Here is a 228,973-nt window from a genome sequence, read left to right on the forward strand (position 1 = left end):
AAAGTCTTGAAAGTTACGTAACGTCATCTTTTATAATGAAGGGGAAGAGGTGATGGTAGTGATTTCAATACAACAATTGACGAAAGAGACAGGGATAACAGTACGTACATTACGTTATTATGATCAAATAGAGTTATTAAAGCCGAGCGGGAAGACTGAAGGTGGACATCGTTTATATAGTGAAGCTGACGTAATACGGCTGCAGCAAATTTTATTTTTAAAGGAAATGGGCTTTTCATTGAAAGAGGCTGCGAATATGTTAGTAAAAGGTGAGCTTAACTTAAAGGGTTCTCTTGAGAAACAACTTCGGTTTGTACAGGAAGAACAAAAGAAATTTAATCGAATGGAGCGTGTTTTACAAGCTGTTGTTTATTCGGTAGATGTGGAGGGAGAACTTGATTGGAAAGTTATGTTTGAACTGATTCAGCTTTCGAAACAGTCGTCTCGTATACGTGAAATATTTCAAAATGAAGTATTTTCAAAGGAAGAACAAAAATTGCTTCATAACTTGCCAAATATGAGTGAAGAAGATCCGAATGTTTTAGAATGGGTAGATTTATTAAAGCAATTACGTACTTTTATGAAAGACGGCAAAGAAGCCGCGAGTGATGAGGTACAAGGGGCAACGAAGAGGTTAATGCAGAAGTGTTTAGAAATGGCCAATGGTGACGAAGTGTTTTTAGATAAGTTATGGGAAGTTAGAAAATCGAAGGAAGATTCACAGAAAATGAGCATGTATCCAATTGAAGAAGAATTTTTATTATATATGGATGAAGCTTTTCGTATATATGATGAAAAGGAGAGGGATAAATGAGTATAATCGCAGAATATCGTTGGTACTTTTTAATTGGGGCAGAGATTGTATTTTGGTTATCGGCTATCGGTTTCTTTTTACTTCGTTACGGATTCCGTTTGAAAAAGGCGAGTTTTATTATGGGGATTGTACTCCTCGTAAATGAAGTGTTTATTTTAACTTTAGGGGTAGTGGACTATTATCAAACAGGGAAGTTCTCTAATTTTCAAATCATTACTGTAATTATTTTATTGTATGCAGTTTTCTACGGGAAAAAGGATTTGAAGAAGCTTGATATATTTGCGCAAAAGCTAGTTGCGAAATGGCGGAATGAACCAGCGCCTATTATCGAAGAACAGGTAGAATTAACAGGTATGGCCTATGCGAAGCAGGAAATAAAAAATTGGGTATTGCATCTTGTTTTATTCGTTGTTGTGCATATTTTCTTTTTCTTTCTGTACGGTTTTGTCCCGTTTGAACAATGGCATAATTGGTTAGAGACGGGGATTGTTTTAAATGAACCAGCTAGTCGCGTTAGTCAAGTTTGGGCGATTATACTTTTAGTGGATACAGTTATTTCATTTTCATATGTGATCTTTCCGAAGAAAGAGAAAGGAAAAGAGAAGCTATTTTCGTAGAGGAAAGTAGCTTTTTCTAGTATACCAATAGTTTGTATAGGAGAGGATAACAATAGGAAAAACAGGTTTTATATGCTTATCTCTCTTTAGTTTAGTAGCATGCTCACAACCTAACATTACAATTGATAAGAAGAATGATGTTGTTGTAAAGGGAACAGAAATTTCTAATCTAGATAAATTTGAAAAGTTCGTTTTGAATGTGGAACAAGGGGAAGTTGATAAAATAAGAATTGTACATTATACACATGAAGGTGATCCGGTTTTTCAAACGTTAGAGTATAGTGGGACAGATATAATTCATATATTAGATAATAGGCAAGATCGGTTTGCTGGTAATCATACAGATATAGATGAAGATAGCTGTAAAAGGATTGTTAAAGAGCAGCGTGAATTACAAACGGCTTATAGGTTAATAGACTGTGTGAATGAAAATGGGCGCAATGGATATGATTTATTATATGTACCTAAAAAATAGAGTTAGTAGAGGAAGGAAGTTTTGGCTCCTTCCTTTTTCTATGTATATATTGTCGAAATTTTTACCGAATATCTGTTCGTTTCCTTGGTTTTTTTATGAGCATTCGTGGTAAAATGGGAATACAGATTTTTTACGAGGAGGTCGGTTTTGTTTGGAACATCAATTTGAAATTATCTCAGCGTATTCCCCGCAAGGTGATCAGCCGGTAGCTATAGAGAAGCTTGTAGAGGGAATTAAGAGTGGAAAGAAAAAGCAAGTGTTGCTTGGAGCGACAGGAACGGGTAAGACATTTACGATTTCAAATGTCATTAAAGAGGTGCAGAAGCCAACACTTGTCATGGCTCATAATAAAACGTTAGCAGGACAGTTATATAGTGAGCTGAAAGATTTTTTTCCGAATAATGCAGTTGAATATTTTGTTAGTTATTACGATTATTATCAGCCAGAAGCGTATGTGCCGCAAACAGATACGTTTATTGAAAAAGATGCGCAGATTAATGATGAAATCGATAAATTGCGTCACTCAGCAACATCTGCACTATTTGAACGGGATGATGTGATTATTGTTGCGAGTGTTTCGTGTATATATGGTTTAGGTTCTCCAGAAGAATACCGCGAGTTAGTTGTTTCACTTAGAGTTGGTATGGAAAAGGACCGCAATCAATTGCTTCGTGAACTTGTTGATGTACAGTATGGACGTAATGACATTGATTTCAAGCGCGGTACATTCCGTGTGCGCGGAGATGTAGTTGAAATCTTCCCAGCATCACTTGATGAGCATTGTATTCGAATTGAATTTTTCGGCGATGAAATCGATCGTATTCGCGAAGTAAATGCGTTAACAGGTGAAGTATTAGCAGAACGTGATCATGTAGCAATCTTCCCAGCATCTCACTTCGTTACACGTGAGGAAAAAATGAAGGTCGCTATTGAAAATATCGAAAAAGAATTAGAAGAGCGTTTAAAGGAATTAAATGATAATGGCAAGTTGTTAGAAGCGCAGCGTATAGAGCAACGTACACGTTATGATTTAGAAATGATGCGTGAGATGGGCTTTTGTTCAGGGATTGAAAATTATTCCCGTCATTTAACACTTCGTCCGGCGGGTGCAACGCCATATACGTTAATAGACTATTTCCCGGAAGATTTCTTAATTGTTATGGATGAGTCACACGTATCAGTACCACAAGTAAGAGCGATGTATAACGGGGACCAAGCACGTAAGCAAGTACTTGTGGATCATGGGTTCCGTTTGCCATCAGCTTTAGATAATAGACCGCTTACGTTTGATGAGTTTGAAGGAAAAACGAATCAAGTTATTTACGTTTCGGCAACGCCAGGACCGTACGAGTTAGAGCAGGCACCGGAAGTAATAGAACAAATTATTCGTCCAACAGGGCTTTTAGATCCACCAATTGATATACGACCAATTGAAGGGCAAATTGATGATTTATTAGGAGAAATTCAAGATCGCATTGCCAAAAATGAACGTGTATTAATTACGACTTTAACGAAGAAAATGTCAGAGGATTTAACAGACTACTTAAAAGATGTAGGAATTAAAGTGAATTATCTCCACTCTGAAATTAAAACGTTAGAACGTATTGAAATTATCCGTGACCTTCGCCTTGGTAAGTTTGATGTACTGGTCGGTATCAACTTATTACGAGAAGGATTAGATATTCCAGAAGTATCACTTGTAGCTATTTTAGATGCTGATAAGGAAGGATTCTTGCGTTCAGAGCGTTCATTAATTCAAACAATCGGTCGTGCTGCACGTAATGAAAACGGCCGCGTTATTATGTACGCAGATCGTATAACAAGGTCAATGGGAATTGCGATTGAAGAAACGCAGCGCCGTCGTACTATACAAGAAGCTTACAATAAAGAGCATGGTATTACGCCGAAAACGATTCAAAAAGGCGTGCGTGATGTTATCCGTGCAACGACAGCTGCTGAAGAACCGGAAATGTATGAAGCGGCACCAGCTAAGAAGATGACGAAAAAAGAGCGTGAAAAGACAATTGCGAAGATGGAAGCAGAGATGAAAGAAGCAGCAAAAGCGTTAGATTTCGAGCGTGCAGCTGAATTAAGAGATTTACTATTAGAATTAAAAGCGGAAGGGTGAACAGAGTGAGCATAAGCAAGGATTTTATTGTCGTAAAAGGTGCTAGAGCACATAACTTAAAAAATATTGATGTAACCATTCCGAGAAATCAGCTTGTTGTTGTGACGGGATTGTCTGGTTCAGGGAAATCATCATTAGCGTTTGATACGATTTATGCAGAAGGGCAACGCAGATATGTAGAATCGTTATCTGCGTATGCGCGCCAGTTTTTAGGACAAATGGATAAACCTGACGTGGATACGATTGAAGGCTTATCTCCAGCGATTTCAATCGATCAAAAAACGACAAGTCGTAATCCACGTTCAACAGTTGGAACGGTCACGGAGATTTATGATTATTTACGTTTATTATTTGCGCGAATTGGTACGCCAATTTGTCCGAATCATGGTATTGAAATTACATCACAAACAGTAGAGCAGATGGTAGACCGTGTACTTGAATATCCTGAACGTACGAAATTACAAGTGTTAGCTCCTATCGTTTCTGGGCGTAAAGGTGCACATGTGAAAGTGCTTGAAGACATTAAGAAGCAAGGATATGTTCGTGTACGTGTTGATGGTGAAATGCTTGATGTATCTGAAGATATTGAGTTAGATAAAAATAAGAAGCATTCCATTGAAGTTGTAATTGACCGTATTGTTGTAAAAGAAGGGATTGCAAGCCGTCTTGCGGATTCACTTGAAAGTGCATTAAAGCTTGGCGGGGGCCGAGTGTTAATTGATGTAATGGGAGAAGAGGAACTTCTATTTAGTGAACATCATGCTTGTCCGCATTGTGGTTTTTCAATCGGAGAATTAGAGCCGCGCATGTTCTCATTCAATAGTCCATTCGGGGCGTGTCCTTCTTGTGATGGACTTGGTTCAAAGTTAGAGGTGGATTTAGAACTTGTCATTCCGAATTGGGATTTATCATTAAATGAACATGCGATTGCGCCTTGGGAACCGACAAGCTCACAATATTACCCACAGCTTTTACAATCTGTATGTAATCATTACGGCGTTGATATGGATATGCCTGTGAAAGATATACCGAAAGATTTATTTGATAAAGTGTTGTACGGAAGCGGTGAAGAGAAAGTTTATTTCCGCTATGTAAATGAATTTGGTCAAGTAAAGGAAAATGAGATTTTATTTGAAGGTGTTATTCCAAATATCGAACGTCGTTATCGTGAAACGAGTTCTGATTATGTTCGTGAGCAAATGGAAAAGTATATGGCAGAGCAAGCTTGTCCGAAGTGTAAAGGTGGACGCTTAAAGCCTGAGAGTTTAGCTGTTTTCGTTGGTGATAAAACGATTGCTGATGTAACGAAGTATTCTGTTCAAGAAGTACAGGAATTCTTCTCGAATGTGGAGCTAACGGAGAAACAACAAAAAATTGCTCATTTAATTTTAAGAGAAATCCAAGAACGCGTTGGGTTCTTAGTGAACGTCGGTTTAGATTATTTAACGTTAAGTCGTGCCGCAGGAACTTTATCAGGTGGTGAGGCGCAGCGTATTCGTTTAGCGACGCAAATCGGTTCTCGTCTGACTGGCGTACTTTACATTCTTGATGAGCCTTCTATCGGTTTACATCAGCGCGATAACGATCGTCTTATTCGTACGTTGCAAGAAATGCGTGATTTAGGAAATACGTTAATTGTCGTTGAGCATGATGAAGATACGATGATGGCTGCTGATTATTTACTTGATATCGGACCTGGTGCAGGTATTCACGGTGGTCAAGTTGTATCAGCGGGGACGCCAGCTGAAGTGATGCGAGATGAAAATTCGCTAACAGGTAAGTATTTAAGCGGTAAAGAGTTTATTCCGGTTCCACTTGAAAGACGTAAAGGTGACGGACGTAAAGTGGAAATTATCGGTGCAAAAGAGAATAACTTAAAGAATGCAAAGATGTCATTCCCGCTTGGTACGTTTGTAGCGATAACCGGTGTATCTGGTTCCGGTAAAAGTACGATGATTAATGAAGTACTATATAAATCATTAGCGCAAAAGTTATATAAAGCGAAAGCGAAGCCAGGTACTCATAAAGAAATTAAAGGTCTTGAGCATTTAGATAAAGTAATCGATATTGATCAATCGCCAATCGGGCGTACACCACGTTCTAATCCAGCGACGTATACAGGTGTATTCGATGATATTCGTGATGTGTTTGCACAAACGAATGAAGCGAAAGTGCGTGGATATCAAAAAGGACGTTTCAGCTTTAATGTAAAAGGTGGACGTTGTGAAGCGTGCCGTGGTGATGGAATTATTAAAATCGAAATGCACTTCTTACCAGACGTATACGTTCCATGTGAGGTTTGTCATGGTAAACGTTATAACCGCGAAACGTTAGAAGTGAAGTATAAAGATAAGAACATTTCTGAAGTGTTAGGGATGACGATTGAAGATGGAGTAGAGTTCTTCGCTAATATCCCAAAAATTAAGCGTAAGCTTCAAACGCTTGTAGATGTAGGGCTTGGTTATATGAAATTAGGGCAGCCAGCTACTACGTTATCTGGAGGAGAAGCACAGCGCGTGAAATTAGCTTCTGAATTACACCGTCGTTCTACTGGGCGTACGTTATATATTTTAGATGAGCCAACTACTGGTTTGCATGCCCATGATATCGCGCGTCTTCTAGAAGTGCTGCAACGCCTTGTTGAAAGTGGCGAGACAGTTCTTGTTATTGAACATAATTTAGATGTAATTAAAACAGCTGATTATATCGTTGACCTTGGACCAGAGGGCGGAGACAAGGGTGGACAAATCGTTGCTTCAGGAACGCCAGAGCAAGTAGTAAAAGAAGAACGCTCGTATACAGGTAAGTATTTAAAAGATATTTTAGTTCGTGATAAAGCGAGAATGAAAGAGAAAATAAAAGAAGTAGAGCTATCACAATAAGGGTATTACTAAAAAACCGAGTGGAAATGACACTCGGTTTTTCGTTCATAGGGGGAGAAGATGGAGTTTACAGATGTTTTAAGAAAGAAAAATATGAAGGTAAGAGAGTTTCAAAATTGGGGTGTATATTTTCGCAAGCGCTGGGAGGAACATTTTGCAAACCATTTAAGTGATGAGGAAAAAGAAGATATTTTCCTGTATGGAGATAAGTATGCATGTGGGTATCTTTGGCACATATTTAGTTATGAGAAAAAGAAGTGTTTAGAGGGTGAAGAAGCGGAGAACGCGTTTCATAATGTAGTGAAAAAGGATTGCTATATATTCTATCAACATTGTGATGATGTACTGCTAATAAAAGATACGAGTTTATTACATACGGAGGATATATTGTGTGAGAGGGACGATATGTATAAAGGCGATATCTATATTGTAGATAAAGAGTTCACTTGGACTTTTGTAAAAACGCATGAACATAGATGGTGTGGTCCCTATTTTACAAAGAAATGTTAGTAGGTATACAAGCATGAAGAGTAGAATAAGTTGATATAAGTGTTTGTATGATACTTGCGTTTCTTATCTATTAGCGTATGATGAAATATATATGTTTAAAAGGATGTGTAACGAAATGAGATGGATTGTATCACTTCTTGTAAATAGCGTTGTGTTAATCGCTGTATCGGGACTTTTAAAAGGGATTGCACCAGACGCGTTTTACGTAGCAAATATACAGACTGCAATTATTGCGAGTATTATCTTAGCTGTTTTAAATGTGTTCGTAAAACCGTTTTTAATTTTAATTACGCTACCGATTACTCTTGTAACTTTCGGGTTCTTCTTAATTGTTATTAATGCGATTACGTTAAAAATAGCAGATTCATTATTAGGAGATGCGTTTAATATATCAGGTTTTGGTGTAGCAATCGTTGCGGCAATTTGTATTTCAATTTTTAATATGATTATTGAAAAGGCAATTGTGGAGCCACTATATGAAAAAAAGAGAAAATGACAAAAAGAAAAACATTTCATGATGTATATGAAATGTTTTTTTCTATTTATTAGAAACCGTATTTCTTGTTTCCAGAAAAAAATGGTACAATATCCGGTAGAATGGAATTTTACATCAAATGAGACTGAACCCGCAGCGGAGTGGAGGTTTATACATATGCCGAAAGTAAGGACAAAAGATTTAATTGAACAATTTCAATTGGAGTTAATAAGTGGTGAAGAAGGAATTCATCGTCCGATTGATACAAGTGATTTATCACGACCTGGAATTGAAATGGCAGGATTTTTCACATATTATCCAGCTGATCGCGTGCAGCTTCTTGGAAAGACGGAGCTTACGTTCTTTGACACATTAACGTCAGAGCAAAAGCAAGAGAGAATGAAAGCGCTTTGTACTGAGGAGACGCCATGTATTATTATAACTCGTAATCAAGATGTACCAGATGAGTTACTGCACGCATCGCGTGAATCAGGTATGCCTTTATTACGTTCTTCTCAAACGACAACAAGATTATCAAGTCGTTTAACTAATTATTTAGAAGGTAAGTTAGCACCAACAACAGCTGTACATGGTGTGTTAGTAGATATTTACGGTGTTGGTGTTTTAATTACAGGTCAAAGTGGTGTCGGTAAAAGTGAGACAGCTCTTGAGCTTGTAAAACGTGGTCACCGTCTTGTTGCGGATGATAGTGTAGAAATTCGCCAAGAAGATGAAGACATGTTAGTCGGAAGCTCGCCAGATTTAATTGAGCATTTATTAGAAATTCGTGGTCTAGGCATCATTAACGTTATGACGTTATTCGGTGCAGGGGCAGTGCGAAATTATAAGCGTATTACGCTTGTTATTAATCTTGAAATTTGGGATCAAAAGAAAAATTACGATCGCTTAGGTCTTGATGAAGAGAAGATGAAGATTATTGATACAGAGCTTACGAAGATTACACTTCCAGTTCGTCCTGGTCGAAACTTGGCTGTTATTATTGAAGTAGCAGCGATGAACTTCCGTTTAAAACGTATGGGAGTCAATGCAGCACAACAGTTCTCTGAACGATTAATGAGTGCGATTGAGTTAGGAAATCAGGAGTAAACTTTGGAGAGGGAGGTCATACATATGCTGTTAGGTTCTGTACCACAGCTTGACCGTGTAGCGATCCAACTTGGGCCGTTTCCTGTTTATTGGTACGGGATTATTATCGGTACAGGTGTGCTATTAGGTCTTTGGCTAGCAACTCGCGAGGGAGAAAGACTAGGTATTCCAAAAGATACATTTGTTGACCTTGTATTAATTGCAGTACCGATCGCTATTCTATTTGCGAGAATGTACTATGTTATTTTTGAATGGGAATATTACGCGCAAAACCCGAGTCAAATTATTAATATTCGTCAAGGTGGCTTGGCGATTCATGGTGGTTTAATCGGGGCTGTTATTACAGGGATTCTTTTTGCGAAACGACGCGGGGTTTCATTCTGGAAGTTGGCTGATATTGCTGCGCCAAGTATTTTACTAGGACAAGCAATTGGTCGATGGGGAAACTTTATGAACCAAGAGGCGCATGGTGATGAAGTAACGAGACAGTTTTTAGAAGGACTTCATTTACCGGATTTTATTATTAATCAAATGTATATTGAGGGTGTGTACTATCACCCAACGTTTTTATATGAATCATTATGGAATTTTGCAGGTGTCATTTTATTACTTTCATTACGAAAAGTGAATTTACGACGCGGGGAATTATTCTTCACATATTTAATTTGGTATTCAATAGGGCGCTTCTTCGTAGAAGGCTTACGTACAGATAGTTTAATGTTAGGACCACTTCGTATCGCACAAGTAATGTCAATTGGACTTGTTGTTATTTCTATTATTTTCATTATTGTGAGACGAAAAATGGGGCAAGCTGATAAAAGATATTCGGAAAATTAGAGAAAAGTAGCATCTTATTATAAGGTGCTGCTTCTTTCATATTCAGGAAAGAGAAGGGACTAAGGCAATGAGAATAAATACAGTGTTATTTGATTTAGATGGAACTTTAATTAATACAAACGAACTTATTATTTCTTCTTTTTTACATACGTTACATACATATTATCCAAATCAATATAAGCGTGAAGATGTATTGCCATTTATCGGCCCTTCTTTACATGATACTTTCAGCAAGATTGATGACAACAAGGTTGAAGAGATGATTACATGTTATCGTCAATTTAACCATGATCATCACGATGAATTAGTGGAAGAATATGAAACTGTATATGAAACAGTTCAAGAGTTGAAGAAGCAAGGCTATAAAGTTGGTATTGTTACAACGAAAGCGAGACAAACAGTTGAGATGGGATTAAGGTTATCAAAGCTTGATGAATTTTTTGATGTTGTCGTGACAATTGATGATGTAGAGCATGTGAAACCACATCCAGAACCACTTCAAAAAGCGCTTGAGTTATTAGATGCGAAACCGGAAGAAGCATTGATGGTTGGGGATAACCATCATGATATTGTTGGTGGACAAAATGCGGGTACGAAAACAGCTGCTGTCTCATGGACGTTGAAAGGTAGAGCGTATTTAGAGGCTTACAAGCCGGACTTTATGCTAGATAAAATGAGTGATTTGCTACCGATTTTGTCTGATATGAACCGTTTATAAAGGTCCGAGTAAGTTAGTAGGGTTGTATTTCCCTACTAAGTTACAGTTTCACTTTTTAGTAGAGGAGCGAGTTAAGTGCGACGGACAACGCGCTATCCTATTTCGGGAGAAAATTCATTATGGAATGTGTATAAAACAGTTTCTTTTTGGAAGGTAATGAAAAACTTTATTATTATCCAAATTGCGCGTTATACACCATTTTTATCCGTCAAGAATTGGTTGTACCGTACATTTTTACGGATGAAAGTCGGAAAGAAAACATCATTTGCGCTTATGGTAATGCCAGACATTATGTTCCCAGAAAAAATAACTGTGGGAGAGAATTCGATTATCGGCTATAATACAACGCTTTTAGCACATGAATATTTAATTCGCGAATATCGACTTGGAGAGATCGTCATAGGAAATGAAGTGATGATTGGAGCAAATACGACTATATTACCAGGTGTGACAATTGGGGATGGCGCGATTGTTTCAGCTGGCACACTTGTTCATAGAGATGTCCCAAGTGGTGCTTTCGTGGGTGGAAATCCAATGCGTGTTATTTATACGAAAGAAGAAATGGATGCTAGAGAAGGTTGATACTAAAAATGTAACATTTCTCTTCTTTTTTAATGAATTAAAAGGAAATAATTGAGTATAATATACTGTTTTGTTTTTTACGGAATCGTTTATACTTATAGATAGAAGAATGTGTGAACGAAGAAAACAAAAAACTGGAGGATATATGGGGAAAAATCAAGGAATATATAAGGAGAACGGACAAGTTATCTCTTTTAATCAATTAGCGGACTTCTTTTATAAAAAAGGAATGAGGGCTTACAAAGGGCAAAAATTGCAAGATGCAATTAAATATTTTCGAAGAGCGGCACAAAGTGAGAAGGAGCCGTTTATTTTATGCCAATTAGCAACAGTATTATCTGAGGCTGGTGAATATCAAGAGTCGAATCAAATCTTCTTTAAGCTTGTTAGATCTAATCCAGAACTTGAACAATGCTATTATTTTATTGCAAATAATTATGCATATATGGGGCTATTTCAGCAGGCGAAAAAGTATGCGGATCGCTATTTAGAAGTTGCAGAAGAGAAGGAATTTGTACAAGATACATTAGAATTACTTGAAATTATGGAAGAAGAAGCGATGGGCGAGGAAGAGATTGAGGATGAAGATGATCTAATTGTTATGCAAGAAGAAGCGAATCGTTATATTCGTAACGGACAATTGGAAGAAGCAATTGCTACATTAGAAATTGTTACAAAAGATTATCCGGAATTTTGGTCGGGGCATAATAATTTAGCCATTGCACATTTTCAATCTGGTAATGTAGATAAAGCTCTGAAGTTAACGGAAATGATTTTAGAGAAAAATCCTGGTAATATACATGCGCTTTGTAATACGCTTATTTTCCTATATTCAATTGGAGAGCATAAACAAGTAGAAGCATTAGCGGAGCAGTTAGTTTCAGTATATCCGATTTCGTTCGAGCATCGTTTGAAACTTGGAACGACACTTGCAACAATTGGCCATTTTGAGCCTGCATATAAATGGTTCAAAGTATTAAAGCGTCAAGGATATGAGGGAGACGTTAGTTTTTATTATTGGTTTGCATATTCTGCTTATATGGTGAAAGATCAGCAAGTAGCTGAAAAAATGTGGCAGCATGTTGTAGAATTGCACCCTGATAAAAAGGGAAAAGAACCGTGGAATGCGCTGAATTTAGCAGATGAAGGACAAAACGTATTATTTGAAGAATTACGAAAATCATTTCAACAAAGTGCGACGCTAGAGGAACAAATGCTAGCTTTATATTTAATGAATGAATTGTCAACGCCAGAGAAGGTGGGATTCTTCTTTGATGTAACGCAGGCGAAAAACGGTGTTCCAATCGTATCGCAACTTGCAAAGTATTTCTTTTTACTTAATAGCCATAAGAGCATTCCAGCTGATTTACAGCAATTTGAACAGTGCGCGCAAATTGCGGATGCTTTATATAATTATACGAAAAAAGATGATGAATTAATCGAAGAGTGTTTACAATTTTGGTTTTGTACGTTCATACGTTTATATACATCTGGGGCAGTTTTTACAAATGTATACGGCTGGTCAGCTGCGGTTGAATATATTGTGCGCGGCGAACAAGGAAATAAGATGACACAGTCGGAGCTTGGAGATGTATATAATGTATCTGTAGCGACTGTTCGAAAGTATGTGCAGGCTGTTAAGCGTACGCACACATAGGGTAAGCAAATCATTGGGAAAAAAATGATGCTAACAGTATAATGAGGGTAACTTAATTGTGTAGGAATGAATAGGAGTGAATAGTGTGTCAGAAGAAAAAATTTATGATGTCATTATTATTGGTGCAGGACCAGCTGGTATGACAGCTGCAGTATATACATCTCGTGCGAATTTAAGCACATTAATGCTTGAGCGTGGTATCCCAGGTGGCCAAATGGCAAACACAGAAGATGTAGAAAACTACCCAGGTTATGAGTCTATTTTAGGACCAGACTTATCAAATAAAATGTTCGAGCATGCGAAGAAATTTGGTGCTGAATATGCATACGGTGATGTGAAAGCAGTTATCGATGGTAAAGAATACAAAACAATTATTGCTGGTAAAAAAGAATATAAAGCACGTGCAATTATCGTTGCAAGCGGTGCAGAGTATAAAAAAATTGGTGTGCCAGGCGAAACAGAACTTGGCGGCCGTGGTGTATCATATTGTGCAGTATGTGATGGGGCATTCTTTAAAGGGAAAGAACTTGTAGTTATTGGCGGCGGAGATTCTGCAGTTGAAGAGGGTGTGTTCTTAACACGTTTCGCATCAAAGGTAACGATCGTTCACCGTCGTGACACTCTTCGTGCACAGAAAATTTTACAAGATCGTGCTTTCCAAAACGAGAAAGTTGATTTCATTTGGAATCACACTATAAAAGAAATTAACGATGCAAATGGTAAAGTGGGAAGCGTAACACTTGTAGACGTAAACAGTGGAGAAGAGAAAGAAGTCAAAACTGATGGCGTGTTTATATACATCGGTATGTTACCACTATCAAAACCATTTGTTGAACTAGGTATTACAAATGAAAATGGTTACCTTGAAACAAATGAGCGTATGGAAACGAAAGTTCCTGGTATTTTCGCAGCTGGAGATGTTCGTGAAAAAATGCTACGTCAAATTGTAACTGCAACAGGTGATGGTAGTATCGCAGCACAAAGTGCACAACATTACGTAGAAGAATTATTAGAAGAACTAAAAACAGTATCAGAAAAATAAGGGATAATATGCCTTTTGAGAAGAAAGCTACCGATAGGAGCTTTCTTCTTTTTTTATGAAAATGTCAAAGTTTTGTCAAAAAATATTAAGATTATAAGATTTCTTATTGATATACTGGACTTTACGGAAAAATCACTATAAGAAATGAGGAATTTATTCAGTATGGAATGGCGTAATATATATCGTGGATTTTGTATGGGCGTTAGTGATTTAATTCCTGGTGTGAGCGGCGGTACAATCGCTGTTGTGTTAGGGATTTATGAACAATTGCTTGCGGCAATTAGTGGATTCTTTAGTCGCGAATGGAAAAAACATTTAGGCTTTTTAATTCCCCTTGCAGCTGGTGTGGCAGCAGCGTTTTTAACGTTAAGTCACGTTATTAAATATTTACTTGCAAATCATTATGAACCGACTCAATTTTTCTTCCTCGGTTTAATTATTAGTATATTACCGATGTTAATGAGAGAAGCTGATGCAAAGTCTTCGTTTAAAGCTAAGCACATTGTTTTATTAATAGTTGCAGCAATTCTTGTTGCGATCACAGCTTTCTTTAAACCGGATAAGGCAGCAGATCCAATTACGACGTTAACAATTTTAAATGCAATTGGTTTATTTTTCGCGGGCTGGATGGCTAGTATGGCTATGTTGCTTCCTGGAATTAGCGGATCATTTATTTTATTAATTATTGGTGTGTATCCGACAGCAATTAATGCTTTAACTACACTGAACTTACCTTTAATTGTAGTTATCGGTGCCGGTGTTATGGCGGGGTTTGTTGTAAGTAGTAAAGGAATTAGTTTCTTGTTAGATCGTTATAAAAGTATGACATTTGCGGTAATTATTGGACTTGTTATCGGCTCAATCGTAATTGTATTCCCGGGTATTCCAACTGGAGGATTTTCAATTATAAGTTCAATTATTACCTTTATTTTAGGATTTGCGATTGTTACTTATTTCGGTAAGAAATAAGGACTTTAATCCCCTTGGCGATAAAAATCGTTAAGGGGATTTTTCATGCTATTCATTGAAAGTCTAGGCATTTACATTGCTTGTTCTAGAAAGCTTTTTTAAAATTGTTGAGTAGCATGTGCTTAGCGAAAGAGGACTGGCTCCTTCGTTGTAGCAAACTGTTTTTGATAGTATAATGAAATGAGTATGCAGTGAGAAATTTACTGCAAGTAGCTGAGGTGAAGAAACATGCAAAGAGTGACAAACTGTGTGTTAATTAGAGATAATGAAGTACTCTTACTCCAAAAACCTCGTCGAAATTGGTGGGTTGCACCAGGCGGGAAAATGGAGCGTGGTGAGACAGTAAGAGATTCCGTTGTTCGCGAGTATCGTGAAGAAACAGGTATTTATTTAAAGAACCCAGCGTTAAAAGGGGTCTTCACCTTTGTCATCCAAGAAGGTGATAAAGTTGTTTCTGAATGGATGATGTTCTCCTTTTTAGCGACAGATTTTGCAGGAGAAAACAAACTAGAGAGCGAAGAAGGCATCATTGGTTGGCATACATTTGACAAAATTGATGATTTAGCAATGGCACCAGGAGATTATCACATTATTGATTATTTAATTAAAGGAAATGGCATAATCTACGGTACATTTGTATATACCCCAGATTTTGAGTTGCTTTCATATCGATTAGATCCGAGTTAAACCGTCAAGGAGAGGATACGATGACAGAGAATAATGATATAAAAATGGTAATTATTACAGGAATGTCTGGAGCTGGTAAGACAGTAGCTTTACAAAGTTTTGAAGATTTAGGATATTTCTGTGTAGATAATTTACCACCGATGTTATTGCCGAAGTTTATTGAGCTTATGGCGGATTCAAAAGGGAAAATGAATAAAGTGGCACTTGGCGTTGATTTACGTGGCCGAGAGTTTTTCGAACATTTATGGGGAGCACTTGATGATTTATCAGAACGTACATGGATTATTCCTCATATTTTATTCTTAGATGCGAAAGATGGCACGCTTGTAACTCGTTATAAAGAAACGAGACGTTCGCATCCACTTGCACCAACTGGTTTGCCGTTAAAGGGAATTGAGATGGAGCGTGGCTTATTAACTGATATGAAGGCACGAGCGAATATTGTGCTGGATACATCGGATTTAAAACCGAAAGAATTACGTGAAAAAATTGTTCATCTGTTTTCAACTGAAACTGAGCAAGCATTTCGTGTAAATGTTATGTCGTTTGGATTTAAGTACGGTATTCCAATTGATGCAGATTTAGTATTTGATGTTCGTTTTTTACCAAATCCATATTACATTCCACATATGAAGCCATTAACAGGACTAGATGAAGAAGTTTCATCGTATGTACTGAAATTTAATGAGACACATAAGTTTTTAGAAAAATTGACGGATCTTATTACTTTCATGCTGCCTCATTATAAAAGAGAAGGCAAGAGTCAACTTGTAATTGCAATTGGATGTACAGGTGGACAGCATCGTTCTGTTACGCTTACAGAATACCTTGGGAAACATTTGAAACCAGAGTATAGCGTTCATGTATCTCATCGTGATGTGGAGAAGAGAAAGGGCCATTAAGGGATGAAAAAAGAGAGAAAACCTAAAATTGTTATCATGGGAGGCGGTACTGGACTCTCTGTTTTATTAAGAGGATTAAAACAATATCCAGTTGATATTACAGCAGTTGTTACAATCGCTGATGATGGTGGCAGTTCAGGTAGATTACGTGATGAGCTCGAAATTCCACCCCCAGGTGACATTCGTAACGTACTTGTTGCGTTATCAGATGTAGAGCCGCTGGTGGAAGCTTTATTTCAGCATCGTTTCACAACGGGAGACGGGCTGAAAGGTCATGCGTTAGGAAATTTATTATTAGCGGGTATGACCTCGATTACAGGAGACTTCTTCCATGCGATTACGGAAACGAGTAAAGTGTTAAATGTCAGAGGACGTGTGTTACCGGCAGCGAACCAAAGTGCGGTACTTCATGCAGAACTAGAAGATGGAGAAATTGTAACAGGTGAATCAAAGATTCCTTATTCCGGGAAGAAGATTGACCGCGTCTTTTTAACTCCAGAAGATGTAGAGCCGTTACATGAAACGTTGGCTGAGATTAAACGAGCTGATTTACTTGTTTTTGGTCCAGGAAGTTTGTATACGAGTATATTACCGAATTTAGTTGTTAACAAAATCGGGGACGCTGTTCTTGCTGCAAAAGCGAAGAAGGTATATGTGTGTAATGTTATGACGCAAGCTGGTGAAACGATGGGATATACTGCGTTTGACCATGTGCAGGCGTTACATGATCATTTAGGTAAACCATTTATCGATACTGCAATTGTAAATAACCGTGATATTCCTTGTGAATTACGTCAGTTATATGAGGAAGAACTGTCGGCACCAGTTGTAGTAGATGAAGAGCGTTTTACAGAGAGTAATATTGATGTCATTCAAGATCAATTAGCGAAGTATGATGATCGTGTTGTAAGGCACGATACATTAAAACTAGCTTCTATTTTATATTCACTGTTGTAGATGTGCGTTGCCTCGTTTGAGGTAACGCTCATCATTTCATATAGGACAAGATTTTTGTTCCAAAGTAATCGTATAAGGAGGTGTTGACTGTGTCATTTGCATCAGAAACAAAGAAAGAGCTAACGAATCTTGAGGTGAAGGAATGCTGTGAGAAAGCAGAATTATCAGCGTTACTTCGAATGAACGGATCGCTTTCTTTTTCAAACCGTCGTCTATCTATCGATATTCAAACGGAGAATGCGGCAATTGCAAGAAGGATTTATACGCTTTTGAAAAAAGGATATGACGTGACGGTAGAATTACTTGTTCGTAAAAAAATGCGATTGAAGAAAAATAATGTATATATTGTGCGGCTTGTTGAGAAGTCTCGCGAAATATTAGCTGATCTTCATATTGTTCGAGACGACTTTTCGTTTATCCGAAATATATCACAAGAATTGATTGAGAAGAAATGTTGTAAACGATCGTATTTACGTGGTGCATTTTTAGCAGGTGGTTCAGTAAATAACCCAGAAACATCATCTTATCATTTAGAGGTCTTTTCGTTATATAAGGAACATAATGATGCTATATGTGAACTGATGAACGGATTTGATTTAAATAGTAAGACGTTGGAAAGAAGAAAAGGGTACATTACGTATTTGAAAGAAGCAGAAAAGATTACGGAGTTTTTAAATATTATAGGCGCTCATAATGCACTTTTAAGATTTGAAGACATTCGAATCGTTCGCGATATGCGTAATTCAGTAAATCGTTTAGTGAACTGCGAAACAGCCAATTTAAATAAAACAATTGGTGCAGCGCTAAGGCAGATTGAAAATATCCGTTATATTGATGAGACGGTTGGTCTTGATATATTACCAGATAAACTGCGAGAAATTGCACAATTACGAAGAGATTATCAAGATGTAACATTGAAAGAGTTAGGCGAGATGGTATCCGGGGGGAAAATTAGTAAATCGGGTATTAATCATCGTTTGCGTAAAATCGATGAGATTGCAGAGAAATTACGCGCGGGGGAAACGGTAGCAAAAAAATAAGAGGTTAAAGGGGAAATGGAGCTGTGGTTCAAAAACGAGTTAAGGTTTCATTAAAAAACGGTTTACAAGCACGTCCGGCTGCGTTGTTTGTACAAGAGGCCAATCGCTTTCATGCGGATATCTTCATCGAGAAAGATGGAAAGACAGTGAATGCAAAGAGCATAATGGGGATTATGAGCTTAGCAATTGGAACTGGTAGCATGATAACAATTACAACAGAAGGTTCAGATGCAGAAGAAGCTTTAGAAGCATTAGCTGCATATATACAATAAGAAGCTATCGCGCATGTGCGATAGCTTTTTTGTTTTGTTGTTTGGTGTTTGTCTGTGGGGGTATGCACGTGCGGAGGTTTGACCATAAAAAAGCGCCCTATTATAGGGCGCTTCCGCTTTAAATGTATCCAGCTCCAGCGGCTAGAATCTCCGGTCGTTTCGCCCCTTCATTCGAGGCAAAAAGCGCCTCGGAATCAGGGGCTCCATCGTCCTGCGATTCTGAACGAGCCGCTTCCGCTTTTAAGTATTAACGATTTGTAAAGATCTTATCGATTAAGCCGTATTCTAGAGCTCTTTCAGCTGTCATGAAGTTGTCGCGGTCTGTGTCGCGTTGTAGTACTTCAAGTGGTTGACCTGTGCGGTCAGCAAGAATTTGGTTTAGTTTTTCACGTAAGAATAGGATACGTTTTGCAGCGATTTCGATTTCAGTCGCTTGACCTTGTGCTCCACCAAGTGGTTGGTGAATCATTACTTCACTGTTTGGAAGTGCATAACGTTTTCCTTTTTCACCTGCTGCAAGTAAGAATGCACCCATAGATGCAGCCATACCGATACAGATTGTTGATACTTGTGGTTTAATAAATTGCATTGTATCGTAAATTGCCATACCTGCTGTGATAGAACCACCAGGGCTATTGATGTAGATGTGAATATCTTTTTCTGGATCTTGAGATTCCAAGAATAAAAGCTGGGAAACGATTGAGTTAGCTACGTTGTCATCAATTGCACTACCAAGCATAATGATGCGGTCTTTTAATAGTCGAGAGTAAATATCGTAAGCGCGTTCTCCACGATTTGTTTGTTCAATTACTGTAGGAATTAAATTCATCTGTTATTTCCTCCTTCTAAAGCTTTCTTAGTCTTATAATACAATTATGGTCAATAAAGGTCAAACGAAACCACTTTAAATCAAAAAAATATGTAGTTGTACCATGAATTATTCGCTATGTTTTTGAAATTCCCTGCTTATGTATCTTCAACATCATAACCGAATTACATAAATTTAAACGTCATGAAAGCTGCATACAAAAAGAAAAGAACGCCTTTTTACTGAAGCGTTCTTTCGATATCTAATCTTTTAAAAGATAGGTTACTTTATTTAAAATCTTTTCGATGTGTTTTGCGTTTTTACTATACATTTCGCTTGCTGATTTCGACTTTGTTTCTAGGGAAAATAGTTCAAGATCAGCATGACATTTTTTTAAAGATGCTAATAATAAAGGCTTGTTTTGAGGAGAAGGCATTTGTAGTTTGTCATTATAAATGTCGATAGTAAGTTGTCCGTATGAATCCACTTGACCGAGAAAGACATTTTCAATAACAACACCGAGCTTTTCTAGTTCAGAATGTAACCAAGCACGGTTATGTCCACTAGAGGATAGAGGTTCATCTAAGACATTGCCATCCATAATAACAGTTTGCGGTTCTTTTTCATTTGGTACTTTTAACCCGATGTCTTTTGCTGTAAGTGGCTGAGAATCTTTCTTTAATAATACATTTAATTCTCCGCTCGGTTCTAAGACAGCAAATTCGACTTCAGCTATACTGAATGCACCATTTCCTCTAAGAAGTTCAAGTAATTCATCACTTGTATATTTCTCTTTCTTTAAATTATCCTCAAGTACTTTGCCGTCCTTTATTAAAACGGTAGACTTTCCTTCAAAAAAGTCTCTAGCAGTTTTGTTTTTTAAGGAAAGAATTCCAACGAAAAAAGGTACCGAGGCGAAAATAAGTATGGCAAAGACACCATGGAAAAACTTTTGATCAAGCCCTGTAGATATTTGAGCAGCGATATCACCGATTGTCATTCCCGCTATGTATTCAAAAAAGGAAAGTTGAGAGATTTGTCTTTTTCCTAAGCATTTTGTAATAGTGAATAAAATAATTAATATGAATACAGAGCGAAGGATGACAAGTGTCCATTCCGGCAGGTGAGACATAGTCATTTCCTCCAGTCTACTTAAAACCCTTTATATTGAGGTTCTTCGCGTTCTAATACTGAAACTCTATTCTGTAAATCAGCGATGATGCTGTCCATTTCTAACATACATTCATGAAATACGCGTTTTGCTTCGTTATCTGTAGAATTTAGTGAAAGGGAGCTTAAACTTGCTTGAGCGCCCCTTACACTAGCAAGGCAGGTTTTAACGCTAGCGATAACTGTCATACAAACACCTCTTATCCTTTCGGTTTGAATAGTAATGCACCAATGAATCCGAATATGATAGCAGCAGAAATACCAGCGCTTGTTACTTTAAACATTCCCGTAATGACACCGACGATGCCGTGTTTTGCAGCTTCTTCCATTGCGCCGTGAACGAGGGCATTACCGAAACTTGTAATAGGTACAGTTGCCCCGGCTCCAGCAAAGTCGATTAATGGTTCATACAGGTTGAATCCGTCCAGTATAGCACCGGCAACAACGAGTGTTGCCATTGTATGAGCGGGTGTTAGCTTGCCAACATCAAACATAAGTTGGCCAATTACACATATGAGTCCGCCGATGACGAAAGCCCAGAAAAAAATCATTGCGTTGCACCTCCAAATTCAATCGAAACGGCGTGAGCGATACATGGAATCGTTTCTTCTTGTTGGAATGTAAGTGGAGATAGTAAAGCGCCTGTCGCAACGACAAGTATTTTTTTGAACTCTCCTCTTTTCATTCGGTTTAATAAATGACCGTATACAACTGTTGCAGAACATCCTGGTCCGCTAGCACCAGCTATGACAGGTTGTCCTTCTCTATAGATGAGTAGCCCGCAATCTTGAAACTGTTCGCTTGTCACTTTTGTTCCGTGTTTATGTAGTAAGTCATAAGCAATTTCGCGTCCGACATGTCCTAGGTCGCCTGTTACGATTAAATCGTAGTAAGAGGCATCAATTTGGCGTTCGCGCAAGTGGGCTTCAATTGTATCGACGGCAGCTGGAGCCATCGCACCGCCCATATTAAACGGATCCGTTAGTCCCATATCAACCACTCGTCCGATTGTTGCAGATGTTACCCTAGGACCATGTCCAGTGTCACTTAAAATAGCCGCGCCTGCCCCGGTTACTGTCCATTGTGCGGTAGGAGGCTTTTGACCGCCGTATTCAGTTGGATAGCGGAATTGTTTTTCTACCGCGGTGTTATGGCTTGATGCCCCAGTTAATAAATATTTTGCACCTTTTGCATTTACGATACTTGCCCCAAGTGCTAAACCTTCCATAGAAGTAGAACAAGCACCGAATAATCCAAGATAAGGAGTGCCGAGTGTACGACAAGCAAAGCTTGTAGGAGTAATTTGATTAATTAAATCTCCTGCAAGTACGAATTGGATATCATCTTTACGAAGTTCTGCTTTTTCAGTAGCTCGGCTACAAGCTTCTTCGAATAAAATTTTATGTGCTTTTTCATAGGAATCCTGTCCGAGCCATAAATCTTCATGAAGGATATCGAAGTCTTCTGGGATTTTCCCTTTCGCTTCAAACGGCCCGCCAACGACTCCTGTCGAAATAATAACTGGTTTGTTTTCAAATACCCACGTTCGGTGTCCTTGTAACATTTATAGCCCTCCCCATTGAACGAGAATCGTTTTAATAAGTGCGATGACGAAAGCCGAAAATACACCAAACAAAATAACGGATCCAGCTAATTTAAACATGTTACCGCCAACACCAAGGACGAACCCTTCCGTTCGGTGTTCGATACATGCGGCAATAACAGAGTTACCAAATCCAGTGACAGGTACAGCTGTGCCTGCTCCAGCAAACTGTCCAAACCGATCGTATATACCGAATCCAGTTAGTAACATGGAAATGAAAATGAGAGTTGCGACTGTTGGATTTCCTGCTGAACGCTCAGTGAAATCAAAATATGTGATATAAAACGTAGAAATGAGTTGTCCGATGAAGCAAATAAAACCACCGACGAAAAAGGCTTTAATACAATTTTTCAAGACAGGGCGCTTCGGTTCGCGTTCTTGCTCGAATTTTTTATACTCTTGTTGCACAGGGGTTAAGTTCTTATCTTTACTAGACATTGCGATCCTTCCTTTTCTATTAAAAAGCGTTAAGTGTTAGACTCCATTTTTTTCCCAATGAGTTTTAATTGCTTATTGATCTCGTCTTTAGATACTTCTTTTTTCTTAATTTTGCTCTCAAGCTTTTCGAGTAACATAAAGATTTTTTTATCTGTACTTACACGAACATCGAAAGTAGGATGTTCATCACTTAGTTGCTTTTGAAGCTTCTTACGCAAAGCTTTTAATCCAAACCTTTCGTGATGCTCAGGTAGAACTGCTATGTAGAGATCTAAATTTGAATTCACTGCTGTGCTTTTTATAATTTCATCCATAGCGAGAGCCCTTTTCTTGGCTCCTTGTGATATAGATTGATTAAAGGATTCCGTACTCGTCTTTGTTAATTTGGGACTTTTTTCTTTCTCCGTTCGTTTTGCTTCTTCTTTCACTTTTTTATCTAAGGGACTATTATCACATCCGGCAAAAGAGCTACATAGAAGGGCAAATAAAGCGGTTATGAGGCCGAGTTTTCGCATGATTATCATTCCATTTCTATTGCAATATGTAATGTGATAGAAAAAGGATGACTGCATATCATCCTTTTTCTATTTCACAGCATGACGAATCTGTTATTGCTGTGAGTATTGTGGTTCTTCTTGTTGGACTTCTTCAACGCGTGGGTTTAAAGAATCGATAATCGTTTGCGTTTGTTGCGCAGCTGTTTGGAAAAGTTGCTTCGCTTGTTGGTTATCCGTATCAAGAGCGAATCCCTCCAAGCTAGCTTGTGCACTTTTTAATCCAGAAACAGTTTGCTTTAGTTTTGTAATTACAGTCATTGAATGAAGCCCCCTTTGGAATATCAATTCAAAGATTATAATTTGTGAGTTGGGGTGAATTTATGATTGGGAATTTTAGGGATGTATCATGTTTAAATTACAATTTTGTAATGAATATGTAAGGATAAGCGATAGTGGAAAAAAACTATTTCTCCTAGAATAAAGAAGGTAAAACAAGTTAGAAGGATATTTTAAGGAGAGAAAAATGAAAAAAATATTATTAGGTTTAATTGGAATATTTATATTAGTTATTGGTGTGGCAAGCTTTTCTCATAATGAGATAACAGATAGGTATAATCCGCTTGTAAAAGAGGACTTTGTATATGTAAAAGCGAAAGAATCGGGTCGACTATCCAGAGTAGGTAAGGTAGCTGGAGACTATAAACTTACTGGTTATTACGCTTCAGGTGAAGGAAGAGACGTTAAGTTTTATGCACCCCGTGGGCTTAGAGAGGGAGCATATGTAAAGGTTAAAACGAAAGGGGAATATATTGAAACATATCAAGAAGTACAGCCTAATGAAATCCCAAAAGAGATTAAAGAGAAATTAGATAAATAAGATGGGTAAGAATTGCCTCCTAAATGTAGAAATTAGGGGGCGTTTTTATGTAGAAAATAGCTTATATATAATGTGCTATCAAAGAGTTTTTATTGATTTAAATGGTTTTTATTGCTATTATTATGAAGAGAAAATAGAGTATAATTTATAATCATGCGCCCATAGCTCAGTCGGATAGAGCGGTGGTTTCCGGTACCACGTCTGCCGGGGGTTCGAATCCCTCTGGGCGCGTTATGTATTGTTGGTGTTACGTGTTGAAAATAGATAGTAAATTTAAAACAACCTCTTGTATGTGATTAGAAATAATCGTGTATAGGGGGTTTTTGTTATGGCCCTACAAGGTTCTTCTGTTAATTTTGTAATGAGTTTATACTAAAATTATCTAAAACTTATAGTATGAGGGGATTGCAGGTGCGTAAAATTAGTGGATATTTAAGCATTTTAGGGGATAACGAACGTAGAACCGTTGCTGTATCTGATTCTGGTGAAATTACAGGCGATGAGATGTTGAAATTCATGTTAAATATGGAATTGCACTATAAAGAAATTGATAGGGATTGTTTTGGACCTAGTCACTATTTGCCTAGCGGAGACTACCATAAGGATTTAATAGCGATTGTCTTTACGGCTGAAATGATGTTAGACGAAATGGAATTAGAAGGTGAATGGCCTGCTGAAGAAGGGGATGTTATATTTAACGAAGCATAATGAATCTATCTGCATAAAAAGGTCTGCACTTACAAATATAAGTGCAGACCTTTTTTATTAATGGTTGTTATATCTGATAATAAGATTTACTATTAGTATGTGGTAATAATTTTTATCGCGCTATTATTTTCTTTCAATATTATTCAAATTTCGGTTGTAAGTTGTAAATCTCATTAATACATATAAATTAATAATATTTTGGAATGGGTGTCTGTGATAGCATTCTCCTTTTACCAAACTTATTGTACAATAGAAACAAGGGGGAGATTAGTTTGAAGGCAAGTCTTTTACAAGAACAAAGCTTACGTTTGGCAATGACACAAGAGTTAAGGCAAGCGATTACAATGCTCCAGTATAATGTACAAGAATTATCGGAGTTTTTGTATGAGCAATCGTTAGAGAATCCCCTTATTGAGTTAGGTGGTTTTGAGAGGGAGAAGAAAAAGAGCTCTAACAACAGTAAAAGTACCAGCAAACAAGTCGAGAATCAGATGGAAATCTACAGTGTGGATTCAACAACGATTCAACAACATTTATTAAATCAAATACAGTATTATAAAATAGATGAAGAAGAGAGAAAATTAGCTTCTTTCATTATTATGAACATGGATGGAAATGGGTATTTACAAGAAACGAACGAAGAGTTAGCGGAGCTCCTTTCCGCACCGATCCATGTAGTCGACCGCTCTGTAGAGCTTGTCCAATCACTCGAGCCAGCAGGGGTAGGAGCGCGTAATATTCAGGAATGTCTAACTTTGCAATTGAAGCGCTTACAAAGACGGAATGGATTAGCGGAAGAGGTTATAGAGGATCACTTCGCTTATTTCGTGAAGAAAGATTGGCGAAAGCTCGTTCAAGTGTTGAAGTGTAGTAATGAAGAATTGCAATCGGCGGTGAACTGTATTACGTCATTACAGCCGAAACCAGGTCTTGCGTTTTCTTCTGATAAACCACTTTATATTGTGCCTGATATGGCGGTGAAAAAAGATGGTGATCGTCTCGTTTTACAAATGAACGAGAGAAATATGCCGAGAATTGAAATTCATTCTGAGTATAGTGCGCTTCTGAATAATAGTGAAAGTGAAGTAGCATCTTACGTATCAGAAAAGTATCAGCATGTGCAGTGGATTATGCGCAGTTTAAAACAGAGAAAACAAACGCTTCTGCAAGTGATGACTATTATTATGGAAAAACAACGTGATTTCTTCTGGGAAGGTCCAGAATATTTAAAACCGCTTGCTTTAAAAGAGGTAGCGGAAGAGTTAAGTGTGCATGAATCTACAATTAGTCGTGCAACGCGAAATAAATATGTGCAAACACCACACGGTTTATTTGAGATGAAATCGTTCTTTAGTAATGCTGTTTCGACTACTGAGGATGAAGCAGTTTCTACAAAGCGTGTGAAACGATTTATCCAAAAGCTTGTTGAGGCAGAGAATAAGAAAAAGCCACTTTCAGATCAAAAGATTTCAAAATTATTAGAAGAAGAGCATGAAATCATTATTTCTCGAAGAACAGTGGCGAAGTATAGAGAACAAATGCACATTCCAGCGTCGTCATTACGAAAAACGATCGGATAGGTGAAGAATATGAAAGTTGTACTGTATACAAAAAAAGATTGTGGCCTTTGCGTGCAGGCGAAACAAGTTTTACAGGAAGTACAATATGAATATTCTTTTCAAATCGAGGAAATAGATATATATGAAGATAATGACCTTTTGGAGAAGTATCATTTAATGATTCCGGTTGTAGAAATAGGCGGGAAACAGGTAGAATATGGTAACATTCACAAAGGTGTCATAATAAACTATATAAACAATGCAGTTAAGAGTTGAATAAGTTTCTATCTCCTGTTACAATAATACACGTAGCAGGGATTATTTTTTTAACCTATGTGGGACACAAAATGTCACTACGGGACGTAAGGTGACCACGAGGAAAAATGAACCAATGTAGTGAGGAGAAAAGATATGCGCTCATGGATTCAGAACACAAAAAAATTATTACCTGATCTGCTACCTGTTATGCAAACGAGAATGCAAATTCTTCAATACATTAGGCTCATGCAGCCGATTGGAAGAAGAAACTTGTCAGCAAGTCTCGGTATGACAGAACGAGTATTGCGAAGTGAAGTTCAAGTTTTGAAAGAACAAAACTTAGTTCACGTCGCTTCTTCTGGAATGACTTTGACAGAAGAAGGAACAGCTTTAGTTCTTGCTTTGGAAGACTTTATGAAAGAAATTTCCGGGTTAAAGGTTTTAGAAAAGCAACTTAAGGAAACATTAGACTTGGATGAAGTTTTCGTTGTCCCTGGTGATAGTGATGAATCACCTTGGGTCAAACTGGAGATGGGCCGTGCTTGTGTGACTTGTATAAAAGACCGTCTGACAGCGAATAATATCGTTGCTGTGGCTGGAGGAACTACGCTAGCTGCTGCTGCGGACATGATGCAGCTTGATTGCAAAGATTTACATATGCTATTTGTCCCAGCGCGTGGTGGAATTGGAGAGGGCGTCGAATTAGAAGCCAATACCATTTGTGCCAAGATGGCGCAAAATACGATGAGTAATTATCGCTTATTGTATGTTCCAGACCATGTTAGTAGCGAAGCATATGCGTCTATTGTGACAGAGCCTTCCGTGAAAGAAGTTCTTGAGTTGATTCGATCTTCCAATATCGTCATTCATGGAATAGGTGATGCGTTAACAATGGCACGTCGCAGAAATACTTCAGAAGCAGATTGGTTAAAGATTCAAGCAAGCGAAGCAGTAGGCGAAGCTTTCGGTTACTACTTTAATGAACAAGGAAATGTTGTTCATAAAGTAAGAACAGTTGGTATGCAACTTGAGGATTTACAACATGTATCTCACGTTGTTGCAGTCGCTGGAGGTTCTTCAAAGGCAAAGGCAATACAGGCTGTAATTAAACAAGGGCACACTTCAATTCTAATTACAGATGAAGGTGCAGCAAAACAGTTAACAAAGGGTATTACCCTTTAATATAATCCCCCAAGGAGGAAATTCAAATGACTAAAATTGGTATTAATGGATTTGGACGTATCGGACGTAACGTATTCCGCGCAGCTCTTAACAACTCTGAGGTAGAAGTAGTAGCAATCAACGACTTAACAGATGCTAAAACATTAGCTCACCTTTTAAAATATGACACAGTTCACGGAACTTTAAATGCAGAAGTATCTGCTAACGAAAACAGCATCGTTGTTAACGGTAAAGAAATTAAAGTTATCGCTGAGCGTGACCCAGCTCAATTACCATGGAGCGACTACGGAGTAGAAGTAGTAGTAGAATCTACTGGCCGTTTCACTAAAAAATCAGACGCTGAAAAACACTTAGGTGGATCAGTTAAGAAAGTTATCATCTCAGCTCCAGCTTCTGACGAAGATATCACTGTAGTTATGGGTGTTAACCACGAACAATACGATGCAGCTAACCACAACGTAGTATCTAACGCTTCTTGTACTACAAACTGTCTAGCTCCATTCGCTAAAGTATTAAACGAAAAATTCGGCGTAAAACGCGGAATGATGACAACAATTCACTCTTACACTAACGACCAACAAATCTTAGACTTACCACACAAAGATTTACGTCGTGCTCGTGCAGCAGCTGAAAACATGATCCCAACATCTACTGGTGCAGCTAAAGCTGTAGCATTAGTATTACCAGAACTTAAAGGTAAATTAAACGGTGGCGCTGTACGTGTTCCAACTGCTAACGTTTCTCTTGTTGACTTAGTTGTTGAACTTGACAAAGAAGTAACAGTTGAAGATGTAAACGCAGCATTCAAAGCAGCAGCTGAAGGCGAATTAAAAGGTATCCTTGGATACAGCGAAGAGCCATTAGTATCTATCGACTATAACGGATGTACAGCTTCTTCTACAATCGATGCATTATCTACAATGGTAATGGAAGGTAACATGGTTAAAGTACTTTCTTGGTACGATAACGAAACTGGTTACTCTAACCGCGTAGTAGACCTAGCAGCATACATGACTTCTAAAGGTCTTTAATTCTTAATTATATAAGTAATCAATGACAAAACGAGGGAGAGGGTTTGTTCCCTCTCTCTCTTCTTTCGTTTTAAAAGCAAATGTGTTAAGCTTTTGAGTGGGTTTTGTCAATCCTAACTAGTAGTCGGAGGGAAATCCAATGAACAAAAAATCAATTCGTGACGTAGATTTAAAAGGTAAGCGTGTATTTTGCCGCGTTGATTTCAACGTACCTATGAAAGAAGGCAAAATTACAGATGAAACTCGTATCCGTGCAGCTCTTCCTACAATTCAATATTTAGTAGAGCAAGGTGCGAAAGTTATTTTAGCAAGTCACTTAGGCCGTCCAAAAGGTCAAGCAGTAGAAGAATTACGTCTTACTCCGGTAGCAGCACGTTTAGGCGAGCTTCTTGGTAAAGATGTTAAAAAAGCAGACGAAGCATTCGGACCAGTTGCACAAGAAATGGTTGCAGCAATGAACGAAGGCGACGTATTAGTTCTTGAAAACGTACGTTTCTATGCGGGCGAAGAAAAGAACGATGCAGAACTTGCGAAAGAATTTGCAGCTCTTGCTGATATCTTCGTAAACGATGCATTCGGTGCAGCTCACCGTGCTCACGCTTCTACAGCAGGTATCGCAGACTACCTACCAGCAGTATCTGGATTATTAATGGAAAAAGAGTTAGATGTACTTGGAAAAGCACTTTCTAACCCAGAACGTCCATTCACAGCTATCATTGGTGGTGCGAAAGTAAAAGATAAAATCGGTGTAATTCGTCATCTATTAGACAAAGTAGATAACTTAATCATCGGTGGCGGACTTGCTTACACATTCGTTAAAGCTTTAGGTCATGAAATTGGTCTATCTCTATGTGAAGACGACAAGATCGAACTAGCTAAAGAATTTATGCAACTTGCAAAAGAAAAAGGCGTAAACTTCTACATGCCAGTTGATGTTGTAATCACAGAGGAATTCTCTGAAACTGCAACAACTCAAATCGTAGGTATCGACTCTATTCCTTCTACATGGGAAGGCGTGGACATCGGTCCTAAAACACGTGAAATTTATGCAGATGTAATTAAAAATTCTAAGCTTGTTGTATGGAATGGACCAATGGGTGTATTCGAAATGACTCCATTCGCAGAAGGTACAAAAGCAGTAGGACAAGCATTAGCAGATGCAGAAGATACATACTCTGTTATCGGCGGTGGTGACTCTGCAGCAGCTGTTGAAAAATTCGGTATGGCTGATAAAATGAGCCACATTTCTACTGGCGGCGGTGCGTCATTAGAATTCATGGAAGGTAAAGAGCTTCCAGGTGTAGTTTGTCTTAACGACAAATAAGTAGCAGCCAAAGAAAAAGGACGGTGCAAAGCATGCGTAAACCAATTATCGCAGGTAACTGGAAAATGAATAAAACTCTATCTGAAGCAGTTAGCTTCGTAGAGGAAGTTAAAGGTCAAATCCCAGCAGCTTCAGCTGTTGATGCAGTAGTTTGCTCTCCAGCTCTATTCTTAGAGCGTTTAGTAGCAGCAACTGAAGGAACTGATTTACAAGTAGGTGCACAAAACATGCACTTCGAAAAAAATGGTGCATTCACTGGTGAAATTAGCCCAGTAGCACTTAGCGACTTAAAAGTAGGCTACGTAGTACTTGGCCACTCTGAGCGTCGTGAAATGTTTGCTGAAACAGACGAGTCAGTAAACAAAAAGACTCTTGCAGCATTTGAACATGGTTTAACACCAATCGTATGTTGTGGTGAGACTTTAGAAGAGCGCGAAAGCGGAAAAACATTTGATCTAGTAGCAGGTCAAGTGACAAAAGCACTTGCAGGTTTAACAGAAGAGCAAGTTAAAGCAACTGTTATCGCTTATGAGCCAATCTGGGCTATCGGTACAGGTAAATCTTCTTCTTCTGCAGATGCAAACGAAGTATGTGCGCACATCCGTAAAGTTGTTGCAGAAGCTGTTTCTACAGAAGCTGCAGAAGCTGTTCGTATTCAATACGGCGGTAGCGTAAAACCAGAAAACATTAAAGAGTATATGGCACAATCTGACATCGACGGCGCTTTAGTTGGCGGTGCTAGCTTAGAGCCTGCTTCGTTCTTAGGTCTTCTGGGGGCGGTAAAATGAGAAAGCCAACAGCTTTAATCATTCTTGATGGTTTCGGACTACGTGAAGAAACTCATGGGAATGCTGTAGCACAAGCTAAGAAACCTAATTTTGATGGTTACTGGAACAAATTCCCTCACACAACGCTTACAGCTTGTGGTGAGGAAGTAGGTCTTCCAGAAGGTCAAATGGGTAACTCTGAGGTTGGTCACTTAAATATCGGTGCTGGCCGCATCGTATATCAAAGCTTAACACGCGTAAACGTTGCAATTCGTGAAGGTGAGTTCGATCAGAACGAAACTTTCCAAAATGCAATTAAAAGCGTAAAAGAAAAAGGTACTGCTCTTCATTTATTCGGTTTACTTTCTGATGGTGGTGTGCACAGTCACATGAACCATATGTTTGCTCTTCTTCGCTTAGCAGCAAAAGAAGGCGTGGAGAAAGTTTATATCCATGCATTCTTAGACGGCCGCGATGTTGGACCACAAACAGCAAAAGGTTATATCGATGCAACAAATGAAGTAATTAAAGAAACAGGAGTAGGACAATTCGCGACTATCTCTGGTCGTTATTACTCCATGGACCGTGACAAGCGTTGGGATCGCGTAGAAAAATGTTACAGTGCTATGGTGAATGGTGAAGGCCCTACTTATAAATCAGCAGAAGAGTGTGTAGAAGACTCTTATGCGAACGGTATCTATGATGAATTCGTATTGCCGTCTGTAATTGTTAACGAAGATAACACGCCAGTTGCAACAATCAATGATGATGATGCAGTTATCTTCTATAACTTCCGTCCAGACCGTGCAATTCAAATTGCTCGTGTATTTACAAACGAAGACTTCCGTGAGTTCGATCGTGGTGAAAAAGTACCTCACATTCCTGAATTCGTTTGTATGACACATTTCAGTGAAACTGTAGATGGTTACGTGGCATTCAAGCCAATGAACCTTGATAACACATTAGGTGAAGTTGTTGCGCAAGCGGGATTAAAGCAACTTCGCATCGCGGAAACTGAAAAGTATCCGCACGTTACATTCTTCTTTAGTGGTGGTCGTGAGGCTGAATTCCCAGGAGAAGAGCGTATTTTAATTAACTCACCGAAGGTTGCAACGTATGACTTGAAACCTGAAATGAGCATTTACGAAGTAACGGACGCTTTAGTAAATGAAATCGAAAATGATAAACATGATGTTATCATTCTTAACTTTGCAAACTGTGATATGGTTGGCCATTCTGGGATGATGGAACCAACAATTAAAGCAGTAGAAGCAACTGACGAATGTTTAGGAAAAGTTGTAGAAGCGATTCTTGCAAAAGATGGTGTAGCACTTATTACTGCTGACCATGGTAATGCTGATCAGGAGTTAACTGCTGATGGTGGACCAATGACAGCTCATACAACTAACCCGGTTCCTTTCATCGTTACAAAAAATGATGTAGAGCTTCGTGAAGGTGGTATTTTAGGAGATATCGCTCCAACAATGCTTACGCTTTTAAATGTGGAACAACCGAAAGAAATGACAGGTAAAACAATTATTAAATAATTTGCTTATATAAAAAGGAGAGAATTTATTATGTCAACAATTATTGATGTTTATGCTCGCGAAGTCCTTGACTCTCGTGGTAACCCAACTGTAGAAGTAGAAGTTTACACAGAAAGCGGCGCTTTCGGACGCGCTATCGTACCAAGTGGTGCATCTACTGGTGAGCACGAAGCAGTAGAATTACGTGACGGTGACAAATCTCGTTACCTTGGTAAAGGTGTTCTAAATGCAGTAAACAACGTTAACGAAGCAATCGCTCCAGAAATCGTTGGTTTCGACGTAACTGACCAAGCTGGTATCGACCGTGCTATGATCGAATTAGATGGCACTCCAAACAAAGGTAAACTAGGCGCTAACGCTATCCTTGGTGTATCTATGGCAGTAGCTCACGCAGCAGCTGACTTCGTAGGTCTTCCATTATACCGTTACCTTGGTGGATTCAATGCAAAACAATTACCAACTCCAATGATGAACATCATCAACGGTGGTTCTCACGCTGATAACAACGTAGACTTCCAAGAGTTCATGATCTTACCAGTTGGTGCTCCAACATTCAAAGAATCAATCCGTATGGGTGCTGAAGTATTCCATGCACTTAAAGCTGTATTACATGACAAAGGTCTTAACACTGCAGTAGGTGACGAAGGTGGATTCGCTCCAAACCTTGGTTCTAACCGTGAAGCATTAGAAGTAATCATCGAAGCTATCGAAAAAGCTGGTTACAAAGCTGGCGAGAACGTATTCTTAGGAATGGACGTTGCTTCTTCTGAGTTCTACAACAAAGAAACTGGTAAATATGACCTTGCAGGCGAAGGCCGTACTGGCTTAACTTCTGCAGAAATGGTTGATTTCTACGAAGAGCTTTGCAAAGACTTCCCAATCATCTCTATCGAAGATGGTTTAGACGAAAACGACTGGGATGGTCACAAATTATTAACTGAGCGTATCGGTGATAAAGTACAATTAGTTGGTGACGACTTATTCGTAACTAACACTCAAAAACTTGCTGAAGGTATCGAAAAAGGTATCTCTAACTCAATCTTAATTAAAGTTAACCAAATCGGTACTTTAACTGAGACTTTCGAAGCTATCGAAATGGCTAAACGTGCTGGTTACACAGCAGTTGTATCTCACCGTTCTGGTGAAACTGAAGATGCTACAATCGCTGACATCGCAGTTGCAACTAACGCTGGCCAAATCAAAACTGGTTCTATGAGCCGTACTGACCGTATTGCTAAATATAACCAATTACTACGTATCGAAGATGAACTAGGCGAAATCGCTGTTTACGATGGTATCAAATCTTTCTACAACATCAAACGATAATTGTAGAAAATAACGACAGACCGTGAGAAATCACGGTCTGTTTTTTTATGCTTAAAATTGCTCACCCGTCATAAGTGACATGAAATGTTTAAAGAAACGGTTATAATCAAAATCAATTGCAATTTGATGATTCGGCCAATCAGTAAATGGTTTAGATTCTCCTAAAGAGCGAAATTCTCCAATGCTTGCTCCTTGTGCATAGGATTCCGTCATGACAACGATAGGTGATTTGTGATACGTAAACATAGAGTTATCAAGTAAAGCGAGTATTGGCATTGTGTCATGGAAGGGGCTTCCCTCTAAATGCGGTAAGGCGTCTTTATAATAGCCGTAGTAATAATGATCGAATAACGGTTTGACGAGTGGGGCTTTTCCTTTTGCTTCAATGTATTCAGCCATTTCTGGTGTAATGATGGAATACTGAGTGACGTTTAATGGATAGATGTACATGTTAGGTGAGGATTGAAGGACTATATTAGCGGCAGTAGGATCGCCATAAAAGTTCGCTTCGGAAATAGGGGTCACATTACCAGGATGTAAAAAGGCGCCGCCCATTACGTAGTAAGATTTAATTTGCTTCATGAGCTGTTTACATAAGATGAATAAAATTGCTAGGGAGGTAAGTCTTCCTAAACTAACAATGATTAATTCATCTTTATACTGTTCAATAAGAGGAATGACTTCGAAAAAATTCTCCATTTCTCCGTTAGTCACATGTCCCTTTGGAATAATTGGCCCGAGCCCTTGTTTCCCGTGTACTTCCGCAAAGAAAGCAGGAGGGGCGCCAGTAAGTGGACGTTCTGATCCACCAAATATCTTGATATTTCTATCCTTTGCTTCGCTCTTAAGAAAATGAGCGTTTTGTACGGCCATTTCTTTTGGAACATTGCCGTAATCAGCAACAATGCCGACGATTTCTATTTCATCGATAAAGAATGCTAAGAGGAGAGCCATCGTATCATCAATCCCAGGATCACAAAAAATAAGAACTTTTTTTGGCATATGCTCACCACCTATCTTGTTTATCCCGTAAAAGTCCGATTGTGGGAAGGAACAAAACCGCCACTAATGAAAGTTTCACTTTATATATATGTAAGTTTAAGGATAAAAAGATTATTTTATTGAAATAATAACATTACAAATTCAGAAAATAAAAACTTTTTATATTAGGTCAAGGTTTTTGACTTAATTTTTGTTTAGAAATGCAGTCATATCAAGGGTGTAAGCGTATAACATAGGCTGTTTTTGCTGTCAAGTTGATAAATTGCAGCTTTTTACAATTTATACTATGATAAAGATATTAAGAGAAGATCGTATAAACATGAGGGATGATGAACATGAAATTTACAAAGATTCTTGTCCAAATTGCAGCTCTTTACGTTTTTTATATGGTTGGAAATTGGGTACAAGAAGTGTTAAATATTCCGATTCCAGGAAGTTTGATTGGAATGTTCCTCTTACTTGTTTTACTTAGCCTAAAAGTCCTTCCAGTGAAATGGTTCGATTTAGGAGCAGAAACACTCGTTGCTATTATGCCGTTTTTATTAATTCCGCCAACGCTTGGCCTAATGAATTACGGTGCTTTTTTTATGAGTAAAGGAATTTCTCTTTTCATTACAATTGTAGCGAGTACATTTTTAATTATTATTGTCGCAGGACATACGGGACAATATCTTGCGAATAGAAAGGAAAGAGAGTCGCGATGAGCCAAATATTAATCGGAATCGGTTGGGTTCTTTTTACGGTGCTATTATACCAATTATCTAAAAAAATCTATAAATTATTTCCAACACCATTCACCATTCCAATGCTTGTAGCAACAGGATTAATGGCTTTCTTATTTATCATGCTTGATATACCATATCAACATTATATGGAAAGCGGTGGTGGCTGGATTGCAAAACTGCTGGGACCCGGTGTTGTAGCATTTGCAATTCCTCTTTATAAGCAACGTCACGTTCTGCAAAAATATGTTGTACCGATTGCTGGTGGCGTATTAGTAGGGACAACAGTTGCAATCGCAAGTGATTTTGCCATCGCATCACTTATGGGAACAGATAAAAGCTTAATTTTATCTTCTTTACCAAAATCGGTGACAATGCCAGTTGCGATGAGTGTTTCAGAGCAAGTTGGTGGTGTACCGTCATTAACAGCAGCTTTCGTTGTTATCGCAGGTATTACTGGAACGATTACCGGCCCACTTTTATTAAAATGGAGCCGTGTTACAAACTCAGTTGGTAAAGGTATCGGATTTGGATGTGCTTCTCATATTATGGGTGTAATGAGAGCGATGAAAAATAATGAACATGAAGGTGTTATTGGATCGGTAACAATGACATTAACAGCAATTTTGACATGTTTGCTCGGGCCGTTATTTGCAATGATGTTTATGTAATAGAAGAAAAGCGAGAGCGACTCTATAGCTCTCGCTTTTCTATAGAATTTATGCTACAGTTAAAATAACTGAATCTTTGTAGGAGGTACGCCAAGTGCATACGTTATTATCCGTTTTACTTATTATTGTATCGATTTTAATGATTGTTATGGTACTTATGCAGTCTAGTAATAGCTCAGGCCTTTCAGGTGCAATTTCAGGCGGTGCAGAGCAATTATTTGGTAAGCAAAAAGCACGTGGAATTGAAGCAGTATTAAACCGTATTACAATTGTTTTAGCTGTTCTATTCTTCGTATTAACAATTGCTGTTACGTACTTAAATTTATAGAATTGAAAGAAGAAGCGTTAGTAAGATGTACTAATGGTTCTTCTTTTTTTATTTTGCCATTTGAAAGATGTTTCTAATTAGATTATAGAAATATAAATATGGTACACTAAGATATAGAAAGAATACGACTAGATTACAGAAGAGAAAGAGGAGAAGTACATGATGAAATTAGCATCTCCGAAACCATTTACATTTGAGGGTGGAGACCGCGCTGTTTTATTACTACATGGTTTCACAGGAAACTCAGCTGATGTACGTATGTTAGGGCGTTTCTTAGAGAAGAAAGGCTACACTTGTCATGCGCCAATTTATAAAGGGCACGGTGTACCACCAGAAGAGCTTGTTCATACAGGTCCTGAAGATTGGTGGCAAGACGTAATGGAGGCATATCAGCTTTTAAAAGATAAAGGCTTTGAGAAAATTGCTGTTGTTGGATTATCACTTGGCGGCGTATTTTCTTTAAAATTAGGTTATACAGTACCTGTTTTAGGTGTAGTACCAATGTGTGCACCAATGTATATTAAGAGTGAAGAAACGATGTACCAAGGTATATTGGCATATGCCCGCGAATATAAAAACCGTGAGCAAAAATCACCAGAGCAAATCGAACAAGAAATGTTGGAATTCCAAAAGACACCGATGAATACATTAAAAGCATTACAACAATTAATTGCTGACGTACGTAACAATGTGGATATGATTTATGCACCGACATTTGTTGTACAAGCACGTCATGATGAAATGATTAATACAGATAGTGCTAACATTATTTATAACGGTGTAGAATCTACGTTAAAAGACATTAAATGGTATGAAGACTCTACGCATGTCATTACACTTGATAAGCAACGTGACGAGCTACATGAGGATGTATATAACTTCTTGGAGCAACTAGATTGGTAAGATCTAGTTGCCTCTTTTTTTCATAAGGAATTTTTTGTGAAAACTGTAAAAATCATTAGGGGAGTATTAAAGTTTCGCTTTATACATCCCCAGTCTTTCGGATACACTAAATAATATAAGGGTTTAAAGGAGGTATTTCTGCTTGGAAGAAATCATACAAGAAAATATTGATAAGTTGTTATTATTTATGAGAGAAGAAGCGTATAAACCGTTAACAATACAAGAGTTAGAAGAGGCATTTGGAATTGAAGGATCTGAGGGCTTTAAAGATTTTGTAAAGGCACTTGTAATGATGGAAGAGAAGGGACTTGTTATTCGCACACGTAGTAACCGCTACGGTCTTCCTGAAAAAATGAATTTAGTACGCGGTAAATTAATTGGACATGCACGTGGCTTTGCATTCGTTGTACCAGAAGAGAAGAAAACGGGAGATGATGATCTTTTCATCCCGCCTACAGAGTTAAACGGTGCACTTCATGGTGATACAGTATTAGCGCGTGTTAGCGCACAATCAAGTGGATCACGCCAAGAAGGTTCAATTGTACGTATTTTAGAGCGCGGCACAAAAGAACTAGTTGGTACATATACAGAATCGAAAAACTTTGGATTTGTTATACCTGACAATAAGCGCTGGACGAGTGATATCTTTATCTTGAAAAGTGCATCAATGGGTGCTGTAGAAGGCCATAAAGTAGTTGTGAAAATTACGAGTTACCCAGAGAATCGTTTAAGTGCAGAAGGTGAAGTTATTCAAATTCTAGGTCATAAAAATGATCCAGGAGTAGATATTTTATCAGTTATTCATAAACATCATCTACCTTTAGCATTCCCTGAAGAAGTGATGGAGCATGCAAACAGTGTACCAGAAACGATTTCAGAAGAAGATTTAAAAGATCGCCGTGACCTGCGTGACCAAATGATCGTAACGATTGACGGTGCAGATGCGAAAGATTTAGATGACGCTGTTACAGTAACGAAGCTCGAGAACGGTAACTACAAGCTTGGCGTTCATATTGCGGATGTAAGTCATTACGTTCAAGAAGGTTCTCCAATTGATGTAGAAGCAGCGGAAAGAGCAACGAGTGTATATCTTGTTGACCGTGTAATTCCGATGATTCCGCATCGTCTATCTAACGGTATTTGTTCGTTAAACCCGAAAGTAGACCGTCTGACGTTATCTTGTGAAATGGAAATCAACAACTTAGGTGATGTTGTAAAGCATGAGATTTTCCAAAGTGTGATTAAAACGACAGAGCGTATGACGTATGCTGACGTAAGAAGCATTTTAGAAGATGAGGACGAAGAGTTAATCAAACGCTATGAGCCGCTAGTACCGATGTTTAAAGAGATGGGTCAATTGGCACAGATTTTACGTGAAAAACGTATGCGTCGTGGTGCAATTGACTTTGACTTTAAAGAAGCGAAAGTATTAGTAGACGAAGAAGGTAAACCGACAGATGTTGTCATGCGTGATCGTTCTGTATCAGAGAAGTTAATTGAAGAATTTATGCTTGTTGCGAACGAAACAGTAGCAGAGCATTTCCACTGGATGAACGTACCATTCATGTACCGTGTCCATGAAGATCCGAAAGAAGATAAGCTGGAACGTTTCTTCGAGTTTGTAACAAACTTCGGATATGCAGTAAAAGGACGTGCGAATGAAATACATCCTCGTGCGCTGCAACAAATTCTTGAAATGGTTCAAGGACAGCCTGAAGAAGTAGTTATTTCAACAGTAATGCTTCGTTCAATGAAGCAAGCGCGTTACGATGCGGATAGCTTAGGACATTTCGGTTTATCAACCGAGTTCTACACACATTTCACATCACCAATTCGTCGTTACCCAGATACAATCGTTCATAGATTAATTCGTGAATACATTATTAACGGTAAAGTCGACAACGAAACACAAGCAAAATGGCGTGAAAACTTACCTGAAATTGCAGAGCATTCTTCTAATATGGAACGTCGTGCTGTTGAAGCAGAACGTGAAACAGACGAAATGAAAAAAGCAGAGTATATGGTTGATAAGATTGGTGAAGAGTATGACGGTATGATTAGCTCTGTAACAAACTTCGGTTTATTCGTAGAGCTTCCAAATACAATTGAAGGTCTTGTACACGTTAGCTACTTAACGGATGATTACTACCGTTATGACGAGAAACATTTCGCAATGATCGGAGAACGTACAGGTAACGTATTCCGCATCGGAGACGAAATTACAATTCGCGTTATTAACGTAAACAAAGACGAGCGTGCAATCGACTTTGAAATCGTTGGCATGAAAGGGACGCCTCGTCGTAAGTTCAAAGATCGTCCAGTCGTTATCGAACAGCCAAGAACAGGCAGAAAGAAACGCGGTGGACGTAGCGAACGCAGTGATGAGCGCGGCGGAGAACGTGGTACAGGTAGAAAATTCGACCGTGGTGGCAAAGGAAAAGGAAGAGGATCAGCTTCTGCTTCCACTTCCACTTCCACGTCCGCTAGTCAGCCAGGGAAAAAAGATGGTAACGGTAAGAAGAAAAAAGCATTCTTCGAAAATGTACCAGGATTCAAGAAGAAAAAGAAAAAGCGTAAGTAAGAAAAGGAGGGCTTCGCTTTGATGAAAAGCGGGGCTTTTTCTTTTTTATTGGTGGCTTGAGAGCGAGCCACTTTCGCTTTTTATTAACATTTGTTACAATAGTAAAAATAGAGGAGGGACGTTATATGCCAAAGGGTACAGGTAAGGTTATTGCACAAAATAAAAAAGCATTTCATGATTATTTCATCGAAGAAACATATGAGGCAGGGCTTGTCCTTCAAGGAACTGAAATTAAGTCGATTCGCGCTGGACGCGTGAACTTGAAAGATGCGTTTGCACGTGTACATAATGGTGAAGTATGGGTACATAATATGCATATTAGTACATATGAGCAAGGGAATCGTTTCAACCATGATCCGCTTCGCACGAGAAAGTTACTTCTTCATAAAAAAGAAATTGAGAAGTTAACGGGTGCTTCAAAAGAAACAGGCTATGCATTAGTTCCAGTTAGAATTTATTTGAAAAATGGATTCGCGAAAATGGCACTTGGTTTAGCAAAAGGTAAAAAGCAATATGATAAGCGTAACGATTTAAAAGAGAAAGAAGCAAAACGTGAAATTGCACGCGCGTTCCGTGATCGTCAAAAGATGTAATACAGATATTTACATTTGTAAAACGACGCGCGTATGTTATAATAACTTATGTAAGATTGTTGCACATTGAAAAACAGCTCTTAGTAGCTATCACGATATTTCTTCGTATGCTCCATTTTTATCATGGGGACGTTACGGATTCGACAGGGATAGTTCGAGCTTAGGTTGCGAGTCGAGGGGATCGGCCTCGTTAAAACGTCAAAGCCTATAATTGGCAAACAAAACAATCTTTCTTTAGCTGCTTAATTGCACTAAAGGTTCCTCCCTCCATCGTCCATGTGGTAGGGTAAGGGACTCAAACTAAGTGGACTACGCCGGAGTTCGCCGTCTGAGGGCGAAGGAAGAGAACAATCAGACTAGCAACTTGGAAGCCTGTCGATAGGCCGAAGAGTTCGCGAAATGCTAATATATCGACTACACTCGTAGAAGCTTAAGTGCCGATATTTTTGGACGTGGGTTCGACTCCCACCGTCTCCACCAATACATATTTGGTGGTTTTTTTATTTTGTGTGATTTGAACCATAAATTTGCCAGATTGGCAAGGTTATGGTTCTTTTTGTTTGTGGCAAAGTTATGCTTTCTCTATACAAATAGATACATCGACTATTCCTAACAGCAAGAAATATCTATTTTAACAGTAATTATTTGATAGCAGACTCAATTTACACTCATTTTTTTCAATAAAGAGTGAATCGTATCATTAAGACAGGTATATTAAAAAGCCCCTTCAAATTCTGAAGGGACTTTTTAGTATATAGGAATTGGTTTAAACCCGATATAACATTTCTTAGAAGGGGGCATTGTTATGTTATTCAGGTTTATTGAGGAGCTTTCGCTTGAAGCAACTTTAACCCCATACCAATAAAAATCATTCCTGTTACCTTATTTAGAATCATTCCTACCTTTTGGTTTCCTCTTAATTTTTTTGTAACATATGAAGAGAAATAAGCCACAAATAAACACCACAATAATCCAGTGGCTGTAAAAGTAAGTCCCAAAATGATAAAGGGAATAGGACCTGAAGCCTTTGTATCTATAAATTGCGGAAGAAACGCAATAAAGAATAAAGAGACTTTTGGATTCGTAAGACTTGTTAAAAGCCCTTGTATATATATCTTTCTAATGTTTAATTTATTGGATGAAGCTTGGAAATCTACATTCGTCTTATCAAGTACCATTTTAATCCCTAGATATACGAGATAGATAACACCAATAATCTTAATGATGTTAAATAATACAACGGATTTTGTAAGTATAATAGATAAACCAAAAGCAACAAATAACGTATGAACTAAAGAGCCAGTAATAATACCAAAAACAGAATACACACCTGCTTTTCTGCCTTGTGAAATACTTCTTCCCACAATATACATGGTGTCCGCACCAGGAATTAAATTTAATAAAATCCCTGTTAGTAAAAACACTTCATAATTAATAATTCCGTACATTTTAGCACCTCTATCTATTTTTTTGGTGCCCTTATTGATATTAAAGTAAATAAAAGAAAAACAAAAGTATTTTTTATTTAATCAAAAAGATTAACACCTTTTCAGCTTACAACCATTTTTTTATGGTCTAATACTTTATTCTATAGTCTAAAACATTTTTTAATGAAACAAGATATTCCCAATGAAAAATATTTGATTTTAAATGTTGGAGATGGACCACTACTATTTTTTGTGGCAAGCTTATGGTTCTTTTTGTTTTGTAGTTTTATAAAATGCTTAAGTTGATGGGGGAGGGAGGTACCCCTGAAACAGAAAATGAAGAAATAGTTATTGATGATAAACAGGTAGATACTATAGCTACCTTTAATGATTACATAATATTTATTTGAATCTTCATATCCTTTGTGTTTTTATCCTTATCTATTGTAAGATTATATAGAGTTCTCCCAATAAGCTGTTATAATCGCTTTTTTAGGAATTTAATATTTATAAATCTTAAATTATTTTTTTGAGATAATTTTTTATCTAACTAAGTTACATTGAAGTAGAGGTGAACCATCGGTGAAGCAGGTGTTAGTAATTAAGAATGAACGGTCTTTTGCGAAGAAAATCGTAAGTGGTCTAACGCAAGAGGGCTATTTCATTTTAAAACTTCACAATGAAAACCAAGGTTTAAATATAGTATATGAACAAGATTGGGATATTATCATATTGGATTGGGATTCATTAAGTATATCGGGGCCAGAAATTTGTAGACAAATACGACTTGTTAAAACGACACCGATCATTATTGTGACCGACAATATTTCTAGTAAGGATTGCATAGCAGGGCTACAAGCAGGAGCAGATGATTATATTAGAAAACCATTTGCGAAAGAAGAATTAGTAGCAAGGGTTCAAGCTATTTTAAGGAGAACTGACTATAATCAGCAAAATGAGACAAACTTTTTTCAGTTTAAAGATCTCTTTGTTGATGCATCTAGCAATATTGTGAAAAAAGGTAGCGAAAATCTCTCGCTTACGAAGCGCGAGTACGATTTACTCGTATTTTTAATCAAGAATAAAAATACAATATTGAGCCGTGAAATGCTTTTGAATCAGGTTTGGGGATATAACGTAGTAGTGAATCCAAATGTAGTAGACTTATATATTGGGTATGTAAGAAAAAAGTTAAAGTGCAAGAAGAAAGACAGATATATTCAAACGATACATGGCAGAGGCTATTCAATGGTTGAATGATAAAGATAAGATAATAGAAAAAACGAGTGAAACTATTTCCTTCAGTTGTACTCGTTTTTTTCTGTTAAATCTAATAATCAAATAGTTTCTGAGAAATATTAAAAGAATATTGCTATTAGGCAATGGATTATGAAAAGAGTAGCTATTAATGGGCGTGTTTTATAGGAGAAATTATGGTTTATAAGGTGCTCATCTAGTGGTTAGTGTGGAGGGGACGATTCTAGTAAGGATTAGTTGTGACCGTATCCAATGAAAGTCCTTACTCGAAAAGAAAATCAATATTCTCTGTAAAATAAGGGTTAATCAACACGCCTGACTTCACATATTACTTTTCGTATACAAATTATGCGTAATTCTATTAACTCACACCATTCACAAGATTTTCACAGAATTAATGACTATACTAATTAACAGGATATTCAAATGAAAATGATTATCAATATTGGTTTAGGTGAATAGCAGTTACTATCTAATTCAATCTATGGACGTCATCATTTTCGAACTAAATTACATAATAAGGAGTATACGTATGAAAAAAACTATGCTTTTAAAATTAGTAAGTATTCTAGCGATTTTCACTTTAATGTTAGTAGCTTGCTCAGATTCAGGTAAGGAAACTTCGAAAGCTAATAAAGGTGATAGTAGTGATAAGCCAAAAACGGTTGAAATTACTGATGCACATGGAACTGTTAAAGTCCCTGTAAATCCAAAGAATGTAGTTGCTTTAGATAATAGAACTTTTGAAACTTTAGCTGATTGGGGAATTAAATTAGCGGCTGCTCCAAAGGATGTAATGCCTGCAGATTCAGCATATAAAAAAGATGATTCAGTTAAAAATATTGGGAATCACCGCGAACCAAATCTTGAAATTATAGCAGCGGCAAACCCTGACCTTGTAATCGTTGGTCAAAGATTTGCTGGCCATTACGAAGAAATCAAAAAATTAGTGCCAAATGCAGCTGTTATTGATCTTAATGTTGATGTTTCTGAGAAAGCTACTAAGCCTGGAGAAAACTTAGTAAAAGGACTTAAAGATTCTACAATTTCTTTAGGAAAAATCTTTGATAAAGATAAAGAGGCTAAAAAATTAGTAGCTGATTTTGATAAATCTATTGAAAATGCAAAATCTGCTTATAATGGAAAAGATAAAGTTATGAGTGTTATCGTTACTGGTGGGAATATTGGTTTTGCTGCGCCTCACTCTGGTCGCGTTTGGGGACCAATGTATGAAATTTTCGGTTGGACTCCAGCACTAGAAGTGTCTAATTCTACTGCAGGTCATAAAGGTGATGACGTTTCTGTTGAAGCTATTGCACAAACAAATCCTGATTGGCTTTTCGTATTAGATCGTGATGCTGCAACATCTGATGCTGCTACTTCAGCTCCTGCTCAAGATGTTATTTCTAAATCACCTGCTCTTCAAAACACAACTGCTGTTTCTAAAAAACAAGTTATTTATGCACCAGCAGATACTTACACAAATGAATCAATTGAGACTTATATAGAGTTATTTGGAAATATCGCAAAAACTTTAGCTAAGTAGTGTAAAGGAGTACGAAACAGTGTCAAAAAATATGATTTCTAGGGTTGAGAATATTTCTCAACCCCAGTTTTATAATCACAATAAAATATGGACAAAACCTTTTATAATAGCGATTATAGTTGTTATAATTTTAGGGATTATATCACTGTTTACTGGAGTTTATGATATACGTGGACAAGAGGACGGAATGGAGATGTTTTTCATCACTCGTGTTCCGAGAACAGTTGCATTAATGCTTACTGGAGCTGCAATGGCGATGGCAGGGCTCGTAATGCAATTAATTACACAGAATCGTTTTGTTGAACCTACTACAACGGGGACTATTGAATGGTCAGGCTTAGGCCTGCTTTTTGTATATTTATTATTTCCTGCCCCGACTTTAGTTCAAAGAATGACTGGTGCAATCATTTTTTCTTTTATAGGAACTATGATTTTCTTTCTGTTTTTAAGAAGAGTTAAACTTCGTTCGTCTTTAATTGTCCCTATTATTGGATTGATGCTTGGAGCAGTTATTTCTGCAGTGTCTACTTTTTTGGGACTCCTTTTTCAAATGACGCAAAGTATTGAAACTTGGTTCGTAGGTTCATTTGCTACCGTTCAGGTGGGAAGATATGAATATTTATGGCTAATTGTTATCGTTACTTTGCTTATTTTTATGTATGCAAATAGATTGACTTTAGCTGGGCTAGGAGAAGATGTCGCAACAAGCCTTGGAGTTAATTACAATAGAATTGTTCTTTTTGGGACTGGCCTTATCTCTGTTGCAGTTGGAATTGTTGCAGCTGTTATTGGAAACTTACCTTTCTTGGGATTAATTGTTCCAAACATTGTTTCAATGTTTAGAGGGGATGATCTTAGGAGTAATTTACCTTGGGTATGTGTGATCGGAATGGGGACAATAACTACCTGTGACATCATTTCTCGAACAATTATAAAGCCTTTTGAAGTACCTGTTTCTTTAATACTTGCAACAGTGGGAGCAGTCGTGTTTATTACTATTTTATTGAGACGAAGAAAACCAAGGAGGCTACGATGATCACATTAGACTATAAAAATAAAGAAAATGTCGAAATCGATTCTAGCCTTCATAATGAAAGTAGATCAGCTAGTGCTTTTCGTTCTAAGAAGGAAGCAAGACGTTATTGGATTGTACTGATAACATTGATTGCTTTAGGTCTCCTTTCTTCATATGGACTTTTAGTTTATAACAACCCAGTTCCGATAGATTCACCTTCTTTTATCCCAGTTGTTAAGAGAAGGATAATAGCTATTGTTGCGATGATTATTGCTGCAGTTTGCCATAGCTTGTCGACAGTTGCTTTCCAATCTATTACGAACAATAAGATTATTACTCCTTCGCTTTTAGGTTTCGAATCACTTTATTCAGCAATTCATACGAGTACAATATTCTTCTTTGGTGCTAGTGCATTAATAAACTTTAATGGAATTGGATCATTTTTATTCCAAGTTGTTGCTATGGTCTTGATGAGTTTGATACTTTATGGATGGTTACTTTCCGGTAAATACGGGAATTTACAACTTATGCTTTTAGTTGGAATTATTATTGGTACTGGACTGAATTCCGTATCAACTTTTATGAGAAAGCTACTTGCGCCTTCAGAGTTTGATATTTTACAAGCGAAATTATTTGGTTCTGTTAATCATGCAGATCCTGCATATTTTCCTGTTGTAATTCCTATGATTATAATTGTAGCGGTATTAATTTTTGCTCATTCTAAAAAGTTGAATATTTTATCACTTGGAAAGGATGTTGCTACTTCCTTTGGGGTTAAATATCAACCTAGTGTAATTTATACGCTTGTATTAGTTGCTATTTTGATGTCCATTTCAACAGCTCTAATTGGGCCACTTACTTTCTACGGCTTTTTAGTAGCAACTTTGAGTTATCAGGCGGCGTCAACTTATGATCATAGATATATTTTTCCAATGGCTTTTGCAATAGGATTTTTGATAATGACGAGTGCATACTTTTTAATGTATCATGTATTCAATGCTCAAGGTGTAGTTTCAGTTATTATTGAATTATTTGGTGGAATCATATTCTTAACTATAGTTTTAAGGAAGAGGGCTTTATGATAAAAATTGATAATGTTAAAAAGTTCTATACTGATAAGGTAAAAATAGGACCTTTGGATATTGAAATACCAAAAGCGGGCTTTACTTCTTTAATTGGACCAAATGGTGCTGGAAAGTCTACGACACTATTGATGATTGGAAGACTCTTAGATATGGATGAAGGCCAAATTCAGGTAGCGAATATGGATGTTTCTGAATCCAAATCAAAAGACTTAGCAAAAATTTTGACTATATTGCGACAAGAAAATCATTTTGTAACGAGGCTTACTATTAGACAACTAGTTGGATTTGGGCGCTTTCCTTATTCAAAGGGAAGATTAACTAAAGAAGATGAGGTTATTATTTCTAAATATATCGATTTCTTAGATTTAACTAGTCTAGAGAATAGATATTTAGATGAGCTTTCTGGTGGTCAAAGACAAAGGGCATATGTAGCGATGGTATTGTGCCAAGAGACTGAATATGTGCTTTTGGACGAGCCTCTGAACAACCTTGATGTTGCTCGTTCTGTTCAAATGATGGAGCATTTGAGACGTGCGGCTAATGAATTTGGAAGAACAATTTTGACTGTTATGCATGACATCAATTTTGCAGCCAAATACTCTGATAAAATTTGTGCTATGAAAGATGGACAAATTGCTGCTTTTGGAACAGTAGAAGAGGTTATGGACCCAACAATTTTGACAGATATTTTTGAAACAAAAATAGAAATTATCAATGGTCCTTATGGGCCAATTGCTGTTTATTAGTTACAAAATGATTATGCAAAAAAGCTGCTGTCTATATTTTATAGGCAGCAGCTTTTTTTATGCGATTGCCGATGATAGCTCTGTCCCACAGGTATTTCATTACTTCCGGCCCTGCGACGCTTCCAACAATAAACTTGTAAATTACTCATAAAATGCAAAGGAATGCTTCAATTTTTCAAGTATCTACCAAACGAAAAAATTTATCTCTGTATAACTTTTTATGAGGAGTCAGTTTGGTTCTTAGTATGTAATATTGCATATAAGAGTGTATTGATAAAAGTGTAAGGGGTCACTATAATGAGGGCATAAAGATTAATCACATTTTCGTAGCAATAAAAAAGGAGGAAATAATATGGAAATCGCAATGGCAGTTTTGAAATTTGTAGGTGGCGTAATCCCGTTAATTCAAGAACTTTTAAAAGCATTTATGTAGGTTTATTAGTTAGCTATCATTTATCAATCATTATCATATCTTACTAAAAAAAGAACGGGGTGATTTTTCTGAATATTAAGAAAAACACTAAAAGAAGAAAGTTCCTTGCATGTTTATTAGTTAGTCTATGCACTATTAATTATTCATCTATTTCCTTCGCAGAAACACAAGTAGGTAATGCAACTGATGTAATCAAAAATGCTAGTGGCATTGATACTGGTATAGCAAATCTTAAATATAATAATCAAGAGGTTTTAGCTGTAAATGGTGATAAGGTAGAGAGTTTTGTTCCGAAAGAAAGTATCAATTCAAATGGTAAATTTGTAGTAGTGGAACGCGAGAAAAAATCACTTACAACTTCACCAGTCGATATTTCGATTATTGATTCTGTGGTGAATCGTACGTATCCAGGAGCGGTACAACTTGCAAATAAAGCTTTTGCAGACAATCAACCGAGTTTATTAGTGGCTAAGAGAAAGCCTTTGAATATTAGTATAGACTTACCTGGCATGAGAAAAGAAAATACAATTACTGTCCAAAATCCGACATATGGTAATGTGGCTGGAGCAGTAGATGATTTAGTATCTACTTGGAATGAAAAGTATTCTAAAACACATACGTTACCTGCAAGAATGCAGTATACAGAATCTATGGTTTATAGTAAATCACAAATCGCAAGTGCCCTTAACGTTAACGCTAAATATCTCGATAACAGTCTAAACATCGATTTTAATGCGGTTGCAAATGGAGAGAAGAAAGTGATGGTAGCGGCATATAAGCAAATATTTTATACCGTAAGTGCTGAACTACCTAACAATCCATCCGATCTTTTTGATAATAGTGTTACTTTTGGTGAGTTAACTCGTAAAGGTGTAAGTAATTCGGCTCCACCTGTTATGGTTTCAAATGTAGCTTATGGTAGAACTGTTTATGTAAAATTAGAAACAACATCTAAGAGTAAAGATGTACAAGCTGCTTTTAAAGCCTTACTTAAGAATAACAGCGTCGAAACGAGTGGACAGTATAAAGATATTTTTGAAGAAAGTACCTTTACTGCTGTAGTATTAGGCGGAGATGCGAAAGAGCATAACAAGGTTGTTACTAAAGATTTCAATGAAATCCGAAATATCATTAAAGATAATGCTGAATTAAGTCTTAAAAATCCAGCATATCCAATTTCATATACAAGCACTTTCTTAAAAGATAATGCAACTGCTGCTGTTCATAACAATACAGATTATATTGAGACGACAACTACAGAATATTCAAGTGCTAAAATGACACTTGATCATTACGGTGCTTACGTTGCTCAATTTGATGTATCTTGGGATGAATTTACATTTGATCAAAATGGGAAAGAAGTACTAACACATAAAACATGGGATGGTAGCGGCAGAGACAAAACAGCTCATTACTCTACAGTTATCCCTCTTCCACCAAATTCAAAAAATATAAAAATCGTAGCTAGAGAATGTACTGGTCTTGCATGGGAATGGTGGAGAACAATTATTAATGAACAAAATGTTCCATTAACAAATGAAATAAAAGTTTCAATTGGAGGAACAACATTATACCCAACGGCTAGTATTAGTCATTAGGTATAAAAAAGCGCCCTGTAATCAGGGCGCTTTTTTACTTAGTCACAAATTTTACTCTTTCCAAAACTGTTCTAGCAAAATAACGATCATAGTACCTACGAGTAATCCGTTACTTAAAACATATTGTAAGGAAGAAGGAACTCCGCTAAATGCACTTTCTGGAAGAAACATTATTCCCAAACTGATTAATAATGAAATTCCTAATATAGTTAATCGGCGTTGCTTTAATTCTTCACGTAAAATGGATTGAAATGAAATGCCTATTACTTGGACAAATGTAGCTAAAAGTGCAGAATTAGCAATAGGACCTGGTAGCAAGGATATAAAGTTTACAATTGAGGGGATAAAAGAAATACTTGCTAATATAAGACTTGCTATAAGAAACGACTTCACCTTTTTTTGACCTGTTAGTTGAATAAATCCTGCTGATGCAGGTAATGGTACAATTCCAATTGTAGAGAACAATGATGAGATAATATGTGATATACCTCCGACCCATACACCACGGTTCAGTGTTTGCTTTTCATTTTCTTTAGATAACGGAGCCACTTGTTTTACAGCCGAAATAGCAGCAATTGTATTTGCAACTAAAAGAAAGGTAAATAAAGTCGCAGTTAGAGTCATTCCAATATCGAATCTAGGTGTGCCCCAAGCAAATATCTCTGGTAACTTAACTAGCGTTGTATGTGAAGGCATATGAGATGATTTTCCTAATACTGCATACAAAAGCCAACCGCATGAAATTCCAAGTAACACAGCGTAACTTTTCATCCATCCTTTCCCTTTAATTGATAAGAAAGTAATAAGGGCAAAAACAAAGAGCGCAATAGTAGCTGTTGTATAGTCGGGATGAGTTGCAGATTCTTGTAATCCCATCATTCCTTTTAGTAATACACCACTAAGCTGAAGTGCTAAGATTAAAAGAAAAGTTCCTGTAACTAAAGGGGTAAATAAACGTAAGGTTCGATGAACAAGCCCTGTTATACCAAGAACGAAGAGTAATATACCTGCAATAATTAACCCGCCTTCTAAAAGTTGTAATACATCTTTTGCACTTTGTCCCTGATGCATAGCTACTTGTCCCAATATGACAAATATACTTACCCATGAACCTGCTGGCCCATCCGCTATGGGATAGCGATGCCCAAACCACGCTTGTAGAAACGAACTTACTCCCACGACTAAAAAAGTCCGCTGCATTAATGTTGAGATATCTTCTATTGGTAAATGGAATATGCCACCAATAATGATAGGTAATGCAATTGCATTTGCTAATAGAAACACAAACCATTGTAGAATACTAAAGCTCGTATCAAAGTATTTTTTATTCATATTAGTCTCCTTTGCTGAAAAAGAATCGCATAGTAAAAATCCATCCTTTCTACACAGTTAGATTAAAAAGGATGGATTTTGTAAATCTATAAAATTATTTTAATTATATAGATAGATTTTTAATTAATTACCAAGTACGGAATGGTAAGAATTTCCCGTTAAGTGTAATCACGATACGAGGATCGCCACCTTTTGGATCTTCTTGTGTATCCACACCTAGGTTGAAGTTAATCGCACTCATTACACCTTCGCCCGCTTTTTCTAAGATTAACTCTCTAATAGTTGGTGCATATTGTAACATCATTTCATATAAACGATATGCAATCGGGTCAGTAGGAGGCATTTCCATTACTTGGCCGCGAAGTGGAACTACTGTTAATGCTTGAACTACTTCTTCATCTAATTCTAATAGTTTACCGATTTTTTCTGCTTCTGGACGTGTCATTGTAGCTTGTCCTAATAACGCTGTTACAACCCAAGTCTCAGAGTTTTCACTTACTTTTGCAATTTCTTCCCATGTTAAACCTTTTGCAATTTTTGCTTCTAAAATTTTTTTTGTAGCTTCTGGTCGATTCATATCTAATACTTGTCTTTTCATATCTAATAACTTCCCTTCGTGTAAGTAATATTAATTATTTTGTTTCACCATGTAATGCTTTATATCCATCTACCACTACATCTAATTTCCCTGTATGTGGATCAATAACTAAACCGTGTACAGGAACATCTTTTGGAATAAGTGGGTGATTTCTTACTAAATCAACATTAGCTTGTGTTGAATCGCAAACATCATCGAATCCGAATAACCATTTTTTAAGGTCAACACCAGCATATTCAATCGCTGATAAAATTTCTGGTGAAGCTACTCCACGATCTAATATTTTTTGAAGTGTTCCTTTTGGATTCGTTTGGCTCGCACCACATCTATGGTGTCCAATAAGGAAGATTTCATCTGCATTTAAATCGTATACTGACGCGACAACACTTTGCATAACACTATCGAAAGCAGAAGCAATTTTACCACCTGCATTTCTGATGACTTTTGCATCACCATCGTGTATATCTAAAGCTTTTGGAAGTAGCTCAATTAAACGAGCATCCATGCAAGAAACAACAACCATACGTTTTTTAGGCATTTTTGTCGCTTCACGAGGAGCGTATTCCTTATTTTCTACAAATTGTTCATTGAACGATAGAATTTCTTGTAATAACATATTTGTAACCTCCTTTAAATCTAGATGTATTTTTTTGTTGCGTCCTCTGTGTTATAAGTAAATATAACTGATAAATAATGTGATGTAAGAGGATAAACTAAGTATAGTGAATTGTATCGATAAGCAGAATAAGTTGGCGAAACACTTTCGGGCTTTCTACTTTCACGGTGAAAGGATTGGTTTATATCATTGATCAAACAGATTTTGAGATACTGAAATTATTAGGAGAAAACTCAAGAATACAATGGAAAGAGCTGGGCCAAAAAATACATATGACGGGGCAGGCCGTAGGAAATCGAATTCGAAGATTAGAGGATTTAGGGATTATTGAACAATATACAATTGCAATAAACCGAATCAAATTAGGACAAGTAGTGACTGCATTTGTTACTTTGTTCGTAACAACAGCTAATCACCAAGAGTTTATGAATTTCTTTCAAGGAGAAGAAGGGATTTCTGAAGTACACCGTATAAGTGGTGAGGGGTGTTATTTATTAAAAACACATTTTGCTTCCAATGAAGACTTAGATAACTTTCTAGGACGACTATTAAAATACGGGAATTATCGTGTTAACTTATCAATAGGAAAGTTGAAATAAGGTTTCTTTTCCTTGGAGGGGATGGCAACATTATTTGCTAAACCTTATTTGTATAGAGATAATGAAGTCGTTTCATGTGTATCTTAAATAGTCAGAGCCTTACTACAATTTATGTGTAGTAAGGCTTTTTAAAGCTGTTAAAAAAATACATAGTAAAGGAAGAAGGAAAGCCATTAACAATAATGTAATTTCTAATAGAGTTAATTGATTGTATTGTAAAATTTTTTGAGATGAATTGTAGGGGAAATGAAGATCTTATAGAAGGGATTCTTATAGGAAGGGGATGTCCATGTTCGATTCAACAGATTTTAAAATTATAAAGTTACTACAAGAAAACGCTAGAATGAACTGGAAGGAAATTGGAGAGAGAGTACATTTGACTGGCCAGGCTGTTGGGAAACGAATTAATAAATTAGAAGAGGCAGGTGTCATTCAAAAATATACGATAGATATCGACAGGGCTAAGTTAGAAGGGTCTATTATGACGTTTGTGACACTATTTCTGCATGCACCACATTACCATAATCAAATTCAAACCTTTTTTGAAAAAACGGACGTAATTACTGAAATGTATCGTATAAGTGGCGATGGGTGTTATATCATGATTCTTCACACATCTTCGCACCAGCAATTAGAAGAGACTCTTGCAGATGTTTTACATTATGGTGATTATCGTATAAATACTGTCATTAAGACAATCGAAAAAAAGAAAGAATAAGAGATTTATTCTTTCTTTTTTTATATGGAACTGTAATTCTTTATTTGCTCTTGTTTATAAAACAGCTTGCCGACATGATTTTTGCATAAATATCACCAAACTCTAACGAACTCATGAACGATTGATGAGCGTGTACTGCGGGGATCAGATTTCCTTGAAATTCTAAATCTTTTGTTGTACAAGCATCTTCAATTACAACACATTGAAATCCTAAATCACTTGCAGCACGTACTGTTGCATCAATACATACATGAGTCATCATGCCGCAAATGACTAGTTGATCTATTTTTTCATTCTTTAATGTTTCAAATAAATTGGTTCTTAAAAAACTGTTAGGGTGATGTTTTTGTATGACTCTTTCGTTAGCGATTGGCTGTACATCATCATGAATTTGAACACCTACTGTTTCAGGTAAGAAGAAAGTAGCTCCTTCATTGTTCGCAATATGTTGTACGTGAATAACTGTTTTATGTTTTTCACGAAATACTTTCAAGACTTCTTTCGCTTTTTGTGCGGCTTTTTCAGGTTGATGCAATTCCATATTGCCGCCTTCAAAGTAATCATTTTGTATGTCGACTAATAGTAACGCTTCGTTCATAGTTAATCCCCCCACATATATTTGTACAGTACGTTGTTTGTACTGTACCGTTATTATATAAAGTGTAGGTATGTGCAGGTAATAATGTCATGAAACGATTTTGACGCATATAGTTTCATTGTGAAAAAGCTAAAAGATACAAAGTAAAGATTGGGGAAACGGCTATATTAAGCGTAAATATCAGGATGGTGAAGTGATAGTGAAAGAGGACGATCATATTTGATTTAACACTTTTGCTAGTATAATTTTGCTATAATAAATACGTACTTACACGAAGGGGAGTTTAAAGATAAAATGAAGTCGTTTAATATCGATCATCTTATAGCTAGTGTTTTGCAATGGATATTAAATATAGCTTTAATTATATTATCCATTGTGTTATCGATTTTCTTAGTGAATGAGACAATTACATTTGTGCAGTATATCTTTTCGGAAAAGGAGTATACATCGTATAAATTGGTTGAAAGTATTATCGTCTACTTCTTATACTTCGAGTTCATCGCATTGATTATTAAGTATTTTAAGTCGAATTATCATTTTCCGTTACGTTATTTTATTTATATCGGAATTACGGCTTTAATTCGATTAATTATTGTATCTCATGAGGAACCGATGGAGACGTTGTTATATGCGGGATCCATTCTTGTTTTAGTTATTGCTTTATACATATCGAATATGAGAGATTTGAGAAAAGAGTAGTGCAGACATAAGTTTGCGCTATTTTTCATTTTTTCGTTAATAAGTTGTAAATTTCGACATGAAATTTTATATTAGTTTATCGTGTTTTTGTAATAAGGAAATCTAAAAAGGAGTGATGTGATTCATGTTTAACAAATTTTTGGGGAATTCAAGAGCAAAAAAGATTTGTGGAATTGGGGCATTAGCAACTTTAATAGGTTTTTCGTCGTTAGGGTCAGTTAGTGCAGGCGTAGCTTGCACTAACTTTTTATGTCTTGACCTTCAAGTTGCTTGAAAGTTTACAATGTAAATAGGGCGTTTGAAATTGAAAAAAATTGAGAAATTAAGTGAAGAGGTTTCTTTTACTTGGAGGTTATAACAATGAGTCAGGAATTGAAGTTACGTCCTTTAGAACGGGAAGATTTAAAGTTTGTACACGAACTTAATAATAATGCCCATATTAGGTCGTATTGGTTTGAAGAGCCGTATGAGGCATTTGTGGAGCTGCAGGATTTATACGATAAACATATACATGATCAAAGTGAACGCCGATTTATCGTTGAGAAAAATAATGAGATGGTTGGATTGGTCGAATTAGTAGAAATCGATTATATTCACCGAAGAACTGAATTCCAAATTATTATTGATCCTAATTATCAAGGGCATGGCTACGCAGCAGAAGCGACGCGTTTAGCGATGGATTACGCTTTTTCTGTATTAAATATGCATAAGATTTATTTAGTTGTGGATAAAGAAAATGAGAAAGCAGTCCATGTGTATAAAAAGGTTGGATTTATAGTGGAAGGCGAGCTTTTAGACGAGTTTTTCGTTGATGGTAACTATCATAATGCGATAAGAATGTGTATGTTCCAGAAGGAATATTTTAAAAATAAGTAGTTGAATGATTTGGAGGTAATGTTGACGCTTCGTAAAACTGTATGCTAAAATCCCTTTTAAGTATTAAGGAAGGTGCAGAACATGCTTTATATAAAATTTGTAAAACTCATTAGAAAACTTTGCTCCGCACAAATGTATACGGTGAAGCGTTGTACGGAGCTTAATCAAGGGGCATAAATCCCTATATTCATCGACTGAATAACTTTTCTAAAAAAGTATAGTTTATCTATGCTTATTTGGTTATGGTTTTTCAGTTGATGTATAAAATAGATTAAGGGGCCATAGACAATGCTTTGTCTATGGCCCTTTGTGTATATTATTCCAATGAGCTTTTACTGTAAATTGGAGTAGTATGGGAAAAACCACGAAGCAGAGGGCTAGTGTCGAATGACGCTATCTCTCTGCTTTTTTAATTTCAGGAAAAGAGGAATAAAAATGAGTTTACTTAAAGTTGAAAGTTTATCACATAGTTTTATAGATAAAGTATTATACGAAAATGCTTCTTTTGATTTGTATAAAGGGGAACATATGGGGATTGTTGGACAGAATGGTGCAGGGAAAAGCACATTAATGAAAATATTGGTAGGGGAAATTATTTCTGATAAGGGGAGTATTAAGTGGCAACCTAATATTCAAATTGGACATCTTGATCAATATGCAGAAATTGATGGGAGCTATACCATTTCACAATATGTAAAGCGAGCCTTTTATGATTTGTTTGAAATGGAAAAGAGAATGAATAAGTTATATGAAGAAAGTGCGATGACTGGAGATGAGAATCAACTATTGAAAGCAGCTGAAATACAAGAACAGCTTGAGGCTCGTGATTTTTATTCAGTAGACAGCGTAATAAATAAGGTGGCAGCCGGTTTAGGTATTGATGCGATTGGGATGAATCGTGTTATTGATGAATTAAGCGGGGGACAACGGGCAAAGGTAATTTTAGCAAAGCTTTTATTAGAAGAGCCTACTATTTTATTACTAGATGAACCGACAAACTTTCTTGATAAAGAGCATGTCGAATGGCTTGCTAATTATTTAGTAAATTTTGAAGGGGCGTTTATTGTCGTGTCACATGATTTTGACTTTCTAGAAAAAGTGACTTCTTGCATATGTGATGTAGAGTTTGGAACGGTGAAGAAGTATTGCGGCAAATACTCAGATTTTGTAAGACAAAAGGAGCATTTGCGAAAAGATTATATTCGCCAATACTATGCACAGCAAAAGAAAATTGAAAAAACGGAAGAGTATATTCGTAGAAATATTGCTGGAGTGAATTCAAAAATAGCACAAGGACGTAGAAAGCAGTTGCAACGTATGGAAAAAATTGCGCCACCAAGTTTTACTCATAAACCGTCTATTCATTTTCAGGAACTTCCTATTTCGGTTCAGACAGTTCTGGAAGTAAATAATCTTGAAGTTGGTTACGATTTTGCTCTCTTACCAAAATTGGATTTTTCAGTGATGGGTGGGCAAAAACTTGTTATTACAGGGTTCAACGGAGTAGGGAAATCTACTTTATTAAAAACAATCGTTGGAACTATTTCTAGTATTGCCGGAGAATTTCACTTCTCAGAGCAAATAAAGATTGGATATTATGAGCAAGATTTAAATTGGAATAACGATAATTTAACGCCGCTTCAAATTATTTCGGAACAGTTTCCTAAACTAAATGTGAAGGAGGTACGTCATCATTTAGCTACATGTGGTGTGAAAGATACTCATGTTTCACAAGAAATTCGTACGTTGAGTGGTGGTGAACAATCAAAGGTTAAATTATGCGGATTATTATTATCACCTTGTAATTTCTTAATTTTAGATGAGCCGACAAATCATTTAGATGCAGAAGCGAAGGGAGCTTTGCAAAAGGCACTCATTCAGTTTAAAGGTAGCATTATACTCGTATCTCACGAAGCAAGTTTTTATCTTGATTGGGCAGATAGTATTTTTGATATAGAGACAGGATTAGTTAAGGGGGTGTGAAACATATGAGTGGAAATGATTGGGAAAAGAAAATTATTTTATTTTTGACCGCTCAAACGATCTCTTTGTTCGGTTCCTCTCTCGTGCAATACGCGATTATATGGTATATCACCTTAACAACATCGTCAGGGTTAATGTTGACCATTTCAACTGTTTGCGGATTCCTACCGCAAATTGCAATATCTTTATTTGCAGGTGTTTGGATTGATCGTTACGACCGTAAAAAGATGATTATGTTATCGGACGGGAGTATAGCAATTGCTACGTTAGTTTTAGCAGTTTTATTTTTAACAGGATATAAAAGTATTTGGTTACTTTTTATAGTACTACTCATTCGTTCAGCTGGGACAGGGGTACAAACGCCAGCTGTGAATGCGTTAATCCCACAAATCGTTCCGAAAGATTATCTTATGAAAGTAAATGGGATAAATAGCGGTATTACATCTTTAATTATGTTTCTTTCTCCAGCAGCAAGTGCTGCAATTCTTTCTATTGCTAGCATTGAAACGACATTTTTTATTGATGTTATTACGGCTATGATTGGAATTAGTATTATGTTTATCATTCAAGTGGAGAGACATGTGAATACAGAGAGTAAGCAAAAATCTAATTTACAAGGTATAAAAGAAGGCTTTGCTTACTTAAAAGAAAATGTATTTATTAAAAGGCTACTCTTTTTATTAATCATTGTCATGATTTTAATAAGTCCAGCCGCCTTTTTAACACCTTTAATGGTAACTCGTTCTTTCGGTGCAGAAATGTGGAGACTTACTGCTAGTGAGATGACTTTTAGTGCGGGGGCGGCAGCTGGTGGCGTATTGATTGCGGCATGGGGTGGTTTCCGTAATCGTATGCATACAACAGCGCTAGCTTGTGCGTTGTATGGACTGCTTATGATTGGACTAGGGATTGCTCCGGTATTTATTGTGTATTTAGTATTTAACTTTTTAATTGGTATAACAATGCCGTGCTTCAATACACCGGTTACCGTGTTATTGCAGGAAAAAGTAGAACCTTCTATGCACGGACGAATGTTTAGTCTTGTACAAATCGCTAATTCATGCGCGTTTCCTTTAGGAATGATAATATTTGGTCCATTGGCTGATATGTTTAGTGTAGAAATTTTGTTAATTTATGCTGGGATATTCGTGCTATTGTGTGCGATTTATGTTGTAGTAAGCAAGAGGTTTGAAGTGTAAATATTTATGTTTGAAAAGGTTTGTGAGGCAATTTAAGGTGCTTCATAAACCTTTTTCTATTTATAATAATCAATAATTATTTATTGTAAAACAATAAATAATTATTGACGAATGATTTTGTTTTAGGTAATATGATGTTAATAATCTAAGGGTAATTATATGAATAGAGGAGAATGTGAAATGATAAATAAATACGTAGTAGCTATTTCTTTCATGATTTTAGCGATTATTTCTTTAGCTATACATGCTTCAAACAGTAAAGTGGGAGCGAATGGATTCCTTGAAGAACCTTTCTTTTTCTTAGTACCGATAAGTTATGTATTGTTCTTGAGTGGTATTGTTGTATTACTATTTGGCTTTATTACTTCAAAGCTGAAAAAAAGTAATAGATAAAATGAAGTTTAAGTAGTGAGGGATTCATTAATCGGGACAAAACACTCACCATGAAATAGAAACATACTATATGGAAGAAAAATAATAAGTGAGCTGAATCATGATGAATCATTATTTTTATAGTGGTAGACAAGTGGGAGCAGCTATTACACTGGCAGGAGCACAGGGGACAATTCATGCTGTGAATCAAGCGATTCAAATGCAGCAGCAAGCATATTTTGCACAAATGATGCAAGGGCAGTATATGTCGTACTCACAGCCTCCGATGCAAATTGTACATTACGATGTGCATCCAGCGGGTTTATTCTCCATTCCATATGGCGGGACATACTTCTTATGAAAGAAAGCGACTGATAAGAGTCGCTTTCTTTTTTTATATTCCGCCTAGCTTCATTCCAAGGAATGCAAAAAGGATACCGATTATATAAGTAGCACTTAAATATATAAATAGTATGCAAAAGTTTTTACGATTGAAGAGCTGAATGGACTCTAGTTTAAATGTTGAAAATGTCGTGAAGGCACCCATAAATCCAGTACCTAATAATAATTGCCAACCTGTAGTGACGCCATTGCCAATTATATATCCGAGTAAAAACGCCCCTGTTATATTAATGAGAAATGTAGCAATTGGAAAGGAAGTTTTATTTCTTTTTTTAAACCAATTGCTAATTGCAAATCGTGTAATAGCACCGAAGAAACCTCCAGTTGCCACTAATAAAGCTTCCATCATAAGTGATCACCTTTCGTAAGAGGTTTCTTAAGTAAGAAATCACCTAATGTATAGCCAAGACCAGACATAATGAGTCCACCAAGTATGCTGCATGATACATATAAGAAAGCCGTACTCCATTCAGAATGATTGATTAATTGCACAGTTTCTACACTAAATGTCGAAAACGTCGTAAAGGAACCGATGAATCCAGTTCCAATGCCTGTGATAATTTCTGAAGGCAAGATATTTCTTCGAGCGATATACGTAGTTAGCCACGCTAATAAGAAGCAGCCGGCTAAGTTAATAAGTAACGTAGCTAATGGAAATGAATGATGCCATGAAGTATGAATAGTAAGACCTAAATAATAACGAGAGAGGGCTCCTAATATACCGGCTATGCCAACGATAATATAAATCAATTTCTTCACCTCTTTAAATAGCTTGCTCAAAAAAATAGACTCCTACCAGTAGTTATACTGGTAGGAGTCATTAGCTAAGCAGCAGTTATGGCGAACTCCATCGCCTATAATTATTACATATAGTGTACTAAAAATTGCGTAGAATTTCCAGTGAAGAAGTGGAGCTGTTTTGTATGTATGTGATGCTTTAAGATAGGGAACTTCTGTTTATAAACTAAATATAGTGATATAAGGTTTTTGATGTGATAAAATGTTTCTTATGTCTGTCATTTGTTTTTAGTTAACTGAAAATAAAGAAAAGTAAAATTGGTAGTTTTAGAAAAGGAGTCGTTCGTTTGAAAAAATTATTAAAAATAGTACTTATATGTATTTTAGTAGGATTGGGAGTTGTAGGTGGTTTTTTAGCGTATATGACACTTACAAAAGAACAGCCGGCTAATGTTATAAGTTTGAAGGTGGAGAATAATAAGGAACGCGTGTTAGCGCTTGGAAATGAATTTAAAGTTACAACATTTAATATTGGCTATGCTGGATTAGATAAGGATCAAGACTTCTTTATGGATGGTGGAAAGAGATCTGGTTCAAGTAGTAAAGAGCAAACGGAAACGAATTTAAAGAATATGCTTTCGTTTTTACAAAATGAGAATAGTGATTTTACCTTATTACAAGAGGTTGATATAAAATCACTGCGATCTTTTGATGTAAATGGACATGAATTTTTGAAAAAAGGATTACCTGATTATGCTTCGTCGTTCGGAAAGAACTATGATACAAAATGGGTCCCTGTACCAATTACAAGTCCAATGGGATATGCGGAGGCTGGACTAAGTACGTTTTCTAAATATACAGTCCAAACAGCGCAGAGGTTCCAACTTCCTGGAATGGAGCCTTGGCCAAAGCGTTTGTTTGATTTAGATCGAGCGATTGTTGAGCATAAAATACCTGTTAATAATGGGAAGTTTGTGAGACTCGTAAATTTACATTTGTCTGCGTATGATGAAGGCGGGAAAATTAGAAAACAGCAAGTAGAGTTTTTAAAAGAATATATGAACAAGCATTATGAAAATGGTGATTACGTAATAATGGGCGGAGATTGGAATCAATTACTTTCGAACGCTCAGTTAAGTGATCCGAAGTTTGTGAAAGAGCGCCCAGAGTGGTTAGTAGAGTTACCAAAGGACTTTACTGATGGTGGCTTTAAGTGGGCTGTAGATCCGTCTGTTATGACGGTGAGAGATGATGTGAAGAAATATGTGGAGGGTGAAAACTTCGTCACGATTATTGATGGTTTTATCGTTTCACCGAATGTGGAAATTGTAAATGTACAAGGGAAAGATTTAAAGTTTGAAAATAGCGATCATAACCCAGTAAGTGCGGTATTTAAGCTGAAGTAATCGATATGTATAAGTAGAAGGTGGGGCTTCATATATGGAGTGGTTAAAGAGAACTTGTTTTTCTAACCTTGAGAAAGAATCACAGAAAAATCATTTATTGCTGTTCATTACGATTTGTAGTTTCTTTCTTGGAATAATCGCGATTGGGTATTACGGATATATTTTTACAGAGAGAGCAATAGCGTTTTGGGTTTGTGGTATTTCAGTTGTTGTATTTGGAACGCTTCTTACTTTTATAGAAAGCATGGAAGCGATGTATAAATATATCATGACATTTATGTTGCTTATTATGTCTTTCATTATGGTACAAGCTTTTAATGAAAGTCCGGCTGTATTTCAAATGGTCTACTTTACGCTAGCAGTTTCACTTATTTATTTAAGTGAACGTCTCGTTATCATTCTCGGCGGAGTGGCGGTTGTTATTACATTTATTCTTTGTAGTTATTGGCCGAAGCAATTTTTTGCTTATACAGCGGCATCTGAAGCTGCAAACTTCGCAAGCTTGTTAGCGATCGTAACGATCGCGATGTGGGGCGTAACGAAGATTGGCTCTAATTTGTTAGCTCGTTTAAGTGATGAGAAGCAAGAAGTAATGAGGAAAGCTCAGGAGCTAGAAGAGACTCAAAGACTTATTGAGGAAACTGTTGTGAAACTAGATAGTAATTTCAATCATTTAAGACAAAATATGAATACATCGATGGAGTCGATGAGTGAAATTAATTTCGCTTTTGAAGAGGTGGCAGTTGGTACTCAATCACAATCAGAGATGATGCATCGTTCAGTAGAAGTATTGAATGATATGGAGGGGAATATTGAACAAATCATTTCGCAAGTAAGAAATGCATCGACTCGTGTTGATGAAAGTTTAGAGATTTCAAAGGGGAGTGTACATACTTTACGAAATTTTGAAGCGAATATGAGAAGTTTAAATGATGTTGTTTCACAATCAGGAATTATATTTAGAGATTTAATGATGCAGTCGAAGCAAATTAATGAAATTGTAGATGTAATAACGAATATCTCAAGTCAGACGAGTTTGCTAGCTTTAAATGCAAATATTGAAGCGGCAAGAGCAGGCGAGCATGGAAAAGGATTTGCTATTGTAGCGAATGAAGTATTAAAGCTTGCCGAAGAATCGAATCGTTCTGCGGGGAGAATTCAAGGTATTTTGAAGGAGTTTAGTAATCAAGCAAGTAAAGTGGAAGTGCAGGTAGAGAAATCAGAAAAAGTACAAGAAGAATGTAATGAAATGCTAGCAAGTGTTTTAACAAATGTAACGGATTTAGGGAAGTTTATTGATGCAATTAATGATGTAATGAGAGAGATTGTTGGTCATCAAGAAAACTTGCAGATTAAAACGACGAATATCGTAAAGGATGTTACACATGCTTCTAATGTAATTCAGCAAACTTCTGCGGCTACGGAAGAAGTGTTAGCAAGTGTGGAAGAAGAAAAACATCGAAATGATATATCGGTGAAGACGTTACATACTGTTAGTGAGCAAGTGAAGTTACTAGAAAATATTTTAGAAAAGTAATATCTCTTGAAAAGGGCACACCGTGTGTGCTCTTTTTTCATTTAAATGAATACTTGATAGTAATTTAATTGCTTTTCTGCGCGTTTTCTGCCAAGCTTAAGGAGATAAACTGAGACTTTAATTAGTGGGGCTATACGCTACTGATTATTAGTTGAACCCCGCAAATAGCGGAATAAAATACTTCAAAGAAAGAATTATATAGGTGACGCATATGATCGAAGTTAAGACTTCTGAACTTAGTGATGGAGAATTTAATAGAGGGGTATTTGCAACTCGTGATATTAAAAAGGGTGAGTTGATTCACTCAGCACCAGTTATCTCTTATCCGAATGAACAGCATGAACACATTGAGAAAACGTTACTTGCTGACTACGCATTTGAGTATGGGGTAAATCATACGGCATTCCTTTTAGGATACGGCATGTTATTTAATCATGCATATAATCCGAATGCAACGTATGATATTGTCTTCGAGAATCATACGTTTAACTTCTTTGCTTACAAAGATATAAAAGCGGGAGAAGAGATTCTAATCAATTATAATGGTGAAGTTGATGACGATGAGCTATTATGGTTTGATAAGGAAAAAGAAGAGAACGAAAAGTAAATTATAATAAGTAATAAAAAAGATGCTTTTACCTATGTAAAAGCATCTTTTTTATTGATGAAAATAAAGTAAAGATTACAAAAAAATACCACTTTATTTTCGTGTGGTATAGTAAGATACTGAAGGATAGTGTTTTGAAAAAGTAATATATTTTACAAATTGTTGTCTTTCTGATGACATGTCAAGTTTAGTAGCCCATTTTGGTTGCTTTATTATGCAATATATATTTTAATATGAGTGGCACCTCTTATAAATTAAGAGGTTTATAGGTGTCTCGAATTGATTTTGGGTACACTGTATCCACCACTTTAGGTTCGTTCATGTATGTGGGGATATTATGGGCCCGTATAACGGGATAAAAAGAATATAGAAATAGAGGAATCGTAAAATGAATATGCAAGAGGTTTATGAATATTTAAGTACGGTATTGCCTGAAGGTCATGTGAAAAAAGATGAAATGTTAAAGAATCATACACATATTAAAGTTGGTGGAAAAGCAGATGTGTTCGTTGCGCCGACAAATTATGATGAAATTCAAGAAGTTATCAAATATGCTAACGAATATAATATTCCAGTTACGTTTTTAGGGAATGGATCGAATGTCATTATTAAAGATGGTGGAATTCGTGGGATTATAGTAAGTTTAATTCACATTACAGGTGTGACTGTAACAGGAACAACGATTGTAGCACAGTGTGGTGCAGCAATTATTGATGTATCACGTATTGCATTAGATCATAATTTAACGGGTCTTGAGTTTGCTTGTGGTATCCCAGGTTCAGTTGGTGGAGCGTTATATATGAATGCTGGTGCTTACGGCGGTGAAGTATCGTTTGTATTAACAGAAGCTGTCGTAATGACAGGTGATGGAGAGCTACGTACTTTAACGAAAGAAGCATTTGAATTTGGATATCGTAAGAGTGTATTTGCAAACAACCATTACATTATTCTTGAAGCGAGATTTGAGCTTCAAGAAGGTGTACGTGAAGAAATTAAAGAGAAAATGGATGATTTAACGTTTAAACGTGAATCAAAACAGCCTCTAGAATACCCTTCATGTGGTAGTGTATTTAAGCGCCCACCAAATAACTTTGCTGGTAAATTAATTCAAGAATCGGGCCTACAAGGTAAGCGAATTGGCGGAGTGGAAGTTTCTTTAAAACACGCTGGATTTATGGTGAATGTTGATAACGGAACAGCACAAGATTACATTGATTTAATTCACTTTGTACAAAAGACTGTTGAAGAGAAATTTGGCGTGAAGTTAGAGCGAGAAGTAAGGATTATTGGAGAAGATAAAGAGTAACGAAATACGTATGAAAATGTGAATTATTTTAAAATAACATTTGGGTATTGTTGACAAGTTGTTTTCAATTCAATATAATGGCTAATAATTTAACAAATAATATACGTTGAAAGAGCCCAGTAGCAGTTTGTCACTGTTAACGAGAGAGCTAGGGGTTGCTGGAACCTAGCACAAACAAACTTGCGAATTACACTCTGGAGTATCTTAGGTAATGCTAAGCGGATTGGCAATCGATATTATTGCTAAGAGTGGTATGAGTAGCTATGCTATTTATACAAACTGGGTGGTAACACGGTGAATAATCGTCCCTATGTCATAGACATAGGGACTTTTTGTTTTCAAAAAAATAGAGGGGATGACAAAAGATGAATATTATTGATGAATTAGAATGGCGCGGCGCTGTGAATCAACAGACTGATGAAGAAGGTTTACGTAAGCTAGTAGAAGAGAAAAAGATTTCACTATACTGCGGAGTTGATCCGACTGGTGATAGTATGCATATTGGACATTTGATTCCGTTTATGATGATGAAGAGATTCCAGTTAGCTGGCCATCATCCAGTTATTTTAATTGGTGGGGCAACAGGAACAATTGGTGATCCGAGCGGACGTCAATCAGAACGTCAACTTCAAACGTTAGAAGTAGTTCAGCATAATGTGGATGCGTTAACAGCGCAAATGAAAAAGCTATTTGATTTTGGTGGAAATAGCGAAGTGAAGATGGTAAATAACTACGACTGGACACATGAAATAAGCATTATCGAGTTTTTACGTGATTACGGGAAAAACTTTAGCATTAATAGCATGTTAGCGAAGGACATTGTAGCAAGTCGTTTAGATACAGGAATTTCTTTCACAGAATTTACGTACCAAATTTTGCAAGCGATGGACTTCCATCATTTATACACGAAAGAAGATGTTCAACTGCAAATTGGTGGTAGTGACCAATGGGGAAATATTACGAGTGGTTTAGATTTAATTCGTAAGTTAGAAGGGCACGAAGCGAAAGTATTTGGATTAACGATTCCGTTATTACTGAAATCAGATGGTACGAAGTTCGGTAAATCAGCAGGTGGTGCAGTTTGGCTTGATCCTGAAAAAACAACACCATTTGAATTTTACCAGTTCTGGGTGAATACAGATGACCGTGATGTAGTGAAATACTTGAAATACTTTACGTTCTTAACGAAAGAGCGCATCGATGAATTGGCAACGAAGGTAGAAACAGAGCCTCATAAACGTGAAGCGCAAAAAGTATTAGCGGAAGAAATGACGAAATTCGTTCATGGAGAAGAGGCATTCTTGCAAGCTGTGAAAATTACAGCAGCGTTATTTAGCGGAGATATTAAATCGTTAACAGCCGATGAAATTGAACAAGGCTTTAAAGAGATGCCAACATTCCAGTCTGCAAAAGAGACGAAAAACATCGTAGAATGGCTAGTTGATTTAGGGATTGAACCATCTAGACGACAAGCACGTGAAGATATTAATAATGGAGCTATTTCGATGAATGGTGAAAAAGTAATGGATGTGGGTACAGATGTTACTGTAGAAAATTCATTTGATGGACGATTTATTATTATTCGTAAAGGGAAGAAGAACTACAGCTTAGTGAAATTGGGATAATAATTTTTGTGGAAGGGTGGAAGTAAGAAAGATGCTTTCACTCTTTTCATATACAAAATTTCGATGCAAAAAAGTCAGTATATTTAGATAATTAAAAAGGGTTATAGTAATTCTTTGCCGAATATAAGTAAGTAGAGAACATTACGGATAAAAATAGCCCGAACCATGTCGGGCATGATTCGGGCTTATATTCAGATTAGTAAGCTAAGCTGAATAGACCTTTAATGTGTGATAAGTAACGAACGTTACTTGCTTCTTTCATTAATGATGCTGGTAAGCCTTTAAGTGGAGTATTGCTTGCTCCAATTGTAGCAACAGCATCTTTACGTCCTAGACTAGCAAGTGTTCCAGAGTTAATAGGTGCGAACTCTTCGAAAGCTTTGCCTTCTAGTGCTGCGTATAAGTTGTATCCAATTAACTCACCCATTTGCCAAGCGATTTGTGCAGTTGGTGGGTATGGACGACCGTCTGGAGAGAAGACAACAGCGCTGTCTCCAGCAACGAATACGTCTTTGTGAGAAGTAGATTGTAGGTATGCATCAACTGTTGCACGGCCACGGTTTACTTCAAGACCTGATTCACCGATTAATGGGTTACCTTGTACGCCGCCTGTCCAAACGAATGTGTTAGCAACAAGTTTTTGACCGTCTTTTAAGTCGATTTCATTGCCAGCAACGTTTGTTACAGGAAGACCTGTTAAGAATGTAACACCGCGTGCTTCTAGGCTAGTAGTTGCACGTTCGATTAAGTGGTCTGGTAATACTGGAAGGATTTTTGGACCTGCTTCAACAAGAAGAAGTTTAACTTCTTTTGGATTTACGCCGTGGCTTTTTGCAAGTTTAGGCATAATGTCAGCAAGCTCACCAACTAGCTCAACGCCAGTTAATCCGCCACCGCCGATTACGATTGTAGCATCAGCTTCGTTTTTCGTTTTCGCGTATTCACGAATACGGTCTTCAACGTGTTTGTAGATTTTGTTTGCATCAGCAGCAGATTTTAATACCATGCTGTTTTCTTCTAGTCCTGGAATACCGAAGTAAGCAGTTTTACTTCCTAAAGCAACTACAAGTGCATCGTAAGATAAAGTAGTGCCACCAGCTAGTTTAATTTCTTTGCTATCAACTGAGAATGACTCAACTGTTGCGATTTTAAGATCGATGTCTTTACCTTTGAAAAGCTTTGTAAGTGGCATTGCAATTGCTTGCTCAGCAACGTTACCAGCTGCAAGGCGGTGTAGTTCAGTGATGATTTGGTGTGTTGGGTATTGGTTAATCACTGTAACTTGTGCTTCTGATTTGCTGTAATATTTACGTACGTTTAAAGCGGCAAGAAGACCGCCATAACCAGCGCCTAAGATGACAATTTGTTTTGACATAGTATGATATCCCCCGTCTTTACTAATTGTTGTTATAAGTTAAATTATTTATTGTTACGTTCTGCACTAATTTGAAGGTATGCGTTCACAAAGCGGAACATTTTTTGTGCTTGTGGGTCTTTTAGTAATTTTAATAGACCGAACAGGCCGATAACTTCGTTGCTTTCGTCAGCACGATCTTTCGCTTCGATAGCAGTTGCAGCCATGCCTTTCACTGTATCTTTTACAGGTTCTACAAGCTCTGTGATTGCACTAACAGTGTCGCTTTTTAATACTTCATCAGTAGCAACAGTTTGAGCGAAGTCATAAGACTTAGTTAAAATATTAACAAGCTCAGTTAATTTTGGAAGCTGTTCTACTAGTGTTGTTAATGATTCTTGTACCTCAGGTTTTAACAACTGATCAAGTACATCAAGTTGTCCTTGGCTAGCAGAAATTTGTACAGTTTCTTGTTCTGGCTTTGTTTGAGTCATAGTTTCTGGCATCTCCAATTCTCCTTTACGATAGCAATACTCTTATTTTTGATAGGTAAGATAGTAAACGTTTGCGAAACTTTATACAAAGTTTCACAAAGCACAATAAAATGCCTTTAAATTTATGCCAGCAAGTAAGCTGAAATCATAAATCCAAAACCATAATGTCCTACCTATTATTTATGAACTGTCCGATACATGGCTTGTCCGCATAATGGAAAGTTCCTTTATCGGAAAGTGTATATAATATATATCCTATATTATATACTATATACACCTATGTTAACATAAAAATGATTCCTAATTATTTGATATTAAGCGTATAACGTAGTACTGACAAGGCGTGAAAGCGCATAAATTATTTTGATAAGGTAGGAAATGTACGTATATATAAATAAAAAAAGGAAAAAATGGACAAATTTATGTTCATTTTTTCCTTTTTTTATTGTTCACCTTCTGTAATTAGCATCGATGTGTTACCGCTTTTTTCAAGGTGGCATTCGCCCCAAGTACAAAGAGAATCAAGAATGGATTCTAAAGACCAACCGTAGTCTGTAAGAGAATATTCTACTTTCGGTGGTACTTGATTGTATACCTTTCTTTGAATAACTCCGTCTTCTTCTAATTCGCGTAATTGCTGTGTTAACATCTTTTGTGTAATACCAGGCATGAGACGTTTTAATTCACTCGTTCTCTTTGTACCTTTCGTTAAGTGGCAAAGAATAACGACTTTCCATTTTCCGCCGATAACCTCTAAAGTCGCTTCAACGGGAATATTATATTTCTTCATATAAAAAATCTCCTTTGATGAATATAGATTTCAGTTCTCCAACAAAAGAAGCTAAATAATTTAAATGTTACTAAAAAGTACCTATAGCACTTTAAAGTACGTACTTTTTATCATGTTGAATATGTTCCATAATAGCATATGTAAGAGGGAAATGAGTAGTACGGTACTAAAAAGTGCCTATGTTACTTTTTGGTACCTATCGTACTTTAAAGTGCGTTCTTCAAAAAAAGAGTGAAGCCATTCATAATAGCATATATCAGCAGTAAAGTTATGTTTGTAGAAGATAAAAAGGCCTTTTTATCATACTATTATGATTGGATTTCTCGCATTAAGGAGGAGTTCAATTGAATTCATATACAGTATCTTCTTCGGCAGTACAGACGAATCGAAGAAGTATGTTTGCTTTATTAGCACTAGCAATTAGTGCGTTTGGAATTGGTACAACCGAATTTATTAGTGTCGGTTTATTACCATCTATTTCAGAGGATTTACATGTTTCTGTTACAACAGCGGGTTTAACCGTTTCTTTATATGCATTAGGAGTAGCGTTTGGTGCCCCAGTATTAACGTCGTTAACAGCTAGTATGTCGCGAAAGACGTTATTAATGTGGATTATGACTATTTTCATTATTGGTAATGGAATTGCGGCAGTGGCAACAAGTTTTACTGTGTTACTTATCGCGAGGGTTGTATCTGCGTTTGCGCATGGTGTTTTTATGTCGATAGGATCCACAATTGCGGCTGCGCTTGTACCAGAGAATAAACGTGCAAGTGCAATTGCATTTATGTTTACTGGTTTAACTGTTGCGACCATTACAGGTGTACCGATTGGAACATTTATCGGTCAACAATTTGGTTGGAGAGCATCGTTTATGGTAATTGTGGCAATTGGAATCGTTGCCTTAATCGCTAACAGTATGCTGATTCCGTCTAACTTGAAAAAAGGTACATCCGTATCATTTCGTGATCAATTCAAACTGATTACGAATGGAAGACTATTACTTGTATTTACTATTACTGCATTAGGGTACGGGGGGACATTCGTAACATTTACGTATTTATCTCCGCTATTACAAGAAGTAACAGGATTTAAATCAAGTACCGTTACAATTATTTTGTTAGTGTACGGAATTGCAATTGCGATTGGGAATATGGTTGGCGGAAAATTATCAAATCATAATCCGATTCGAGCATTATTTTACATGTTCTTTATTCAAGCGATTGTATTATTTGTTTTAACATTTACAGCACCATTTAAAGTCGCTGGACTCATCACAATTATTTTTATGGGACTATTTGCGTTTATGAATGTTCCAGGGCTACAAGTGTATGTCGTTATCTTGGCTGAGAGATTTGTTCCAAGTGCTGTTGATGTGGCATCAGCGATTAACATTGCAGCATTTAACGCAGGAATTGCTCTTGGTGCTTACTTGGGCGGTATTGTAACGAACTCGTTAGGGTTAATTCATACGGCCTGGGTAGGAGGCATTATGGTAGTAGGTGCTGTTATTTTAACAGCGTGGAGTATGACATTAGAAAAAAGAGATCAAGTGAAGTAAGGGAGAGAAAATATAATGAAAAATTTACAAAGTACAACAACATTGCATAACGGTGTAGAAATGCCTTGGTTCGGTTTAGGTGTATTTAAAGTAGAAGATGGACCAGAACTTGTAGAAGCAGTAAAATCGGCGATTAAAGCAGGATACCGCAGTATCGATACAGCTGCGATTTATGGAAACGAGAAAGCTGTAGGAGAAGGAATTCGCGCTGGTATAAAAGAAGCAGGGATTTCTCGAGAAGATTTATTTATTACTTCAAAAGTGTGGAATGCAGATCAAGGATATGAAACGACACTTGCTGCATATGAAGAGAGCTTAAAAAAATTAGAGCTAGATTATTTAGATTTATATCTTGTTCATTGGCCTGTAGAAGGGAAATACAAAGATACGTGGAGAGCATTAGAAACACTTTATAAAGAAGAACGCGTACGTGCAATTGGCGTAAGTAACTTCCAAGTTCATCACTTACAAGATGTAATGAAAGATGCGGAAATCAAGCCAATGATTAACCAAGTAGAATACCACCCTCGTTTGACACAAAAAGAATTACAAGCTTTCTGTAAAGAACAAGGTATTCAAATGGAAGCATGGTCACCATTAATGCAAGGTCAATTATTAGATAACGAAACATTACAAGCAATTGCTGAGAAACACGGTAAAACGACAGCTCAAGTTATTTTACGTTGGGATCTTCAAAATGGAGTAATCACAATTCCGAAATCAACGAAAGAACACCGTATCATTGCAAACGCTGATGTGTTTAACTTTGAATTAACGAAAGAAGATATGGAGAAAATCGATGCGTTAAATGAAAATCATCGTGTTGGTCCAGATCCTGATAACTTTGATTTCTAAACTTATAGTGGAGAGAAAGAGTGCAAACAGTTTGCACTCTTTTTTGTTTTGTTTATGCATAAAAAAAGTTTCTAACTAAATAATAAACAGAAGAAAATTTGTTATTTCATAAGGGGTTGTAAACATGAATATAAAAAGATCTTTCAAGCTAATGGCCGCTTTTTTGAGTGTTTTATTTGTATTTGCGAACTTATTATTTCCACTTCAACAAGCATTCGCGGAAGTTATGGATCATACAAAGTATGAAATGGATTGGAGTTATAGTAGGTCAAAGAAGAAACCAATTCGAACAGAGCTTATTAAAACGGCAGATGGTAAAATTGCCTTTTGCTTAAATGTAGATTTGAAATCTCCAAGCGGTCAAGATTTACCGGAAATGGGGAAAGTGGATATTAATGTGTATCGTGTACTATTAAATGGATATCCACAAAAGAGCCCACAAGAATTAGGTGTTTCTGATTGGAGAGAAGCGCATTATGCAACGCAGCTTGCAGTATGGAATGCATTAAAACAAATCGATATTAATGATTTAGATTTTCGAAATAAAAATGTAGAAAAGGTAACGAAAGATATCGTTGCAAAGGCAAGCGCTAGTGAAGAATTACAAGAAATTACGATGAGTGTCGTGCCGTCAGAAGAGCAACAAGCAGTGTTGAAAAATGATTTCTTTGAAACAGGTTTATATACAGTAGAAACAAATGCGAAAAGCGGAACGTATAAAGTGCAAGCAACAGGTGCACCAGAAGGCGCGAAATTTGTAAATGAAAAGGGCGAAGCAAAAACGGAATTCAATGTAGGAGAAAAGTTCCGCATCTTAATTCCGAAACAAACACCAGCTGGTGGGTTTAGTTTTAAAGTATCAGGGAATTTAACGAAATTACAAGGAATTGCGCATAAAGGCACACCAACAATTCAAAATGCGGTTGTATTACTTGAGCGTAGTGAGGAAAAAACAAGTCCGGAGTTAGCGGTAAGTTGGAAAACAACAAATGGTCATGATAATAATAAACCACACACTCCAAATGAACCGCATAAACCGAATCAAAAGAGATAAAGAAAAAGCATTGGCGTTTGCCAGTGCTTTTTTATATGAATGATAAAATTATATTAGGAAAATTAAATGTGGGATGAAATTACTGTTTATACAGTTTAAACTCTATTTAGAAATAATATAAATATATTAAAATTCAAACGTTACAATTAATAGATTATATTCACGGAATTGTAACATTATTCCGATTGAAAAGGCTATCAAACCGTGTAGAAAGCGTGTAAAATTCAGTTGGAAAAACTACCTATAGATGGTCATATATGAAGGAAATGTAAGTTCCTATTGTTATTTGTATTTATACATGTATAGATGACAAGACTAAAAATCTTTTACTATTCTCTTTTTATGTAGACAGAGAACTCATCACAAGTAGAGGGAAGTGAGGAGGATACAGTACATAAAAATTTTTACAATGTAATAAAGCGAATACATTGAAAGGAATGCGGTAGTAAATGATGTAGGTGTGCGAGGTGTTAGTCTATTCGTTAAATGTTTTTATAAAAATAATAGGATTATTTATTAAATGAATATATAGGATAGTTTCTCTAAATAAAGGAACAGGGGATACAGATTATGTCGAAGAAACAGAGTAGTAGGGTATTAGTGGCTGGAATATGTATATCTACATTATTATCGCCAGTAGCTTTTGAAGCATCGAAAGGATATGCGGCGCCTTTGGAAGATGTTAAAGGTGGGAGTTTGGAAGAGAACAAATTTGAGCAAAGGACGTTTCATTTGCCTGGAAAAGGGGATTTAGAAGCGGAAACAAACCGTTTAAAAGTAAGTTTTCATCTTTCTGCTAATGAACCAACTGGAATTTATGCAAAGGAAAATGAAGAGATTGCAATTGAAATAAAAGGAACGCAGTCTATTCAAGCTTTTATTGGAACAAGATCATATGATGAAAAAGAACCTGAAAAGTTTGATTTAAAACCGGGAAAAAATGTTATTTCATCGCCGAATGGTGGTATTTTATATTTTTATAATATGAATAAAGAAGGGGAAGTAATAGCTTCTGTTACGAATGGTGGTAGCCATTTTCCTTTGTTTATTTTAGGTAAGCATACGAAAAAAGATTTTGATGAAATGTTGAAGAAATATAAGGATCCTTATGCAGTTGAATTAAAAGGTGAGAGAAGTTTAATTACTGCGAGTTATAATGCTGTTCAAAATCATATGAACGGTACAGATCCAACAAAGCTAATGAAATTACACGATAAGATTATTCGTCTGGAAAATGCAGTAGCAGGATTATCTGAGGACGGTATTGGAGTCGCGAAATCTCCAAATCATTACGTTCAGTTTGTTGAAGAACGGAAGCCTGATGAAGATGATTATATGTTCGCAACAGATTATCGTACAGCATATATCCCAAAAGTAATGAATAGAGTATTGGATTTAGAAGTACTTGAAAAGGATGGTTGGGGACCATGGCATGAAGTTGGACATTTACATCAACAAAGGCCTTGGGACTGGGATGCTGTTGGGGAAGTAACAGTTAACATTTATTCTTTAGCAGTACAAAAAGCATTAGGGAATAAACTAGACATGGGGGATCATTATAAAAAATCATTTGAGTATTTAGAAAGACCTATAGAAGAAAGAATAATTGATAAGTTCGATCCGCTTACAATGTTTTGGCAATTAAATGTAGTGTATGGAGAACATTTTTATCCTACATTGCATCAAGCTTATCGTTTGTTATCTGAAGAGGAAATGCCTACTTCTGATGAAGAGAAAAAGCAAATGTTTATTTATATGACATCAAAAGTGGCGGGGCAAAATTTAGTTCCTTTCTTTGAGGAGTGGGGATTAACTCCAAATGATGAGACTAGAGAAAAAATAGAGAAATTAAATTTACCTAAATTAGAAAAAGAAATATGGAAAGCAACAGATAGTAACGATATTCGTGAAAAACAAGTTACGCCATATGAAGTTCCATATGGTGAAGCATTTAATGTGGAGCAAGACCTTGTAGTAGGTACGGATTTTGATGAGAATTTAGCAAGTCAACTGGTTCAAAATCTAGGTGAGAATGTAAAAGTAACAGGTAAGATTATTTGGCCTAGATTAGAGAATGGAAAACAGGAAGTATTAGTAGAAATTGGAGACGAGAAAGGGAATAAAAATTTAATTCCTGTTCCAATGAATGCTCGTTATGGGGATACTATGGTAATTAAAGGTTTTGGTGATGAAGTGAATTCTGTTATAGCACTTCTTCATAATGAAAAGAAAATTGATGTTGTTTTCGAGGGTAATGCATTGCATCAGCGATTTAAAAATGAAAAATATGTAGAGATTACAGTATACGATAAAGAAGGTAATGAAAAGAAAAATATTTCTGTAGAGGGACAAGAAAGTTCAAAAAAAATTGCTGCGCAATTGAAGGAGTTTGAATTCCAATATGGGGACGTCGTGAGAGTATTTCATGCGGAACCGGATCGTTTTAGTTGGTATCAAAACGACAAACTGGTAAATCCAGCAGAGAATAAAAAAGAAAAGTTTTTCAAAATTACTCCGCAAGGATTTGAATTAAAAGACGGTTTGCAAGAAGTAAAAGCTGTGCCACAAAAAGTAGTAATCGGAACAAATAGCGAAGCATTAGATGCGAAGAAGTTTGTTGAAGTAAAAGATGGAGAAGTAATTGGTTTTGTAGAGAAACCAATTACAACGAAACTAGGTGAACAAAAAGTAAAAGTAGAAACGAAAGACCGTTTTGGAAATAAGCAAGTAACGGAAGTACCTGTAGAAGTGATTTATGGAGATAGCATTGCTTATATAGGATATAACAATGAAATCGCATCAGTTGTAACATTAAAGCATAAAGAGAAGAAATTACATGCGACTGAAATGGATGAACAAATTCATGAGTATTTTAACAAAGAACAATATATAGGAATTACGTTATATGATCAAAACGGAACTGAGAAAAAACATGTAACAGCAGAAGGACAAGAAACTTCAAAGAATTTTGCTGAACAAGTGAATGGACTGCAATATGAATATGGGGACGTTGTGAAAGTATTTCATGCAGAACCAGACCGTTTGAAATGGTATCAAAATAATAACTTTGCTGGTCAAGGTGAGAAAGAGGGAGTAAAAGAACTATTCTTCAAAGTGACAGAAAAAGGTTTTGAGAGAATGGATATGTTGCAAGAAGTAAAAGCGGTTCCACAAAAAGTAGTAATCGGAACAAATAGCGAAATGTTAGACGCGAAGAAATTTGTGGAAGTAAAAGGTGGAGAAGTAGTAGGGTTTGTAGAAAAACCAGACACAACGAAAATCGGTGAACAACAAGTAAAAGTAGAAACGAAGGATATGTTTGGAAATAAGAAAGTGACAGAAGTTCCTCTAACAGTAACATATGGAGATAGCCTACTTGTATATGGATTAAGTTATGGTGCCGACGATATGAAATCAATTGTAACTTTGCATCATGATACGAAAAAACTGAGTGCGACAGATACAAAGAACCTAATTCATGATTACTTTAAAGATGAAAAGTATTTTGAATTCACATTGTACGATAAAGAAGGAACAGTGAAGAAAAATATAGCGGTAAAAGGTTTAGAGAATACGCAAGAATTTGCTAAGGAAGTAAATGGACTTGCATTTGAGTATGGCGATGTAGTGAAAGCATATCATGCGGAATCTTCTCGTTTACATTGGTATCAAAAAGATGTATATGTGGGCGAAGGAAAAAGTAAAGAGATAAAGGAATTAGTCTTCAAAATCACTGAAAATGGATTTGAAAGATTAGACGGTGAGCAAACAGTAAAAGCAAATCCGCAGCAAGTAGTAATCGGAACAAATAGCGAAACGCTAGATGCGAAGAAATTTGTTGAAGTACAGGGTGGAGAAGTAGTAGGTTTTGTAGGGAAACTAGATACGACAAAAATTGGTCAGCAAACAGTGAAAATAGAAACGAAAGATCGATTTGGAAATAAGAAAGTGACGGAAGTTCCTGTAGAAGTGACATATGGGGATAGTCTAGTCTATCAAGGTGTGTCCGATGTTACACGTTCTATTATTACGTTAAATCATGATGAAAAGAAGTTACATGCAACATTTACGAATGATGTGATTCATTATCGTTTTGTGAACGAAGAGTATATAGGCTTTGCGATTTATGATCAAAATGGGAATAAGAAAAAGCATATATCAGCGGAAGGGCAAGAAACTTCAAAGAATTTTGCGGAACAGGTAAATGTTACTTCATTTGAGTATGGTGATGTAGTAAAAGTGTATCATGCAGAACCAAGTCGTCTGAAATGGTATAAAAAGAATGAGTTAGCAGAACAAGTGGCTTCAACAGAAGTTGAATTTAAAATCACTCAAAGTGGATTAGAGCTAGTAAAGAAAACATTGTAATAAAAAATGCGCGTAGATGTTGGGTCTACGCGCATTTTTGTATTATTCAGCTTCAGAAACAACTGTGAAGCGTTCGTTTAGGTGTTTCGGATTTTCGATTTCATCAAGTGCTGCAACTGCGAAGTCTTCGTAACTTACGTAGCTATCACCTTTTGCGTTAACAAGAAGGTTGTCTTTGCCAGCTGTATAAGAGCCTGTGCGTTTTCCTAATGCAAATAGTGCAGAAGGGCTGATGAATGTCCAAGTAATATCGTTAGTTTGTTGCAGAATTTCTAAGTTTTTTCCTTGGTTTTGAGCTGTTGCAAGGTATTCATTTGGGAAACCTGGCGTATCAAATACACGCGTTGTTTTCTCTTCGTCTACAAATAAGCTTCCAGCGCCGCCAACTACAAGTAATTTTGTGTTAGGTGCACCTTTCATAGCTTCAATTAGTACGTTTCCTGCATCTACGTGAAGATGTTCTTCTCCTGCTGGAGCGCCGAATGCATTTACAACTACGTCAAATGCTTGTAGGTCATTGGATGTAAGAGAGAAAACATCTTTCTCTAAAACCTTTACGTTTTTTTCTGTAATTTTCGCGGCGTTTCTTACGATTGCAGTTACTTCATGTCCGCGATCTAATGCTTCTTTTAAAATACGACTTCCTGCTTTACCAGTTGCTCCGATGATTCCGATTTTCATAATAAATCCCTCCAAAGTGTTTTGTTAAAGTGTATATCTGAAAGTAAATGAATTTGTTGTAATAAGGTTTGTTACAACCTGATGTAATCATTATAGTTACAGGATGTTGTTTTTGTCAATGGGGTAGTTTGTAGATTTACTTTTTGTTTAGTATGCACAGTTAGAGGAAGGAGAGTCGTAAAGATATTGTTACTTCGTGTCTGGCTAATATTTGGAAAATGCAAATTGTCGAAAAATGTTGATTTTTAAATGTTTTTTAAATATAATTCGTTTTATGGAGAAAAGGAGGGGTTAATTGTATGAATATTTTAGAGCAATTTGTTTCATCAACGAATACAATTCTTTGGTCATATATTCTTATTGCAATGTTAATTGGTTTAGGTCTTTATTTTTCTATTAAATTGAAATTCGTACAAATTACTCATTTAGGGGAAATGGTTCGACTAATGAGTGATGGATTAACTGGAAAGACGCGTAAAAAAGGTAGTGTATCTTCTTTCCAAGCGTTCTGTATGAGTTCAGCAGCTCGTATTGGAATCGGGAACTTAGCGGGCGTAGCGTTAGCTATTTCTATGGGAGGACCTGGAGCAGTATTTTGGATGTGGGTTATTGCAATTGTCGGAGCGTCTTCAAGTTTCGTGGAAAGTACGCTTGCACAAATTTATAAAATAAAAGATGGCAGTGGCTTCCGTGGTGGTCCTGCTTATTATATGGAAAAAGGTTTAAATAAACGTTGGATGGGAATTTGGTTCTCTATCCTTATTACAATTAGTTACGGATTAATTTTCAACTCCGTACAAGCAAATACAGTTACATTAGCATTTAAAAACGCTTTTGGTATTGAGCGTTACGTTGTTGGGATTGTATTAGCAGTATTAGTTGCGGTTATTATTTTTGGTGGCGTGAAAAGTATCGCGCGTATGTCTGAAATGATCGTTCCGCCAATGGCACTTATTTATATTGCAGTAGCAATTTTCGTTGTTATTAAAAATTATTATTTAATACCGGACATGTTTACAGAAATCTTTAAAGGTGCATTCGGTTTAGATTCAGCTGTAGGTGGCGGTATTGGTGCTGCGATGAAATATGGTATTCAGCGTGGATTATTTGCGAATGAAGCAGGTATGGGTAGTGCGCCGAACGCGGCAGCAACAGCGGATGTAACACATCCAGCGAAACAAGGATTTATTCAAACAATTGGAGTATTAGTAGATACATTTTTAGTATGTACATCAACAGCATTTATCGTACTATGTTCTGGTGCATATAAAGCAACAAATTTAGAAGGTATTGAATTAACGCAAGTTGCGTTAAGTTCACAAATTGGTTCGTGGGCAAGTAGCTTCTTGGCGATTATTATTTTCTTATTCGCTTTCAGTTCACTTCTAGGAAACTACTATTATGGTGAAACGAACATTGAATTCATTAAACAAAGTAAAACTTGGTTAACGATTTACCGTATTGCGGTAGTGGGAATGGTATTATTTGGTTCTGTTGCGACGCTTCAAGTTGTATGGAATATGGCGGATTTATTTATGGGACTAATGGTAATCACAAACTTAATTGCGATTACACTTCTTGGACGATTTGCATACGCTGCATTGGCGGACTATGTAAGGCAAAAGAAACAAGGGAAAGATCCAGTCTTCAGTGCAGATTCTATTCCTGGTTTAACGAATACAGAGTGTTGGGATAAGCCGACGGTAACGGATAAAGAAAAAGCAGTGTAATGAAAAGGTGAGCATCGAGATAAATTCGATGCTCGCCTTTTTTGTTGTAGTAAATGATGAAAAGGGTGAGAGGTAATTAGTAATATAATTTTTGTTTGTTCATTCCTCTCGTTATTTGTAGAGAACGCACTGTCTTAAAAGTATGACCGGTCGAATGGGATGAGTGATTGAGTATTGGATAAATGCACGTACTGGTTATATTTTTACGTAAAAAAACATATATGTTAAGAAGTTTAACGCACCCATGTTATAAAACCTAACATAAAGTTCTTGATTACTAAAAGTTTTTAGAATATAATTTTCTTATTGTTAGGAAGAGGGGGTAATGCAATTATGGATTTTTTAGCTAAGGTAATTGGGGATGTAAATAATGTCCTTTGGTCATATGTCATTATTGCGATGTTAATTGGGTTAGGGCTTTACTTTTCATTTCGTGTGAAATTTGTCCAAGTTCGTTACTTCGGTGAAATGATTCGTTTGCTTGGGGATGGGGCAAGTTCGAAAACGAGGAAAGCTCAAAAAGAGAAGAGCGGTGTATCATCGTTCCAGGCTTTTTGTATGAGTACAGCATCTCGTGTAGGTACTGGTAACTTAGCTGGTGTAGCTATCGCAATCTCAGCAGGTGGACCAGGAGCGGTATTTTGGATGTGGTTAATTGCGGTAATTGGGGGTGCTTCTGCATTTGTAGAGAGCACATTAGCGCAAATTTATAAAGTAAAAGATGGGAATGCATTCCGTGGTGGTCCAGCGTATTATATGGAAAAGGGTTTAAAGAAACGCTGGCTAGGAGTTGTCTTCTCTGTTCTAATAACAGTTAGTTTCGGATTAATTTTCAACGCCGTGCAGTCAAACACAGTAGCGGCGGCTTTTGATGGAGCATTTAACACAGATGGTAAGTTTGTAGGTCTGTTTATGGCTGGTTTACTTGCAATCATTATCTTCGGCGGAGTAAAACGTATTGCACGTGCGGTTGAAATGATTGTTCCAGTAATGGCAATTATATATGTAGCAGTGGCATTATTCGTTGTTGTAACAAACATTACGGCAATTCCGTATGTATTTAAAGAAATTTTCTTACATGCTTTCGGAATTAAAGAAGTAGTAGGTGGGGGATTAGGAGCTGCGATTTTACTAGGGGTAAAACGTGGATTATTCTCAAATGAAGCAGGTATGGGTAGTGCGCCGAACGCAGCTGCGACTGCAAACGTAACGCACCCAGTTAAACAAGGTTTCATTCAAACTTTAGGGGTATTTACAGATACATTATTAATTTGTAGTTGTACAGCATTTATCATTCTTTTATCAGATGTGCATAATGCAGCTGATCTAAATGGTATTCAATTAACGCAGCAAGCATTAAGCCAACATATCGGACCGTGGGCGTCTATATTTGTAGCAGTTGCAATCTTCTTGTTTGCATTTAGTTCATTAGTAGGTAACTACTACTATGGTGAAACGAATATTGAATTCTTAAATGGAAGTAAAGTGTTATTAAATGCATACCGCATTGCTGTACTTGGTATGGTTGTTTTAGGATCTGTAGCAACAATTCAAATCGTTTGGGATTTAGCAGATTTATTTATGGGGATTATGGCTGTTATTAACTTAGTGGCGATCGTATTTCTTTCTAAGTATGCTTTCGCGGCATTATCAGATTACGTTAAGCAAAAGAAACAAGGAAAAGATCCAGTATTCTATGCGGAGTCTATTCCAGGTTTGAACAATACAGAGTGCTGGGATAAGCCAGCAGTAGCTGATAAAGAAAAAGCAGTATAATGAGGTGAGCATCAAGTGAAACTTGATGCTCATTTTTTTGTTTTATCCTGCTATTTGTGAACAGTAAAACTCTCGATTGATACGGGCTAATAATCAGTGGGGATGATATTGATTAAAGTTTCGCTATATAATGTAAAAGACGAACATTCATGAACGTTTTATAATAAAATGTAATTTTTTTAAGAAAAGTGCGGATATGAGTTGTGATTTGTGTTAGAATGGAAAATGCCTTTGAAACAAGAGATTTTATGATCTTTCCTATCCGATTGAAGGTTTTAGAGGAGAAATGGAAAGTTCGGATTATTTCTTATTTTGAATGGTCAGACGTTCAACGTTAATGAAGAGTTAAATGGAGGATTTTATTAATGAAGTTTGTTATGTTTCTTGTAGGATTGCTCGTTGTATTCGTACTCGGTTTTCTTATAAGTGCCGATCGAAAGAAGATTAAGTATAAACCAATCGCAATTATGCTTGTTATTCAGCTAGCGTTAAGTTATTTCTTATTAAATACGCAAGTTGGTTATATTTTAGTAAAAGGAATTTCAGATGGATTTGGCGCGCTTCTTGGATATGCGGAAGCTGGAATCGTTTTCGTATTTGGCGGTCTTGTTAATAAAGGAGAGGTTTCATTCTTCTTAACGGCGTTATTACCAATCGTATTCTTTGCCGTTTTAATCGGAATTCTGCAACACTTTAAAATTTTACCGATATTTATTCGTGCTATTGGTACTGCGCTAAGTAAAGTAAATGGTCTAGGAAAACTAGAATCATATAACGCAGTAGCAGCTGCCATTGTTGGGCAAGCGGAAGTATTTATTACAGTGAAAGATCAATTAAGTAAAATCCCAAAACATCGTTTATATACATTATGTGCATCTTCCATGTCGACAGTATCAATGTCAATCGTAGGTTCTTATATGAAAATGATCGAACCGAAATATGTAGTAACAGCACTTGTATTAAATTTATTTAGTGGTTTCATTATTATTCATATTATTAACCCGTACGATATTACAGAAGAAGAAGATACACTGAAATTAGAAAATAAGAAAAAACAGTCATTCTTTGAAATGCTAAGTGAATATATTATGCTTGGTTTCACAATCGCGATTACAGTAGCGGCAATGTTACTTGGTTTCGTAGCATTAATTACAGCAATTAATAGCTTGTTTGATTCAATGTTCGGTATTACATTCCAAGCTATTTTAGGATACATTTTCTCACCATTAGCATTCGTAATGGGTATCCCGCAAGCAGAGATGGTAACAGCTGGACAAATTATGGCAACAAAATTAGTATCAAATGAGTTTGTTGCGATGCTGGATCTTGGAAAAGTAGCTGGTGATTTATCAGCTCGTACAGTTGGTATTCTTTCTGTATTCCTTGTATCATTTGCGAACTTCTCATCAATCGGAATTATCGCAGGTGCAACGAAAGGTATCGATGAAAACCAATCAAATGTTGTATCATCATTCGGTCTACGCCTTGTGTACGGTGCGACATTAGTAAGTATTCTATCAGCGATTATCGTTGGTGTTATGTTATAAAAAAAAGGATGGCTCTAGCTCATAGCTAGGGCTATTTTTTTTTGGTAAATTTGCATGAAAAAACCAATTAATTAGGAATATATTAACATATAAAAATCTTTTAAAATTTATATTGCATTTCGCCTAGATAACGCTTACAATTTGATTTGTAGGTGGTATCAATTTCAGACTTTCAAGTATGGTAGGAGAGAAGAAGCTACCTTTTATAAATTGCAATTTATGTAAACGCTTACTGATTTTAGAAAACAGTTGAATAATATTTAGGGGTTTTAAATTTTTTTAACATCAATGGTCAGACGTCATTCGTTATACGTTATACGACCGATAATTCGTGGGAGAAGTGGAGGATTCACATATGAAGATCGTAATGTTTCTAGTCGGTTTACTTGTAGTATTTGTACTAGGGTTCCTTATCAGTTCAGATCGTAAGAAAATTAAATATAAACCAATTGCACTTATGCTTGTCATTCAATTGGTACTTGCGTATTTCTTACTAAATACAAAGGTCGGATTTGTATTAGTAAAAGGGATTGCAGATGGGTTTGGAGCTATTTTAAAATTTGCGGAAGCAGGGGTTAATTTCGTATTTGGTGGTCTAGCAAATGATGGACAAGCACCATTCTTCTTAACAGTATTATTACCAATTATTTTCTTAGCAGTATTAATCGGGATCTTACAACACATTAAAGTATTACCAATTATCATTCGTGCAGTCGGTTTCCTATTAAGTAAAATTAACGGCTTAGGAAAACTAGAATCATATAATGCAGTAGCAGCTGCAATCGTTGGTCAAGGTGAAGTATTCATTACAGTAAAAGATCAACTAAGCAAATTACCGAAAAATCGTTTATACACACTTTGTGCATCTTCCATGTCAACAGTATCGATGTCAATCGTCGGTTCTTACATGAAAATGATTGATCCAAAATATGTAGTAACAGCACTTGTATTAAACTTATTTAGTGGATTCATTATCGTTCATATTATTAATCCATATGAAGTGAAAGAAGAAGACGATATTTTAGAATTACAAGAAGATAAAAAACAAACATTCTTTGAAATGTTAGGCGAATATATTATGCTTGGTTTCTCTATCGCTGTAACAGTAGCGGCGATGTTAATCGGTTTCGTAGCATTAATTACAGCAATTAACGGTGTATTCGATTCAATTTTTGGAATCACATTCCAAAGCATTTTAGGATATGTCTTCTCACCATTAGCATTCGTAATGGGTATTCCAACATCAGAGATGCTAACGGCAGGACAAATTATGGCAACGAAATTAGTAACGAACGAATTCGTTGCAATGCTTGACCTTGGAAAAGTAGCTGGTGATTTATCAGCTCGTACAGTAGGTATTTTATCTATCTTCCTTGTATCATTTGCAAATTTCTCATCAATCGGAATTATCGCAGGTGCAACGAAGAGTATCGATGGCAAACAAGCAAACGTTGTATCTTCATTCGGATTAAAACTTGTATACGGTGCAACGTTAGTAAGTATATTATCAGCGATTATCGTTGGGGTTATGCTTTAATAAATTAAGAGAAGCAATGAGCGTAGGCTCATTGCTTTTTTATTTAACTTGCTCTATCTAAGTCTCTTTTAAATTGTGGTTTCTCCAAATAAGTTCCAAGCCTCCATATATACTCAACAGGACCCATTCGATATTTTCGCAGCCAATATGTGCTAACAAATAATTGAATTGTATAGATTCCAATCGTTAAAAGAATACCGAAGAAATATCCTATTTTACCGAATAAGCCAAAGCCGTATGCGTAAAAAATTGTTGTTGTGATAATAGACTGGGCTAAGTAATTACTAACCGACATTTTTCCCATATTGGCCATATATGTTAGTAGACGGGTTGCTTTTTTGTAATGGAATAATAAAATAATTGTGCTTCCGTAAAAGAAGGTCATGGTTACTGGTGTAAGGCCGTCCTGTAACATAAGTAAAATAGGATGTTTAATGAACATAGCTGAAGTTTTGATTGTAAAAGAGAAAATACAAGTAAGAATCCAGACCTTTTTGACAGCAGAGATATGCTTATCAATCTCAAATAACCATCCTTTTTTTCCTACGTACATACCGATTAAGAAGAGTGGAGATAGGAAAATGAGTGTGAAAAGTGTTATAAAGGTTAATCCGAAGAAACCGTCAATGCCTATATATTCGAAAGGATTTTCAGTTAACCTAAAGTTGACATGATCCATATAGCTTCCAGTCTCATGGACTTTATGTTCTTTTTCAATATAAGGAGCAAAATCAGTAACATTTGTATTTGGGTCAGTTGAATAAGTCATAAGTGTAAGGAGTGCGAGTAGAATAGTTGCCCAAATTAATAATGTTTTTGGCTTTCTGTTTATAAACATCAGTAAGAAAATCCCGATGAGGCCATATGAGAATAAAATATCCCCGGACCAAATGAGCACGCCGTGAATAAAACCTAGTAGTAAAAGAATAAGAATACGACGTAAATATGTAGGGGAAAACTTTTTTCCTTTTGCGACAATGCTTTTTTGTAACAAAATAATGCTAAGACCAAATAAAAAAGAGAATAAAGAAATGAAATTTTGTGTGCCAAAAAATTGAATAAACCAATTAGCACCTTTATCGAGTCCGCCAAATATATAGGATGGTTTTTCATTAGCGAAGAACCCGAATTGAATTAATGTTATATTAACAAGTAAAATACCAAATAAAGCAAAACCACGCATTGCATCAACAACTTCTACACGTTGATTCATTTTTTCTCTCCTTTTATATTATTTTATATTGAAAATAATACCATTTTATAGTTGGCACTATGTCAAATACGAGGAAATTTAAGGTGATTTTAAGCTAAAGAGAAAATAAAAAATCACCTTAATACATTCATTAAGGTGATTGAAATACTATTCAGCTGGAGGCGTAAATGTACGTTTCTCTAATTCAGCATCTAGCATAAATAGTGCGTTTGAATCGCTTGTAATACGTTTTAATTTTTGGATGATGCTATCGAATGAAGATTCTTCTTCTACTTGCTCATCGACGAACCATTTTAAGAATGTAATTGTTGCATGCTCACGCTCATCCCAAGCGATATCAGATAAGTTGTAAATACGCTTCGTTACTTCACGCTCGTGCTCAAGTGCTACTTCAAAAGCGTTCAGTACAGATTCATATACGTTATTTGGATTATCAAATCCAGTAATAATAGCGCGCTCACCGCGGTCATTAATGTAGTTGTAAAGCTTCATTGCGTGGAAACGTTCTTCTTCAGCTTGTACAAGGAAAAAGTTAGCGAATCCATCATAGCTCTCAGATGTACAGTAAGCAGCCATTGCCATATAAGCGTGGGCAGAGTAAAATTCAAAGTTCATTTGATCGTTTAATGCGTCGTGCAATTTTTTAGATAACATAAAATCCCCCTTAGTATTGTGACAAGAATATTATACCATAATTGATAATATTCTCATTTGGATACTTCGAACCTTTTCGAAAGCTTTGTGACGTGAGCCTCCATAATGTCTTGTAAATCTAAATCATATTTTTGTGAAAGAATAATAAGATTAGATAGTACATCACCAAGTTCTTCTTTTAACTCTTGTTTTAGTTCTTCTTCTGTTTTCACTTTTTCGTCAGGACGATCACGGCCAATTTCGATTGCGCGAACAACGCGTGAAACTTCTCCAACTTCCTCTGTTAAGAAATTTAAGCGAATAAAGGAATTATACTGTGACCAGCTTCGTTTTTCGTAAAATTCCTCCACCCACCTTTGAAATGCGACGATATCCATTTCTTCCTCATCCCTTCAATATGTTGTACAATGTTCATTGTATCATAACAATATATAGTTTCGGGGTGTAGGAATGAGAAAGATTTGTGTGTTTGCAGGTTCCAACTTAGGGGAGAGACCAGAATTTAAAGAGCAGGCAATAGCGTTAGGAAAAATGTTTGTTGAGAACGATTATGAGCTTGTATACGGTGGTTCTTGCGTTGGATTAATGGGAGAAGTGGCAAACGAAGTTCTTCGCTTAGGCGGACGTGTAACAGGTGTTATGCCACGCGGTCTATTCCGAGGAGAAATTGTTCATACAGGGCTAACAGAATTAATTGAAGTAGAAACGATGCACGAACGTAAAGCGAAAATGGCAGAACTTGCGGATGCTTTTATTGCATTACCAGGCGGATACGGAACGTTTGAAGAGCTATTTGAAGTAGTATGTTGGTCGCAAATTGGTATACATAATAAGCCGGTTGGTTTATTGAACATAAAAGGCTTTTATGGACCAATTCTGCAAATGGTTGAACGTGCAGAAGAAGAAGGATTTATGAATCCATCAAATAAAGAGTTGATCGTTTCAGCTGAGACGGCAGATAAACTAATTCATGCAATCCAAAATTATGAGCGTCCTGTTTTAGGAACGAAGTGGAAGCAGCTATCATAATACAATTTTATAGATATTTTTGGAAACACATGTCATTTTACTTTGAAAAGGCATGTGTTTTTAATTTGGTTAAATATGTTAATGTTGAGATATAATGTTTTTGGAAAAGGAGAAATAGATGGAGGAGTTTGTGTATTTACGTCCTGTTTTTAAAAGTATATTAGCAGCATCTATTCTTGTTATGCTAATTGTTTCAACACAGAAGAAAAAGCTAATTAATGAATTTTCGCTTTGGTTTATTTCGATATTGTGTATCGGTGTTGCCGCAATAACATTGTTTATGTCGGGGTTTATCGTTGATGAGTATAGTCTAGCTGGGGATGCACAGAGTTTTAGCATGTTTATTGCGATTGGCTGTATTAGCGGTTTGAATTTTATTATTTATTATAGACGGCAATAAAAGAAGGCATTCCGTATTACTTTGGAATGCCTTTATCACTTTGATTACTTTGTTTTTTATACAGATACCAGCCACCCCAGCCGCCACCAATTGCTACAACAACGAGGAAAGCATAGTCTTTAACCTCGACACGTATATTGAAAATATTAGCTATAAGTAAGAGAACCCCAACTGTTATTAACGCAAAAAATGCTCTAATTAAGTAGTCTTTCAACTGAACCACTCCCGCCATTTAAGTAGTAAATGATGAATATGGAAAAGCTTTTTTGGATCTATTTTACTAAAGGATGTTACCTATATTTTAACATAAAAGAGATTGTAATATATTGATAAAAGTAGAGGAGAGGGGGCTAATATTGTCGTGATTTGTCGGTAAGTCGATATAATTAGAAAATCGCTGATATAATTTCATGTACCAGAACGTACGACAATCCCCATAGAAAAAAAGCGACTCTGAACGAGCCGCTTCCGCTTTTTATGATATCCAGCTCCAGCGGCTAGAACAGTCGGTTGTTTCACTCCTTCATTCGAGGCAAAAAGCGCCTCGTAATCAGGAGTTCCAACACCCTCCTGTTCTGAACGAGCCGCTTCCGCTTTTAATCTATCTAGCTCCGGTGACTAGAACAGTCGGTCATTTCGCGCCTTCCTGTGAGGCAAAAAGCGCCTCTTCGTCAGGAGCTCCAATGCCCTCTTGTTCTGAGCAAGTCACCTCCGCTTTAAAATCTATTATTGATTCAAGAACGCGCGTAGCATCCAAGCGTGTTTTTCTAGTTCTGTGTAGATGCCTAGTAGTAGGTCAGATGTCATTTCGTCATCAGAGTTTTGAGCGATTTCCATGCCTTTTTTCAGTTCGACTAGCATCATTTCGTAGTCTTTCATGATTGATTCAACCATTCCTTCTGCAGTTTCGCCGTATGCTGCTTCTTGAATAGAAGATAGTTCTAAGTATTCTTTCATTGTTGCTACTGGTTTGCCGCCAATTGCTAAAATGCGTTCTGCAATTTCGTCGATGTGAGTAGCTGATTCTGTGTAAAGTTCTTCGAATTTCTCGTGTAATGTGAAGAATTGAGGTCCTTTTACGTACCAATGGAAGTTGTGTAATTTTGTGAATAAAACGCTCCAGTCTGCTACTTGTTTGTTTAATACTTCGATTACTTGTTTGTTCATTATGATCAATCTCCTTTTGAGTTGTTATGTTATATCAATTACTAATTTATAATTATTATAATCTAGTAATTTGTATAAATCAACCCTTTTGCTGGAATTAATTTGAACAAATTATGAACTGTTATAAATAAAAATCCCTATTACTGTGGAGTAATAGGGATTTTGTTTGATATATAGCTCTTGTTCTAAACGAGCCACATCCGCTTTTAATTATTATACAGCCTTTTGCTTCTCTTCTACATCCTGTCCATCCCAGCACTCTGTATTCTGTAAGCCAGGGATAGAACTTGCAACGAAGACAGGATCTTTTCCTTGTTTCTTTTGCTTTATATAGTCTAATAAGGCTGCGTATGCAAACTTGCTAAGGAATGAGATGGCAATTAAGTTTGTGAATACCATTAGTCCCATAAAGAAATCAGCTAAACTCCAAACCGTTTGAAGGGCAGCGATAGATCCGAAGAACACCATTCCGACAACTGCAACACGATAAATCAGTAACCATGTTTTGCTTTCTTTAATGAATGCGATGTTTGTTTCACCATAATAGTAGTTTCCTAGTAAAGAACTGAAAGCGAATAGGAAAATAATAATCGCTAAGAAAGTGCTTGCCCACGGTCCAATTTGTGAACTTAATGCTCGTTGTGTTAATTCAATACCTTCTAAATTCGATCCTTTGTAAAGTCCAGAACATAATACGATAAACGCTGTTGATGTACATACTAAGAATGTATCTACGAAAACACCTAATGCTTGAACAAGTCCTTGTTTTACAGGGTGAGATACATCTGATGTTGCTGCTGCGTTAGGGGAGCTACCCATACCTGCTTCTGTCGCGAATAAACCGCGCTGAATTCCGAATTTGATTGCTGCTCCAATACCACCAGCGATAGCTTGGTCTAAACCAAATGCGCTGTTAAATATTTCTGTAAAAATGCTTGGTAACATATTGAAGTTGTTAATTACGACAAAAATAGCCACACCGATATAAATGATCGCCATTGGAGGGACAATCATTTCTGTAATACGTGAAATGCTCTTAATACCACCAAAAATAATAACTGCAACTAATAAAGCTAATAGAGCTCCTACGATCGTTCGCTCTAGTCCAAAAGCATTTTCAAACGCTATTGTTACTGTATTTGCTTGTACAGAATTGAAAATTAATCCGTACGCAACTGTAATAAGAAGTGAGAACCAAACACCCATCCAGCGCTTGTTTAATCCTTTTTCCATGTAATATGCTGGCCCACCACGGAACCTGCTTCCATCTTTTACTTTATAAATTTGTGCGAGCGTACATTCTACGAAACTAGTAGCTGCTCCAAGGATAGCGATAAACCACATCCAAAATATTGCGCCGGGTCCACCCATTGAAATGGCTAATGCTACACCAGCTAAGTTTCCGATACCGATACGTGCCGCTGCACTTAAGCAAAATGCTTGGAATGGAGAGATGCTATCTTTCTTTTTTTCTTTTCGATTAAACCCTTTACTAATTAAACTGACCATCTCACCGAAATGAGTAATTTGGACGAATTTTAATTTGAAAGAGAAATAAAGACCGAAGCCGATTAGCATTGCAATAAGAATATATGACCATAAAATATTATTCGTTACCTCAAGGAATCTGCTAAAGATATCAACCATATAATACACTTCCTTTTTTCCGTAATAAGAAAATTATATGCAAAAAATATACGAGAATCAATTTTTCTAAAAAATTATGTTACATAAACGTATATTGTGTTATGATTATGTTACATCGTAATATTTTTAGAATTATTTACATTTTAAAAAACTAAATTTAAAACGAGAAAGAGGGGATAATTTGAAAGAAGAATCTTTATTGAATATAAGCCTTAAGAGTTTGAAAATGAGAAGTAATATGTTTTTTATCATTACATCTTTAAGTATTTTTTTAGGAGCCACTTATTATTACAATAAAAGATTTCCAAGTCATAGGTATCCTGAATGGTTAGAATTTCTAAAGTTGATTGGATGAACAAAAGACAGAAAAACAGAAAATTAAAATAAAGAAGTTATGGAGGAGCTAAATATGAATATTAGAGAAAGTGAACTTCCGGGTATTGGTTATAAGTTTCAAATCGTTACGAAAGGTAACGAAAAGATGGTGATTGTCATTCATGATGATGGGCGTAGAGAAATGTATCATTTTGATTCAGATCATGAAGAAAGTATCTCAAGTATTTCATTACGTGACTCAGAGGCGAGACAAATTGCAGCAATATTAGGTGGAATGGTATACAAACCTAGAGCATTAGAAAATGTTGAAATGGTCTTTGAAGGTTTAGCAATTGAGTGGTTTAAAGTGGAGAATGCAGCTCCGGCAATCGGAAAAACAATTGGCGACCTTGAAATAAGAAAAACATATAGCGTAACGATTATTGCAGTTATGAAAAAGAATATGAAAAAGCTATTCAATCCAGGACCAGAAACGGTAATTGAAGAAGGCGATATGCTTGTAGTTTCAGGTGAGAGAGAAGAAATTAAAAAAATTATTAATGAGTTACTTTCGAATAGGGGGACTGACTAGATGGATACGTTAATTTTTGAAGTTGGTACAGCTTTAGTTTTAGTAGCAATTGCGGCGGTAATTGCTGGGAAATTTAAATTTTCAGTAATTCCTTTTCTAATTGTTCTTGGAATGTTAGTAGGACCGCACGCACCGACAATAGGTGTTATCGATCTCAAATTTATTGAAAGTGCGAGTGTAATTTCCTTCCTTGGACGGATTGGCGTTCTGTTCCTTCTGTTCTACCTAGGACTAGAGTTCTCGATGAAAAAACTAATTAAATCTGGACGTTCCATTGCGATTGGCGGAACAATCTATATTTTAATTAACTTTTCACTTGGATTATTATACGGATTTATAATGGGATTCCCTTTACTAGAAATTTTAATTATTGCGGGTATTATTACGATTTCTTCTAGTGCTATCGTTGCTAAAGTGTTAGTGGATTTAAGAAGAACTGGTAATAATGAAACCGAATTAATTTTAGGAATTATTATGTTTGAAGATATATTCCTTGCTGTATATTTATCAGTCGTATCTGGTTTAGTTCTAGGAGATCATGCTTCCTTCCTAGGTGCTCTTACTTCAATTGGAATTGCTTTAGGATACATGCTTCTATTCTTTATTGTAGCTAGAAAGGCGACGCCTTTATTAAATAAATTGCTCAATATTAGTTCAGATGAAATTTTCATTATTGTAGTATTTGCTTCGTTATTCTTTATTGCAGGTTTCTCGGAAACAATTCACGTTGCCGAAGCAATTGGAGCACTTCTTTTAGGATTAGTTTTCTCTGAGACAGAGCATAGTGACAGAATTGAACATCTTGTTGTTCCATTTAGAGACTTTTTCGGAGCTATTTTCTTCTTCAGTTTCGGATTAAGCATTGATCCGTTTTCATTAGGCGGAGCGATATGGTTAACGTTAGGTGCTGTCCTTCTTACAATCATCGGAAACTTTGTTGCAGGAATGATTGCAGGGCGACAAGCTGGGTTATCTCATAAAGCGTCAACAAATATTGGATTAACAATTGTTTCAAGAGGAGAATTCTCCATCATTATGGCCAATATCGGCATCGCCGGTGGTTTAATGTCAGTCTTGAAACCATTCTCGGCACTATACGTGCTTATACTATCGATCTTAGGTCCACTTCTGACGAAAGAGTCAAAGAATGTATATAAATTTTTAAATAAAATCTTTAAGTGGGATACGAAGACTAACTAATTTTAAAAAAATAAAAGTACAAGATATTTACTGCTTGTACTTTTATTTTTTGCAATGAAAACAGTAAAGAGAGGTACATGATGTTAGGAGAGTTGATTCATTCCGTTTTAGTTTTTCTAGAAGGACTTGGTTATTGGGGAATTATGCTTGGATTGATGTTAGAGGTTATTCCGAGTGAAATCGTATTGTCTTATGCAGGTTATTTAGTATCAACAGGAAGCATTACGTTTTGGGGCGCTGTCGCGTTCGGTACAATTGGTGGTGTAATTGCACAACTATTCATTTATTGGATCGGTCGTTACGGAGGAAGACCTGTCCTTGAGCGATATGGAAAATATATTTTAATTCAAAAGAAACATATTGATTATGCTGAAGATTGGTTTAATCGTTACGGAACTGGCGTTATTTTTACAGCGCGTTTTATTCCTGTTGTGCGTCATGCTATTTCGATACCAGCGGGTATTGCGAAAATGTCACATGCTAAGTTTATTACGCTAACTACATTAGCTGTTATTCCATGGTCAATTGTATTTGTATATTTAGGTTTTAAATTAGGAACAGAGTGGGAAAGTATTAATAAAGTAGCTGGGCCATATGTGAAATACTTTGCACTTGCAGCTATTGTTTGTGCAATTGGTTACTTTGCATTAAAAAAAGTGATGAAAAAAAAGTGATTACGTAAAAAGAATCTATGCTGACATAGGTTCTTTTTTTATTGTCATTTTTCGAAAGGGGAAAGAGTAGGTTTAATATTTTACATATTGTGGCATACATATAGGAAAAGGGAGTTTGGAAAGGGGATTATAGAGAAATGGAACTCCAGTTTCAAAATGTATATCAACAAGTTGAGAATTGGTATGTGTTGGATTCGCAGCTTCCTTGGGATGTCAAAAGGCTTAGAGATGATTTGTTTTCACTGATTGAAGTATGTAAAACACCAGTTGTTTTTTGTGATACGTGTGATGCGAATCATGTGCTTCTATCATTAGGAGAAGAAGAAGAGGAATTCTTATTCCCAGTAGGTGGTTTTTATCATAAAGAAAAACAATTAATTTTTGTTTGTATGTGGGAAGAGTACGAGCAGGTGCTCAAAACACTACTGCATGAGTTTCGTCATGCGATGCAGCATAAGAGAGAAGTATTGTATGTTGGAAGTGAAGTGTACGAAGATAGATGGATTGAGAAAGATGCGAGAAAGTTCGCGGAGAGGAAGTTAGATGAATATAAAAATAGAAAGTTAATGTAAAGCATAGTGGAGAAATGGCACTGTGCTTTCTTTGTTGATTACTAAAAGTAAGTGATTGACTTTTATAAAGTTTAGTTCTAAACTAATGGTATGAAATGAGCGAGGTGATAGAATGAAGACAGAAGATAGACTCGGATTACTATTATGGTTTCGTTTATCACGTTTTTATAACAAAAGTATTCGTGAGACGAATCAGCATTTGAAAGAATGGAATGTATCTGCCGCTCAGTTTGATGTGCTAGCTCAAGTTGGAGGACATAATCGTCTAACGCAGCAAGAGCTCGGAAATAAACTATTTGTTACGAAGGGAAATATTACGCAGCTATTAAATAAAATGGAGCAGCTGGAGTGGATTCATCGTGAACAAGAAGGTACTACAAAATATATTTCGTTAACAGAAAAGGGAAAAGTTTTATATGAAGAAATCGTCCCGCCTCAAGAAACGTTCCAAGCGGAGCAGTTTCAAAATTTAAATGTAGAAGAACAACATCAATTATTACAATTACTAAAAAAATTACAGTGAGAAAAATTTTTAAAATAAATCTTGAATTCGAGATAATATGAGGTGAAGGATATGTTTAGAAAAGTTGATCATAAAAATATGGGAAGAGCAAATCACGGTTGGTTAAATACACATTTTCATTTTTCCTTTGCGAATTACTATAACCCGAATAACATGAACTTTGGAGCATTGCGTGTAATTAATGATGACCTAGTAGCGGCACAAACTGGTTTTGATATGCATCCGCACCGCGATATGGAAATCATTTCGTACGTTGTAGATGGTGCTTTAACACATGAGGATAGCATGGGGAATCGCGGAACAATTGAGCGAGGACATGTTCAATATATGAGTGCTGGCACAGGTGTATTTCATAGCGAGCATAATTTAGGAAATGAAACACTACGTTTATTACAAATTTGGATTTTACCAGATCGTGCGGATCATAAACCAAACTATGGTGAGTTTACATTTGATTGGAGCAAGCGTGAAAATGAATGGTTCCATATGGTATCTCCAGTAGAAGGAGAGGCACCAATTCGTATTCACCAAGATGCGAATTTATATTCTTTATCGTTAGATGCTGGAAAAGAAATTCATTTCCCGGTGCAAGAAGGCCGTCAATTGTACCTTGTACAAATTGAAGGGAGTAGTGTAATAAATGGTGAAAATCTTGTTATGCGTGATGCAGCAGAAGCAGTAGAAGAAGATATTCATATTGAAGCGAAAGAGCAATCACACTATTTAGCAATCGAATTGAAAAGACAATAGAACGTTTATGGAAAAGAGGACATCGAATTGATGTCCTCTTTTTTTGAGTGGAATTGTCAGAAAAAACTTTCTCAATATTTAGAAAAAGGTATTAGCCCGGAAAATAAGAATTGTATAAAAGTGTCAAAAATCTTTATGGGAATGGGGAATGTTATAGTGAAAAAGCAAGTCATTTCATCAGCATTAGCGTTAACTGTTATAGCCGGGGGATTTGGAACATTTGGAGCAACGACAACGAAAGCAGAAGAACAAAAAATTCAATATCATCAAGAATTTAAAACACCTGCATACATAGGTGAAGAATGGAAAGCACCAGAAGGACTAGATAAAAAAGAGACGGTCTTTCAATATTTAGAGAGTAAGAAAGATATGTTTAAATTAGCAGGAAATATTGATAAACACTTCAATGTCGTTGGGGAGGAAAAAGATGCTGAATCTGGTACGACACATGTGAAGTTAGTTGAAAAACATAATAATATTCCTGTGTATGGTTCAGATCAAACTGTTACACTAGATAAAGAAAATAATGTAAAAGCATTCTTCGGACAAGTTATTCCGAATTTAGAGGATAAAAATATTCCTTCGTTTGCAAATATTAGTGCAGAGCAAGCTGAAACGATTGCAAAGGCAGATATTGAAAAAGAAGTTGGTAAAGTAAAGAATTATGACGGTGTGAAAAAAGATTTATTTGTGTATGAAAAAGATGGGAAGTACTATCTTGCATACTTAGTTAAAGCATCGATTTCAAAACCAGCTCCAGGATACTGGCATTATTTTGTTGATGCAACGAATGGAAATGTGATTGAGAAATATAACGCTGTAGATCACATTACAGGATTTGGTTACGGAGTACTAGGCGATAGACAATCATTTGAAATTGCTCAAGATGAGAAAACAGGAGCGTTCAACTTGTTTGATGGTAAACGAGGACAAGGTGTTCATACATTTGATGCAGAAAATATGGATGAAAACTTGTTTAACTTATTCTCACAATGGCTTGGATACACAGGAGAAGAAGTTGAGAGTAAATCTAAGTTCTTCGAAGATAAAGCAGCGGTTGATGCGCATGTAAATGCAGGAAAAGTATATGATTACTACAAAAAGACATTTAATCGTAACTCTTTCGATGATAAAGGTGCGAAGCTTATTTCTACTGTTCACGTTGGAGAAAGCTGGAATAATGCAGCTTGGAACGGTGTACAAATGATGTATGGTGATGGAGACGGTACGACGTTTATTCCATTATCTGCTGGACTAGATGTTATCGGCCATGAATTAACGCATGCTGTAACTGAACATACAGCAAACCTTGTTTATAAAAATGAGTCAGGTGCGTTAAATGAATCGTTATCTGATATTATGGGTGTCATGGTTGAGAAGAAGAGCTGGGATTTAGGTGCTGACATTTATACACCTGGAAAACCTGGTGATGCACTTCGTTCTCTGAAAGATCCAGCATCTATTCCAAATCCATTAAAACCAGGTGAAGGTTACCCAGATCATTACAATAAACGCTACACTGGAACAGCTGATAATGGCGGCGTTCATATTAACAGTAGTATTAACAATAAAGCTGCATATTTAGTATCTGATGGCGGAGAGCATTACGGTGTGAAAGTAACTGGAGTAGGCCGTGAAGCGACAGAAAAAATTTATTACCGTGCTCTTACGAAATATTTAACTGCAAACTCTGACTTTAAGATGATGCGTCAAGCTGCTCTTCAGTCAGCTGAAGATTTATATGGTAAAAACTCTAAAGCTGTACAAGCTGTAACGAAAGCTTATGATGCAGTAGGCGTAAAATAATAAGAGAAAAAGACCTGACTAGGATGTCAGGTCTTTCTTTATTTAGTCGCGAATACCTAATGCGATTTTCGCCATACGTGACATGCGTTCTTTAGACCAGGGCGGATTCCAAACGACATTTACTTCTATTTCATTGACTTCAGGTACGTTCGTTGATAATACCTTTTTTACGTCTGATACAATTTGCCCAGCCATTGGACAACCGATAGAAGTCATCGTCATCGTAATGACAGCATTATTATTTTCATCTGCTGTAACGTCATAAACTAATCCAAGATTAACAATATCAACACCTAGTTCAGGGTCAATAACAGCTTCTAAGTTTGCATATAACTTTTCTTCAAATGCTTGTTGTGACATGTGTAGCACCCCCTGCATATTAATGATATCGATTCTCATTATAACGGATATATATATATAATGCAGGGAATGAGCTCAAAAAAATATTCCTCTTGAAAGAGGAATATTTTTTGAAAGCTATTCAGTTTTGAAATGAGATACGAGTTGATCTAATTCTTCAACTATTTGTTTCATTTGTTTAGCAGTTTGTGTCATCTCATTCATCGTAATGACTTTTTTCTCAGCAGATTGTGCTGTTGCCGCTGTTTCACTAGATACTTCAGTCGAAATAGAAGCGATGTTATTCAGTGAAGCGTTCATTTCTTCAGCGCTTGCAGCCATTTCCTCAGCGGTTGCTGAGATGTCTTGCATTTGAGTAGATACTTTATTTACTTGTTCCACAATCGTTGTGAAAGAGTTGCCAGCTTCACGAATGACATGAATACCTTCAAATGCTTCCGAACGACCTTGTGACATCATAGAACTTGCAGTTTCAGTGTCTTGTTGAATTTGATGTAGTAATTGGTTAATATCTGTTGCCGCTGTTTTAGATTGTTCCGCAAGTTTTCGAACTTCGTCAGCTACGACAGCGAAACCTTTTCCTTGTTCGCCAGCACGAGCTGCTTCGATAGATGCATTTAAAGCAAGTAAGTTTGTTTGTTCTGCGATATTAGAAATAGATTGTACAGCTGTATCAATATATTTCGTGTGGGTGATTAGACGTTCGACCACTTCTGACGTAGCATTTACCGCGTCGTGTATCGTGGTCATTTGTGAAACGGATTTTTGAATAACTGAACTTCCATCGTTAGCCTGTTCAGATGTAGTTACAGCAAGTTCAGTTACAGATGAAGCAGATTCAGCAATACGCTGAACGCTTACTGTCATATCGTCCATTGCAGTTGAGCTTTCTTCCATACTAGAGGCTTGCGATTGAATATTTGCATTTAAGCTAGACATCGAGCTTTGAACTCTTATTGTTGCCTCGCGTGATATATTCGTCTTTTCTAGCATATTTTCAGAAGCGTTTTGTACTTCTACGGATGTTTTTTGAACACGATTGATAATATGTTGTAGGTTTTCTAACATTTTATTAAATGATGTTGCAATCGTACCAATTTCATCATTACTATTTACCTGTAGGCGGGCTGTTAAGTCACCTTCTTGAGATGATAATTCTTTTAGTTTACTATCAATTTGTTGAATTGGTTTTACAAGCTTACCAGAGAACCACCATGCAAGAATGATAGCTACGATAATACAAATAACAAGTGATAAGAAGACAACATATTCAATTTGTAGTGAAGATTGATCAATTTTTTTGATAGATTGATCACGTAACTTAGCTTGTTCATTACTGTAATTTGTGAAATCACCAATTACTTTATAAACAGAGCCATTCTCTGTAGAAGCCACTTGTAAAGCTTCTTCCCATTTTTGTTCTTTTGCAAGGGTGAAGACTTTTTCTTCAATAAATTTTCTCCAAGTGGACCCTAAATTCATTGTATCTTTCACGGATTGAGAAATATTTGGATTAGAAAGAAGTTTATCTTTTGAATCCTCCAGACGTTTACTCATCTCGTTAAACTTGTCTAATTCTACTTGATCGTGTTGTAGTAAATAACCTCTTAAAGCAGAAAGTTGTACTTGATAAGCGTCTCCACGCTCTTTCAATTCTGTTGCCAGAGGAGAAATTTCTTTTTGTAATGTTTCAGCTTTACGAGATTGGTCAATAGCAAAAAATAAAATAAAAGCTAAGGCGATGCCAAATAAAGCGCAAATCGTTCCCATCATGAACATTAGTTTTTTTCGAATGCTAATAAAATTCATATGATAAAAAGCCTCCTTGTGAAATCTTAGTATTAGAATTAACAAATGCAAAAAATTGAAAGAAAGCTTTACTCCGTCGGGAATAAAGCTTTCTTCTTTCCTTTAGGAATTATAGCAGACGGAATGAGAGATAGAAAGAGATATTTTAAGGTGAAAAAAGAGAGACTGTAAATCTCTCTTTTTAATAATTTGAAGCTTATAAAAGGATAAATGAAAGTTTCGCTTTAAACGGTTGTTTTGAAATGAGAAACGAGAACTTCAAGTTCTTGTACGGTCGTTTTCATTTCAGAAGCTTTTTTAGCAACGACACTCATTTTATTTACTTGGTCACCAGCCGAAGTTGCTGTTTGTGATGTTTCGGCGGCAACTTCATTTGAAATAGAGGCGATGTTATTTAAAGCTGCATTCATTTCTTCTGAACTTGCGGCCATTTCTTCAGCAGTTGCAGACATTTCTTGCATTTGTGTAGAGACTTTGTTAATGTGGTTAACAATTTCCGAGAATGAAGATCCAGCGGTACGAATGACTGTAATTCCTTCCGAAGCCTCTGACTGACCTTGTGTCATCATTTCATTTGCTATTTTTGTGTCAGCTTGAATTTGATGAAGTAAATGGTTAATGTCAGTTGCCGCTAGCTGAGATTGTTCAGCAAGTTTTCGTACTTCATCGGCAACAACGGCGAATCCTTTTCCATGTTCGCCAGCACGAGCTGCTTCAATTGAAGCATTTAAAGCGAGTAAATTCGTTTGTTCCGCGATATTAGAAATGGATTGAAGTGCAGTATCAATATGATTCGTATGTGTAATGAGTCGCTCTACTACTTGTGATGTAGCGTTAACAGCTTCGTTAATTGTATGCATTTGTGTAATAGATTTCTCAATGACTTTATTCCCACTATCTGCTTTTTCTGAAGTTGTAACAGCTAGGCTAGCAACAGAGGAGGCAGATTCTGCAATACGCTGAACACTCGTTGTCATATCGTCCATTGCAGTTGAACTTTCTTCGATACTTGAAACTTGTGAACGAATATTATACTCAAGAGCATTCATAGTTTCTTCGGTTTTTGCTGTATTTTCCATAGAAGCAGTGGTTTCGATAAACACATTTTCAGACGCTTCTTTTACACTTGTTGATGTTTGTTGCACTTGTTTTATGATACGTTGTAAGTTAGCGAGCATTTGATTAAAGGAATTGGCGATATCACCAATTTCATCTTTACTCGTTACGTGTAATCTAGCAGTTAAATCGCCATCTTGAGAGGCTAATTCTTTTAATTTCTCATCAATTTGTCGTATCGGTTTAACGAGTTTACCAGAGAACCACCATGCTAATAAAATAGATGTTAACGTACATGTAATGAGAGAGAAGAAAATAATATATTGAATAAGAGATGAAGAAGACTCTACGTCAGCAATTAATGCGTCACGTTTATCATTTTCTTCATTTGCATATTTAGTAAAACGGCTTAAAAGATCGTTTACATAATCGGTTTGAGCTAAAGCGATTTTGGATGCTTCGTCCCATTTTCCTTCGCGAGCGAGAGGGAGGGCTTCATTATCTATGACGCTTCGCCATTTTGCTCCCATTAAAATCGCTTCTTTCATTCCTTCTGGGAGTTTTTTATCACTTGTTACTTTCTCTCTAGTATCAGCAAGTTTTTTTCCTTCTCGGTTGAATTTATCCAATCCTTTTTGATCATGTGACAGTAAATATTCTTGTAAACCGGCAACTTGTGCTTGGAACCAATCACCACGTTCTTTTAAAATTGTTGCTCGTTTAGATACATCATTTTTTAACGTTTCAATTTCGCTTGCTTGGTTCATAGCGAATGAAAGAATAACAATAAGAGCAATACTAAATAAAGAAGAAATGCTTAAGAGTGTGAACAGTAGTTTTTTGCGAATACTAACATATTTCATCGTTATCCCTACCTTTAAAAACTATTTATTATGATTTATAAATATTAAGAACGACATTAATAAAAACACCATTATGAAGTTATTAATCTGTTCAATGAAAATTATAGCAGATAATGGAAGATGGCAGATTAATATGAGTAAATGTTCTTAAAATGTATACATTTGTATATCAAAAAGTTCATAAATAAAAATGAGAAATGCTATTGTAATTTGAAATAACATCATGTATACTTCTAATTAGTTGATAACGATTATCACTATCAACTGTAACATTACTCTTCGTTATGTTGGTCATACCCCTTTTTGACGACGTAAGTCAGAGACGAAATGTTGAAATATCTTGTGTCCTATTCTACAGAATTATGGTAATCTCCAACCTCAACTTATATGCGTGAGCATGCAAAAAGGATCCTATCCGTGAAGGGATCCTTTTTTGCATGCTGTCGCAATTAATGTATATAGACCTGGTATATGTTCTTCAATTCCTTCCGGTGCAGTAGGAGGGAAGACCCACCTTTGATGAGACCCGTGTTCTTCAATTAGTTTTTCAACTTTAAAATGTTCTTGTGCAAGTGTTGTAATAATTTCTCCTAGCGTCCAGCGACGGATGGTTGTTTTAGGCAATGATTCTTTCTGCGCTTCTGTAAGAAGGATGCTATAAGCCACATCATCTTCAATCAATTCTTCATCGAAATAATTTCCATTGGCCCGAAATGATGGGTGGTCTACTCCTAATAATTTCGTGTAAACAGGATGATAGTCACGAAGGATAAGCGTTCCATCTCCTTTAAGCATGGTAGCAATTTTTTGAAAGAGCGGTGTTAAATCTAGAAAGTAATGGAGTACACCAAGTTCCAGTAATACGATATCAAATGATTCGGAGAGCTGCACATTTAGTACATCAGAAACGACATACTGGATAGAGACACCTGCTGCTTCCGCAAGTTCATTTGCATATTTTGCATTACTTGCTGAAATATCAACAACTGTTACATCAGCGCCTAAAAGAGCGAGAGCAACGGCTTTATTTCCTTTTGACCCGAGTAAGTTAATAATACGTTTTCCTTTTGGAGATTGTATGTAAGGTAAATAGTGTTCTACTTCGCGCACGGGATCTTTCATAAGCTTTTTTGCATAATCGGCTGGTGCCCCGTGGCGATTCGTCCAAGCTTCATAAGCAGCTGCATTCCAGCTTTTTTCATTACGTGTGCTTAGTTGTTTTTGATTCAATCGTATCACTCCTTTTGTGAACGTATAGTTATTCTGCAGGAGAAGGGGATTTCCTTTTCTTTTTGAATTTAAGTTTGATTTTTCTGCAATTAAGTCGTAAAATACGTGTTATATATAAAAGCGTTGAAAAGGAAAAGTAGAATGAAATCATTCTGTCCAGAGAGCTTCGGTAGCTGAGAAGAAGCAAGAATATTCATTTGAACAATGGCCTTTGAGCTTCGTCCTGAACTTATCAAATGATAATAGTAGGCGGTGACGAGAGTTGGTACTCGTTATCAAAACCACAGTATAAGAGCATATAGCTCCGTACTTGTTAAGGCTAATTATGTGAGTAATTGGCGAAATAAGGTGGTACCGCGACTGTTTATAAAGCCCCGCCCTTATCTTTTTTAAGATAAGGGCGGGGCTTTTTTATATTTAAAAGGAGGAATGTAAGATGAGTATTTTTATTGGAGGCGCTTGGCCGTATGCAAATGGTTCGTTACATCTTGGACATATTGCGAGTTTGTTACCTGGAGATATTTTAGCACGTTATTACCGGGCAAAAGGTGAGAATGTGTTGTATGTTTCGGGAAGTGATTGTAATGGAACACCGATTGCAATTAGGGCAAAACAAGAAGGTGTGACGGCGAAGGAAATTGCTGATAAGTATCATGAAGAATTCCAGCGATGTTTTCATAAACTTGGTTTTACGTATGATTGCTATACACGTACAGATAGCGAGCACCATCATGAAACTGTTCAAAAAGTTTTTTTACGTTTATTAGAAGAAGATTATATTTATAAAAGGACAGTGGAACAAGCGTATTGCGAAGCATGTACGCAGTTTTTACCTGATCGTTATGTAGAAGGCATTTGTCCACATTGCCATGAAGCAGCAAGAGGAGATCAATGCGATGCGTGTGCAGCTATTTTAGATCCACTCGATTTGCTAGAAAAGAAATGTAAGTTATGTGGTAGTACGCCATCGATACAGGAAACAGAGCATTTCTATTTCGCATTGCATACATTTCAGCAGCAAATTAAAAGGGCTGTAGAAATCGCAAAGCAAACAGGGGCATGGCGTGACAATGCGATTCAACTAACAGAGAGATATGTAAAGGAAGGATTACTAGATAGGGCCGTATCACGTGATTTACCAATCGGGGTACCAATTCCAGTAGAAGGGTATGAAGATAAGAAAATTTACGTATGGATTGAAGCAGTGACAGGATATTATTCGGCGAGTAAACATTGGGCTGAAGAAACAGGGAAAGATGATCAAGAGTTTTGGGATAGAGAAGCGAAAACATATTATGTGCACGGAAAGGATAATATTCCGTTTCATTCCATTATTTGGCCAGCGGTATTGCTTGGAATAGGAGAAGGAGCCATTCCTCGTCATATCGTTTCGAATGAATATTTAACAGTTGAAAAAAGAAAGTTATCTACGAGTAAAAACTGGGCAGTATGGGTGCCTGACATATTAGAACGTTACAATCCAGATTCTATTCGTTACTTTTTAACAGTAAATGCACCAGAAAATCGTGATACTGATTTTTCATGGCGTGAATTCATTTACAGTCATAATAGTGAATTGTTAGGTGCATACGGGAACTTTGTGAACCGGACATTAAAGTTTATTGAAAAATATTATGATGGCATTGTGCCGCAGGGGAGTATTGATGTAGAACTGAAAGATAAAGTAGAAGGATTATATAAAAATGTAGGAGAGTTGATTGAGCAAACTAAATTTAAGGTGGCGTTAGAAACAATATTTGATGCCGTACGTTTTGCAAATAAATACTTTGATGAGAGACAGCCTTGGAAACAAAGAGAAGATGATCCAGCTTCATGCGAAGAAACGATTTATAACTGTGTGTATCTTATCGCTAATTTTGCAAATCTCCTTGAATCGTTTTTACCATTTTCAAGTGAAAGAGTTAGAAACACGTTATCGATTGTGAACCGAAATTGGGAGCCTCAAAACACGTTGCCGAATAGAATTGATAGTGTGCAGCCACTATTTGAACGAATCGATGTAAAACAAATCGAGCATGAGATAGAAAAGCTATATGGAGCAGTAAAGTGAGATAGAGAAAAAGACCTTTCAAATCAATGAAAGGTCTTTTGTTACGCACTATGCACGCTACTATGTTTCTTTTCTTTCCTAGCCGTAAGCAGCTGAGGGGTGAAAATGCCAAGTAGTATAAAGATGATCCCAATCCACTGCATGAAGGTTACGACTTCATGTACAAGTGTAATAGAAGCGATAATGGCCGTTGGTAATTCAGCTGCTCCTAGTATTGTACTAAGTCCTGTTCCTACTTTCGGTACACCAATTGAAAAACAAATGACAGGTACGACAACGCCGAACAATCCGAGGAAGAAAGCGTATTTCCAAAGACCGGCTTGCAGGGCACCATCCGTTAAAAAGGTTGGCGGGAAGAATAGGCATACGATAAGAGTAGCACTTGTTGTCATAAGAAAGCTTTTCGTATAAGGCGGAACTTCTGTAGCAACACGCCCGCTTGCAAAAACATAGAATGAAAAAGAGACAGCGGCTAATAGACCAAAGATAATACCTTTCGTGGAAAAGTTTTGTCCGAGACCTTCAAAGACACCGCCTGCAAACAATGTTCCAGTAAATAAAATAATGATAGATATAACTTTCTCACGGCTTGGTAATGTTCGATTAGCGATTGCTTCTATAACTACACCAATCCATGTGAACTGGAAGAGTAGGACAACAGCGATAGATGCTGGTAGTTCTTCTACAGAAATAGCGTAGAAGATACCAGTCATACTCATTGTTGTGCCAACTGTTAGTAAGGAAAAGAATTGCTTTTTTGTTACTTTATGACGTGAAACGAAAAGAACGAGCAGAAGAAGCCCAATCCATCCGAAGACATATTGTCCTCCTAATAGTTGATGTGCTGAAAATCCATCAATGAATCCGAGTTTGAAAATCGTTGAAAGTACGCCGTAGCTACAAGCTCCGAATAAAACAAGTAATGAATACTTAAATTTCTCCATGAAAATCCTCCTTTTAAATAATAAAAAACGCCCGCTATCCAAATAAGGACAACGGGCGAACGAAACAGAGTAAGACACTCTACAAAATTCCGCCACTCATACGAAGTATGAATTTGGGGTATGAAATTGTAGTAGGTTTTTACATTGCTTTTGGAAATACAATGGAGCATTTTACACCTTGAGGTGTGTTTTGTATCCCATAAGGAAACTGATGCTTATCTAGTATTTGTTTTACAATGTATAACCCAAGACCACTACCTTGTACTAAGCCGTGTTTGTCAGGGTTTGCGCGATAGAATGGTTCAAATAAATGGGCAAGTTTATCTTCATCTATTTGTGAACCTGTATTTAGTACTTCTAATGCGTAACCGTTTGGCTTTTCATAAAGCTTTATATATACATGCTGATGGTCAATTGTGTAATGAATTGCATTTGAAATAATGTTAAAAATAGCAGTTTGAATAAATTTAGGGTCAGCTAAAATTTGTACATCTTGCTTAATGTTAGATTGAACATTTAATTGCTTTACAGATACAAAGTAATCTACTTTCTTCATAACATCCTCAATAATAGTAGTTAATGAGATAACTTTTAAATCAGGTTTAAATTGAGGGTTTTGTATTTTGGATAATTCCGACATTTTTTCCGTTAATATGTTAATATCTTGCATCATTTCATAGGAACGTTTTAAATATTTATCTCTATCTTTATAAGCTCCAATTTCGTGAATCATGCCATCTAGTTGTCCCATAACGGCTGCGATTGGTGTTTTTAATTCATGGGATACCATAGACATAAATTCTTTACGAGATTGTTCTAATTGTTGTTCTCTCTTGAGCTCGTTTCTTAAATCTTGATTGCTTGCATGTAAATTCTTCACGATATTTGGGACCTGTGAAGCAGCTACTTGTAAATTAAAATCAGTTTGGTCTGTATTTTTGTTAAGTAGCTTTTTATCTGAGAAATCAAGATTCATAATATCTTTTAAAGCATCGCTCATAAATTGAAAAGGTTTGGCAATTAGTTTTGTATAAATTAAAGATCCGAGTAAAGATAATGCAAGCATTGTCGCGCCAATATGTGGAGCTAATTGCTGCAGTACATCTGTTAATTTTGGATTATCTTGTGCATCATTTGTTTTACTTGCTGCATTTTGTTTATGTAAGGCATCATTAGTAGCGACTTGCTTTTCCATCTCTGTAAGTGGAGCAGAAGTGCTATTTTTCCCCGTACTACTTTGTGTATGTTCTTTTGCTTTTGCAGTTTGGCTAGGCTGCAAAAGATGATTGATAGCTGTAGAGAGTGATTTATAATCTATAATAGAAGATTGGAAATTAAAAATGTCTCCCTGTGATACAGCTTTATTTTGATTCGTTTTACTTTGGTCGTTTTGTTTGTCTGAATCTGCTTGTTCTGTAGACAGCGCTCCATTTTCTTTTGCAAAACGTTCTTTATCGTAGTTTGAAGCTAGGAAGTAAATAATTTGATAAAGACAAAGTGATAAAAGAATACAAAATAATAAGGTTTTGATGAAAATATTTTTGGTGATGTTGTCTGTGCTACGATTCGATTTTGTAGCCAATGCCTTTCACCGTTTTAATATAAGGAATCCCTAATTTTTTTCTTAAGTTTTTAATATGTGTATCTATAACTCTTACATCACCATAATGTTCATAGCCCCATACCTTATTCAGCAAATCACTTCTTGATAATACTTTTCCCCGATTTTGCAGTAAAGTATAAATAATTTCAAATTCCTTTGTTGTTAATTCAATTTGATTACCATGAACATAAGCGGCATATGCTGTAGAATTTAACATCAATTCACGGAATTGTAGTATATTTGCGGTTTCTGCTTCCTTCGTTGCTGCCCTTCTTAATACAGCTTCTACACGTTTAATAAATACGGTGTAATGGAACGGTTTCGTAATATAGTCATCAATACCTAATTCAAATCCTTTAATTTCACTTTCTTCATTATGTAAGCCTGTTAACATAATGATCGGTACATCAGATTGTCCTCGCATAATTTTACAAATACTATAGCCATCTATATCTGGTAACATCACATCAAGGAGGACAAGATCGTATGAATTTTTTTGGAAAAGAAGTATACCTTCTGTTCCAGCGCCAACGACATCAACGGTAAAGTTTTGTGCCATTAGAAATTCACGAATTAGTTCTTGTATATCTGGGTTGTCTTCAATCACCAGTATATGCGTCATAGTAACACCTCCTAAATAACGCTTTTTACTGCAATATTCGAATTCATCATTTTTCCGATGACTCAGATTGTTTATACATATAATAAGCCCCCGCCATAAAATAATCATGAAAGTAGCAAGGGGAGTTGTTTAGTGAAACTGAATATTTAAGAATTACAGTAATTCTATTATAGTATGTATTGTAAAATTTATAAAATATTATAACTGTATAATTTTAATATCCATGTTTATCAATGTTTAGATGTTACTTAATACAATCTATCCCTATTATATATGTAAATACAGTTGTTTTGCTACTGTAAATGAAGAAATAAAATAAGCCAAGATATAAAATTCTTGGCTACACGTAAATCGTGTTGTTAGGTTATTTTACAGTGACAGTAGCCTGCTGGGGAATACGCTCAAATAACCAGTGTATATCATTGTTATACATACGAATGCAACCTAGTGTTGTCCATTTGCCAATTGCCTGATTATTGTTCGTACCATGAATCGCATAAGTTGTTCCGTAAGTTCCTGCCATGTTTAGTCCGAGCCAACGGTCACCAAGTGGATTACGTGGATCGCCGCCTTTAATTTTGCCTGTATAATAAGGACGATTTTTAATTTTATTTACGATTTGAAAAGTACCTTTAGGTGTAGGAGTAGCTGCTTTTCCAGTAGCGACAGTAAAACTCTTTATAAATTTTCCATTTTGATAATAATCCATTTTATTTAACTGCGTGTTTACAATCAGTTGATCGTTCGTTGTAGCTGCCTCAGCATTTGTGAATGGAATAGTTAAAAATCCTAATGATAATAGTGCGCTTAATAATAGTTTTTTCATTATATTCTCCTTTTTACTATTGTAATAGTCTTACATACAATGAATTTGCAATCCTCGTAATACTTTATTTACATTTTCATCTAATGTTTCAAAGAAGGTAGTAATCTTTGGATTTTGTTTGTTGTTTTTATCAATAAGTAATCTTTCATTTAGTAAAAGTTCACCATGTAGTCCAAAACTTTGAACTTGAATATTTAGCTCATCTTCAGTTTCAGAAATAATTGGTAAGAAGTAGTGGAAAGCTTTCGTTGGAATGATGTAACTTTTACCAATCATGCTTTCTTGATTTGAATTAATCCATTTTTTCGTAACAATCTTAATGTTCTTTTTTGAAACGATAAAAGACAGTGTTGTAGATTTTGTTAAACTTACGTCAAATTCACTTGTTTCACATATGTGTAAATTAAAAACGGTTTCATTTTGGTGAGATTCAACATTTGTATTAATAAAATCGTGCATTTTATAAGCTTCCATTTCTTATTCACCCTTTTTTTAATTTCGAAAAGCGACTTATATTTATTCAATTTAATGATTAGTAATATATTAGTTAAATTTTTCAACAAATTCCGCTATAATCTTACAATACGTATATGAAGCTAATATGAAGTTAGTATGAGTTTGTAGTGGTTTTTTATTGAGAACGAAATAATGTGATTTTTAAGTGTTAAAAACTGGATGGAAAATGTATATTAAGGCCAGGTTTCTCACGGTATATATTTGTTAAGTTGTTTTTAAATGAACGTACATAGAAGTAAATAAAGAACAGAAAACTTTAGTGTGAGTCTTACAAAAATGTAATAAAAATGTAAGCTATTGTGATAGTTATTTCGACAATTTTTTTATACAATAATAGTAAGAAGTTGTACGTGATTGAAAGGAGAGATGACATGGAATGGATTCATGAATTATTTCAGCAATACGGGTACTATGTTGTACTTGTTGGTTTGCTGTTAGAATATATTGCACTTCCTTTTCCGGGAGAGCCAACGTTAGCATATGCAGGATTTTTAGCGCAGAAGGGCGATTTAAGTTTACCGATTTTAATTATCCTATCCTTTATTGGGACAAGTGTAGGAATGACAATTCAATACTTTTTAGGAAATAAATTAGGTATGCCCTTTGTTCAAAAGTATGGGAAATACGTATTTTTAACACAAAGAAAAATCGACTTAACAAGAATGTGGTTTGATAAGTATGGATACTTCCTGATTTTTATCGGTTTCTTTATTCCTGGTGTACGTCATTTTACAGGATACTTTGCAGGAATTATTAACTTACCATTCCGTCGTTTTGCAATTACAATTTACTCAGGTGCTCTATTTTGGGTATCATTCTTCTTAATCGGTGGTTACTGGTTAGGTGGCAACTTACATGATATTTTTGGAGTGTTAGAAGGTCACATCGGTAAAATCATTTTTGGAGTGATTGTGATTGTAGCAATTACGTTAGGTGTTCGTTTCCGCAAACAGTTGAAACGAGTATTGTTACAAAACGCAAGTTAATATGAAATCCATTCTATGTCAAAATTTAGGAAGGCAGTGCAAACGCACTGCCTTTTTATTTTATATTCCAATCTATTCTCAACTTTCCTTTTAACTTATTGCCATTAACTATAATGTAATACGTTCCCGTCTTAATTGCTGCAAATTGGTATGTATTAGGACCGTTTGAAGCTAAATAATTTTCTTCCTCTTGAAACTCACTAGCCATTTTTACGGCTCCCATGTAGCCATCCGGATTTTCAGCTCGTGATTCAATGGTAAATTCTAATATGTCACCTCGTTTTAGTTCAATGGGGACTTTATGTTCACCACTAAAATGTTGAAAAGATGCTTCGAAAGAGTTTTCTGTTTTTGTTTCGACCCATTGTTCTTTTGATGTTCCAACCTTTTCTAGATCGATAAAGTTGATTGTGATAAATATAATAAGCATAATGCCTGGCACGACATATTGTATCCACTTAAGTTTTGTTGCTATAACTGCACATAAGTAGAAAAAAAGAGAACACACTGCTCCAATTGATCCGAGAAACAAGAACTGTATTAGACTAGCTTCTTTAAACATTAGGAATGGAAGAGAAAATAAATAGCCGCAAAAAATATAAAGGCATAATGTCTTCAGTCTTGTATATGTTTTTAATTTCAATTTATCGATGCAAATAGAACAAAAAATTGCATATGCCGCAAGAATAGGAACGAAGGGAACATATAGTAGTTCTCGTAATCCAGCTAAGAAACTATATAATGTTTGTTGACTAGTTGTTAAGAGAAGCGTGCTAATAAGTAATAATAATAATAATAAAGCTGCTGTAAGCTTAGTAAGAATGTAAGAAAAGGTAGATGTTTTCTTCATATGGAACCTCCTTTGTTTAATATTTCACATTCATTATATAAGTTATTTTCATCATAATACATCTTTATTTTTGTCAATTATTATAGTCGTAATGACAATTATAATTGACAAAAATGAGGATGTTATTTACAATTTTAATTAAATAAATGAAAAAGAGGGAAGACATGAAGCTTCAAAATCGAGTGAGGGAATTGCGAGCAAAGCATCGTTTATCACAAGGGGATTTAGGGAAAGCGATAGGATCATCACGGCAAACGATTAGTTTAATTGAGCGCGGGGATTATGCACCATCTATTGTATTGTCGCTAAAAATCGCACAAATTTTCAATGTACGGGTGGAGGAAATATTTACGTTAGTGGAGGGAGAAGAGGATGATGAAGAGTAAACGAAAAAAACAATTTGATTTTGTGGGGAAAATAGCATTAAGTATGATGGGTGGCTTTTTAACATCTTATATAGCTTTAAATTTACTCTCGGATGAACCGAGAGAATTATCATCTAATACATTTATAGGTGTATGTACTATTTTTGGAATTTTAATGATGTACTACACTTGGAAGAATACACGTATGTTAGCGGAGGCACGCGATGAAGAAGAGAGCGTACAAGGCAGAAAATTAGGCATTATAAGTATATATTTACGTGTAGGTGATATAGTTACGCAGGCATGGTTTGTATATGCAGTTATTACATGTAGACGTGCACTGTTGCAGGATACAAATGTTTCATTTGCAGTGTGGAATTTAGTAGCTTCTATCTTCTGTTTAACTATTGTAGTGGTTATCGGGCTCATAACAAAAAATCGTTATAACAAGCTATATCCTGAACAAGGTGTAACGTATATAGAATCTATGAAAATGTGGACGAAAAATGCAGATGAAGGATTAAAGCACATTGTGCATGAGGCTGGATATAAAGCGTATGAATTTACGAATACAATATTAGCATATGTATGGTGGGCTGCCGTTATATATACAGCGGCTAGTGATATCGATTTTGTATTAATTGGCTTAATCTCATTTATTTGGATATTGCATCTTGGAAAATTCATGTACGAAATGCATAGAAAAATGATTTATTAAGGGGAGAAAAAGGTGGATATTTTAAGAAGGCCAGCTGGTTCACTGACAGTGGCGTTAATTCTGTCCATTTTATACGGAGTAATCCGAACTGGAAAATTAGAAACAATGTTGAACATATGGGTATTATTGGCTATTTTTCTGTTAGTGGTAATCATTCATGAGTTAGGACATGTCATATTCGGCGTAATGGGTGGTTTGACATTTAAATTTATGACAGTAGGGCCTATTACTGTTCAAAAAGAGAAGGGGAAAGTACGTATTCGAGAAAATAAATTATGGGCGTACTTCGGAGGCGTGGCAATGTTGATACCGCCTTCTATAGTAACACCGAACCTTTCGAAAAAATGGGCATGGATGACTTTAGGTGGACCAATTACAAGTTTCCTATTTGGTATTACTTTTGGTTACATATACATGGTGAGTTATTATCAATATCTGTTATATTTTTCTGTTTTCCATTTTATCATTTTTGCGGTTACAATCGTGCCGATAAAAGGAACGCTTATGAGCGATGGTATGCAATTTCTCATTTTAATTAAAGATGATGGAAAGGCGAGGCAGCATTTATATAATATTCAAGTATCAAGTGAGTTATTTAGTTATAAGAGGCCGAAAGATTGGGATAAGAGATTAGTAGAACTTACCGAAGATAAAATAAAAGAACATAAAAGTATAAGAGAGATCATGAGCGGACTTATGCTTGTCTTCCTTGCCCGGTCGGATCAAAAGGGAATGGAAAAAGCGATACCGTATGTAGAACAAATCGTGAAACTCCCTGTAACGAAAGAAAATAAATTTTTCGTTAGTAGTTTTCATAGTTGGTATCTTTTATATAAAGCTCTTTATGAGATGGATCGTCTTTCTCTGCAAGAAGCGAAGGAACATTGGAAGGCCATTACAAAAATAGACTTACATGGGTATTATCGAGCACAAGCAATTGTTACATATGCAGAGAATGATTTAGAAGCTTCCCGTATGTATATGAAGAAAGCCGATAAAGAATTACAGAATGCTGAAAAGAATGAACTGGGATATTTACAATTAGAGAGAGAATGGTTTGAGCAGTTGAAAGAGAGGGTATCTTACGATGGGTAAGGTATCCTCTTTTTTCTATGTCGTCTTCTGCCGTTCCATAAAAAGTCTGTGGCGAGTAAAATAAGATAAGAAGAGCAAAGCTTGGAGGAATTCTAGATGGAAATTTTAACGATTATTTTAATAGTCTTGCTCATTTATGCTGTTTTTAAAGTAGCATATGTGGCATTAAAGATACTCGCGATCCTATTAGTTATCTTTTTAATCGTAGAGTTCGGCAGTAAATTGCTTGGGGGATAGGGTATGTTGTACGCTTTGAGTGTCGAAGGATGTCGGTAAGTTGATATCCTGTGTCGAAGCGTCGATATAATGAAAAAATCGCCGATATAAGTGGAGAAATGATCGATATATTTAAAAAATCGTTGATATATTTTAGTGAATACTGAATGGGGTATGTGGAAAAGAAGTTGCCGTGGGGGTAGCTTCTTTTTATTTTAGTGATGGGGTATGAACAGGAAAGAGTAACAAAACAAAAAAGCTGGAAGAGTATCTTCCAGCTTACGAGTTACTTTCAATTTGGCGACCGTTCTCTTCTTCATTGTCTTGTAAAAGGTTGAATACGTCTGCTAGGCAGAATGCAATGAACCAAGTCCATAGACCGTGGAAGAAAGCTGAGCTTAATTGAAGTGGTAATGTATAGTTAGTCATTGAGTAGGAAATACATCCGCCAACGATTCCGATCATTGTTAATAACATTGTTTTTTGTGCATTTTCTTCTGGATTGAAGAGGAAGTAAATGTATCCACCTAAAATTGAAGCGCTTACAAGCGTTTCGATTCCATTAAAAATGATATTCTCTCCAAGCTGAGTGTTTGTCCAGAAGCAGATTGTTCCGCCGATAATAGCAAACAGGACAGCTATTGTATATCTTATATATTGATTCATATGTTCATCTCCTTATGTAATAAGATGATTTGGAAGTCAAAAAGGTAGGTATAGTATATTGAAGTGAATTTTAGTTGTACGTATCTTTTTATAAAAAGATCATGGAAGAATAACTAAGATGATCGGTTTTTTAAACCGTTACGTGTATGGTGTTTGAAATATACCTGACTGCTCGTTTCTTTTTGCTTGTAAAAATAAGAGAAACTTCCAAGTCTATATACTCTTTTTTTGTGAGTCTGCTTTCATTATAACACATTTAGGGCCACAATAATAGAATTATCTGATTTTGTAATAAGTGTAAAAAATAAAAATCGCAAGGAAATACCATTAACAATGCAGTTTAGTGGAAGAAGGATTTTAATTTATTATGATGAAATATGTAATCAAGGTGAGATCTAAGAAGGAGGCTTAAATACTATAAAAAATGTTTTGTAGCATGAATGTAAGGGAGGAGAGCTAACTTGGAGATCACAACAGAAAGATTAATAATTAGACCTTTTAAGAGTACTGATTTACAGGATGTATTTGCTATTTATAATAATGATGATACATGTAAGTTCCTATTACATAAAAAGTGGACTCATGAAGACATGCAGAAAAGATTTAATAAGAAGCTAGCAAACAATGTACTTACTGAAGAATCAATATTAAGTTTGGCAGTTATATACAAGACTAAAGTAGTTGGTGATTTATCCGTATGGTACACAAATATGAAAGACACTGTTGAGATTGGTTATAGTTTTTCAAATGAAGTAGCTGGGAGAGGTTTGGCAACAGAAGCAGTAAGTAGTTTGGTATTTAAATTATTTAATGAATTTCATGTACATCGTATACAAGCTAATCTTGATGCACGTAATACAGCTTCACAAAAATTGTGTGAACGAATAGGCATGAGAAAGGAAGCCCATTTCATACAAGATTTTTGGAGTAAAAATGAATGGACAGATAGTATTGTATACGGAATGCTATCCTCCGATTTGTAGTAATAAACTTCGTGATTTTATTATGCTAAAGGGTGCGTTAGTTGAATAACAAAGGGCATAACATATTATATATGACTAATATGTTATGCCCTTTCATGTATTAACCTTTTTTATATGCGTTTGAAACGGCCGACAATTTCAACTGTTTCAGTAATGTTCATGAATGCTTTGTTATCCACTTGACGGATAATACGTTTCATTTCGCCTAACTCATAGCGAGTCACGACAGTGTAAATCATTTTTTTCTTATGGTTTGTATAGCCGCCGACAGCATCTACCATTGTCACCCCGCGTATGCCGTGATGCAATAGTGCGCTTTTTATTTCCTCGCCTTTTTCTGTAACTGTCATTATCGTTAATTTAATATGTTTCGTATGCACAGCATCGATAACTTTGCTGACTACAAACCGGCTAATTAACGTATAAAGTGTAATATCCCATCCGAAAATAAATCCTGCTGCAACAAGTAAGATTAAGTTGAATCCAAAGATGATTGCTCCAATTGAAATATCTCGATGTTTCGCTACAATCAATCCAACAACATCAAAGCCACCTGTTGAAGAAGCAAATCGGAATATGATTCCGGAAGCTGCTCCGCAGATTACACCACCAAATACAGAAGACAGTAAAATATCGTCTGAAACTTGGTGTACAGGGATAATGTTCATCGCTAACGATGATATAGCTACAAAGTACGCTGTTAAAAAGGTTGTCTTCTTGCCTAAGTAAAAGTGACTTAAAATAAGAAGAGGAATGTTTAGTAAAAAGATAAGTGCACCGATATTGTAGTGCATTAAATAACCGATAATCATCCCTACACCAGCGAAGCCACCGCTAATCATGTTATGCGGGATAAAGAACATATTCATAGAAATTGCATACAAAATAGAGGCTACGAAAATAACAACCAACTGTATGATAAATTCTAAGTGAAATGTTTTAGCTGCTGGGAAGGATAAAAAGGCGGTGTCGGGAACGTAATCGGCGTCTCCTAGTTGACCCATAGTATGTTTCATCTCCATATTCATTTTTGATTACAAGAAGAGAATAAAGGTTTTTTCAAAAACTGGCAATAGTTTTATTATAATGCGAAAATTTTATAAATTTCTAACAAATTAAACCTATACAAGGATACGTGTGAATATACTAAAGAAAGCGAATACATTAGTTTTTTAGCATAGTTTTCTTGAGAAAATATGCAAAATACTTTTTTGACGATAAAAGGAAATAGAGAATGTTTGTTGAATGTGCTAAAATGACCTTATTAAGGATGTGAAGCGATGGAATTTTTATTGCAGGATGCAATTCTATATATATCGTTTGTAACGACAGCACTTTGTTTATTAGAAGTTTTCTTCCTTGCTAACGTTTCTCGCTTTGTGCGTCAGCAAGCATCAAGCGGTAGACAAAGAGCTTTTAAACTAGTTAATACGTGTGAAGAGGGTACTGGTAATGTATCGCTTTTCTCTATTTTTTATAAATATGGAATGATTCGTTCTGTGCGCAGACAAGAATCCAGTGAAGAGAATGACGAGGTCGGTCCGTATACACCAATGTTTCGCTAAATAATTACGAAACATTGGAGGAATGAACATGTTAAAATCATACCGAGCTGTGCTCGTTAGTTTATCATTATTACTTGTTTTTGTTTTATCTGGTTGCAGTAATGCAGCGCCAATTGATGCACATAGTACGGGAATTTGGGATCATTATTTCGTATATCCAATCTCGTATATGATTCAATTTGTTGCTCATCATATACCGGGAGCTAGCTTCGGGATTGCTATCATTATTATGACGCTCGTTATTCGTTCAGCAATGATCCCATTAGCTGTTTCGCAATATCGTAGTCAAGCGAAAATGAAGAAAATGCAACCTGAACTGCAGAAGCTGAAACAAAAATACGGTGATGTGGGTAAAGATCTTGAAAAACAAAAGCAGTATCAAAAGGAAATGTCGGAACTAATGAAATCAGGCGGTTGGAATCCTCTTGCTGGTTGCTGGCCACTCTTTATACAAATGCCGATTTTCTCTGCTTTGTATTATGCGATTAGCCGAACAGAAGAGATTCGCACATCTTCATTTTTATGGGTGAACTTAGGACATGCAGATCCTTATCATATATTACCGATTATCGCAGCATTAACGACATTTATTCAGATGAAAGTTTTCCAATCTAATATTACACCTGGAGAGCAAGTACAGATGCTGAAAGTGCAGCAAATTATGATGCCAGCAATGATTCTATTTATGGGATTTGCGGCGCCATCAGGACTTGTGTTGTACTGGATAACGGGTAATTTATTTACAATGACACAAACAATTGTATTAAGAAGAATAATGGAACGTGAAGAATTACAATTACAAAAAGCTTAGAACAACGCCGCTCGGGATGAGCGGCGTTTTTTTGTTAAGTCGTTAAGGAAATGTTAAGAAACCAACATTACTATAGGCATTGTATACGAAAGTGTACATGCTTTAGAAATATGAAGGAGGAAATTTCCTATGAAGAAGAAAACAGTTGGGTATTTAGCGATTGCAGGTGCTTTATCATTCGGAATCATTGGAGGAGTCGGTATTCCGGCATTCGCGGCAACGAATACTCCAGCAGCTGAGCAGTCTACAAAAACGGCGAAAAAAGATTTGGATGACGCTACAAAACAAAAAGTAAAAACGATTATGGACGACACAAAGAAACAGTTGAAGGAGTTAGGTGTAAACCTTCCAGAGAAAGAAAAACGGAAAGATATGTTTGCAGGGCTAGATGATCAGGCGAAAGAAAAAGCGAAATCGATTTTAGAGCAAGAGAAATCCGGTAAATTAACACGTGAACAAGCAAAAGAAGAATTAACAAAGCTAGGTGTGAAATTCCCTGAGAAAGGTAAGCGTAAAGACATGCTTGCTGACTTAGATGAAGCAACAAAAGAAAAAGCAAAGTCTATTTTTGAACAAGAAAAATCTGGGAAATTAACTCATGAGCAAGCGAAAGAAGAATTAACAAAGCTAGGTGTGAAATTCCCTGAGAAAGGTAAGCGTAAAGACATGCTTGCTGACTTAGATGAAGCAACAAAAGAAAAAGTAAAGTCTATTTTTGAACAAGAAAAATCCGGGAAATTAACTCATGAGCAAGCAAAAGAAGAATTAACAAAGCTAGGTGTGAAATTTCCAGAGAAAGAGAAGCATGAAGACATCTTTGCGGGATTAGATGAGGCAACGAAAACAAAAGCAAAAGCGATTTTAGAGAATGAAAAGAAACAATTAGAGGCGTTGAATGTGGATCTTCCGCATCATAAGTTTTTTATGAACAAAGATGAGAAATAATTGAGTGAAGTCGTATCTTTCGTGTGGGCAACCGAAAGGTACGTGTAAGGACCGATTTCTGTTAGCAGAAATCGGTCCCTTTTAATGATTCAATAAAATTTTTTTCATTGTTAGTATGTATCCAAAGAGGCAGTAGAAGATTGCAAAACCGATAAACACTTCTGTATATTGATATTTACCTAATACGTAGAAGGCAGTAGCTGGTATAATAGCTACCGCTAAAATGCTATAACCAGGATACTTGTGCCTGTACATGATAGCGAATAGAACAGAAAGAAACGTAGCGATAATACAAAAAATAGCAATCATTATTCGTTCACCTCCTATATAGACTATACCATTTTTAGGGGATTCGAGAAGTATCGTAACTTCTGTTATAATATAAGAAGAGAAATATTTCATATGTTATATAAAAAAATATATTGATTTTTTCTAACAATTCAATATAATGAACAATAACTACAAAATTCGACATCAAGAAGTGATGATGAGGACATGATCAATTTTTTACGATTCTCAGAGAGGGAAGCCTTTGGCTGTGAGCTTCCTAATACGGAAAACTGGATTACCACCTCTGAACTGCAGCAGTGAACGGATACCTAGTAATTGCTTGCCGGCAAAAACCGTTATTTTGACTTGAGAAATTGGTGAAGTGTGTTACTTTGCGAATTGAAACAAGGGTGGAACCACGAATAAAACACTCGTCCCTTTTTTAGGGAGGAGTGTTTTTTTATTTCATTTTTGCATCACACTAGAATTGGAAGGAGGATACGCAGCATGCATCATGATGAGAAGAACAAAATTGGTTTAACAGTAGCACTTTCTATCGTAGTAGGAACGATTATTGGATCTGGTGTGTTTATGAAACCAGGGAGCGTATTAGATTACTCAGGGAGTTCTAATATGGCGATTCTTGCTTGGGTAATTGGTGGACTATTGACGCTAGCCAGTGGTTTAACAGTAGCCGAAATTGGAGCGCAAATCCCGAAAAATGGTGGGTTGTATACGTATTTAGAGGAGATTTACGGAAGTTTTTGGGGATATTTATCAGGCTGGATGCAAACAATTGTTTATGGACCAGCTATTATTGGAACATTAGGCTTGTATTTTAGTTCTTTAATGATTAATTTTTTCTATTTAGATAAAGTATGGAATTTACCAATTGCTATTGGAACAGTTGTGTTCCTTGGCGTTGTAAATAGTATGGGAACAAAATATGGAGGTATCGTCCAAACGGTTACGACAATTGGGAAGATGATTCCGATTGTATTAATTGTTGTGCTAGGTTTTTGGAAAGGGAATAGCGATATCTTTAATGTAGTTGTGCCGATATCAGAAAATCAAAGTATCGGTATGGCAATTTTAGCAACGTTATTTGCTTATGACGGCTGGATTCTACTTGCTTCAATTGGCGGAGAAATGAAGAACCCAACAAAGTTATTACCGAAAGCGATGACAGTTGGGATTTTAATTGTAACGGCTGCTTACGTATCAATTAACTTAGCGTTACTAAATGTATTACCAGCAACGCAAATTGTAGACCTTGGAGAGAATGCAACAGCGACAGCTGCGGGCATGCTACTTGGAGAATATGGCGGGAAAATCATTAGTATCGGTATTATCGTTTCTATTTTCGGTTGTTTAAATGGAAAGATTTTAACGTTCCCACGTATTCCGATGTCGATGGCAGAGCGTGGACACCTTCCGTTTGCTAAGTTTATCGCAAAGGAAAGTCCAAGATTTAAAACACCAGCAAATGCGATTACTGTTGAAATCATTTTAGGAATTATTTTAATGATTATTAGTGATCCGAATAAGCTATCTGAGATTTCCGTATTCATTATTTATATTTTCTATGTAATGACGTTTATTGGTGTCTTCATTTTAAGAAAACGTAACAAGAATAAAGAGCGTGCATACAGTGTACCGTTATTCCCGATTGTACCAATCATTGCGATTTTAGGATCATTGTTTGTACTTGGAAGTGCGATTATTAATGATCCGGTAAGTTGTTTCTTATCAATTGGAATTGTCTTTACTGGACTACCGGTATATTGGTATTTAAATAAGAAGAACAAAACTAGTGTTTAATAATTAGAAGGCAGGCGTATGATACGCCTGTTTTTTTATTGTAAAAAAATTGTACTTGTTTTCAATTTCTTTTTTGGTTACTATAGTCGTAGTAACCAAAAAAGAAAGCGTGGGGAAAGACTTGAATTTTCGTGTGTATATTTTAGCTATCGCGGCTTTCGTAGTCGGAACGGTTGAGCTAATTATAGGAGGAACGCTCGATCTAGTTGCCAATGATTTAGGAGTATCTATTAGTGCAGCTGGTCAGCTTATAACAATATTTTCAGTAGTATTTGCTTTATCAGGTCCGGTTTTATTAGCGGTAACTGGAAAATTTGAAAGAAAAAGATTATACATTGGGGCATTATCAATTTTCTTAATCGGAAATATTATTTCAGCATTTAGTGTGAATTACGGGATGTTAATGTTCTCAAGGGTTGTTTGTGCAGCGAGTGGTTCACTTATTATTGCACTGTCAGTAACACTTGCTTCTAGTGTTGTAGAACCGCATTTTCGTGCGCGTGCCATTGGAATCATTTTCATGGGGATTAGTGGATCACTTGTACTTGGAGTACCACTTGGACTTGTACTCGGAAATGCATATGGATGGCGTGCACCATTTGTATTAATTTCGGTATTAACAGTTATAGCAATCGCTTGTATTTCATTATTCTTAACGAAAGTACCACCGACATCAGTGTTATCAATAAGAGAACAAATTGCTACGTTAAAAGATAAGAAAATCGTAAGTGCACAGTTAACATCATTTTTATTTTTAACGGGTCATTTAACACTATATGCATATTTAACACCTTTCTTAAAAGATGTCATGCATGTTGAAGCGGATTGGATTAGTGTATTTTACTTCATTTTCGGAATTGCAGCGGTACTTGGAGGCGGCCTTGGGGGCTTGCTTGCTGATAAATGGGGATCGAAGAAAAGTATTATCTCAATTATTATCGTATTTGCGTGTGCAATCTTCATATTGCCAATGATGACATTCTCATTCCCGCTGTTCATTATTATGATGGGACTTTGGAGTATGCTGAGCTGGGCTATTTCACCAGCGCAACAAAGTTATTTAATTGAAATTGCGCCAGAATCGGCTGGTATTCAGCAAAGTTTAAATAATTCTGCCCTTCACTTAGGAATTGCACTCGGTTCAACAGTAGGCGGAGTTGTTATTGAAAAATCATCTGTTATATATAACGCTTGGGTAGGCGGTGGCTTTATTATATTAGCGCTGCTTTGTGCGATTTTCTCTATTACGAGAGGACGTTCTACTCAGTTTGCAAAAGAAGAATCTATCGTTTGATAGGTTCTTTTTTATTTGTAAAAAATTGCAGGTTTTAGTAGAAAGGTGGAGAATTTGTATGTAGCGAGGTGATGGGTAAATGATGTTTAATTTCTCGATATTCGGTATAATACTTGCACTATTACCGATAGTTGTAGTTGTTTTTGTATTAGGATGGATTCGTGTCATCTATCAAAATTCTGAGAAACAAGTGGAGCAAAATGAGAAAATTATTGAGCTGTTGATGGAGATAAAAGAAAAAGATAAGTAACATGTATTCGTTTGAAATCTGTTTCTGGTAAGTAAAAAAGCACTTATAAAGTGCCTTTTTATTATTTTTAAATATGTAATATTCATTTGTCAATAGCAGCATGAGAGCAAATAATGTAAAGGTTGCTTATTACTTTGAAACTTTCTCAACAATTCGACAAGATACTACAAAAAAACCACCTATTCTCTTTTTTTCACTATAAGTACAATGAAACAGTAAGATTGCTTCATGTGGAAATTTATATATGGTGGTGGAGAAAATGAAACGAAAGATGGTAGGAAAATGGTTTAGTTTTTTAAGTGCTCTTATTATTTTATTAGGAATTGCAATGCCACAAGTAAAGGCAGAGGTAATGAACAGAGAAACATATAAAATGGATTGGAGTTATAGTAATTCGAAACATCGTGAAATAAAAACAGAAATAATTAAAACGGCTTCGGGTAGTATTGCGTATTGTTTAACGCCTGATTTGCGTTCTCCAAATGGGGATGATTTGCCTGAAATGGGGAAAACATCTGATGCCATATATCGTGTTTTATTAAATGGGTATCCTCAAAAAAGCCCATCAGAATTAGGGGTAGCGACAGTAGAAGAAGCACATTATGCTACACAATTAGCGGTATGGATTGCAGCAAATGAATTAACGGTAGAAGATTTAGTTGCAAAAAATGAACGAGTACATAATCTTATGAAGCGTTTAGTAGAGGCTTCAAAACAAGAAACAGGATCACAAGATGTATTTTTAAAAGTTAATCCTGTAGATCCACAAACTGCTACACAAAAAGGTGATTATTTAGAAACAGGATTTTATGCAGTGCAAACAAATGCGGTTTCTGGCTCTTATACAATTCTTCCTGAAAATGCTCCTAAAGGGATTCGAATTGTAAATGAAAATGGAGAAGAGAAAAGTATATTATCAATTAACGAAAAATTTAAAATATTAATCCCGAAAGATACGAGTAGCGGTAATTTTAAAATGAAAGTGAAGTCTACTTTAACAAATTTACAAGCAATAGCTTTTAAAGGCTCGGAAAAAGTTCAAAATACAACAGTATTGTTACAAAGAAATAGTGAGAAAATCAGTACAGATTTAGTTGTAAATTGGGAATCAGTAGGCTCTTTAAAGATTATGAAATTAGGAGAAAAAAAGGAATTATTAAAAGGGGCTGTGTTTGAAGTTTCTAATGAAAACTTTAAACAAAATGTTACGACTAATGATAAGGGGATTGCTGAGCTAGGGAATCTTCCAATCGGTATATATAGCGTCAAAGAAATTCAAGCGCCAGCTGGATATGTGTTAGACGGAAGTACTAAAAAAATTGAAGTGAAAACTGGTGAAACTGCTGTATTAGAGTTGAAAAATGAAAATATAAAAGGGGAACTAGAAATAACGAAAGTAGATATAGCGGATGGGAATACGAAGTTACCAAATGCAGAATTTACAATCTACAACGAACAAGGGAAAGAAGTAGTAAAAGGGAAAACAAATGAGCAAGGTATAGCGAAATTCAAACTACCGTACGGAAAGTACACGTATAAAGAAACAATAGCACCAAATGGATATGTAATAAATGAAGAGACGTTCTCATTTGAAATAAAAGAGGATGGCGAAATTATTAAACATATCGTTCAAGATAAGAAAGTAGAAGGTAAATTAGAAATAACGAAAGTAGATATAGCGAATGGGAATACGAAACTGCCAAATGCAGAGTTTACAATCTACAACGAACAAGGGAAAGAAGTAGTAAAAGGGAAAACGGATGAAAAAGGTGTAGCGAAATTTAAACTACCATACGGAAAGTACACGTATAAAGAAACAATAGCGCCGAATGGGTATGTAATAAATGAAGAGACATTCGCATTTGAAATAAAAGAAGATGGAGAAATTATTAAACATATTGTGAAAAATAAGAAAGAAGAAAAGGCATCACTTCCTTCTAAGCCAAATAAGCCAACACCGAGTGGAGAAGTGAAACCCTCCGCTGATGTGAAGCCGGTACAACAACCTAATATTCATAATGAAATGCGTTTACCAGCTACTGGCGGCGTTGGCAATGAATTTACGGCTTTATTCGTTTTAGGAATTGGTTTTATTATTGCTGGTGCTTATGTGTTAAGGATGAAAAATAGAAAAGAAATGTAGAAAAAAACGCCTTGTAATAGAGGCGTTTTTTTTAGTATCTCAACTTCCTCAACAAACTTTTAATTTCCTCATCTTGCATGAAGAGATCCAGGTGCTTTTCTGTAATTTTTGCAAGTGCAACGTCGTGATAGAAAAATTCTGTAAAGAACTTTACGAAAGGTTGTGACATTGTTTTCATCGCTTGCCATGACTCTTGCTCTACACCAGCAAATAAAATTTCGCGGTCGTCAACGATGAGTAGCAAGTAGCGCTCTAATGCGTTAGGTTCTTCTGTTGGGATTAGAAAATGCATGTTTTCTAAGTCTGTTTCTACCTTTCCAACTATAAGGGACTCGAGTTTGACGCCTTGTTTTTCTTTTTGTTCTAGTAAAGGAAGGTATTCTAAAAGAGTATCATTCCAAGCTGAAATACGAATCGATTCTTTTGCACTTTCGATGAGTTCTTTACTTTGAACTCGAATAGAAGATTGCATTTTTAAGCTCCACACACGGTCATCTGTAAATGATTTTTTCGATAGATTTGTTTCCAATTCTTTAATATTTGATTGGAATTCTGTCGTTAATTTTTCAATTGCTAGCTTAAGTGGTAATGCTGTATACAGCTTTTTCTTTTCTGAAACAGAATCCATTACCATCCCTTTATCGATCAGGCGTGCTAGCACTTCATATATTTTTGCTTTTGGAACACCAGAGTGCTTCACAATCGTTGTAGCATCTAGTGGTTCGTTGCTTGATACGACAACTTCATAAGCTTGGCTTTCATATTGTGAGAAACCGAATTTTTGTAACATAGTTCCCTCCGAACGAATGAGATTATATAGTTTAAGGATAATGAACTATTTGTTTTTGCACAAGTGGTAGTAGGTTTTCTAATCAGATTGAAATTAGAATTAGTTTCAATTTTTTCAATTAATCCATTATACTTAATATAGTGATTAATATAAGTATATTACAACGTGAAGGGTAATTAACTGTTACGATTTATTTAACCAATTATAACTAAAGTTAATTAAATATATCAGTAAGCCCTGCTAGTCAAGTGATTGGCTAGTAGTGAGGGTTAACTGCGGGCAATCCCTAAAGCTGATTGAACTACAACGTGGCCAGAAATGGTGAGCGTGAATGTCGCGAAAGCAGAAAAAATCAATCAGATCGTGCAAGGTTAAATCCTAAACACTAGAACAATGGGTCTTCCGCCTCGAATCATCTAAGTCAAAATGGATAAGATGAACGTTCAACGACTATCTCGTATAACTGACGAGAGTACATCACAAGCCTATGGTGGTGGAAAAATCCTCTATCTTTAAGTAGATAAACATATAGTCTGCGCTCATGTGAAAACATGAGAAGTTCATAAGAGAACTGGCTAAGGAATTGCGCCCTTAGTTGAACAAGATAAATTTTATTGAATCTATCAAACTCCATTGAAAATATCGAACATACGTGCTGTGTTAGGTTCAATGGGGTGAGAATAATAATGAAATTTTCACGAGTTAGTCAAGTATCAGAATTAACAGGTTTGCATCCGAGTAGTCTAAGGAGAATGCTGGTGGAACACGCTACTATTCAGAAGAACAAATCTTTCATTAAAAGGAGTTAAATTCTGATGATATTGGCGAAGAAAGTCAGACTAATTCCAACGCCTGAACAAGAAAAAGTGCTTAGAAACCATGCTGGTGCTGCAAGATTCGCTTATAACTATTGTAAAAGAATGAGTGATAGATATTATAAGCTATTTGGAAAATCTGTTTCACAGTTAGCTTTACAGAAACGATTTACAAAGATCAAGAAGCGAAAGAGATATGAGTGGTTAAATGACATCAACGCACAAGTTCCCAAACAGGCTTCAAAAGATTTTGATACGGCGAGAAAACATTCGTTCAAAAAGTACAAAAATGGTTATCACACTTCTTATAAATCCAAAAAAGATTTAATTCAAGGATTTTATGCCAATTATGAAAGACTGATTATAGGAAAGAAAGTAGTTCATATTCAGTCTATTGGAGAAGTGAAAACAAGCCAACAACTACCAAGAAACAAAAAACCATCCAATCCAAGAGTTACATTTGATGGTCGTCATTGGTGGATTAGTGTAGGATTCCAAGAAGATTTTGAATCCAAAGAACTAACCAATGAGTCGCTTGGTGTGGATGTTGGTTTAAAAGAACTGTTTGTAGCTTCTAATGGTACGAAAGAACGAAATATAAACAAAGATGCTAAGGTTAAAAAACTTTTGAAAAGGAAAAAGTCAGCACAAAGAGATATGTCTAGGAGATTTAAAAAAGGTGTAAAAATTCAGTCTGCCGGATATGAAAAAGCTAAAACTGAGCACCTGCGGTTATGTAGGAAAATTACGAATATCCGAAATAACCATATCCATCAAGCAACAGCTAACTTGGTGAAAACCAAACCAATGAGGATCGTTGTGGAAGACTTACCTATCTCAAACCTGTTAAAAAACAAAAAACTATCGAAAGCATTTTCATTTCAAAAATTACACTTCTTCTTTCAATGTTTATCATACAAGTGCGAGAAGTATGGCATTGAGTATGTAAAAGCTGATAAATGGTTCGCCTCAAGCAAGATTTGCTCATGTTGCGGAGTAAAATACGACCATTCAGTTCAACCAGAAGGACAGTGGAGTTTAAAAATACGTGAGTGGCGTTGTGTTGGGTGCAATAGCCACCACGATAGGGATGTAAATGCTTCGATAAATTTATCAAGATGGGTAAAATAAATGCTTGATAATAGGAGGTAACGATACTGCCTCGTGTGGAGTGTTATACCCCTCGTCCCTTTGGGGCTGCGAGAACACGATGAAGCACTAACTTGTGTAAATTTGATTGAATTGTATAGATTTAGTTAAGTTTATCGTATCGGAGTGCTTGGGGGAAGATGTTAAGAAGTTTACGTTTAAAAATTGCGGTAGTATTTTCGGTACTTATTTCTATGATGTTCGTAATATTAGGTACAGCTATGTATCAATTACAGAAAGAGAAGGAAGTGCGCTCCTTAGACCAGTATTCTCAAAATACGATGGATCTTGTGACAGAGCAACTTACGACATTTGTTCAAAGAACGGATGAAGATATGGGATATTATGCGAACAGTGAGATGGTTCGTAATATACTTCAAGACGGAGTTACTCCAGAAGAAGAACCCTTTTTGACGAAAGAGTTTTCGGAGTACAAAAAGAATCATCCTGGCATTTTAGACTTATATATTGGTACGAAAGATAAAAAAACATTAAGTGCCAATCTTGCTGAAGGTGGACAAGTGCCAGAAGGATATGATCCAACGACAAGACCATGGTATAAAGATTCAGAAGCTGATGTGAAAAAGGTTCACTGGGGACAACCTATGTATGAAATTGCAACAGGTAAGTTAAGCGTGGGAGTTTCTAAAGCAATTACAGCTCAAGATGGATCTGTATTAGGTGTTGTTGCGATGGATGTATCACTTGGAACAATTCAGAAGTTACTTCATAATATTCAATACAATAATGGCGGAGAAATGTTTATTATAAATGATAAAAATATGGCTCTCGTTTATCCAGAGAAAATAGGGAAAGATGTTTCGAAAGAGCCACTTGTGAAGAGTTTAAATAAAGAGGTAACAAAATATGCTGTCACTACATTAAAGGGTGAAGATGTAGTTGTTTATAGTCAGTCATTTGATTTGATGAAATGGAAAATAGGAATTTTTTATCCGAAAGAAACGATTGATGGGCTATTAAATAGTACGAGAAATACAGTCATTATAATGGCTTGTATTAGCTTATTAGTTGGAATCGCAGCTTCATACTTGTTCTCACGAAGATTAGCAAGACCGCTGCAACTATTAACGAATCACGTTCAAAAAGTAGCAGAAGGTGATTTAACGTTGCAAATGAAAGTGACAAGTAAGGATGAAGTTGGAGAGCTGACAAATCATTTTAATCATATGGTTGAGCAAATGAATGAAATGGTAAGTAAAATTAAAAATAGTGTATCAACAGTGCAACAATCAACGAATAATCTACATTATTTAACGAATGAAACTGTAGCAGCTAGTAGAGAAGTATCAGGTGCAATGGATGATGTGAGCGGAGGAGCGTCCACTCTTGCTAATAGTGTAGATGAAGTTTCAGAGCAACTCGAGAATATGGCGCAGTCAGTGGAACAAATGAATAATTCGGTTGGTGAAATAAAAGGTGTGGCTGGCAAAGCTGAAGAGGCATCTAAGCAAGGATTAAATACGATGCGTAATTTAGTTCGTACAAGGGGCCAATCATCTTCGATTGTTGTTCATACAGAGGAAGCATCCGGAAAGTTAGAGCAAAGAGTTGGATCGATTCAAAATGTTGTAGAGCTTATAAAAGGTATTTCGGATCAAACGAATTTACTTGCTTTAAATGCTTCAATTGAGGCGGCACGTGCAGGGGAACAAGGTAAAGGCTTTGCTGTTGTTGCTGAAGAAGTTCGAAAGTTAGCGGAACAATCGAAAGAGGCGACAGGAGAAATCGCAACGATGATTGGTGATGTACAAGTAGAGGTAAGACGAGTTGTAGAAGTTGTAAGTAAATTAAAAGATATCGCGGATATACAAAATAAAGTTACGACAGAGGCAGAAACGGAATTCCGCACAATTATGTCAGTTGTAAATACGATTAGTACTTCAGTGGAACAAATTGTAGAAGAGGTACATAACATCGGTTACGAGCAAGGAGAAATTACAGCAGTAATGCATACAATTGCTAGTACAAGTCAAGAAAGCGCAGCTGTTTCGGAAGAAGTAAATGCTGCAACTGAATCTCAAGTGAGTCATCTAGAAAAGGTAGCTCATACGATGGAAAGTTTGACGGAGCATATGAGAGACTTAGAAAGATTGGTTGAGCAGTTTAAAATAGAGGAATAACAAATTAGTAAAATGATGAGTATTTCGGTAAAATAGACAATGGATATATAAGAAGCAATTATAGGAGGAAGACTACTATGGCAATTGTTGACGTATCGATTATTCCAGTAGGAACTGGTAATCCAAGTGTTAGTGAATATGTAGCAGAAGTACAAAAGGTGCTAGAGAAAAATGCAGATCGCGTGAAGTATCAATTAACACCAATGAATACAGTAATTGAAGGAGATCTTCCTGTCATTCTAGAAGTAATTCAACAAATGCATGAAGTTCCATATACGAAAGGTGCACAGCGCGTTGCAACAACAATTCGTATCGATGATCGTCGTGATAAAGTAAGCACAATGGAGAAAAAATTAAACTCTGTTCGATCAAAATTATAAGAAAAAGCAGCGATCTTCGCTGCTTTTTTCATATAGGAGGTAAATAAGATGAGTGAAAAGTTTAACGAACAATTTGACGGGTTACTAGAGAAATACACGGAACTATTACTGGGAGAGAGCAATGAAGAGAGAAAAGAACAGGTGCAGAAGTGGGCCCTGTATTCTTATATTGCAAAGACGATGCCGGCTTTAGTGAAGCACTGGAATGAGACGTATCCTGATGCAAAAGAAGAGATGGTACAGTTAATTACAGATATTAAAAAGCTGAATGAAGAGAAGCGAAATGAGCAGTGAGAAGGCTTGAGGTAATGTTACATCAAGTTTTCTGTATTAATATCCTCATATAATTTACATGGAATGTAAAGGGTTTTATAAGCATGTCGAATATTTTTCGGCATGCTTATTTTGTGCCTAGTAAACTCGTTTTTTCTAAATGTCGAAAAATATTTCCTGCATATTTATAAGCGAGAATATAGGTTTTTAAATGTTTTTATAGTATTTTATAAATTATCAAAATAATTATTTGTATCCAATAATTTTAAACAGTGATATAATTTTGAAGAGGGGTAAAAAACAGATAAATCACAGTCATAGGGGTGAATTACATGGAACAATTAATGCGAAATTCGTTTCTTTTCTTGTCAAAAAATAAAGCGCTAACAAAACTGGCTAAAAAGTATGGTTTGCGCTTTGGTGCAGGTCGCTTCGTCGCAGGGGAAACGATTGAATTAGCGACAGCTGCAATTAAAGCATTAAATAAGCAAGGTCTTTGTGTAACGATCGATTATTTAGGTGAATTCGTTGATAACGAAGCGGAAGCAAATGAAATGGCTAGCGAATCGATTGAAGCGATTCGTGCAATTGGAAGAGAAGGTCTTAATTCGCAGCTTTCTTTAAAGATGACTTCTATGGGATTAGATATCTCTGATGAAATCGTAATGAACAATATGCGCCGTATTTTAGAAGCTGGAAAAGAAAATGGTGTGTTTATTACAATTGATATGGAAGACTATACGCGCTGCGGGAAAACAATTGAGATCTTTAAACAATTAAAATCTGAATACGATAATATTGGTACAGTTATTCAAGCTTACTTATATCGTACAGAAAAAGATATGGAAGAATTAAATGCTTATAGTCCGAATTTACGTCTTGTAAAAGGAGCTTATAAAGAGCCTGAAGAGGTAGCGTTCCCGGATAAGAAAGATGTAGATGATAACTATAAAAAAATTATTAAAATGCACTTATTAAATGGAAATTATACTGCAATTGCTTCACATGACGAAGCGATTATTGAATATACGAAAAAACTTGCCGAAGAACACAACATTCCAAGAGACCAATTTGAATTCCAGATGTTATATGGTATTCGTAATGAGCGTCAACTTGAGCTAGTAAAAGAAGGTTACAAAATGCGTGTTTATGTGCCTTATGGAAACGACTGGTATGGCTACTTCATGCGTCGTCTAGCAGAACGTCCAGCAAACGTTGCGTTCGTGTTAAAAGGTATGGTTAAAAAATAACCAAGGAGAAAATACTCCTTGGTTATTTTAATTGCTGAAATGCGTAATGAGCCATTTTTTTCGTATCAGGATATAGTTGTGTGCGAGTAGAAGATAATACAACATTAATGACGCGTTTACCGTCTTTTTCATCCACTGTTACGACCGTATATTTTCCGAGTGCTGATAGACCGCTTTTACTTCCAATTGCATATGGATCGTCATATAGTTCTTCTCGTCCATAGTTTGCGATGTTTGGAGAGCGTTCTGAAGTATGTAGAGTTGTACGTGTTGAATTCATATATTCTAAAACAACTGGGTACTTTAATGCTTCTTTCGTAATCATAGCAATGTCATATGGTGATACTTTATTTCCGAGTGCATCAGCGCCACTTGCGTTTTTGAAAGTCGCATGTTTTGTACCAAGTTCCTTCGCTCTAGCATTCATCATTTTTACAAATTCATTTTTTGATCCTGCGATATGTTCTGCGATGGATTCAGCGATTGGGTCTGCACTAATGATAAGCATAAGCTTTAATGCCTCATCCCGCTTTAACTTTTCCCCAGCACGAAGTTTAATTTTCTTACTTTGACTTTCTGTTTTAATTGCGTTCTCTGTAACTGTAATTTCTTCATTTTCTTTTACATTCTCTAGTAAGAGTAAGGTAGTCATCATTTTCCCTATACTAGCCGGATAAGAGCGTTCGTCTTCCCGCTTTCCATACAAAATTTCACCTGTGTCTGCATCAATTGTAATGGCGTATTGCCCAGTAATGTTAGGTTGATCCGCTCTTACAGCTTGTTGCCTTTGTGCATAAGAGAAGAAAATCATCCCTGTAAATAGTGTAGCAATCATTACAATCATAACTATTGTTCGTTTCATCATCGTTCCCTCTTTTGTTTTCCATATGTACAAATAAATTGGGCAGAAAAAGCAGCCATTACCCATTATGCCACGTTTTCTGCCCAAAAATATACCGTTATTTTTCGCCCATATTATGCTTCTTATATTGTTGGTTATTACCTTGACGGCCCTTTTCCACACCGTGATTATGCGGACCTGCATTTCCAGATACGCTTGCTGCGCTAATTCCAGCTTTTGAAGGGTTCTTCTTAAGTTTTGCCATATATATTCCTCCATTTTCGTCAGATTATAAAAAGGAAAAGTGTATTTGAGTGAAGAAAATACATATATATAGCATGGGCAAATAAAAGAAAAATATTTATTTCAGAAAATTTTATCAATAAATATATTGCGAAAATTCAAACTGTATCATATATTTATTAGTAGAGGCTCACTCATTGATTGCGACTTATGTCGAAAAATTGAATGAGCATTCATTCAAGAATAGGGGGAGAATTGGATGTTCCAAATTAAAAAGGCTGCTGTTCTAGGTTCAGGCGTAATGGGTTCAGGGATTGCGGCACACTTAGCTAATATTGGTATTCCGACATTATTGCTTGATATTGTACCACCTGCGCTAACAAAAGAAGAGGAAGCGAAGGGACTTACATTAGAACATAAAAGTGTGAGAAATCGTTTTAGTAATACGGCTGTGCAAAAACTATTAAAGCAAAAACCAGCTCCTCTGACAGTGAAAGGAAATTTAGCACTGATTGAAGCAGGTAACTTAGAAGATGATCTTGAGCGTCTAGCTGATGTAGATTGGATTATTGAAGTAGTAGTTGAAAACTTAGATATTAAAAAGAAACTATTTGAAAAAGTAGATGCTGTTCGTAAACCGGGTTCTATTGTAAGCTCGAATACGTCAGGCATTTCAGTAGAAAAAATGGCAGAAGGTCGTTCAGACGACTTCCAGAAGCACTTCTTAGGCACACACTTTTTTAACCCACCACGATATTTAAAACTTCTAGAGGTAATACCGACGAAAGAAACTGATCCACAAGTATTAAGCTTCATGAAACTATTTGGCGAAGACGTTCTTGGAAAAGGCGTTGTTATCGCAAAAGACACACCAAACTTTATTGGAAACCGCATCGGTACGTACGGTTTATTAGTAACTCTTCAAGAGATGATAAAACGCGGCTATAGCATTGGGGAAGTTGATTCTGTAACAGGCCCACTTATTGGTCGTCCGAAGAGCGCAACGTTCCGTACATTAGATGTTGTTGGGTTAGATACATTCGTACACGTTGCAAATAACGTATATGAAAACGTACAAGAAGAAGAGCGTGATGTATTTAAAGTACCAGCTTTCATGCATGACATGCTTGATAAAAAATGGCTTGGAAGTAAAACAGGTCAAGGCTTCTTCTTAAAACAAGGAAAAGAAATTTTAGAACTAAATCCTGAAACGATGGAATACGAAGCTCGCAAAAAATTAAAAGCTGCATCTATCGAGTTAAGTAAACAAGAAAAAGGTTTATCGAATAAATTGAAAGCGCTTGTATACGCGAAAGACCGCGCAGGAGAGTTGTTATGGAACATCATCACACCAACTCTTTTATACTCTGCAAAACTTCATAAAGAAATTGCTGACGATATCGTTGCAATTGACCAAGCGATGAAGTGGGGCTTCGGATGGGAGCAAGGACCATTTGAAGTTTGGGATGCAATTGGCGTTGAAAAGTCCGTTCAAAAGATGGAAGAAAACGGCGTAGTTGTTCCGACTTGGGTGAAAGAAATGTTAGAGAAAGGTTTCACTACTTTCTACAAACATGATAATGGAGATAGCTACTATTACGATAATGGCGAATATAAGCTAATCGAACGTAATAAAAAGGCAATTTCTCTTAAACAATTAAAAGCGAAAAATGGCGTATTAAAGAAAAATAGCGGAGCGAGCTTAATCGATTTAGGCGACGGTATCCTTTGCTTAGAATTCCATTCGAAGAGCAATGCAATCGGTATGGATATTACGCAAATGATTAACTACGCTGTTGATGAAGTAGAAAAGAATTATAAAGGTCTTGTTATCGGTAACCAATCGAAGAACTTCTGCGTTGGTGCGAACTTAGCAATGATCTTAATGGAAGCACAAGATGACAACTACTTTGAAATTGAGTTGGTTGTGAAAAACTTCCAAGATGCAATGACGAAAATTAAATATTCTTCTAAGCCAGTTGTAGCAGCACCATATGGTATGACGCTTGGCGGAGGTACAGAAGTTTGTTTACCAGCAGCGAGCATTCAAGCTTCTAGTGAAACGTATATGGGCTTAGTAGAAGTTGGTGTTGGCTTAATCCCTGGCGGAGGCGGTAATAAAGAGCTATACATTAAACACTTAAATAAAATGCCAAACGGTGTAGAGTTTGATCTGCAAAAAGTTGCGAATAAAGTATTCGAATCTGTAGCGATGGCGAAAGTTTCTACATCAGCACAAGAAGCTGTATCGAACAACTTCTTAGGCGATAAAGACGGTATTAGTGTGAATGGTGATCACTTACTATATGATGCGAAACAAAAAGCACTTGCTTTATATGAAGCTGGCTATAAAGCACCAATCCGTAAAAAGATACCAGTTGTTGGTGAAACAGGATATGCAACTCTTGTACTTGGTGCAGAAGCAATGCATTTATCAGGTTACATTTCTGAACATGATCTTCACATTGCGAAGAAACTTGCATATGTCATTGCGGGCGGAAAAGTACCGTACGGAACAGAAGTTGATGAGCAGTATTTATTAGATGTAGAACGTGAAGCATTTATTAGCTTAGTAAGTGAGATGAAATCACAAGCAAGAATGCAGCACATGCTTGTAAAAGGAAAGCCATTACGTAACTAATAACGAGGGGAGATATCGTTCATGAGAGAAGCTGTCATTGTTGCGGGAGCAAGAACACCAATTGGAAAAGCAAAGAGGGGTTCATTAAAAACAGTTCGTCCTGACGATCTAGGGGCGTTAGTAGTAAAGGAAACGTTAAAGCGTGCGAATTATGAAGGACCAATCGACGATTTAATTTTCGGTTGTGCAATGCCAGAAGCAGAGCAAGGGTTAAATATGGCTCGTAATATCGGCGGACTAGCAGGACTTTCTTACGATGTTCCAGCTATTACAATTAACCGTTACTGTTCTTCAGGTTTACAAAGTATCGCTTACGGAGCAGAGCGCATTATGCTTGGTCACTCGGAAGCTGTATTATCAGGCGGAGCGGAATCAATGAGTTTAGTTCCGATGATGGGACACGTTGTTCGTCCGAATAGTCGCCTTGTAGAAGCAGCTCCAGAATATTATATGGGTATGGGCCATACAGCAGAGCAAGTTGCTGTGAAATATGGAATTTCTCGTGAAGAACAAGATGCATTTGCAGTAAGAAGTCATCAACGTGCTGCGAAAGCATTAGCTGCAGGTAACTTCGCTGATGAAACAGTATCTGTAGATGTAACGTTACGTACTGTTGGATCAAACAATAAACTGCAAGAAGAAACAATCATTTTCGCACAAGACGAAGGTGTAAGAGCAGAAACGTCGCTAGACATTTTAGGTAAATTACGTCCAGCATTTAACGTTCGCGGTTCTGTAACAGCTGGTAACTCTTCACAAATGAGTGACGGTGCAGCATCTGTACTATTAATGGATCGTGAAAAAGCAGTGAGTGATGGCATGAAGCCACTTGCGAAATTCCGTTCATTTGCAGTAGCTGGCGTACCACCAGAAGTAATGGGAATCGGCCCAATTGCTGCAATTCCAAAGGCGTTAAAATTAGCTGGTTTAGAGCTATCTGATATTGGCTTATTCGAACTAAATGAAGCATTCGCTTCTCAATCGATCCAAGTTATTCGTGAGCTTGGTTTAGATGAAGAAAAAGTAAACGTAAACGGCGGTGCAATCGCACTTGGACATCCACTTGGCTGTACAGGAGCAAAACTAACACTATCTCTTATTCACGAAATGAAACGCCGCAACCAACAATTCGGTATCGTAACAATGTGTATCGGCGGCGGAATGGGAGCAGCGGGAGTGTTTGAATTACTATAAAAAGTGGAAGTGGCTTGCTCAGAACAGGAGGGCGTTGGAAGCCCTGACGAAGAGGCGCTTTTTGCCTCACAGGAAGGGGTGAAACGACCGACTGTTCTAGCCGCTGGAACTGGATTATGAAAAAAAGTGGAAGCGGCTCGCTCAGAATGTGAGTGGGATGGAGCTTCAGACGTAGAGGCGTTCTTTGCCTCGCAGGAAGAAGCGAAGCCACCGAACATTCTAGCCGCTGGAACTAGATTATAAAAAGTGGAAGTGGCTTGCTAAGAACGAGACGACGCTAAAGCAAAGAATGGAAGCAACAAAGGTTTATAAAAAATAAAATTGAGAGCCAGCTTCTTTCAAAAAGAAAGGAGCGGCTTATGAAAATATGAAGGAGGAAATTTTCATGGAAAAAACAGTAGGAAATGCGGTTAAAGGCGGTAGCTTTTTAGTTGATGAGATTACGATTGATCAAGTGTTTACGCCAGAGGATTTTTCATCTGAGCATAAAATGATTGCAAAAACGACAGAGGACTTTATCGTAAATGAAGTTCTTCCAGAGCTTGAATATTTAGAGCAACACGAGTTTGATCGTTCTGTTCGTCTTTTAAAAGAAGCTGGGGAACTTGGTTTATTAGGCGCTGACGTACCAGAAGAGTACGGCGGAATTGGCCTTGATAAAGTAAGCTCAGCGTTAATCGCAGAGAAATTCTCTCGCGCTGGTGGTTTTGCAATTACTCACGGTGCTCACGTAGGTATCGGATCTTTACCAATCGTATTATTCGGTAACGAAGAGCAAAAGAAAAAGTATTTACCATTACTTGCAACTGGTGAAAAATTAGCGGCATACGCATTAACAGAGCCAGGTTCAGGGTCTGATGCATTAGGTGCGAAAACAACTGCACGTTTAAATGTAGAAGGTACACATTACGTATTAAATGGTGAAAAACAATGGATTACAAACTCTGCATTCGCTGACGTATTTATCGTATACGCAAAAATTGATGGAGAGCACTTCTCAGCATTTATCGTAGAGAAAGAATATGCTGGCGTATCTACAAGCCCAGAAGAAAAGAAAATGGGTATTAAATGTTCTTCAACTCGTACGTTAATTTTAGAAGATGCATTAGTACCGAAAGAAAACTTACTTGGTGAAATCGGTAAAGGTCATATTATCGCGTTCAACATTTTAAATATCGGCCGTTATAAATTAGGTGTTGGTACAGTTGGATCTGCGAAACGTGCAGTAGAAATTTCAGCACAATATGCAAACCAACGTCAACAGTTCAAACAACCAATCGCTCGATTCCCATTAATTCAAGAGAAACTTGCGAACATGGCAGCGAAAACATATGCAGCTGAAAGCTCTGTATACCGTACAGTAGGTTTATTCGAAAGCCGCATGAGCACATTATCTGAAGAGGAAGTAAAGGACGGTAAAGCAGTAGCAGCTTCTATCGCTGAATATGCAATCGAGTGCTCTTTAAATAAAGTATTCGGTTCTGAAGTACTAGATTATACAGTAGATGAAGGTGTTCAAATTCATGGTGGTTACGGATTTATGGCAGAGTACGAGATTGAAAGAATGTACCGCGATTCTCGCATTAACCGTATTTTCGAAGGAACGAACGAAATTAACCGCCTAATCGTACCAGGTACGTTCTTACGTAAAGCGATGAAAGGTGAATTACCACTTCTTCAAAAAGCACAAAAATTACAAGAAGAGTTAATGATGATGATGCCAGAAGAAGTAGGCGATGAGCCATTAGCACTTCAAAAATATTTAGTAACTAACGCGAAGAAAATCGGCTTAATGGTAGCTGGATTAGCTGCTCAAAAATACGGTAAAGCATTAGATAAAGAGCAAGAAATTCTTGTGAATATCGCTGACATCGTAAGCAACCTATACGCAATGGAGTCAGCTGTTCTTCGTACAGAAAAAGCAATTAAAACAACTGGTCTTGAAAAGAATAAACAAAAAGTGTTATACACTGAAGTATTCTGTCAAGAAGCATTCAACGAAATCGAAGCAGATGCGAAAGAAACACTTATCGCAGTTGAAAACGGCGACATGCTACGCATGATGTTATCATCATTACGTAAATTAACTCGCCACACACCACTTAACGTAATTCCGAAGAAACGTGAAATTGCTGCGAAAATTTTAGAAGATGAGCGTTACACAGTTTAATAGCTGTAAAGAACAGTAGTCGTATAAACGGCTACTGTTCTTTTTTTTTTTTTTTTTTGCAAAAATGAAAATTTTAGTGTCATAAAACTAATGCCATTAGTATAATAAAACTAATAGCATTAGTTTTATTCGGAAAGGGAGCTGGAAATATGAGAGTGATACATGAAAAAACGGTATATCAATTGTCATTTTTGCCAAGAGTGTTTCCTGTAAATTGTTACTTTGTCGAGGAAGAAGATGGTTTAACTTTAATTGATGCGGCTTTGCCATATAGCGCAAAAGGAATTTTACAGGCGGCTGAGAAAATAGGGAAACCCATTACTAAGATTGTATTAACACATGCGCATGATGATCATATTGGTGCATTAGACGCATTAAAGGAAGTACTTCCTAATGTTCCAGTCTATATTTCTAAGCGGGACGCAAAGCTTTTAGAAGGAGATACGATGTTACAAAAGGATGAACCAAATATACCAATAAAAGGCGGTGTACCTAAAAAGGTAAAAACGGTACCTGATATTTTATTGGAAGATGGCGACCGAGTTGGATCGCTTCTTGCGATTATGACACCGGGACATACGCCAGGGTCCATGTCGCTTCTTGATGTACGAAATAAAGCTCTTATTGTCGGGGATGCCTTCCAAACAAGAGGAGGTATGGCTGTTTCGGGACAAATGAAATTTTGGTTTCCGTTTCCTGCGATGGCAACGTGGAGCAAAGAAATATCATTACAAAGTGCAGAGAAGTTAAGCGAATATGAGCCTTCCTTGCTTGCGGCAGGACATGGGAAAATGATAAAGGATCCAGGTACTGTCATAAAACTTGCTATTAAGGAAGCTAAGCGGAATATAGAAAGTAGAAAAGAAGGTTAATTTATGTCACCGAGAATCGGACTTACATTACAGAAAATTGTAGAAACAGCAGCAGAAATTGCAGATACAAATGGAATACAAGAAGTAACGTTAGCTTCATTAGCGCAAAGGTTAGGGGTACGTTCACCTTCGCTATACAATCATGTGAAAGGTTTACAAGATGTACGGAAAAATCTTGGTATGTACGGAATACAACAGCTGCATAACAGACTGGAAGAAGCGGCCGAGGGTAAACGTATGGACGAAGCAATTCATGCTTTAGGAAAAGCGTATGTAGCATTCGTACGCAAACATCCTGGATTGTATGAAGCAACCTTTTTACGAGATGAAGAAGTAAGAAGAGCAGGAGACGGAATTGTGAAGCTTTGTCTTCAGGTTTTACAACAATACGGCTTAGAAGGAGAGAATGCACTTCATGCGACACGTGGATTCAGAAGTATTTGTCATGGATTTGCGTCGATTGAACAGCAGGGTGGATTTGGTTTGCCAATAGATTTAGATACAAGTTTACATGTATTATTGGAAACGTTTATTAAAGGATTACATGTAATGAGAAATTAAATAAGAAGCGAGGCAACTAAAAACCTTAGAAGCGATTCTAAGGTTTTTTAGTGCATATGATCCCAAAAGAATGGTAGGTTTTTTCTCATTAAATGATATTATTTTGCAGGTTTGAAAAATGTGTATATGGCTACGGAAAGGAAAACGAAAATAAATGCAATAGGATCTTGATATGGGCTAGGCTCAGAGCCCTTCTGGATTTCTGTAAGGAAGTCATGTGTTTTCATGTTTATTGCTCCTTTAACTAATAAATTTTATATGATGCGAGGGTTATGGTGGATAGGAAGTGTTTTTTGAAATTTCATATAATAATTATTGCATAGCAATCCTATTCCTAAAACTATAAAATATAAAGTTTTCATAATATGTAAAATTGCATATTATTCTTTTTGGAAATTTTGTTATATTATCTTTATATTTCAATTAAAGGATTTTGTTGAGATAAATGAGAATAACTGGAGGGATACTGTGAGTAAAACAGTGTTAGAAGCGTATAGTGTGGAAAGAAAAATAGAGAATATAACATATAAAAATCTATTTGTAATGATAGCAACCATTTTAGGATTCTTACTTCTAGGAGGATTATTCCTTGGTTTGGCTTTGGGGATTTATGGTGAGGAGGCGTTACGTGATAATTTAGAGGGGTACCATTTTCTTTTGTTAGATGCAGCTGTTGTTGCTATCGTTTTATTAGCTTATAAACCAGTTCTTCATTTTATTAAATCTATTTGGGATGTATCCGTTTTGAAGAATGGGAAGACATATTTATATCTATTAATTGGTTTTATAGTCATTGCGTTATCACAATATTTAACGTTACATGTGTTTAGTTTTGAAAGTGCAGAAGAACAGAAGGGACAATTAGGGAGCTTAGGGATTCAAAATAGCATACAAAGTATTATATATGTGTTAAGTGTTGCTATAATTACACCGATTAAAGAAGAAATTCTATTTCGAGGTATTTTATATCGATTTTTAGAAAAGAAATATAATTTTTTAGTTGGGATCATTATTTCTTCCTTCATTTTTGGAATTCTTCATGGAGGTCTTCTAATTACGGCAACGATTATGGGAATGGTATTTGCAATGTTATACAAAAAGACGCAATCTATTATACCTAGTATTATTTTACACATTGTATGGAACTTACTTGTGAGTATAAGTATGATTGTGTCTCTATAAAAATAAATACATAACCAGTATAAAAGATGAATGGCTTAGCTATTCATCTTTTATTTTGTATGCACGTGAAAAAGTTAATTCATGTATACAATCAAAAAAGAGCTAAATACTAACAGTGAACGAATAAAGAAAGGTAGGAGTATTCTATGCAAAATTTAACAGAGCTTGAAGTAGAAAACTTACGCCATTTAATTGGTGGACATGCAACAATTATTAATAAGTTAGACCAGTATGCACAGGCTTGTACAGATCCACAACTGAAACAAATGTTACAAAAGGATGCGCAAGATGCACGAAATACGAAACAGCAATTAATGACTTTCCTAGGATAGGAGGAAACGACAGATGAATGAAAAAGATATGGTAAATGATTATTTAGCGGGATTAAATGCAAGTTTAACAAGTTATGCAAATTATATTTCTCAGTCTGATAATGAACAGTTACATCAAACGTTAATCCAAATTCGTAATCAAGATGAGATGCGTCAACGTAATATGTATGAATACGCAAAGCAAAAGAGTTATTATAAGCCAGCTGCACCTGCTAACCCAATGATTGTACAGCAATTAAAAGGTCAATTAAGTGCGGAATAATGGGATGAAAAAACGAGCGAATGAAGTCGCTCGTTTTTTGTTTTGTCCCGCTATTTACTGGGCGGTAAAACCCGACTGATTAATGCTTCACTTTATATATGTCAATAAATATATAATAAATATTTTTCCAGTTGTAACAAATATGACGAAAATTGAATATGACAATTCACAAAAAGGACAAAAGGTTGCTCAATATTTCACAAAGTATCCATGGTTTATATCGTGGGAATCTCTATAATTAGGAGTGTAAAGAACAAAAGAAATAGATTATATGATCAATTAGGAGAGATTGCTATGAAAAGAAATACAAGAAAAGTTGCAATTATCGGTACTGGATTAGTTGGATCAAGTTGTGCATATTCCATTGTAAATCAAGGCATTTGCGAAGAACTATTATTAATTGATATAAATCATGAACGTGCAGTTGGGGAAGCGATGGATTTATCACACTGCATTAACTTTACAAATACAAGAACAAAAGTATATGCAGGAAGCTATGAAGACTGCAAAGATATGGACATCGTTATTATTACAGCAGGACCAGCACCAAAACCTGGACAAAGTCGCTTAGATACTTTAGGAGCGAGTGCGAAAATTATGGAAAGTGTTGTTGGCGGCGTAATGGAAAGTGGATTTGACGGTATTTTCTTACTTGCATCGAACCCAGTTGATATTATTACATATGAAGTGTGGAAATTATCTGGATTACCTAGAAATCGTGTGATTGGTACTGGTACATCACTAGATTCTTCTCGCTTAAGAACAATTCTATCTGAAATGTTACATGTAGATCCTCGTAGTATTCATGGGTATTCATTAGGAGAACATGGTGATTCTCAAATGGTTGCTTGGTCGCACGTAACTGTGGGTGGAAAGCCAATTCTACAAATTTTAGAAGAGAAAAAAGACAAATTTGGTGAAATAGATTTAGATGAAATTGTTGAGAAGACTGCAAAAGCTGGATGGGAAATTTATAAACGAAAAGGTACTACTTATTACGGAATCGGAAACTCTCTAGCTTATATTGCGAGTTCAATCTTTAACGATGATCACCGTGTCATTGCTGTATCAGCCATTTTAGATGGGGAGTACGGTGAATATGATATTTGTACAGGAGTGCCAGCTATTATTACTAGAGATGGTATGAAAGAAGTTGTAGAACTAAATTTAACAGAGGATGAAGAATCTCGATTCGCAAAATCAAACGATATTTTACGTGATTATATGAAAACAATTGGTTACTAACTTATAGGAGAAGGTGAAACAAATGAAGGAATATATAATGTCTCGTGTATTTAAAGCATCAGCTGGAATCGCACAAGGTATTTTCGTATCCCTTGGAATTGGTTTACTAATCGAAAATATAGGAAGAATTGTTGATATTCCATTGCTTATTACAATCGGAGTTGTTGCAAAATCACTTATGGCACCAGCGATTGGTGCCGGAATTGCTTTTATGCTCGGTGCAAATGGTCTTGTAATCTTCTCGGCTATGGTAGCTGGAGCGATTGGTGCCGGATCCATTTCAATTACTGAAGCAGGTCTAATAATTAAAACAGGTGAGCCAATCGGTGCATTATTAACAGCAACTTTAGCTGTATATATTGGTAAACGTTTAAGTGGAAAAACTGCGTTAGATATGATGCTCGTTCCATTTGCGGCCATATTAGGTTCTGGTTTAGTTGGTATTTGGTTATCTCATAATATTACTCCTGTTTTAAATACAGTTGGAGCATTTATTAAAGATAGCTCAGCTGGTAGCCCGTTTATCGCTTCTATCGTCATTGCAGTCGTTTGGGGACTATTACTTATCTCTCCCGCTTCATCAGCTGCGTTAGCGATTGCACTTAGCTTAGACGGTGTTGCAGGTGGTGCTGCTCTTGCAGGCTGCGTTGCTCAGTTTATCGGATTCTCTGTAATCTCAGCGAAAGAAAATAATTTAGGCGGCATATTAGCTCAGGCGCTTTGTACTCCGAAAGTGCAGTTGCCAAATATCACTAAAAATCCAATGATTCTCGTCCCAACTGTCGTCGCCAGTGCTATAGTTGGTCCAGTATCCGCATTAATTTTCCAACTAGAAGCAGGAAAAGAAATTGCAGGTCTTGGATTAAGTTCTCTTATCGCACCAATTAATTTAATTTCTAGCGAAGGATGGGAAGTTGTCCCGGCGATGGTCATCACTTATATCATCATTCCAGTAGCTGTTTCTTATATACTTTACATTGCTCTTAAAAAAGCAGGTCGTATTCACTCTGGTGATATGACTGTACCGCAATCTTAAATCGAAAATCTCCTTTTATATAGAGAAAAGCAGACTGGAAGCCACAGTCTGCTTTTTACATTTTGTGATTTTGTTTTACTGGAACACGTACAGTTTCTTTTGCTAATAAAAGCTGAACGCCGAAGTAAAGTATGCTTGCAAGCGTCATTCCAGAAATGGCGTCTACAAATGCGTGTTGCTTCGTAAATAGCGTTGATAAAATAATAAGCGTACCGAAGAAGGTAAGAATGTAATATTCAAAAGCATGTTGTTCTCTACGTTTAAAGGCAGCTAGCATAATGACAAATGTAGTTAGAACATGAATACTAGGGAAACAGTTTACCGGTTGGTCGATACTATAAATATAGCGGACTAGTTCGGAAAATACGTCTGATCCAACGACTGTTGGACGTGGTACAGTTGTTTGCCAAAAATAATAAATAGAAAAACAAGCAAGTTTTCCAAGAATGATACTACTTAAAGTGACATAATATTGTTTTCGATCCGCAAAGCAATAATAAATAAGTGCGCCGTATAAGTAAGGAAACCAAAGTAAATAAGGAATAATAAATGCTTTCACAAATGGAATCCAATCATCTACTACAGTTGTGACATCTACTGCGTGTACAGTAGATTTATTTAATACATCGTAAAGGGGACTTACGAGTACGAGTAGAAGTATATAACTTAACGGAAGAAAAGATGAAAGTTTAAATTTCTTCATGATAATCTCCTATGTTTAGTAATGTAAGTAAATTCAATTGATTATAATATAGAAACGTCATTTGAGCTATCGATTTTACTTACATTTTCTTGAATTAACCTTACGTTTTCGTCACTTGACTTAAAAGAAGGGGAGGGTGCTAAATGAAGCGTTTATCGTATTTCTTATTTTTTATATTGATATGCCTAGTGAGTGCTGGGTGTGCAAAGGATAAAGAAGGAGAGAAATTAGAATATAACGGAAGAGCACTCGTAATTGGAGTTATTGGAGAAAAGCCGAACGATACGTTTAGGAATATAAAGTTTGAGGAAATGAAGTTAGAGGAACTGGAAAAGAAATCTAAGGAAGTGGATGGTTTTTTAATAATGAAAGATCACTTTCAAGAAGCCTCAACAGAGCAGTATAAAAATGTATTTTCATCGCTAAAGAAACCAGTATTTTTTATCGGTTTGCAAGATAAATCATATTCAACGTTTATTACAAAAGGAATAGAGTATAACAGTGCACGAAAAGATGTAAATGCTATGTATACGCAAGGCTTTGCAAATATCGGAAGTGGTGAAGGACAACAATGGGCAGTCGGTTTGTCCAATGGTGGAAATACTGAAGAAAGTATTCATAATATGTATATCGTCGTATTTCGAACAATTGCCGATTATTTAAGTCGATGATGAAGGAGCCTGTAAAAGGGTCCTTTTTTATGTTTAATCAAACGTTTGTTTAAGGTGTATGTTCGGTAGGAAGAAACCGATGTAGCCCAAGGGTTAGCAAAGAAAAATAGGGAGCTAATCAAACGTTTGTTTAAGGTGTATGTTCGGTAGAAAGAAACCGATGCAATTCAAGGGTTAACAAAGAAAAATAGGGAGTTAATCAAACGTTTGTTTAAGATATATGTTCGGCGAGTGATAAGAGAAGAATCTAAAAAAATTATATATTTATTTTTCTTAACAAATGGCGGAAAAATAAGAAAAATTTGCAGGATTATTAAAAATTATCACGAAATAAGTAAAAGTTTAGCGAATAATCGTTTGAAATAATAAAACGTTTTCTATATGATAAAGGTAAAGGTTAGTAAAAAAGTAGGTGAATTTATGACAGTAACATTTTATTCATATCCAAAGTGTGGCACATGTCAAAAAGCAAAGAAATGGTTTGAGGCAAACGATGTAGCATATGAGATGATTCATATTGTTGAAAATCCACCATCAAAAGAAGATTTACGTAATTTACATGAAAAAAGTGAATTACCATTAAAAAAATTCTTTAATACAAGTGGAATGCGTTACCGCGAACTTGGTCTGAAAGATAAGTTAAAGGATGCAAGTGAAGACGAAATGTACGAACTTTTAGCATCTGATGGCATGTTGATTAAACGTCCAATCGTAACAAATGGAACGAATGTAACACTTGGTTTTAACGAAGAGCAGTTTGAAAGTGTGTGGAAAAAGTACCAATAAGGTATTTTTACATAATTAATACATTCACTGGAGGTACAGTCATGAGCATTCCAAATAATTTACGTTACTCTGAAGAACACGAATGGGTAAAAACTGAAGGTAATGAAGTTGTTATCGGTATTACTCACTTTGCACAAGGTGAGCTAGGCGATATCGTATTCGTTGAACTTCCTGAAGTAGGTGCAACAATCGAAGCTGACGAGCCATTCGGAAGCGTAGAATCTGTTAAAACAGTTTCTGAGTTATACGCACCTGTAAGCGGTAAAGTTGTAGCAGTAAACGAAGAATTAAGTGACCAACCAGAACTTGTTAACGAATCTCCATACGAGGGTGCATGGATGGTTAAAGTTGAACTTTCTGATGCAAGCCAAGTTGAGAAGTTATTAACTGCAGAAAAATATGCAGAAATGACAAACCAAGACTAATTATAGTCGACTAAAGGACAGCCTTTGTGCTGTCCTTTTTTATTTTGTGTTACATAATACATTTAAAATCGAGTGCAAATGAATAAGCTATTATGGGAATGAATGTTTTTCGGTAAGGTTTCATGTGGCTTCGTAATCTGAACGAGCCGCTTGCGCTTTTCTTTGTCCAGCTCCACCTCCTAGCCCTTCATGTCTAAGAACCTTCCGCACGAGAAGACAAAAAAGCGTCTTCTGTACGAAAGAACCTTAGCCAACAGGGCTAAACAGTCGGTGCCGCTTTTCTTTATGATCCAGCTCCAGCAGCTAGATTGTTCGGTGGCTTCGCTTCTTCCTGTAAGGCAAAAAGCGCCTTTACGTCAGAAGCTCCATCCCCCTCACAATCTGAACGAGCTGCTTGCGCTTTTCTTTATGATCCAGCTCCAGCAGCTAGATTGTTCGGTGGCTTCGCTTCTTCCTGTAAGGCAAAAAGCGCCTTTACGTCAGAAGCTCCATCCCCCTCACAATCTGAACGAGCTGCTTGCGCTTTTCTTTATGATCCAGCTCCAGCAGCTAGATTGTTCGGTGGCTTCGCTTCTTCCTGTAAGGCAAAAAGCGCCTTTACGTCAGAAGCTCCATCCCCCTCACAATCTGAACGAGCTGCTTGCGCTTTTCTTTATGATCCAGCTCCAGCGGCTAGATTGTTCGGTGGCTTCGCTTCTTCCTGTAAGGCAAAAAGCGCCTTTACGTCAGAAGCTCCATCCCCCTCACAATCTGAACGAGCTGCTTGCGCTTTTCTTTATGATCCAGCTCCAGCGGCTAGATTGTTCGGTGGCTTCGCTTCTTCCTGTAAGGCAAAAAGCGCCTTTACGTCAGAAGCTCCATCCCCCTCACGATCTGAACGAGCTGCTTGCGCTTTTCTTTATGATCCAGCTCCAGCGGCTAGATTGTTCGGTGGCTTCGCTTCTTCCTGTAAGGCAAAAAGCGCCTTTACGTCAGAAGCTCCATCCCCCTCACAATCTGAACGAGCTGCTTGCGCTTTTCTTTATGATCCAGCTCCAGCGGCTAGATTGTTCGGTGGCTTCGCTTCTTCCTGTGAGGCAAAAAGCGCCTCTAGTTCAGGAGTTCCAATGCCCTCCTGTTCTGAACGAGCTGCTTGCGCTTTTCTTTTGCAAAAATAAACAGGAAACAACATGAAAATAACGAATATACTATATACTAAGTTAAAGGTTGTATAGTATATGGTGATCGGGTGATGACATATGATTTATGTGGAAAAAGTCATTATTGTAGAAGGTAAATCAGATAGAAGAAAGATTGAATCTATTATTCGTGAACCGGTGGAAATTGTTTGTACAAATGGTACAATTGGTTTGTCGAAAATGGATGAGCTCATTGATCAGTTTTTTGATAAGGAAGTGTATGTACTAGTGGATGCTGATGATGCTGGAGAAAAGTTAAGGAAACAGTTTCGAAAAGAATTTCCGCAAGCAGAGCATATTTATATTGATCGCTCGTACCGAGAAGTGGCAACTGCGCCATCTTCACACTTAGCAAATGTATTATGGGGAGCTGACATTGACGTTTATACAGAATATTTACGGTAAGGAATGATAGAAGTGATTGATTGGACAGGAGCCGAAGCTACAGCCCTAATAGAGAACGAAGAAAAAACAGTGTTATATGTATATACTCCAATGTGTGGAACATGCCAATTAGCAAAAAAGATGTTAACAGTCGTTGAGATGACAATTGAAGACTTGAAAATTGGAATGTTAGATTTAAATTATGCTCCGCATTTAGCGAAAGAGTATGGAATCGAAAGTGTACCGTGTTTACTTGTTTTTGAAAATGGGACACTCATGAAGAAGATATATGCATTTCATTCGGTTGAATATTTATATACGGAATTAAAGTAGGCGGCAAAGTTTTTGCCGCCTCGACATATTTCTCGGGAAATATGTCGAGATGCAGGGGGGTTACAGTATTTGTCGAGCGAAAGTAACAGGATTGCTCTTTAGTGAGAGGGAATGGTATGTGTAATAGAAAGTGATATGAAGGATGTGATTTAGGGTGAAATTATATTCTTTGCTGCAATCATTTGTAAATTACGCTAATGGTCAATATCATTTAGAGCCGCTTTTAAGACAAGGAGAAAAAACTGTTAATTTCCGCTTTGGAGATGAAAGTTGTTCGCTACAAATTTCAAGAGATTATATAGAGCTGCTACATGAGGAACGAGGAACAGAGCAAATCGTTTGTTTAGATGAGGAAGATGTAAAACAATTGGTGAACGGCAATGTAAGGTTGCAAATGTTAATGAACGATGGACGTGTACAATATTCAGGAACGTATCGAACGATGCTATTAGTCGAATCGATGTTTCATATATGTAAACCGATGTCAGTGGGTGCTTAAAAGTCTGAAGTTTCTTTTTTTACGAAAATTTCTGTTGACATGGCGTATGGATATTGATACAATTCAATTCATAAAATATAGACAATTTCATAAATTACAAATCAGACGAAAATGTAATCTGATTTCTCTTATCAAGAGAGGTGGAGGGACTGTGCCCTGTGAAGCCCGGCAACCGTCAACTTATGTTGAAATGGTGCCAATTCCTGCAAAGCAAATGCTTTGAGAGATGAGAGAGAGGGATAATGTTGTTATATACGCATATAAACCTTTCTGCTTCTCTAAAGCGGAAAGGTTTTTTTATTGTTTGAATGTGGAGGACATTCAAATAATAAAAGTAGTGATAACGGTGGACTACACGCATTAAACATAAAAAATTGCGGAGTCGACCAAAAATCTAGCTTCAGCGGCTAGAACAGTCGGTCGTTTCATCCCTTCCTATGAGGCAAAAAGCGCCTCTACGTCAGGGATTCGGGCGTCCTCTTGTTCTAAACGAGCCGCTTACGCTTTTTAAACAAAAAAAGGGGTGAACATCATGATCTTGTTAGAAAATGTAAAGAAAATATATAAAGCAAAAAGCGGTGATGTCACTGCTGTAGATAATGCCAATTTAAAAATAGACAAAGGTGAAATATTTGGTGTTATCGGATATAGTGGCGCTGGGAAAAGTTCTTTAATCAGATTATTCAATCAGTTAGAGAAACCAACTTCTGGCCAAATTACAATTGCAAATCGTGTGATTTCAGCAATTACAGGGAGTGAACTTCGTAAGGCAAGGCAAGAAATTGGAATGATTTTTCAGCACTTCAATTTACTTTGGTCACGAACTGTACGCGAAAATATCGAGTTCCCACTTGAAATTGCAGGTGTCGATAAGGCGAAGAGAAGAAAACGCGTCGACGAGTTAATTCATCTTGTTGGATTAGAAGGAAGAGGGGACGCGTATCCATCTCAGTTAAGCGGAGGACAAAAGCAACGTGTTGGGATTGCAAGAGCATTAGCTAACAACCCACAAGTGCTTTTATGTGATGAAGCAACGTCAGCTCTTGATCCAGAAACGACAGATCAAATTTTAGATTTATTATTAGATATTAATAAGCGTCTCGGTTTAACAATTGTACTCATTACACACGAGATGCACGTGATTCGAAAGATTTGTAATCGAGTGGCGGTAATGGAGAAAGGAAAAATTGTAGAAACGGGTCCAGTACTTGATGTATTCCGCAATCCGCAGAAAGACATTACAAAACGCTTCGTACAGCAGTTAACGGATTCTGAAGATACAAATGAAACGATTGAAAGTTTAATTGAAAAGTATCCAGATGGTAAAGTAGTTCGTTTGCAGTTTATCGGTGAAGCTGTAGAAAGACCAGTACTTCAAAGATTAATGCAACGCAGTGATATAGAAGTTAGCATTTTGCAAGGAAATATAGCACAAACGAATAACGGCTCTTACGGTAGTTTAGTTGTTCATTTAAATGGTGAGGAAACAGCGATTCAACAAGCAATAGAGGGAATACATCAAGATCAAGTAGAGCTGGAGGTGATTGCACATGGATAAGTTAATCGCAAATGTTGATTGGAATCAAATGTTAGAAGCAACTGGTGAAACGTTATATATGACGGCAATCGCAGCTCTTGCCACATTTGTATTAGGACTAATTTTAGGATTGTTACTCTTTATGACAGCGAAAGATAATTTATGGGAAAACAAAGCGGTTAACACGGGGATTGGAGCGTTCGTAAACATTTTCCGCTCGATACCGTTCATCATTTTAATCATTTTATTAATCCCATTCACAAAGATTCTGCTTGGAACAATTCTTGGAGCGAGTGCAGCACTTCCAGCTTTAATTATTGGAGCGGCACCATTTTACGCGAGAATGGTTGAAATTGCGCTTCGTGAAATTGATAAAGGTGTAATTGAAGCTTCGAAAGCAATGGGAGCAAAAACAAGCACAATTATTTTGAAAGTGTTAATTCCAGAATCGTTACCAGCATTAGTATCTGGTATTACTGTTACGACAATTGCTTTAGTAGGCTATACAGCGATGGCGGGAGTTGTTGGTGCTGGTGGCCTTGGAACACTTGCTTATTTAGAAGGATTCCAGCGAGGAAATAACGATGTAACAATCGTTGCGACAATTTGTGTATTACTAGTTGTATTTTTCATTCAGTGGATTGGTGATAGTTTAACGACTCGAATAGATAAACGATAATAAAAAACGGGAGGATGTTTTAAATGAAAAAATTATTACTTACAGCACTTATTTCAACTTCAATTTTTGGGTTAGCTGCTTGTGGCGGGAAAGATAAAGATGAAAAAAAACTAGTTGTGGGGGCTTCTAACGTACCGCACGCTGAAATTTTAGAAAAGGCTAAACCTTTATTAGAGAAAAAAGGAATTGAATTAGAAATTAAAAAATTCCAAGACTACGTATTACCAAATAAATCGTTAGCGGATAAGGATTTAGATGCAAACTACTTCCAGCACATTCCATATTTAGAAAAAGAAATTAAAGATAAAAAATATGATTTTGAAATAGCAGGGAAAATTCATTTAGAGCCAATTGGTGTATACTCTCAAAAATATAAGAGCTTAAAAGAACTTCCGGACGGGGCGACAATTATTATGAGTAATTCCGTTACTGACCATGGACGTGGTTTAGCAATTTTACAAAAAGAAGGCATTTTAAAAATTAAAGACGGAGTAGATCCAGTTAGTGCAACTCCAAAAGATATTGCAGATAATCCGAAAAACTTAAAGTTTAAAACGGATATTGAGCCTGGTTTATTACCACAAGTGTATAACAATAAAGAAGGCGACGCTGTTTTAATTAACTCGAACTATGCAATTGATGCGAAATTAAACCCAGAAAAAGATGCAATTGCAATTGAAGGCGATGATTCTCCATACGCAAACGTATTAGTGGTTCGTAAAGGTGATAAAGATAAAAAAGCGATTAAAGAGCTTGTAGAAGTATTGCATTCTAAAGAAATTGAAGACTTTATTACTAAAGAATATAAAGGAGCAGTTGTTCCTGTAAAAGAATAATTGCTGAAAAGGGCTGGTGTATGCCGGCCCTTTTTTATAACTACATAACTATAGGGGAGAAGGGGACATCATATGAAAAAGATTCTACTATCAGTTGTTACAGCACTGTCTGTATTTACATTAGCTGCTTGCGGAGGGAAAGAAGAGAATAAGCTTGTTGTGGGAGCTTCTAACGTGCCGCACGCTGTTATTTTAGAAAAGGCACAGCCGATACTAGAGAAAAAGGGCATTAAATTAGAGATTAAAAAGTTCCAGGATTATGTTTTGCCGAATAAAGCGTTAGCGGATAAGGAAATTGATGCGAACTACTTCCAACACATTCCTTACTTAGATAAAGAAATTCAAGAAAAGGGATATAAAATTGTAAACGCAGGAAAAATCCATTTAGAGCCAATGGGCATTTATTCTAAGAAATATAAAAGTTTAAAAGAATTGCCAGATGGCGGAACAGTTATCATGAGTAATAACGTAGCGGAGCGTGGCCGTATGCTCGCATTGTTACAAAAAGGCGGCGTTATTAAATTAAAAGACGGTGTAGATGTTGTTAAAGCGACAGTAAAAGATGTTGTAGAAAATCCGAAAAACTTAAAGTTTAAAACAGATGTAGAGCCTGGATTGTCACCAAAGCTGTATGAAAATAATGAAGGTGATGCTTTATTCATTAATTCAAACTATGCAATTGATGCGAAATTAAATCCAACAAAGGATGCAATTGCGATTGAAGGATCAGACTCTCCGTATGCAAATATTATTGCAGTTCGTAAAGGTGACGAGAAGAAAAAAGAAATTAAAGAATTAGTAGAAGTATTGCATTCAAAAGAAATTCAAGACTTTATTAATAAAGAATATAAAGGTGCTGTACTTCCGGTAAGTGAATAAACACAAGGAAAGGACTGGGAAATTCCCAGTCCTTTTTTCTTTATATAAATAAGAAGAAAGGTGTATTATATAAGGATGCAAGGGAAATACTTATATACATTTGTGAAAAAATTGTTACTTTTTTTCGTCGTTTGCGATATCATTTTATTTGATATAAGATTAGAATGAGAATAAAATGAGAATATGAACGTTTTAGGAATTTTTAAAATGTATATATAGGATTAATGGAGGTATTGAGATGGCTGGTTCTACATTAACGGTTAAAGACTTACACGTATCAATTGATGGCAAAGAAATTTTAAAAGGTGTAAACCTTGAAGTAAAAGGTGGAGAAATCCACGCAATTATGGGACCTAACGGAACAGGTAAATCAACTTTATCTTCTGCGATTATGGGTCACCCAAAGTATGAAGTAACAGAAGGTAGCATCATCATCGACGGTGAAGATGTATTAGAAATGGAAGTAGACGAGCGCGCACAAGCAGGTCTATTCCTAGCAATGCAATATCCAAGTGAAATTAGCGGAGTAACAAACGCTGACTTCTTACGTTCTGCAATTAATGCACGTCGTGAAGAGGGCGATGAAATTTCTCTTATGAAATTTATCCGTACATTAGATAAAAACATGGAATTCCTAGAAATGGATCCAGAAATGGCACAACGTTACTTAAACGAAGGTTTCTCTGGTGGAGAGAAAAAACGTAACGAAATCCTTCAATTAATGATGATTGAGCCAAAAATTGCAATCTTAGATGAAATCGACTCAGGTCTTGATATCGATGCATTAAAAGTTGTATCTAAAGGTATTAACCAAATGCGCGGCGAAGAGTTCGGTTGCCTAATGATTACGCATTACCAACGTTTATTAAACTACATCACTCCAGACTTCGTTCACGTTATGATGAACGGTCGCATCGTTAAATCTGGTGGCCCTGAGCTTGCACAACGTCTAGAAGCTGAAGGTTATGACTGGATTAAAAAAGAATTAGGTATTGAAGACGAAACAACAGAGCAAGAAGCGTAAGAGAGGAGCATAAACATGACAATCGGTACATTACCTTTCGATCAAGAAACAATCCGTCAACGCGCAAGCGAAGTAAACGAAGCTGCTTGGTTGACTGAGTTCCGCTTACAAGCTCTTGCACAAGCAACTGAACTTCCAATGCCAACGCCTGATAAAACGAAAATTGAAAAATGGGACTTTATCGGAAAAGGCGACGCTGCTAAGCAAGAGCCTGTAAGTTCTTTAACAGAGCTTCCAGAAGCAGTGAAAAACTTAATCGATGAAAATAACAGCGTATTAGTACAACGTACTGGTACAACTGCATTCGTTTCTTTAGCAGACGAAGCAAAAGAAAAAGGTGTTATTTTTACAGACATCGTAACAGCTGCAACAGAGCATGCTGAATTATTACAAAAGTATTTAATGAAAGACGGCGTGAAGGTAGACGAGCATCGTTTAACTGCACTTCATGCTGCATTAATCAACGGCGGTGCATTTGTATATGTTCCGAAAAACGTTGTTCTTGAAACTCCACTTCAAGCTGTATTCTTAGTAGACGGCGAAGAAGCTAACGTATATAACCACGTATTATTCGTGGCTGATGCGAACAGTACTGCAACTTATGTAGAAAACTACGTTGCAAATGAAAATGCTAAAGGTATTGCAAATATCGTAGCAGAAGTAATCGTGGAACAAGGCGCACAAGTGAAGTTCGGTGCGGTTGATCTATTAGCAAAAGATGTAACAACTTACGTTAACCGCCGCGGTGTAGTTGGACGCGACGGCCGCATTGATTGGGCTCTAGGCCTTATGAATGACGGAAACACAATTTCAGAGAACGTTACGAACTTAATGGGCGACGGTTCATATGCTGATACGAAAACAGTAACAATTGGCCGTGGTAACCAAACGCAAAACTTTACAACTAAAGTTGTTCACTTCGGTAAACACTCTGAAGGTTGGATTTTAAAACACGGTGTACAAAAAGATAGTGCAACATCTATCTTTAACGGAATTGGTAAGATTGAACACGGTGCATCTAAATCAAATGCACAACAATCTTCTCGCGTTCTTATGTTAGATGAAAAAGCTCGCGGTGATGCAAACCCAATTCTTTTAATCGACGAAGATGATGTAATGGCAGGTCACGCAGCTTCAGTAGGCCGCGTAGATCCGTACCAATTATACTACTTGATGAGCCGTGGTATTCCAAAACGCGAAGCAGAACGTTTAGTCATCCATGGATTTTTAGCACCTGTAGTAAATGAGCTTCCAATTGAAGGAGTAAAAGCACAGCTTGTTGAGGTAATTGAAAGGAAAGTTCGCTAATGAATATTCATGAAATACGCAAACAGTTTCCAATTCTTGATCAAAAAGTGAACGGCAAACAACTTGTATATTTCGATAGTGCAGCAACTTCTCAAAAACCAATTCAAGTAATTGAAACGTTAGAACGTTACTATAAAGAATATAATTCTAACGTGCATCGCGGTGTTCATACGCTCGGTACGAAAGCTACCGACGCGTATGAAGGTGCACGCGAGAAAGTTCGCAAGTTTATTAACGCGAAATCAATGGAAGAGATTATTTTCACGCGCGGAACGACAACTGCATTAAATACAGTAGCGGCTAGCTATGGTCTTGAAAATGTAAAAGAAGGCGATGAAATCGTTATTTCTTACATGGAGCACCATAGTAACATCATTCCGTGGCAACAAGTTGCGAAGAAAACTGGTGCAACTTTAAAATACCTTCCGCTTCAACCAGACGGTACAATTTCTTTAGAAGATGTTCGTCAAACAGTTACACCGAATACAAAAATCGTTTCTATTATGCAAGTATCAAACGTACTTGGAACGATTAACCCTGTAAAAGAAATCGGAGCAATCGCACACGAAAACGGTGCAATCATGATCGTTGATGGAGCACAAAGTGCACCTCATATGAAAGTGGATGTACAAGATTTAAACTGTGATTTCTACGCATTATCTGCTCATAAGATGTGCGGACCTACAGGTATCGGCGTATTATATGGTAAAAAAGAATTGCTGAACAATATGGAGCCAATTGAATTTGGCGGTGAAATGATTGATTTCGTAGATTTACAAGAATCTACTTGGAAAGAGCTTCCGTGGAAGTTTGAAGCAGGTACACCGATTATCGGTAATGCAATCGGACTTGGTGCGGCAATTGATTTCCTAGAAGAAATCGGTCTTCATAATATTGAAAAGCATGAACATGAATTAGCGCAATATGCTTTAGAAAGACTATCAGAAGTAGATGGCGTTACAATTTATGGTCCAAAGCATCGCGCTGGTCTTGTTACATTTAATATTGAAGACGTACATCCTCATGATGTAGCAACTGTATTAGATGTAGAAGGCATTGCGGTTCGCGCAGGACACCACTGTGCACAACCGCTTATGAAGTGGCTGAAAGCTTCTTCTACAGCACGTGCGAGCTTCTATTTATATAATACAAAAGAAGAAATTGATACATTTGTTGAATCGCTAATCAAGACAAAGGAGTATTTCACAAATGTCATTTAATAATTTAGATACGTTATACCGTCAAGTTATTATGGATCATTATAAGAATCCTCGTAACAATGGCGTGTTAGAAGATAGTGTTACTGTTAACTTGAACAATCCAACTTGCGGCGATCGTATTCAACTTACGATGAAAGTAGAAGAAGGTATTGTGCAAGAGGCGAAGTTTGAAGGAGAAGGATGTTCTATCTCAATGTCTTCAGCTTCGATGATGACACAAGCAGTAAAAGGTAAGAAAATTGAAGAGGCACTTCAGCTTTCTAAAATTTTCTCTGACATGATGCTAGGAAAAGAGTACGATGACAGCATTGATTTAGGAGATATTGAAGCATTACAAGGCGTATGCAAGTTCCCTGCACGTATTAAATGTGCAACATTAGCGTGGAAAGCGTTAGAAAAGGGCTTAAACGAAGATAAGTAATGTTAAAGGTTCCTAAAAACGAGGTTATCTAAGGAGGGACACACCAACATGGCGAAGCAACTGCCAGATATCGGCGATTATAAATATGGTTTCAAAGACAAAGACGTTTCGATTTTCCGTGCTGGACGCGGTTTAACAAAAGAAATCGTTGAAGAGATTTCACGTATGAAAGAAGAACCACAGTGGATGTTAGACTTCCGTTTAAAATCACTGGATAAGTTCTATGAAATGCCAATGCCACAATGGGGCGGCGACTTAAACGACTTAGATTTCGATGAAATTACGTACTACGTAAAACCATCTGAGAAATCTGAGAAGTCTTGGGATGAAGTACCTGAGGAAATTAAAGCGACATTTGATAAATTAGGTATTCCTGAAGCGGAGCAAAAATATTTAGCTGGTGTATCTGCACAGTACGAATCTGAAGTTGTATACCACAACATGAAAGAAGACCTAGAAGCTCTAGGAATCGTCTTCAAAGATACAGATAGCGCATTAAAAGAGAACGAAGATATTTTCCGTGAGCATTTCGGAAAAGTAATCCCACCAACAGACAACAAATTCTCTGCATTAAACTCTGCAGTTTGGTCTGGTGGATCATTCATCTACGTTCCAAAAGGTATTAAAGTGGATACACCACTTCAAGCGTACTTCCGTATTAACTCTGAAAATATGGGACAATTCGAGCGTACGCTTATCATCGTAGACGAAGGCGCACACGTACACTACGTAGAAGGTTGTACAGCACCTGTTTACACGACTAACTCACTTCACAGTGCGGTAGTAGAAATCATCATTAAGAAAGATGCATATTGCCGTTATACAACAATCCAAAACTGGGCGAACAACGTATACAACCTAGTTACAAAACGTGCGGTTTGTGAAGAAAACGCAACGATGGAATGGATTGACGGTAACATCGGATCTAAATTAACGATGAAATACCCAGCAGTTATCTTAAAAGGCGAAGGCGCTCGTGGTTTAACATTATCTATCGCGATTGCTGGTAAAGGCCAACACCAAGATGCTGGTGCGAAAATGATTCACTTAGCACCAAACACATCTTCAACAATCGTTTCTAAATCGATTGCGAAGCATGGTGGTAAAGTAACTTACCGTGGTATCGTACAATTCGGACCAAAAGCGAAAAACTCTCGCTCTAACATCGAGTGTGACACGTTAATCATGGATAACCAATCTACATCTGATACAATTCCTTATAACGAAATCAAAAACGATTACGTTTCACTTGAGCACGAAGCGAAAGTATCGAAAGTATCAGAAGAACAATTATTCTACCTAATGAGCCGCGGTATTTCTGAGCAAGAAGCTACAGAAATGATCGTAATGGGCTTCATCGAGCCATTCACTCGCGAACTTCCAATGGAGTACGCAGTTGAAATGAACCGCCTAATCAAGTTTGAGATGGAAGGTTCTATCGGTTAATAGATAAAGTGGAAGCGGCTCGTTCAGAATGTGAGGAAGAAGTGAAGCCACCGAACATTCTAGCCGCTGGAACTGGATAATATATGTATGAAGAAAGCGCCCTGCACAGCAGGGCGCTTTCTTATGTTGTGTGCCTGGAATACCCAGGCGGTGTTCAGCTAAATATATCAGCGATTATTCAAATAAATCGACCATAACTCGAAATATATCGACGTTTCCACAAGGGATATCGACTTATTGACAAAGTAAGACAAAAGAAATTCTTCATATACCCCGCAACATTTTATATGAAAAGAGAACGACTGGAAGTAAGGAAAAGATACTGATAAACCCACCTACCGAACCCTCTGTTAAACTTTTTGACAAATCCCCCGAACCCCAACAAAACCCCAACCCAAAATCCTTCCACACACTAGAAAAAGTTTTCATATTAAAAAGGACAATCTTTTGCTTTTTCTTATAATGCGAGTACAATGTAAAATAGCAAGAAAAGACGAAAAGTATTTACAGGATTATTGCGTACGTGTAGCGTAAATGGCAGTAAGGAACTGAGAGGAGGTTTTTTCTCTGAATATAAATAAAGAAACAATCATCCACCTTTATCATACAAACGATATACATAGTCATTTTGAAAATTGGCCGCAAATTTCTCGGTTTGTACAAGGGGAGAAAAAGCGAAGACAGGAAGCGGGAGAGACCGTTTTGACGGTTGATATCGGCGATCATGTGGATCGTTTTCATAGTATTTCGGAAGCGACGAATGGACTTGGCAATACGAAGCTTTTGAATGAGGCGTTATATGATTATGTAACAATCGGAAATAATGAAGGAATTACGTTAGCGAAGGAGCATTTGAATCGTCTATATGATGATGCTGGATTTGAGGTGCTCGTTGCGAATTTATTTGAAAAAGAAGGTGTACGTCCGGAGTGGGCAAAGCCTTATAAATTACATACAACGACAGATGGAATTACGATTGCCTTTATCGGACTAACAGTAGCGTACCCAGAGTTTTATCATATGCTCGATTGGCATATTGAAGATCCGCTTATCCATTTAGAGTCTATTTTAGAAGAAGTGCGAGATGAGGCTCATATTACCGTTGTCCTTTCTCATCTTGGAAAAAGCATGGATGAGTATATGGCAGAGCATTATGATATAGATGTTATTTTAGGTGCACATACGCACCATTTATTTGAGCGTGGCGTTCTTATGAATAATACTTTACTTTGTTGTTGTGAAAAGTGGGGACGTTACGTTGGGCACGTTCAGCTCACTGTGGATAAAGAGAAGAAGAAGTTATTGAAAAAGGACGGTAGAGCGATTAAGACAGAACGTTTAGGTGCTTATAGTAAACCGTTATCCACAATTGAAATGCTGCAGGAAGAAAGTAAACATATTATGGCAGAGCCTGTCGTTCATTTAAAGGAATCATTACCGATCGATTGGTTTCATGAGACATCATTTTCTCACATGTTAGCAAATGCGCTGAAAACGTGGTGCGGTGCAGAAATTGGTATGGTGAACGCTGGTGTGCTTCTTGAAGGATTAGAAGAAGGTGTTGTGACGCGCGGAGATATTCACAGAATTTGTCCACATCCAATTAATCCATGTTTATTAAAAGTGCCAGGAAAAACGTTACGAGAAGTTATTTTGAAAGCGCGCCGTCCGAATATGGAGAACCTTGAGGTAAAAGGATTTGGATTTCGCGGAAAAGTGATGGGGAAAATGATTTACGCTGGTGTAGAAGTTATTCCAGATACGATTCCTGGGAATAAAATTTTACTGGAAGATGTATTGATTAACGGGGAATCGCTGGAATTAGATCGTATATATACGGTAGGAACGATTGATATGTTTACATTTGGATACTTATACCCAGAGCTATCCACACTTTCTGACAAACAATATTATATGCCGGAACTACTCAGAGATGTGTTAACAGACGTGTTGATAACTCATACATCTTCTGTCAAACTATAGGCTAGTTAACTTGTAACACTCATTTTTCTCTTGTCATACAGATAAGAAAGAGAGGAGTGTGAACTATGGTTAATGTGGAGCCAATTATAATCGATAATTATACGTTTATTGCGGTTAGCGTCAAACTTCCAAAGACAAATTTGCTAGCTGTAATGAGCGATAAAGGATATATTATGTGCGGTGCATTAGATGTAGGTCTTTTAAATGAGAAGTTAGGTGATCGAGGTATTATTGCTGGCCGTGCGGTTGGTGTAAGAACGATTGAACAACTTCTTGAAGCACCGCTAGAATCAGTAACGATTGAAGCCGAAGCATTAGGTATTACGGCAGGCACAATCGGAAAAGAAGCATTATTAAAAATGAGATAAGCATATATCGTCCCTCCTTCTTGCATAGAAATGATATAAGAAGGAGGGTTTTTTATGAGTATATTTCGTTTGAAAAATTCGCGGTTTCGAAGGGGGCCTATTTCCTTTCGGTACATACTGCTTATGTCGTTTATTCTTTTTGTCATATTACTCGTGCAAGGATTATGGATTGTGAATAGTAGCATTCAGCCGACGTTACTTAAATATGGGGAAGTAGAGACGCATAAAATGGCGACAGCGATTATGACGAAGGCGGTAAAAGATAGAATTAATGAAGGATTCGATGTGGATTCATTAATGAAAGTACAAAATGATAAAAACGGGAAAGTATCCACAATTAATTTAAATACGCAGCAAGTAAATGAAATCGTAACATCAACGACCACATACATAGAAAAATATTTACAGCAAGTAGAACAAGGTGATTTGAAGGGGCTAGGTATTTCTGAAAAAAATGGAGCAACGATGGCAGTTCCTTTTGGTCGTGTAACGGATAATGCGCTTCTTGGAAATATAGGTCCCGATATTCCAATCGATTTCACGACGATTGGTCATGTGAATACGGATATTAAACAAAAAATTGAACCGCACGGGATCAATACGACAGCGATTCAAATTGTTATGGAGATGGAAGTAACGTTGCAAGTGATTATTCCATTTCATACGAAAGAAATAACAGTGAAGCAAGACGTTCCGATTGCAACGCGCATTGTTCAAGGGGAAGTGCCTACTTATTATGGAAGCGGGAGTGTTGTTGTACCTGATAAAAAGAAAACGGATAGTTAGCCGAATTAAAAAAATAACCGTAGCATATTGCTACGGTTATCGCTTTGTATTCGCGCGTTCTTTTCGCTCCCAAAGACTTAAATGCATGTATGGATCGAAAGCCCATTCTGTATAACCATTGTCTTTATACATGCCGAAATGTAGGTGGGGCGGGAATTTTCCAGCTGTGCCGGGAGGGCCGTAACCGGTGCTACCAACAAATCCGATTACTTTTCCGGGCTCAACAATTTGTCCAAGCTGTATTTCCTTTGAGAATCCGCCTAAATGAGCGTAATAATGGTAGTTATTATGAAGGTCACGAATGCCGATGCGCCATCCGCCAAGACGGTTCCAGCCTTTTGTTTCAATAATGCCATAGCAAGTGGATCTTACTGGTACGCCGTAGCCTGCAAAAATATCGGTTCCTTCATGAACTCTCCTTCCCCCAAAACTTCTTCCAGCACCGAAAGTACTACGGTAGCTATGATCACTACGAATCGGAAGAGGGAAAGCATTTCCTTCTAAATTAATACGTCCATAATGTTTATAAATACGGGCGTATTCGGTAATTAATTCAACTGTTTTCGCACGTCTATAATATTCCCAAAGCATAATGTGAATACGGTCTTCGGACGGTCCTTGTTTCTTTAAAATCGTTGCTGCTGTATGCAAAAGATCACGGTCGTTATTTGCATTTGCAAATCCATCTTTGTCACCATCTAAACCCATCCCGCCAAATAGAGAAATTGTATGGGGAAGAGTGTCGTTAATATTAACGGGTCCAGCCCATATTTCTGGTTTGAAATAAAGGGAAATGATGGCATCTGGTTTTTTCGGAATATCTTTTCTTACGCTCCGTATATTTCTTTCATATTGATCCATTGCAGCTAAGTAATACCACGGAATGCCTGAAGATTGCTCGGTTTCTTTATATAGTGCCATGCGCTTTTCGTATATGCTTTGCTGATTATCTTCACCGTAAGCGATGTTTTGGTGGAGAAGAAAGCAAATCGAAAGCAAAAGAGAAATTTTTCGAAGCATGAAATAGACTCCTTTCACAACATCACTCTTTTTAGTGTGGGATATACGGAGTATTTCATTATAGGGAACGATTGGAAAAAATCTTAGAATCTTCATTTGAGCAAATCGCTTTCATACGTTAGAATAGATATGTTACATTGAAAGAAGCGAACACGGTAAACTATTTCATATTGTGCGGAGTTGATAACCATGACAAAACAAACAGAATATAAGCGCAAGCCCGAATGGTTGAAAATTAAGTTAAACACGAATGAAAACTATACAGGCTTAAAGAAAATGATGCGTTCTAAGAATCTTCATACAGTTTGTGAAGAAGCGAAATGTCCGAATATTCATGAATGCTGGGCTGTAAGGAAAACAGCAACATTTATGATCTTAGGTGCGGTTTGTACACGTGCTTGTCGTTTTTGTGCGGTTAAAACAGGCTTACCAACTGAGCTTGATTTACAAGAGCCAGAACGCGTAGCAGATTCTGTAGTACAAATGGGCTTAAAGCACGTTGTTATAACAGCGGTTGCACGTGATGATTTAAAAGACGGGGGAGCAGCTGTTTTTGCTGAAACAGTACGCGCTGTTCGTCGCAAAAATCCATTTACGTCAATCGAAGTATTACCATCTGATATGGGTGGAGTAGAAGAAAACTTAAAAATGTTAATGGATGCAAAACCAGATATTTTAAACCATAACATTGAAACAGTACGTCGATTATCTAACCGAGTTCGCGCTAGAGCAAAATATGACCGTTCATTAGAGTTTTTACGTCGAGCAAAAGAAATGCAGCCTGATATTCCAACTAAATCGAGCATTATGGTGGGCTTAGGTGAAACGAGAGAAGATTTAATTGAAGCAATGGATGACTTACGTGCAAACAATGTGGATATTTTAACTCTTGGACAATACCTACAACCATCTAAGAAGCATTTACCAGTTCTTAAATATTATCCACCAGCAGAATTTGCAGAGCTTAAAGAAATTGCGCTTAGCAAAGGATTTAGTCACTGTGAAGCTGGTCCACTTGTGCGTTCTTCTTACCATGCGGACGAGCAAGTACGTTCTGCAAAAGAAAAAGTAGCAGAAGCAAAATAATGAAAAAAGAGAGCTAATCATTAGCTCTCTTTTTGTTTATATTCTAAAACAGTATTTGAGCATGTTAATAAGATTTTCTTTAATTCCTCTGTGGATAATTCAATTGTAAATTCAGGTACACCAGGTGTAATTAAAATTTTATCGTAAGCGTAAATAGCGCTATCCACAATAATCGTTACATGTTGTGAATAACCGAAAGGAGCTACACATCCTGGAGTACAGCCTGTTTCTTCTCTTAGCTCATCAGGAGAACAGAGAGATAAGCTTTCTCCTGTTATTTCTTTCATCTCTCCTCGGTTGAGCCTTGTGCCCTCTAACGTAAAAAATACGTAATAATCTTTAGACTTTGATTTTAAAAATAAGCTTTTACTTGGAGTGCCGTGTAAGCCAAGCCTTTCACGTACGATACGATCTGTTTCATAATCGAGTACTGGTTCGTGTTCAAACTTTTCGTAAGAAGCATTTGTTTTATGTAGTAAAGCAAGTACATCTTCGTACATATGGAGTGATACCCCTTTCTATTGTTAGTACAGTTTCTTCTCGTGGCGTCAACTGAATGTGTTGGAAAGAGATATTACTTGGACGGTGCTTCCCATAATCGTTTTAGGATACATTGTTTATCGAGTGTAATTTCGTAAATATCAGGATTCGTTAAAGCTCTCCATTCAATAAAGCCGATCGTATGATCAAAGTGCTTTAAAATGAGCGTGAGTAAGTTGCCGTGTGTAACAAGTAGTGTTGTAGTATGGTTTAACTTTAAAACGTCTTGGATAAGTGATATAGCTCGATCCGTCGCTTGTTTTGTTGACTCTCCGCCTGAAAAGGCAATATCTATATTTGTAAAAGTAGATTCTAGTTTTTGCAACCAATCATCCATTGGAACGTCGCTTAATATGCGTTCAGCTAATCGTTCGTCTTCTTGGATAGACAAGTTAGCTTGAAGCGCATAGGGCCGAATAGAATCGATAGCTCGCACAAATGGGCTTGAAATAATACGATCTATTTGTGGTTGGTTTTCTAAGAGGAATGTAGCAAGAGTGTTTGCTTGATTTTTTCCTGCAATCGTTAATTCGGCATCACGTTCTTGTCCAGTTGCTGAACAATGTCGTATTACAATCAATTTCTTCATAATTCATCCCCATCTTTCAAGTTGACGCTTATATACTTCGACAAATGTGGAAAAAATTCCTTTTTATTGGAAACGGCATATTGATCTAAATATGTGGAAAAGTAATGTGGATAAATGAACATTTGAGGTGTAATGATGAAAAAAATGATATGTATTATATTCGGTCTTTGTTTTTTTATACACTTGTCCACAACATATGCAGAATCCAATCAAAAATTAAATTATCCAAGCAATCGAAATAAATCGTTTGTGAGTGAGGATGTGTTTTACGAACAGTTAGATAAGAAAATCTATAAAGAATACAACAATTCAGCATATAGTGTTCGAAAAAAGATTTTATTTAAAGAAGTGTCGGATGAAGAATTTTCTTTCAGAAAAAGAGCAGCCGTGGGTTGTCGTAGTAGCGTGGTACTTCAAGATTTTTTTGTTCACCCTGATCGCCAAGTTTATTTTTTCGCTTCCTTTTCTCAAAATGAAGTAGACGAATTTCGTAAGTACATTGTTATAGATGCAGAAACAAAGAGGGAGTTGCAAGCGGGAAAAAGCTATCGTCATTATGATAATCCATATAAAAAATAACCCACCAACTGGTGGGTTATTTTTACGCCGGTACACTCATTAATTTTTCTTTCATTTTACGAATAAGAATGACAGCACCAATTGTGAAGAGAAGGGTAATTCCTTCTGCAACGAAGATGTTAATTGTTTTTGTTTGGTAAAGTGCCGCGAAAAAGTCTACAAATGCGTGGAATAATATAGCGTAAACAAGGAAGATATATTTCTTCTGTTTTACAGCGTATAAGACAAGCATTGTAAAGGCAATTTGTAATACAAGAGCCATAATTCTTTCCAAGCTGCCAAGGAAGTATAAATAAGCAGGTTGTTCTATTAACATATCCTTTACAAGATTTAATTGTGGTAGTTTTTCTGCCATTTGAGCGAAGCTACCATTGTTAATAGCATTAGCGAATATAAGTGTTTGCAATGCAGAGAATCCACCAACTAAAATGGATTCAATCCCGCCATGACCAATTCCATAAGCGAAGCCATCTTTATATTCTAGATATTTTTTTAGTAGGAAGAAGAAGGCAACGAAGCGTCCTAATTCTTCAAAAATACCAGCAGTTAGTCCGCCATAAATTGCAAAGACAAACGGATTTTCTAAAAATGGAGCGATTGCTGGATTACCACGCATAAATAGGTGGAACGGTGTCTCGAGTATTTGAGTAAACCCAATAAAAATAAGAACACCAACACCGACTACTTTCCAATTAATATGATATTTTTTACGAAAATAAACAAACGCAATAATAGGTACCAGAATCGAAAGCACAAGTTGAATTGTGATACTGGCAATTACCGTACTTGAAACCATACTTTCACCGCTTTCTAATATATGTACATATCTATTATGCATGAAATATAGTGGAGATGAAACTTTTAACAAAAAATGAATGTGCTTATTGACTCTAACGTTGCGTCATACTTTATCGTATGTATTAAGGGGGAGATACACATGACAATGAAGGTAAAAGAAGTAGCTAATTTAGTTGGAATTAGTGTGCGCACACTGCATCATTACGATGAAATTGGGTTGTTAATCCCAGACGAGACGACAGAGTCTGGATATCGTCTATATTCCAATGAAAATTTAGAGACATTGCAGCAAATTTTATTTTTTAAAGAACTAGGCTTCCCTTTGAAGAAGATTAAAGAAATTATCATGAGTCCATCATTTGACCGAGAAGAAGCGCTACAGCTTCATAAAAAAATGCTTCTTGAAAAGCGTGCTAGGTTAGATAAAGTGATTGCGACGATTGATAAAACAATTCAGCATACTAAAGGAGAGATTGAAATGACGAATAAAGAGAAATTTGAAGGCTTCGATTTCAGCCATAATCCGTACGAAGAAGAAGCGCGTGAAAGATGGGGAGATACAGCTGTAGATAAAGCGAATGAATATGCGAAGGGTATGTCAAAAGATAATCAAGAAGAGTTTAATACGATTTACAGAAATTTAGCGGCGCTTAGACACGGCGCACCAGATTCTAAAGAGGCACAGGAAGCAATTGGAGTATGGTACGATTACTTGCAAAACTTCGGAGAATATTCATTAGATGCTTTTAAAGGACTCGGTCAAATGTACGTCGCTGATGAGCGCTTTACGAAAAATATTGATAAGTTTGGCGAAGGGTTAGCACAGTTTATGTGTGATGCGATGGAGGTTTATGCGGATCGTAAGAAATAGCCAAAAATAAAGAAGGTGGAGGTTTTCTCCATCTTCTTTATTTTTTAATCATATCATTCAAAGTTTGATCCCCCGTATTGTTTAAATGAGGATTTTTGCTCATTTCTCGCTTTAGCATGTCGAGGCTCTGTGTATATTCTGTATCATTTAATGCGCCAGATTGAAGCCCTTGAATTTGAGAAATCAACTTTTGGTCTGTTGATACATATGCTTTATAATAGCGAGGGACGATGGACAAAGCAGCTTTATATACTTGATCTGCTACGAGTTTTGGATCCGTTGTGTTTGCACGGTATACAACAAATACTTCATCATCGGTAACGAGCGTAGCAGCGTTTGTAACGTCAGGAAGTTTGACTGTCATGCTTGTAATCATTTCAGCGACTTTCTCACGGTTAATGGCTCCTACTTGTTTGTTAGATACTTCATGTTTTTGTTTAGATGAATAACCGACTCTCGTTAATCTTGTATTTTCCGTATGATACATGTCGTTTTTATTGGAAACAAGAACACGACTTCCTTCTTCACGTTCCATTTCGGCTTTATTAGATGATTGACAGCCTGCGAATAAGGAAAGAGTGAGGAGAGAGAGTATAATTTGTTTTTTCACGATGTATCACCTCCTTCTCCATAGCATGCACTAATTTTCAATTTTTTGTATTTGAAATTGTTGGTTGGTATGCTTTGTGATACGATAAAAAGAAGAATGCTTAGAGAGGAAGTTAATGATGGAGCAAAAGCAAGAGCAAGAGCAAGAGATGCATGCTACGGTGAGCATTAATAATGTGCAGTACGAAGTAATTAAAAACTTTCGTGACGGTTTTAGTGAAGAAGCATTTAAAGAGCGTTATGCAGAAATTTTAAATAAATATGATTATATCGTTGGGGACTGGGGTTATGAGCAACTTAGATTGCGCGGTTTCTTTGATGATAGTAATCAACGTTCGACATATGATACGAAAATTAGTACGTTAACGGAATATTTATACGAGTATTGTAACTTCGGTTGTGCACACTTCGTATTACGAAAAGTGAAGAAATAAAAAAAACCTCTTACGATTGTAAGAGGTTTTTTTGCATATTTTCGCTTATAAACAAATCGAGATATGATCGCCTTCAGAAAGTATTGCATTTGGTTTCATTTGTTGTCCGTTCAATTGAATATCCCCATTTTTAATTTTATCCACAATGAGTGTACGGCTCCAGTCGGAAATATATGTGGATAAAGCTTTATCCATTCGGTGGGAACCGAAAACGATATCTAATACGATTGTAATTTCAGCTACGCCACTTTCTTTATGATGTGTAATGGAAATGGTAGTAGTTGTTTCTGTTTGATCTTGCGTATTCATGTCGACTGTTTCCACATGATCAGTAAATGATTTATAAATACGAAGTTTTTGGTTCCACGTATGATCTTTCGGACATTTATAAATGGCAAAACGATATATATTTTTTCCGTTGGCGTTATGCCTACGAATATTCGTGTCAGTAAATAGGGTAGTGCGTCTGCAATTTTTACAATACTTTTCAATTGTACCTTGTTCATTTTCATATAAACTCCAAGAAAGTTGTACTTTCTGCATTTTCCTTCACCTCTTATAGTAGTGGTAAAGGAACGTAATACAGCTATTTGGATGTCTTGTAGTATGAAGACATGAGAAATAGACAAAAATAAAAGGAGGTTCCCCAAAGAGGAACCTCCGTAAACATCATACTACAGATGCGTTACGTTCCTTGTAATGGGAATGGGCAGACTACTCCCTTGAAAAAGCAAGGTGCTTTTTTGAGAGTAATGCTATCCAATTGCTGGTCCATTACAAAGTAAATGTCGGCATACGTAGATAACGTCCTTTCTATCCAAATAGATTTATTCTTAATTATAACATAATGTTTGAAAATTCAAAATACTTACAGTGAAAAAACACCAGCTAAAATAGCTGGTGTCTACGATAAATTATATAAGTTCAAATAAAAATGAGCGTAGTTCTTCTGCAATTTCTTCAGTCATAGAAAATGCATGCTCTAAGTAGCCTGGTTCGTTTAAATCGTCAGGACCGATGATTGCAAATCTATTGCGCTGTATATCAAGGACAATTGTTTTACCGTAATGACGATCGGAGTATAAAAGCGCTAAATCATGACGCTCATTTTCTCCCATAAAGCTAACGAAACGAGTTCTTGTAGCGACTGTATCGTCGTACAGAAAGAAACGTTCTTCCATACACATGGCTCCTTTATTAAATATCTAAGTTTAAGTGTGGTTTATGATCTAAATGGTGATGCGTTTTAATGAATCGTACCGTTCTTGTTTTGTAACGCATAACGATAGAATATGTTTCAGCTAAATCTCCGCCAAGGAATTTCACACCGTCTAATAACTCACCAGCAGATACACCAGTTGCTGAGAAGATTGCATCATCCCCAGATACTAAGTCATCTAACATAAGAAGTTGACGAGGATCTTCTAATCCCATTTCACGACAACGAGCTTCTTCTTCTTCGTTCATTGGAACTAAGCGAGCTTGCATTTCACCTTCAAGGCATTTTAATGCTGCTGCAGAAATAACACCTTCTGGAGCTCCGCCAATACCTACGAATAAATCAATACCCGTTCCAGGTAGTGCTGTTGCGATTGACGCACCAACATCACCATCACCAAATAATTTTACGCGTGCACCTTTTGCACGAACACGGTCAATAATATCTTGATGACGTTCACGTTCTTGCACGATAACTGTTAGATCACGAATCTTTTTATTGTTAGCTTCTGCTACAATTTCAATTGTTTTTTCAATTGGATCATCTAAGCTAATTTTACCAGCTGCTTTTGGACCAACCGCGATTTTTTCCATGTACATATCAGGAGCATGAAGAAGGTTTCCTTTATCTGCGATTGCGATAACTGCCATTGCATTTGCAAGACCTTTTGCAACGATGTTTGTACCTTCTAATGGATCAACGGCGATATCTACTTCTGGACCGTTACCTGTTCCTAGTTCTTCACCAATATACAACATCGGTGCTTCATCAAGTTCTCCTTCACCAATTACAACTGTACCTGCCATGTTTACCGAATCAAACATATCACGCATTGCTGTAGTTGCTGCATCATCTGCTTCGTTTTTCTTTCCGCGGCCCATCCACTGTGCGGATGCTAATGCTGCTGCTTCTGTTACACGGACAATTTCTAGTGCGAGTTCACGTTCCAAGATTCCATTCCTCCAATTTCAAAAATCATACAAATATAACTATAACAAATAACGGAGAAAAGGTGAATTCGAAAAATTGTCGATTTTTTCAGAAGAAAGCGTTACAATTAAAATGTAAATGCTTTAATTTCCAGGTAGGTGACATTCATGTATTTTGTAGACAGAAAGAAAATAGAACAAATGCTAGCATGTTTAGAACGAGCAACAAGTACATTTCAAGAGAAAAAGATATATGAAACCGAGTTTGAATTTTACGCATTAGAACGTATAGCTCATCTAATTATTGATTGTGTATTAGATGTAGGGAATGCGATGATTGATGGATTTATTATGCGCGATCCAGGAAGTTATGAAGATATTATCGATATTTTGATGGACGAGCGAGTGATAAGTGCAGAAGAAGGACAAGGGATGAAAGAAATTATCCTTCTTCGAAAAATGCTTACGCAAGATTATATTCAAATGAATCATGATGAATTATATAAGACGATTCAAAAACATATTGCAGTGGTAGAGAAATACCCAGTAAATATTCGCAGTTATTTAGAGAAGGAATTAGGACCTGTATCTGCATTTGTACCAGAATAATTATGCTTATAAGATCCCCAAGGTGCCTTTTTGGGGATCTTATATTGTATGTGAGAAAGAAAAGGGAGAAGGTTGAAGCATGGGGGAAGCACGTACGACGAAAGATGAAATTGTGCAATTGTTGAAAGTAAAGGGAGAGCACACGGTAGCAGAGCTAGCTGACGTTTTAGAGATTACCGAAATGGCGATTCGAAGACATTTAAGTAATCTTGAGAAAGATGGTTTCATTTATTCTAAGATGGTAAGACAACATGTCGGAAGACCAACTTATTTGTATGGATTAAGCGAAAAGGGAGAAGATACATTCCCGAAGGAGTATAAGCAATTTGCTATTGATATGCTAGAAGATTTAGCTCGAATGGGTGATGAAAAAATACTTAGTCACGTTTTAAAAGAGCGAACGAAGCGAATGGAAGAACAGTTGCAAAAGCGAGTGAGTAATCAAAAGAATTTAGCATATAAAGTGCAAGAGATAGCAGCTATGCAAGAGAAAAATGGTTATATGGTTCAAATAAAGAGAGATGGAGAGAACTCTTTCGTAATTGAAAAACAAAACTGTCCGTTAAAAGAAATTGCAGAGAGATTCCCGCAAGTATGCGAAGATGAAAAAGAGATGTATAATCGTTTATTTGCAGGAGCAGATGTAAAGACGTTAGCAAACATGTGTGAGGGCGATTGTAGTTGTTCTTACCAAGTAAAAGAGAAAAAATGAACGTTATGGGGCGCTTTAAGGTAAAGCGTTTTTTTCTTTGGAAAAAGCGGGTAATATAAGAGTGGTATGATAGGTGAGAACGTTAGCATAGAAGGAGAGACATAATGATGTATAAAGGTTACTTAATTGACTTAGACGGTACGATGTATCGCGGAGAAGAACAAATTGAAGAAGCGAGCGACTTCGTAAAAGCATTAGGAGAGCGCGGCATTCCTTATTTATTCGTTACGAATAATTCGACGCGTAAACCAGAACAAGTGGCAGAAAAACTTGTTCGTTTCGATATTCCAGCGGAAGCAGAGCAAGTATTCACAACGAGTATGGCGACAGCGAACTTCATTTATGAACGTAAACAAGACGCAACTGTATATATGATTGGTGAAGAAGGCTTACATGATGCACTTGTGGAAAAAGGATTTGAACTTGTGGATGAAAATCCTGATTTCGTTGTTGTCGGTTTAGATCGTGACATCACATATGAAAAATTAGCAAAAGCATGTCTTGCTGTGCGTAACGGCGCAACGTTTATTTCTACAAATGGAGATATCGCCATTCCGACTGAGCGCGGATTATTACCAGGTAACGGTTCATTAACATCAGTTGTAGCAGTATCAACAGGTGTTGATCCAATCTTTATCGGAAAACCAGAATCAATCATTATGGAACAAGCGTTAAAAGTGCTTGGTATAGGAAAAGATGAAGCATTAATGGTTGGGGATAACTACGATACAGACATTTTAGCGGGAGTAAATGCTGGCATGCATACGCTTCTTGTCCACACTGGAGTCACAACTGTGGAGAAGTTAACAGAATATGAAGTACAACCAACGCAAGTTGTGCATAACTTGACGGAGTGGATTGAGAAGATGTAATGAAAAACAGGTAACCGGAAGAGGTTACCTGTTTTTTTATGCATAATTGCATATGTGCTATTGTTATATAAAATGTAAAATTTATATGTAATGATATTGAGGGGAGGGAATCAGAGTGTACTGGATGTCATGTATTATGTTTGTTTTTACATTATGTGTTTTATTTTTTGTTCTATGGAAGATATATATAATAAATGAAATGAAAAAAAGTGCAGGAAAACTTATTGCAACATATCCACGAGTGAAGAGACGTTGGATTGCATTACTTGGGCCAGCATATTTCATTGGACAATGTATGTATATATATGCTCAGTACGTAAGTGGCGATATTGATACAGCTGAACAGTTTCTTATTCAGTCGGGTAGTTATGTTGTAGCAAGTTGTTTTATGACTTTAATAGCTGTTCATCTTATTAAAAGTGTACAAATATATGAAAAAGGTGTAGTAGACGGATTAAACTTTTATTCATACGAAGAATTAAAAGGCTATAAAACATCAACATGGGAAAATCCAAAAGAAAATATATTTTTATATCGCGGGCGAGAAAAAATGAATGACAATGTGAATTTACTTATTAGACAGGAAGATATGAATGAATTAGAAAGCATTCTTCAAAGATATATTCCGAAATTAATGATGAAATAAAAAAACTCCGGTTTTAACAACCGGAGTTTTTTTATTAGAATGCACGATTCACAACATCTTTCACTTCTTCAAGATATTGTTTACGCACATTATCATCCACAGAAGGGACACTCGTATAGAATGTATGCTCAATTGTTTCAATGCCTGTAAATTCAAAAATACCAACATCCGCTGTTTTCTTCATTGCGTCAAACATACCGCCTGCTGTGTATGCTTCTTTTGAATTTCCCATTGTAGATAGTAATAAGCCTTTTTTACCGCTTAATAACTTCTCGATACCATTTTCACCGTAAGCATAAGCGAAGCCGTGGCTAAATACACGGTCAACGTATCCTTTTAAAATGGCAGGAAGTCCCGCCCACCAAACTGGATAAATGAATGTAATGCTATCAGCCCAAGCGATATGCTCTTGCTCTTCTTTAATATCTTCTGGTGTGTTTCCTTGAGAAAATGAGATGAAATCGGAAGCGCCTAATACTGGATTGAAGTTTAATTCGTATAGATCGCGAACGCGTACTTCATGACCTTTTTCTTCTAATTCACTTTTTACCGTTTCTAAAATCGCATGGTTGAAGCTTTCTGTATTTGGGTGTGCATAAACGATTACATGTTTCATTGTTCTGCCTCCTATTTGTGGATATGTGAATAGTTTTTTATTTATGTAACAATTATGGTTACTTCTTTTGCGGAAGTCAAATGATACATATGTATAAAAAGACGGCAAAAATCGTCTTTCTATACCCCACTCATACAAAGAACAAAGAAAACAAATAAAATGATAACAATACCAATGCCGAAGTTAAATACGAGAGTACTATCCATATTATGTAACCTCCTTGTTTGAAAGTAAAAAGCACTCTAGCCAAGAGTGCTTTTTTATTTTGAGTATACTTAAAAACTTTGAGAAAAGGACTCATGCATGTAAAGAGTTACATTATTTTATGTGTTTATACTTTGAAATGAGTAAGTCCTCGTGAGATATAAAAAAAAGACACTCTTTCGAGTGTCTTTCATGATGACAAAATGTGCCAATTGCTTGAGTTTGATAAGGCGCTAATATCCGTTTTAACGCCTTTTCTTTGATCAAGAAGTGTAGCAACAGCGATTCAAATAAATTGTACCATTTGTTTCATAGGTGTGCGTATGTAATTATGCATATTCCAATTAGAGGGAAATGAGGCGCGGAAAATGAATGAGTATATATAGAATATTTGATTAGGAGAGAGAAGGATGGATATACATAAGTTAACGGTAGAAGAAGCAAATGAGATAAATACGTGGACGTATGAAGAACCTTATGATTTGTATAATTTTTCAGGAGAGGAAGAAGCAATAGAAGAATTATTAGATGGGACGTATTATGGCTGTTGTGACGACAAGGGAGAGTTTATCGGCTATTTTTGTTTTGGGGAAAATGCACAAGTACCAGGGGGAAGAGATGCTCATTTATATGGTGGAGAAGATGTAATTGATATCGGACTTGGCATGAAGCCAGCGTTAACAGGGAAAGGGCTGGGGAACATATTTTTTCAAGCTGGGATAGCTTTTGCAGCGAAAGAATATAAGCCGAAAACGTTTCGACTTAGTGTAGCGACATTTAATACAAGAGCGATTACGCTATATAAAAACTTAGGTTTTCAGCAAGGTCCTATTTTTCTGAGTCGCGGAAGAGAATTTATGCTCATGGAATATGAAAGACCGTCAGTATGAAACTGACGGTCTTTCATATTTTATTATTCCGAATGCTCAGCTCTGTGCGCTAAACGGCTTGAAGCAGCGGCAGCGATTCCGCCAACGATATCATCAAGGAATGTGTGTACCTTTCCAGATGATTTATCATTTAAGAATTCTAAAATACCAGGTTTTAATTTATCGATATATCCAAAGTTCGTGAAACCGATAGACCCGTACACATTAACGATAGAAAGTGCGATCACTTCATCAATTCCGTATAAGCCTTCATCACGTTTTACGATATCTTGTAACGGCTCACTTAACATTCCTTTTTCAGCAAGAACATCGAGTTCGATACCAGTAATCAGTGCGTTTTGTACTTCACGTTTTGATAATACACGCTCAACGTTATAACGGCATTCTGACATCTCTAAATTTGGATGATATTTTTTTTGAAGAAAATGAACAAGCTCAGCAATATCGTCAATTGTTACACCGCGCTCTTGTAATAGTTGTAATGCTCTTTCTTGTAGTTGATTTGATTCTTTCATGTTTATCACCTTTTTTTCTTTTTAGTATTTGTATACGTTTCGTTGCTTTATCATGTGCATAGGAATGAAAGGCGAGCACAAGCTCATATATATAAAGAAAAACCATAGGTGGCGACTGCGATGATTCATCATATTTATGAGCATTATCACATGCATGTTAAAGAATTAATCCCCCTTGGCCCCTATAAAAGCTTTTGGATTCGCAACAAAATTTATGTACTTGTTCCAATTGGAGAAATGGAGGAAGAAGTACTTGTAGAGATGAAAAAGCTCAGTGACTATATGAACCAGCAAGGGGATATAACTGTAGCGACTTTCGTTCCGACTATACACGGCTACTATGTATGTGAGATAGAAGAACAAAATTACTGCTTATTAAAAGGTATGCGTGCGTTAGAACGACATGCTACATCATTAGGAAGTGAGCTTTCTATATTCCATAAACGAGGCGCATTCTTTCCAGAAGAAATCGAGCAATTAAGCCGCATTGGTGAATGGAAAGCGTTATGGGAAAAAAGACTCGACCAATTAGAAAAGTTTTGGCAATCACAAGTGATGAACCACCCTACAGACGTATTCGATCAATTGTTTATTGAATCCTTCCCGTATTACTTAGGAGTTGCAGAAAATGCAATTCAATATGTTGTCGATACAGAGATGGATGATACACCGCAAATGACTGATGCAGCAACAATTTGCCAAGAACGATTCACACCTTTATTATGGCATCAAACGAAGCGCCTCAAACTCCCTTTTGATTGGGTGTATGATCACCCAACTCGAGATATGGCAGAATTAATCCGCTATATGATGATAGAAAAAAAGAAAGACTGGGAGCAAACAATCGTTCAATTTGTTACAGATTATGAACGGAATTATTCGCTATCTTCGTTTGGTTGGCGCCTATTATTTGCAAGGCTCCTGTTTCCACTTCACTATTTTGAAACAGTCGAACGATATTACCAAACGGGAAACGAAGAACAAAAAAGTATATATAGAGATCGCTTAGAAGCCATTTTACACGATGTGAACCGCTCTGAGCAATTTATGAAGCACTTTTATGGATCACTTCGTTTACCAGTTGATAAGTTAGGTATTAGGAAATTAGATTGGCTATCTTAAAATATAAAAAAGAGACCGATTGAGGTCTCTTTTTTATATATCACAATTGTATGTAATACATTATGCCCCTACCTGTTGATCTGCACATATATTTAAAATGAATTGATGTCTTTCGATTTTTTCATTTACTTTACTCAATAATTCTTGCTGGATTTCTTTAAATAAAAATTGATAACTCGCATTCCATGTTGGTATAACGGATGAAAGGTCTAATAAATACTCTTTTTTCTTTTCTAGTTCTTGAATTGTTAAAAAAGTGTTTCCCATTCTTGGCATGTGTCGTCCCCCTATGTTTTTTACTTTTATATGTGTGAACGATTCTATATTATTAATTATCTCATTTTTTGAGAAGGATTTCCAATTTTGTTTTATGATGTTAAAGGGGAAGTATTATTTAAATAAAAAAAGAGACCCATTTGGGTCTCTTTTTAGGAAGCGATTCTGAACGAGCCGCTTCCGTTTTTAGATTAATATCTAGCTCCAGCGGCTAAAATGTTCGGTGGCTTCGCTTCTTCCGCCGAGGCAAAAAGCGCCTCTATGTCAGAAGCTCCATCCTCCTCACATTTTGAACGAGCCGCTTCCGCTTTTAGATTAATATCTAGCTCCAGCGGCTAAAATGTTCGGTGGCTTCGCTTCTTCCGCCGAGGCAAAAAGCGCCTCTATGTCAGAAGCTCCATCCTCCTCACATTTTGAACGAGCCGCTTCCGCTTTTAATTAAAATACTTGTTCTACTTCAATAACGCCTGGTACTTCTTCTAGTAATGCGCGTTCGATACCAGCTTTTAGTGTGATTGTAGAACTTGGGCAGCTTCCGCAAGCACCCATAAGGCGTAATTTTACGATACCTTCTTCAATGTCTACTAATTCAACGTCTCCGCCATCGCGAAGTAAGAATGGACGTAATTTATCTAATACTTCTAGTACTTGTTCTTCCATATGTGGGTTTTCCATTTTTATCGACTCCTTTCATCAGTTTTATTATAATCAAGATAGAGGGGAAAATCTATTTTTTCTGTTCTTGTTTTAATGTCGAAATTTTTTATCATGTTTACAACGTGTTTTTTCAGTATAGGGGTAGGGAATAAGTTTGTAAAATGATGTGCTTATGTAATAAGACATCTGAATATACTGTTGAAACAAGAAGTGGGGGAGAAGAAATGGTTAATGTGCAAGTGTATGGGACGAAAGTAATTTGTGCGAGCTGCGTTGGAATGCCATCTTCAACAGAAACGTTTGAGTGGTTACAAGCAGCAATTGGTCGTAAATATGAAGGACAAGAAAATAAATTTAATTTCGAGTATATTGACTTTCAAGAAGAACAAGAAGATGAAGATAAAAAAGCATTCGCAGAGCGCGTAGTGGAGGAAGATTTATTTTATCCGGTCGTTCTTGTAAATGGAGAAGTTGTTGGAGAAGGAAATCCTCGTTTGAAGGATGTTTACGAAGAAATCGAGAAATATTTATAAAGCAGGAAGCCTTTGCGAATTCGCAAAGGCTCTTTTTTATTGGAGGGATAGATGTGAAAAATGGAGTGAAGCATGCGTTACCACCGGAAGTACAACAGTTAATGGAGCAGTACACAGTAGAATTAAAAGAAATTTTTTTAGACGAAAAAATAGTCGGAGTATATATTTACGGCTCCATCGCACTCGGTGCATTTCATGCAGAAACGAGCGATGTTGATTTTGTTACAGTAATAAGTGATTCTGTGAATGAAGCTGAAAAACAGCAACTTGTAGAACTTCATAAGAAACTTAGTGAGAGTACGTTAGGTAAAAGAATGGATGGTATGTATATTCCGCTTGCTGATTTAGGGAAATACAATGATGAAATGAATGAGTACGTGTATTGTGCAGATGGTAAAGCGAATATAGGTCATTGGGATATTAATGCGGTCACATGGTGGACGTTAAAAAATCAAGGTATTACAGTTACCGGGAAAGAAGCTGAAGATCTTTCATTTCAAATAAGGTGGGATGATGTAGTAAATACGATGAAATACAACGTAGAACAGTACTGGAGTGAAAAAGCGAAGCAACCATATTTATTTTTTATAGAAGAGTGGGTAGAATCAGCTGTCGTTACAATGGGACGTATTTTATATACACTGGATCATAAAACAATCGTTTCAAAAGATAGAGGATTACAATACTTGTTAGAACGTTCAGGGGAAGAATGGGAGCTTTTATTAAAAGAAGTAGCGAGAATACGACAGAATCCAAAAGAAAAGCGAATGCTCTCAAGGTGGAGAAGGGCAGATATGACGAGGAAGTACTTACTACATTTAATTGAAACGTGTAGAGAGAACTGGTAGGGAAAAACAGACGATACAGTAGATGGTATCGTCTGTTTTTGTGTTAATATTGGTATATAATGGATTAAAAGGTTTAATTATACTGGAGGGGGTAGGATGAATACAGAATTAGCTACATATGAAGAAAAGAATGTAGTAATGAGTATGCTCGAAGTAATTAGTATGATAATAATTATTTTTGGGGTAATGTATGGAGTGGGTTTTTTGAACCTTGTATATGACTCTTCCTTATATCCATGGTATGTAGATCATCTTATTCCGCCTTTAACATTTCTTACTATTATTTCAATATATTCACCAGCGAGGAATCATTGTTTACAGTTAGTGAAATCAATACAGTTCAATAATTTTAAGCATTATGCAACGATAGTAATGACGATGATCGTACTGCTTATATATCTTGCGGTATTAAATTTAGTTTTACCACATGGGCTTGGTGTGGATGAATCTAATCTAGTAATAGAGCCTACGATAAGTGAAATCATTTTATACGTAGTTGTACTCACAATTTTCGCACCGATTTGGGAAGAGCTTGTATTCCGAGGTATGTTTTTTATGAAATTATCTCGGCGCTTTTCTACACTTAGTAGTGCCGTTATAAGTGCTTCTATATTTACTTTAGGTCATCCCCTTACAGTAGGTAGTGTTTTATATATTTTTGGTGGCGGTATATGTTTAGCTTATACGTATAAGAAAACAAATAACTTACTCGTCCCATGGGGAATTCATTTATTAAATAATGCATTTTTTATATTAGTAAATTTTCAACTGTAAAAAGACGCCTTTTTGAAAAGGGCGTCTTTCGTATTTTGTAGAAATGGATTTACATGTACTGTGTAGAGGTAAGGTAATACGAAATATAGATAGTTTCATGTGAAACATTTTTATTATCAAATATAAAAAATGTCGTTCGCTCAAGTAGTGAAGGTGTTACTTTAGAGATTATGACGGATAATCCAACTTGGAAGTTTGTGAAGAAAGAAAAAGATTATGACGTAGTAGAGTTTACTGGTTATGATTATGCAGAGAAGAAAAACGTGAAAATTAAATTTGCTGTTTACTTCATTGAAGACTATTTTGAATGGAAAGAAGTATATGAGAATAATAAGAAGTTAAGTGAAGAAGAGTTAGAAGAGTATCAATTTTACATTGAAGAAAATGGTTGGGGGTTCTAGTCACAACTCGTTCAGTTTGAAAAGAAGAATCTTGTGAAGGTTCTTCTTTTTTTATTGGAAACACCACACGAATTGAAAATTTGTAAAATACAATAAAAAATGAGAATTTGAGGTAGGGTTGTCAATAACGTAAGACTATGGCACTATAAAGAAATGCTGTACAAATTTTATTTATCGAGATGTAAACATCAATTTTGATTTTTACGTATAAATAATGAACGGAGGAAATGAATTTATGGCTACTTTACCAAATTGTCCAAAATGTAATTCAGAATATACGTATGAGGATGGCGTTCTTTTCGTATGTCCTGAGTGTGCTCATGAGTGGGGCCAAGAAGCAGAAGCTGAAAATAATGATGGTGCAAAAGTTGTAAAAGATGCGAACGGAAATGTTCTTCAAGACGGCGATGCTGTTACTGTCATTAAAGATTTAAAAGTAAAAGGAACTTCTTCAGTTGTGAAAATCGGTACGAAAGTAAAGAGTATCCGTCTAGTTGATGGCGATCACGATATTGATTGCAAAATCGACGGTTTCGGAGCTATGAAGTTAAAATCACAGTTCGTTAAGAAGGCGTAATAAAAAAGAGGAGGCGATTAGCCTCCTCTTTTTTATTGTCATTTTTTATCGGTAAGTCGATATAATTTTATTTACCGTGAACAGTGCAACATTTACCGCGCGCCATAGTCAATCTCTTTTAACTGACACCGTTTATTAAAGAATGTTTTATATCCAAGCTGTAAAAAGATAATGACAGCAAAGGCAGTACTCCCAGAAATACCGAGTATGATGGCGATTTGATATTGAATAGCTGTAAAAGGTGATACACCGGCTAAGATTTGTCCTGTCATCATGCCTGGTAGGCTTATAATTCCCATTCCGACCATGGAGTTGATTGTTGGCAAAATAGCAGAGTCAAAAGCGTCGCGTATGAGCGGAGCAGTTGCTTCTTTCGGTGTTGCACCGAGCATAAGTGCTCCTTCAATTTGACCTCTTTGCGATTTCATATTATTTAAGAACGTATTTGCACCGAGAGAAACACCTGTCATTGCATTTCCAACTAACATTCCCGTAATAGGAACGATATATTGCGGAGCATACCAAGGATCATGCCCGATAATAACAAAGATAAATAGTAGAAGTGGCCCAATTGATCCGGCAACCATGGAAAGAGCGGCTACTCGTTTTAAGTCTTTAGACATCGGGATGTTAACCCGTTTATAAATATTAAAAATTGCAAAGGTAGTAATAGAAGTAATGAGAGCAATTGTATAAAATGGATTACTATTTTCAAATACGTATGTAAGGACATAGGCAACAAGTACGAGCTGAATCGTCATACGGAATGTTGCGAGCGCAATTTGTTTTTCACGCGGAATCCCTTTTAATTTTACAAGTCCAATTAAAATAAGAATAAAAATATATGCAGCGGCAAGTTGCCAAATTTGGAGTTCAATAACGCCCTTCAACTGAGAGCACTTCCTTTCTAGTTGCACCGTTTGTTTTGCTAATTTCAATAATATCGTCTGCAATTTCTTCTGGAAGTTGTTGTGAGTGTGTAATGAAGATAACTGTTTTTTTCTTTTCTCTTGCTAGCATAGTAAATTGTTTCATAACGCGACGCTCTGTATCGCTATCTAGTGCCGAGGTTGGTTCATCTAATAAATAAACAGGTGGATCCATAAGTACGATACGTGCAAAAGCAAGTCGTTGTTTTTCTCCGCCTGATAATGAATCGGCGTTGTCTTCTAAATTTTTTTCTAAGCTAACAGTCGTTAGTGCGCCTCGCAAAATATCATCATTTGGAAATGATTTTTCAGAAAGACGAAGTCCCATTAATAGATTGTCTTTAATCGTTCCATCAAAAATAGGTGGCGTTTGCCCAAGCATGACTACGTCACGTCGTAATTGAATTGGAGGATAATCAGAAATCAGCTTTCCGTTGTATTCAATTGTACCGGATGTTGGAGATTGTAAATCATTTAGCATGCGAAGCAATGTACTTTTTCCGCTCCCACTCTCACCGATAATACATGTGATTTTTTCTTTTTGAATCTGTAAATAAGGAATGTGTAGTATATCTTTATATGTAACGTCTTTTAATATAAACATAGATGGCTCCTTTCTGATTCTAGTTATATCGTATCAAAAAAGATTGTAAAACGGTTATAAAGAGCAACGTTTTTTCTTCGTCTTGAGTTTTATTAATAAGTTAAGTAAACGATCTAATTCTTGGCTGAAAGAAATTACTTTATCATGAGTGAATCCGTACTTTTCAACGAGATAGATCAATTCTTTCTTCTTCGCTTCTATTCGATCGTTTAGTTTCGTTAAGTTCATAAGTGAAATGGAATACCTCCTGTAAAAGTATTTACAACATAAAAAATAAGACCGAATGACTTCGGTCTTAAAGGAAATAATAAAACAACTTATAAATAGCATACACTGTTTATCAATAGTTTTTAATATAAAAATGAAAAATAAATCATCATTCATATTGAGAAAGATGTGTCTGATAATTGTATTTTAAGTCATAAAAGAGGCTGCCTACTTAGTAGACAGCCTGTAAAGTATTAACCTTTATGATATTTGTACATCCAAAGAAGACCGGATTTTAATAATCTCGGTACACGTCCCATTAATGGTTGGTTTGCAAGTAAACCGAAGCCGTGCTTCTTACCAAGAGAGCCGAGAACACCTTTTAATTTAATTACAGGTAGTTCGTCAGGAAGTGGCTCATTATTCCAACGTTTTAATAATATTTGGACAATTTGCTCTCCTTGACCTTCAGCAAGTTGTGCAGATGGAGCGTGTGGAAGTGCTGCGCAATCTCCTACAACATACACGTGCTCATTATTTGGAATATTGTGATATTTTGTTAAAACAACCCGTCCGCTACCATCTTGTTCAACTGGAAGGTTTCGAACAACTTCATTTGCTTGAATACCAGCTGTCCAGACGATTGCATCACATTCAAGTGGTTCATCGTGGTTGTACACAATATTTGGTTCTACTTTTGTAATGTTAGAGTTTCGTATAATAGTAACCTTATGTTTTACGAACCATTCTTCTACGTATCTACTTAATTTCTCTGGATATGGGAATAGAATTCTATCTTTTCGATCAAATAAGTGAATTTTTAAATCAGAACGGCTTTCGCGAAGTTCACTTGCAACTTCAACGCCACTTAATCCAGCGCCAACGACAGCTACTGTTGCGTTTGGTTCTAGACTATTTAATTGTTCATATGTCTTACGTGTTTGTTCAATCGATTGTAGGCTATGTGTATATTCCTTCGCCCCAGGAACGTTATGATATTTATCCTCACAGCCAAGACCGATAATTAAATCATCATATGGGATCGCTTCGCCGCCATCAAGATGAACAGCTTTTTCTTCGAGATCAATATTTGTTATTGTGCCGTATTGAATATTGAGGCGTGGGTGCTCGGGAAACGGTATACGAATATGTGTTTCTGAAATAGTACCCGCAACTAATGCATAATATTCAGTTTTGAAGCAATGATATGGTACTTTGTCGATTAATGTCACTTGTACATCATCTGGAAGTTGGTTGCTTGGAAGTAGCCGCTGCAGAATTCTCATTCCACCGTAGCCGCCACCTAGTATTACGAGGTGTTTCATGATGGATTACCCCTTTTCTGTTGAAATATCCCCTAATCATACAATTTTATATTAATAAAATATTTCGACTTTACTCAATCAAATTATATCGAATTTGTGAACAAATAACAATGCATGAATGAATACTCTGTTGTACAATAAGAAGAAAAGTAAAGTAAACTGTTTTTCCTTTTTAGTTACTATTTCATTGTGAGTAGCATGTTATATAAAATAAGACCATCTACTTTGAAGTGAAATAGTGAAGTAACTAAATAGTTTAGAATGTATAACGAAAACAACAAGAGACAGCTTAGTTTTCTTCTTAATAGATAGAGTCAGAAGGTAATTTGTTTTGTAGTACAGGGGGGAGAATTTTGATTAAACCATTAATTGAATTTTGTGTAGGTAATCTTGCGAGTGGCTCACAAGCAGCTTTAGAGAAATTAGAAAAAGACCCGAATTTAGATGTAATGGAGTATGGTTGTTTAGGATATTGTGGCATTTGTTTTGAAGGACCGTTTGCACTTGTAAATGGTGAAGTAGTACAAGGTGCTACAGTAGAAGAATTGGTCAATAATGTATATGATTATTTGGATGAAAATCCAATGTTTTAAGGTGTTGCAATCAGCAGCACCTTTTTCTTTTTCTATTAGATAAAATTTTCTTTCGCGGGGGAGGATAATATTGTATATAAATAAAAAAAGGCCCTTGTAAAAGGGCTTTTTTCTTACACAATTTGTGCAAGAATGGCTTATCGCCAAATGTTGTCAAATATGAGAAACGGGGGACATTCATATTGTGTTCTAAAAGCGTGCATTTTATACTTAAAATAACAAACTATTTTTGGAGTGAATACAAATGAGCCAATTTTCTTTTACAAAAATGCATGGTCTTGGCAATAGTTATATATATGTAAATATGTTTGAAGAACAAATTCCTGAAGAAGATTTAGTTCTTGTGGCGGAAAAGGTTTCAAATATTAATACTGGTATTGGAGCAGATGGAATGATTTTAATTTGTCCATCTGACGTAGCTCCGGTGAAAATGCGCATGTTTAATAATGATGGTTCAGAAGGAAAGAGCTGTGGAAACGGTTTACGCTGCGTAGCAAAATATGCGTATGAGCATAAACTAGTAGAAGAAACAGTTTTCACAATTGAAACGTTAGCTGGTATTGTAACAGCGGAAGTAACGGTAGAAGAAGGGAAAGTTACATTAGCGAAAATCGATATGGGAGCACCGCGTTTAACACGTGCAGAAATACCGATGCTTGGTGAAGGTGAAACACCATTTATTCGTGAAAACTTCTTATACAATAATCATCGCTATGCATTTACAGCTGTTTCAATGGGGAATCCGCATGCGGTTATTTTTGTTGATGATGTAGAACAAGCGCCTCTTACAACACTTGGTCCAGTCTTGGAGACACATGAAATGTTCCCAGAGCGAGTAAATGTTGAATTCATCGAGATTTTGAATGATGCAGAGATGAACTTCCGCGTTTGGGAACGTGGATCTGGTGTAACACAAGCTTGTGGAACAGGGGCGTGTGCTGCAGTTGTAGCCTCTATTTTAAATGGGAAAATGGAACGTGGTAAGGAAATTATAGTTCATTTAGCTGGTGGCGATTTAATGATTGCATGGACAGAAGAAGGCAATGTGTTAATGAAAGGACCAGCGGAAGTAATTTGCCGCGGAGTGTATGAGTACAAGATAGAAGCGTAAAGATGTATAATAGAATGAGAACAGAAAGGATGTGTATTTCATGATTGAAGTAACAGAACAAGCAGCTTTTCAAATTAAAGATATGTTAAAAGATGCTGAAGATGGAGAGAAGTACGTGCGCCTTGCTGTACATGGCGGCGGATGTACTGGCCTTTCTTACGGCTTAGGATTTGAAGTAGAACCAAAAGAAGACGACACAGTTCTTGAGTTTTTCGGTGTTGAATTTGTTATCGATACAGAAAGTGCTCCAATTGTTAAAGGAGTAAAAATTGATTATAAACAATCTATGCTTGGCGGCGGATTCACAATCGACAATCCAAACGCAATCGCATCATGCGGATGTGGATCATCTTTCCGTACAGCGACGAATGCTGGTAAGCCGGAAGAGTGCTAAGTTTTTAGCTTTGTTAGTCTAAGCGGAAACTGAGTCGGAGGGTTATGGATTATACGGTTTAGACCGCAGGAAAACAAGTATCTTTGGGAAGATAAACGACCCGAGAACGTTCAATATACGGTTGTGGAAGACGACCTTCTTAGCGATGAAATTTAATCGTTAGGGAGGTCTTTTCTTTTGGCTTTAAAGAAGAAAAAGCGTATTACAAAGATGAAAAATACGGGTAAAAAGTATCCGCAACTAACTTTGGAGCAAGCGTTGGATATTGTTATTTCAGGAAAACGTGCGGAAGGTTGTCGCGATAGGACGCTAAAAGACTATATGAAGATGTGGGGCTATTTTACCGATTGGCTTTTTGATAATTATGAGATTGAATATCTCGAGGAACTAACGACAGAAATGTTTCGTAACTATATCAACTACATGAAATACGATAAGAAGCGTTACGAAGGGCATAAGTTTATTGATTCTGACAAGCAAGGGATTGGTTTATGTGATACGACAATCAATATTAATATTCGTACATTGCGAGCCTTAATTAACTATTTATATAGAGAAGAATTAATCGAGGTCAATCCGATAGAAAAGATTAAGCTACTTAGGCAAGATATCGACTTGACAAACTCATTTAACGATGAGGAGATAAAAGAAATATTGCGGCAGCCTAACTTACGAGATTTTGTAGGATTTCGAGATTTCGTAGGGATCAACGTTCTGTTAGATTCAGGATTGCGCATACAAGAACTAATGGGCTTACGTGTATCAGATATTGACTTTCAGACACGATTTATTACGATTCAAGCAAATAAAAGTAAGAATAGAAAGCCTCGGTTAGTGCCTGTCTCTACTCATGTTACGAAGGTGTTGCTACAACTTATAAACGAGAACCAAGCACATTTTAAAACAGATAGGGTATTTTTATCTAGCTATGGCGAGCCATTAGGAGCAAATCATTTCAATAAGCGTCTAAAGTATTACGCGGAGAAAGCAGGTATTAAAGACAAGAAAGTGACTGCACATGTTTATCGTCATACTTGGGCTAAAAATATGATTCTAAATGGATGTGATGCGTTCACATTACAAAAGATTGGTGGCTGGTCTGATATTCGTACGATGCGGCGTTATATACAAATGGACGTTGGGGAAATGCGGAAGAGTCACGATGAGTTTTCACCTCTAACAAGATTAAGAAGAACAAGGTAAATAAAAAGCCTCCAACCGCCATTGGAGACTAAAAACAAACTGTTTGCTATCCAATAATTAAATACTAGACAGCCGTTAGCTTCATTCTATCGAAAAAAATCGAAGGGTGCAAGTGGTCTTTAGTGATGTCTTTTTTAGGCATTTACGGTAAGTCACGACGTGGAAGCCGTACCAAGTCGCTAAATTAAAAACGTAAAAGGTTAGCTAGAGCCGACGCAAGTAAATCAGCGCTACACATCTAACACATACCCCTATCTATGTGTGTGTAGGCTAGTGGGTGACGCACGTAAGCGGTCAGGAGTGGAAGTGCTTGTTCTTGCGAGAACGGGACTTGCGAGTGTATTCATTATGGGAAGCACTGTAATGGCTTGCAAGCTGAAGAAATTCAGAAAGTTGATAGGGCTGTACGCTGAAACCTCAGAAACCTTGAACCGAGGATGTATAAGCTTTTCCTCTAAGTTGATGCAGTCTCTTTTGTGTCAACCTAGGGGACAAGTTCGCCCACTTTTCCTAGTTCCCTTTCCCTCGGATGTATAGAAAGAGCGTAAAGACAGTCAACCCCTAAATAAGCGTTTCATGTGAAACAAACGGTATTTTGTTATTTAGGTGGATATTCCAGTGCTGTTTTTTGATGCGAGTTAAAAGGATATAATTGGAGTATAAGATATACAAAACTCTCTTGGGAAGGGGACGGCACAATGCAGAAAAATAGCGAGTTATACAAACGGGTACGATTATCGGGGTATTTAAGAAACATTAAGCAGTATACTTTAGAATCCTATTTTGATTCTGTTTGGGGAGAAGAAGATAAAAAGTATTTGGAGTTGCATCTTCAAATCATAAGGAGAATTCAAAAGAGATATAAACATAGTGATGAAACAATGGTAATAGTAACAGATTATGTTTTACATATATCGAACGGGGTATTGAATTGTAGATACATAGAATACATTGCTTGTATGGTGATAGGAGAGGGAATTGCTACGTCGATTGATCTACTAAAGTATCTATATAACGAGAAACCGTTATGGCAAGAAATCGAAAGAGGATTGGCGACTAAACAAGTGTAACCTATTGAAGATAAATGCCTTTAAAGTGTAAAAATTTGAAGTATATCACCTTTAGAGTATAAAGTGTTGAAGCATATCACCTTTAAAGTATAAATCGCTAATCAGAACATTGTATGAAAATGTAACTCTTGGTATGATAGCAAGACCTTAGGGAACTGAGGTAAATTTAACCAAGAGAGAAGGCTGATTAGATGAATAATGAAGTAAGAAGTTCATACCGAGAGGGACAAGAAAGACAAGTGTACTTTGAAGTAGATGAAGCCAAGTATCAGGAGTTTAAGAGATTAGCTGAAGAGTTAGGCATGGATTACATGAATAAGGAAGCTAAAGCGAAGAAACTTGATGGATTAAGCAGGGAGAAGGCTATTAAGCGCCAACAAGAAGCTAACTATGATACAAGACATTGGAGCATTCAACTAGCAAGCGAGCACATACAACTTGAACATGTTCCCTTAGAAGTTAAAGGGTTAGTGTTGGCACTTAGTAGTTTACTGAAGCCAAAATCCAAAGGGAAGTTAACAGGTAGAGGTTTGAAGGGTTTATCCTTAAATGAAATAGCGGATAAGTTAAACCGTCCAATAAATACATTGCGACCTCTTCTAAAAGGAGCTGAATTATATGGACTGATCCATAGTGTAAAAGTTGGGAAAGAGAACAATTACTTCATAGAGACGGAATACTATCAATGTGGAAAATCCAAAGAAGCTGAAGACTTCATAAAAGTATTTCAAACTAAGATGCTAGCAATTGCACAAGATAAGAAGCTGAACTTTACAGACTTGGGTATCTTATCCGTATTGCTTAATCATATGCATTATGAAAGTCATATCATTTGTGAAGACCCTACAAGCCCTCTCTACAGTGAAATGAAAGTTTGGCGACCTCAGAACATTGCGGACAAGTTGCTATTAAATATACAAGCGGTTAGACGTACACTCCGCAAGTTTAACAATGAAGGTATCACAGTTGAAATGAAAGTTTACGGGATTAAAACTATCATACTGAATCCAGAAAGTTTCTCACGTAGCAAACTCAAGATTGATATGGACAAACTAAAAGAGGTCGCCAATCGAGAGAAAGGCAACCTCACAAGAAAGAACTATTTTAAGTGAATAACCGAAAAGTCTCGCCTTCCTCCTCCTACAGATTAGGCGGGGCTTTTTTGTTTCTATAATTATTCTAACACGTTCATATTTTGCTTTCAATCTCAAAAACGTTCATATTTCGCACTATGTTTAACATATACGTTCATATTTCGCACTATGTTCAAACAGGGTTAATCCCTTGGGAGAGTAAGGCTGAATCCACTTTTTAGCCATTTAATCCTTATTAGTTATTAGCTGTTTGGTTTTTAAAACCTTATCCGTTTTCATTATCTAGTAAGGTCATCTTTCCCACATTAGAGGGCTACTCCTAAAGATATGAGTTCGCTACACTCACTCTGATCCATTCGCAAGCTCATGATATCCGTCAATCTTACAATGATACATACCTATATAGTTTAATGATGAACGGTGGTGGGAGCGTCAGCGAACACGTGCGTAGCACAATGCTACAAGATGAGTCACGCATGAACCTCATGCAAGATATACTCAACAGTTACACACTCTCTCAAGTTATAGCTTATTAAATCAACCTCAACGGTATTAATCTCTGTAGAAAATGGAAGCAATCAAGTTCGCTGCTTTTGGAAGTATAAAAATGTAAAAAATTTACTTCATGGTGCGAAAAACTGGAAAGGAATTCCTCTGAAGTGAAGTCTCTAGTGAGTACCGACGTATAAGACAAATAACTCTATACTTATAGTCAAAATCCTGCCTGTGGCTAAAATAATCACCTCTCAAGGGAAAAGTAAATACCCTGGAGGGTACTCTGTAGAGTGATTCCTACATGAAGTCACTTCCTAAAAAGGTAATTGCATAGAAGTAGTGACTATTATGCGATCAAACCTATAAAGATGGGATCTTATAAGAATAAATATTCATCTAGATACATCGTTTTTACCAGATTGAAACCATAATGATTTATACACTTCAAAGAACCACCTCAATGAATCTATAAGGATACACGCTAAAGCCTTGATACTAATGGGTTGGCTACACGGTTACATCTCTGAAGGGTATTTAAAAAATTATCAATCTAGTTTACATAATAAATCTTATAGCCAGTACTTTATGGTAGTTGATTATTTAAAGTAAGTTATTATCCTAGTAGATAGATCTACTCTGTAGACGTGGCTAGTAAGGGTTAATCTCATCAGATGGGAAGCCTATAGTGTGAGACACCTCGGTTAGATGATAGACTACCAAGACAGAATACTGTAGGGTTATTCCCTACTTAGAAGCCCCCTTAATAGCTATGGTATATTCTAAACCTACATGCTAAATTATAAGCTACAACTGTAGTGCATAGCTATATGATGCTGATACTATATGTCATACTATGATTGGGACACAGAGACAACGAGAGACATCGATGCGTAAGAGGGAATTCAACAAGGAGCCCAGCCGTCACAGAGTAGCTGTGGAAGGTTGTGAGAGGCTTAGACATGGCGCAAGAGAGCGGATACATAACAGGGAATAGACACCACATAGGAGACTGTAGAAGGTTGTGAGAGACATTGATAGAGACGGCAACAGAAATCGACGTGCAAGAGGGAATACAAAGAGAGGAATCAGAGAGAGAACAACAACAGAGAGCCAATGAGCGATTGAGAGAAATAAAAAAGAAAGAGCGGCACGAGAGAGAAAGGAAGTCGATCCACATAGGTGAACTTGCATGCTCATAATCCTTCTGTGATACATTCCTCGGCGACTGACTCAAAAGAAATCTCACAAGGGGCTCGAAGGGGTGGGGGCACCTTTAAAAATAGACCGAGGAGGGACGGGGAACCGACATATAAGTATTTCTTGAAAGTGGATTTCGGTAATTCTTGGAGATTTTACCTTATATGTTTAAGAGCTCCCGAGATTATCTCTAATAATTTTTTAATAAAAAACTTGACGAATTTTATAATTTGATTGTATATTTAAATGTTAATCTATTTACGAATAGGCTGATTTTTGTTATAATGATTTATAGAAGCTGAGATTAGGGAATTACTCTCTAAGTTTTCAGTTTCTACCGCAAAATCCTTCTTTTTTACTTCAGAGATCGCCCTTCTCTAAATTCTACTTTAAAATGTTGCTTCGAGGCAGCGTTCATTCAAGTTCTTCCTTTCTCTTTTTTTGTGACAACCAAGTTTCCTCTTGAGTAAACTTCTTGAGAGGAATAACTTGGTTGGTTACAGCATAACCTTTTAAGCTCCAAAAGAATATCTTGCCGGAACTCTAAAAAAGATACTCACTTAGGCTTCGGGCGAGATATTTTTTATCTATTAAGTTAAATCTTTAACAGATACACCTCGAAAGGAATGATTTATTTTTGAAAATTGATATTACATTGCCTGAGACTGATCTCAGAGCTCGTGACCATCTTCGGTACATTATCTTCTGTCACAAATTCCACAATATCTCAATAGTCAGCCTTTGCAATAAAGCCGGACTTCATTACCAGCAGTTCAAAAGAGCTATTTGCGGAGAATCCTCGTATAGGTCACAATGTTCGGTAGGCTCCAGACTAGTAGCTCAACTTCCGTGGATGACTTCAGAGACTATGATTAAGGAAAGCTTACAATTACTTGACGACATCGCTGATAAGCTCAAACAATTCGAAAAACTTCAAGGCGGTGAGCTTACATGAGTAATCAAAGCGAGAAAACCCCTAAAACAACTCCTAAAACGAAAAACTTCCAAAAAGTAAAAGAAATCACCAGTAGTAAAACCTTAAGGGATTGGCGAAAGTTAGACACCTCAATCACGTTATCGCCATCTCCACAGGACAATGCCTTACAGTTTCACATGAGTATCCCTATAGAGCTATCTGCATCTCTCAACCTCAAGCAACAAGATTTTCTCCATAATTTATTGGAAACTAAGATGAATATTTCCAAAGCAGCTGAAATGTCGGGAATCTCGGAAAGTTACGGGAGAAAAATCACTCAAATGCCTAATGCGAGAGCTTATCTTTCAGCATTACGCAACCAAAGGTCTGCAATTGAAATCATGAGCTATACTGAGCTCTTATCTGAATTGTCAGCAATCGCACGAGGAAATGAGACCGACGACTTTGTAAATGCGAAGACTGACAAGGTCACAGAAGTTAGGACTCCTTCAAATGTAAGGGTTCAGGCCATGCAAATTTTAGCTAAATGGCACAAGGTACTTTTTGACGGCCCAACGAATCAAAATCTCCATCTCGGGGATAAAACTATTGTTGTCGACATCGAGGGATTAGACGAGGACTTTCAAGAGCCTGAACTGAAAGATATAACTTCAGATTCGAACGTTATCGACATTAAAGAATAAAAACTTTAAAGCATCAATCAGTAAAGAATACAAAAAGAAAAGGATGATCTACATATGACAAACCCTATTAACTTTGAAGCATTCATGAGAACACCAGCGGGAAGAAAACTACAAGCCGAATCTGAAAAATACATAGCGGATCTTAAAGCAGAACGTGACAAGAAGAAGGAGGATCTTAAGGCTAAGGAGTTCATATACGGCGAATTGACTACAGGAGCCTCTCATCTTCGAAACACTCAGCTTTATAGAGTGATTGAAGGTGTTCCATCGGTCGTAGAGACAAACTCTTGGGGACAAATCAATAATATTACTCCGCTGAAAGGATATGAGGATGTAACTCCAGCTCTAGCAGAGGATATTAAAAATGCTGATCCACTTACGTATAGACGCTTACGAGCGAATGACCTCAAAGATATTACTAAATCAGATGAGTACTACCAAACAGAAATTTATTCAGAAAACCGTCCTGTAGAGCTCTTTGATGCTTATATTCAAAGACCTAGCAATGATTCAGAGAGTCCAAGATACTCTCAAGATTGGCTCGACCATTATGACAGCCCTAAAGATTTCGAAAACGGCGAAAGCAAGCAACTCAAACAACTTGGAGAGCTTTACTCTACAGAGAACCTTCGTGTAATTGCTCAAGATATCAGAGATCTTCAAACTGAGATTGAAACTATTGAAAAGGAAATCTACTGATATGACGATCCTCAACAATAAAACTACGAATGATTCCCTCCATGAAGTGAAGTCCCTTGAGGGCTTCGCCTTCATAGTCTCAAATCATGAGCTCCGTAACCTGTCTTCATGGATAAAGCCCTCTGAACATTCCTTCGATGACCTAATCTTCTACGGTAAACTTATTCTAGCTGAGAGGAAATCTCTAAAGAGACAACTCAAAAGGAAATACAAACCTATTAAGGTGCTCGAGGAGTCTGATCGCTTTATCTGGTTTATCTCAGAAGATCTCTTCCGCTCTCCAGTAGCTTTCTCATTAGAGGACAGAAACTTAAGGTTTGAAATCTCGGAGGAAGATCGGGATATCTTAAGAGGTGAAATGACTGATAGACTAGCAAGGCAGTTACTTACGTAGCTGTCTTTTTTGTGTGGAATCATAGAAGGAAAAAGAAATCTTAGAAGTAATTTCCGAAATTGTATTGACCTAATTTCCGAAATCGTATAAAGTATTATTTGTAAGAGGGAAACACACAAATTCCCTTATCGAAATGAGGTGATTTCATGAATGAAACTACTCAGAAGTTTTACGAGCGAATCCAAGAAGAGATGAAATTGAAGGACATCAAGGAAGCTCAAAAAGTTTACAGATTCTATAGTGCTCTTAAAGGGATAACTAGGATAGTAAGCGAGGAAGAGTTACAGAAGCTACTCAAGATGGCTCTTAATGGTGAAGCTTTAATCTCAGAGGATAGGAGGTTTAAAGGATAAAACCTTTTTATCTCTTAAGTAATTTCCGAAATTACAAACCAAATAAAAAGCTCAGTGAGTACCAGTCACCGAGCTGAAAGGAGCGTACAAGATGACATTAAAACCATTTTGGAAAGCTTTTCTTGGCGGATCGGCTCTCTTAGTCATGATGTACACACTTGTGTTTCTATACTCGTATCTTATCACGATGTAAGTTAGACGGTCAAAGATCTCACTCATTAAAAGGCAACTAAGCCGTAAAAACTGAATGGAGGAATTTAAAATGAAATTAGTAGGAATTGATACTTTTAACGGGGCGGATAATCTTAATAAGGTGGACAACCAAGGGAAACTTTATATGTCATTACTTAGCTTGGTAGATAACTTGAAAAAAGAAATCTATGAATTTGAAGCTGCCTACAACGAATTAACTTTTGAGACAGAAGATGAGATTCAAGAAGATGAAATTCAAATGGAGATTATTACTAGTAGGCTATCGGATTTCTATAGAGGTTTAGAGAACTGTAAGGATCAACTGATTAAAATTGCAAAAGGCTTTACTTTGAAGGAAATTCAATATCTTCATGCGAACTATAAGAGCTATCAAAATTAAGGTCTGTTTAGAGTAGCTTCTAAGTAACATATAATCTGGATGAGGGAGAGGAGCGATAAGTCGTCACTCCTCTTTTTCACTAGAGTCCTTAACTTCATTAATCTCTTCAGTCTTTCCTATCTTCCCGTTTAAGATATCATTTCTAGTTATTCTTACAAGAACCTCAGCAAAGGTTTTGCAATCTAGAGTACCAACAGAATTTACAATCATTCAGACACCTCTTTTTTATTACAAGATTCTTCAGCCTTTGAGATTTCTTTATACTTATTAAGGTCAATCTCACCGTTGAATTTTTCCCTACGCATCAACCTCACAAGCCCTTCAGCTAATCGTTGAATGTTTGGTTTTCCAACTTCTGTGATAATCCAGCCGTCCTTATGATATACTTTGCGAGGTTTTTCCAATTTCTCACCTCACCTCCTGGTTTATACTGGGAATTATAACATCGGGGAAAAGGAATGAACTTGAGAAAGTTTTGTGAGAGTTTACTAAGATTATACTTGTGTGTGGTGGGAAGTTTGGGTAGAATGTAAGCAACGAGATACATCGCTAAGAGTAATCGATGTACACAACCTTATTGAACGGAAACAATCATTGTAAGTCAGCTTGAATGCTGATACTACTGCGTTTTAATCTAATGCAAACTGACCGTATAATTCACAATCGACAATCCAAACGCAATCGCATCATGCGGATGTGGATCATCTTTCCGTACAGCGACGAATGCTGGTAAGCCAGAAGAGTGCTAAGTTTTTAGTAAGAATAGAGAAAGACCTTTTTAGCGATGGAATAAAATCGTTAAGGAGGTCTTTTCTTTTGTCGTAAAAAATCAAAAACGTCGCCTTCACAATTTAGAAACCGATTTTAAGATATGTTGCACAATGAATTTTACAATTTAATTTATCTTTGCATAGATGCAAGTATCAATTAGTTGTTTACCGTCAGCTGAAAGATCTTCATTACGTAATGTCCCTTCAAGTTCAAAACCTAGTTTTTCAGGAATCGCACGACTTTTCGTGTTATTACGTTCACATCGTATTTCAATCCTGCTAAATTTGAATAACTGAAATCCAAGGTTTATTAACGCACTTACTACTTCTGTCATATATCCATTTCCACTAAATTGCGTGTTAATCCAGTAGCCAATTTCACATTTAGAAACCTTCCAATTAATTCCGTGAAGGCTAGCAGTTCCAATAAAATTATTCGTCTCCTTATGATAGATAAGATAGCGAAAGCTTTCTCTTTTCAAAAAATCTATATGCGCATTTCTCAGGAGAATTTCCGTTTCTTCAACAGTAGGAATTGACTGGAATAAAAGTAGCCATTGCCTTAATTCACTAATGGAATCTTTAATAGCTTGGTGTACTACATTCCCTTCACCAGCTTGAAGTGGTGCTCGAAGAATAAGTCTGTCTGTTTCTATTTGTAACGGAACATCTAATAAAATAGGATTCATATTATTTCTCCTCTCAAAAGCTAGAAAACAATAAATATATATTCCATTCATCATTTAGAAATCCCTTTTCACATATTGAAAACGAAACCGCTACTTAGAAAGGAGTTAAATGATTCCTTTTTAAGTAGCGGTTTTTCTTTTGTTTTGACATTTTGTATACAAACGTATACACTTTTGATTAACGAAATAAATGTATACATTTGTATACAAAGGGGGATTTGAAATGAGAAAAGATAAGTTCATGAAAGAAGGACACCACCGTGGTGAGCGTCATAAAGGGAGAGACGGATCGCATCATCGCGGACCGAAAACATTTCGCCGCGGGAGAGCGATTGCCTTTTTAGAAATGATGAATTTGAAACGAGCGACAATTAAACAACAGTTAAGTGAGCCGGAATTCCAGTCTATTCAGCAAATTTTAATCGGGGAATTAAAGGCAATTGATATGGTTATTAATGAATTTACACAACTATTTGAAATACATGAGAGTGAAACAGAAGAAGCGCCTACGTTAGATGAGAAGGCAAATCTAGAGCAAGGGACTGCATCTGATGAAACAAATTAATCGTTATATCGATTCAGTGTTTTGTGATCAAGATGCTCTTTTGGATGAAGTGATTGCTTCCATAAAAGAAAACGAAATGCCGCCGATATCGGTATCACCTTCTTCGGGGAAACTTTTAACGATGTTAGTTTCCATTTCTGGAGCGAAAGATGTATTAGAAATAGGTGCATTAGGTGGGTATAGTGGCATTTGTCTTGCGAGAGGTTTTGGAGAAGAAGGTACGTTAACTTCACTTGAACTAGAAGAGAAATACGCAGAGGTAGCGCATCGTAATTTACATAAAGCGGGATTTGGAAAACAAGTGTCGTATATGACTGGTGCTGCTTTACAAAGTCTTGAGAAATTAGTCACAAGTAATAAGCGATTTGATTTCTTCTTTATCGATGCTGATAAGGAGAATTATGAAAATTACTTAACGTACTGTATTGAGCTTGCTAATCCAGGTGCTGTAATTGTTACAGATAATGTTTTAGCTGGTGGTAGTGTAGCTGATGAAAGTGCGAAACAAAAACGTTATACAGAAGTTATGAAGAAGTTTAATGAAGTAGTAGCAACTCATCCAAGTTTAGAGTCCGTACTCATTCCAATTGGTGATGGGATGACGGTTTCTAAAGTGAAGAAATAATTATTATCTTACAAAAGTGTAATGTTCATGTCATGTTTTTGAATTTCTTCTTTAAAGCTTAGGCTTTAAGATAACAATATAAGAAAAACACATGAGGTGAAGGAAATGAAAAGATATATTGCACTTTTTAGTATTTTAGTTGTATTTGCAAGCCTATTAGTTGGTTGTGATTTAAATCGTATGGGTAAAGACGAGTATTACGTTCAAATTACAGTAGATGGAAAAGAGTATAATGGTAAATCTGATAATGGTGAGCCGTATAAAAATTACGAATATAAGTTAACTGGTTTTGATAAAGAAGGTAAAGAGAAAGAATTAGAATTTAATGCACAAAAAAATCTTCGTAAAGAAGCATTCTTACGTGTATATCACTCAGATAAAAAAGGTGTATCAGCTTGGGAAGAAGTAAAGAAAGATGAGCTTCCTGCGAAAGTGAAAGAAAAACTAGTTGTGAAATAAGGCAGATAAAAAGGAATTGACGAACAGGGTCAATTCCTTTTTATATTCTCAAAATCCTCTTCTGAAATGACTGTAAATCCATGTCTTTTGAATAAAGCAGTTGTTACGCCGTAACCAGTTTGTTTATTCCCGTTAAATTCTCCAGTGTAAATCGTAGAACTACCACAAGATGGACTGCGTTCCTTTAAAATAATATATTCTGGATGTAAATCTTTCATTTGTTCTAGAGCTTTATAAGCACCGCTCACGAAAGCTTCTGTAACATCTTCACCGTTTTTTGTCATCACTTGCGCTTTCCCATCTAAAACATCATCGCCATTACCGCCAATAATTTCAGCTGAAGGACGAGGCGTTGGTAATCCTCCTAATACTTCAGGACAAATGAGGACTGTATCTTCTTGTTGCAGTAGCTCCTCTATTTTTGAAACGAGATTGTCATTTCCATCATACCGACAAGCGATACCACCTAAACAAGCGCTTATTACAATCATATTTTCATCTCCACTAAAAAAATATTAAATATCACGCCAATTTCTCTTCCCGCTTCTTACCTATAAATGAGGTGATAAAAATGGGAAGCTTATATAATCTAATGAAACCATACAGTGAATTTCGAAGTAAAGAAGAGTTTAATACATATCAAAAAGAAGTTTTGAAGTGCTATCGATTTGAATTAAATAAAACGGATGTTACCATTATTCATTTTTTAGGAAAGTATGCAGTGAATGAGAAACAGAAAACAGTGGGAGTTGCTTGTCCGTTAATGGAGACGATTGCTACAAATGTTGGAAAGAGTATTCGTACAGTACGCCGCTCAATTGCAAAGTTAGAGGAACTAGGAATTATAAAGCGTGTTGCGACAAAAGAAAGACATAAACGCGGCGGGTATAGTGCGAACTTATATGTATTTCTTATATCTGCAATTGACCGCATGGATGACCGTATGAAAATGTCCGCATGTGAAAGTGAGGGTCGTGCAGCTGGCTGTAGTAAAAATGTGCAAAAAAATGAGGGGGAAACAATTCTTTCTAAAAACATTCCACAAATAAAAGAGAATAGAAAAGAAACGTACGAACTTGATGAGACGTATTGCCGCCACGATATACCGAAGCCTTTTATATACGCACTTGTACCGATGACGCGTAATCCGAAGAAGATTAATATATTTTGGAGTAAGGTGGAACTTGCATATAAAAAGAGCGGGTTACTAGAGCAAGGTGTGTTACTGGAGCAAATATTAGCTGATGAAGAAGTGTATGGAAACTTCATTTGGCGAGTGAAGAGTGTTGTGAGAGCGTATAAATACGGGGAAATTCGTAAAAATGTTAAGGCTCTTTTATACAGTACAGTGCGGGATCTATTTTTAGAGGTTGGACTAGAATGGGGAGCAGCTATGAGAAGAAGTAAGGGGATACCGTTATTTGATCCGTTTAAAAAGGAGCCATGCGTATAACACATGACTCCAAGTGGTTAATCAAACTTTCTTACAACTGGAACACGAATTGCTACAAATAGTACGAAGACGATAACAGCGATTGCACCGCTTTTCATAACGGTTACGATTGGAATCCCTATTGCAAGTGCGATTGATGTGAATGCATAAGAAAGCGGGATAAAGCCCATTGATGAGAGCATAAGTAAACTCATTACGCGTCCCATCATTTCTTCTTTTACTGTCGATTGAATCATCGCCATAAGCGGAACGATAGCCATTGCAATTGTAATACCGTAAAACATGCCAGCTAATAATGCTTGCCACAGTACGGTGCTAAAGTTGATGGATAAGAAGAATACACCAGACAGTAGCATCATGATAATACAAAATAGACCGCGTCTACGATTAATATTTTTTAAACCGACAATGACAGCGCCTATTGCCATTCCGCCACCTACAGACGCTTCTAAGTAACTAAATTGAAGCGAATCACCGTGCAGAACATTTTTAACGAAAAGCGGGAAGCCAACTTGCATCGGACCGATTAAAAATAAGTTTAAAAAGGCGCTACAAAGAAGGAAAGTTGAAAGGAATGGTGATTCCTTTACATATAAAATTCCTTCTTTAATCGAAGTGAACATGCCTTTGTCTGTATTTTGCTGTTCTGGCATCGTAAATTGTATTTTTTGAACGAGTATGGCTGCGACGATTAGTAATAAAATCGTGATCGAAAAGATCGTTTCATAGTTCGTAAATTTGATAAGAATTCCGCCCAGTACAGGGCCTAAGATGACAGATGCTTGGTTTGTCATTTGTGTAAGTGAGTTTGCTTGTGTTAAACGGCTTTTTTCTACAAGTTCAGGCAAGATAGATCCATCAGCTGACCAGAAAAAAGCATCAGCAAGCCCGAAGAATAAAGCGAATAAAGCAAATGTATATAGTGTTACATCACCTACGATGAACCATGTAAGGATGGTTGCGACAAGAATAGCACGAATAATATTAGAATAAAACATAATGTTTTTTTTCGGGAATTTATCAGCTACAGCACCGCCGATAATCATAAAAATAAGCCTTGGAACACTAAGAGCTACGAAAACAACACCGAGTGAAGCCTCAAGGTTTAATGTTTTTGCTATGTACCACGTTTGTGAAAAAGTAAAAAAGGCTAAAGCAAAACTTGAAAAAAGAGTAGCTGCCCAAAGGAAAAGGAAATTCGTATTTTTTAATAACGGTTTCGCATTTTCTTTTAAAGCAGATTTATTTTGTTGTAGTTCCTCCATATTACTTCCTTTCTATGTGAAAAATTTAAACTGAAAAACCTGTTAACAATCACTTTATCCCGCGTTAACGGGCAGTAAAACTCCCACCTCAAAATTTGGCTTGAGCAAAGAAGTTAGGTGGGAGACTAACTGCCCGTAAACGTCCGATTGGTTCAACTAATACTCAGTGGGGATGAACAAAACCCCCACTGAGTATAGTTTCACTTTATACAGTTTCTAATATTTCTATACTGCACTTTCTCATTGTAGACAATAATGTTGGGTTTGCACAGTGGCTATTTAACGACAAAAAAGAAGATACCAAATGGTATCTTCTTTTTTGTCATTCAGGCTAATGCGATATAAATATCTAATTGTACGTTGGTTGGATCTGTTGCTTTTTCATCATAAAGCTCAAAGTCTGTTGTAAAAGCACGTTTGTTTTCTTTTGACCATTGCCAAATATATTCCCAAGCCTCACAAACGACTTCAGCAACTGGTCCTTTTCTCGTTGTAAATACCGCATATGTAGCGGCAGGTATTGTTAAAGTTGTCATATTTTCAGGAACGTCTTCTAATGAAGAAACGGGCATACCGATTGTAAATTGATATGTACCAGTTTCGTCTGATTCGTAATTGGAGTAGAAAGCGAATGTTTCTTGCGTTTGTTGATTTGGGATGTGATGCATCATTTGTTCTTGGAAGTAGCGGTTCCAAAGCCCGGGAATTTTTCCTCCAGTAGATGCCTCTATTTCATTTGTCGTCTTAATTGAAACGCCGATTGCTTGGAAAGCTTCTTTTTTTACGATAATAGGTTCTTTCATTTTAAAATATCCCCCTTAGTAAGTAGAACGTTTGTTCTTGTTTATTGTAACATATTTTGGAAGGATACGGTAGCACAATAATAAAAGAACTCCTTCACGTAAAAGGAGTTCTTTTCATTTCTATATTAAAACATACTTGAGCTGTGCATCGGTTGAAGTTTTGCGTTTGGATCGAAGTAAGCTTTTGCATTGTTTACTGCTGTTGGTGCTTCACCAAAGCCGCAAGCAATGAGTTTTACTTTTCCTTCATATGTACAAATGTCACCAGCAGCGTATATGCCAGGAATATTTGTTTCCATTTTCGAGTTCACGAGAATGCTGTTTTTTTGTATATCTAAGCCCCAGTTTTTGATTGGGCCAAGAGAGGAAACGAAGCCGTAGTTTACGATGACATCATCCACATCGATGATAAGTTTTTCTTCTGTTTTTACATGCTGAAGAACGACTTGTTCAATGTTGTCATCACCAATGAGTTCTACTGGAACGTACGGTGTGCTTACTTCTGCACGAGAATTCATTAAGCTTTCTACGCTATGTTCATGCGCACGGAATTTATCACGGCGATGAACGATTGTAACTTTGTCAGCGATTGGCTCTAACATCATTGTCCAATCAACCGCTGAGTCGCCGCCACCAAATACTACGACGCGCTTACCAGCAAATTTATTCATATCATCAACGAAATAATGTAAGTTTTTCTTTTCGTACTTTGCTGTACCTTCTAATTCTAAGCGGCGTGGTTGGAAAGCACCATTGCCAGCAGTAATAATAACTGATTTAGAATAGTGAGTTTGCTTATTCGTAACAAGTTTAAATATACCGTCAGCTTGTTTCTCAAGCGTATCAACAGCTTCTTCTAAACAAACGGTTGGGTCAAATTTCTTCATTTGCTCTTTTAAGTTATCAACTAATTCTTGTGCACGCACTTTCGGGAATCCAGCTACATCATAAATGTATTTTTCAGGGTAGAGTGCGGATAATTGTCCTCCAAGTTGAGGTAAGCTTTCAATGATTTTTACACTTGCTTGTCTCATGCCGCCATAAAATGCTGTGAACAGCCCTGTTGGACCACCACCAATAATTGTTATGTCGTAAACTTTTTGATTTTCTGCCACTTTCATTCCCCCTATAGATGGAATTTTGATATTGATTTCATATATTGTTCATATGTACACGAAAATCCTGCAAATGATGACACTTTCAAATAAATGATAGCATATTTGAGTTCATAATACTTCTGAAAACGACTGAATTGTGTGTAAGTTTTCGCATAGATGCTTTTTTAATTGTATAAAATATGGTGAAAGGAAAATACATGAAAAAAAGGCTGAAAAACCCTTGAAAACGCTATGTTATTTTAAAATATTGATAATTCTCCAGACGCTTGAATTCTGGAATAAAACCGACTAATATAGGGAAGTATTATGTTAAATTTCTATGACAAAATTCGTACGATTTTTTGACTGCGTTTTGTTATGATATAGAATGTGATAAATTCCACATTCTTGACAAATATAGTTTTTAGTACTTGGTATTATTTTTCATTACTATTATATAAAGAAAAGGGTTGTGATTTGGTGAAGACTCCAAAAATCGTAGTTTTAGGTGCAGGTTATGGCGGGATGATTACGACTGTTCGTCTGCAAAAAGCATTATCTGTAAATGAAGCTGAAATTACGTTAGTAAACAACAACAGCTATCACTACCAAGCGACTTGGTTACATGAGAGCGCAGCTGGTACATTACAAGATGAAAAAATCTGTCTAGATATTCAAGACGTTATTGATACAAATAAAGTGAACTTTGTACAAGACACAGTAGTAGAAATTAAAGCTGCTGAAAAACGCATCATCTTAAAAGACGGCGAGCTAGAGTATGACTACTTAGTAATCGGTCTTGGTTTCGAATCAGAAACATTCGGAATTACAGGATTAAAAGAGCATGCATTCTCAATTGCTAACATTAATGCAACTCGTGAAATTCGTGAGCATATGGAAGCTAGTTTTGCTAAATATGCAACTGAACAACGCGATGAATTAGTAACGATCGTTGTTGGTGGTGCTGGATTTACTGGTATCGAGTACGTAGGTGAGCTTGCAAACCGTGTTCCTGAACTTTGCAAACAGTACAATGTACCACGTGAAAAAGCACGTATTATCTGTGTAGAAGCTGCTCCAACAGCACTTCCAGGTTTCGATCCAGCATTAGTAGAATACGCTGTAAAACAACTTGAGAAAAAAGGCGTAGAATTCCGCATCGGTACAGCAATTAAAGAAGCAACTGAAGAAGGTATTATCGTTGCAAACGGCGATGATACTGAATTAATTAAGTCGGAAACAGTAGTTTGGGCTGCGGGTGTTCGTGGTAACGGTATTGTAGAAGAGTCTGGCTTTGAAGCAATGCGCGGACGTGTAAAAGTTGATGAGTACATGCACGCTCCAGGATACGAAGATGTATTCATGGTTGGTGACGCAGCGTTAATCATTAACGAAGAAATTAATCGTCCATACCCACCAACGGCACAAATCGCAATTCAAGAAGGTTACAACATTGCACACAACTTAACTGTGTTAGTTCGTGGTAAAGGCGAAATGAAAAAATTCGCATTCGACAATAAAGGATCTGTATGTTCTTTAGGTCATGACGATGCAATGGGCGTTGTTATGGGCAAAAAGTTAACAGGTTGGAAAGCTTCTTTCATGAAGAAAGTTATCGATAACCGTTACCTATTCTTATTAGGTGGACCTTTATTAGTTCTTAAAAAAGGTAAATTAAAGTTCTTTTAATATATAGTAGAAAAAGCAGAAACGGCTAAGAGCTGTTTCTGCTTTTTTCATTTTAAAAATATAGTATAATATATAAAAAGAAAGAATATTCTGTCCGTTCTAGTAGAGGAGGGTATTACATCATGGAGAAGCGAGGGAAAGTGTGGTTAGCTGTTAGTGGTTTAGTTGCTACAAAAGATGGCAGGTGGCTGTTCGTTAAGAAAAAATACAGTGGATTAAAGGGGAAATGGTCTTTACCGGCTGGTTTTGTAAATGAAGGTGAGACGGTTGATGAAGCTGTGAAACGTGAAGTGTTAGAAGAGACAGGTATCGTCGCTCATGTGAAGGGGATCATTGGTGTTCGATCGGGCGTGATTCGCAATGAGATTAGTGATAATATGATTATTTTCCTTTTGGAGCCTGAAGGAGAAAACATTATTGTACAGGAGAAGGAATTGTCTGAAGTAGCATTTTTACATCCAGATACGATTGCGGACGATCCAAATACGTCTCTACTTATCAAATATTTGTTTGAAGGAAGGTCAGAACTACATCTTGAGATGAACAAAACATTAGATCCAGGAGAGCAATTTGGTTATACAGCCTATCATGTATTTACGGCGCATGCGAAGGAGAGGGAGAAAGAGTGAGTATACCAGTACTACTTATTTCAATGATGTTATTTTTCATTTTGTTTTTTGGAATTGGATTTTTACTCAACATGATTTTGCGAGCGACGTGGGTAATGGTTATTGTGTATCCAATTATTTGTATGCTTATTATTAATAAAGCGAGTATGTGGGATTATTTTTCAAAGCCGAAAGAAACATTCTCTTCATTTGGGACAAGTGTATCGCATTTAGGGCAGGCAGATGTGTTTATTCTATCTACTGGATTAGTAGGTGCTGCTTTAGCCGGAATTGTCATTAAGAAACTGCGGAAAAGCGGATATCAAATGTTTTAATCTCCAATTCATTTGGGGATTATTTTTTTGCATATTCCTTCATCGTATAGGGAATGATTAACGATGAAGGAGTGTGGAATATAAAAATGTTAAAACGATATTGTATTCGCATTATGATGACTTGTTTACTTGTATCCGCATTATGCGTAACATGGAATGCTTTCACAGGAGTTTCTTTATTAGAGATTGTAAAGAAATATGAGGGAACGAGTGCAAAAGAAGTACATGCAGCAGAAGTTAAGAGAAATGTTGCTCCGAGTAAAGAAGTGATAAATGCTTTAGAGCAGGCAAACGACTGGTCTAAATATCGTTCAATTGAAATGACTGCAACAGGTTATACGTCGGGAATTGAGTCAACTGGTAAGAGACCGGGACATCCGGAGTATGGTATTACATATTCAGGAGTTAAGGTGAAAAGGGATTTATATTCCACAATCGCTGCGGACTTACGCGTATTCCCAATTGGAACGATTCTATTCGTACCAGGTTATGGGTACGGTGTAGTAGCTGATAAGGGCGGTGCAATAAAAGGAAACCGTCTTGATCTGTATTATGATACGGTGAAAGATGTTTATAGCCAATGGGGTAAGAAAAAAGTGAATGTGTATGTAGTGAAAGTTGGAAATGGTAAGTTTTCAGAAGAAGAGTTAACGATGTTAAATCAAGACGAAACGATGCAAGTGTTTCGTGGTCAATATTTAAAACAAAGATAGTCTAGTGGGAATTACGCTAGACTTTTTTATTTTATAAATAGAAGAAATACGGATTATGTAGGATGTAACAGAAGTTAGAATTGTCGCATTTTATCGAAAATAAAGTTATAATAAAGGCAGAGTAGAGAAATTTAGGGGGTCTGAACATGTTTCAAGTACAAAAAGAATTAGCAAGCCATGAAGCGGTAATCGTTGCCTTATTTGAAGAAGAGAAAACGAGTAGTTTTGTACAAGAACTGGACAAAGCTTTTGAAGGACAATTACAAGTTTTATTAGAAGAGAAAGAACTTTCTACTAAGAAGAAAGCTATTTCAAAAGTACATAGTTTAGGAAAAACAAATGTGAAACGTTATTATTTCGTTGGTTTAGGTAAGAAAGAGTCTTACACGACAGAAACGTTGCGTTCTGCTCTTGGTAAGGCGTTTAAAACGTTACAAGCAGCAAAAGTACAAGATGCAGCAATCTTGCTTGATTCTTTCGTAACAGAGAAATTAGATGCGATTGATGTAGCTCATATTGCAGCAGAAGTACAAGGTCTTGGTACATATGAGTTACAAACGTATAAATCAGATAAAAAGGATCGTGTGGAACTAGAGAAGTTCACGGCTATTACAGCGGAAGATGCACAAGAAATTGAAGCTGCATTAACAGTTGGCTACGTACATGGACGTGCAACAAATTCAGCTCGTACACTTGTAAATATGCCGCCAAACGTATTAACAGCAACAAAGCTTGCTGAGTATGCTGTTGAGTTAGCGGAAAAGTATGATATGGATTATAAAGTTCTTGAGAAAGAAGAGATGGAAGAGCTTGGTATGGGTGCGTTACTTGCAGTAAACCAAGGATCTACTGAGCCACCAAAAATGATCGCTCTTATTTATAAAGGAAAAGAAGAGTGGACAGATGTCATTGGATTCGTTGGAAAAGGGATTACATACGATACAGGTGGTTATTCTTTAAAACCACGTGAAGGCATGGTCGGTATGAAAGGTGATATGGGCGGTGCTGCTTCTGTATTAGGTGCGATGGAAATTATCGGTGAACTTCGCCCAGAGCAAAATGTGATCGCTGTTATTCCATCAACTGATAACGTTGTGAGTGGTACAGCATTTAAGCCAGACGATGTAATCACATCTATGAGCGGAAAAACAATTGAAGTATTAAATACAGATGCAGAAGGTCGCCTAGCGTTAGCTGACGGTATTACGTATGCGAAAAAACTAGGTGCAAACTATCTTATTGATGTTGCGACATTAACAGGTGGTGTAATTGTTGCACTTGGAAATCAGACGACAGGCGCAATGACAAACAATGAAGAGTTGTTTGAGCAAGTGCTAGAGGCTTCTATGGAAACAGATGAATCAATTTGGCAATTACCGATTTTTGATCGTGATAAAGAACGCGTTCGAAATAGTAAGTTTGCTGATTTAAATAACTCACCAGGCCGAGAAGGACATGCGGTTATGGCAGGTACATTCTTAGGTGAATTTGCTGAAGATACACCTTGGGTACACTTAGACATCGCTGGAACATCTGAAACGTCAGGAGCGCATGATTTAGGGCCAGCTGGAGCAACGGGTGCAATGGTACGTACACTTGCAACACTTGTTGAACGTTTCGGAGAAGAGTAAGATCCATAAGAGAAGGCTGTTCCAACATTTTGGAACAGCCTTTTTTATTGGTATGATTATTGTCATTTTTTTCGTTAATTCGATATAATTTCATTTCCTATTGTACTGTTCTATAGGAAAAGATGGAACCTATAAAGAAATGGTATATAACGTTCCATTTAAAGCGAATGAAGTGCGACCTGTTTCTTCAGAGACAACTAAAATAAGTGCATCGCTTTTTTCTGATAAGCCAATTGCAGCTCTGTGACGTGTTCCTAGTTCAGGATCAACTTCTGTGCTTTTCGTTAACGGAAGAATATTGGCAGCTGAAACAATATGATTATTTTTAACGAGAACGGCTCCGTCATGAAGAGGGTTACCTGGATAGAAAATGGATTCAAGTAACGGTGAGGTTAAATGAGCATGTAATGTTGTTCCAGTTTGAATAAGAGAGTCAAGTGGCTCGTTTCTTTCCACAACAATAAGAGCCCCGTGTTTTCGGGCGCTTAAATGTTGGACAGTTGCTGTGATAGAATGTGAGCTTTCAGTATAAGGTGATAAATACGCTTGAATATAGTATGTAGCTGCCAATGTTTGTACGTTTGCTAACATATGATGAATATCTTCCATTTTGCACAAAATACATTCATCTTCTTTATCAATTGCTTGTCTCATAATTGATAATTCTTTCTCAGCAATTTCAATCATTTGCTTTGTTTGTATTTTGAGCTCTTCTGACAAGCCCCATTCTTGCATAATCCTCATTCCCTTTAGTGGAGTATTTAACCATAGTGTATACAAATATTCCTAGTAAAATCCTGTTAGATTGTAAAAAATATTGAGATACAGGTTGTTTTTTTCATATAATAAAGGTAAGACAAGCGAGAGGAGATAGAAATATGAACTGGAAACAAGAATTTAGTCGCTGGCTTTCATATACAGAGTTAGACGCAGAACTAAAAGAACAGTTAGAAAACATGAAGCAAGATGAGAAGAAAATTGAGGACAGCTTTTATAAAAATCTAGAATTCGGTACAGGTGGTATGCGTGGTGAACTTGGTGCTGGTACGAACCGTTTAAACGTATATACAGTTCGTAAAGCAACACAAGGATTAGCGAAGTTTATTGAAAAATTAGGTGAAGAAGCGAAGAAGCGCGGTGTTGTTGTTGCGTACGATTCTCGTCATAAATCACCTGAATTTGCAATGGAAGTAGCTGCTACACTTGGTGCACACGGTATCACAACATATGTGTTTGAAAGCTTACGTCCAACGCCAGTGCTTTCTTTCGCAGTTCGTCATTTACATACAGTAAGTGGAATCGTTCTTACGGCAAGCCATAATCCGCCGGAATATAACGGTTATAAAGTATACGGTGAAGATGGTGGGCAGTTGCCTCCAAAAGAAGCTGATGAGTTAATTAGCTATGTAAATGCAGTAGAGGATGAGTTAACAGTTGAGGTTGCTAATGTGGAGCAATTAAAAGCTGACGGTTTATTACATATTATTGGACAAGAAGTAGATGATGCATATGCTGCAGAATTGAACAATGTCATTATTAATAAAGAAATGGTACAAAATGTTGGTAAAGACTTAAAAATCGTCTTTACACCATTACACGGAACATCAAATATTTCTGTACGCCGTGGTTTAGAAGAAGTTGGATTTACAGATGTAACAGTTGTAAAAGAGCAAGAGTTACCAGATCCGAACTTCTCTACAGTAAAATCACCGAACCCAGAAGAGCATGCAGCGTTTGAGTATGCAATTCGTGACGGTGAGAAGGTAGGCGCAGATGTGTTAATCGCAACGGATCCTGACGCAGACCGTCTAGGCGTTGCAGTTCGTAATCACGATGGTGAGTTCCAAGTATTAACTGGTAACCAAACAGGTGCATTAATGCTTGATTACTTATTATCTCAAAAGAAAGAAAACGGAACACTTCCAGAGAACGGTGTTGTATTAAAAACAATCGTAACGTCTGAAATTGGCCGTACAATCGCGAAAGCATACGGTTTAGATACAGTTGATACGTTAACTGGATTTAAATTTATCGGTGAGAAAATTAAACAGTATGAAGAAAGCGGACAATACGAATTCCAATTCGGTTATGAGGAAAGCTATGGTTATTTAATCCGTCCATTCTGTCGTGATAAAGATGCAGTACAATCTGTTCTATTTGCATGTGAAGTAGCTGCATACTACAAATCACAAGGTAAAACTTTATACGATGGTTTATTAGAAGTATTTGAGAAGTACGGTTTCTTCCGTGAAGATCTTGTATCGCTAACGCTAAAAGGAAAAGATGGAGCGGAACAAATTCAAGAGATGATGGCAACATTCCGTGAAAATCCTCCGAAAGAAGTAGCGGGCTTAACAGTTGTAGCTGTTGAAGACTATAAAGCGAGCATCGTTACATCTTTACAAGATGGACATAAAGAAGAGATTCACTTACCGAAATCAAATGTGTTAAAATATCAATTAGAAGATGGTTCTTGGTTCTGCCTACGCCCATCTGGAACTGAACCGAAGATTAAGTTCTACTTCGGTGTTCAAGATAATTCTTTACAAAATAGTGAACAAAAGTTACTTACTATTAAAGAAGATATTATGAATCGTTTATAATATAAAGTAATTTTAAGTAGTAGGGAACAAAAGGGAGTGAAACCTCCCTTTTGTTCTATGTAAGGAAATAATCGTTATTGATTCTGACAGAAGAGAGGGTATTTTGTGATGAAAAGAGTAAGAAAAGCGATAATCCCAGCAGCGGGATTAGGAACACGTTTTTTACCAGCAACAAAAGCAATGCCAAAAGAAATGTTACCGATAGTAGATAAACCAACTATCCAATACATTGTAGAAGAAGCAATAAAATCAGGAATCGAAGATATTATTATCGTTACTGGTAAAACGAAGCGCTCTATTGAAGATCATTTTGATAATGCATTTGAGTTAGAGCAAAACTTATTAGAAAAGAAAAAGTATGAGTTACTTGAAAAAGTACAGGCTTCTTCAAAAATGGTAGATATTCACTATATCCGTCAAAAAGAACCAAAAGGATTAGGGCATGCAGTTTGGTGTGCACGTAAATTCATCGGTGATGAGCCATTCGCTGTTTTATTAGGTGATGATATCGTTCAAGCTGAAAAACCATGTTTACGTCAATTAATTGAAGAATATGATAAAACGCTTTCTTCTGTTATTGGTGTACAAACGGTTCCAGAAGATGAAACACACCGTTATGGAATTATCGACCCATTAGAGCAGGAAGGACGTCGTTACCAAGTTCGCAATTTCGTTGAGAAACCAGCAGCAGGTACAGCACCTTCAAACTTAGCAATTATGGGACGTTACGTTTTAACACCTGAAATCTTCATGTTCTTAGAACAGCAACATGTTGGTGCTGGTGGTGAAATTCAGTTAACAGATGCAATCCAAAACTTAAACGAAATTCAACGTGTATTTGCTTACGATTTCGAAGGAAAGCGCTACGACGTAGGTGAAAAGTTAGGATTCGTTCAAACGACAATCGAAATGGCCCTGCAACACCCAGAATTACGTGATGAAATGGTTCCAATGATGCAGAAAATTTTAGAAGAACACACGAAGCAACAGTCTTAATATAGTGATATAATCCCCTGTTGGATGAGCGGTAAAGGAACGTATTTACTGCTTAATCTAAAGGGGATTTTTTGAGAAAAAAAGACACTCTGGAGAGAGTGTCTTTACTTTTAATCAGTAGGCTTTAGCTCATCAGCTTTGGATTTTATTTCATCAGTAATAGCGATATTAATATTACCAGCTGCTTTTTTGTATTCCTGAATCAATGCATTAACGTTTTGATTAAATGAAATTAAGCTGCCACTTGGAGATTGGGCCTGTTCGTTAAGCGCAGTGATAATCCCATATATTTTTTTATATTCTTCATAGGTTTCTTTATATTTATTAGGCTGTTCTTTTGCAGCTTCAGAGACTAACTTTAAATCATTTCCCATATTGTTATAAAACGTATCAACGCTTGTAATCATTCCGTCAATTTCTGTTCTCTTAGAACTTAGTGCATTATTGAAGTCCTGTCTTTTATCTATTGCGCTTGACCATGTAGTTGAATACTCGGATAACACGTAAGATGCTGCATATTTAAAGGTGTTTATATTATTATAAAAAGATGCTGCGGCAATTAAGTAATTAGCTTCTTTTTTCTTTTGGGCTTGAAGAGCTTGATACTCCTCTTCCATATTTGTTACTTTTGTTATCGTAAAGAGAAGAACGATGACGGATATAACGGTTGTTAGAAATAGTATTAACGATGTTATTAAAGATTTTTTTGCTGGTAATTTTCGTACTTTCTTAATTAACCCAATAACAATAAAGATTAAAGCCGCGCATAAACTAACTATAGTAAGAATTAAAAAGAAAAATGCTAGGCCGTTTCCAAAGGTATATGACATTCCTAACTCGCTATTTCCATATAATTTGTAACTGATACTCATACCTAGTATGAAAAATAAAGATAGTACTCCGACACTTACTTTAATAAGTGTATTTTTTGATAGATTCACTGATTTTCCTCCAAAATATTGTTCTAATTAGATGTGCAAAATATCTAATTTGCTGAATTAGCATAACAAAAATCATTTTTAATATGTGTCGTATATTGTCGAAAAACAAAAAAAGAGTTATCTTAACATAGTAAGATAACTCTTTTTATTATGAAATCGTCGAATGAGAATGCTGATAAGCGGAACGACGTACAGCATAGTATATGCGAGGTGCGATAATAGCACCGATAATTGTAAATGCAATATCTTTTACTGCGAACCACATCATAATCATCCAAGCAGCTTTATAACTCATATTACCACCCATGAAGAAATTGACTGCCCCGTACATATAAGTAGTACCGATAATATACGTTAAAATGATTCCTGTGAAAGAGGCAATTGCAAATGTACTGAATGTTGGTCGTTCTTTTTGTTCTACTAGTTTTCCTGATACGTAAGCAACGATAATAAATGCAATAATAAAACCACCAGTAGGATCTAAAAGTGCCCCGAATCCAGCTTTGAAGTTAGCGAAAATTGGTGCACCAGCTAAGCCAACGAGCATATACACAGTCATTGATAATGCACCAAGTCTACTTCCAAGAAGAAGCCCTGCTAAAATTGCAAAAAATGGTTGCATAGATAATGGGATGCCCGCTACTTGCAGGAATGGTGCCCAAGATACAATATTTGCACCAATGGCCATAAGAGCGACGAACATGGCAGCTAATGCTAAATCTAAAACATGAAATCTTCTCATAATGTTAACCTCCTGTTGTTTTTAGGTTAACATTATCGTAGCGAAAATATTTACTTGTTGTCAATCAAAATATTTTGATAAGAAGGCTTCAAATACTCTCTTAGCAACGTATACGGAATACGAAATTGAGGAATTCCGCTTGAATAAGGAGCAATCTCATATAAAGGGAAATAAATGACGAGGTTGTCCGGTTCTAAAAAGAAGTGAAACTTTTTCGTACTCATTATTTTTTCAGTTGCATCAGGAAAATAAATGCCTTCATTTTGTTTAATTTGTCTTACAATCTCAGCGCGGATTATTTCTTTATATTTATCTTCTTGTTGAAATAAATCGTCTAAGTGTAGTAACTTTTTTTCTTTTAAATCAAATGTGTTTGCCTTCCACGTATAAAGACCGTGTGCTCCGCCTGTATATTGATAGTAATTCAAATATAGGCTGAGTAAGGGTGGTTTATTTAAGGAGATTTTATAATCAACATTCGCCACGTACGGATGAAAAGGTGTGCTAGATCCTTCTGTTTCTTTATAATATTTTTTTGCGTCTTTTTCTAATTTAGTTTTAAATTTGTCAGTAGACTTTTTGTAATAGAAATTGAGCTTATTTTGAAATTTAGAATCGGAAAAATTGTGAAAAGAAGGTCTGTTAATTTGATATTCTATATAAGGTTTCTTACCTTTTTTTGTTACAGTCTGAACATCGATTTTCAGGTTGGATGCTTTGGCTGCTAGTGCACAATTTGGTACAATAGTCAGCAAGGAGAGCATAAGCAGTAATATACAAAATTTCTGTTTCATTTAGGTGAAACCTCCTTATATAAGTGTTATAAGTAGTTTGAAAATAAATAGGTAAAATTATACATTCAATTAAAGTAAGAGAAGGAGGAAACGATATGGGAAAAACTTTAATGGATTCACTTGGAATTGAGTTGTTAGAGATGACAGAAGATAAGGTGGTTGCTACGATGCCTGTTGATGAGCGTACGCATCAGCCATTTGGTTTTTTACACGGTGGTGCATCTCTTGCATTAGCGGAAACAGTAGCAAGTGTCGGTTCATACAATTTAATTGATCAAGAGAAATGTATTTGTTTCGGTCTAGAAATTAATGCAAATCACATTCGCTCAAAGAAAGATGGAATTGTAACAGCGATCGGGACACCGATACATAGAGGACATTCAACGATGGTTTGGGATGTGCGTATTATTGATGAAAATGATGATTTACTATGCATATCAAGATGTACAGTAGCAATTAAAGAAAAACGTGAAAAGTAAAAAGAGGCGGCTCAATAGAGCGCCTCTTTTTTATAATTAGAACTGGATTTTCTTCTCTAAGAAACCTTTTAGCTCGCTAATTGGCATACGAACTTGTTCCATTGTGTCACGGTCACGTACTGTAACAGCTTTGTCTTCAACTGAGTCGAAGTCGTAAGTGATACAGAATGGTGTACCGATTTCGTCTTGACGACGGTAACGTTTACCGATAGAACCAGTTTCGTCAAAGTCTACCATGAAGTCTTTAGCTAGTTCTGCGAATACTTCAGTAGCACCTTCAGATAGCTTTTTAGATAATGGTAAGATAGCTGCTTTGTATGGTGCTAAAGCAGGGTGGAAACGAAGAACTGTACGAGAATCGTTTTCTAATTGCTCTTCTTCATATGCATCACATAAGAATGCTAATGTTACGCGGTCAGCACCTAAAGATGGCTCGATGCAGTACGGTACGTAACGCTCATTCGTTTGTGGATCGATATAGTTAAAGTCTTCATTAGAGTGTTCCATGTGACGTTTTAAATCGAAGTCTGTACGAGATGCTACGCCCCATAGTTCGCCCCAACCGAATGGGAATCGGAATTCAATATCAGTTGTTGCGTTACTGTAGTGAGATAATTCCTCTTCACCGTGGTCACGAAGACGCATGCTTTCTTCAGTCATACCAAGTGAAAGTAACCAGTTCTTACAAGTTTCACGCCAGAATGCGAACCACTCTAAATCTTCACCAGGCTTACAGAAGAATTCAAGTTCCATTTGTTCGAATTCACGTGTACGGAATGTGAAGTTACCAGGCGTGATTTCGTTACGGAAGCTCTTACCGATTTGGCCGATACCAAATGGAAGTTTTTTACGCATAGAGCGTTGTACGTTTTTGAAGTTTACGAAAATACCTTGTGCTGTTTCAGGGCGAAGGAAGATTTCGTTCGTGCTAGACTCTGTAACACCTTGGAATGTTTTGAACATTAAGTTGAACTGACGGATTTCAGTGAACTCTTCACTACCACAATCAGGACATTTTACTTCATGCTCTTTCATTAAGTCAGCCATTTGGTCGAAAGTAAGACCATCAACAACCATTTCAATGCCTTTTGCATCTAATGCATCTTCAATTAATTTGTCAGCACGGTGACGCGCTTTACATTTTTTACAGTCGATCATTGGATCGTTGAAGTTACCAACGTGACCAGAAGCGATCCAAGTTTTTGGGTTCATTAAAATAGCTGCGTCTAAACCAACGTTGTATGGAGATTCTTGAATGAATTTTTTCCACCAAGCTTTTTTAACGTTATTTTTTAATTCGATTCCAAGTGGACCGTAATCCCAAGTGTTTGCAAGACCACCGTAAATTTCAGAACCAGGGAAAACAAAACCGCGATGTTTTGCTAAGTTTACAACTTGTTCCATTGAATACATAATAAAATCCTCCTTTTGAAAGTTAACGTATTGGCGATGACGTGCTCAGATACTAGTGAAACGAGCGGTATATGCTTTGAAAACATAAAAAAACGCTCATCCCAAGGCTTAATTGCCTAGGGACGAGCGTTTGCCCGCGGTTCCACCCTAGTTGATACACAACAGGTGCATCCACTTTATCACGTATTGCTCGGGACTGCCGTTTCCTTGCGGCTTCAGGCTTTCACTATCCCTGAATCGCTTTTGTGCAAGTACTTATAAGTCCGTCATCGCTACTTATATTAATAATAATGAACATATTCTAACACGTTCTTTTTTAAATCTCAATAGAGGAACGCGTCTATCTATGATAGAGTCTCGCCTATTTTTTCGTTATTTATTCCGTAATTTTGTTTAATGTGCTTAATTGCTTCACGTTTACTAAGCGAGGCAAGCTCGTTATTTTGCACGTATTCCCAAACGACATCGGGCTTTGTTTTTGCATATTCGCGAAGGACCCAGCCAATCGCTTTTTGAATGAAAAATTCTTTTGAAGAATGTAGCTGTCCAATAATCCAGAAAAGAAGTTCTTCATCCATCTTTTGTTTATATTTTAGCTGGAATAAAATAGCGGCGCGTTGTAACCATATGTTATCTGATGCAATCCATTTTGGAATATAGGCGGAAATTAATTCTGGATGTTTTAAAAAGATATTCCCTAAAAATGTAGGAACGATGCTATCGACAGAATCCCACCAAGATTTTGTTACAATGAGTTCTTCTAAAAACGGGATATGCGTTTCGTTTATATGTTTTTTATATTTTTGCATAATATCGAGTGCAGCCGCTTGAAATTCACGTTCTGGTAAATCCCAAAGCTCACATACGATAACTTGGAAATCTTTTTGATCTGGGAGAGTATGTATTTGGATGACGTCTTTCAATAATTGTCTTCTTTCAGGTGTTTGAATTCCGAGAAATGGGAAGTGATTTTTCATATAACGTGCCATCGGTTCCGCTTTTTCAAGGTTTTTATGAGCTATGAAATGCTCTTGTAATGCTTGTACAAATGGATGCATAAGTGCGTTCTCCTTTCTTATTACCTTTCTCATACCATTATACAGAGAGTTTGGATAAATTTTAAAACATAACTTGTAAAGTAATGAAATATGTTGAGAGTAGAGAGGAGAGGATAAGATGGAAGATCAAGGCGTACTAGCAGGTTTCTTTGCTCTTAGTTTTGCGTTTATTCTTGTTGTATTGATTTGGGCAATTATTGCGTATTTATTAACGGCTTTTGCACTGTATACGATGGCGAAAAATGATGGTGCAACGGATGGTGCTCTTGCGTTTATTCCTTTTTTAAATAGTAAGATCTGGGGTGATTTAGCAAAAGACAAATTACCGGATTTCTTAAAAGAAGAAGCAGGATGGAAAGTATTCGGCATATATGTCGCGTGTTTCATTTTTAACTTCGTACCAATTCTATATTTAATAGCAACAGCTGTATCGATTGTGCTATCTATTTATCTTATCTACGCAATTTTAGATAGATACGGAACGAATTCTATATTGTTTACGATTATTCATACAATCACATTTTCGGTTTTCTTACCGATTCACTTGTTCATTATTCGGAATGAGCCGGTAAGGTATAACGAGTAGATATATGCGGGGAGCTGTTTCGAAGATATTTTGGAACAGCTCTTTGTTGGTTAATCGATATTTCGTTGACCAAGAAAAAAGGGCTGCCACATAGGACAGCCCTTTTTTACTACATAAGGTAGCGTAAATAAATATAAATATGAGAAATGATTAATGAAACGATCATAATTGGGAAGCCGACTTTAAGGAATTCCATGTAGCTAAATTTATGGCCCTCACGACTTGCGATACCTGCAACAATTACGTTAGCAGAAGCTCCGATTAATGTTCCGTTTCCACCTAGACAAGCACCTAATGCTAATGCCCACCATAATACGTCGATTTGTGCGTCAGAAGGTGATAAACCTAGCCCAACTGCCATATCGTTAATAAGTGGGATCATTGTTGCAACGAATGGAATGTTATCAATTGTTGCAGAGGCGATACCAGATACCCATAAAATCAGGATAGATGCGTAAGAAACATCTCCGCCTGTTATTCCAATTACTTTTTGAGCTAACATTTTGATAAGGCCGATATCAATAAGTCCTCCAACAAGTACGAATAGTCCTGCGAAGAAGAAGATTGTTACCCACTCTACACTTGCGAATACCTCTTCAATTTCATGTTCTTTTACACCGATTAGCATAAGTACAGTAGCACCAGTTAAAGCGATGATAGCTGCATCAACATGGAAGATCGAATGAGTCATGAAACCTACGATTGTAAGTCCAAGTACTGTTAAAGATTTTTTCATTAATACTGGATCTTTAATGTATTGTTTTTCATCTAAACTCATTAATTTTTTAATTTGTACAGGATCAGCAATTAATTGTTTACGGTACATGAAGTAAAGTATTGTCGCTGTAACAGCAATAATAATGATTACGATAGGTGCTAAGTTGAATAAGAAAGCATTGAAATCTAAATGCTTATTTGCAGAACCAATCATAATATTTGGCGGATCACCAATTAATGTTGCTGTTCCTCCAATGTTTGAAAAAATAATTTCAGAAAGTAAATAAGGAACAGGATTTACTTGCAGTATGCGCGTAATAGATAAAGTAACTGGAACAACAAGAAGTACAGTTGTAACGTTATCTAAAAATGCGGAACCAAGCGCAGTAAGTAAGGAAAGTGAAATTAAAATTTTAATTGGATTTCCTTGCGCCCCTTTTGCTGCTTTAATGGCAACGTATTGGAAGACACCCGATTTACTCGTAATGTTCACCAGAATCATCATACCGATGAGTAGCGTAATCGTCCCCCATTCAATATGTTTCGTAAAGGCGTTGTGTAAATCAACGACCCCCATAATTACCATGAGTGCTGCACCAAGAAGTGCGATGACAGCGCGATTAATTTTTTCTGAAATAATAATGGCATATGTAATTAAAAAGACTGCGATAGCAAAATAATACTGCCAGTTTGCGAGCTCTTGCGTTGTTTCGTGCAAAACTCTCATCTCCTTTCATTCACTTTTCTTAGTGTGTCAAAAATGTTCCCAAAGAAACACACATAAAGTCATTATAAAGTAGAAAAATGGAGGATGTAAATGAGAGGGGGTATTTTGTCATATTTTCTGCATCGGTCATTTTTTCTTATTTTTAAAAATATTTGTGGGCATTTGACATATATATAAGATACATCCAATCTGAATATTTAAAATGGAATTAGCATTCGAGCTTGTTCGTGTAGGAGTGTCAAATAGAAAGGAATGACAAAGATGATAAGGAAGGGATCGTATGGATGAACAACGATTTTTATTTTTGGATTTTGAGTTTACGATGCCCCAGCACAGAAAAAAACCAAAAGGATTTTTCCCGGAAATTATTGAGGTAGGACTCGTTTCGGTTGTTGGCTGTAAGGTAGAAGACACGTATTCAGCTCATGTTAGGCCGAAAACTTTTCCTTCTTTAACGGATCGATGTAAGAAATTTTTAGGAATTAAACAAGAAGTCGTAGATAAAGGAATTTCGTTTCCAGAACTCGTTGAAAAACTTGCAGAATATGAAAGGAGATGTAAACTAACCATTGTTACGTGGGGAAATATGGATATGAAAGTGTTGAAGCATAATTGTGAAATGGCGAGAGTAGACTTTCCGTTCTTAGGACAGTGTCGTGATTTATCACTTGAGTATAAGAAGTTTTTTGGAGAGAGAAATCAAACAGGATTGTGGAAAGCAATTGAGGCATATGGAAAAGCAGGGACGGGTAAGCATCATTGTGCGCTAGATGATGCGATGACGACGTATAATATTTTTAAATTAGTAGAAAAAGATAAAGAGTATTTAGTGAAACCAGCACCTCCAACATTGGGAGAACTCGTTGATTTTTCAAAAGTGTTAAAGAAAGTGAGTACACAGTAACGACCAAATTGCACAGTATGTAATTTGGTCGTTTTGTTTTTTTAAAGTTTGTAGTCTTTTTTTAACTGCTCTAATGTTTCTAGACTACGAACCGCAAAAGGTGAATCATCTTCAGAAAATGAATTCATTTGAGTTTCTAATGCTAATTTGAGTGACTCTGTATACTCTGGAATTTCTCCTTCATATTTCTTCACCATTTGCTCTGGAATGTTCGTCTGTTCACGGAAAGCTAAAGCACGTCTTTCATGGAAAAATGGTACGTCAGCTTGTTTTACGTTATGTAAGTCACCTTGCACCGGATGTTTTAAAACAGCTAACACTTTTACGACGTAACTGCCAGGACGGCTATTTGTAACTTCGCCGATGTATTTGCCAGTTTTATAAATACCAGTAACGATTTCACCAATTTCAAATGTTTCTCTCATATTTTTCACCTCAAGTTTATAGTAAGGAAAGTATGCGAAGGAGTCAAAGAAATCATTCGCTTTCGGAATGCCCCCTTGAGAATATGGATAGGTTCCACTATAATTTTATATTATATAACAGAAAATTCTGATGTTTTTTAAAATCCTATAATAAGGAGTGTTCCGTATGATGCCTTTATATTTTCCGGAAGATAAAACAGAATATATTATTCCAGGGATTGTTTGCGTTCTATTTATCATTGGTGCCGTTGCTACGTGGCGTATGTTCATTCGTGTATCAAAACGCGAAGCGGAGCGATTACAGAAAGTTGAAGAAAAACTTTTAGCGGAAAAGAAACAGTAACTCATTTTTGTATGTTTCCCTCTATGCTCGGACAATCTAAGGGCAGAATATATTTTGGAGGGAATAGAATGAAAAAACGGCTTTTTTTTAGTTGTTGTTTATTATTTCTGATGGCAGGTTGTGACCAAGGAAAGCCGAAAGAAATTGACGTGAAATTACATAATGCTTCAGGCGATGAAGTGGGGACTGCGAAAGTAGAGCAACAAACAAGCGGAGTGAAAATTACGATTAAAGGGGAAGGTTTTGCACCAGGCCCGCACGGCATACATGTACACGAAATTGGTGAGTGTAAAGCACCACGTTTTGAATCATCTGGCAATCATTTTAATCCTGATAATAAAAAACATGGACTTCTTAATCCGAAGGGTGCAGAAAACGGTGATTTACCGAACGTAATTGCAGACGGTTCTGGAAAGATCAAGGCAGAAATCGATGCGCCGCACATAACGCTTGAAGAAGGAAAAACAACGATTCATAGAAAAGATGGAGCGTCTATTATTATTACAGAAAACGCTGATGATGGTATGACACAACCAACAGGTAAATCAGGTGATCGAATTGCTTGTGGTGTCATTGTAAAAAAAGCATCGGATATGAAGAAAAAGTAAAAGCTACCGTGCATGGTAGCTTTTTTTGTGAAACGTATTTGAAAAGATATTGATAAAGAAGGTTTTCCCGAATTACCTCCTTTCTTATTATGAAAACGTATGGCGCAGTCTATTTAAGATTTCTTCTAAAACAGATCTTGGACACCCGATGTTAATTCGAATATGTTCTTCTCCGCCTAATCCATATTTCTCACCAGGTTCAACGATGATCTTCCCTTTTTCCTCAAGCAATGTGGTGCGTTCGTTTTGAGAAAGCTGTAGGCGAGAGCAATCAATCCATAATAAAAAGCTACCTTCTGGTTTCGTTACAGAAAGAGCAGGTATGTGATCTTTAATATATTCACAAGCGAATTGAGCGTTATCTTCTATATATAATCGAATTTCATTTAGCCAATCGTTACATTCTGTATAGGCGCTTTGCATCGCTGTATAGGCAAACGTATTTAATCCGTGGAAACCTTGTCTATATTGGATAGATGTAAAGGTTTGACGGAGTTTTTCGTTTGGAATGATAATAATCGATGCCTGTAATCCGGCGATATTAAATGTTTTACTCGGAGCCATACAAGTAATCGTGCATGCTGCTAATTCTTCAGATAAAGAAGCGAACGGTGTATGAGTACGATCTCCGTAAATAATATCGGCATGAATTTCATCCGCGACAACGATTACATTATATTTTGTACATAACGTGCCAAGTTGTGTGAGTTCCTCTTTTGACCAAACACGCCCGATTGGATTGTGAGGACTACAAAGAAGCATGAGTTTGACGCCTTGTTGAAATTGCTTTTCTAAATAATCGAAGTCTATCGCATATGTATCATTTTGTTTCTGTAATGGACTCATGCATAATTGTCTATTGTTTGTTGTGACCATTTCGAAAAATGGGGGATAAATAGGTGGTTGTACGAGAACGGATTCGTTTTCCTTTGTGAAGGCCTGTATGCTCGTACTAAGAGCTGGAACGATTCCGGCGCTAAAGACAATCCATTCTTTTTGAATATCCCAGTTGTACTGTTTTTTTGTCCAGTTACAAATAGTATCTCCAATATTTTCGGGAGGAAGTGTATAGCCGAAAATAGGATGCTCGATACGTTTCTTTAAAGCAGTTTGAATTGGTTGTGGTACTTCAAAGTCCATATCAGCTATCCAAGCGTGGATAAGTTCTTCGTTTTTATACGTATCCCATTTTGTACTATGAGTACCACGTCGATTGACTGTTTTATGAAATAGTTGCATAAGTTTGCCCCCTTCTTCTGTAAAACCGTTAAGTTATGAAAGTTCTCTCTCTTCTTATAGAATAGCTGATGTGATAGGATAAAGAAAAGTATTAAAAAGTGAAAAGGCGGGAAGCGAATGGGTACATATGAAAAGATGATAGAGGTTGTGAAGAATTGGGATCCGTTTCAAATGGGACCGGAGTTTTATGAAACAGAAGCGAGCGATGTTGTGAATGTCGTAAGTGTGTTCGACGACCCAAAGTACATCGCAAAAAAGATTCAACATATATACTTTATGTCTTTTGAGGAAGTACCTGCGCTTGAAAAATGTGAGAAGTTAGCTGTGGAATTACTTGTAATAAAAGAAGGCGGAAGTTGTTCATTGTAGGCTGTCGGAATTTCCGACAGCCTTTTACATTATTGCGCGGAAAACGCAATGATTTCTTCATAAACATGTTCAGGTTTTTCTTCAGGTAGTAAATGTCCTGTGTTTTCGTAAGAAATAAATTTCGAATTTGGTAAATCTTTGTGTAGCCGATGACCTACATGTACAGGGACGACACGATCTTTTTCACCCCAAATGAGTAGTGTAGGTGTTTCTATTTTTTGTAATTCAGTTGAAGATAAGTCACCTTCACGGTCTCTTATCATACGAGTTAAAGCAGGGAATATACGGTTGTCATAAAAAGGAGCGGAGTAACCTTCCTTCATTTCATCGTCAATTAATGAGTGATCATGAACGACATTCATTAAGTTATGAACAATCCCGCGCCGTATAATCCAGTTCTTTACGTATAAATGAAAGAACGGTAAATAAGAAGAGTACAGTAAAGGTAAGGCTGCTCGTGCTAAATAGCTAGAGCTGCATAGTAAAATTGTCTTTGAGATTAATTCAGGGCGTATACGGTTTACGTAGAGAGAAATTTGTCCACCCATAGAATGCCCAACTAACACAATATTTGAGAGAGATAAATGTTCAATTAAATCGATAATAACCGTTGCTAAATTATGATAAGAATACTTAAAGAGATGAGACTTATCACTTTTTCCGAACGGTGGTAAATCAAGAGCTAGTACTGTTCCTGCTTTCGATAATAAAGGAATGAGGCGGCGGTAACTGAATGAGGAAGATAAAAAGCCGTGAACGAGTACGAAAGTAGGACGTTCCGTTTTGTTGTCATGTTCATACAATTCGTAATGAATAGTAGTGCCGCGAGTGGAAAAAGTGAAATAAGGACAAGTATATTCGTGATTCATTTTTTGTCACTCCATTGATTTTTGTTCATATCATTTCCAAGGAAGAAAAAAATATGTTAACAAAAAAAGGCAAGATGACGATGTCATCTTGCCTTTCGCTTATTTATTATTACCCACGAACAATATTAGGCGGTGTTTTTCCTTGTAACCCTGCAACTAAATTTTCAGCGGCTGTCATAGCCATTTGCTGCCTAGTTTTTAATGTTGCAGATCCGATGTGTGGTAAAGTCACAACATTTTGTAATGATAGGAGCGGATTATCTTTTTGAATCGGCTCTTGTGTAAACGTATCAATGCCTGCTGCAAAGATTTTCTTTTCGGTTAACGCATGGATTAACGCTTCTTCATCTACTGTTTTCCCGCGAGAAGCATTAATAAAGATTGCTGTTTCTTTCATTAATGAAAATTCTTTTTCTCCGATAAGATGATACGTTTCATCTGTTAATGGAGTAAGAAGGACAATAAAGTCAGACTGTTTGAGTAGCGTCTGTAAATCACAATATGTAGCATCGAATTGTTGCTCTGCTTCTTCTTTACGGCGACGGTTATAATAAAGAACATTCATATCAAATCCGAATTTCGCTCGTTTTGCAACGGCTTCTCCAATTCGCCCCATTCCGATAATACCGATTGTACTATGGTGTACATCCAGTCCGAAGTGCTCTTTTCCAATTTCGGCGTTCCATTCACCATTTTTCACGTAGGAGTCGAGTTCGCAAACGCGTCGACCAGCAGATAACATAAGAGCGAAAACAAGGTCCGCTACTGTATCATCTAATACATATGGTGTATTCGTTCCGATTACATTTCGCTTTTCCATCGCTTGTAAATCAAAATTATCGTAACCGACAGAAATGTTGCTTACTACTTTTAAGTTAGGAGCTACAGCTAATAATTCTTCATTAATAGCAGATCCGAAATTTAATAATCCATCTTTATCTTGTATTTTCTCTAATAGGACATCACGAGGTACCTTCTCATTTTGCTCCCATTTTTCATAATCACAGTGTTCTAATAAATAGTTTTCTACAAATGTTGGAACTGGTTCAGCAATATAAATTTTTGGTTTCACGGTTCCATCCCCTTTCGCTTTATCACGCATTTTTCCGCTGATTAAAGTTTCACTTTACCCCGCTTTAACGAGCAGTAAGACTCCCACCTAAAAAGACGGTTGAGGCAAAGAAGTGAGGTGGGAGATCAACTGCTCGTAAAAGCCCGATTGGTTCAACTAATAATCCATGGGGTGAACCTTTCCATGAATTAAAGTTTCACTTTATTTTGACATAATTCACTAAAAAAATCTTCTTTTCAAACTGGAAAGGGTATTTGTATAATTTAGACACAAACGAAAAGGAAGGATGATTTATATGGTGACAGAAAAGGAATTAGAATTATTAGCTTGTCTTGAAAAAAGTAGTCGATTATCTGTAGATACATTAGCGAAGCTGTTAAATATAGAAGTAGAAGAAGTAAAGAAGATGGTTGAAAAATTAGAAGCGGAAAAGATTATTGTGGATTATGTAACACATATCGATTGGACGAAGGTGAAAGAACATACAGGTTTAACGGCGATGATCGATGTGAAAGTTACGCCAAAGCGCGGCGTTGGGTTTGATGCGGTTGCTGAACAAATTTATCGTTATTCAGAAGTGAAATCTGTGTATTTAATGTCAGGGACATATGATCTTTCTATTACATTAGAAGGAAAGACAATGGGAGAAGTAGCGATGTTTGTTTCTGAGAAATTAGCAACAATTGAATCTGTCGTTTCTACAACAACGCATTTCATTTTGAAAAAGTATAAACATGAGGGAATTATTTATGAAAAAAACGATGATGATAAGCGCATTGTGGTGACACCATGAAGCAATTTGAACTATCTAGAACGGCAGAATCTTTACAACCATCTGGTATTCGAAAGTTTTTCGATTTAGCAGCAAATATGAAAGGTGTTATTTCTCTTGGAGTAGGAGAGCCTGACTTTGTTACACCTTGGAATGTAAGGCAAGCATGCATCCGTTCTTTAGAACAAGGATATACGTCGTATACAGCAAATGCAGGATTATTGGAACTCCGTCAAGAAATAGCAAAGTATCTAAAAAAACAATTTGCAGTATCTTATGATCCAAACGATGAAATCATTGTTACAGTTGGAGCGAGTCAGGCGTTAGATGTAGCGATGCGCGCCATTATAAATCCTGATGATGAAGTACTCATTATTGAACCAAGTTTCGTTTCTTATGCACCGCTTGTGACATTAGCTGGAGGAGTTCCGGTTCCTGTGGCAACGACTTTAGAAAACGAGTTTAAAGTACAACCAGAACAAATTGAAGCAGCTATTACAGCGAAAACAAAGGCAATTTTGCTTTGTTCACCAAATAACCCAACAGGTGCAATGTTAAATAAATCCGAGCTTGAAGAAATAGCAGTCATTGTTGAGAAGTACAATTTAATCGTATTATCTGATGAAATTTATGCAGAGCTTGTATACGACGAAGTATATACAAGTTTCGCGAGTATTAAAAATATGCGTGAGCATACAATTTTAATTTCAGGATTTTCAAAAGGGTTTGCAATGACAGGGTGGCGCCTCGGTATGATTGCAGCTCCTGTTCAATTTTCGGAATTAATGCTCAAAATTCATCAATATTCCATGATGTGTGCACCGACAATGTCTCAGTTCGCAGCACTTGAAGCGTTACGCGCGGGGAATGATGAAGTAATTCGGATGAGAGACAGTTATAAGAAACGCCGTAATTTTATGACGACATCGTTTAATGAAATGGGTTTAATGTGTCATGTGCCAGGCGGAGCATTTTATGTCTTTCCTTCGATTTCTTCAACTGGACTATCTTCGGCAGAATTTGCAGAACAGTTATTATTAGAAGAAAAGGTGGCTGTTGTACCTGGAAGTGTATTTGGCGAAAGTGGCGAAGGATTTATTCGTTGCTCGTATGCAACATCGCTTGAACAACTTATGGAAGCAATGAAGAGAATGGAACGGTTTGTAGAAAATAAAAAAAGGACAAAACAGAATACGTTTTGTCCATAAAAGGGGGGGAATACTAGAAAGCCATGTGTTAGTATTCTATCCCAATATTGGAGAATTATACGTACTCTAGGAAATTTTTCGTTAATTTTGAATGAGTTCTGTCATAGTGGTATAATTTACTAATATAAGGTATGCGTATCCTGAGTAGCTTTAGTTAGGGTACGTACTAACTAATCGGATATTTAACAATAAATCATCTGCTTTGCTATCTACAATTGTAGAGAAAATGGTAAACGTATGGGAGTGTTTCATATGTCAGAACAATATACAACTGGAGTGGTTGTAACAGGGAAAGTGACTGGGATTCAAGATTACGGAGCATTTGTAGCGTTAGATGCAGAAACACAAGGGCTTGTGCATATATCTGAAATTACAAATGGATATGTAAAGGATATTCATGACTTTTTAAAAGTCGGCGATACAGTAGAAGTAAAAGTACTTTCAATTGATGAAGAACACAGAAAAATGAGTTTATCGTTAAAAGCGGCGAAAAGAAAACAAGGACGGATTCTTATACCGAATCCATCTGAGAACGGATTTAATACGCTGCGAAAAAAGCTAACAGAATGGATTGAAGAGTCCGAGGTAACAAAGTAAAAGAGGAGCGCATATGAGCGTTCCTCTTTTACTTTGTTTTATGATATATATTTGCAAATATGATTGCATGCAATCATATTCGTATGTCGGAGGTGAAGTAAGGACATACTGACTAGCGAATTTCGTTCGTTTCTGGGTGAGTGCCAAGATTTTCTGATGGTTTAAAGAGTAAACCAAGATTGATAAGCCCAGAAATACCAACGATGCCGTAAATAATACGGGAAAGAGCTGAATTTTGTCCACCGAAAATGGCAGCCACTAAGTCAAACTGGAAGAACCCGATCAGTCCCCAGTTAACAGCACCAATTACAGTAAAGACTAATGCGATACGTTGCAGAGTACTCATGAAAAAGCCCCCCTTAATTGTGAAGCATGAGCAAGCGATGAGTTAATTAACTCCTTTATAGAATGGCGTAGTTATGTTGTTTTTATACATAAAAAATATAAGAAAAAGGATGTATATACATCTATACCGAAAAATGCGAATTTTTATGCAAAAAATGAACTTTTTCTAAAAAATATATTTTGGTTACGTTTACAATTGTTGAATCGCTTGATTTACAACTTCAGTTTCGCTAAAGTGAATACAGAAATACATATACATTATTGGAGGGAAAAAGATGAGTACACATGTAACGTTCGACTATTCTAAAGCGTTATCCTTCATCGGTGAACATGAAATCACTTATTTACGTGATGCAGTGAAAGTAACACATCATGCAATCCACGAAAAAACTGGAGCTGGGAACGATTTCCTTGGATGGGTAGACCTTCCGCTTCAATATGACAAAGAAGAATTTGCTCGCATTCAAAAATGCGCAGAAAAAATTAAAAATGACTCTGACATTTTACTTGTTGTAGGTATCGGTGGTTCTTACCTAGGAGCACGTGCAGCAATTGAAATGTTAAACCATTCTTTCTACAACACGCTATCTAAAGAACAACGTAAAACTCCACAAGTGCTATTTGTTGGACAAAACATTAGCTCCACTTACATGAAAGATTTAATGGACGTATTAGAAGGTAAAGACTTCTCTATTAACGTTATTTCCAAATCAGGTACAACAACAGAGCCGGCACTAGCATTCCGTATTTTCCGTAAGTTATTAGAAGAAAAGTATGGAAAAGCAGAAGCTCGCAAACGTATTTATGCAACGACAGATAAAGCACGTGGTGCATTAAAAACATTAGCTGATAACGAAGGTTACGAAACATTCGTTATTCCAGATGATGTTGGAGGCCGTTTCTCTGTATTAACGCCAGTTGGTTTATTACCAATCGCAGTAAGTGGCTTAAATATTGAAGAGATGATGAAAGGTGCAGCTGCTGGTCATGGTGACTTCGGTACATCAGAACTAGAAGAAAACCCAGCTTACCAATATGCAGTAGTTCGTAATGCTTTATACAATAAAGGAAAAACAATTGAAATGCTTGTTAACTATGAGCCAGCACTTCAATACTTCTCTGAGTGGTGGAAACAGTTATTTGGTGAAAGTGAAGGAAAAGATCAAAAAGGTATTTTCCCATCTTCAGCAAACTTCTCAACTGACTTACACTCATTAGGTCAATACGTTCAAGAAGGTCGTCGTGACTTATTCGAAACAGTTCTGAAAGTAGGTAAATCTACACATGAACTAACAATTGAATCAGAAGAAAACGATTTAGATGGATTAAACTACCTTGCTGGTGAAACTGTAGACTTCGTAAACACAAAAGCATACGAAGGTACATTACTTGCACATAGCGATGGTGGAGTACCAAACTTAATCGTAAATATCCCTGAATTAAATGAGTACACATTCGGTTACCTTGTATACTTCTTCGAAAAGGCATGTGCGATGAGCGGCTACTTATTAGGCGTAAATCCATTTGACCAACCAGGAGTAGAAGCATACAAGAAAAACATGTTTGCTTTACTTGGTAAACCAGGATTTGAAGAGTTAAAAGCAGAATTAGAAGAGCGTTTAAAATAATAAAAAGCGACCGGATTCCGGTCGCTTTTTATTATTTTATCGAAAAGTCCATCAATATATTCAAACTAGAGTGGGTATGCTAAAGAAAAAGTCTAGGAGGGATGGGCTTGATTCCGATTCAATCAAATTTAGAAGGACGTACATATGCGTTATATAAGTTAGAAGAGATAATGAAGCCACTTGGGTATAGCATTGGTGGCAATTGGGATTACAATAAAGGATGCTTTGATTATAAAATTGATGAAGAAGATGGCTATCAATTTCTGCGAGTGCCATTTACAGCAGTAGATGGAGAGCTAGATGTACCTGGTGTAATAGTCCGTCTTGGAACGCCTTATATTCTTTCGCACGTATATCAAGACGAACTAGATGATCACGTAAATACTTTAACGGCTGGAACGAGTGGAATGGATCAATTTGCTGAGCCGAAAGATCCAGATGGAGATGTGAAAAGAAAATATATCAATATTGGGAAAGTGCTCATGCAGGAACTAGAAAAACATTTTCTTAATGGTGAATAACAATGAGTATGTCGCTTTCAATGAGAACAAAGGAATGGACTGGATTAATCATATATTGTTCGTCGCGTTTTATACCTAGTAAGAGAATATTTTGCTTTAAAAGAGTATAGCTACAATTTGCAAAAGTTTGTCCAGTGCAGGAAGGATAAAGCTCCATCAGTTGTAATTTGTTATCAGAGATTTCATCGTAAAGTGAGAATAGTACGCCTGAAATGGAAGGGAATAAAAGAGAAGCGGTAAATACGTAGCTCGTTAATTTATTTCCTTCTATAATTTCTGATACACCAGCTCTCGTTGCATTTTGTATTTGTTCAGAAGTAAGAAGTTCAGCGATGCAGTGAATGTTTGGGTTGAGACCTTTTGCAGTTAAAATATTTAAAATGGACTGTGTATCTGCTAAGCTTTCATTTTTTTCTTTATCAGCTGTTATTAATATAGTGTGAGCAGTTGTAATATTAGCTTTTAATAAAGTTTGATCGTGATGCGGGCAACCCTTTATAAATTCTAAATGATGAAATGGTTTTGGAAGTAAAGAAAGTGTTTCATCAATTAACACGATATCAAGGTTCGGTTGTAAGATGTGCATTTGTTTTACAACATGTTTTGCCCGTTCGTTC

The 228,973-nt window shown here is 36.6% G+C and carries 245 protein-coding genes, 1 tRNA gene, 1 other RNA gene, 2 pseudogenes, 2 riboswitches and 3 other annotated features (1 of these 254 only partly in view); of the genes and pseudogenes, 170 read left to right on the top strand and 79 right to left on the bottom strand.

The window, feature by feature from the left end; all coding sequences use genetic code 11:
- Nucleotides 1–52 precede the first annotated feature (52 nt).
- The 19 genes from MNO09_RS03945 to MNO09_RS04035 all read left to right on the top strand — a co-directional run bounded on the left by MNO09_RS03945 (nucleotide 53) and on the right by MNO09_RS04035 (nucleotide 18,671).
- Complete coding sequence (locus tag MNO09_RS03945; protein ID WP_000260355.1) at nucleotides 53–814, top strand: MerR family transcriptional regulator; 762 nt, start codon at nucleotides 53–55, stop codon at nucleotides 812–814.
- Nucleotides 811–1,431 (top strand): hypothetical protein, encoded by a 621-nt coding sequence (locus tag MNO09_RS03950; RefSeq protein ID WP_000022203.1) that lies wholly within the window; start codon nucleotides 811–813, stop codon nucleotides 1,429–1,431. Before MNO09_RS03945 ends, MNO09_RS03950 begins: the two co-directional genes overlap by 4 nt.
- Nucleotides 1,432–1,477: 46 nt before the next feature.
- The gene (locus MNO09_RS03955; protein WP_078183272.1) at nucleotides 1,478–1,906 is read left to right on the top strand and encodes a DUF4362 domain-containing protein; all 429 of its coding nucleotides are present in this window, start codon (nucleotides 1,478–1,480) and stop codon (nucleotides 1,904–1,906) included.
- 151 nt (nucleotides 1,907–2,057) lie between these two features.
- Nucleotides 2,058–4,034 carry an excinuclease ABC subunit B gene (gene uvrB, locus MNO09_RS03960; protein WP_000400986.1) on the top strand — a complete coding sequence of 659 codons (1,977 nt, stop codon included), beginning with the start codon at nucleotides 2,058–2,060 and terminating at the stop codon, nucleotides 4,032–4,034.
- 11 nt (nucleotides 4,035–4,045) lie between these two features.
- Entirely contained in the window at nucleotides 4,046–6,916 is a 2,871-nt protein-coding gene (gene uvrA, locus MNO09_RS03965; protein ID WP_033657707.1) for an excinuclease ABC subunit UvrA, read from the top strand.
- 60 nt (nucleotides 6,917–6,976) lie between these two features.
- Nucleotides 6,977–7,426 (top strand): DUF4275 family protein, encoded by a 450-nt coding sequence (locus MNO09_RS03970; RefSeq protein WP_000397226.1) that lies wholly within the window; start codon nucleotides 6,977–6,979, stop codon nucleotides 7,424–7,426.
- Between the two features lie 115 nt (nucleotides 7,427–7,541).
- On the top strand, nucleotides 7,542–7,922 hold the full coding sequence (locus MNO09_RS03975; RefSeq protein WP_001267307.1) for a phage holin family protein: 381 nt from the start codon (nucleotides 7,542–7,544) through the stop codon (nucleotides 7,920–7,922).
- Nucleotides 7,923–8,078: 156 nt separating this feature from the next.
- On the top strand, nucleotides 8,079–9,008 hold the full coding sequence (gene hprK / locus MNO09_RS03980; RefSeq protein ID WP_001127246.1) for an HPr(Ser) kinase/phosphatase: 930 nt from the start codon (nucleotides 8,079–8,081) through the stop codon (nucleotides 9,006–9,008).
- A gap of 24 nt (nucleotides 9,009–9,032) precedes the next feature.
- Nucleotides 9,033–9,845, top strand: a complete 813-nt coding sequence (gene lgt / locus MNO09_RS03985) for a prolipoprotein diacylglyceryl transferase (protein ID WP_000924235.1) — start codon at nucleotides 9,033–9,035, stop codon at nucleotides 9,843–9,845.
- Between the two features lie 67 nt (nucleotides 9,846–9,912).
- A complete protein-coding gene (ppaX, locus tag MNO09_RS03990; protein ID WP_001222397.1) occupies nucleotides 9,913–10,563 on the top strand; it encodes a pyrophosphatase PpaX in 651 nt (216 codons plus the stop codon).
- A gap of 75 nt (nucleotides 10,564–10,638) precedes the next feature.
- Nucleotides 10,639–11,145, top strand: coding sequence for an acyltransferase (locus MNO09_RS03995; protein ID WP_001255051.1), 507 nt, complete (start codon nucleotides 10,639–10,641; stop codon nucleotides 11,143–11,145).
- Nucleotides 11,146–11,290: 145 nt separating this feature from the next.
- Nucleotides 11,291–12,802 (top strand): tetratricopeptide repeat protein, encoded by a 1,512-nt coding sequence (locus MNO09_RS04000; RefSeq protein WP_088107473.1) that lies wholly within the window; start codon nucleotides 11,291–11,293, stop codon nucleotides 12,800–12,802.
- Nucleotides 12,803–12,887: 85 nt separating this feature from the next.
- Complete coding sequence (gene trxB / locus MNO09_RS04005; protein ID WP_001288065.1) at nucleotides 12,888–13,844, top strand: thioredoxin-disulfide reductase; 957 nt, start codon at nucleotides 12,888–12,890, stop codon at nucleotides 13,842–13,844.
- A gap of 162 nt (nucleotides 13,845–14,006) precedes the next feature.
- A complete protein-coding gene (locus tag MNO09_RS04010) occupies nucleotides 14,007–14,813 on the top strand; it encodes a DUF368 domain-containing protein (RefSeq protein WP_000455192.1) in 807 nt (268 codons plus the stop codon).
- 228 nt (nucleotides 14,814–15,041) lie between these two features.
- Nucleotides 15,042–15,500 (top strand): NUDIX hydrolase, encoded by a 459-nt coding sequence (locus tag MNO09_RS04015; protein ID WP_001190080.1) that lies wholly within the window; start codon nucleotides 15,042–15,044, stop codon nucleotides 15,498–15,500.
- Nucleotides 15,501–15,520: 20 nt separating this feature from the next.
- Nucleotides 15,521–16,402 carry an RNase adapter RapZ gene (gene rapZ / locus MNO09_RS04020; protein ID WP_000138461.1) on the top strand — a complete coding sequence of 294 codons (882 nt, stop codon included), beginning with the start codon at nucleotides 15,521–15,523 and terminating at the stop codon, nucleotides 16,400–16,402.
- A gap of 3 nt (nucleotides 16,403–16,405) precedes the next feature.
- Nucleotides 16,406–17,359, top strand: a complete 954-nt coding sequence (gene mgfK / locus MNO09_RS04025) for a gluconeogenesis morphogenetic factor MgfK (protein WP_000712179.1) — start codon at nucleotides 16,406–16,408, stop codon at nucleotides 17,357–17,359.
- Nucleotides 17,360–17,448: 89 nt separating this feature from the next.
- Nucleotides 17,449–18,399, top strand: a complete 951-nt coding sequence (gene whiA, locus MNO09_RS04030; RefSeq protein WP_000006568.1) for a DNA-binding protein WhiA — start codon at nucleotides 17,449–17,451, stop codon at nucleotides 18,397–18,399.
- Between the two features lie 23 nt (nucleotides 18,400–18,422).
- Complete coding sequence (locus MNO09_RS04035; RefSeq protein ID WP_000250305.1) at nucleotides 18,423–18,671, top strand: HPr family phosphocarrier protein; 249 nt, start codon at nucleotides 18,423–18,425, stop codon at nucleotides 18,669–18,671.
- Nucleotides 18,672–18,918: 247 nt separating this feature from the next.
- Here the strand turns inward: MNO09_RS04035 and clpP are convergent, their stop codons facing one another.
- The 8 genes from clpP to MNO09_RS04075 form a co-directional block, all read right to left on the bottom strand.
- A complete protein-coding gene (clpP, locus tag MNO09_RS04040) occupies nucleotides 18,919–19,500 on the bottom strand; it encodes an ATP-dependent Clp endopeptidase proteolytic subunit ClpP (RefSeq protein ID WP_001049163.1) in 582 nt (193 codons plus the stop codon).
- A 241-nt stretch (nucleotides 19,501–19,741) separates the two neighbouring features.
- Entirely contained in the window at nucleotides 19,742–20,611 is an 870-nt protein-coding gene (locus MNO09_RS04045) for a DUF421 domain-containing protein (RefSeq protein WP_000018937.1), read from the bottom strand.
- 20 nt (nucleotides 20,612–20,631) lie between these two features.
- Entirely contained in the window at nucleotides 20,632–20,838 is a 207-nt protein-coding gene (locus MNO09_RS04050) for a DUF1657 domain-containing protein (protein WP_000215919.1), read from the bottom strand.
- Nucleotides 20,839–20,849: 11 nt separating this feature from the next.
- Nucleotides 20,850–21,200, bottom strand: a complete 351-nt coding sequence (spoVAE, locus tag MNO09_RS04055; protein WP_000575918.1) for a stage V sporulation protein AE — start codon at nucleotides 21,198–21,200, stop codon at nucleotides 20,850–20,852.
- A complete protein-coding gene (spoVAD, locus tag MNO09_RS04060; protein ID WP_000938954.1) occupies nucleotides 21,197–22,213 on the bottom strand; it encodes a stage V sporulation protein AD in 1,017 nt (338 codons plus the stop codon). The genes spoVAE and spoVAD overlap by 4 nt, the downstream gene beginning before the upstream one ends.
- Nucleotides 22,214–22,690 carry a stage V sporulation protein AC gene (spoVAC, locus tag MNO09_RS04065; protein WP_000095399.1) on the bottom strand — a complete coding sequence of 159 codons (477 nt, stop codon included), beginning with the start codon at nucleotides 22,688–22,690 and terminating at the stop codon, nucleotides 22,214–22,216. It lies immediately after the preceding gene.
- Between the two features lie 29 nt (nucleotides 22,691–22,719).
- Nucleotides 22,720–23,205, bottom strand: coding sequence for a YhcN/YlaJ family sporulation lipoprotein (locus tag MNO09_RS04070; RefSeq protein WP_001228534.1), 486 nt, complete (start codon nucleotides 23,203–23,205; stop codon nucleotides 22,720–22,722).
- 93 nt (nucleotides 23,206–23,298) lie between these two features.
- Complete coding sequence (locus MNO09_RS04075) at nucleotides 23,299–23,505, bottom strand: DUF1657 domain-containing protein (RefSeq protein ID WP_000216166.1); 207 nt, start codon at nucleotides 23,503–23,505, stop codon at nucleotides 23,299–23,301.
- A gap of 205 nt (nucleotides 23,506–23,710) precedes the next feature.
- Between MNO09_RS04075 and MNO09_RS04080 the strand changes: the two genes are divergently transcribed.
- The 11 genes from MNO09_RS04080 to eno all read left to right on the top strand — a co-directional run bounded on the left by MNO09_RS04080 (nucleotide 23,711) and on the right by eno (nucleotide 33,766).
- Nucleotides 23,711–24,064, top strand: coding sequence for a YxeA family protein (locus MNO09_RS04080; RefSeq protein ID WP_000722241.1), 354 nt, complete (start codon nucleotides 23,711–23,713; stop codon nucleotides 24,062–24,064).
- A 155-nt stretch (nucleotides 24,065–24,219) separates the two neighbouring features.
- Nucleotides 24,220–24,295, top strand: a tRNA-Arg gene (locus tag MNO09_RS04085).
- A 180-nt stretch (nucleotides 24,296–24,475) separates the two neighbouring features.
- Nucleotides 24,476–24,772 carry a hypothetical protein gene (locus MNO09_RS04090; protein ID WP_001226875.1) on the top strand — a complete coding sequence of 99 codons (297 nt, stop codon included), beginning with the start codon at nucleotides 24,476–24,478 and terminating at the stop codon, nucleotides 24,770–24,772.
- 272 nt (nucleotides 24,773–25,044) lie between these two features.
- Nucleotides 25,045–26,352 (top strand): RNA polymerase factor sigma-54, encoded by a 1,308-nt coding sequence (gene rpoN / locus MNO09_RS04095; protein WP_000647950.1) that lies wholly within the window; start codon nucleotides 25,045–25,047, stop codon nucleotides 26,350–26,352.
- Nucleotides 26,353–26,361: 9 nt separating this feature from the next.
- On the top strand, nucleotides 26,362–26,607 hold the full coding sequence (locus MNO09_RS04100) for a glutaredoxin family protein (protein ID WP_000869735.1): 246 nt from the start codon (nucleotides 26,362–26,364) through the stop codon (nucleotides 26,605–26,607).
- A 135-nt stretch (nucleotides 26,608–26,742) separates the two neighbouring features.
- Entirely contained in the window at nucleotides 26,743–27,771 is a 1,029-nt protein-coding gene (gene cggR / locus MNO09_RS04105; RefSeq protein ID WP_001258183.1) for a gapA transcriptional regulator CggR, read from the top strand.
- Between the two features lie 26 nt (nucleotides 27,772–27,797).
- Nucleotides 27,798–28,802 (top strand): type I glyceraldehyde-3-phosphate dehydrogenase, encoded by a 1,005-nt coding sequence (gene gap, locus MNO09_RS04110; RefSeq protein ID WP_000161234.1) that lies wholly within the window; start codon nucleotides 27,798–27,800, stop codon nucleotides 28,800–28,802.
- A 139-nt stretch (nucleotides 28,803–28,941) separates the two neighbouring features.
- The gene (locus MNO09_RS04115; protein WP_001036333.1) at nucleotides 28,942–30,126 is read left to right on the top strand and encodes a phosphoglycerate kinase; all 1,185 of its coding nucleotides are present in this window, start codon (nucleotides 28,942–28,944) and stop codon (nucleotides 30,124–30,126) included.
- A gap of 32 nt (nucleotides 30,127–30,158) precedes the next feature.
- A complete protein-coding gene (gene tpiA / locus MNO09_RS04120; protein WP_001231043.1) occupies nucleotides 30,159–30,914 on the top strand; it encodes a triose-phosphate isomerase in 756 nt (251 codons plus the stop codon).
- On the top strand, nucleotides 30,911–32,440 hold the full coding sequence (gene gpmI, locus MNO09_RS04125; protein ID WP_001231145.1) for a 2,3-bisphosphoglycerate-independent phosphoglycerate mutase: 1,530 nt from the start codon (nucleotides 30,911–30,913) through the stop codon (nucleotides 32,438–32,440). Before tpiA ends, gpmI begins: the two co-directional genes overlap by 4 nt.
- Before the next feature lie 30 nt (nucleotides 32,441–32,470).
- Complete coding sequence (eno, locus tag MNO09_RS04130; protein ID WP_000103948.1) at nucleotides 32,471–33,766, top strand: phosphopyruvate hydratase; 1,296 nt, start codon at nucleotides 32,471–32,473, stop codon at nucleotides 33,764–33,766.
- 51 nt (nucleotides 33,767–33,817) lie between these two features.
- On the opposite strand, the gene MNO09_RS04135 is transcribed toward eno, so the two are convergent.
- A complete protein-coding gene (locus MNO09_RS04135) occupies nucleotides 33,818–34,768 on the bottom strand; it encodes a nucleoside hydrolase (protein WP_001125045.1) in 951 nt (316 codons plus the stop codon).
- Between the two features lie 335 nt (nucleotides 34,769–35,103).
- On the opposite strand from MNO09_RS04135, the gene MNO09_RS04140 reads away from it, so the two are divergent.
- The 7 genes from MNO09_RS04140 (at nucleotide 35,104) to ssrA (ending at nucleotide 41,046) form a co-directional block, all read left to right on the top strand.
- Entirely contained in the window at nucleotides 35,104–35,472 is a 369-nt protein-coding gene (locus tag MNO09_RS04140; protein WP_000673212.1) for a CidA/LrgA family holin-like protein, read from the top strand.
- Nucleotides 35,469–36,161, top strand: coding sequence for an LrgB family protein (locus tag MNO09_RS04145; RefSeq protein WP_000078299.1), 693 nt, complete (start codon nucleotides 35,469–35,471; stop codon nucleotides 36,159–36,161). Before MNO09_RS04140 ends, MNO09_RS04145 begins: the two co-directional genes overlap by 4 nt.
- A gap of 94 nt (nucleotides 36,162–36,255) precedes the next feature.
- Nucleotides 36,256–36,489 (top strand): preprotein translocase subunit SecG, encoded by a 234-nt coding sequence (secG, locus tag MNO09_RS04150; RefSeq protein ID WP_000557263.1) that lies wholly within the window; start codon nucleotides 36,256–36,258, stop codon nucleotides 36,487–36,489.
- Nucleotides 36,490–36,651: 162 nt separating this feature from the next.
- Nucleotides 36,652–37,392: a carboxylesterase gene (gene estA, locus MNO09_RS04155; protein WP_000761972.1), complete on the top strand. Its 741-nt coding sequence runs from the start codon at nucleotides 36,652–36,654 to the stop codon at nucleotides 37,390–37,392.
- A 187-nt stretch (nucleotides 37,393–37,579) separates the two neighbouring features.
- The gene (rnr, locus tag MNO09_RS04160; protein ID WP_502917722.1) at nucleotides 37,580–39,973 is read left to right on the top strand and encodes a ribonuclease R; all 2,394 of its coding nucleotides are present in this window, start codon (nucleotides 37,580–37,582) and stop codon (nucleotides 39,971–39,973) included.
- A gap of 125 nt (nucleotides 39,974–40,098) precedes the next feature.
- Nucleotides 40,099–40,566 (top strand): SsrA-binding protein, encoded by a 468-nt coding sequence (smpB, locus tag MNO09_RS04165; protein WP_001123922.1) that lies wholly within the window; start codon nucleotides 40,099–40,101, stop codon nucleotides 40,564–40,566.
- 125 nt (nucleotides 40,567–40,691) lie between these two features.
- Nucleotides 40,692–41,046, top strand: a transfer-messenger RNA (tmRNA) gene (gene ssrA, locus MNO09_RS04170).
- Nucleotides 41,047–41,384: 338 nt separating this feature from the next.
- Here the strand turns inward: ssrA and MNO09_RS04175 are convergent.
- Nucleotides 41,385–42,014 carry a LysE family translocator gene (locus tag MNO09_RS04175; protein WP_000274244.1) on the bottom strand — a complete coding sequence of 210 codons (630 nt, stop codon included), beginning with the start codon at nucleotides 42,012–42,014 and terminating at the stop codon, nucleotides 41,385–41,387.
- Nucleotides 42,015–42,575: 561 nt separating this feature from the next.
- Between MNO09_RS04175 and MNO09_RS04180 the strand changes: the two genes are divergently transcribed.
- The 6 genes from MNO09_RS04180 to alo all read left to right on the top strand — a co-directional run bounded on the left by MNO09_RS04180 (nucleotide 42,576) and on the right by alo (nucleotide 49,673).
- Nucleotides 42,576–43,253, top strand: coding sequence for a response regulator transcription factor (locus tag MNO09_RS04180; RefSeq protein ID WP_000815798.1), 678 nt, complete (start codon nucleotides 42,576–42,578; stop codon nucleotides 43,251–43,253).
- 529 nt (nucleotides 43,254–43,782) lie between these two features.
- The gene (locus MNO09_RS04185) at nucleotides 43,783–44,796 is read left to right on the top strand and encodes a siderophore ABC transporter substrate-binding protein (RefSeq protein WP_000753430.1); all 1,014 of its coding nucleotides are present in this window, start codon (nucleotides 43,783–43,785) and stop codon (nucleotides 44,794–44,796) included.
- Nucleotides 44,797–44,827: 31 nt separating this feature from the next.
- Nucleotides 44,828–45,832: a petrobactin ABC transporter permease FatD gene (gene fatD / locus MNO09_RS04190; protein ID WP_154131569.1), complete on the top strand. Its 1,005-nt coding sequence runs from the start codon at nucleotides 44,828–44,830 to the stop codon at nucleotides 45,830–45,832.
- Nucleotides 45,829–46,893 carry a petrobactin ABC transporter permease FatC gene (gene fatC / locus MNO09_RS04195; RefSeq protein WP_000631119.1) on the top strand — a complete coding sequence of 355 codons (1,065 nt, stop codon included), beginning with the start codon at nucleotides 45,829–45,831 and terminating at the stop codon, nucleotides 46,891–46,893. Before fatD ends, fatC begins: the two co-directional genes overlap by 4 nt.
- On the top strand, nucleotides 46,890–47,642 hold the full coding sequence (gene fatE, locus MNO09_RS04200) for a petrobactin ABC transporter ATP-binding protein FatE (RefSeq protein WP_000590055.1): 753 nt from the start codon (nucleotides 46,890–46,892) through the stop codon (nucleotides 47,640–47,642). Before fatC ends, fatE begins: the two co-directional genes overlap by 4 nt.
- A gap of 492 nt (nucleotides 47,643–48,134) precedes the next feature.
- Nucleotides 48,135–49,673 (top strand): anthrolysin O/cereolysin O family cholesterol-dependent cytolysin Alo, encoded by a 1,539-nt coding sequence (gene alo, locus MNO09_RS04205; protein WP_070169206.1) that lies wholly within the window; start codon nucleotides 48,135–48,137, stop codon nucleotides 49,671–49,673.
- 51 nt (nucleotides 49,674–49,724) lie between these two features.
- On the opposite strand, the gene MNO09_RS04210 is transcribed toward alo, so the two are convergent.
- The 3 genes from MNO09_RS04210 to MNO09_RS04220 form a co-directional block, all read right to left on the bottom strand.
- Nucleotides 49,725–51,005 carry a purine/pyrimidine permease gene (locus MNO09_RS04210; RefSeq protein ID WP_001037020.1) on the bottom strand — a complete coding sequence of 427 codons (1,281 nt, stop codon included), beginning with the start codon at nucleotides 51,003–51,005 and terminating at the stop codon, nucleotides 49,725–49,727.
- Nucleotides 51,006–51,132: 127 nt separating this feature from the next.
- Entirely contained in the window at nucleotides 51,133–51,582 is a 450-nt protein-coding gene (gene cynS / locus MNO09_RS04215; RefSeq protein ID WP_033657709.1) for a cyanase, read from the bottom strand.
- Nucleotides 51,583–51,637: 55 nt separating this feature from the next.
- Entirely contained in the window at nucleotides 51,638–52,219 is a 582-nt protein-coding gene (locus MNO09_RS04220; protein WP_000926488.1) for a beta-class carbonic anhydrase, read from the bottom strand.
- 167 nt (nucleotides 52,220–52,386) lie between these two features.
- Between MNO09_RS04220 and MNO09_RS04225 the strand changes: the two genes are divergently transcribed.
- Nucleotides 52,387–52,818, top strand: coding sequence for an Lrp/AsnC family transcriptional regulator (locus MNO09_RS04225; protein ID WP_002008929.1), 432 nt, complete (start codon nucleotides 52,387–52,389; stop codon nucleotides 52,816–52,818).
- A gap of 289 nt (nucleotides 52,819–53,107) precedes the next feature.
- Nucleotides 53,108–53,536 carry an Lrp/AsnC family transcriptional regulator gene (locus MNO09_RS04230; RefSeq protein ID WP_223270633.1) on the top strand — a complete coding sequence of 143 codons (429 nt, stop codon included), beginning with the start codon at nucleotides 53,108–53,110 and terminating at the stop codon, nucleotides 53,534–53,536.
- Between the two features lie 40 nt (nucleotides 53,537–53,576).
- On the opposite strand, the gene MNO09_RS04235 is transcribed toward MNO09_RS04230, so the two are convergent.
- Nucleotides 53,577–54,134, bottom strand: coding sequence for a cysteine hydrolase family protein (locus MNO09_RS04235; protein WP_001001089.1), 558 nt, complete (start codon nucleotides 54,132–54,134; stop codon nucleotides 53,577–53,579).
- A gap of 294 nt (nucleotides 54,135–54,428) precedes the next feature.
- Between MNO09_RS04235 and psiE the strand changes: the two genes are divergently transcribed.
- From psiE to MNO09_RS04265, 6 genes are all read left to right on the top strand, one after another.
- On the top strand, nucleotides 54,429–54,833 hold the full coding sequence (gene psiE / locus MNO09_RS04240) for a phosphate-starvation-inducible protein PsiE (protein WP_000834706.1): 405 nt from the start codon (nucleotides 54,429–54,431) through the stop codon (nucleotides 54,831–54,833).
- Between the two features lie 360 nt (nucleotides 54,834–55,193).
- Entirely contained in the window at nucleotides 55,194–55,709 is a 516-nt protein-coding gene (speG, locus tag MNO09_RS04245) for a spermidine N1-acetyltransferase (protein ID WP_088107471.1), read from the top strand.
- Nucleotides 55,710–56,144: 435 nt separating this feature from the next.
- Nucleotides 56,145–57,692: an ABC-F family ATP-binding cassette domain-containing protein gene (locus MNO09_RS04250; protein WP_088107470.1), complete on the top strand. Its 1,548-nt coding sequence runs from the start codon at nucleotides 56,145–56,147 to the stop codon at nucleotides 57,690–57,692.
- 5 nt (nucleotides 57,693–57,697) lie between these two features.
- Nucleotides 57,698–58,891, top strand: coding sequence for an MFS transporter (locus tag MNO09_RS04255; RefSeq protein WP_000016325.1), 1,194 nt, complete (start codon nucleotides 57,698–57,700; stop codon nucleotides 58,889–58,891).
- Nucleotides 58,892–59,050: 159 nt separating this feature from the next.
- A complete protein-coding gene (locus tag MNO09_RS04260; protein ID WP_078183282.1) occupies nucleotides 59,051–59,284 on the top strand; it encodes a DUF3955 domain-containing protein in 234 nt (77 codons plus the stop codon).
- Between the two features lie 100 nt (nucleotides 59,285–59,384).
- Nucleotides 59,385–59,624: a DUF3947 family protein gene (locus MNO09_RS04265; RefSeq protein ID WP_000980964.1), complete on the top strand. Its 240-nt coding sequence runs from the start codon at nucleotides 59,385–59,387 to the stop codon at nucleotides 59,622–59,624.
- A gap of 33 nt (nucleotides 59,625–59,657) precedes the next feature.
- Here the strand turns inward: MNO09_RS04265 and crcB (MNO09_RS04270) are convergent, their stop codons facing one another.
- Both crcB (MNO09_RS04270) and crcB (MNO09_RS04275) read right to left on the bottom strand, forming a co-directional pair.
- On the bottom strand, nucleotides 59,658–60,014 hold the full coding sequence (crcB, locus tag MNO09_RS04270) for a fluoride efflux transporter CrcB (RefSeq protein WP_000969608.1): 357 nt from the start codon (nucleotides 60,012–60,014) through the stop codon (nucleotides 59,658–59,660).
- Nucleotides 60,011–60,415: a fluoride efflux transporter CrcB gene (gene crcB, locus MNO09_RS04275; protein WP_000639337.1), complete on the bottom strand. Its 405-nt coding sequence runs from the start codon at nucleotides 60,413–60,415 to the stop codon at nucleotides 60,011–60,013. The genes crcB (MNO09_RS04270) and crcB (MNO09_RS04275) overlap by 4 nt, the downstream gene beginning before the upstream one ends.
- A 54-nt stretch (nucleotides 60,416–60,469) precedes the next feature.
- Nucleotides 60,470–60,529, bottom strand: a riboswitch (Fluoride riboswitch).
- Between the two features lie 221 nt (nucleotides 60,530–60,750).
- Here crcB (MNO09_RS04275) and MNO09_RS04280 point away from each other — a divergent pair.
- The 5 genes from MNO09_RS04280 (at nucleotide 60,751) to tyrS (ending at nucleotide 66,884) form a co-directional block, all read left to right on the top strand.
- Nucleotides 60,751–61,809, top strand: a complete 1,059-nt coding sequence (locus MNO09_RS04280) for an endonuclease/exonuclease/phosphatase family protein (protein WP_000734839.1) — start codon at nucleotides 60,751–60,753, stop codon at nucleotides 61,807–61,809.
- Nucleotides 61,810–61,843: 34 nt separating this feature from the next.
- The gene (locus tag MNO09_RS04285; RefSeq protein ID WP_000455091.1) at nucleotides 61,844–63,346 is read left to right on the top strand and encodes a DUF4077 domain-containing protein; all 1,503 of its coding nucleotides are present in this window, start codon (nucleotides 61,844–61,846) and stop codon (nucleotides 63,344–63,346) included.
- A gap of 211 nt (nucleotides 63,347–63,557) precedes the next feature.
- Nucleotides 63,558–63,953, top strand: a complete 396-nt coding sequence (locus MNO09_RS04290; protein ID WP_000573650.1) for an SET domain-containing protein — start codon at nucleotides 63,558–63,560, stop codon at nucleotides 63,951–63,953.
- Between the two features lie 388 nt (nucleotides 63,954–64,341).
- The gene (gene murB, locus MNO09_RS04295) at nucleotides 64,342–65,259 is read left to right on the top strand and encodes a UDP-N-acetylmuramate dehydrogenase (protein ID WP_001057082.1); all 918 of its coding nucleotides are present in this window, start codon (nucleotides 64,342–64,344) and stop codon (nucleotides 65,257–65,259) included.
- Nucleotides 65,260–65,356: 97 nt separating this feature from the next.
- Nucleotides 65,357–65,572 (top strand) — a binding site (T-box leader).
- 52 nt (nucleotides 65,573–65,624) lie between these two features.
- Entirely contained in the window at nucleotides 65,625–66,884 is a 1,260-nt protein-coding gene (gene tyrS, locus MNO09_RS04300; RefSeq protein WP_001021120.1) for a tyrosine--tRNA ligase, read from the top strand.
- Between the two features lie 196 nt (nucleotides 66,885–67,080).
- Here tyrS and MNO09_RS04305 read toward each other — a convergent pair whose 3' ends face one another.
- The 3 genes from MNO09_RS04305 to MNO09_RS04315 form a co-directional block, all read right to left on the bottom strand.
- On the bottom strand, nucleotides 67,081–68,259 hold the full coding sequence (locus tag MNO09_RS04305) for an NAD(P)/FAD-dependent oxidoreductase (RefSeq protein ID WP_000043195.1): 1,179 nt from the start codon (nucleotides 68,257–68,259) through the stop codon (nucleotides 67,081–67,083).
- A 44-nt stretch (nucleotides 68,260–68,303) separates the two neighbouring features.
- Nucleotides 68,304–68,744, bottom strand: coding sequence for a DUF1641 domain-containing protein (locus tag MNO09_RS04310; RefSeq protein WP_001115312.1), 441 nt, complete (start codon nucleotides 68,742–68,744; stop codon nucleotides 68,304–68,306).
- A 430-nt stretch (nucleotides 68,745–69,174) separates the two neighbouring features.
- Nucleotides 69,175–69,522, bottom strand: coding sequence for a winged helix-turn-helix transcriptional regulator (locus MNO09_RS04315; RefSeq protein ID WP_000760478.1), 348 nt, complete (start codon nucleotides 69,520–69,522; stop codon nucleotides 69,175–69,177).
- A gap of 395 nt (nucleotides 69,523–69,917) precedes the next feature.
- Here MNO09_RS04315 and MNO09_RS04320 point away from each other — a divergent pair, with 395 nt between their 5' ends.
- The 4 genes from MNO09_RS04320 (at nucleotide 69,918) to MNO09_RS04335 (ending at nucleotide 77,358) form a co-directional block, all read left to right on the top strand.
- Entirely contained in the window at nucleotides 69,918–71,081 is a 1,164-nt protein-coding gene (locus MNO09_RS04320) for an MFS transporter (protein WP_164083082.1), read from the top strand.
- A 15-nt stretch (nucleotides 71,082–71,096) separates the two neighbouring features.
- The gene (gene pgoN, locus MNO09_RS04325; protein ID WP_000793574.1) at nucleotides 71,097–71,936 is read left to right on the top strand and encodes a glyoxal/methylglyoxal reductase; all 840 of its coding nucleotides are present in this window, start codon (nucleotides 71,097–71,099) and stop codon (nucleotides 71,934–71,936) included.
- Nucleotides 71,937–72,060: 124 nt separating this feature from the next.
- Complete coding sequence (locus MNO09_RS04330) at nucleotides 72,061–72,990, top strand: thioester domain-containing protein (RefSeq protein ID WP_001022616.1); 930 nt, start codon at nucleotides 72,061–72,063, stop codon at nucleotides 72,988–72,990.
- 570 nt (nucleotides 72,991–73,560) lie between these two features.
- A complete protein-coding gene (locus MNO09_RS04335; RefSeq protein WP_241950092.1) occupies nucleotides 73,561–77,358 on the top strand; it encodes a putative mucin/carbohydrate-binding domain-containing protein in 3,798 nt (1,265 codons plus the stop codon).
- A gap of 42 nt (nucleotides 77,359–77,400) precedes the next feature.
- Here MNO09_RS04335 and MNO09_RS04340 read toward each other — a convergent pair whose 3' ends face one another.
- The gene (locus tag MNO09_RS04340; protein WP_000689918.1) at nucleotides 77,401–78,039 is read right to left on the bottom strand and encodes an NAD(P)-dependent oxidoreductase; all 639 of its coding nucleotides are present in this window, start codon (nucleotides 78,037–78,039) and stop codon (nucleotides 77,401–77,403) included.
- 299 nt (nucleotides 78,040–78,338) lie between these two features.
- On the opposite strand from MNO09_RS04340, the gene MNO09_RS04345 reads away from it, so the two are divergent.
- From MNO09_RS04345 to MNO09_RS04360, 4 genes are all read left to right on the top strand, one after another.
- Entirely contained in the window at nucleotides 78,339–79,769 is a 1,431-nt protein-coding gene (locus MNO09_RS04345) for an alanine/glycine:cation symporter family protein (RefSeq protein WP_001022949.1), read from the top strand.
- A gap of 333 nt (nucleotides 79,770–80,102) precedes the next feature.
- A complete protein-coding gene (locus MNO09_RS04350) occupies nucleotides 80,103–81,545 on the top strand; it encodes an alanine/glycine:cation symporter family protein (protein ID WP_088107467.1) in 1,443 nt (480 codons plus the stop codon).
- Nucleotides 81,546–81,910: 365 nt separating this feature from the next.
- Nucleotides 81,911–83,092, top strand: a complete 1,182-nt coding sequence (locus tag MNO09_RS04355) for a NupC/NupG family nucleoside CNT transporter (RefSeq protein WP_000673848.1) — start codon at nucleotides 81,911–81,913, stop codon at nucleotides 83,090–83,092.
- A 355-nt stretch (nucleotides 83,093–83,447) separates the two neighbouring features.
- Nucleotides 83,448–84,629, top strand: a complete 1,182-nt coding sequence (locus MNO09_RS04360; protein ID WP_000706847.1) for a NupC/NupG family nucleoside CNT transporter — start codon at nucleotides 83,448–83,450, stop codon at nucleotides 84,627–84,629.
- Between the two features lie 43 nt (nucleotides 84,630–84,672).
- Here MNO09_RS04360 and MNO09_RS04365 read toward each other — a convergent pair whose 3' ends face one another.
- The 3 genes from MNO09_RS04365 to MNO09_RS04375 all read right to left on the bottom strand — a co-directional run bounded on the left by MNO09_RS04365 (nucleotide 84,673) and on the right by MNO09_RS04375 (nucleotide 86,873).
- Nucleotides 84,673–85,842 carry a DUF418 domain-containing protein gene (locus MNO09_RS04365; RefSeq protein ID WP_001076372.1) on the bottom strand — a complete coding sequence of 390 codons (1,170 nt, stop codon included), beginning with the start codon at nucleotides 85,840–85,842 and terminating at the stop codon, nucleotides 84,673–84,675.
- Nucleotides 85,843–85,989: 147 nt separating this feature from the next.
- Nucleotides 85,990–86,496 (bottom strand): ferritin, encoded by a 507-nt coding sequence (locus MNO09_RS04370; protein WP_000949397.1) that lies wholly within the window; start codon nucleotides 86,494–86,496, stop codon nucleotides 85,990–85,992.
- 53 nt (nucleotides 86,497–86,549) lie between these two features.
- Nucleotides 86,550–86,873: a MazG nucleotide pyrophosphohydrolase domain-containing protein gene (locus MNO09_RS04375; RefSeq protein WP_000355764.1), complete on the bottom strand. Its 324-nt coding sequence runs from the start codon at nucleotides 86,871–86,873 to the stop codon at nucleotides 86,550–86,552.
- Between the two features lie 73 nt (nucleotides 86,874–86,946).
- Between MNO09_RS04375 and MNO09_RS04380 the strand changes: the two genes are divergently transcribed.
- Both MNO09_RS04380 and MNO09_RS04385 read left to right on the top strand, forming a co-directional pair.
- Entirely contained in the window at nucleotides 86,947–87,525 is a 579-nt protein-coding gene (locus tag MNO09_RS04380; protein WP_001225727.1) for an LOG family protein, read from the top strand.
- A gap of 118 nt (nucleotides 87,526–87,643) precedes the next feature.
- Nucleotides 87,644–87,925, top strand: coding sequence for a hypothetical protein (locus MNO09_RS04385; RefSeq protein ID WP_000390919.1), 282 nt, complete (start codon nucleotides 87,644–87,646; stop codon nucleotides 87,923–87,925).
- A gap of 16 nt (nucleotides 87,926–87,941) precedes the next feature.
- Here MNO09_RS04385 and MNO09_RS04390 read toward each other — a convergent pair whose 3' ends face one another.
- The 3 genes from MNO09_RS04390 to MNO09_RS04400 form a co-directional block, all read right to left on the bottom strand.
- On the bottom strand, nucleotides 87,942–88,139 hold the full coding sequence (locus MNO09_RS04390) for a hypothetical protein (protein ID WP_000656338.1): 198 nt from the start codon (nucleotides 88,137–88,139) through the stop codon (nucleotides 87,942–87,944).
- Between the two features lie 512 nt (nucleotides 88,140–88,651).
- Nucleotides 88,652–89,092, bottom strand: a complete 441-nt coding sequence (locus MNO09_RS04395; protein ID WP_001041898.1) for a Dps family protein — start codon at nucleotides 89,090–89,092, stop codon at nucleotides 88,652–88,654.
- A gap of 213 nt (nucleotides 89,093–89,305) precedes the next feature.
- Nucleotides 89,306–90,739, bottom strand: a complete 1,434-nt coding sequence (locus MNO09_RS04400; protein ID WP_000227579.1) for an alanine/glycine:cation symporter family protein — start codon at nucleotides 90,737–90,739, stop codon at nucleotides 89,306–89,308.
- Nucleotides 90,740–91,148: 409 nt separating this feature from the next.
- Between MNO09_RS04400 and MNO09_RS04405 the strand changes: the two genes are divergently transcribed.
- The 7 genes from MNO09_RS04405 to nprB all read left to right on the top strand — a co-directional run bounded on the left by MNO09_RS04405 (nucleotide 91,149) and on the right by nprB (nucleotide 97,171).
- Nucleotides 91,149–91,646 carry a cation:proton antiporter regulatory subunit gene (locus MNO09_RS04405; protein ID WP_001026069.1) on the top strand — a complete coding sequence of 166 codons (498 nt, stop codon included), beginning with the start codon at nucleotides 91,149–91,151 and terminating at the stop codon, nucleotides 91,644–91,646.
- Nucleotides 91,647–92,846: a cation:proton antiporter gene (locus MNO09_RS04410; RefSeq protein ID WP_000380223.1), complete on the top strand. Its 1,200-nt coding sequence runs from the start codon at nucleotides 91,647–91,649 to the stop codon at nucleotides 92,844–92,846.
- Between the two features lie 80 nt (nucleotides 92,847–92,926).
- Nucleotides 92,927–93,520 (top strand): undecaprenyl phosphate transporter UptA, encoded by a 594-nt coding sequence (gene uptA, locus MNO09_RS04415; protein ID WP_000900212.1) that lies wholly within the window; start codon nucleotides 92,927–92,929, stop codon nucleotides 93,518–93,520.
- 137 nt (nucleotides 93,521–93,657) lie between these two features.
- Complete coding sequence (locus MNO09_RS04420; RefSeq protein ID WP_088107465.1) at nucleotides 93,658–94,092, top strand: DUF3920 family protein; 435 nt, start codon at nucleotides 93,658–93,660, stop codon at nucleotides 94,090–94,092.
- A gap of 112 nt (nucleotides 94,093–94,204) precedes the next feature.
- Nucleotides 94,205–94,615 carry a MarR family winged helix-turn-helix transcriptional regulator gene (locus tag MNO09_RS04425; protein WP_000845461.1) on the top strand — a complete coding sequence of 137 codons (411 nt, stop codon included), beginning with the start codon at nucleotides 94,205–94,207 and terminating at the stop codon, nucleotides 94,613–94,615.
- A gap of 51 nt (nucleotides 94,616–94,666) precedes the next feature.
- Nucleotides 94,667–95,365, top strand: coding sequence for a pirin family protein (locus MNO09_RS04430; protein ID WP_000488935.1), 699 nt, complete (start codon nucleotides 94,667–94,669; stop codon nucleotides 95,363–95,365).
- Nucleotides 95,366–95,521: 156 nt separating this feature from the next.
- Nucleotides 95,522–97,171 carry a neutral protease NprB gene (gene nprB, locus MNO09_RS04435; protein WP_033657710.1) on the top strand — a complete coding sequence of 550 codons (1,650 nt, stop codon included), beginning with the start codon at nucleotides 95,522–95,524 and terminating at the stop codon, nucleotides 97,169–97,171.
- 42 nt (nucleotides 97,172–97,213) lie between these two features.
- Here nprB and MNO09_RS04440 read toward each other — a convergent pair whose 3' ends face one another.
- The 4 genes from MNO09_RS04440 to MNO09_RS04455 form a co-directional block, all read right to left on the bottom strand.
- Nucleotides 97,214–97,531, bottom strand: a complete 318-nt coding sequence (locus MNO09_RS04440) for a metal-sulfur cluster assembly factor (RefSeq protein ID WP_000082523.1) — start codon at nucleotides 97,529–97,531, stop codon at nucleotides 97,214–97,216.
- 117 nt (nucleotides 97,532–97,648) lie between these two features.
- Nucleotides 97,649–99,340: a methyl-accepting chemotaxis protein gene (locus MNO09_RS04445; protein ID WP_088107464.1), complete on the bottom strand. Its 1,692-nt coding sequence runs from the start codon at nucleotides 99,338–99,340 to the stop codon at nucleotides 97,649–97,651.
- 224 nt (nucleotides 99,341–99,564) lie between these two features.
- Nucleotides 99,565–101,259 carry a methyl-accepting chemotaxis protein gene (locus MNO09_RS04450; protein WP_088107463.1) on the bottom strand — a complete coding sequence of 565 codons (1,695 nt, stop codon included), beginning with the start codon at nucleotides 101,257–101,259 and terminating at the stop codon, nucleotides 99,565–99,567.
- Nucleotides 101,260–101,670: 411 nt separating this feature from the next.
- The gene (locus tag MNO09_RS04455) at nucleotides 101,671–102,489 is read right to left on the bottom strand and encodes a class I SAM-dependent methyltransferase (RefSeq protein WP_001072279.1); all 819 of its coding nucleotides are present in this window, start codon (nucleotides 102,487–102,489) and stop codon (nucleotides 101,671–101,673) included.
- A 114-nt stretch (nucleotides 102,490–102,603) separates the two neighbouring features.
- Nucleotides 102,604–102,874: a binding site (T-box leader), on the top strand.
- A 51-nt stretch (nucleotides 102,875–102,925) separates the two neighbouring features.
- Here MNO09_RS04455 and metG point away from each other — a divergent pair.
- A complete protein-coding gene (gene metG / locus MNO09_RS04460) occupies nucleotides 102,926–104,560 on the top strand; it encodes a methionine--tRNA ligase (protein ID WP_088107462.1) in 1,635 nt (544 codons plus the stop codon).
- Between the two features lie 41 nt (nucleotides 104,561–104,601).
- Here the strand turns inward: metG and MNO09_RS04465 are convergent, their stop codons facing one another.
- The 5 genes from MNO09_RS04465 to MNO09_RS04485 form a co-directional block, all read right to left on the bottom strand.
- Nucleotides 104,602–105,504 (bottom strand): EamA family transporter, encoded by a 903-nt coding sequence (locus MNO09_RS04465; protein WP_000410502.1) that lies wholly within the window; start codon nucleotides 105,502–105,504, stop codon nucleotides 104,602–104,604.
- A gap of 139 nt (nucleotides 105,505–105,643) precedes the next feature.
- Nucleotides 105,644–107,086: a sensor histidine kinase gene (locus MNO09_RS04470; RefSeq protein WP_088107461.1), complete on the bottom strand. Its 1,443-nt coding sequence runs from the start codon at nucleotides 107,084–107,086 to the stop codon at nucleotides 105,644–105,646.
- Entirely contained in the window at nucleotides 107,064–107,729 is a 666-nt protein-coding gene (locus MNO09_RS04475) for a response regulator transcription factor (protein ID WP_000148836.1), read from the bottom strand. Before MNO09_RS04475 ends, MNO09_RS04470 begins: the two co-directional genes overlap by 23 nt.
- A 364-nt stretch (nucleotides 107,730–108,093) precedes the next feature.
- On the bottom strand, nucleotides 108,094–108,555 hold the full coding sequence (locus MNO09_RS04480; protein WP_000735052.1) for a L,D-transpeptidase: 462 nt from the start codon (nucleotides 108,553–108,555) through the stop codon (nucleotides 108,094–108,096).
- 30 nt (nucleotides 108,556–108,585) lie between these two features.
- Nucleotides 108,586–109,029: a DUF3978 family protein gene (locus MNO09_RS04485; protein WP_000388758.1), complete on the bottom strand. Its 444-nt coding sequence runs from the start codon at nucleotides 109,027–109,029 to the stop codon at nucleotides 108,586–108,588.
- Nucleotides 109,030–109,442: 413 nt separating this feature from the next.
- Here MNO09_RS04485 and MNO09_RS04490 point away from each other — a divergent pair, with 413 nt between their 5' ends.
- On the top strand, nucleotides 109,443–110,057 hold the full coding sequence (locus tag MNO09_RS04490) for a DedA family protein (RefSeq protein ID WP_000454765.1): 615 nt from the start codon (nucleotides 109,443–109,445) through the stop codon (nucleotides 110,055–110,057).
- A gap of 55 nt (nucleotides 110,058–110,112) precedes the next feature.
- Here the strand turns inward: MNO09_RS04490 and MNO09_RS04495 are convergent, their stop codons facing one another.
- Entirely contained in the window at nucleotides 110,113–110,907 is a 795-nt protein-coding gene (locus tag MNO09_RS04495) for a hypothetical protein (RefSeq protein ID WP_088107460.1), read from the bottom strand.
- A 164-nt stretch (nucleotides 110,908–111,071) separates the two neighbouring features.
- On the opposite strand from MNO09_RS04495, the gene MNO09_RS04500 reads away from it, so the two are divergent.
- The 4 genes from MNO09_RS04500 to MNO09_RS04515 all read left to right on the top strand — a co-directional run bounded on the left by MNO09_RS04500 (nucleotide 111,072) and on the right by MNO09_RS04515 (nucleotide 113,322).
- Nucleotides 111,072–111,293: a helix-turn-helix transcriptional regulator gene (locus MNO09_RS04500; protein ID WP_000776169.1), complete on the top strand. Its 222-nt coding sequence runs from the start codon at nucleotides 111,072–111,074 to the stop codon at nucleotides 111,291–111,293.
- On the top strand, nucleotides 111,283–111,990 hold the full coding sequence (locus MNO09_RS04505) for a DUF3169 family protein (RefSeq protein WP_033657711.1): 708 nt from the start codon (nucleotides 111,283–111,285) through the stop codon (nucleotides 111,988–111,990). The genes MNO09_RS04500 and MNO09_RS04505 overlap by 11 nt, the downstream gene beginning before the upstream one ends.
- 12 nt (nucleotides 111,991–112,002) lie before the next feature.
- Entirely contained in the window at nucleotides 112,003–113,085 is a 1,083-nt protein-coding gene (locus tag MNO09_RS04510; protein ID WP_000353764.1) for a M50 family metallopeptidase, read from the top strand.
- A gap of 96 nt (nucleotides 113,086–113,181) precedes the next feature.
- Nucleotides 113,182–113,322, top strand: coding sequence for a DUF3985 family protein (locus MNO09_RS04515; protein ID WP_000404783.1), 141 nt, complete (start codon nucleotides 113,182–113,184; stop codon nucleotides 113,320–113,322).
- A gap of 258 nt (nucleotides 113,323–113,580) precedes the next feature.
- On the opposite strand, the gene MNO09_RS04520 is transcribed toward MNO09_RS04515, so the two are convergent.
- On the bottom strand, nucleotides 113,581–113,967 hold the full coding sequence (locus MNO09_RS04520; protein ID WP_001077775.1) for a DUF3938 domain-containing protein: 387 nt from the start codon (nucleotides 113,965–113,967) through the stop codon (nucleotides 113,581–113,583).
- Between the two features lie 461 nt (nucleotides 113,968–114,428).
- On the opposite strand from MNO09_RS04520, the gene MNO09_RS04525 reads away from it, so the two are divergent.
- On the top strand, nucleotides 114,429–114,950 hold the full coding sequence (locus MNO09_RS04525; RefSeq protein ID WP_088107459.1) for a GNAT family N-acetyltransferase: 522 nt from the start codon (nucleotides 114,429–114,431) through the stop codon (nucleotides 114,948–114,950).
- A 110-nt stretch (nucleotides 114,951–115,060) separates the two neighbouring features.
- Here MNO09_RS04525 and MNO09_RS04530 read toward each other — a convergent pair whose 3' ends face one another.
- Nucleotides 115,061–115,954 carry a YitT family protein gene (locus MNO09_RS04530; RefSeq protein WP_000530033.1) on the bottom strand — a complete coding sequence of 298 codons (894 nt, stop codon included), beginning with the start codon at nucleotides 115,952–115,954 and terminating at the stop codon, nucleotides 115,061–115,063.
- Nucleotides 115,955–116,230: 276 nt separating this feature from the next.
- On the opposite strand from MNO09_RS04530, the gene MNO09_RS04535 reads away from it, so the two are divergent.
- The 3 genes from MNO09_RS04535 (at nucleotide 116,231) to MNO09_RS04545 (ending at nucleotide 118,271) form a co-directional block, all read left to right on the top strand.
- Complete coding sequence (locus MNO09_RS04535) at nucleotides 116,231–116,515, top strand: hypothetical protein (RefSeq protein ID WP_000394931.1); 285 nt, start codon at nucleotides 116,231–116,233, stop codon at nucleotides 116,513–116,515.
- A 28-nt stretch (nucleotides 116,516–116,543) separates the two neighbouring features.
- Entirely contained in the window at nucleotides 116,544–117,326 is a 783-nt protein-coding gene (gene yidC / locus MNO09_RS04540; protein WP_088107458.1) for a membrane protein insertase YidC, read from the top strand.
- Nucleotides 117,327–117,455: 129 nt separating this feature from the next.
- On the top strand, nucleotides 117,456–118,271 hold the full coding sequence (locus MNO09_RS04545; RefSeq protein WP_088107457.1) for a hypothetical protein: 816 nt from the start codon (nucleotides 117,456–117,458) through the stop codon (nucleotides 118,269–118,271).
- An 81-nt stretch (nucleotides 118,272–118,352) separates the two neighbouring features.
- Here the strand turns inward: MNO09_RS04545 and MNO09_RS04550 are convergent, their stop codons facing one another.
- Nucleotides 118,353–118,580, bottom strand: a complete 228-nt coding sequence (locus MNO09_RS04550) for a hypothetical protein (RefSeq protein WP_000560317.1) — start codon at nucleotides 118,578–118,580, stop codon at nucleotides 118,353–118,355.
- Nucleotides 118,581–118,746: 166 nt separating this feature from the next.
- Nucleotides 118,747–118,983, top strand: a binding site (T-box leader).
- Nucleotides 118,984–119,048: 65 nt separating this feature from the next.
- Here MNO09_RS04550 and MNO09_RS04555 point away from each other — a divergent pair.
- From MNO09_RS04555 to MNO09_RS04570, 4 genes are all read left to right on the top strand, one after another.
- Complete coding sequence (locus tag MNO09_RS04555; RefSeq protein ID WP_000546333.1) at nucleotides 119,049–120,362, top strand: APC family permease; 1,314 nt, start codon at nucleotides 119,049–119,051, stop codon at nucleotides 120,360–120,362.
- Nucleotides 120,363–120,471: 109 nt separating this feature from the next.
- A complete protein-coding gene (locus tag MNO09_RS04560; RefSeq protein ID WP_116480673.1) occupies nucleotides 120,472–121,656 on the top strand; it encodes an MFS transporter in 1,185 nt (394 codons plus the stop codon).
- A 79-nt stretch (nucleotides 121,657–121,735) separates the two neighbouring features.
- Complete coding sequence (locus tag MNO09_RS04565; protein ID WP_000971476.1) at nucleotides 121,736–121,906, top strand: hypothetical protein; 171 nt, start codon at nucleotides 121,736–121,738, stop codon at nucleotides 121,904–121,906.
- A 259-nt stretch (nucleotides 121,907–122,165) separates the two neighbouring features.
- The gene (locus MNO09_RS04570) at nucleotides 122,166–124,049 is read left to right on the top strand and encodes a thioester domain-containing protein (protein ID WP_088107456.1); all 1,884 of its coding nucleotides are present in this window, start codon (nucleotides 122,166–122,168) and stop codon (nucleotides 124,047–124,049) included.
- Between the two features lie 31 nt (nucleotides 124,050–124,080).
- Here MNO09_RS04570 and MNO09_RS04575 read toward each other — a convergent pair whose 3' ends face one another.
- Nucleotides 124,081–124,839 (bottom strand): TrmB family transcriptional regulator, encoded by a 759-nt coding sequence (locus tag MNO09_RS04575; protein WP_000939484.1) that lies wholly within the window; start codon nucleotides 124,837–124,839, stop codon nucleotides 124,081–124,083.
- A gap of 815 nt (nucleotides 124,840–125,654) precedes the next feature.
- On the opposite strand from MNO09_RS04575, the gene MNO09_RS04580 reads away from it, so the two are divergent.
- The 5 genes from MNO09_RS04580 (at nucleotide 125,655) to MNO09_RS04600 (ending at nucleotide 130,847) form a co-directional block, all read left to right on the top strand.
- Nucleotides 125,655–126,785, top strand: coding sequence for an RNA-guided endonuclease InsQ/TnpB family protein (locus tag MNO09_RS04580; protein ID WP_088107455.1), 1,131 nt, complete (start codon nucleotides 125,655–125,657; stop codon nucleotides 126,783–126,785).
- Between the two features lie 158 nt (nucleotides 126,786–126,943).
- Nucleotides 126,944–128,944 carry a methyl-accepting chemotaxis protein gene (locus MNO09_RS04585; RefSeq protein WP_088107454.1) on the top strand — a complete coding sequence of 667 codons (2,001 nt, stop codon included), beginning with the start codon at nucleotides 126,944–126,946 and terminating at the stop codon, nucleotides 128,942–128,944.
- Between the two features lie 77 nt (nucleotides 128,945–129,021).
- A complete protein-coding gene (locus MNO09_RS04590; RefSeq protein ID WP_001018862.1) occupies nucleotides 129,022–129,324 on the top strand; it encodes an MTH1187 family thiamine-binding protein in 303 nt (100 codons plus the stop codon).
- A gap of 48 nt (nucleotides 129,325–129,372) precedes the next feature.
- A complete protein-coding gene (locus tag MNO09_RS04595) occupies nucleotides 129,373–129,618 on the top strand; it encodes a YusU family protein (protein ID WP_001290592.1) in 246 nt (81 codons plus the stop codon).
- Between the two features lie 311 nt (nucleotides 129,619–129,929).
- The gene (locus MNO09_RS04600; protein ID WP_000436767.1) at nucleotides 129,930–130,847 is read left to right on the top strand and encodes a proline dehydrogenase family protein; all 918 of its coding nucleotides are present in this window, start codon (nucleotides 129,930–129,932) and stop codon (nucleotides 130,845–130,847) included.
- Nucleotides 130,848–130,869: 22 nt separating this feature from the next.
- On the opposite strand, the gene MNO09_RS04605 is transcribed toward MNO09_RS04600, so the two are convergent.
- Entirely contained in the window at nucleotides 130,870–131,709 is an 840-nt protein-coding gene (locus tag MNO09_RS04605) for a D-alanyl-D-alanine carboxypeptidase family protein (RefSeq protein WP_000831457.1), read from the bottom strand.
- A gap of 97 nt (nucleotides 131,710–131,806) precedes the next feature.
- Nucleotides 131,807–131,953, bottom strand: a complete 147-nt coding sequence (locus tag MNO09_RS04610) for a YuzL family protein (RefSeq protein ID WP_001096343.1) — start codon at nucleotides 131,951–131,953, stop codon at nucleotides 131,807–131,809.
- Nucleotides 131,954–132,190: 237 nt separating this feature from the next.
- Here MNO09_RS04610 and MNO09_RS04615 point away from each other — a divergent pair, with 237 nt between their 5' ends.
- From MNO09_RS04615 to MNO09_RS04660, 10 genes are all read left to right on the top strand, one after another.
- Entirely contained in the window at nucleotides 132,191–134,572 is a 2,382-nt protein-coding gene (locus MNO09_RS04615; RefSeq protein ID WP_000486365.1) for a 3-hydroxyacyl-CoA dehydrogenase/enoyl-CoA hydratase family protein, read from the top strand.
- A 21-nt stretch (nucleotides 134,573–134,593) separates the two neighbouring features.
- Entirely contained in the window at nucleotides 134,594–135,766 is a 1,173-nt protein-coding gene (locus MNO09_RS04620) for an acetyl-CoA C-acetyltransferase (protein WP_001206340.1), read from the top strand.
- Between the two features lie 385 nt (nucleotides 135,767–136,151).
- Complete coding sequence (locus MNO09_RS04625; protein WP_241950093.1) at nucleotides 136,152–137,936, top strand: acyl-CoA dehydrogenase FadE; 1,785 nt, start codon at nucleotides 136,152–136,154, stop codon at nucleotides 137,934–137,936.
- 149 nt (nucleotides 137,937–138,085) lie between these two features.
- Nucleotides 138,086–138,808, top strand: a complete 723-nt coding sequence (locus tag MNO09_RS04630; protein WP_001263839.1) for an MBL fold metallo-hydrolase — start codon at nucleotides 138,086–138,088, stop codon at nucleotides 138,806–138,808.
- Nucleotides 138,809–138,811: 3 nt separating this feature from the next.
- Nucleotides 138,812–139,369, top strand: a complete 558-nt coding sequence (locus tag MNO09_RS04635) for a TetR/AcrR family transcriptional regulator (protein ID WP_000074943.1) — start codon at nucleotides 138,812–138,814, stop codon at nucleotides 139,367–139,369.
- A gap of 468 nt (nucleotides 139,370–139,837) precedes the next feature.
- Nucleotides 139,838–140,551, top strand: a complete 714-nt coding sequence (locus MNO09_RS04640; RefSeq protein ID WP_000048032.1) for a CPBP family intramembrane glutamic endopeptidase — start codon at nucleotides 139,838–139,840, stop codon at nucleotides 140,549–140,551.
- 146 nt (nucleotides 140,552–140,697) lie between these two features.
- Nucleotides 140,698–140,883: a hypothetical protein gene (locus MNO09_RS04645; protein WP_001180550.1), complete on the top strand. Its 186-nt coding sequence runs from the start codon at nucleotides 140,698–140,700 to the stop codon at nucleotides 140,881–140,883.
- A 13-nt stretch (nucleotides 140,884–140,896) separates the two neighbouring features.
- Nucleotides 140,897–141,145: a spore coat protein gene (locus MNO09_RS04650; RefSeq protein WP_001002991.1), complete on the top strand. Its 249-nt coding sequence runs from the start codon at nucleotides 140,897–140,899 to the stop codon at nucleotides 141,143–141,145.
- Between the two features lie 294 nt (nucleotides 141,146–141,439).
- Entirely contained in the window at nucleotides 141,440–142,390 is a 951-nt protein-coding gene (locus MNO09_RS04655; RefSeq protein ID WP_002096227.1) for an L-lactate dehydrogenase, read from the top strand.
- Between the two features lie 22 nt (nucleotides 142,391–142,412).
- Nucleotides 142,413–143,426: a PTS sugar transporter subunit IIC gene (locus MNO09_RS04660; RefSeq protein WP_000666176.1), complete on the top strand. Its 1,014-nt coding sequence runs from the start codon at nucleotides 142,413–142,415 to the stop codon at nucleotides 143,424–143,426.
- 55 nt (nucleotides 143,427–143,481) lie between these two features.
- Here the strand turns inward: MNO09_RS04660 and MNO09_RS04665 are convergent, their stop codons facing one another.
- Entirely contained in the window at nucleotides 143,482–144,129 is a 648-nt protein-coding gene (locus tag MNO09_RS04665) for a phosphatase PAP2 family protein (RefSeq protein ID WP_000713764.1), read from the bottom strand.
- 143 nt (nucleotides 144,130–144,272) lie between these two features.
- Here MNO09_RS04665 and MNO09_RS04670 point away from each other — a divergent pair, with 143 nt between their 5' ends.
- From MNO09_RS04670 to yunB, 19 genes are all read left to right on the top strand, one after another.
- Nucleotides 144,273–144,800 carry a hypothetical protein gene (locus tag MNO09_RS04670; protein WP_000826880.1) on the top strand — a complete coding sequence of 176 codons (528 nt, stop codon included), beginning with the start codon at nucleotides 144,273–144,275 and terminating at the stop codon, nucleotides 144,798–144,800.
- 420 nt (nucleotides 144,801–145,220) lie between these two features.
- Nucleotides 145,221–145,586: an arsenate reductase family protein gene (locus MNO09_RS04675; RefSeq protein WP_000218969.1), complete on the top strand. Its 366-nt coding sequence runs from the start codon at nucleotides 145,221–145,223 to the stop codon at nucleotides 145,584–145,586.
- Nucleotides 145,587–145,627: 41 nt separating this feature from the next.
- Nucleotides 145,628–146,011, top strand: coding sequence for a glycine cleavage system protein GcvH (gene gcvH / locus MNO09_RS04680; protein ID WP_000026896.1), 384 nt, complete (start codon nucleotides 145,628–145,630; stop codon nucleotides 146,009–146,011).
- 308 nt (nucleotides 146,012–146,319) lie between these two features.
- Entirely contained in the window at nucleotides 146,320–147,168 is an 849-nt protein-coding gene (locus MNO09_RS04685; RefSeq protein ID WP_241950094.1) for a hypothetical protein, read from the top strand.
- Nucleotides 147,169–147,249: 81 nt separating this feature from the next.
- Nucleotides 147,250–147,594 (top strand): toprim domain-containing protein, encoded by a 345-nt coding sequence (locus MNO09_RS04690; RefSeq protein WP_000640866.1) that lies wholly within the window; start codon nucleotides 147,250–147,252, stop codon nucleotides 147,592–147,594.
- A 3-nt stretch (nucleotides 147,595–147,597) separates the two neighbouring features.
- Nucleotides 147,598–147,906, top strand: coding sequence for a thioredoxin family protein (locus tag MNO09_RS04695; RefSeq protein ID WP_002008881.1), 309 nt, complete (start codon nucleotides 147,598–147,600; stop codon nucleotides 147,904–147,906).
- Between the two features lie 154 nt (nucleotides 147,907–148,060).
- A complete protein-coding gene (locus tag MNO09_RS04700) occupies nucleotides 148,061–148,405 on the top strand; it encodes a hypothetical protein (RefSeq protein WP_000781215.1) in 345 nt (114 codons plus the stop codon).
- Nucleotides 148,406–148,530: 125 nt separating this feature from the next.
- A riboswitch (SAM riboswitch) is annotated at nucleotides 148,531–148,638 on the top strand.
- Nucleotides 148,639–148,937: 299 nt separating this feature from the next.
- Nucleotides 148,938–149,963: a methionine ABC transporter ATP-binding protein gene (locus MNO09_RS04705; RefSeq protein WP_000601756.1), complete on the top strand. Its 1,026-nt coding sequence runs from the start codon at nucleotides 148,938–148,940 to the stop codon at nucleotides 149,961–149,963.
- Nucleotides 149,956–150,621: a methionine ABC transporter permease gene (locus MNO09_RS04710; protein ID WP_000359328.1), complete on the top strand. Its 666-nt coding sequence runs from the start codon at nucleotides 149,956–149,958 to the stop codon at nucleotides 150,619–150,621. Before MNO09_RS04705 ends, MNO09_RS04710 begins: the two co-directional genes overlap by 8 nt.
- A gap of 23 nt (nucleotides 150,622–150,644) precedes the next feature.
- Nucleotides 150,645–151,457, top strand: coding sequence for a methionine ABC transporter substrate-binding lipoprotein MetQ (metQ, locus tag MNO09_RS04715; protein WP_000735078.1), 813 nt, complete (start codon nucleotides 150,645–150,647; stop codon nucleotides 151,455–151,457).
- 72 nt (nucleotides 151,458–151,529) lie between these two features.
- The gene (gene metQ / locus MNO09_RS04720; RefSeq protein ID WP_000722406.1) at nucleotides 151,530–152,336 is read left to right on the top strand and encodes a methionine ABC transporter substrate-binding lipoprotein MetQ; all 807 of its coding nucleotides are present in this window, start codon (nucleotides 151,530–151,532) and stop codon (nucleotides 152,334–152,336) included.
- A 238-nt stretch (nucleotides 152,337–152,574) separates the two neighbouring features.
- A complete protein-coding gene (gene sufC / locus MNO09_RS04725) occupies nucleotides 152,575–153,360 on the top strand; it encodes a Fe-S cluster assembly ATPase SufC (RefSeq protein WP_000929163.1) in 786 nt (261 codons plus the stop codon).
- Between the two features lie 15 nt (nucleotides 153,361–153,375).
- Nucleotides 153,376–154,668 carry a Fe-S cluster assembly protein SufD gene (gene sufD, locus MNO09_RS04730; protein ID WP_000152177.1) on the top strand — a complete coding sequence of 431 codons (1,293 nt, stop codon included), beginning with the start codon at nucleotides 153,376–153,378 and terminating at the stop codon, nucleotides 154,666–154,668.
- Nucleotides 154,668–155,888, top strand: coding sequence for a cysteine desulfurase SufS (gene sufS / locus MNO09_RS04735; RefSeq protein WP_001020765.1), 1,221 nt, complete (start codon nucleotides 154,668–154,670; stop codon nucleotides 155,886–155,888). Before sufD ends, sufS begins: the two co-directional genes overlap by 1 nt.
- Nucleotides 155,878–156,309: a Fe-S cluster assembly sulfur transfer protein SufU gene (gene sufU / locus MNO09_RS04740; protein ID WP_000009525.1), complete on the top strand. Its 432-nt coding sequence runs from the start codon at nucleotides 155,878–155,880 to the stop codon at nucleotides 156,307–156,309. The genes sufS and sufU overlap by 11 nt, the downstream gene beginning before the upstream one ends.
- A gap of 48 nt (nucleotides 156,310–156,357) precedes the next feature.
- The gene (sufB, locus tag MNO09_RS04745; RefSeq protein ID WP_001118829.1) at nucleotides 156,358–157,755 is read left to right on the top strand and encodes a Fe-S cluster assembly protein SufB; all 1,398 of its coding nucleotides are present in this window, start codon (nucleotides 156,358–156,360) and stop codon (nucleotides 157,753–157,755) included.
- Nucleotides 157,756–158,400: 645 nt separating this feature from the next.
- On the top strand, nucleotides 158,401–159,738 hold the full coding sequence (locus MNO09_RS04750; RefSeq protein WP_241043316.1) for a bifunctional metallophosphatase/5'-nucleotidase: 1,338 nt from the start codon (nucleotides 158,401–158,403) through the stop codon (nucleotides 159,736–159,738).
- A 65-nt stretch (nucleotides 159,739–159,803) separates the two neighbouring features.
- Nucleotides 159,804–160,106 carry a YunC family protein gene (locus MNO09_RS04755; protein ID WP_000248463.1) on the top strand — a complete coding sequence of 101 codons (303 nt, stop codon included), beginning with the start codon at nucleotides 159,804–159,806 and terminating at the stop codon, nucleotides 160,104–160,106.
- 54 nt (nucleotides 160,107–160,160) lie between these two features.
- On the top strand, nucleotides 160,161–160,892 hold the full coding sequence (gene yunB / locus MNO09_RS04760; protein ID WP_002096231.1) for a sporulation protein YunB: 732 nt from the start codon (nucleotides 160,161–160,163) through the stop codon (nucleotides 160,890–160,892).
- 36 nt (nucleotides 160,893–160,928) lie between these two features.
- On the opposite strand, the gene MNO09_RS04765 is transcribed toward yunB, so the two are convergent.
- Nucleotides 160,929–161,912 carry a M23 family metallopeptidase gene (locus tag MNO09_RS04765; RefSeq protein WP_000944679.1) on the bottom strand — a complete coding sequence of 328 codons (984 nt, stop codon included), beginning with the start codon at nucleotides 161,910–161,912 and terminating at the stop codon, nucleotides 160,929–160,931.
- Nucleotides 161,913–162,101: 189 nt separating this feature from the next.
- On the opposite strand from MNO09_RS04765, the gene lipA reads away from it, so the two are divergent.
- Nucleotides 162,102–162,998 (top strand): lipoyl synthase, encoded by an 897-nt coding sequence (lipA, locus tag MNO09_RS04770; RefSeq protein ID WP_000166376.1) that lies wholly within the window; start codon nucleotides 162,102–162,104, stop codon nucleotides 162,996–162,998.
- A gap of 20 nt (nucleotides 162,999–163,018) precedes the next feature.
- Here lipA and MNO09_RS04775 read toward each other — a convergent pair whose 3' ends face one another.
- Both MNO09_RS04775 and MNO09_RS04780 read right to left on the bottom strand, forming a co-directional pair.
- Nucleotides 163,019–163,498, bottom strand: a complete 480-nt coding sequence (locus MNO09_RS04775; RefSeq protein ID WP_241950095.1) for a YbaK/EbsC family protein — start codon at nucleotides 163,496–163,498, stop codon at nucleotides 163,019–163,021.
- Nucleotides 163,499–163,572: 74 nt separating this feature from the next.
- Entirely contained in the window at nucleotides 163,573–164,127 is a 555-nt protein-coding gene (locus tag MNO09_RS04780) for a histidine phosphatase family protein (protein WP_000734023.1), read from the bottom strand.
- Nucleotides 164,128–164,262: 135 nt separating this feature from the next.
- Here MNO09_RS04780 and MNO09_RS04785 point away from each other — a divergent pair, with 135 nt between their 5' ends.
- Complete coding sequence (locus MNO09_RS04785; RefSeq protein ID WP_000738173.1) at nucleotides 164,263–164,706, top strand: hypothetical protein; 444 nt, start codon at nucleotides 164,263–164,265, stop codon at nucleotides 164,704–164,706.
- 22 nt (nucleotides 164,707–164,728) lie between these two features.
- Here the strand turns inward: MNO09_RS04785 and MNO09_RS04790 are convergent, their stop codons facing one another.
- Nucleotides 164,729–165,544 carry a YhfC family intramembrane metalloprotease gene (locus tag MNO09_RS04790; protein ID WP_117616472.1) on the bottom strand — a complete coding sequence of 272 codons (816 nt, stop codon included), beginning with the start codon at nucleotides 165,542–165,544 and terminating at the stop codon, nucleotides 164,729–164,731.
- Nucleotides 165,545–165,643: 99 nt separating this feature from the next.
- On the opposite strand from MNO09_RS04790, the gene MNO09_RS04795 reads away from it, so the two are divergent.
- A complete protein-coding gene (locus tag MNO09_RS04795) occupies nucleotides 165,644–166,375 on the top strand; it encodes a MerR family transcriptional regulator (RefSeq protein WP_078183306.1) in 732 nt (243 codons plus the stop codon).
- Between the two features lie 37 nt (nucleotides 166,376–166,412).
- Here MNO09_RS04795 and MNO09_RS04800 read toward each other — a convergent pair whose 3' ends face one another.
- Nucleotides 166,413–166,985, bottom strand: coding sequence for a YhcN/YlaJ family sporulation lipoprotein (locus MNO09_RS04800; protein ID WP_000744034.1), 573 nt, complete (start codon nucleotides 166,983–166,985; stop codon nucleotides 166,413–166,415).
- Between the two features lie 115 nt (nucleotides 166,986–167,100).
- Here MNO09_RS04800 and MNO09_RS04805 point away from each other — a divergent pair, with 115 nt between their 5' ends.
- On the top strand, nucleotides 167,101–167,418 hold the full coding sequence (locus MNO09_RS04805; protein WP_033659183.1) for a YutD family protein: 318 nt from the start codon (nucleotides 167,101–167,103) through the stop codon (nucleotides 167,416–167,418).
- Between the two features lie 45 nt (nucleotides 167,419–167,463).
- Here MNO09_RS04805 and MNO09_RS04810 read toward each other — a convergent pair whose 3' ends face one another.
- The 3 genes from MNO09_RS04810 to glpX form a co-directional block, all read right to left on the bottom strand.
- Nucleotides 167,464–167,961 (bottom strand): hypothetical protein, encoded by a 498-nt coding sequence (locus tag MNO09_RS04810; RefSeq protein WP_001174563.1) that lies wholly within the window; start codon nucleotides 167,959–167,961, stop codon nucleotides 167,464–167,466.
- Nucleotides 167,962–168,332: 371 nt separating this feature from the next.
- Complete coding sequence (locus tag MNO09_RS04815; RefSeq protein WP_000392614.1) at nucleotides 168,333–168,599, bottom strand: DUF3055 domain-containing protein; 267 nt, start codon at nucleotides 168,597–168,599, stop codon at nucleotides 168,333–168,335.
- Nucleotides 168,600–168,615: 16 nt separating this feature from the next.
- Nucleotides 168,616–169,587 (bottom strand): class II fructose-bisphosphatase, encoded by a 972-nt coding sequence (gene glpX, locus MNO09_RS04820; RefSeq protein WP_000439090.1) that lies wholly within the window; start codon nucleotides 169,585–169,587, stop codon nucleotides 168,616–168,618.
- 147 nt (nucleotides 169,588–169,734) lie between these two features.
- On the opposite strand from glpX, the gene MNO09_RS04825 reads away from it, so the two are divergent.
- From MNO09_RS04825 to MNO09_RS04840, 4 genes are all read left to right on the top strand, one after another.
- On the top strand, nucleotides 169,735–170,175 hold the full coding sequence (locus tag MNO09_RS04825) for a DUF86 domain-containing protein (protein WP_241950096.1): 441 nt from the start codon (nucleotides 169,735–169,737) through the stop codon (nucleotides 170,173–170,175).
- A gap of 79 nt (nucleotides 170,176–170,254) precedes the next feature.
- Entirely contained in the window at nucleotides 170,255–170,887 is a 633-nt protein-coding gene (locus MNO09_RS04830) for a helix-turn-helix transcriptional regulator (protein WP_000503339.1), read from the top strand.
- 107 nt (nucleotides 170,888–170,994) lie between these two features.
- Nucleotides 170,995–171,759, top strand: coding sequence for a 5' nucleotidase NucF (gene nucF / locus MNO09_RS04835; RefSeq protein WP_033659218.1), 765 nt, complete (start codon nucleotides 170,995–170,997; stop codon nucleotides 171,757–171,759).
- Nucleotides 171,760–171,874: 115 nt separating this feature from the next.
- Nucleotides 171,875–172,405 carry a DUF5673 domain-containing protein gene (locus MNO09_RS04840; RefSeq protein ID WP_000289894.1) on the top strand — a complete coding sequence of 177 codons (531 nt, stop codon included), beginning with the start codon at nucleotides 171,875–171,877 and terminating at the stop codon, nucleotides 172,403–172,405.
- 34 nt (nucleotides 172,406–172,439) lie between these two features.
- Here the strand turns inward: MNO09_RS04840 and MNO09_RS04845 are convergent, their stop codons facing one another.
- Nucleotides 172,440–173,021 (bottom strand): NAD(P)H-dependent oxidoreductase, encoded by a 582-nt coding sequence (locus tag MNO09_RS04845; RefSeq protein ID WP_000683426.1) that lies wholly within the window; start codon nucleotides 173,019–173,021, stop codon nucleotides 172,440–172,442.
- Nucleotides 173,022–173,635: 614 nt separating this feature from the next.
- Between MNO09_RS04845 and MNO09_RS04850 the strand changes: the two genes are divergently transcribed.
- Nucleotides 173,636–174,115, top strand: coding sequence for a GNAT family N-acetyltransferase (locus MNO09_RS04850; RefSeq protein WP_000351167.1), 480 nt, complete (start codon nucleotides 173,636–173,638; stop codon nucleotides 174,113–174,115).
- Between the two features lie 23 nt (nucleotides 174,116–174,138).
- Here the strand turns inward: MNO09_RS04850 and MNO09_RS04855 are convergent, their stop codons facing one another.
- A complete protein-coding gene (locus MNO09_RS04855) occupies nucleotides 174,139–174,630 on the bottom strand; it encodes a phosphatidylglycerophosphatase A family protein (protein WP_000665100.1) in 492 nt (163 codons plus the stop codon).
- Nucleotides 174,631–174,750: 120 nt separating this feature from the next.
- Here MNO09_RS04855 and yutH point away from each other — a divergent pair, with 120 nt between their 5' ends.
- A complete protein-coding gene (gene yutH, locus MNO09_RS04860) occupies nucleotides 174,751–175,752 on the top strand; it encodes a spore coat putative kinase YutH (protein ID WP_000581260.1) in 1,002 nt (333 codons plus the stop codon).
- Between the two features lie 60 nt (nucleotides 175,753–175,812).
- Here the strand turns inward: yutH and MNO09_RS04865 are convergent, their stop codons facing one another.
- Together MNO09_RS04865 and MNO09_RS04870 are read right to left on the bottom strand one after the other, a co-directional pair.
- On the bottom strand, nucleotides 175,813–176,028 hold the full coding sequence (locus MNO09_RS04865; protein WP_001137788.1) for a hypothetical protein: 216 nt from the start codon (nucleotides 176,026–176,028) through the stop codon (nucleotides 175,813–175,815).
- A gap of 438 nt (nucleotides 176,029–176,466) precedes the next feature.
- The gene (locus MNO09_RS04870; RefSeq protein WP_000431158.1) at nucleotides 176,467–176,703 is read right to left on the bottom strand and encodes a NifU family protein; all 237 of its coding nucleotides are present in this window, start codon (nucleotides 176,701–176,703) and stop codon (nucleotides 176,467–176,469) included.
- 206 nt (nucleotides 176,704–176,909) lie between these two features.
- On the opposite strand from MNO09_RS04870, the gene MNO09_RS04875 reads away from it, so the two are divergent.
- The 5 genes and pseudogenes from MNO09_RS04875 to phnA all read left to right on the top strand — a co-directional run bounded on the left by MNO09_RS04875 (nucleotide 176,910) and on the right by phnA (nucleotide 179,818).
- Nucleotides 176,910–177,218, top strand: a complete 309-nt coding sequence (locus MNO09_RS04875) for a YuzD family protein (RefSeq protein ID WP_000248591.1) — start codon at nucleotides 176,910–176,912, stop codon at nucleotides 177,216–177,218.
- Nucleotides 177,219–177,271: 53 nt separating this feature from the next.
- Nucleotides 177,272–178,066, top strand: coding sequence for a nucleotidyltransferase domain-containing protein (locus MNO09_RS04880; RefSeq protein WP_000788483.1), 795 nt, complete (start codon nucleotides 177,272–177,274; stop codon nucleotides 178,064–178,066).
- A gap of 96 nt (nucleotides 178,067–178,162) precedes the next feature.
- Nucleotides 178,163–178,840: a CPBP family intramembrane glutamic endopeptidase gene (locus MNO09_RS04885; RefSeq protein ID WP_001091020.1), complete on the top strand. Its 678-nt coding sequence runs from the start codon at nucleotides 178,163–178,165 to the stop codon at nucleotides 178,838–178,840.
- 119 nt (nucleotides 178,841–178,959) lie between these two features.
- A pseudogene (locus tag MNO09_RS04890) lies at nucleotides 178,960–179,241 on the top strand (DUF2628 domain-containing protein); the annotation flags it as partial.
- Between the two features lie 235 nt (nucleotides 179,242–179,476).
- On the top strand, nucleotides 179,477–179,818 hold the full coding sequence (gene phnA / locus MNO09_RS04895) for an alkylphosphonate utilization operon protein PhnA (protein WP_000212737.1): 342 nt from the start codon (nucleotides 179,477–179,479) through the stop codon (nucleotides 179,816–179,818).
- Nucleotides 179,819–179,910: 92 nt separating this feature from the next.
- On the opposite strand, the gene MNO09_RS04900 is transcribed toward phnA, so the two are convergent.
- From MNO09_RS04900 to MNO09_RS04915, 4 genes are all read right to left on the bottom strand, one after another.
- The gene (locus MNO09_RS04900) at nucleotides 179,911–180,708 is read right to left on the bottom strand and encodes an ABC transporter permease (RefSeq protein WP_000679243.1); all 798 of its coding nucleotides are present in this window, start codon (nucleotides 180,706–180,708) and stop codon (nucleotides 179,911–179,913) included.
- Nucleotides 180,692–181,351, bottom strand: a complete 660-nt coding sequence (locus tag MNO09_RS04905; RefSeq protein ID WP_000470282.1) for an ABC transporter ATP-binding protein — start codon at nucleotides 181,349–181,351, stop codon at nucleotides 180,692–180,694. The genes MNO09_RS04900 and MNO09_RS04905 overlap by 17 nt, the downstream gene beginning before the upstream one ends.
- Nucleotides 181,352–181,405: 54 nt before the next feature.
- Nucleotides 181,406–181,579, bottom strand: a complete 174-nt coding sequence (locus tag MNO09_RS04910; RefSeq protein WP_001054621.1) for an aspartyl-phosphate phosphatase Spo0E family protein — start codon at nucleotides 181,577–181,579, stop codon at nucleotides 181,406–181,408.
- 233 nt (nucleotides 181,580–181,812) lie between these two features.
- Nucleotides 181,813–182,883 (bottom strand): NAD(P)/FAD-dependent oxidoreductase, encoded by a 1,071-nt coding sequence (locus MNO09_RS04915; protein WP_000682062.1) that lies wholly within the window; start codon nucleotides 182,881–182,883, stop codon nucleotides 181,813–181,815.
- A 353-nt stretch (nucleotides 182,884–183,236) separates the two neighbouring features.
- On the opposite strand from MNO09_RS04915, the gene MNO09_RS04920 reads away from it, so the two are divergent.
- From MNO09_RS04920 to MNO09_RS04970, 11 genes are all read left to right on the top strand, one after another.
- Entirely contained in the window at nucleotides 183,237–183,476 is a 240-nt protein-coding gene (locus tag MNO09_RS04920; RefSeq protein WP_000595025.1) for a YuzB family protein, read from the top strand.
- Between the two features lie 244 nt (nucleotides 183,477–183,720).
- Nucleotides 183,721–184,587 (top strand): diaminopimelate epimerase, encoded by an 867-nt coding sequence (gene dapF, locus MNO09_RS04925; RefSeq protein ID WP_000077410.1) that lies wholly within the window; start codon nucleotides 183,721–183,723, stop codon nucleotides 184,585–184,587.
- Between the two features lie 40 nt (nucleotides 184,588–184,627).
- Nucleotides 184,628–184,981, top strand: coding sequence for a HesB/IscA family protein (locus tag MNO09_RS04930; RefSeq protein ID WP_000573830.1), 354 nt, complete (start codon nucleotides 184,628–184,630; stop codon nucleotides 184,979–184,981).
- Between the two features lie 177 nt (nucleotides 184,982–185,158).
- Nucleotides 185,159–186,184, top strand: coding sequence for a tyrosine-type recombinase/integrase (locus MNO09_RS04935; RefSeq protein WP_001185450.1), 1,026 nt, complete (start codon nucleotides 185,159–185,161; stop codon nucleotides 186,182–186,184).
- A gap of 698 nt (nucleotides 186,185–186,882) precedes the next feature.
- On the top strand, nucleotides 186,883–187,254 hold the full coding sequence (locus MNO09_RS04940; protein WP_001171488.1) for a hypothetical protein: 372 nt from the start codon (nucleotides 186,883–186,885) through the stop codon (nucleotides 187,252–187,254).
- A gap of 191 nt (nucleotides 187,255–187,445) precedes the next feature.
- Nucleotides 187,446–188,366, top strand: coding sequence for a hypothetical protein (locus tag MNO09_RS04945; protein WP_241950097.1), 921 nt, complete (start codon nucleotides 187,446–187,448; stop codon nucleotides 188,364–188,366).
- A gap of 2,625 nt (nucleotides 188,367–190,991) precedes the next feature.
- Nucleotides 190,992–191,660 (top strand): terminase small subunit, encoded by a 669-nt coding sequence (locus MNO09_RS04950; RefSeq protein WP_241950098.1) that lies wholly within the window; start codon nucleotides 190,992–190,994, stop codon nucleotides 191,658–191,660.
- A 54-nt stretch (nucleotides 191,661–191,714) separates the two neighbouring features.
- Nucleotides 191,715–192,359, top strand: coding sequence for a hypothetical protein (locus MNO09_RS04955; protein ID WP_000184101.1), 645 nt, complete (start codon nucleotides 191,715–191,717; stop codon nucleotides 192,357–192,359).
- Between the two features lies 1 nt (nucleotide 192,360).
- Nucleotides 192,361–192,753, top strand: a complete 393-nt coding sequence (locus MNO09_RS04960; protein WP_000154005.1) for a hypothetical protein — start codon at nucleotides 192,361–192,363, stop codon at nucleotides 192,751–192,753.
- A 146-nt stretch (nucleotides 192,754–192,899) separates the two neighbouring features.
- Complete coding sequence (locus tag MNO09_RS04965; protein WP_001006389.1) at nucleotides 192,900–193,106, top strand: hypothetical protein; 207 nt, start codon at nucleotides 192,900–192,902, stop codon at nucleotides 193,104–193,106.
- Nucleotides 193,107–193,368: 262 nt separating this feature from the next.
- On the top strand, nucleotides 193,369–193,698 hold the full coding sequence (locus MNO09_RS04970) for a hypothetical protein (RefSeq protein ID WP_000779756.1): 330 nt from the start codon (nucleotides 193,369–193,371) through the stop codon (nucleotides 193,696–193,698).
- A 63-nt stretch (nucleotides 193,699–193,761) separates the two neighbouring features.
- On the opposite strand, the gene MNO09_RS04975 is transcribed toward MNO09_RS04970, so the two are convergent.
- On the bottom strand, nucleotides 193,762–193,908 hold the full coding sequence (locus MNO09_RS04975; protein WP_204354050.1) for a hypothetical protein: 147 nt from the start codon (nucleotides 193,906–193,908) through the stop codon (nucleotides 193,762–193,764).
- A complete protein-coding gene (locus MNO09_RS04980) occupies nucleotides 193,905–194,102 on the bottom strand; it encodes a hypothetical protein (RefSeq protein WP_000414674.1) in 198 nt (65 codons plus the stop codon). Before MNO09_RS04980 ends, MNO09_RS04975 begins: the two co-directional genes overlap by 4 nt.
- Nucleotides 194,103–194,354: 252 nt before the next feature.
- Here MNO09_RS04980 and MNO09_RS30985 point away from each other — a divergent pair.
- Nucleotides 194,355–194,447, top strand: a pseudogene (locus MNO09_RS30985) (iron-sulfur cluster assembly accessory protein); the annotation flags it as partial.
- Nucleotides 194,448–194,593: 146 nt separating this feature from the next.
- On the opposite strand, the gene MNO09_RS04990 reads toward MNO09_RS30985, so the two are convergent.
- Entirely contained in the window at nucleotides 194,594–195,157 is a 564-nt protein-coding gene (locus tag MNO09_RS04990; RefSeq protein ID WP_001068207.1) for a GNAT family N-acetyltransferase, read from the bottom strand.
- 223 nt (nucleotides 195,158–195,380) lie between these two features.
- Here MNO09_RS04990 and MNO09_RS04995 point away from each other — a divergent pair, with 223 nt between their 5' ends.
- The 3 genes from MNO09_RS04995 to MNO09_RS05005 all read left to right on the top strand — a co-directional run bounded on the left by MNO09_RS04995 (nucleotide 195,381) and on the right by MNO09_RS05005 (nucleotide 196,806).
- Nucleotides 195,381–195,722 carry a hypothetical protein gene (locus MNO09_RS04995; protein ID WP_001224266.1) on the top strand — a complete coding sequence of 114 codons (342 nt, stop codon included), beginning with the start codon at nucleotides 195,381–195,383 and terminating at the stop codon, nucleotides 195,720–195,722.
- Complete coding sequence (locus MNO09_RS05000) at nucleotides 195,709–196,347, top strand: O-methyltransferase (protein ID WP_000809683.1); 639 nt, start codon at nucleotides 195,709–195,711, stop codon at nucleotides 196,345–196,347. Before MNO09_RS04995 ends, MNO09_RS05000 begins: the two co-directional genes overlap by 14 nt.
- Nucleotides 196,348–196,452: 105 nt before the next feature.
- Complete coding sequence (locus tag MNO09_RS05005; protein ID WP_000833161.1) at nucleotides 196,453–196,806, top strand: YxeA family protein; 354 nt, start codon at nucleotides 196,453–196,455, stop codon at nucleotides 196,804–196,806.
- 29 nt (nucleotides 196,807–196,835) lie between these two features.
- Here MNO09_RS05005 and MNO09_RS05010 read toward each other — a convergent pair whose 3' ends face one another.
- Nucleotides 196,836–197,297 (bottom strand): 2-thiouracil desulfurase family protein, encoded by a 462-nt coding sequence (locus tag MNO09_RS05010; protein WP_000635505.1) that lies wholly within the window; start codon nucleotides 197,295–197,297, stop codon nucleotides 196,836–196,838.
- Nucleotides 197,298–197,377: 80 nt separating this feature from the next.
- Between MNO09_RS05010 and MNO09_RS05015 the strand changes: the two genes are divergently transcribed.
- Complete coding sequence (locus tag MNO09_RS05015; RefSeq protein WP_000535239.1) at nucleotides 197,378–198,259, top strand: helix-turn-helix domain-containing protein; 882 nt, start codon at nucleotides 197,378–197,380, stop codon at nucleotides 198,257–198,259.
- A gap of 17 nt (nucleotides 198,260–198,276) precedes the next feature.
- On the opposite strand, the gene MNO09_RS05020 is transcribed toward MNO09_RS05015, so the two are convergent.
- The 3 genes from MNO09_RS05020 to MNO09_RS05030 form a co-directional block, all read right to left on the bottom strand.
- On the bottom strand, nucleotides 198,277–199,524 hold the full coding sequence (locus MNO09_RS05020; protein ID WP_000391926.1) for an MFS transporter: 1,248 nt from the start codon (nucleotides 199,522–199,524) through the stop codon (nucleotides 198,277–198,279).
- Nucleotides 199,525–199,850: 326 nt separating this feature from the next.
- The gene (locus tag MNO09_RS05025; protein ID WP_000662565.1) at nucleotides 199,851–200,327 is read right to left on the bottom strand and encodes a GyrI-like domain-containing protein; all 477 of its coding nucleotides are present in this window, start codon (nucleotides 200,325–200,327) and stop codon (nucleotides 199,851–199,853) included.
- 125 nt (nucleotides 200,328–200,452) lie between these two features.
- Complete coding sequence (locus MNO09_RS05030) at nucleotides 200,453–201,442, bottom strand: NAD(P)/FAD-dependent oxidoreductase (RefSeq protein ID WP_000829783.1); 990 nt, start codon at nucleotides 201,440–201,442, stop codon at nucleotides 200,453–200,455.
- Nucleotides 201,443–201,904: 462 nt separating this feature from the next.
- Here MNO09_RS05030 and MNO09_RS05035 point away from each other — a divergent pair, with 462 nt between their 5' ends.
- The 5 genes from MNO09_RS05035 to pepA all read left to right on the top strand — a co-directional run bounded on the left by MNO09_RS05035 (nucleotide 201,905) and on the right by pepA (nucleotide 206,400).
- Nucleotides 201,905–203,113, top strand: coding sequence for an NAD(P)/FAD-dependent oxidoreductase (locus MNO09_RS05035; RefSeq protein WP_000856610.1), 1,209 nt, complete (start codon nucleotides 201,905–201,907; stop codon nucleotides 203,111–203,113).
- 122 nt (nucleotides 203,114–203,235) lie between these two features.
- Nucleotides 203,236–203,742 carry an NUDIX hydrolase gene (locus MNO09_RS05040; RefSeq protein WP_000415323.1) on the top strand — a complete coding sequence of 169 codons (507 nt, stop codon included), beginning with the start codon at nucleotides 203,236–203,238 and terminating at the stop codon, nucleotides 203,740–203,742.
- Nucleotides 203,739–204,056, top strand: coding sequence for a YuiB family protein (locus tag MNO09_RS05045; protein ID WP_000027005.1), 318 nt, complete (start codon nucleotides 203,739–203,741; stop codon nucleotides 204,054–204,056). Before MNO09_RS05040 ends, MNO09_RS05045 begins: the two co-directional genes overlap by 4 nt.
- Nucleotides 204,057–204,142: 86 nt before the next feature.
- Entirely contained in the window at nucleotides 204,143–204,769 is a 627-nt protein-coding gene (gene spsC, locus MNO09_RS05050) for a stationary phase survival protein SpsC (protein WP_000920109.1), read from the top strand.
- 146 nt (nucleotides 204,770–204,915) lie between these two features.
- On the top strand, nucleotides 204,916–206,400 hold the full coding sequence (pepA, locus tag MNO09_RS05055) for a cytosol aminopeptidase (RefSeq protein ID WP_000487978.1): 1,485 nt from the start codon (nucleotides 204,916–204,918) through the stop codon (nucleotides 206,398–206,400).
- A 129-nt stretch (nucleotides 206,401–206,529) separates the two neighbouring features.
- On the opposite strand, the gene cdaS is transcribed toward pepA, so the two are convergent.
- Nucleotides 206,530–207,135, bottom strand: a complete 606-nt coding sequence (gene cdaS, locus MNO09_RS05060) for a sporulation-specific diadenylate cyclase CdaS (RefSeq protein ID WP_001158734.1) — start codon at nucleotides 207,133–207,135, stop codon at nucleotides 206,530–206,532.
- Between the two features lie 143 nt (nucleotides 207,136–207,278).
- On the opposite strand from cdaS, the gene MNO09_RS05065 reads away from it, so the two are divergent.
- Both MNO09_RS05065 and galU read left to right on the top strand, forming a co-directional pair.
- Nucleotides 207,279–209,003: a phospho-sugar mutase gene (locus MNO09_RS05065; RefSeq protein ID WP_001104232.1), complete on the top strand. Its 1,725-nt coding sequence runs from the start codon at nucleotides 207,279–207,281 to the stop codon at nucleotides 209,001–209,003.
- A gap of 108 nt (nucleotides 209,004–209,111) precedes the next feature.
- Complete coding sequence (galU, locus tag MNO09_RS05070; protein WP_000832650.1) at nucleotides 209,112–209,999, top strand: UTP--glucose-1-phosphate uridylyltransferase GalU; 888 nt, start codon at nucleotides 209,112–209,114, stop codon at nucleotides 209,997–209,999.
- Between the two features lie 110 nt (nucleotides 210,000–210,109).
- Here galU and MNO09_RS05075 read toward each other — a convergent pair whose 3' ends face one another.
- The 3 genes from MNO09_RS05075 to MNO09_RS05085 all read right to left on the bottom strand — a co-directional run bounded on the left by MNO09_RS05075 (nucleotide 210,110) and on the right by MNO09_RS05085 (nucleotide 212,476).
- Complete coding sequence (locus MNO09_RS05075; protein WP_241950099.1) at nucleotides 210,110–210,940, bottom strand: hypothetical protein; 831 nt, start codon at nucleotides 210,938–210,940, stop codon at nucleotides 210,110–210,112.
- Between the two features lie 148 nt (nucleotides 210,941–211,088).
- Entirely contained in the window at nucleotides 211,089–211,682 is a 594-nt protein-coding gene (locus tag MNO09_RS05080; protein ID WP_001252151.1) for a biotin transporter BioY, read from the bottom strand.
- Between the two features lie 50 nt (nucleotides 211,683–211,732).
- Nucleotides 211,733–212,476: a DUF3298 and DUF4163 domain-containing protein gene (locus MNO09_RS05085; protein WP_000810344.1), complete on the bottom strand. Its 744-nt coding sequence runs from the start codon at nucleotides 212,474–212,476 to the stop codon at nucleotides 211,733–211,735.
- Between the two features lie 95 nt (nucleotides 212,477–212,571).
- Between MNO09_RS05085 and MNO09_RS05090 the strand changes: the two genes are divergently transcribed.
- Entirely contained in the window at nucleotides 212,572–212,955 is a 384-nt protein-coding gene (locus MNO09_RS05090) for a hotdog fold thioesterase (protein WP_000520763.1), read from the top strand.
- 36 nt (nucleotides 212,956–212,991) lie between these two features.
- On the opposite strand, the gene MNO09_RS05095 is transcribed toward MNO09_RS05090, so the two are convergent.
- On the bottom strand, nucleotides 212,992–214,368 hold the full coding sequence (locus tag MNO09_RS05095; protein ID WP_000287155.1) for a glycine--tRNA ligase: 1,377 nt from the start codon (nucleotides 214,366–214,368) through the stop codon (nucleotides 212,992–212,994).
- 344 nt (nucleotides 214,369–214,712) lie between these two features.
- Nucleotides 214,713–215,426 carry a DNA alkylation repair protein gene (locus MNO09_RS05100; RefSeq protein ID WP_000553333.1) on the bottom strand — a complete coding sequence of 238 codons (714 nt, stop codon included), beginning with the start codon at nucleotides 215,424–215,426 and terminating at the stop codon, nucleotides 214,713–214,715.
- Nucleotides 215,427–215,544: 118 nt separating this feature from the next.
- Between MNO09_RS05100 and MNO09_RS05105 the strand changes: the two genes are divergently transcribed.
- Nucleotides 215,545–216,012, top strand: a complete 468-nt coding sequence (locus MNO09_RS05105; protein ID WP_000390064.1) for a hypothetical protein — start codon at nucleotides 215,545–215,547, stop codon at nucleotides 216,010–216,012.
- Between the two features lie 109 nt (nucleotides 216,013–216,121).
- Here MNO09_RS05105 and MNO09_RS05110 read toward each other — a convergent pair whose 3' ends face one another.
- Nucleotides 216,122–217,447, bottom strand: a complete 1,326-nt coding sequence (locus MNO09_RS05110; RefSeq protein ID WP_000545212.1) for an ArsB/NhaD family transporter — start codon at nucleotides 217,445–217,447, stop codon at nucleotides 216,122–216,124.
- Nucleotides 217,448–217,736: 289 nt separating this feature from the next.
- Between MNO09_RS05110 and kapD the strand changes: the two genes are divergently transcribed.
- Nucleotides 217,737–218,360, top strand: a complete 624-nt coding sequence (gene kapD, locus MNO09_RS05115) for a 3'-5' exonuclease KapD (RefSeq protein WP_088107450.1) — start codon at nucleotides 217,737–217,739, stop codon at nucleotides 218,358–218,360.
- Nucleotides 218,361–218,401: 41 nt separating this feature from the next.
- Here the strand turns inward: kapD and kapB are convergent, their stop codons facing one another.
- Nucleotides 218,402–218,785, bottom strand: coding sequence for a kinase-associated lipoprotein KapB (kapB, locus tag MNO09_RS05120; protein WP_001209345.1), 384 nt, complete (start codon nucleotides 218,783–218,785; stop codon nucleotides 218,402–218,404).
- 166 nt (nucleotides 218,786–218,951) lie between these two features.
- Here kapB and MNO09_RS05125 point away from each other — a divergent pair, with 166 nt between their 5' ends.
- Both MNO09_RS05125 and sodC read left to right on the top strand, forming a co-directional pair.
- Nucleotides 218,952–219,128, top strand: coding sequence for a hypothetical protein (locus tag MNO09_RS05125; protein WP_000982763.1), 177 nt, complete (start codon nucleotides 218,952–218,954; stop codon nucleotides 219,126–219,128).
- A 68-nt stretch (nucleotides 219,129–219,196) separates the two neighbouring features.
- Complete coding sequence (sodC, locus tag MNO09_RS05130; protein WP_000746502.1) at nucleotides 219,197–219,736, top strand: superoxide dismutase [Cu-Zn]; 540 nt, start codon at nucleotides 219,197–219,199, stop codon at nucleotides 219,734–219,736.
- Between the two features lie 87 nt (nucleotides 219,737–219,823).
- On the opposite strand, the gene MNO09_RS05135 is transcribed toward sodC, so the two are convergent.
- Nucleotides 219,824–220,975: a MalY/PatB family protein gene (locus MNO09_RS05135; protein WP_001175863.1), complete on the bottom strand. Its 1,152-nt coding sequence runs from the start codon at nucleotides 220,973–220,975 to the stop codon at nucleotides 219,824–219,826.
- Nucleotides 220,976–221,092: 117 nt separating this feature from the next.
- Between MNO09_RS05135 and MNO09_RS05140 the strand changes: the two genes are divergently transcribed.
- Nucleotides 221,093–221,344, top strand: a complete 252-nt coding sequence (locus MNO09_RS05140) for a YugE family protein (RefSeq protein ID WP_000537642.1) — start codon at nucleotides 221,093–221,095, stop codon at nucleotides 221,342–221,344.
- Between the two features lie 29 nt (nucleotides 221,345–221,373).
- Here the strand turns inward: MNO09_RS05140 and MNO09_RS05145 are convergent, their stop codons facing one another.
- A complete protein-coding gene (locus MNO09_RS05145) occupies nucleotides 221,374–222,213 on the bottom strand; it encodes an alpha/beta fold hydrolase (protein WP_001015205.1) in 840 nt (279 codons plus the stop codon).
- A gap of 109 nt (nucleotides 222,214–222,322) precedes the next feature.
- The gene (locus tag MNO09_RS05150; protein WP_070169192.1) at nucleotides 222,323–223,315 is read right to left on the bottom strand and encodes a 2-hydroxyacid dehydrogenase; all 993 of its coding nucleotides are present in this window, start codon (nucleotides 223,313–223,315) and stop codon (nucleotides 222,323–222,325) included.
- A gap of 265 nt (nucleotides 223,316–223,580) precedes the next feature.
- Between MNO09_RS05150 and MNO09_RS05155 the strand changes: the two genes are divergently transcribed.
- The 3 genes from MNO09_RS05155 to yugI all read left to right on the top strand — a co-directional run bounded on the left by MNO09_RS05155 (nucleotide 223,581) and on the right by yugI (nucleotide 225,862).
- On the top strand, nucleotides 223,581–224,078 hold the full coding sequence (locus MNO09_RS05155; protein ID WP_000255701.1) for an Lrp/AsnC family transcriptional regulator: 498 nt from the start codon (nucleotides 223,581–223,583) through the stop codon (nucleotides 224,076–224,078).
- Nucleotides 224,075–225,265, top strand: a complete 1,191-nt coding sequence (locus tag MNO09_RS05160; protein WP_000808542.1) for an aminotransferase — start codon at nucleotides 224,075–224,077, stop codon at nucleotides 225,263–225,265. Before MNO09_RS05155 ends, MNO09_RS05160 begins: the two co-directional genes overlap by 4 nt.
- Before the next feature lie 252 nt (nucleotides 225,266–225,517).
- On the top strand, nucleotides 225,518–225,862 hold the full coding sequence (yugI, locus tag MNO09_RS05165; protein ID WP_000003766.1) for a S1 domain-containing post-transcriptional regulator GSP13: 345 nt from the start codon (nucleotides 225,518–225,520) through the stop codon (nucleotides 225,860–225,862).
- Nucleotides 225,863–225,974: 112 nt separating this feature from the next.
- On the opposite strand, the gene MNO09_RS05170 is transcribed toward yugI, so the two are convergent.
- Nucleotides 225,975–226,208 (bottom strand): DUF378 domain-containing protein, encoded by a 234-nt coding sequence (locus tag MNO09_RS05170; protein WP_000105789.1) that lies wholly within the window; start codon nucleotides 226,206–226,208, stop codon nucleotides 225,975–225,977.
- Between the two features lie 274 nt (nucleotides 226,209–226,482).
- On the opposite strand from MNO09_RS05170, the gene MNO09_RS05175 reads away from it, so the two are divergent.
- Nucleotides 226,483–227,835, top strand: coding sequence for a glucose-6-phosphate isomerase (locus tag MNO09_RS05175; RefSeq protein ID WP_000103651.1), 1,353 nt, complete (start codon nucleotides 226,483–226,485; stop codon nucleotides 227,833–227,835).
- A gap of 107 nt (nucleotides 227,836–227,942) precedes the next feature.
- Nucleotides 227,943–228,356 carry a YugN-like family protein gene (locus MNO09_RS05180; RefSeq protein ID WP_000612345.1) on the top strand — a complete coding sequence of 138 codons (414 nt, stop codon included), beginning with the start codon at nucleotides 227,943–227,945 and terminating at the stop codon, nucleotides 228,354–228,356.
- Here MNO09_RS05180 and MNO09_RS05185 read toward each other — a convergent pair.
- Nucleotides 228,343–228,973 carry the 3' portion of a potassium channel family protein gene (locus MNO09_RS05185; protein WP_000842340.1) on the bottom strand. It continues 365 nt past the right edge of the window, so only the last 631 of its 996 coding nucleotides appear in the window; its start codon lies beyond the right edge, outside the window — the gene reads right to left on this strand; its stop codon occupies nucleotides 228,343–228,345. The two genes, MNO09_RS05180 and MNO09_RS05185, sit on opposite strands and share 14 nt — an antisense overlap.

Origin of the sequence: Bacillus sp. N5-665 (assembly GCF_022637375.2) — a bacterium.
Classification (GTDB): domain Bacteria; phylum Bacillota; class Bacilli; order Bacillales; family Bacillaceae_G; genus Bacillus_A; species Bacillus_A wiedmannii.

Excerpts from the sequence above, each read along its gene's own strand:
- tpiA (WP_001231043.1), top strand. The coding sequence starts at position 30,159 with ATGCGTAAACCAATTATCGCAGGTAACTGGAAAATGAATAAAACTCTA.
- MNO09_RS04850 (WP_000351167.1), top strand. The coding sequence starts at position 173,636 with ATGGATATACATAAGTTAACGGTAGAAGAAGCAAATGAGATAAATACG.
- speG (WP_088107471.1), top strand. The coding sequence starts at position 55,194 with ATGAGTCAGGAATTGAAGTTACGTCCTTTAGAACGGGAAGATTTAAAG.
- mgfK (WP_000712179.1), top strand. The coding sequence starts at position 16,406 with ATGAAAAAAGAGAGAAAACCTAAAATTGTTATCATGGGAGGCGGTACT.
- MNO09_RS04570 (WP_088107456.1), top strand. The coding sequence starts at position 122,166 with ATGAAACGAAAGATGGTAGGAAAATGGTTTAGTTTTTTAAGTGCTCTT.
- MNO09_RS03975 (WP_001267307.1), top strand. The coding sequence starts at position 7,542 with ATGAGATGGATTGTATCACTTCTTGTAAATAGCGTTGTGTTAATCGCT.
- MNO09_RS05105 (WP_000390064.1), top strand. The coding sequence starts at position 215,545 with ATGGAAGATCAAGGCGTACTAGCAGGTTTCTTTGCTCTTAGTTTTGCG.
- sodC (WP_000746502.1), top strand. The coding sequence starts at position 219,197 with ATGAAAAAACGGCTTTTTTTTAGTTGTTGTTTATTATTTCTGATGGCA.
- MNO09_RS04370 (WP_000949397.1), bottom strand. The coding sequence starts at position 86,496 with ATGTTATCTAAAAAATTGCACGACGCATTAAACGATCAAATGAACTTT.
- uptA (WP_000900212.1), top strand. The coding sequence starts at position 92,927 with ATGTTAGGAGAGTTGATTCATTCCGTTTTAGTTTTTCTAGAAGGACTT.
- MNO09_RS04070 (WP_001228534.1), bottom strand. The coding sequence starts at position 23,205 with ATGCGAAAACTCGGCCTCATAACCGCTTTATTTGCCCTTCTATGTAGC.
- MNO09_RS04365 (WP_001076372.1), bottom strand. The coding sequence starts at position 85,842 with ATGAATCAACGTGTAGAAGTTGTTGATGCAATGCGTGGTTTTGCTTTA.
- rapZ (WP_000138461.1), top strand. The coding sequence starts at position 15,521 with ATGACAGAGAATAATGATATAAAAATGGTAATTATTACAGGAATGTCT.
- MNO09_RS04400 (WP_000227579.1), bottom strand. The coding sequence starts at position 90,739 with ATGGTTGATATCTTTAGCAGATTCCTTGAGGTAACGAATAATATTTTA.
- MNO09_RS04615 (WP_000486365.1), top strand. The coding sequence starts at position 132,191 with ATGTTCCAAATTAAAAAGGCTGCTGTTCTAGGTTCAGGCGTAATGGGT.
- yunB (WP_002096231.1), top strand. The coding sequence starts at position 160,161 with ATGAGTATATTTCGTTTGAAAAATTCGCGGTTTCGAAGGGGGCCTATT.
- spoVAE (WP_000575918.1), bottom strand. The coding sequence starts at position 21,200 with ATGATTTTTTTCTGGGCTTTCGTCATCGGCGGACTCATATGTGTAATT.
- MNO09_RS05005 (WP_000833161.1), top strand. The coding sequence starts at position 196,453 with ATGAAAAGATATATTGCACTTTTTAGTATTTTAGTTGTATTTGCAAGC.
- sufB (WP_001118829.1), top strand. The coding sequence starts at position 156,358 with ATGGCGAAGCAACTGCCAGATATCGGCGATTATAAATATGGTTTCAAA.
- MNO09_RS04590 (WP_001018862.1), top strand. The coding sequence starts at position 129,022 with ATGGCAATTGTTGACGTATCGATTATTCCAGTAGGAACTGGTAATCCA.
- MNO09_RS04450 (WP_088107463.1), bottom strand. The coding sequence starts at position 101,259 with ATGAAATATGTTAGTATTCGCAAAAAACTACTGTTCACACTCTTAAGC.
- MNO09_RS05150 (WP_070169192.1), bottom strand. The coding sequence starts at position 223,315 with ATGCGTGATAAAGCGAAAGGGGATGGAACCGTGAAACCAAAAATTTAT.
- MNO09_RS04585 (WP_088107454.1), top strand. The coding sequence starts at position 126,944 with ATGTTAAGAAGTTTACGTTTAAAAATTGCGGTAGTATTTTCGGTACTT.
- MNO09_RS05015 (WP_000535239.1), top strand. The coding sequence starts at position 197,378 with ATGGGAAGCTTATATAATCTAATGAAACCATACAGTGAATTTCGAAGT.
- fatD (WP_154131569.1), top strand. The coding sequence starts at position 44,828 with ATGATTTCTAGGGTTGAGAATATTTCTCAACCCCAGTTTTATAATCAC.
- MNO09_RS04135 (WP_001125045.1), bottom strand. The coding sequence starts at position 34,768 with ATGCCAAAAAAAGTTCTTATTTTTTGTGATCCTGGGATTGATGATACG.
- MNO09_RS04145 (WP_000078299.1), top strand. The coding sequence starts at position 35,469 with ATGAGCCAAATATTAATCGGAATCGGTTGGGTTCTTTTTACGGTGCTA.
- MNO09_RS05010 (WP_000635505.1), bottom strand. The coding sequence starts at position 197,297 with ATGATTGTAATAAGCGCTTGTTTAGGTGGTATCGCTTGTCGGTATGAT.
- MNO09_RS04595 (WP_001290592.1), top strand. The coding sequence starts at position 129,373 with ATGAGTGAAAAGTTTAACGAACAATTTGACGGGTTACTAGAGAAATAC.
- MNO09_RS04635 (WP_000074943.1), top strand. The coding sequence starts at position 138,812 with ATGTCACCGAGAATCGGACTTACATTACAGAAAATTGTAGAAACAGCA.
- sufS (WP_001020765.1), top strand. The coding sequence starts at position 154,668 with ATGAATATTCATGAAATACGCAAACAGTTTCCAATTCTTGATCAAAAA.
- MNO09_RS04425 (WP_000845461.1), top strand. The coding sequence starts at position 94,205 with ATGAAGACAGAAGATAGACTCGGATTACTATTATGGTTTCGTTTATCA.
- MNO09_RS04555 (WP_000546333.1), top strand. The coding sequence starts at position 119,049 with ATGCATCATGATGAGAAGAACAAAATTGGTTTAACAGTAGCACTTTCT.
- MNO09_RS04290 (WP_000573650.1), top strand. The coding sequence starts at position 63,558 with ATGATCGAAGTTAAGACTTCTGAACTTAGTGATGGAGAATTTAATAGA.
- MNO09_RS04970 (WP_000779756.1), top strand. The coding sequence starts at position 193,369 with ATGAAATTAGTAGGAATTGATACTTTTAACGGGGCGGATAATCTTAAT.
- MNO09_RS04265 (WP_000980964.1), top strand. The coding sequence starts at position 59,385 with ATGATGAATCATTATTTTTATAGTGGTAGACAAGTGGGAGCAGCTATT.
- MNO09_RS04505 (WP_033657711.1), top strand. The coding sequence starts at position 111,283 with ATGAAGAGTAAACGAAAAAAACAATTTGATTTTGTGGGGAAAATAGCA.
- MNO09_RS04960 (WP_000154005.1), top strand. The coding sequence starts at position 192,361 with ATGACGATCCTCAACAATAAAACTACGAATGATTCCCTCCATGAAGTG.
- MNO09_RS04650 (WP_001002991.1), top strand. The coding sequence starts at position 140,897 with ATGAATGAAAAAGATATGGTAAATGATTATTTAGCGGGATTAAATGCA.
- spoVAD (WP_000938954.1), bottom strand. The coding sequence starts at position 22,213 with ATGTTACAAGGACACCGAACGTGGGTATTTGAAAACAAACCAGTTATT.
- MNO09_RS04765 (WP_000944679.1), bottom strand. The coding sequence starts at position 161,912 with ATGCTTCGAAAAATTTCTCTTTTGCTTTCGATTTGCTTTCTTCTCCAC.
- yugI (WP_000003766.1), top strand. The coding sequence starts at position 225,518 with ATGTCAGAACAATATACAACTGGAGTGGTTGTAACAGGGAAAGTGACT.
- MNO09_RS04575 (WP_000939484.1), bottom strand. The coding sequence starts at position 124,839 with ATGTTACAAAAATTCGGTTTCTCACAATATGAAAGCCAAGCTTATGAA.
- smpB (WP_001123922.1), top strand. The coding sequence starts at position 40,099 with ATGCCAAAGGGTACAGGTAAGGTTATTGCACAAAATAAAAAAGCATTT.
- MNO09_RS04255 (WP_000016325.1), top strand. The coding sequence starts at position 57,698 with ATGAGTGGAAATGATTGGGAAAAGAAAATTATTTTATTTTTGACCGCT.
- MNO09_RS05090 (WP_000520763.1), top strand. The coding sequence starts at position 212,572 with ATGGGAAAAACTTTAATGGATTCACTTGGAATTGAGTTGTTAGAGATG.
- MNO09_RS04305 (WP_000043195.1), bottom strand. The coding sequence starts at position 68,259 with ATGTCAAAACAAATTGTCATCTTAGGCGCTGGTTATGGCGGTCTTCTT.
- ppaX (WP_001222397.1), top strand. The coding sequence starts at position 9,913 with ATGAGAATAAATACAGTGTTATTTGATTTAGATGGAACTTTAATTAAT.
- fatC (WP_000631119.1), top strand. The coding sequence starts at position 45,829 with ATGATCACATTAGACTATAAAAATAAAGAAAATGTCGAAATCGATTCT.
- MNO09_RS04285 (WP_000455091.1), top strand. The coding sequence starts at position 61,844 with ATGGAGTGGTTAAAGAGAACTTGTTTTTCTAACCTTGAGAAAGAATCA.
- MNO09_RS04790 (WP_117616472.1), bottom strand. The coding sequence starts at position 165,544 with ATGCATAATAGATATGTACATATATTAGAAAGCGGTGAAAGTATGGTT.
- MNO09_RS05170 (WP_000105789.1), bottom strand. The coding sequence starts at position 226,208 with ATGAGTACTCTGCAACGTATCGCATTAGTCTTTACTGTAATTGGTGCT.
- murB (WP_001057082.1), top strand. The coding sequence starts at position 64,342 with ATGAATATGCAAGAGGTTTATGAATATTTAAGTACGGTATTGCCTGAA.
- gcvH (WP_000026896.1), top strand. The coding sequence starts at position 145,628 with ATGAGCATTCCAAATAATTTACGTTACTCTGAAGAACACGAATGGGTA.
- MNO09_RS04990 (WP_001068207.1), bottom strand. The coding sequence starts at position 195,157 with ATGAATCCTATTTTATTAGATGTTCCGTTACAAATAGAAACAGACAGA.
- MNO09_RS04795 (WP_078183306.1), top strand. The coding sequence starts at position 165,644 with ATGACAATGAAGGTAAAAGAAGTAGCTAATTTAGTTGGAATTAGTGTG.
- MNO09_RS04545 (WP_088107457.1), top strand. The coding sequence starts at position 117,456 with ATGAAGAAGAAAACAGTTGGGTATTTAGCGATTGCAGGTGCTTTATCA.
- lgt (WP_000924235.1), top strand. The coding sequence starts at position 9,033 with ATGCTGTTAGGTTCTGTACCACAGCTTGACCGTGTAGCGATCCAACTT.
- hprK (WP_001127246.1), top strand. The coding sequence starts at position 8,079 with ATGCCGAAAGTAAGGACAAAAGATTTAATTGAACAATTTCAATTGGAG.
- eno (WP_000103948.1), top strand. The coding sequence starts at position 32,471 with ATGTCAACAATTATTGATGTTTATGCTCGCGAAGTCCTTGACTCTCGT.
- MNO09_RS04870 (WP_000431158.1), bottom strand. The coding sequence starts at position 176,703 with ATGGAAAACCCACATATGGAAGAACAAGTACTAGAAGTATTAGATAAA.
- MNO09_RS04630 (WP_001263839.1), top strand. The coding sequence starts at position 138,086 with ATGAGAGTGATACATGAAAAAACGGTATATCAATTGTCATTTTTGCCA.
- MNO09_RS04235 (WP_001001089.1), bottom strand. The coding sequence starts at position 54,134 with ATGAACGAAGCGTTACTATTAGTCGACATACAAAATGATTACTTTGAA.
- MNO09_RS04080 (WP_000722241.1), top strand. The coding sequence starts at position 23,711 with ATGAAAAAAATATTATTAGGTTTAATTGGAATATTTATATTAGTTATT.
- spsC (WP_000920109.1), top strand. The coding sequence starts at position 204,143 with ATGTTAAAACGATATTGTATTCGCATTATGATGACTTGTTTACTTGTA.
- MNO09_RS04995 (WP_001224266.1), top strand. The coding sequence starts at position 195,381 with ATGAGAAAAGATAAGTTCATGAAAGAAGGACACCACCGTGGTGAGCGT.
- sufC (WP_000929163.1), top strand. The coding sequence starts at position 152,575 with ATGGCTGGTTCTACATTAACGGTTAAAGACTTACACGTATCAATTGAT.
- MNO09_RS04010 (WP_000455192.1), top strand. The coding sequence starts at position 14,007 with ATGGAATGGCGTAATATATATCGTGGATTTTGTATGGGCGTTAGTGAT.
- MNO09_RS04335 (WP_241950092.1), top strand. The coding sequence starts at position 73,561 with ATGTCGAAGAAACAGAGTAGTAGGGTATTAGTGGCTGGAATATGTATA.
- MNO09_RS04445 (WP_088107464.1), bottom strand. The coding sequence starts at position 99,340 with ATGAATTTTATTAGCATTCGAAAAAAACTAATGTTCATGATGGGAACG.
- MNO09_RS04710 (WP_000359328.1), top strand. The coding sequence starts at position 149,956 with ATGGATAAGTTAATCGCAAATGTTGATTGGAATCAAATGTTAGAAGCA.
- MNO09_RS05145 (WP_001015205.1), bottom strand. The coding sequence starts at position 222,213 with ATGAATCACGAATATACTTGTCCTTATTTCACTTTTTCCACTCGCGGC.
- MNO09_RS04675 (WP_000218969.1), top strand. The coding sequence starts at position 145,221 with ATGACAGTAACATTTTATTCATATCCAAAGTGTGGCACATGTCAAAAA.
- MNO09_RS04965 (WP_001006389.1), top strand. The coding sequence starts at position 192,900 with ATGAATGAAACTACTCAGAAGTTTTACGAGCGAATCCAAGAAGAGATG.
- MNO09_RS04015 (WP_001190080.1), top strand. The coding sequence starts at position 15,042 with ATGCAAAGAGTGACAAACTGTGTGTTAATTAGAGATAATGAAGTACTC.
- yidC (WP_088107458.1), top strand. The coding sequence starts at position 116,544 with ATGTTAAAATCATACCGAGCTGTGCTCGTTAGTTTATCATTATTACTT.
- MNO09_RS04050 (WP_000215919.1), bottom strand. The coding sequence starts at position 20,838 with ATGACAGTTATCGCTAGCGTTAAAACCTGCCTTGCTAGTGTAAGGGGC.
- MNO09_RS04320 (WP_164083082.1), top strand. The coding sequence starts at position 69,918 with ATGTTTGCTTTATTAGCACTAGCAATTAGTGCGTTTGGAATTGGTACA.
- spoVAC (WP_000095399.1), bottom strand. The coding sequence starts at position 22,690 with ATGTCTAGTAAAGATAAGAACTTAACCCCTGTGCAACAAGAGTATAAA.
- MNO09_RS04950 (WP_241950098.1), top strand. The coding sequence starts at position 190,992 with ATGAGTAATCAAAGCGAGAAAACCCCTAAAACAACTCCTAAAACGAAA.
- MNO09_RS05095 (WP_000287155.1), bottom strand. The coding sequence starts at position 214,368 with ATGTATTCAATGGAACAAGTTGTAAACTTAGCAAAACATCGCGGTTTT.
- sufD (WP_000152177.1), top strand. The coding sequence starts at position 153,376 with ATGACAATCGGTACATTACCTTTCGATCAAGAAACAATCCGTCAACGC.
- rnr (WP_502917722.1), top strand. The coding sequence starts at position 37,580 with ATGAGAGAAGAAGCGTATAAACCGTTAACAATACAAGAGTTAGAAGAG.
- MNO09_RS05065 (WP_001104232.1), top strand. The coding sequence starts at position 207,279 with ATGAACTGGAAACAAGAATTTAGTCGCTGGCTTTCATATACAGAGTTA.
- MNO09_RS04915 (WP_000682062.1), bottom strand. The coding sequence starts at position 182,883 with ATGAAACACCTCGTAATACTAGGTGGCGGCTACGGTGGAATGAGAATT.
- MNO09_RS04260 (WP_078183282.1), top strand. The coding sequence starts at position 59,051 with ATGAATAGAGGAGAATGTGAAATGATAAATAAATACGTAGTAGCTATT.
- dapF (WP_000077410.1), top strand. The coding sequence starts at position 183,721 with ATGAGCCAATTTTCTTTTACAAAAATGCATGGTCTTGGCAATAGTTAT.
- MNO09_RS04825 (WP_241950096.1), top strand. The coding sequence starts at position 169,735 with ATGTATTTTGTAGACAGAAAGAAAATAGAACAAATGCTAGCATGTTTA.
- MNO09_RS04885 (WP_001091020.1), top strand. The coding sequence starts at position 178,163 with ATGAATACAGAATTAGCTACATATGAAGAAAAGAATGTAGTAATGAGT.
- MNO09_RS04350 (WP_088107467.1), top strand. The coding sequence starts at position 80,103 with ATGGATTTTTTAGCTAAGGTAATTGGGGATGTAAATAATGTCCTTTGG.
- MNO09_RS04830 (WP_000503339.1), top strand. The coding sequence starts at position 170,255 with ATGGGGGAAGCACGTACGACGAAAGATGAAATTGTGCAATTGTTGAAA.
- MNO09_RS04815 (WP_000392614.1), bottom strand. The coding sequence starts at position 168,599 with ATGGAAGAACGTTTCTTTCTGTACGACGATACAGTCGCTACAAGAACT.
- MNO09_RS04175 (WP_000274244.1), bottom strand. The coding sequence starts at position 42,014 with ATGTACGGAATTATTAATTATGAAGTGTTTTTACTAACAGGGATTTTA.
- metG (WP_088107462.1), top strand. The coding sequence starts at position 102,926 with ATGAGTATTTTTATTGGAGGCGCTTGGCCGTATGCAAATGGTTCGTTA.
- MNO09_RS04490 (WP_000454765.1), top strand. The coding sequence starts at position 109,443 with ATGGAATGGATTCATGAATTATTTCAGCAATACGGGTACTATGTTGTA.
- MNO09_RS05160 (WP_000808542.1), top strand. The coding sequence starts at position 224,075 with ATGAAGCAATTTGAACTATCTAGAACGGCAGAATCTTTACAACCATCT.
- MNO09_RS04220 (WP_000926488.1), bottom strand. The coding sequence starts at position 52,219 with ATGTTATTACAAGAAATTCTATCGTTCAATGAACAATTTGTAGAAAAT.
- MNO09_RS04550 (WP_000560317.1), bottom strand. The coding sequence starts at position 118,580 with ATGATTGCTATTTTTTGTATTATCGCTACGTTTCTTTCTGTTCTATTC.
- MNO09_RS04810 (WP_001174563.1), bottom strand. The coding sequence starts at position 167,961 with ATGCAGAAAGTACAACTTTCTTGGAGTTTATATGAAAATGAACAAGGT.
- MNO09_RS05100 (WP_000553333.1), bottom strand. The coding sequence starts at position 215,426 with ATGCATCCATTTGTACAAGCATTACAAGAGCATTTCATAGCTCATAAA.
- MNO09_RS04660 (WP_000666176.1), top strand. The coding sequence starts at position 142,413 with ATGAAGGAATATATAATGTCTCGTGTATTTAAAGCATCAGCTGGAATC.
- MNO09_RS05000 (WP_000809683.1), top strand. The coding sequence starts at position 195,709 with ATGAAACAAATTAATCGTTATATCGATTCAGTGTTTTGTGATCAAGAT.
- gpmI (WP_001231145.1), top strand. The coding sequence starts at position 30,911 with ATGAGAAAGCCAACAGCTTTAATCATTCTTGATGGTTTCGGACTACGT.
- MNO09_RS05080 (WP_001252151.1), bottom strand. The coding sequence starts at position 211,682 with ATGAGAAGATTTCATGTTTTAGATTTAGCATTAGCTGCCATGTTCGTC.
- MNO09_RS04100 (WP_000869735.1), top strand. The coding sequence starts at position 26,362 with ATGAAAGTTGTACTGTATACAAAAAAAGATTGTGGCCTTTGCGTGCAG.
- MNO09_RS04500 (WP_000776169.1), top strand. The coding sequence starts at position 111,072 with ATGAAGCTTCAAAATCGAGTGAGGGAATTGCGAGCAAAGCATCGTTTA.
- kapB (WP_001209345.1), bottom strand. The coding sequence starts at position 218,785 with ATGAGAGAAACATTTGAAATTGGTGAAATCGTTACTGGTATTTATAAA.
- cggR (WP_001258183.1), top strand. The coding sequence starts at position 26,743 with ATGCGCTCATGGATTCAGAACACAAAAAAATTATTACCTGATCTGCTA.
- MNO09_RS04230 (WP_223270633.1), top strand. The coding sequence starts at position 53,108 with ATGTTCGATTCAACAGATTTTAAAATTATAAAGTTACTACAAGAAAAC.
- yutH (WP_000581260.1), top strand. The coding sequence starts at position 174,751 with ATGATTCATCATATTTATGAGCATTATCACATGCATGTTAAAGAATTA.
- MNO09_RS04185 (WP_000753430.1), top strand. The coding sequence starts at position 43,783 with ATGAAAAAAACTATGCTTTTAAAATTAGTAAGTATTCTAGCGATTTTC.
- MNO09_RS04930 (WP_000573830.1), top strand. The coding sequence starts at position 184,628 with ATGATTGAAGTAACAGAACAAGCAGCTTTTCAAATTAAAGATATGTTA.
- MNO09_RS05025 (WP_000662565.1), bottom strand. The coding sequence starts at position 200,327 with ATGAAAGAACCTATTATCGTAAAAAAAGAAGCTTTCCAAGCAATCGGC.
- MNO09_RS04955 (WP_000184101.1), top strand. The coding sequence starts at position 191,715 with ATGACAAACCCTATTAACTTTGAAGCATTCATGAGAACACCAGCGGGA.
- MNO09_RS04045 (WP_000018937.1), bottom strand. The coding sequence starts at position 20,611 with ATGTCTCACCTGCCGGAATGGACACTTGTCATCCTTCGCTCTGTATTC.
- metQ (WP_000722406.1), top strand. The coding sequence starts at position 151,530 with ATGAAAAAGATTCTACTATCAGTTGTTACAGCACTGTCTGTATTTACA.
- MNO09_RS04310 (WP_001115312.1), bottom strand. The coding sequence starts at position 68,744 with ATGCCAGAAACTATGACTCAAACAAAGCCAGAACAAGAAACTGTACAA.
- MNO09_RS05125 (WP_000982763.1), top strand. The coding sequence starts at position 218,952 with ATGATGCCTTTATATTTTCCGGAAGATAAAACAGAATATATTATTCCA.
- MNO09_RS04605 (WP_000831457.1), bottom strand. The coding sequence starts at position 131,709 with ATGAAACGAACAATAGTTATGATTGTAATGATTGCTACACTATTTACA.
- MNO09_RS03945 (WP_000260355.1), top strand. The coding sequence starts at position 53 with ATGGTAGTGATTTCAATACAACAATTGACGAAAGAGACAGGGATAACA.
- MNO09_RS04940 (WP_001171488.1), top strand. The coding sequence starts at position 186,883 with ATGCAGAAAAATAGCGAGTTATACAAACGGGTACGATTATCGGGGTAT.
- MNO09_RS04345 (WP_001022949.1), top strand. The coding sequence starts at position 78,339 with ATGAATATTTTAGAGCAATTTGTTTCATCAACGAATACAATTCTTTGG.
- MNO09_RS04655 (WP_002096227.1), top strand. The coding sequence starts at position 141,440 with ATGAAAAGAAATACAAGAAAAGTTGCAATTATCGGTACTGGATTAGTT.
- MNO09_RS04705 (WP_000601756.1), top strand. The coding sequence starts at position 148,938 with ATGATCTTGTTAGAAAATGTAAAGAAAATATATAAAGCAAAAAGCGGT.
- MNO09_RS05085 (WP_000810344.1), bottom strand. The coding sequence starts at position 212,476 with ATGAAACAGAAATTTTGTATATTACTGCTTATGCTCTCCTTGCTGACT.
- MNO09_RS04670 (WP_000826880.1), top strand. The coding sequence starts at position 144,273 with ATGAAGCGTTTATCGTATTTCTTATTTTTTATATTGATATGCCTAGTG.
- MNO09_RS04620 (WP_001206340.1), top strand. The coding sequence starts at position 134,594 with ATGAGAGAAGCTGTCATTGTTGCGGGAGCAAGAACACCAATTGGAAAA.
- MNO09_RS04360 (WP_000706847.1), top strand. The coding sequence starts at position 83,448 with ATGAAGATCGTAATGTTTCTAGTCGGTTTACTTGTAGTATTTGTACTA.
- MNO09_RS04075 (WP_000216166.1), bottom strand. The coding sequence starts at position 23,505 with ATGACTGTAATTACAAAACTAAAGCAAACTGTTTCTGGATTAAAAAGT.
- MNO09_RS04665 (WP_000713764.1), bottom strand. The coding sequence starts at position 144,129 with ATGAAGAAATTTAAACTTTCATCTTTTCTTCCGTTAAGTTATATACTT.
- MNO09_RS04000 (WP_088107473.1), top strand. The coding sequence starts at position 11,291 with ATGGGGAAAAATCAAGGAATATATAAGGAGAACGGACAAGTTATCTCT.
- cdaS (WP_001158734.1), bottom strand. The coding sequence starts at position 207,135 with ATGCAAGAATGGGGCTTGTCAGAAGAGCTCAAAATACAAACAAAGCAA.
- nucF (WP_033659218.1), top strand. The coding sequence starts at position 170,995 with ATGTATAAAGGTTACTTAATTGACTTAGACGGTACGATGTATCGCGGA.
- MNO09_RS04515 (WP_000404783.1), top strand. The coding sequence starts at position 113,182 with ATGGAAATTTTAACGATTATTTTAATAGTCTTGCTCATTTATGCTGTT.
- MNO09_RS04495 (WP_088107460.1), bottom strand. The coding sequence starts at position 110,907 with ATGAAGAAAACATCTACCTTTTCTTACATTCTTACTAAGCTTACAGCA.
- pgoN (WP_000793574.1), top strand. The coding sequence starts at position 71,097 with ATGAAAAATTTACAAAGTACAACAACATTGCATAACGGTGTAGAAATG.
- MNO09_RS03970 (WP_000397226.1), top strand. The coding sequence starts at position 6,977 with ATGGAGTTTACAGATGTTTTAAGAAAGAAAAATATGAAGGTAAGAGAG.
- MNO09_RS05140 (WP_000537642.1), top strand. The coding sequence starts at position 221,093 with ATGGGTACATATGAAAAGATGATAGAGGTTGTGAAGAATTGGGATCCG.
- MNO09_RS04875 (WP_000248591.1), top strand. The coding sequence starts at position 176,910 with ATGGTTAATGTGCAAGTGTATGGGACGAAAGTAATTTGTGCGAGCTGC.
- MNO09_RS05175 (WP_000103651.1), top strand. The coding sequence starts at position 226,483 with ATGAGTACACATGTAACGTTCGACTATTCTAAAGCGTTATCCTTCATC.
- MNO09_RS04355 (WP_000673848.1), top strand. The coding sequence starts at position 81,911 with ATGAAGTTTGTTATGTTTCTTGTAGGATTGCTCGTTGTATTCGTACTC.
- MNO09_RS04430 (WP_000488935.1), top strand. The coding sequence starts at position 94,667 with ATGTTTAGAAAAGTTGATCATAAAAATATGGGAAGAGCAAATCACGGT.
- MNO09_RS04910 (WP_001054621.1), bottom strand. The coding sequence starts at position 181,579 with ATGAACTTAACGAAACTAAACGATCGAATAGAAGCGAAGAAGAAAGAA.
- MNO09_RS04535 (WP_000394931.1), top strand. The coding sequence starts at position 116,231 with ATGGAATTTTTATTGCAGGATGCAATTCTATATATATCGTTTGTAACG.
- estA (WP_000761972.1), top strand. The coding sequence starts at position 36,652 with ATGAAATTAGCATCTCCGAAACCATTTACATTTGAGGGTGGAGACCGC.
- cynS (WP_033657709.1), bottom strand. The coding sequence starts at position 51,582 with ATGAATCGACCAGAAGCTACAAAAAAAATTTTAGAAGCAAAAATTGCA.
- galU (WP_000832650.1), top strand. The coding sequence starts at position 209,112 with ATGAAAAGAGTAAGAAAAGCGATAATCCCAGCAGCGGGATTAGGAACA.
- MNO09_RS04210 (WP_001037020.1), bottom strand. The coding sequence starts at position 51,005 with ATGAATAAAAAATACTTTGATACGAGCTTTAGTATTCTACAATGGTTT.
- MNO09_RS04315 (WP_000760478.1), bottom strand. The coding sequence starts at position 69,522 with ATGAAGAAATATAATATTCCCGTTGAAGCGACTTTAGAGGTTATCGGC.
- MNO09_RS03950 (WP_000022203.1), top strand. The coding sequence starts at position 811 with ATGAGTATAATCGCAGAATATCGTTGGTACTTTTTAATTGGGGCAGAG.
- MNO09_RS04250 (WP_088107470.1), top strand. The coding sequence starts at position 56,145 with ATGAGTTTACTTAAAGTTGAAAGTTTATCACATAGTTTTATAGATAAA.
- MNO09_RS04330 (WP_001022616.1), top strand. The coding sequence starts at position 72,061 with ATGAATATAAAAAGATCTTTCAAGCTAATGGCCGCTTTTTTGAGTGTT.
- MNO09_RS04845 (WP_000683426.1), bottom strand. The coding sequence starts at position 173,021 with ATGAAACATGTAATCGTTTATGCACACCCAAATACAGAAAGCTTCAAC.
- MNO09_RS04485 (WP_000388758.1), bottom strand. The coding sequence starts at position 109,029 with ATGGAAGCTTATAAAATGCACGATTTTATTAATACAAATGTTGAATCT.
- MNO09_RS04695 (WP_002008881.1), top strand. The coding sequence starts at position 147,598 with ATGATAGAAGTGATTGATTGGACAGGAGCCGAAGCTACAGCCCTAATA.
- MNO09_RS04945 (WP_241950097.1), top strand. The coding sequence starts at position 187,446 with ATGAATAATGAAGTAAGAAGTTCATACCGAGAGGGACAAGAAAGACAA.
- MNO09_RS04440 (WP_000082523.1), bottom strand. The coding sequence starts at position 97,531 with ATGTCACAACAAGCATTTGAAGAAAAGTTATATGCAAACTTAGAAGCT.
- MNO09_RS04610 (WP_001096343.1), bottom strand. The coding sequence starts at position 131,953 with ATGGCAAAACTTAAGAAGAACCCTTCAAAAGCTGGAATTAGCGCAGCA.
- MNO09_RS04600 (WP_000436767.1), top strand. The coding sequence starts at position 129,930 with ATGGAACAATTAATGCGAAATTCGTTTCTTTTCTTGTCAAAAAATAAA.
- MNO09_RS04580 (WP_088107455.1), top strand. The coding sequence starts at position 125,655 with ATGATATTGGCGAAGAAAGTCAGACTAATTCCAACGCCTGAACAAGAA.
- MNO09_RS04420 (WP_088107465.1), top strand. The coding sequence starts at position 93,658 with ATGGAACTCCAGTTTCAAAATGTATATCAACAAGTTGAGAATTGGTAT.
- MNO09_RS05155 (WP_000255701.1), top strand. The coding sequence starts at position 223,581 with ATGGTGACAGAAAAGGAATTAGAATTATTAGCTTGTCTTGAAAAAAGT.
- MNO09_RS04905 (WP_000470282.1), bottom strand. The coding sequence starts at position 181,351 with ATGTTTATATTAAAAGACGTTACATATAAAGATATACTACACATTCCT.
- MNO09_RS04975 (WP_204354050.1), bottom strand. The coding sequence starts at position 193,908 with ATGATTGTAAATTCTGTTGGTACTCTAGATTGCAAAACCTTTGCTGAG.
- MNO09_RS04475 (WP_000148836.1), bottom strand. The coding sequence starts at position 107,729 with ATGACGCATATACTGGTGATTGAAGACAACCCAGATATACAAGAACTA.
- MNO09_RS05135 (WP_001175863.1), bottom strand. The coding sequence starts at position 220,975 with ATGCAACTATTTCATAAAACAGTCAATCGACGTGGTACTCATAGTACA.
- crcB (WP_000969608.1), bottom strand. The coding sequence starts at position 60,014 with ATGATGGAAGCTTTATTAGTGGCAACTGGAGGTTTCTTCGGTGCTATT.
- MNO09_RS04465 (WP_000410502.1), bottom strand. The coding sequence starts at position 105,504 with ATGGAGAAATTTAAGTATTCATTACTTGTTTTATTCGGAGCTTGTAGC.
- MNO09_RS04395 (WP_001041898.1), bottom strand. The coding sequence starts at position 89,092 with ATGAACAAACAAGTAATCGAAGTATTAAACAAACAAGTAGCAGACTGG.
- phnA (WP_000212737.1), top strand. The coding sequence starts at position 179,477 with ATGGCTACTTTACCAAATTGTCCAAAATGTAATTCAGAATATACGTAT.
- MNO09_RS04480 (WP_000735052.1), bottom strand. The coding sequence starts at position 108,555 with ATGAAAAAACTATTATTAAGCGCACTATTATCATTAGGATTTTTAACT.
- gap (WP_000161234.1), top strand. The coding sequence starts at position 27,798 with ATGACTAAAATTGGTATTAATGGATTTGGACGTATCGGACGTAACGTA.
- MNO09_RS04530 (WP_000530033.1), bottom strand. The coding sequence starts at position 115,954 with ATGGGTCAACTAGGAGACGCCGATTACGTTCCCGACACCGCCTTTTTA.
- MNO09_RS04565 (WP_000971476.1), top strand. The coding sequence starts at position 121,736 with ATGATGTTTAATTTCTCGATATTCGGTATAATACTTGCACTATTACCG.
- MNO09_RS04410 (WP_000380223.1), top strand. The coding sequence starts at position 91,647 with ATGGATACGTTAATTTTTGAAGTTGGTACAGCTTTAGTTTTAGTAGCA.
- MNO09_RS05020 (WP_000391926.1), bottom strand. The coding sequence starts at position 199,524 with ATGGAGGAACTACAACAAAATAAATCTGCTTTAAAAGAAAATGCGAAA.
- MNO09_RS05040 (WP_000415323.1), top strand. The coding sequence starts at position 203,236 with ATGGAGAAGCGAGGGAAAGTGTGGTTAGCTGTTAGTGGTTTAGTTGCT.
- MNO09_RS04780 (WP_000734023.1), bottom strand. The coding sequence starts at position 164,127 with ATGAAGAAATTGATTGTAATACGACATTGTTCAGCAACTGGACAAGAA.
- psiE (WP_000834706.1), top strand. The coding sequence starts at position 54,429 with ATGAAGTCGTTTAATATCGATCATCTTATAGCTAGTGTTTTGCAATGG.
- MNO09_RS04520 (WP_001077775.1), bottom strand. The coding sequence starts at position 113,967 with ATGAATCAATATATAAGATATACAATAGCTGTCCTGTTTGCTATTATC.
- MNO09_RS04340 (WP_000689918.1), bottom strand. The coding sequence starts at position 78,039 with ATGAAAATCGGAATCATCGGAGCAACTGGTAAAGCAGGAAGTCGTATT.
- sufU (WP_000009525.1), top strand. The coding sequence starts at position 155,878 with ATGTCATTTAATAATTTAGATACGTTATACCGTCAAGTTATTATGGAT.
- fatE (WP_000590055.1), top strand. The coding sequence starts at position 46,890 with ATGATAAAAATTGATAATGTTAAAAAGTTCTATACTGATAAGGTAAAA.
- lipA (WP_000166376.1), top strand. The coding sequence starts at position 162,102 with ATGACAAAACAAACAGAATATAAGCGCAAGCCCGAATGGTTGAAAATT.
- MNO09_RS04865 (WP_001137788.1), bottom strand. The coding sequence starts at position 176,028 with ATGCCAAGAATGGGAAACACTTTTTTAACAATTCAAGAACTAGAAAAG.
- MNO09_RS04645 (WP_001180550.1), top strand. The coding sequence starts at position 140,698 with ATGCAAAATTTAACAGAGCTTGAAGTAGAAAACTTACGCCATTTAATT.
- MNO09_RS04405 (WP_001026069.1), top strand. The coding sequence starts at position 91,149 with ATGAATATTAGAGAAAGTGAACTTCCGGGTATTGGTTATAAGTTTCAA.
- MNO09_RS04785 (WP_000738173.1), top strand. The coding sequence starts at position 164,263 with ATGAAAAAAATGATATGTATTATATTCGGTCTTTGTTTTTTTATACAC.
- MNO09_RS04385 (WP_000390919.1), top strand. The coding sequence starts at position 87,644 with ATGGAGGAGTTTGTGTATTTACGTCCTGTTTTTAAAAGTATATTAGCA.
- MNO09_RS04115 (WP_001036333.1), top strand. The coding sequence starts at position 28,942 with ATGAACAAAAAATCAATTCGTGACGTAGATTTAAAAGGTAAGCGTGTA.
- MNO09_RS04625 (WP_241950093.1), top strand. The coding sequence starts at position 136,152 with ATGGAAAAAACAGTAGGAAATGCGGTTAAAGGCGGTAGCTTTTTAGTT.
- MNO09_RS04755 (WP_000248463.1), top strand. The coding sequence starts at position 159,804 with ATGGTTAATGTGGAGCCAATTATAATCGATAATTATACGTTTATTGCG.
- kapD (WP_088107450.1), top strand. The coding sequence starts at position 217,737 with ATGGATGAACAACGATTTTTATTTTTGGATTTTGAGTTTACGATGCCC.
- pepA (WP_000487978.1), top strand. The coding sequence starts at position 204,916 with ATGTTTCAAGTACAAAAAGAATTAGCAAGCCATGAAGCGGTAATCGTT.
- MNO09_RS04690 (WP_000640866.1), top strand. The coding sequence starts at position 147,250 with ATGATTTATGTGGAAAAAGTCATTATTGTAGAAGGTAAATCAGATAGA.
- metQ (WP_000735078.1), top strand. The coding sequence starts at position 150,645 with ATGAAAAAATTATTACTTACAGCACTTATTTCAACTTCAATTTTTGGG.
- tyrS (WP_001021120.1), top strand. The coding sequence starts at position 65,625 with ATGAATATTATTGATGAATTAGAATGGCGCGGCGCTGTGAATCAACAG.
- MNO09_RS04140 (WP_000673212.1), top strand. The coding sequence starts at position 35,104 with ATGAAATTTACAAAGATTCTTGTCCAAATTGCAGCTCTTTACGTTTTT.
- MNO09_RS04775 (WP_241950095.1), bottom strand. The coding sequence starts at position 163,498 with ATGTACGAAGATGTACTTGCTTTACTACATAAAACAAATGCTTCTTAC.
- MNO09_RS04380 (WP_001225727.1), top strand. The coding sequence starts at position 86,947 with ATGAGAAAGATTTGTGTGTTTGCAGGTTCCAACTTAGGGGAGAGACCA.
- MNO09_RS04375 (WP_000355764.1), bottom strand. The coding sequence starts at position 86,873 with ATGGATATCGTCGCATTTCAAAGGTGGGTGGAGGAATTTTACGAAAAA.
- MNO09_RS04805 (WP_033659183.1), top strand. The coding sequence starts at position 167,101 with ATGATGGAGCAAAAGCAAGAGCAAGAGCAAGAGATGCATGCTACGGTG.
- clpP (WP_001049163.1), bottom strand. The coding sequence starts at position 19,500 with ATGAATTTAATTCCTACAGTAATTGAACAAACAAATCGTGGAGAACGC.
- MNO09_RS04855 (WP_000665100.1), bottom strand. The coding sequence starts at position 174,630 with ATGAAAGAATCAAATCAACTACAAGAAAGAGCATTACAACTATTACAA.